This is a genomic window from Arcticibacterium sp. GJ41-1 (assembly GCF_055808875.1).
In genome coordinates this window covers 3,755,068-3,985,753 of record NZ_CM147888.1, presented here as the reverse complement: position 1 = coordinate 3,985,753, position 230,686 = coordinate 3,755,068, and the positions used below count along the sequence as shown (strand labels likewise).

General features: G+C 38.3%; 159 protein-coding genes, 3 tRNA genes and 2 rRNA genes (2 of these 164 running past the window's edge). 67 read left to right on the top strand and 97 right to left on the bottom strand.

The window, feature by feature from the left end:
* The 3 genes from AC0L6O_RS16405 to AC0L6O_RS16395 all read right to left on the bottom strand — a co-directional run.
* Window positions 1-711, bottom strand: the 5' portion of a protein-coding gene (locus AC0L6O_RS16405; RefSeq protein WP_473303867.1) for an Mrp/NBP35 family ATP-binding protein. 381 nt of this gene lie to the left of the window's left edge; 711 of the gene's 1,092 nt are visible here — the first part of the coding sequence; it begins with the start codon at window positions 709-711; its stop codon lies off the left edge, out of view.
* Window positions 712-801: 90 nt separating this feature from the next.
* Window positions 802-1,776 (bottom strand): GSCFA domain-containing protein, encoded by a 975-nt coding sequence (locus AC0L6O_RS16400; RefSeq protein ID WP_473303865.1) that lies wholly within the window; start codon window positions 1,774-1,776, stop codon window positions 802-804.
* 101 nt (window positions 1,777-1,877) lie between these two features.
* Window positions 1,878-3,605, bottom strand: a complete 1,728-nt coding sequence (locus AC0L6O_RS16395; RefSeq protein ID WP_473303864.1) for an IlvD/Edd family dehydratase — start codon at window positions 3,603-3,605, stop codon at window positions 1,878-1,880.
* Window positions 3,606-3,717: 112 nt separating this feature from the next.
* Here AC0L6O_RS16395 and AC0L6O_RS16390 point away from each other — a divergent pair, with 112 nt between their 5' ends.
* Both AC0L6O_RS16390 and AC0L6O_RS16385 read left to right on the top strand, forming a co-directional pair.
* Entirely contained in the window at window positions 3,718-4,929 is a 1,212-nt protein-coding gene (locus tag AC0L6O_RS16390) for an OmpA family protein (protein WP_473303862.1), read from the top strand.
* 246 nt (window positions 4,930-5,175) lie between these two features.
* Complete coding sequence (locus AC0L6O_RS16385; RefSeq protein WP_473303861.1) at window positions 5,176-32,634, top strand: DUF7507 domain-containing protein; 27,459 nt, start codon at window positions 5,176-5,178, stop codon at window positions 32,632-32,634.
* On the opposite strand, the gene AC0L6O_RS16380 is transcribed toward AC0L6O_RS16385, so the two are convergent.
* Window positions 32,626-33,333, bottom strand: coding sequence for an NUDIX hydrolase (locus AC0L6O_RS16380; RefSeq protein WP_473303860.1), 708 nt, complete (start codon window positions 33,331-33,333; stop codon window positions 32,626-32,628). The two genes, AC0L6O_RS16385 and AC0L6O_RS16380, sit on opposite strands and share 9 nt — an antisense overlap.
* 101 nt (window positions 33,334-33,434) lie before the next feature.
* On the opposite strand from AC0L6O_RS16380, the gene AC0L6O_RS16375 reads away from it, so the two are divergent.
* Window positions 33,435-34,415: an ABC transporter ATP-binding protein gene (locus AC0L6O_RS16375; protein ID WP_473303859.1), complete on the top strand. Its 981-nt coding sequence runs from the start codon at window positions 33,435-33,437 to the stop codon at window positions 34,413-34,415.
* Between the two features lies 1 nt (window position 34,416).
* Here the strand turns inward: AC0L6O_RS16375 and hpt are convergent, their stop codons facing one another.
* A complete protein-coding gene (gene hpt / locus AC0L6O_RS16370; RefSeq protein ID WP_473303857.1) occupies window positions 34,417-34,947 on the bottom strand; it encodes a hypoxanthine phosphoribosyltransferase in 531 nt (176 codons plus the stop codon).
* Between the two features lie 96 nt (window positions 34,948-35,043).
* Between hpt and AC0L6O_RS16365 the strand changes: the two genes are divergently transcribed.
* Window positions 35,044-36,276 (top strand): tetratricopeptide repeat protein, encoded by a 1,233-nt coding sequence (locus tag AC0L6O_RS16365; protein WP_473303856.1) that lies wholly within the window; start codon window positions 35,044-35,046, stop codon window positions 36,274-36,276.
* Here AC0L6O_RS16365 and AC0L6O_RS16360 read toward each other — a convergent pair.
* The 8 genes from AC0L6O_RS16360 to AC0L6O_RS16325 all read right to left on the bottom strand — a co-directional run bounded on the left by AC0L6O_RS16360 (window position 36,262) and on the right by AC0L6O_RS16325 (window position 45,397).
* Entirely contained in the window at window positions 36,262-36,732 is a 471-nt protein-coding gene (locus AC0L6O_RS16360; protein WP_473303855.1) for an Lrp/AsnC family transcriptional regulator, read from the bottom strand. The genes AC0L6O_RS16365 and AC0L6O_RS16360 overlap by 15 nt on opposite strands.
* A 126-nt stretch (window positions 36,733-36,858) precedes the next feature.
* Window positions 36,859-37,185, bottom strand: coding sequence for an MGMT family protein (locus tag AC0L6O_RS16355; RefSeq protein ID WP_473303854.1), 327 nt, complete (start codon window positions 37,183-37,185; stop codon window positions 36,859-36,861).
* Window positions 37,172-37,735 carry a DUF3109 family protein gene (locus AC0L6O_RS16350; protein WP_473308539.1) on the bottom strand — a complete coding sequence of 188 codons (564 nt, stop codon included), beginning with the start codon at window positions 37,733-37,735 and terminating at the stop codon, window positions 37,172-37,174. Before AC0L6O_RS16350 ends, AC0L6O_RS16355 begins: the two co-directional genes overlap by 14 nt.
* Before the next feature lie 51 nt (window positions 37,736-37,786).
* Window positions 37,787-39,883 (bottom strand): LysM peptidoglycan-binding domain-containing protein, encoded by a 2,097-nt coding sequence (locus tag AC0L6O_RS16345; RefSeq protein ID WP_473303853.1) that lies wholly within the window; start codon window positions 39,881-39,883, stop codon window positions 37,787-37,789.
* A gap of 1 nt (window position 39,884) precedes the next feature.
* Window positions 39,885-40,526, bottom strand: a complete 642-nt coding sequence (locus tag AC0L6O_RS16340) for an O-methyltransferase (protein ID WP_473303852.1) — start codon at window positions 40,524-40,526, stop codon at window positions 39,885-39,887.
* Between the two features lie 132 nt (window positions 40,527-40,658).
* On the bottom strand, window positions 40,659-43,616 hold the full coding sequence (gene infB / locus AC0L6O_RS16335; protein ID WP_473303850.1) for a translation initiation factor IF-2: 2,958 nt from the start codon (window positions 43,614-43,616) through the stop codon (window positions 40,659-40,661).
* Between the two features lie 54 nt (window positions 43,617-43,670).
* Window positions 43,671-44,915: a transcription termination factor NusA gene (gene nusA, locus AC0L6O_RS16330; protein ID WP_341224337.1), complete on the bottom strand. Its 1,245-nt coding sequence runs from the start codon at window positions 44,913-44,915 to the stop codon at window positions 43,671-43,673.
* Window positions 44,916-44,935: 20 nt separating this feature from the next.
* Window positions 44,936-45,397 (bottom strand): ribosome maturation factor RimP, encoded by a 462-nt coding sequence (locus tag AC0L6O_RS16325; protein ID WP_473303849.1) that lies wholly within the window; start codon window positions 45,395-45,397, stop codon window positions 44,936-44,938.
* A gap of 360 nt (window positions 45,398-45,757) precedes the next feature.
* On the opposite strand from AC0L6O_RS16325, the gene AC0L6O_RS16320 reads away from it, so the two are divergent.
* On the top strand, window positions 45,758-46,687 hold the full coding sequence (locus AC0L6O_RS16320) for an endonuclease/exonuclease/phosphatase family protein (protein ID WP_473303848.1): 930 nt from the start codon (window positions 45,758-45,760) through the stop codon (window positions 46,685-46,687).
* Here AC0L6O_RS16320 and nadE read toward each other — a convergent pair.
* The 3 genes from nadE to AC0L6O_RS16305 all read right to left on the bottom strand — a co-directional run bounded on the left by nadE (window position 46,684) and on the right by AC0L6O_RS16305 (window position 50,055).
* Window positions 46,684-48,708 carry an NAD(+) synthase gene (gene nadE / locus AC0L6O_RS16315; protein WP_473303846.1) on the bottom strand — a complete coding sequence of 675 codons (2,025 nt, stop codon included), beginning with the start codon at window positions 48,706-48,708 and terminating at the stop codon, window positions 46,684-46,686. The genes AC0L6O_RS16320 and nadE overlap by 4 nt on opposite strands.
* 91 nt (window positions 48,709-48,799) lie before the next feature.
* Window positions 48,800-49,261, bottom strand: coding sequence for a RidA family protein (locus tag AC0L6O_RS16310; RefSeq protein WP_473303844.1), 462 nt, complete (start codon window positions 49,259-49,261; stop codon window positions 48,800-48,802).
* Window positions 49,262-49,281: 20 nt separating this feature from the next.
* A complete protein-coding gene (locus AC0L6O_RS16305; RefSeq protein ID WP_473303842.1) occupies window positions 49,282-50,055 on the bottom strand; it encodes a carboxylesterase family protein in 774 nt (257 codons plus the stop codon).
* Between the two features lie 175 nt (window positions 50,056-50,230).
* Between AC0L6O_RS16305 and AC0L6O_RS16300 the strand changes: the two genes are divergently transcribed.
* On the top strand, window positions 50,231-50,827 hold the full coding sequence (locus AC0L6O_RS16300; RefSeq protein ID WP_473303840.1) for a trimeric intracellular cation channel family protein: 597 nt from the start codon (window positions 50,231-50,233) through the stop codon (window positions 50,825-50,827).
* A gap of 3 nt (window positions 50,828-50,830) precedes the next feature.
* On the opposite strand, the gene AC0L6O_RS16295 is transcribed toward AC0L6O_RS16300, so the two are convergent.
* The 7 genes from AC0L6O_RS16295 to AC0L6O_RS16265 all read right to left on the bottom strand — a co-directional run bounded on the left by AC0L6O_RS16295 (window position 50,831) and on the right by AC0L6O_RS16265 (window position 58,306).
* Window positions 50,831-52,768: an SGNH/GDSL hydrolase family protein gene (locus AC0L6O_RS16295; RefSeq protein WP_473303839.1), complete on the bottom strand. Its 1,938-nt coding sequence runs from the start codon at window positions 52,766-52,768 to the stop codon at window positions 50,831-50,833.
* Window positions 52,769-52,780: 12 nt separating this feature from the next.
* Complete coding sequence (locus AC0L6O_RS16290) at window positions 52,781-53,146, bottom strand: VOC family protein (RefSeq protein WP_473303837.1); 366 nt, start codon at window positions 53,144-53,146, stop codon at window positions 52,781-52,783.
* Between the two features lie 152 nt (window positions 53,147-53,298).
* The gene (locus AC0L6O_RS16285) at window positions 53,299-54,300 is read right to left on the bottom strand and encodes a sugar phosphate isomerase/epimerase family protein (protein WP_473303835.1); all 1,002 of its coding nucleotides are present in this window, start codon (window positions 54,298-54,300) and stop codon (window positions 53,299-53,301) included.
* A 147-nt stretch (window positions 54,301-54,447) separates the two neighbouring features.
* The gene (locus tag AC0L6O_RS16280) at window positions 54,448-55,065 is read right to left on the bottom strand and encodes a Pr6Pr family membrane protein (protein ID WP_473303834.1); all 618 of its coding nucleotides are present in this window, start codon (window positions 55,063-55,065) and stop codon (window positions 54,448-54,450) included.
* A gap of 131 nt (window positions 55,066-55,196) precedes the next feature.
* Entirely contained in the window at window positions 55,197-56,288 is a 1,092-nt protein-coding gene (locus AC0L6O_RS16275) for a hypothetical protein (RefSeq protein ID WP_473303832.1), read from the bottom strand.
* 85 nt (window positions 56,289-56,373) lie between these two features.
* Window positions 56,374-57,681 carry a gluconate:H+ symporter gene (locus AC0L6O_RS16270; protein ID WP_473303830.1) on the bottom strand — a complete coding sequence of 436 codons (1,308 nt, stop codon included), beginning with the start codon at window positions 57,679-57,681 and terminating at the stop codon, window positions 56,374-56,376.
* 151 nt (window positions 57,682-57,832) lie between these two features.
* Entirely contained in the window at window positions 57,833-58,306 is a 474-nt protein-coding gene (locus AC0L6O_RS16265) for a MarR family winged helix-turn-helix transcriptional regulator (RefSeq protein WP_473303829.1), read from the bottom strand.
* Window positions 58,307-58,473: 167 nt separating this feature from the next.
* Here AC0L6O_RS16265 and AC0L6O_RS16260 point away from each other — a divergent pair, with 167 nt between their 5' ends.
* Window positions 58,474-59,145: a porin family protein gene (locus AC0L6O_RS16260; protein WP_473303827.1), complete on the top strand. Its 672-nt coding sequence runs from the start codon at window positions 58,474-58,476 to the stop codon at window positions 59,143-59,145.
* Between the two features lie 51 nt (window positions 59,146-59,196).
* On the opposite strand, the gene AC0L6O_RS16255 is transcribed toward AC0L6O_RS16260, so the two are convergent.
* From AC0L6O_RS16255 to AC0L6O_RS16200, 12 genes are all read right to left on the bottom strand, one after another.
* Window positions 59,197-60,804 (bottom strand): M1 family metallopeptidase, encoded by a 1,608-nt coding sequence (locus AC0L6O_RS16255; RefSeq protein ID WP_473303826.1) that lies wholly within the window; start codon window positions 60,802-60,804, stop codon window positions 59,197-59,199.
* Between the two features lie 61 nt (window positions 60,805-60,865).
* Window positions 60,866-61,765 carry an SDR family oxidoreductase gene (locus AC0L6O_RS16250; RefSeq protein ID WP_473303824.1) on the bottom strand — a complete coding sequence of 300 codons (900 nt, stop codon included), beginning with the start codon at window positions 61,763-61,765 and terminating at the stop codon, window positions 60,866-60,868.
* Between the two features lie 16 nt (window positions 61,766-61,781).
* A complete protein-coding gene (locus tag AC0L6O_RS16245; protein ID WP_473303822.1) occupies window positions 61,782-62,477 on the bottom strand; it encodes a peptidylprolyl isomerase in 696 nt (231 codons plus the stop codon).
* A gap of 3 nt (window positions 62,478-62,480) precedes the next feature.
* Window positions 62,481-63,398, bottom strand: coding sequence for a hydroxymethylbilane synthase (gene hemC, locus AC0L6O_RS16240; RefSeq protein ID WP_473303821.1), 918 nt, complete (start codon window positions 63,396-63,398; stop codon window positions 62,481-62,483).
* Window positions 63,399-63,400: 2 nt separating this feature from the next.
* Window positions 63,401-63,973 carry a phosphatase PAP2 family protein gene (locus tag AC0L6O_RS16235; RefSeq protein WP_473303819.1) on the bottom strand — a complete coding sequence of 191 codons (573 nt, stop codon included), beginning with the start codon at window positions 63,971-63,973 and terminating at the stop codon, window positions 63,401-63,403.
* Window positions 63,974-64,102: 129 nt separating this feature from the next.
* A complete protein-coding gene (gene rpoN / locus AC0L6O_RS16230; protein ID WP_473303818.1) occupies window positions 64,103-65,599 on the bottom strand; it encodes an RNA polymerase factor sigma-54 in 1,497 nt (498 codons plus the stop codon).
* Window positions 65,600-65,845: 246 nt separating this feature from the next.
* On the bottom strand, window positions 65,846-67,033 hold the full coding sequence (locus AC0L6O_RS16225) for a chorismate-binding protein (RefSeq protein WP_473303817.1): 1,188 nt from the start codon (window positions 67,031-67,033) through the stop codon (window positions 65,846-65,848).
* Window positions 67,034-67,039: 6 nt separating this feature from the next.
* Window positions 67,040-67,477 (bottom strand): cytochrome c maturation protein CcmE domain-containing protein, encoded by a 438-nt coding sequence (locus AC0L6O_RS16220; protein WP_473303815.1) that lies wholly within the window; start codon window positions 67,475-67,477, stop codon window positions 67,040-67,042.
* Window positions 67,478-67,482: 5 nt separating this feature from the next.
* Entirely contained in the window at window positions 67,483-67,674 is a 192-nt protein-coding gene (locus AC0L6O_RS16215; RefSeq protein WP_473303814.1) for a CcmD family protein, read from the bottom strand.
* A complete protein-coding gene (ccsA, locus tag AC0L6O_RS16210) occupies window positions 67,675-68,343 on the bottom strand; it encodes a cytochrome c biogenesis protein CcsA (RefSeq protein ID WP_473303812.1) in 669 nt (222 codons plus the stop codon). It lies immediately after the preceding gene.
* Between the two features lie 33 nt (window positions 68,344-68,376).
* A complete protein-coding gene (locus AC0L6O_RS16205; RefSeq protein ID WP_473303810.1) occupies window positions 68,377-69,039 on the bottom strand; it encodes a heme exporter protein CcmB in 663 nt (220 codons plus the stop codon).
* A 32-nt stretch (window positions 69,040-69,071) separates the two neighbouring features.
* The gene (locus tag AC0L6O_RS16200; protein ID WP_473303808.1) at window positions 69,072-69,890 is read right to left on the bottom strand and encodes a 3-keto-disaccharide hydrolase; all 819 of its coding nucleotides are present in this window, start codon (window positions 69,888-69,890) and stop codon (window positions 69,072-69,074) included.
* Window positions 69,891-70,237: 347 nt separating this feature from the next.
* Here AC0L6O_RS16200 and AC0L6O_RS16195 point away from each other — a divergent pair, with 347 nt between their 5' ends.
* The 4 genes from AC0L6O_RS16195 (at window position 70,238) to AC0L6O_RS16180 (ending at window position 78,919) form a co-directional block, all read left to right on the top strand.
* Window positions 70,238-73,384, top strand: a complete 3,147-nt coding sequence (locus tag AC0L6O_RS16195) for a SusC/RagA family TonB-linked outer membrane protein (protein ID WP_473308538.1) — start codon at window positions 70,238-70,240, stop codon at window positions 73,382-73,384.
* A 10-nt stretch (window positions 73,385-73,394) separates the two neighbouring features.
* A complete protein-coding gene (locus tag AC0L6O_RS16190) occupies window positions 73,395-75,239 on the top strand; it encodes a RagB/SusD family nutrient uptake outer membrane protein (protein ID WP_473303807.1) in 1,845 nt (614 codons plus the stop codon).
* Window positions 75,240-75,311: 72 nt separating this feature from the next.
* Window positions 75,312-78,623, top strand: a complete 3,312-nt coding sequence (locus AC0L6O_RS16185) for a VCBS repeat-containing protein (protein ID WP_473303805.1) — start codon at window positions 75,312-75,314, stop codon at window positions 78,621-78,623.
* On the top strand, window positions 78,620-78,919 hold the full coding sequence (locus AC0L6O_RS16180; protein WP_473303803.1) for a hypothetical protein: 300 nt from the start codon (window positions 78,620-78,622) through the stop codon (window positions 78,917-78,919). The genes AC0L6O_RS16185 and AC0L6O_RS16180 overlap by 4 nt, the downstream gene beginning before the upstream one ends.
* On the opposite strand, the gene AC0L6O_RS16175 is transcribed toward AC0L6O_RS16180, so the two are convergent.
* On the bottom strand, window positions 78,905-79,909 hold the full coding sequence (locus AC0L6O_RS16175) for a LacI family DNA-binding transcriptional regulator (protein ID WP_473303801.1): 1,005 nt from the start codon (window positions 79,907-79,909) through the stop codon (window positions 78,905-78,907). The two genes, AC0L6O_RS16180 and AC0L6O_RS16175, sit on opposite strands and share 15 nt — an antisense overlap.
* A gap of 411 nt (window positions 79,910-80,320) precedes the next feature.
* Between AC0L6O_RS16175 and AC0L6O_RS16170 the strand changes: the two genes are divergently transcribed.
* The 6 genes from AC0L6O_RS16170 to AC0L6O_RS16145 all read left to right on the top strand — a co-directional run bounded on the left by AC0L6O_RS16170 (window position 80,321) and on the right by AC0L6O_RS16145 (window position 89,433).
* Window positions 80,321-81,487 carry a galactokinase gene (locus tag AC0L6O_RS16170; RefSeq protein ID WP_473303799.1) on the top strand — a complete coding sequence of 389 codons (1,167 nt, stop codon included), beginning with the start codon at window positions 80,321-80,323 and terminating at the stop codon, window positions 81,485-81,487.
* A 16-nt stretch (window positions 81,488-81,503) separates the two neighbouring features.
* Window positions 81,504-84,560 carry a glycoside hydrolase family 2 TIM barrel-domain containing protein gene (locus AC0L6O_RS16165; RefSeq protein WP_473303797.1) on the top strand — a complete coding sequence of 1,019 codons (3,057 nt, stop codon included), beginning with the start codon at window positions 81,504-81,506 and terminating at the stop codon, window positions 84,558-84,560.
* Window positions 84,561-84,597: 37 nt separating this feature from the next.
* Window positions 84,598-86,238: a glycerol-3-phosphate dehydrogenase/oxidase gene (locus tag AC0L6O_RS16160; protein WP_473303795.1), complete on the top strand. Its 1,641-nt coding sequence runs from the start codon at window positions 84,598-84,600 to the stop codon at window positions 86,236-86,238.
* 76 nt (window positions 86,239-86,314) lie between these two features.
* On the top strand, window positions 86,315-86,560 hold the full coding sequence (locus AC0L6O_RS16155; protein WP_229201321.1) for a FeoA family protein: 246 nt from the start codon (window positions 86,315-86,317) through the stop codon (window positions 86,558-86,560).
* Window positions 86,557-88,650: a ferrous iron transport protein B gene (feoB, locus tag AC0L6O_RS16150; protein ID WP_473303794.1), complete on the top strand. Its 2,094-nt coding sequence runs from the start codon at window positions 86,557-86,559 to the stop codon at window positions 88,648-88,650. Before AC0L6O_RS16155 ends, feoB begins: the two co-directional genes overlap by 4 nt.
* A 204-nt stretch (window positions 88,651-88,854) precedes the next feature.
* Window positions 88,855-89,433 carry a hypothetical protein gene (locus AC0L6O_RS16145; RefSeq protein WP_473303793.1) on the top strand — a complete coding sequence of 193 codons (579 nt, stop codon included), beginning with the start codon at window positions 88,855-88,857 and terminating at the stop codon, window positions 89,431-89,433.
* A 132-nt stretch (window positions 89,434-89,565) separates the two neighbouring features.
* Here the strand turns inward: AC0L6O_RS16145 and AC0L6O_RS16140 are convergent, their stop codons facing one another.
* From AC0L6O_RS16140 to AC0L6O_RS16130, 3 genes are all read right to left on the bottom strand, one after another.
* On the bottom strand, window positions 89,566-90,360 hold the full coding sequence (locus tag AC0L6O_RS16140) for an ion transporter (protein ID WP_229201320.1): 795 nt from the start codon (window positions 90,358-90,360) through the stop codon (window positions 89,566-89,568).
* A 117-nt stretch (window positions 90,361-90,477) separates the two neighbouring features.
* On the bottom strand, window positions 90,478-90,846 hold the full coding sequence (locus AC0L6O_RS16135) for a DUF2200 domain-containing protein (protein ID WP_473303791.1): 369 nt from the start codon (window positions 90,844-90,846) through the stop codon (window positions 90,478-90,480).
* Window positions 90,847-90,887: 41 nt separating this feature from the next.
* Window positions 90,888-91,817: a hypothetical protein gene (locus AC0L6O_RS16130; protein ID WP_473303790.1), complete on the bottom strand. Its 930-nt coding sequence runs from the start codon at window positions 91,815-91,817 to the stop codon at window positions 90,888-90,890.
* 191 nt (window positions 91,818-92,008) lie between these two features.
* Between AC0L6O_RS16130 and AC0L6O_RS16125 the strand changes: the two genes are divergently transcribed.
* The 4 genes from AC0L6O_RS16125 to AC0L6O_RS16110 all read left to right on the top strand — a co-directional run bounded on the left by AC0L6O_RS16125 (window position 92,009) and on the right by AC0L6O_RS16110 (window position 95,171).
* Window positions 92,009-92,611 carry an REP-associated tyrosine transposase gene (locus tag AC0L6O_RS16125; protein ID WP_473303789.1) on the top strand — a complete coding sequence of 201 codons (603 nt, stop codon included), beginning with the start codon at window positions 92,009-92,011 and terminating at the stop codon, window positions 92,609-92,611.
* Between the two features lie 578 nt (window positions 92,612-93,189).
* Window positions 93,190-93,753: a TetR/AcrR family transcriptional regulator gene (locus AC0L6O_RS16120; RefSeq protein WP_473303787.1), complete on the top strand. Its 564-nt coding sequence runs from the start codon at window positions 93,190-93,192 to the stop codon at window positions 93,751-93,753.
* Between the two features lie 53 nt (window positions 93,754-93,806).
* Window positions 93,807-94,382 carry a redoxin domain-containing protein gene (locus AC0L6O_RS16115; RefSeq protein ID WP_473303785.1) on the top strand — a complete coding sequence of 192 codons (576 nt, stop codon included), beginning with the start codon at window positions 93,807-93,809 and terminating at the stop codon, window positions 94,380-94,382.
* Window positions 94,383-94,448: 66 nt separating this feature from the next.
* Window positions 94,449-95,171, top strand: a complete 723-nt coding sequence (locus tag AC0L6O_RS16110) for an SDR family oxidoreductase (RefSeq protein ID WP_473303783.1) — start codon at window positions 94,449-94,451, stop codon at window positions 95,169-95,171.
* 76 nt (window positions 95,172-95,247) lie between these two features.
* Here AC0L6O_RS16110 and AC0L6O_RS16105 read toward each other — a convergent pair whose 3' ends face one another.
* Both AC0L6O_RS16105 and AC0L6O_RS16100 read right to left on the bottom strand, forming a co-directional pair.
* Window positions 95,248-96,198, bottom strand: a complete 951-nt coding sequence (locus AC0L6O_RS16105; RefSeq protein WP_473303781.1) for an aldo/keto reductase — start codon at window positions 96,196-96,198, stop codon at window positions 95,248-95,250.
* 177 nt (window positions 96,199-96,375) lie between these two features.
* Complete coding sequence (locus tag AC0L6O_RS16100) at window positions 96,376-97,509, bottom strand: MalY/PatB family protein (protein WP_473303780.1); 1,134 nt, start codon at window positions 97,507-97,509, stop codon at window positions 96,376-96,378.
* 169 nt (window positions 97,510-97,678) lie between these two features.
* Between AC0L6O_RS16100 and AC0L6O_RS16095 the strand changes: the two genes are divergently transcribed.
* A complete protein-coding gene (locus AC0L6O_RS16095) occupies window positions 97,679-98,968 on the top strand; it encodes a Gfo/Idh/MocA family protein (protein ID WP_473303778.1) in 1,290 nt (429 codons plus the stop codon).
* Between the two features lie 64 nt (window positions 98,969-99,032).
* On the opposite strand, the gene AC0L6O_RS16090 is transcribed toward AC0L6O_RS16095, so the two are convergent.
* The gene (locus AC0L6O_RS16090) at window positions 99,033-99,560 is read right to left on the bottom strand and encodes an NADPH-dependent FMN reductase (RefSeq protein WP_473303776.1); all 528 of its coding nucleotides are present in this window, start codon (window positions 99,558-99,560) and stop codon (window positions 99,033-99,035) included.
* A gap of 52 nt (window positions 99,561-99,612) precedes the next feature.
* Window positions 99,613-101,064 carry a UDP-N-acetylmuramate--L-alanine ligase gene (locus AC0L6O_RS16085; RefSeq protein WP_473303774.1) on the bottom strand — a complete coding sequence of 484 codons (1,452 nt, stop codon included), beginning with the start codon at window positions 101,062-101,064 and terminating at the stop codon, window positions 99,613-99,615.
* A 154-nt stretch (window positions 101,065-101,218) separates the two neighbouring features.
* On the opposite strand from AC0L6O_RS16085, the gene AC0L6O_RS16080 reads away from it, so the two are divergent.
* Together AC0L6O_RS16080 and AC0L6O_RS16075 are read left to right on the top strand one after the other, a co-directional pair.
* Window positions 101,219-102,658, top strand: coding sequence for an arginine decarboxylase (locus AC0L6O_RS16080; protein WP_341224385.1), 1,440 nt, complete (start codon window positions 101,219-101,221; stop codon window positions 102,656-102,658).
* Between the two features lie 77 nt (window positions 102,659-102,735).
* Window positions 102,736-102,864, top strand: coding sequence for a hypothetical protein (locus AC0L6O_RS16075; protein ID WP_473303772.1), 129 nt, complete (start codon window positions 102,736-102,738; stop codon window positions 102,862-102,864).
* A gap of 45 nt (window positions 102,865-102,909) precedes the next feature.
* Here AC0L6O_RS16075 and AC0L6O_RS16070 read toward each other — a convergent pair whose 3' ends face one another.
* Complete coding sequence (locus tag AC0L6O_RS16070) at window positions 102,910-103,896, bottom strand: Gfo/Idh/MocA family protein (protein WP_473303770.1); 987 nt, start codon at window positions 103,894-103,896, stop codon at window positions 102,910-102,912.
* 60 nt (window positions 103,897-103,956) lie between these two features.
* Entirely contained in the window at window positions 103,957-104,826 is an 870-nt protein-coding gene (locus tag AC0L6O_RS16065) for an AraC family transcriptional regulator (protein ID WP_473303768.1), read from the bottom strand.
* Between the two features lie 141 nt (window positions 104,827-104,967).
* Here AC0L6O_RS16065 and AC0L6O_RS16060 point away from each other — a divergent pair, with 141 nt between their 5' ends.
* From AC0L6O_RS16060 to AC0L6O_RS16050, 3 genes are all read left to right on the top strand, one after another.
* Window positions 104,968-105,801: a sugar phosphate isomerase/epimerase family protein gene (locus tag AC0L6O_RS16060; RefSeq protein WP_473303766.1), complete on the top strand. Its 834-nt coding sequence runs from the start codon at window positions 104,968-104,970 to the stop codon at window positions 105,799-105,801.
* A 289-nt stretch (window positions 105,802-106,090) separates the two neighbouring features.
* Window positions 106,091-107,209: a Gfo/Idh/MocA family protein gene (locus AC0L6O_RS16055; protein WP_473303764.1), complete on the top strand. Its 1,119-nt coding sequence runs from the start codon at window positions 106,091-106,093 to the stop codon at window positions 107,207-107,209.
* A gap of 50 nt (window positions 107,210-107,259) precedes the next feature.
* Complete coding sequence (locus AC0L6O_RS16050; protein ID WP_473303762.1) at window positions 107,260-110,880, top strand: PVC-type heme-binding CxxCH protein; 3,621 nt, start codon at window positions 107,260-107,262, stop codon at window positions 110,878-110,880.
* A 6-nt stretch (window positions 110,881-110,886) separates the two neighbouring features.
* On the opposite strand, the gene AC0L6O_RS16045 is transcribed toward AC0L6O_RS16050, so the two are convergent.
* A complete protein-coding gene (locus AC0L6O_RS16045; protein WP_473303761.1) occupies window positions 110,887-111,126 on the bottom strand; it encodes a hypothetical protein in 240 nt (79 codons plus the stop codon).
* Window positions 111,127-111,226: 100 nt separating this feature from the next.
* Between AC0L6O_RS16045 and AC0L6O_RS16040 the strand changes: the two genes are divergently transcribed.
* Complete coding sequence (locus tag AC0L6O_RS16040) at window positions 111,227-113,362, top strand: alpha-galactosidase (protein WP_473303759.1); 2,136 nt, start codon at window positions 111,227-111,229, stop codon at window positions 113,360-113,362.
* Between the two features lie 69 nt (window positions 113,363-113,431).
* On the opposite strand, the gene AC0L6O_RS16035 is transcribed toward AC0L6O_RS16040, so the two are convergent.
* From AC0L6O_RS16035 to AC0L6O_RS16015, 5 genes are all read right to left on the bottom strand, one after another.
* On the bottom strand, window positions 113,432-123,169 hold the full coding sequence (locus AC0L6O_RS16035; protein WP_473303758.1) for a beta strand repeat-containing protein: 9,738 nt from the start codon (window positions 123,167-123,169) through the stop codon (window positions 113,432-113,434).
* A gap of 56 nt (window positions 123,170-123,225) precedes the next feature.
* Window positions 123,226-123,582, bottom strand: coding sequence for a LytR/AlgR family response regulator transcription factor (locus AC0L6O_RS16030; RefSeq protein ID WP_473303757.1), 357 nt, complete (start codon window positions 123,580-123,582; stop codon window positions 123,226-123,228).
* Between the two features lie 527 nt (window positions 123,583-124,109).
* Entirely contained in the window at window positions 124,110-127,607 is a 3,498-nt protein-coding gene (locus AC0L6O_RS16025) for a BspA family leucine-rich repeat surface protein (protein WP_473303755.1), read from the bottom strand.
* Between the two features lie 13 nt (window positions 127,608-127,620).
* Window positions 127,621-127,977, bottom strand: coding sequence for a LytR/AlgR family response regulator transcription factor (locus AC0L6O_RS16020; protein WP_473303754.1), 357 nt, complete (start codon window positions 127,975-127,977; stop codon window positions 127,621-127,623).
* Between the two features lie 431 nt (window positions 127,978-128,408).
* Window positions 128,409-131,132: a hybrid sensor histidine kinase/response regulator transcription factor gene (locus AC0L6O_RS16015; protein WP_473303752.1), complete on the bottom strand. Its 2,724-nt coding sequence runs from the start codon at window positions 131,130-131,132 to the stop codon at window positions 128,409-128,411.
* A gap of 203 nt (window positions 131,133-131,335) precedes the next feature.
* Here AC0L6O_RS16015 and AC0L6O_RS16010 point away from each other — a divergent pair, with 203 nt between their 5' ends.
* Together AC0L6O_RS16010 and AC0L6O_RS16005 are read left to right on the top strand one after the other, a co-directional pair.
* Entirely contained in the window at window positions 131,336-134,116 is a 2,781-nt protein-coding gene (locus AC0L6O_RS16010) for a DUF5689 domain-containing protein (RefSeq protein WP_473303750.1), read from the top strand.
* 142 nt (window positions 134,117-134,258) lie between these two features.
* Window positions 134,259-135,716, top strand: a complete 1,458-nt coding sequence (locus tag AC0L6O_RS16005; RefSeq protein WP_473303748.1) for a Gfo/Idh/MocA family protein — start codon at window positions 134,259-134,261, stop codon at window positions 135,714-135,716.
* Between the two features lie 588 nt (window positions 135,717-136,304).
* Here AC0L6O_RS16005 and AC0L6O_RS16000 read toward each other — a convergent pair.
* Window positions 136,305-136,946 carry a response regulator transcription factor gene (locus AC0L6O_RS16000; RefSeq protein ID WP_473303746.1) on the bottom strand — a complete coding sequence of 214 codons (642 nt, stop codon included), beginning with the start codon at window positions 136,944-136,946 and terminating at the stop codon, window positions 136,305-136,307.
* Between the two features lie 36 nt (window positions 136,947-136,982).
* Between AC0L6O_RS16000 and AC0L6O_RS15995 the strand changes: the two genes are divergently transcribed.
* The 6 genes from AC0L6O_RS15995 (at window position 136,983) to AC0L6O_RS15970 (ending at window position 150,456) form a co-directional block, all read left to right on the top strand.
* Window positions 136,983-138,719, top strand: a complete 1,737-nt coding sequence (locus AC0L6O_RS15995) for a tetratricopeptide repeat-containing sensor histidine kinase (protein ID WP_473303745.1) — start codon at window positions 136,983-136,985, stop codon at window positions 138,717-138,719.
* 181 nt (window positions 138,720-138,900) lie between these two features.
* Window positions 138,901-142,122: a SusC/RagA family TonB-linked outer membrane protein gene (locus AC0L6O_RS15990; RefSeq protein WP_473303743.1), complete on the top strand. Its 3,222-nt coding sequence runs from the start codon at window positions 138,901-138,903 to the stop codon at window positions 142,120-142,122.
* A 32-nt stretch (window positions 142,123-142,154) separates the two neighbouring features.
* Window positions 142,155-143,795, top strand: coding sequence for a RagB/SusD family nutrient uptake outer membrane protein (locus AC0L6O_RS15985; RefSeq protein WP_473303742.1), 1,641 nt, complete (start codon window positions 142,155-142,157; stop codon window positions 143,793-143,795).
* A gap of 48 nt (window positions 143,796-143,843) precedes the next feature.
* A complete protein-coding gene (locus AC0L6O_RS15980) occupies window positions 143,844-144,989 on the top strand; it encodes a cell shape determination protein CcmA (protein ID WP_473303740.1) in 1,146 nt (381 codons plus the stop codon).
* Between the two features lie 103 nt (window positions 144,990-145,092).
* Entirely contained in the window at window positions 145,093-148,632 is a 3,540-nt protein-coding gene (locus tag AC0L6O_RS15975; protein ID WP_473303739.1) for a VCBS repeat-containing protein, read from the top strand.
* 21 nt (window positions 148,633-148,653) lie between these two features.
* Window positions 148,654-150,456 carry a hypothetical protein gene (locus AC0L6O_RS15970; RefSeq protein WP_473303737.1) on the top strand — a complete coding sequence of 601 codons (1,803 nt, stop codon included), beginning with the start codon at window positions 148,654-148,656 and terminating at the stop codon, window positions 150,454-150,456.
* Between the two features lie 626 nt (window positions 150,457-151,082).
* Here AC0L6O_RS15970 and AC0L6O_RS15965 read toward each other — a convergent pair.
* From AC0L6O_RS15965 to AC0L6O_RS15945, 5 genes are all read right to left on the bottom strand, one after another.
* Window positions 151,083-151,625, bottom strand: a complete 543-nt coding sequence (locus AC0L6O_RS15965; RefSeq protein WP_473303735.1) for a DNA-3-methyladenine glycosylase I — start codon at window positions 151,623-151,625, stop codon at window positions 151,083-151,085.
* A gap of 111 nt (window positions 151,626-151,736) precedes the next feature.
* Window positions 151,737-152,198 carry a MarR family winged helix-turn-helix transcriptional regulator gene (locus AC0L6O_RS15960; protein WP_473303733.1) on the bottom strand — a complete coding sequence of 154 codons (462 nt, stop codon included), beginning with the start codon at window positions 152,196-152,198 and terminating at the stop codon, window positions 151,737-151,739.
* The gene (locus AC0L6O_RS15955; RefSeq protein WP_473303731.1) at window positions 152,191-152,622 is read right to left on the bottom strand and encodes an EVE domain-containing protein; all 432 of its coding nucleotides are present in this window, start codon (window positions 152,620-152,622) and stop codon (window positions 152,191-152,193) included. Before AC0L6O_RS15955 ends, AC0L6O_RS15960 begins: the two co-directional genes overlap by 8 nt.
* 5 nt (window positions 152,623-152,627) lie before the next feature.
* Entirely contained in the window at window positions 152,628-152,990 is a 363-nt protein-coding gene (locus AC0L6O_RS15950) for a VOC family protein (protein ID WP_473303729.1), read from the bottom strand.
* Between the two features lie 102 nt (window positions 152,991-153,092).
* Window positions 153,093-153,770, bottom strand: a complete 678-nt coding sequence (locus AC0L6O_RS15945) for a cyclase family protein (protein ID WP_473303727.1) — start codon at window positions 153,768-153,770, stop codon at window positions 153,093-153,095.
* A gap of 282 nt (window positions 153,771-154,052) precedes the next feature.
* Here AC0L6O_RS15945 and AC0L6O_RS15940 point away from each other — a divergent pair, with 282 nt between their 5' ends.
* Window positions 154,053-154,796 carry an OmpA family protein gene (locus tag AC0L6O_RS15940; RefSeq protein ID WP_473303725.1) on the top strand — a complete coding sequence of 248 codons (744 nt, stop codon included), beginning with the start codon at window positions 154,053-154,055 and terminating at the stop codon, window positions 154,794-154,796.
* 80 nt (window positions 154,797-154,876) lie between these two features.
* Here the strand turns inward: AC0L6O_RS15940 and AC0L6O_RS15935 are convergent, their stop codons facing one another.
* The 3 genes from AC0L6O_RS15935 to AC0L6O_RS15925 all read right to left on the bottom strand — a co-directional run bounded on the left by AC0L6O_RS15935 (window position 154,877) and on the right by AC0L6O_RS15925 (window position 157,118).
* Window positions 154,877-155,248, bottom strand: coding sequence for a cupredoxin domain-containing protein (locus AC0L6O_RS15935; RefSeq protein WP_473303723.1), 372 nt, complete (start codon window positions 155,246-155,248; stop codon window positions 154,877-154,879).
* Window positions 155,249-155,638: 390 nt separating this feature from the next.
* Window positions 155,639-156,187: a carboxymuconolactone decarboxylase family protein gene (locus AC0L6O_RS15930; RefSeq protein WP_473303721.1), complete on the bottom strand. Its 549-nt coding sequence runs from the start codon at window positions 156,185-156,187 to the stop codon at window positions 155,639-155,641.
* An 85-nt stretch (window positions 156,188-156,272) separates the two neighbouring features.
* Window positions 156,273-157,118: a helix-turn-helix domain-containing protein gene (locus AC0L6O_RS15925; RefSeq protein WP_473303720.1), complete on the bottom strand. Its 846-nt coding sequence runs from the start codon at window positions 157,116-157,118 to the stop codon at window positions 156,273-156,275.
* 111 nt (window positions 157,119-157,229) lie between these two features.
* Between AC0L6O_RS15925 and AC0L6O_RS15920 the strand changes: the two genes are divergently transcribed.
* Both AC0L6O_RS15920 and AC0L6O_RS15915 read left to right on the top strand, forming a co-directional pair.
* On the top strand, window positions 157,230-157,634 hold the full coding sequence (locus tag AC0L6O_RS15920; protein WP_473303719.1) for a hypothetical protein: 405 nt from the start codon (window positions 157,230-157,232) through the stop codon (window positions 157,632-157,634).
* 14 nt (window positions 157,635-157,648) lie between these two features.
* Window positions 157,649-158,665: a hypothetical protein gene (locus AC0L6O_RS15915; protein WP_473303717.1), complete on the top strand. Its 1,017-nt coding sequence runs from the start codon at window positions 157,649-157,651 to the stop codon at window positions 158,663-158,665.
* Between the two features lie 398 nt (window positions 158,666-159,063).
* On the opposite strand, the gene AC0L6O_RS15910 is transcribed toward AC0L6O_RS15915, so the two are convergent.
* The 14 genes from AC0L6O_RS15910 to AC0L6O_RS15845 form a co-directional block, all read right to left on the bottom strand.
* A complete protein-coding gene (locus AC0L6O_RS15910) occupies window positions 159,064-159,561 on the bottom strand; it encodes a hypothetical protein (RefSeq protein ID WP_473303716.1) in 498 nt (165 codons plus the stop codon).
* Window positions 159,562-159,762: 201 nt separating this feature from the next.
* Window positions 159,763-160,533 (bottom strand): TlpA family protein disulfide reductase, encoded by a 771-nt coding sequence (locus tag AC0L6O_RS15905; RefSeq protein ID WP_473303715.1) that lies wholly within the window; start codon window positions 160,531-160,533, stop codon window positions 159,763-159,765.
* A gap of 317 nt (window positions 160,534-160,850) precedes the next feature.
* Complete coding sequence (locus AC0L6O_RS15900) at window positions 160,851-161,558, bottom strand: hypothetical protein (RefSeq protein ID WP_473303713.1); 708 nt, start codon at window positions 161,556-161,558, stop codon at window positions 160,851-160,853.
* A 42-nt stretch (window positions 161,559-161,600) separates the two neighbouring features.
* Window positions 161,601-162,008 carry an OsmC family protein gene (locus tag AC0L6O_RS15895; RefSeq protein ID WP_473303712.1) on the bottom strand — a complete coding sequence of 136 codons (408 nt, stop codon included), beginning with the start codon at window positions 162,006-162,008 and terminating at the stop codon, window positions 161,601-161,603.
* A gap of 98 nt (window positions 162,009-162,106) precedes the next feature.
* Window positions 162,107-162,832, bottom strand: coding sequence for a metallophosphoesterase family protein (locus AC0L6O_RS15890; protein ID WP_473303711.1), 726 nt, complete (start codon window positions 162,830-162,832; stop codon window positions 162,107-162,109).
* Window positions 162,833-163,047: 215 nt separating this feature from the next.
* Window positions 163,048-163,584 carry a dihydrofolate reductase family protein gene (locus tag AC0L6O_RS15885; protein ID WP_473303709.1) on the bottom strand — a complete coding sequence of 179 codons (537 nt, stop codon included), beginning with the start codon at window positions 163,582-163,584 and terminating at the stop codon, window positions 163,048-163,050.
* Window positions 163,585-163,649: 65 nt separating this feature from the next.
* Window positions 163,650-164,306, bottom strand: a complete 657-nt coding sequence (hxpB, locus tag AC0L6O_RS15880) for a hexitol phosphatase HxpB (protein ID WP_473303708.1) — start codon at window positions 164,304-164,306, stop codon at window positions 163,650-163,652.
* Window positions 164,303-165,223, bottom strand: coding sequence for a ketopantoate reductase family protein (locus tag AC0L6O_RS15875; RefSeq protein WP_473303707.1), 921 nt, complete (start codon window positions 165,221-165,223; stop codon window positions 164,303-164,305). Before AC0L6O_RS15875 ends, hxpB begins: the two co-directional genes overlap by 4 nt.
* Before the next feature lie 10 nt (window positions 165,224-165,233).
* The gene (locus AC0L6O_RS15870) at window positions 165,234-166,025 is read right to left on the bottom strand and encodes an MBL fold metallo-hydrolase (RefSeq protein ID WP_473303706.1); all 792 of its coding nucleotides are present in this window, start codon (window positions 166,023-166,025) and stop codon (window positions 165,234-165,236) included.
* A gap of 48 nt (window positions 166,026-166,073) precedes the next feature.
* Window positions 166,074-166,937 (bottom strand): helix-turn-helix domain-containing protein, encoded by an 864-nt coding sequence (locus AC0L6O_RS15865; RefSeq protein WP_473303704.1) that lies wholly within the window; start codon window positions 166,935-166,937, stop codon window positions 166,074-166,076.
* Window positions 166,938-167,052: 115 nt separating this feature from the next.
* Window positions 167,053-167,466, bottom strand: a complete 414-nt coding sequence (locus AC0L6O_RS15860; protein ID WP_473303702.1) for a hypothetical protein — start codon at window positions 167,464-167,466, stop codon at window positions 167,053-167,055.
* A 287-nt stretch (window positions 167,467-167,753) separates the two neighbouring features.
* The gene (locus AC0L6O_RS15855) at window positions 167,754-168,341 is read right to left on the bottom strand and encodes a DUF6515 family protein (RefSeq protein ID WP_473303701.1); all 588 of its coding nucleotides are present in this window, start codon (window positions 168,339-168,341) and stop codon (window positions 167,754-167,756) included.
* A 129-nt stretch (window positions 168,342-168,470) separates the two neighbouring features.
* Window positions 168,471-169,355, bottom strand: coding sequence for a LamG domain-containing protein (locus AC0L6O_RS15850; protein ID WP_473303700.1), 885 nt, complete (start codon window positions 169,353-169,355; stop codon window positions 168,471-168,473).
* A 28-nt stretch (window positions 169,356-169,383) separates the two neighbouring features.
* A complete protein-coding gene (locus AC0L6O_RS15845) occupies window positions 169,384-171,789 on the bottom strand; it encodes a family 78 glycoside hydrolase catalytic domain (protein WP_473303698.1) in 2,406 nt (801 codons plus the stop codon).
* A gap of 337 nt (window positions 171,790-172,126) precedes the next feature.
* On the opposite strand from AC0L6O_RS15845, the gene AC0L6O_RS15840 reads away from it, so the two are divergent.
* On the top strand, window positions 172,127-172,783 hold the full coding sequence (locus tag AC0L6O_RS15840) for a hypothetical protein (RefSeq protein WP_473303696.1): 657 nt from the start codon (window positions 172,127-172,129) through the stop codon (window positions 172,781-172,783).
* A gap of 396 nt (window positions 172,784-173,179) precedes the next feature.
* Here the strand turns inward: AC0L6O_RS15840 and AC0L6O_RS15835 are convergent, their stop codons facing one another.
* The 6 genes from AC0L6O_RS15835 to AC0L6O_RS15810 all read right to left on the bottom strand — a co-directional run bounded on the left by AC0L6O_RS15835 (window position 173,180) and on the right by AC0L6O_RS15810 (window position 176,598).
* Window positions 173,180-173,806 (bottom strand): REP-associated tyrosine transposase, encoded by a 627-nt coding sequence (locus AC0L6O_RS15835; protein WP_473303695.1) that lies wholly within the window; start codon window positions 173,804-173,806, stop codon window positions 173,180-173,182.
* 207 nt (window positions 173,807-174,013) lie between these two features.
* The gene (locus AC0L6O_RS15830; RefSeq protein ID WP_473303694.1) at window positions 174,014-174,370 is read right to left on the bottom strand and encodes an iron chaperone; all 357 of its coding nucleotides are present in this window, start codon (window positions 174,368-174,370) and stop codon (window positions 174,014-174,016) included.
* A 54-nt stretch (window positions 174,371-174,424) separates the two neighbouring features.
* Entirely contained in the window at window positions 174,425-174,658 is a 234-nt protein-coding gene (locus tag AC0L6O_RS15825) for a DUF1272 domain-containing protein (RefSeq protein ID WP_473303693.1), read from the bottom strand.
* Window positions 174,645-175,118: an OsmC family protein gene (locus tag AC0L6O_RS15820; RefSeq protein ID WP_473303692.1), complete on the bottom strand. Its 474-nt coding sequence runs from the start codon at window positions 175,116-175,118 to the stop codon at window positions 174,645-174,647. The genes AC0L6O_RS15825 and AC0L6O_RS15820 overlap by 14 nt, the downstream gene beginning before the upstream one ends.
* 7 nt (window positions 175,119-175,125) lie before the next feature.
* Entirely contained in the window at window positions 175,126-175,521 is a 396-nt protein-coding gene (locus AC0L6O_RS15815; protein ID WP_473303690.1) for a GNAT family N-acetyltransferase, read from the bottom strand.
* A 444-nt stretch (window positions 175,522-175,965) separates the two neighbouring features.
* Window positions 175,966-176,598 carry a pyridoxamine 5'-phosphate oxidase family protein gene (locus AC0L6O_RS15810; protein ID WP_473303688.1) on the bottom strand — a complete coding sequence of 211 codons (633 nt, stop codon included), beginning with the start codon at window positions 176,596-176,598 and terminating at the stop codon, window positions 175,966-175,968.
* 83 nt (window positions 176,599-176,681) lie between these two features.
* Here AC0L6O_RS15810 and pdxR point away from each other — a divergent pair, with 83 nt between their 5' ends.
* Entirely contained in the window at window positions 176,682-178,124 is a 1,443-nt protein-coding gene (pdxR, locus tag AC0L6O_RS15805; protein ID WP_473303686.1) for a MocR-like pyridoxine biosynthesis transcription factor PdxR, read from the top strand.
* Here pdxR and AC0L6O_RS15800 read toward each other — a convergent pair.
* Complete coding sequence (locus tag AC0L6O_RS15800; RefSeq protein ID WP_473303685.1) at window positions 178,113-178,856, bottom strand: hypothetical protein; 744 nt, start codon at window positions 178,854-178,856, stop codon at window positions 178,113-178,115. The two genes, pdxR and AC0L6O_RS15800, sit on opposite strands and share 12 nt — an antisense overlap.
* A 191-nt stretch (window positions 178,857-179,047) precedes the next feature.
* Between AC0L6O_RS15800 and AC0L6O_RS15795 the strand changes: the two genes are divergently transcribed.
* Window positions 179,048-180,211, top strand: coding sequence for an iron-containing alcohol dehydrogenase (locus AC0L6O_RS15795; RefSeq protein WP_473303684.1), 1,164 nt, complete (start codon window positions 179,048-179,050; stop codon window positions 180,209-180,211).
* Between the two features lie 94 nt (window positions 180,212-180,305).
* A complete protein-coding gene (locus AC0L6O_RS15790; RefSeq protein ID WP_473303682.1) occupies window positions 180,306-182,555 on the top strand; it encodes a PQQ-dependent sugar dehydrogenase in 2,250 nt (749 codons plus the stop codon).
* Here the strand turns inward: AC0L6O_RS15790 and AC0L6O_RS15785 are convergent.
* Window positions 182,552-183,229: an NUDIX domain-containing protein gene (locus tag AC0L6O_RS15785; protein WP_473303681.1), complete on the bottom strand. Its 678-nt coding sequence runs from the start codon at window positions 183,227-183,229 to the stop codon at window positions 182,552-182,554. The two genes, AC0L6O_RS15790 and AC0L6O_RS15785, sit on opposite strands and share 4 nt — an antisense overlap.
* Before the next feature lie 36 nt (window positions 183,230-183,265).
* Here AC0L6O_RS15785 and AC0L6O_RS15780 point away from each other — a divergent pair, with 36 nt between their 5' ends.
* From AC0L6O_RS15780 to AC0L6O_RS15770, 3 genes are all read left to right on the top strand, one after another.
* Window positions 183,266-184,315 carry a glycoside hydrolase family 113 gene (locus AC0L6O_RS15780; RefSeq protein ID WP_473303679.1) on the top strand — a complete coding sequence of 350 codons (1,050 nt, stop codon included), beginning with the start codon at window positions 183,266-183,268 and terminating at the stop codon, window positions 184,313-184,315.
* A gap of 121 nt (window positions 184,316-184,436) precedes the next feature.
* Entirely contained in the window at window positions 184,437-185,768 is a 1,332-nt protein-coding gene (locus AC0L6O_RS15775) for a GntP family permease (protein ID WP_473303673.1), read from the top strand.
* Between the two features lie 12 nt (window positions 185,769-185,780).
* On the top strand, window positions 185,781-186,428 hold the full coding sequence (locus tag AC0L6O_RS15770) for a hypothetical protein (RefSeq protein ID WP_473303671.1): 648 nt from the start codon (window positions 185,781-185,783) through the stop codon (window positions 186,426-186,428).
* On the opposite strand, the gene AC0L6O_RS15765 is transcribed toward AC0L6O_RS15770, so the two are convergent.
* The 5 genes from AC0L6O_RS15765 to AC0L6O_RS15745 are packed head-to-tail and all read right to left on the bottom strand — an operon-like array spanning window position 186,425 to window position 193,103.
* Window positions 186,425-186,625 carry a hypothetical protein gene (locus tag AC0L6O_RS15765; protein WP_473303670.1) on the bottom strand — a complete coding sequence of 67 codons (201 nt, stop codon included), beginning with the start codon at window positions 186,623-186,625 and terminating at the stop codon, window positions 186,425-186,427. The two genes, AC0L6O_RS15770 and AC0L6O_RS15765, sit on opposite strands and share 4 nt — an antisense overlap.
* Complete coding sequence (locus AC0L6O_RS15760) at window positions 186,615-187,721, bottom strand: acyltransferase family protein (RefSeq protein ID WP_473303668.1); 1,107 nt, start codon at window positions 187,719-187,721, stop codon at window positions 186,615-186,617. The genes AC0L6O_RS15765 and AC0L6O_RS15760 overlap by 11 nt, the downstream gene beginning before the upstream one ends.
* A gap of 3 nt (window positions 187,722-187,724) precedes the next feature.
* Complete coding sequence (locus AC0L6O_RS15755) at window positions 187,725-189,275, bottom strand: hypothetical protein (protein ID WP_473303666.1); 1,551 nt, start codon at window positions 189,273-189,275, stop codon at window positions 187,725-187,727.
* On the bottom strand, window positions 189,275-190,996 hold the full coding sequence (locus AC0L6O_RS15750) for a glycosyltransferase family 39 protein (RefSeq protein WP_473303665.1): 1,722 nt from the start codon (window positions 190,994-190,996) through the stop codon (window positions 189,275-189,277). The genes AC0L6O_RS15755 and AC0L6O_RS15750 overlap by 1 nt, the downstream gene beginning before the upstream one ends.
* A 46-nt stretch (window positions 190,997-191,042) precedes the next feature.
* On the bottom strand, window positions 191,043-193,103 hold the full coding sequence (locus tag AC0L6O_RS15745; protein ID WP_473303663.1) for an OmpA family protein: 2,061 nt from the start codon (window positions 193,101-193,103) through the stop codon (window positions 191,043-191,045).
* Window positions 193,104-193,307: 204 nt separating this feature from the next.
* On the opposite strand from AC0L6O_RS15745, the gene AC0L6O_RS15740 reads away from it, so the two are divergent.
* Complete coding sequence (locus tag AC0L6O_RS15740; protein ID WP_473303661.1) at window positions 193,308-194,381, top strand: hypothetical protein; 1,074 nt, start codon at window positions 193,308-193,310, stop codon at window positions 194,379-194,381.
* On the opposite strand, the gene AC0L6O_RS15735 is transcribed toward AC0L6O_RS15740, so the two are convergent.
* A complete protein-coding gene (locus AC0L6O_RS15735; protein ID WP_473303660.1) occupies window positions 194,378-194,998 on the bottom strand; it encodes a polysaccharide deacetylase family protein in 621 nt (206 codons plus the stop codon). The genes AC0L6O_RS15740 and AC0L6O_RS15735 overlap by 4 nt on opposite strands.
* Window positions 194,998-196,122 (bottom strand): glycosyltransferase, encoded by a 1,125-nt coding sequence (locus AC0L6O_RS15730; RefSeq protein WP_473303658.1) that lies wholly within the window; start codon window positions 196,120-196,122, stop codon window positions 194,998-195,000. The genes AC0L6O_RS15735 and AC0L6O_RS15730 overlap by 1 nt, the downstream gene beginning before the upstream one ends.
* A 68-nt stretch (window positions 196,123-196,190) precedes the next feature.
* On the opposite strand from AC0L6O_RS15730, the gene ruvC reads away from it, so the two are divergent.
* On the top strand, window positions 196,191-196,760 hold the full coding sequence (gene ruvC / locus AC0L6O_RS15725; RefSeq protein ID WP_473303657.1) for a crossover junction endodeoxyribonuclease RuvC: 570 nt from the start codon (window positions 196,191-196,193) through the stop codon (window positions 196,758-196,760).
* Window positions 196,761-196,767: 7 nt separating this feature from the next.
* On the opposite strand, the gene rpe is transcribed toward ruvC, so the two are convergent.
* Complete coding sequence (gene rpe, locus AC0L6O_RS15720) at window positions 196,768-197,415, bottom strand: ribulose-phosphate 3-epimerase (protein ID WP_473303655.1); 648 nt, start codon at window positions 197,413-197,415, stop codon at window positions 196,768-196,770.
* A gap of 440 nt (window positions 197,416-197,855) precedes the next feature.
* Here rpe and AC0L6O_RS15715 point away from each other — a divergent pair, with 440 nt between their 5' ends.
* The 9 genes from AC0L6O_RS15715 to AC0L6O_RS15675 all read left to right on the top strand — a co-directional run bounded on the left by AC0L6O_RS15715 (window position 197,856) and on the right by AC0L6O_RS15675 (window position 210,213).
* On the top strand, window positions 197,856-198,242 hold the full coding sequence (locus AC0L6O_RS15715) for a LytTR family transcriptional regulator DNA-binding domain-containing protein (RefSeq protein WP_473303653.1): 387 nt from the start codon (window positions 197,856-197,858) through the stop codon (window positions 198,240-198,242).
* Between the two features lie 93 nt (window positions 198,243-198,335).
* Window positions 198,336-199,412, top strand: coding sequence for a hypothetical protein (locus AC0L6O_RS15710; protein ID WP_473303652.1), 1,077 nt, complete (start codon window positions 198,336-198,338; stop codon window positions 199,410-199,412).
* Between the two features lie 375 nt (window positions 199,413-199,787).
* The gene (locus AC0L6O_RS15705) at window positions 199,788-200,132 is read left to right on the top strand and encodes a LytTR family transcriptional regulator DNA-binding domain-containing protein (protein ID WP_473303650.1); all 345 of its coding nucleotides are present in this window, start codon (window positions 199,788-199,790) and stop codon (window positions 200,130-200,132) included.
* Between the two features lie 74 nt (window positions 200,133-200,206).
* The gene (ligA, locus tag AC0L6O_RS15700; protein ID WP_473303648.1) at window positions 200,207-202,258 is read left to right on the top strand and encodes an NAD-dependent DNA ligase LigA; all 2,052 of its coding nucleotides are present in this window, start codon (window positions 200,207-200,209) and stop codon (window positions 202,256-202,258) included.
* Between the two features lie 147 nt (window positions 202,259-202,405).
* Window positions 202,406-206,080 (top strand): GEVED domain-containing protein, encoded by a 3,675-nt coding sequence (locus AC0L6O_RS15695; RefSeq protein ID WP_473303647.1) that lies wholly within the window; start codon window positions 202,406-202,408, stop codon window positions 206,078-206,080.
* Window positions 206,081-206,209: 129 nt separating this feature from the next.
* Window positions 206,210-207,964, top strand: a complete 1,755-nt coding sequence (locus tag AC0L6O_RS15690; protein ID WP_473303645.1) for a GEVED domain-containing protein — start codon at window positions 206,210-206,212, stop codon at window positions 207,962-207,964.
* Window positions 207,965-208,073: 109 nt separating this feature from the next.
* The gene (gene dapA, locus AC0L6O_RS15685) at window positions 208,074-208,958 is read left to right on the top strand and encodes a 4-hydroxy-tetrahydrodipicolinate synthase (protein ID WP_473303644.1); all 885 of its coding nucleotides are present in this window, start codon (window positions 208,074-208,076) and stop codon (window positions 208,956-208,958) included.
* Window position 208,959: 1 nt separating this feature from the next.
* Entirely contained in the window at window positions 208,960-209,541 is a 582-nt protein-coding gene (locus AC0L6O_RS15680) for a phosphatase PAP2 family protein (protein WP_473303642.1), read from the top strand.
* 396 nt (window positions 209,542-209,937) lie between these two features.
* Window positions 209,938-210,213 (top strand): hypothetical protein, encoded by a 276-nt coding sequence (locus AC0L6O_RS15675; RefSeq protein ID WP_473303641.1) that lies wholly within the window; start codon window positions 209,938-209,940, stop codon window positions 210,211-210,213.
* 94 nt (window positions 210,214-210,307) lie between these two features.
* Here the strand turns inward: AC0L6O_RS15675 and AC0L6O_RS15670 are convergent, their stop codons facing one another.
* Genes AC0L6O_RS15670 through thrA form a run of 4 tightly spaced genes read right to left on the bottom strand, consistent with a single transcriptional unit; the run spans window position 210,308 to window position 215,340 of the window.
* A complete protein-coding gene (locus tag AC0L6O_RS15670; RefSeq protein WP_473303639.1) occupies window positions 210,308-211,411 on the bottom strand; it encodes a Gfo/Idh/MocA family protein in 1,104 nt (367 codons plus the stop codon).
* Entirely contained in the window at window positions 211,408-211,926 is a 519-nt protein-coding gene (locus tag AC0L6O_RS15665) for a GNAT family N-acetyltransferase (protein WP_473303637.1), read from the bottom strand. Before AC0L6O_RS15665 ends, AC0L6O_RS15670 begins: the two co-directional genes overlap by 4 nt.
* A gap of 9 nt (window positions 211,927-211,935) precedes the next feature.
* The gene (locus AC0L6O_RS15660) at window positions 211,936-212,868 is read right to left on the bottom strand and encodes a homoserine kinase (protein ID WP_473303636.1); all 933 of its coding nucleotides are present in this window, start codon (window positions 212,866-212,868) and stop codon (window positions 211,936-211,938) included.
* 12 nt (window positions 212,869-212,880) lie between these two features.
* On the bottom strand, window positions 212,881-215,340 hold the full coding sequence (gene thrA / locus AC0L6O_RS15655) for a bifunctional aspartate kinase/homoserine dehydrogenase I (RefSeq protein WP_473303635.1): 2,460 nt from the start codon (window positions 215,338-215,340) through the stop codon (window positions 212,881-212,883).
* A gap of 223 nt (window positions 215,341-215,563) precedes the next feature.
* Between thrA and AC0L6O_RS15650 the strand changes: the two genes are divergently transcribed.
* Window positions 215,564-215,869 (top strand): autorepressor SdpR family transcription factor, encoded by a 306-nt coding sequence (locus AC0L6O_RS15650; RefSeq protein WP_341224470.1) that lies wholly within the window; start codon window positions 215,564-215,566, stop codon window positions 215,867-215,869.
* On the opposite strand, the gene AC0L6O_RS15645 is transcribed toward AC0L6O_RS15650, so the two are convergent.
* Both AC0L6O_RS15645 and tamL read right to left on the bottom strand, forming a co-directional pair.
* Window positions 215,866-217,119, bottom strand: a complete 1,254-nt coding sequence (locus tag AC0L6O_RS15645) for an aminotransferase class V-fold PLP-dependent enzyme (protein WP_473303633.1) — start codon at window positions 217,117-217,119, stop codon at window positions 215,866-215,868. The two genes, AC0L6O_RS15650 and AC0L6O_RS15645, sit on opposite strands and share 4 nt — an antisense overlap.
* 157 nt (window positions 217,120-217,276) lie before the next feature.
* The gene (gene tamL, locus AC0L6O_RS15640) at window positions 217,277-219,778 is read right to left on the bottom strand and encodes a translocation and assembly module lipoprotein TamL (protein ID WP_473303632.1); all 2,502 of its coding nucleotides are present in this window, start codon (window positions 219,776-219,778) and stop codon (window positions 217,277-217,279) included.
* Window positions 219,779-219,882: 104 nt separating this feature from the next.
* On the opposite strand from tamL, the gene AC0L6O_RS15635 reads away from it, so the two are divergent.
* The gene (locus tag AC0L6O_RS15635) at window positions 219,883-220,611 is read left to right on the top strand and encodes a TrmH family RNA methyltransferase (RefSeq protein WP_473303630.1); all 729 of its coding nucleotides are present in this window, start codon (window positions 219,883-219,885) and stop codon (window positions 220,609-220,611) included.
* 1 nt (window position 220,612) lies between these two features.
* Here AC0L6O_RS15635 and pdxH read toward each other — a convergent pair whose 3' ends face one another.
* Window positions 220,613-221,272 carry a pyridoxamine 5'-phosphate oxidase gene (gene pdxH / locus AC0L6O_RS15630; RefSeq protein ID WP_473303628.1) on the bottom strand — a complete coding sequence of 220 codons (660 nt, stop codon included), beginning with the start codon at window positions 221,270-221,272 and terminating at the stop codon, window positions 220,613-220,615.
* Between the two features lie 68 nt (window positions 221,273-221,340).
* On the opposite strand from pdxH, the gene AC0L6O_RS15625 reads away from it, so the two are divergent.
* From AC0L6O_RS15625 to AC0L6O_RS15590, 8 genes are all read left to right on the top strand, one after another.
* Window positions 221,341-223,470: a DUF349 domain-containing protein gene (locus AC0L6O_RS15625; protein ID WP_473303627.1), complete on the top strand. Its 2,130-nt coding sequence runs from the start codon at window positions 221,341-221,343 to the stop codon at window positions 223,468-223,470.
* Between the two features lie 133 nt (window positions 223,471-223,603).
* Window positions 223,604-223,676, top strand: a tRNA-Thr gene (locus tag AC0L6O_RS15620).
* Window positions 223,677-223,813: 137 nt separating this feature from the next.
* Window positions 223,814-224,092 carry an ISAon1 family transposase N-terminal region protein gene (locus tag AC0L6O_RS15615; RefSeq protein ID WP_473303625.1) on the top strand — a complete coding sequence of 93 codons (279 nt, stop codon included), beginning with the start codon at window positions 223,814-223,816 and terminating at the stop codon, window positions 224,090-224,092.
* Between the two features lie 89 nt (window positions 224,093-224,181).
* On the top strand, window positions 224,182-224,427 hold the full coding sequence (locus tag AC0L6O_RS15610) for a hypothetical protein (protein ID WP_473303624.1): 246 nt from the start codon (window positions 224,182-224,184) through the stop codon (window positions 224,425-224,427).
* Window positions 224,428-226,108: 1,681 nt separating this feature from the next.
* A 16S ribosomal RNA gene (locus tag AC0L6O_RS15605) occupies window positions 226,109-227,626 on the top strand.
* A gap of 208 nt (window positions 227,627-227,834) precedes the next feature.
* Window positions 227,835-227,908 (top strand) — tRNA-Ile (locus AC0L6O_RS15600).
* A 35-nt stretch (window positions 227,909-227,943) separates the two neighbouring features.
* Window positions 227,944-228,017, top strand: a tRNA-Ala gene (locus AC0L6O_RS15595).
* 163 nt (window positions 228,018-228,180) lie between these two features.
* Window positions 228,181-230,686, top strand: a 23S ribosomal RNA gene (locus AC0L6O_RS15590) (it continues 322 nt past the right edge of the window).
* The 16S and 23S rRNA genes sit together here with 2 tRNA genes alongside, the layout of an rRNA operon.

Here is a 230,686-nt window from a genome sequence, read left to right as displayed (position 1 = left end):
CACCACTGCACCTGTAACAGGAACAGTTTGAACTAAAGAAAGATGTATATCACTGGTTCCTGGAGGAAGGTCAATTAATAAATAATCTAATTCACCCCAATCTACATCACCTAAAAACTGTCTCAGTGCTTGGCTGGCCATAGGACCTCTCCAAACCACGGCGTTATCTTTAGGTGTTAAAAAGCCAATCGAAATCATTTTGATACCAAACTGATTCACAGGGTGAATCATGTTTTTGCCATCTTTTTGAGTTATCAATGGCTGTACATCTTCGGCTCCAAACATTAATGGAATAGAAGGTCCAAAAATATCTGCATCAATTATCCCAACTTTAGCTCCTGAGTTTTTAAGAGCAATAGCAAGATTAGCCGTTACAGTAGATTTCCCTACGCCACCTTTTCCAGAAGAAATAGCTATAATGTTTTTTACTCCAGGTAACTGCGGAGAATTGTTTCTAATAGAGGTTACTTCTGCAGACATGTGAATGTCTACCGTAATGTCTTTGCCAAGGTGCTCATGAAGGGCGTCCATGCATCGCTGACGAATTACCTCTTTTAAAGGACAAGCTGGTGTGGTGAGTACAACCGTGAATTTGATGTCAGACCCATTTACCACCACATCCTTAATCATATTAAGGGTTACAAGATCTTTCTTTAAGTCAGGTTCTTCTACATGACTTAAAGCCGCTAAAACATTTTCTTCCTTAATCACAAATACTCTTTTAAGATTTTAAACATAACTTACCATCCGAACAGCCGTAGCATCGGGAAAGTTTTGCAAAACTAGAAAATGTACTAAATATTAGATAAGCTGAGCCTTTACTATTTCCATTTCTTGGTCCACATTTACAGAATTACTCAATTCTTCTAAGCGTGATACCAAGTTTTTGAGGAATTTTTGGTGGCCATCAGAGTCAGAATGAAAGGGTTTGTGTTTTAATTGACTCTGAATTTTTTGCCAACGGTCAATGAATTCATTGAGTTGAGATGAAAAGGCTGTTTTTCTGAAATGCTCTAACACATATTTTTGACCAGTTTCATTCACATGAATCATGTCATCAGCATAGTATCTATAATCTCTAAGGTCGTCTAAAAGAATCTCGTAGGCAGGGAAATAATAAGTGTCTTTAAAGTCTTGGGTAAAATAATGGGAGGCTAGCCTTAGCGTACTTTTACTAAGATTATTTCCTTGAAGAGTATCTTTAGTATGTCTAACTGGACTTACAGTAAAGACTATTTTAATTTTTGGGTTGAGTTGTTTTAACTTTTCATAAAGTTGAGTAAAACGAATCCCGATTTCCTTATTTGTGAGCATTTCCTTCTTAAATAGCTCCGAATCTTTCTTATGACAGTTTGATACTACATAAGCATTTTGTTTGAGCCGATAGGCGTAGGCAGTGCCCATAGTTATGAAGAGGTAGTCCGCTTTTTTTAAGAAGTTTCTTACCTTTTGATACCGTAAATTTAACTCACTTTCTAGCTCTTTTTTGTTAGAACCAAATAGCTTAGAATGGAAATCGTAATGGTACCAAATGCCATTATTTTCGGTGAAATAACTAGACTTAACTGGGTACTGATTAATGCTTTGTGTTAAAAGCCTAAAGATGGAGACAGGGTTGAAAACCACCCCAAAAGGGTTATGGAGGCATTCTATTTTATTGTCAACTAGATAGTTGCCAATATTGTCGGAAAAACAAGAACCTATGGTCAGTATTTTTGAATTCCGTTCTACCTTAAACGGAAATTCCGAAAGTTCAATTTCGGTTCGAAAATTCATGAAACAAGCTACTTTTAGGGTATGAGATACGGGGTTCTACCTTAAAATTAGCTTGTTTCTTTTATTTAAACAAGTATATGCTACGTATATACGCTTGAATACTAGTGAGATTCTCTATTTACTATACTTCCAGAAGAACCTATTAGGAAATCCATGTCGGCTCCTTCATGGGCTTGGTTTACGGTGTCAATATAAAGTTTGATATAACCTCTGTTAAATTCTAGGTCAATTGGCGTCCATTTTTTTCTTCTTTCAGCCAATTCTTCATCCGAAACATGAAGGTGTATTTTCTTTGCAGCTACATCACATTCAATGATATCTCCATTTTCAACAAGGGCTAGTGGGCTTCCAAGAGCAGATTCTGGCGAAGCATGAAGAAAAACAGTGCCATAGGCTGTTCCGCTCATTCTACCATCCGATATCCTAACCATGTCGCTTACTCCTTTCTTAATTAGTTTTTGAGGAAGTGCCATGTTACCTACTTCTGGCATTCCAGGGTATCCTTTCGGACCAACATTTTTAAGAACCATAACACAGTTCTCGTCAATATCTAAATCTGGATTATCAATTCTTTCGTGGTAATCTTCAATGGTTTCAAAAACCACCGCACGTCCTTTATGTTTTAGTAAAGATGGGGTAGCGGCCGAAACTTTTATGACAGCACCTTCGGTGCAAAGATTACCTTTCACCACAGTAATTCCACCTTCTTTAATGATAGGGTCAGTAATTGGTCTTATTACGTCGGTATTCCAGTTTCTGGCTTTTTTAGAGTTTTCGGTCAATGTTTTTCCGTTAACTGTAATAGCTTCTTCACTAAGGTGTCCGGCAAGTTCTTTCAGGATAACCTGAATACCACCAGCATAGTAGTAGTCTTCCATCAGGTATTTTCCTGAAGGCATAAGGTTAAGCAAGAATGGAACTTTAGCACCATGCGTATCAAAATCGTCAAGGCTTAGTTCCACGCCCACTCTTTTTGCAATAGCTAGTAAGTGCAAAACAAAATTGGTAGAACCACCTACTGCTGAATTTACCTTTATAGCATTAATGAAGGCAGGTTTTGTAAGTATTTTTGAGATTTTAAGGTTTTCTTTTGCCATCTCTACAGCTCTCATTCCTGTCATATGAGCATTCATCTTTTTACGAGAATCTGCAGCTGGAATGGAAGAAACGCCAGGCAGTGTTAAACCAAGAGCTTCCACCATAGTAGCCATGGTAGAGGCTGTACCCATGGTATTACAGTGACCAATACTTCTACTCATGCAGGCTTCGGCTTCTTCCATTTCGTCCAAAGTCATTTTGCCTGCTTTTACATCAGCATCAAATTTCCATACGTCTGTACCCGAGCCTAAGTCTTTTCCTCTAAACTTTCCATTAAGCATTGGTCCACCAGAAAGTACAATTGATGGAATATCAACACTAGCAGCTCCCATTACCAAAGAAGGCGTAGTTTTATCACATCCAGTCATAAGTACCACTGCATCAAAAGGGTTTGCTCTAATACTTTCTTCCACGGTCATGGAGGCCAAGTTTCTGTAGAGCATGGCTGTTGGTCTTATTATAGTTTCGCCAAGCGACATTACAGGGAATTCTAATGGAAATCCGCCGGCTTCATATATTCCATTTTTTATGAATTGTGCTAATTCTCTAAAATGTCCGTTGCACGGTGTGGCTTCGGACCAAGTGTTACAAATGCCGATAACGGGCTTGCCTTTAAATTGGTGTGCGGGATAGCCCTGGTTCTTTATCCAGCTTCGATATATGAAGCCATCTTTGCCTTCTTTACCAAACCATTGCTCACTTCTTAATTTACCTTTTTCTTTAGCAGCCATACTTTATTCCTATTAGGTTGAATTTATTAAAATTATTTCACCGCAAATACCTCTTTTTTTTGTTTTTTTGCAATCTATTATTTGATTTTGAGTACCAAAAAGGATATTGAAGATGACATTGTTTCAAAAATTTGATGAAAGCGTAACGAATGAGTTGATTGAAAGCTTGAAGAATTTGGGTGAAAGGAATTTAGGAGACACAAAAGGAGCGATTGATGCGATTTTCTATACACTTTTAGCTGGATTAATTAGACGAGCAAACAGCGATATGAGCACCAGTATGCTGGTTAATCAGATAAAAAAAATTCACAACAGGGATTTAAAAGAATTTAATCTGAAAGAGGATTTTAGCTCAACTAAAAAACTTACAGAGTTTGTAGATATTGGCGAGAGAAATATGAGCCAAATATTTCCTTCTTTTAGAAGTCAATTGTTAAATTTGGTTACTACACATAGTGGAACCAGTAAGCAAGAGACTGCAAAGTATTCTTCTTTTGTTAATGCTTTGATGATTAGTTTTTTAGCGGAAAAGCTAGAAGAAGGCACAAGTAAGGAAGATTTGATGAATTTCCTCAAAGAGCATAGAGACCCTCTTTTTGAAAGGGCTCCAGAGGCTTTTGTCGAGAAGATGATACCTGCTTTAGGAATGCATGATTTAAGAAGTATGAAAATGCAATTCGCTAAAAAGAAAGAGGAACGTGAAATGGAGGCAAACTCTAATGAAACTGCTGAAGCAGAGGCGGAAACGGAAGTTGTGAACTCTTATGAGTACGAAGAAGAATCAAATGGAATGTCGAAGAAAACGCTTCTTATAGCCGGAGTGGTAGTGCTGGTAGGATTGCTTGGGTATTTACTTTATGACTCAAGAGAAGAGCTTTTTGGATCTGATACTCAAAACGAGTCTTCTGTAATTGAAATGGAAGAAGATTCTCTGGCCGTTCAAGATAGTTTAGCATTATTGGCTGAAGAGTTGCCTCAAGGAGATGCTGGCTGGTTAGCCTTAAAGGAATTGATAGATGGAGGGCAGTTAAATGTAGATAATGAGGTCAAAATTCAATCTCTTTCTTTTAATGAAGGTGAAATTGAATTGGCAGATGTTAATAATTCTATTATTGATAGTCTTGTATCTCAATTTAAATCTAATCCAAGGTTTCAGATTCAAATTAAGGGTGGAGACTCAAATGGTAACTCCCAAATTGGGATAAAAAGAGCATTTCATTTAAAGAAATTAATTCAAGATAAAGGCGTAAATGCTATTAAAATTGATGCAATTTCTGACCCTGAGAAACTAGATTATTTGAAACTTAGGTTAGTTTCTAAGTAGTAGTTATTTTGTTCTTATTTTTCCTGTTATATCATTAATTAATGATATACGTAAGATTTTTTTTATATAGACAAAATAGACTTTTGTATTTCGAAAAGTGCCTGTTAGCTATGCTTTCAGGCACTTTTTTTGTTTCATAACTCAGTCCGCTTTCTTGCTAGTTTGGCTAACGGTTACCAGAGATGGCATTTTTGGCATAAGTATTGCCTTATATATCTATAGTATTTGAACCGATACTTAACTGATATGCCAAATTTTTATATGCTTGCTTTGCTTAAAAAAACTAACTGCTTTAAGTCCCTTTTTGCAGTAGCCATACTTTTTACTTTCCTAGGTTTTAATCTAGAACTTAGTGCTCAGTGTACAGTAGGTTCTAACATTGGAGACAATGCTTTAACCTGGGATACCGCAGGCTATGGTTCTGAAACAGTACAGAATACTTCAAGTACGGCAGGTGGTTCTCCTGCTACTATTTCAGATTATGTAACGGTATGTTCAAATGACGGTTCTGTATTAAGGGTTCCATTCACGCTTCAACTTTCTGAAATAAATGGAAATGTTTACGACAGAATGCGTTCTGGAACAAATGGAGCTTATGGTCAGCCTTTCTTTACGCTCTACATGGATAATTTTGATGGTGGTTGTGCTACTGGCAATTGTAATAGTGGTAATAATGCAGCCTATTCTGCTGGAAATGCGGTAAGGATGCTTTTTACTTTTGATTATCCAGTTATCCTTTCTGATTTTCAGATTTCAGATATTGATGCAGCCGATAACGCAAACCCCCCAGGCCAGTCGTCTTCTTTCCAGGATAGAGTAACGGTTTCGGCTACAAGTGCTAGTGGTAGCAATGTGCCCGTTAATTTAGTTTTAGGTCAATCGGGTTTAGTGTCAATTTCTGGTCAAACTGCTACATCAGCATGGGCTTCTGGTCAGAATTATAATATTGATCCTGATAATGCTCTTGGAAGAGTAACTGTTTCTACAAGTCAAGCCGTTAAGACATTTACTTTAGATTATATAGCGGGGCCGAATGAATCTAACCCAGCTCAACAAGCTATTCGAGTATCTAATATAGAATCTATCACAAGTCCAGTAGTGCCTATTATTAGTGGTAGTGTTTTTAATGATTGTGATGGATTAAATGATAATCAGGTTGACGGCGGAAACGCTACAAACATAGCCGGGTCTCTTTATATCAATGCAGTTGATAACAGCACCAATACTGTAATAGCAGTAGCTAAGGTTAAAGCTGATGGTACATATAGTATTTCTGTACCATATAATAAGACTTATTCCTTAAGGTTAAGTACAAATGCGGGAACGCTAGGAAGTGCTCCTCCAGCCACAACTCTACCAAGTGGATATACCAATACTGGTGAAAAGCTAGGGACTGGTACAGGACATGATGGTACACCTAATGGTATTCTTACGGGAGTTGTAGTTGGTACTTCGGATATTTCGAATGCTAACTTTGGTACTGTTAACGCTGTTACGTTATCTACAAGTACAACGAATGTGACAACTTGTTTTGGAGGAAATAATGGGTCTGTTACTTTAACAGTTGGTACAGGGCCATCACCTTTTACCTATTCATGGAGTAATGGTGCAACAAGCAAGAATATATCAGGCCTGACGGCAGGAGGCTATACAGTTACAGTAACTGATGCAAATGGCTGTACAACCACTACTAGTGCTTCAATAAGCCAACCAACGGCAGTAGTGGCAAGTGCTACCACAACATCAAACGCAGAGAGTTGTTCTGGAACTCAAGGTACCGTAAGTTTATTCGCGAGTGGAGGCGAAGGTTCATATACATTTACAAGTTCCGGCGGAACTGTAAGCGGAAACACATTAACTGCAGTGGCTGGAAGTTATACAATAACCGCGACAGATGGAAATGGGTGTACATCCACAGTTGCAGTTATCATTTCTGAAAATTCAACAGATACAGATCAAGACGGGATAGCAGATGCTTGTGATGATGATGACGATAATGATGGTATTCTGGATTATTTAGAGAATAACTATTGTGGTGTTTCGGGGCCAATTGTAGATACATTTTTTGTTGAAAATTTTGGAGTTCAAAGTCTTGACAATGGTACTACTAGTGTAATTTCTCCTTTTACTAACTATAGTTATTATCAATCTGAAACGGGAAATGCTCCAACAAGTAGTGATGATGGTTCTGCAGCTCCACAATCGTTACAAGATGGTAGGTATACTGTTTTCAATGATATTCAAAATACTGCTAATTGGGCTCCTAGTATTTGGCAAAATATTGGCGATCATACGAATGGAGGTGCCTCTCCTTCAACGGGCCGAATGGCAATATTTAATGCTAACGATATTAGTTCAGGTGAGTTTTATAGAAGAACCCTTACCGGTTTTGCACCTGGAGCACCAATAAACGTATCATTTTGGATGCTCAATGTTGATATTGATATTCCTGGTAATGATGGTAGGATTCTACCTAATATTACGGTTAACCTGATGCAAAATGGAATTGTTGTTGATTCTTTTAGTACTGGAGATGTTTCCAGAGAAACTTTAGGGGATGTAACTGCATGGAAATATTTTGAAAACCCGACGCCATATCTTTCTACAACTTCCGATCCTATTGAAGTGGTGTTTATCAATAATACTATTGGCGGTGGTGGGAACGACCTTGCTATAGATGACATCATTGCATCGCAGTCACTTTGTGATTTTGATTCTGATGGAATAGCAGATTATTTAGATCCAGATAGTGATAATGATGGTTGCCCAGATGCTCTTGAAGGTGATGGAGGGTTTATTGCAGGTCAAGTAGAGAACGATACACTAAAAGGTGGTGTGGATGCTAACGGTGTACCAAACATAGCAAATGGTGGTCAAGGTTTTGGTACATCGAGAGACTCCACTTCTTACAGTGCAGAGTGTTGTTACTTAGTGACTATTACGTTAAGTAATAGTAAAACAGATGTTACATGCAATGGTGCTTCTACTGGAACAATTGACCTTTCCGTAAGCGGTGGAACAGAAGCCTATACTTATTCTTGGAGCAATTCGGAAACGAGTCAAGATCTTACGGGGCTATCAGCCGGAACATATTCCGTAGTAGTTACAGATGCTAATGGTTGTACTGCTACTACAAGTGTAACGATAACACAACCGACAGCAATCAGTTTAAGTAATAGTAAAACGGATGTTACTTGCAATGGAGCATCTACTGGAGCTATAGACCTTTCAGTGAGCGGAGGAACAGGATCATACACTTATTTATGGTCAAATTCAGCAACGACACAAGACCTTTCAGGCTTATCAGCTGGAACGTATTCTGTAACAGTAACTGATGGTAATGGATGTACCGCCACGACGGGTGTTACGATTGACGAAGCGACAGCGATAGTTTTAAGCAATACCAAAGTAGACGTAAGCTGTAATGGAGCCAGTACTGGTTCAATAGACCTTTCAGCAAGTGGTGGAACAGGCACTTATACGTATGCATGGAATAATGCAGCAACAACACAAGATCTTTCAGGCTTATCAGCAGGAACGTATTCTGTAACTGTTACCGATGGGAATGGATGTACCGCCACGACGAGTGTTACGATTGACGAAGCGACAGCGATAGTTTTAAGCAATACCAAAGTAGACGTAAGCTGTAATGGAGCGAGCACTGGTTCAATAGACCTTTCAGTAAGTGGAGGAACAGGCACTTATACATATGCATGGAATAACGCAGCAACAACACAAGACCTTTCAGGTTTATCAGCCGGCACTTATTCAGTAACCGTTACCGATGGTAATGGATGTACCGCAACGACGAGTGTTACGATTGACGAAGCGACAGCGATAGTTTTAAGCAATACCAAAGTAGACGTAAGCTGTAATGGAGCGAGCACTGGTTCAATAGACCTTTCAGTAAGTGGAGGAACAGGCACTTATACATATGCATGGAATAACGCAGCAACAACACAAGACCTTTCAGGTTTATCAGCCGGCACTTATTCAGTAACCGTTACCGATGGTAATGGATGTACCGCAACGACGAGTGTTACGATTGACGAAGCGACAGCGATAGTTTTAAGCAATACCAAAGTAGACGTAAGCTGTAATGGAGCGAGCACTGGTTCAATAGACCTTTCAGTAAGTGGAGGAACAGGCACTTATACATATGCATGGAATAACGCAGCAACAACACAAGACCTTTCAGGTTTATCAGCCGGCACTTATTCAGTAACCGTTACCGATGGTAATGGATGTACCGCAACGACGAGTGTTACGATTGACGAAGCGACAGCGATAGTTTTAAGCAATACCAAAGTAGACGTAAGCTGTAATGGAGCGAGCACTGGTTCAATAGACCTTTCAGTAAGTGGAGGAACAGGCACTTATACATATGCATGGAATAACGCAGCAACAACACAAGACCTTTCAGGTTTATCAGCCGGCACTTATTCAGTAACCGTTACCGATGGTAATGGATGTACCGCAACGACGAGTGTTACGATTGACGAAGCGACAGCGATAGTTTTAAGCAATACCAAAGTAGACGTAAGCTGTAATGGAGCGAGCACTGGTTCAATAGACCTTTCAGTAAGTGGAGGAACAGGCACTTATACATATGCATGGAATAACGCAGTAACAACACAAGATCTTTCAGGCTTATCAGCAGGAACGTATTCTGTAACTGTTACCGATGGTAATGGATGTACCGCAACGACGAGTGTTACGATTGACGAAGCGACAGCGATAGTTTTAAGCAATACCAAAGTAGACGTAAGCTGTAATGGAGCCAGTACTGGTTCAATAGACCTTTCAGTAAGTGGTGGAACAGGCACTTATACGTATGCATGGAATAATGCAGCAACAACACAAGATCTTTCAGGCTTATCAGCAGGAACGTATTCTGTAACTGTTACCGATGGTAATGGATGTACCGCAACGACGAGTGTTACGATTGACGAAGCGACAGCGATAGTTTTAAGCAATACCAAAGTAGACGTAAGCTGTAATGGAGCGAGCACTGGTTCAATAGACCTTTCAGTAAGTGGAGGAACAGGCACTTATACATATGCATGGAATAACGCAGCAACAACACAAGACCTTTCAGGTTTATCAGCCGGCACTTATTCAGTAACCGTTACCGATGGTAATGGATGTACCGCAACGACGAGTGTTACGATTGACGAAGCGACAGCGATAGTTTTAAGCAATACCAAAGTAGACGTAAGCTGTAATGGAGCGAGCACTGGTTCAATAGACCTTTCAGTAAGTGGAGGAACAGGCACTTATACATATGCATGGAATAACGCAGCAACAACACAAGACCTTTCAGGTTTATCAGCCGGCACTTATTCAGTAACCGTTACCGATGGTAATGGATGTACCGCAACGACGAGTGTTACGATTGACGAAGCGACAGCGATAGTTTTAAGCAATACCAAAGTAGACGTAAGCTGTAATGGAGCCAGTACTGGTTCAATAGACCTTTCAGTAAGTGGAGGAACAGGCACTTATACATATGCATGGAATAACGCAGCAACAACACAAGACCTTTCAGGTTTATCAGCCGGCACTTATTCAGTAACCGTTACCGATGGTAATGGATGTACCGCAACGACGAGTGTTACGATTGACGAAGCGACAGCGATAGTTTTAAGCAATACCAAAGTAGACGTAAGCTGTAATGGAGCGAGCACTGGTTCAATAGACCTTTCAGTAAGTGGAGGAACAGGCACTTATACATATGCATGGAATAACGCAGTAACAACACAAGATCTTTCAGGCTTATCAGCAGGAACGTATTCTGTAACTGTTACCGATGGTAATGGATGTACCGCAACGACGAGTGTTACGATTGACGAAGCGACAGCGATAGTTTTAAGCAATACCAAAGTAGACGTAAGCTGTAATGGAGCCAGTACTGGTTCAATAGACCTTTCAGTAAGTGGTGGAACAGGCACTTATACGTATGCATGGAATAATGCAGCAACAACACAAGATCTTTCAGGCTTATCAGCAGGAACGTATTCTGTAACTGTTACCGATGGTAATGGATGTACCGCAACGACGAGTGTTACGATTGACGAAGCGACAGCGATAGTTTTAAGCAATACCAAAGTAGACGTAAGCTGTAATGGAGCGAGCACTGGTTCAATAGACCTTTCAGTAAGTGGAGGAACAGGCACTTATACATATGCATGGAATAACGCAGCAACAACACAAGACCTTTCAGGCTTATCAGCTGGAACGTATTCTGTAACAGTAACTGATGGTAATGGATGTACCGCCACGACGGGTGTTACGATTGACGAAGCGACAGCGATAGTTTTAAGCAATACCAAAGTAGACGTAAGCTGTAATGGAGCCAGTACTGGTTCAATAGACCTTTCAGCAAGTGGTGGAACAGGCACTTATACGTATGCATGGAATAATGCAGCAACAACACAAGATCTTTCAGGCTTATCAGCAGGAACGTATTCTGTAACTGTTACCGATGGGAATGGATGTACCGCAACGACGAGTGTTACGATTGACGAAGCGACAGCGATAGTTTTAAGCAATACCAAAGTAGACGTAAGCTGTAATGGAGCGAGCACTGGTTCAATAGACCTTTCAGTAAGTGGAGGAACAGGCACTTATACATATGCATGGAATAACGCAGCAACAACACAAGACCTTTCAGGTTTATCAGCCGGCACTTATTCAGTAACCGTTACCGATGGTAATGGATGTACCGCAACGACGAGTGTTACGATTGACGAAGCGACAGCGATAGTTTTAAGCAATACCAAAGTAGACGTAAGCTGTAATGGAGCGAGCACTGGTTCAATAGACCTTTCAGTAAGTGGAGGAACAGGCACTTATACATATGCATGGAATAACGCAGCAACAACACAAGACCTTTCAGGTTTATCAGCCGGCACTTATTCAGTAACCGTTACCGATGGTAATGGATGTACCGCAACGACGAGTGTTACGATTGACGAAGCGACAGCGATAGTTTTAAGCAATACCAAAGTAGACGTAAGCTGTAATGGAGCGAGCACTGGTTCAATAGACCTTTCAGTAAGTGGAGGAACAGGCACTTATACATATGCATGGAATAACGCAGTAACAACACAAGATCTTTCAGGCTTATCAGCAGGAACGTATTCTGTAACTGTTACCGATGGTAATGGATGTACCGCAACGACGAGTGTTACGATTGACGAAGCGACAGCGATAGTTTTAAGCAATACCAAAGTAGACGTAAGCTGTAATGGAGCCAGTACTGGTTCAATAGACCTTTCAGTAAGTGGTGGAACAGGCACTTATACGTATGCATGGAATAATGCAGCAACAACACAAGATCTTTCAGGCTTATCAGCAGGAACGTATTCTGTAACTGTTACCGATGGTAATGGATGTACCGCAACGACGAGTGTTACGATTGACGAAGCGACAGCGATAGTTTTAAGCAATACCAAAGTAGACGTAAGCTGTAATGGAGCGAGCACTGGTTCAATAGACCTTTCAGTAAGTGGAGGAACAGGCACTTATACATATGCATGGAATAACGCAGCAACAACACAAGACCTTTCAGGTTTATCAGCCGGCACTTATTCAGTAACCGTTACCGATGGTAATGGATGTACCGCAACGACGAGTGTTACGATTGACGAAGCGACAGCGATAGTTTTAAGCAATACCAAAGTAGACGTAAGCTGTAATGGAGCGAGCACTGGTTCAATAGACCTTTCAGTAAGTGGAGGAACAGGCACTTATACATATGCATGGAATAACGCAGCAACAACACAAGACCTTTCAGGTTTATCAGCCGGAACGTATTCAGTAACCGTGACTGATGGGAATGGATGTACCGCAACAACAAGTGTTACGATTGACGAAGCGACAGCGATAGTTTTAAGCAACACCAAAGTAGACGTAACCTGTAATGGAGCGAGCACAGGTTCAATAGACCTTTCTGCAAGTGGTGGCACAGGAACTTATACATATGCATGGAGTAATTCAGCCTCAACACAAGACCTTTCAGGTTTATCAGCAGGAACGTATTCTGTAACAGTTACCGATGGGAATGGATGTACCGCCACGACGAGTGTAACGATAGACGAAGCGACTGCTGTTGAAGCAACTGCAACACCAACCGCAGCTTTATGTAAGGGAGCTGATGGAAGTGCAGCATTATCAGCAACAGGCGGAGATGCTTCTTATACTTTCACAAGCACAGGCGGCACGGTAACAGGTTCAAGTTTATCAGCCCCAGCAGGAACTTATACGATAACTGCAACAGATGGCAAGTTCTGTACAGGAACAACAACAGTAACGATTACAGAGCCAGCAGTTGCTTTAAGTGCATCTGCTGCGGATTATACTTTAGGGTGTACAGAAACTATTGGAGATATTATTTTAACTGTTGGAGGCGGAACATCTGGGTATTCTTATGATTGGGATAATGATGGAACTGGTGACTTTGATGATGCTAAGGACTTATTGAACGTATCAACAGGTACTTATAATGTTACAGTAAGGGACGCTAATGGTTGTGAAACAACTGCAAGTGGAGAAGTGATATTTACACCTTGTCCTAGTTTAACAATAGAAAAGAGTCAGGTAGCGGGTCAAAATCCTGTTTCATCTCCAGGAGCAATTGATTATGAAATTGAAGTTGTCAATACGGGAAATATTGACTTAACCGGAGTTACAGTAAGTGACACTTTACCTAACGGTTCTATTGGTTTGTTGACTGGTCCTACAGAGAGTCTTTTGAATAACGGTGTTTTAGAAATTGGGGAAAACTTCAAGTATACTATAACCTATAATGTTAGTCAGGGCGATATTGACGATGGTCTTATGCTGGTAAATGAGGCAGTTGTTACTACAACAGAACTTCCAGAACCAAAATCAGATACAGCGAGAACGCCAACGAGTCAAACACCAAGCTTGACCATTGTTAAGACACAAGTAGGTGGAGAGAATCCAGTTACAAAACCAGGTGAAATCGATTACACGATTGTCGTAACAAACACAGGTAACACGAGTCTAACAAACGTAGTAGTAAGTGATACTTTACCAAACGGTGCTGTAGGTATCCTACCAGGAGCAATCGAGAGTATTAATAGCAATAATGTTTTAGATACGGCAGAAACTTGGACATATACATTCAGCTATGCGGTAACGCAAGCCGATATTGATGCAGGAGCAGCTTTGATAAACAATGCTGTGGTAACAACAGATGAGTTACCAACACCAGAATCAGATACCGCGAGAACGCCAATAAATCAAACACCAAGCTTGACTATTGTTAAGACACAAGTAGGTGGAGAAACAACGGTGACAAAACCAGGAAATATCGACTACGAAGTAGTTGTAACGAATACCGGTAACACAAGCTTGACAAACGTAGTCGTAAGTGATACCCTTCCAAACGGAACAGTAGGCACATTATCAACAGTAACAGAAAGTATCAATACGAACAACATCCTAGATACGACAGAAACTTGGACGTACACAATTAGCTATGCGGTAACGCAAGCCGATATAGATGCAGGAGCAGCATTGATAAACAATGCTGTGGTAACAACAGATGAGTTACCAACACCAGAATCAGATACCGCGAGAACGCCAACGAGTCAAACACCAAGCTTGACCATTGTTAAGACACAAGTAGGTGGAGAGAATCCAGTTACAAAACCAGGTGAAATCGATTACACGATTGTCGTAACAAACACAGGTAACACGAGTCTAACAAACGTAGTAGTAAGTGATACTTTACCAAACGGTGCTGTAGGTATCCTACCAGGAGCAATCGAGAGTATTAATAGCAATAATGTTTTAGATACGGCAGAAACTTGGACATATACATTCAGCTATGCCGTAACGCAAGCCGATATTGATGCTGGAGCAGCATTGATAAATAATGCTGTAGTAACAACAGATGAGTTACCAACACCAGAATCAGATACAGCGAGAACGCCAACGAGTCAAACACCAAGCTTGACCATCGTTAAGACACAAGTAGGTGGAGAGAATCCTGTAACGAAGCCAGGTGACATCGATTACACGATTGTTGTAACGAACACAGGTAACACAAGTCTAACAAACGTAGTAGTAAGTGATACTTTACCAAACGGTGCTGTAGGTATCCTACCAGGAGCAATCGAGAGTATTAATAGCAATAATGTTTTAGATACGGCAGAAACTTGGACATATACATTCAGCTATGCCGTAACGCAAGCCGATATTGATGCAGGAGCAGCTTTGATAAACAATGCTGTAGTAACAACAGATGAGTTACCAACACCAGAATCAGATACCGCGAGAACGCCAATAAATCAAACACCAAGCTTGACTATTGTTAAGACACAAGTAGGTGGAGAAACAACGGTGACAAAACCAGGAAATATCGACTACGAAGTAGTTGTAACGAATACCGGTAACACAAGCTTGACAAACGTAGTCGTAAGTGATACCCTTCCAAACGGAACAGTAGGCACATTATCAACAGTAACAGAAAGTATCAATACGAACAACATCCTAGATACGACAGAAACTTGGACGTACACGATTAGCTATGCGGTAACGCAAGCCGATATTGATGCAGGAGCAGCATTGATAAACAATGCTGTGGTAACAACAGATGAGTTACCAACACCAAAATCAGATACAGCGAGAACGCCAACGAGTCAAACACCGAGCTTGACCATTGTTAAGACGCAAGTAGGTGGAGAAACAACGGTAACAAAACCAGGAAATATCGACTACGAAGTAGTCGTGACGAACACTGGTAATACAAGCCTAACAAACGTAGTCGTAAGTGATACACTTCCAAACGGAACAGTAGGCACATTATCAACAGTAACAGAAAGTATCAATACGAACAACATCCTAGATACGACAGAAACTTGGACGTACACAATTAGCTATGCGGTAACGCAAGCCGATATAGATGCAGGAGCAGCATTGATAAACAATGCTGTGGTAACAACAGATGAGTTACCAACACCAGAATCAGATACCGCGAGAACGCCAATAAATCAAACACCAAGCTTGACTATTGTTAAGACACAAGTAGGTGGAGAAACAACGGTGACCAAACCAGGAAATATCGACTACGAAGTAGTTGTAACGAATACAGGTAACACAAGCTTGACAAACGTAGTCGTAAGTGATACCCTTCCAAACGGAACAGTAGGCACATTATCAACAGTAACAGAAAGTATCAATACGAACAACATCCTAGATACGACAGAGACATGGACGTACACGATTAGCTATGCCGTAACGCAGGTCGATATAGATGCAGGAGCAGCATTGATAAACAATGCTGTGGTAACAACAGATGAGTTACCAACACCAGAATCAGATACCGCGAGAACGCCAACGAGTCAAACACCAAGCTTGACCATTGTTAAGACACAAGTAGGTGGAGAGAATCCAGTTACAAAACCAGGTGAAATCGATTACACGATTGTCGTAACAAACACAGGTAACACGAGTCTAACAAACGTAGTAGTAAGTGATACTTTACCAAACGGTGCTGTAGGTATCCTACCAGGAGCAATCGAGAGTATTAATAGCAATAATGTTTTAGATACGGCAGAAACTTGGACATATACATTCAGCTATGCGGTAACGCAAGCCGATATTGATGCAGGAGCAGCTTTGATAAACAATGCTGTGGTAACAACAGATGAGTTACCAACACCAGAATCAGATACCGCGAGAACGCCAATAAATCAAACACCAAGCTTGACTATTGTTAAGACACAAGTAGGTGGAGAAACAACGGTGACAAAACCAGGAAATATCGACTACGAAGTAGTTGTAACGAATACCGGTAACACAAGCTTGACAAACGTAGTCGTAAGTGATACCCTTCCAAACGGAACAGTAGGCACATTATCAACAGTAACAGAAAGTATCAATACGAACAACATCCTAGATACGACAGAGACATGGACGTACACGATTAGCTATGCCGTAACGCAGGTCGATATAGATGCAGGAGCAGCATTGATAAACAATGCTGTGGTAACAACAGATGAGTTACCAACACCAGAATCAGATACCGCGAGAACGCCAACGAGTCAAACACCAAGCTTGACCATTGTTAAGACACAAGTAGGTGGAGAGAATCCAGTTACAAAACCAGGTGAAATCGATTACACGATTGTCGTAACAAACACAGGTAACACGAGTCTAACAAACGTAGTAGTAAGTGATACTTTACCAAACGGTGCTGTAGGTATCCTACCAGGAGCAATCGAGAGTATTAATAGCAATAATGTTTTAGATACGGCAGAAACTTGGACATATACATTCAGCTATGCGGTAACGCAAGCCGATATTGATGCAGGAGCAGCTTTGATAAACAATGCTGTGGTAACAACAGATGAGTTACCAACACCAGAATCAGATACCGCGAGAACGCCAATAAATCAAACACCAAGCTTGACTATTGTTAAGACACAAGTAGGTGGAGAAACAACGGTGACAAAACCAGGAAATATCGACTACGAAGTAGTTGTAACGAATACCGGTAACACAAGCTTGACAAACGTAGTCGTAAGTGATACCCTTCCAAACGGAACAGTAGGCACATTATCAACAGTAACAGAAAGTATCAATACGAACAACATCCTAGATACGACAGAAACTTGGACGTACACAATTAGCTATGCGGTAACGCAAGCCGATATAGATGCAGGAGCAGCATTGATAAACAATGCTGTGGTAACAACAGATGAGTTACCAACACCAGAATCAGATACCGCGAGAACGCCAACGAGTCAAACACCAAGCTTGACCATTGTTAAGACACAAGTAGGTGGAGAGAATCCAGTTACAAAACCAGGTGAAATCGATTACACGATTGTCGTAACAAACACAGGTAACACGAGTCTAACAAACGTAGTAGTAAGTGATACTTTACCAAACGGTGCTGTAGGTATCCTACCAGGAGCAATCGAGAGTATTAATAGCAATAATGTTTTAGATACGGCAGAAACTTGGACATATACATTCAGCTATGCCGTAACGCAAGCCGATATTGATGCTGGAGCAGCATTGATAAATAATGCTGTAGTAACAACAGATGAGTTACCAACACCAGAATCAGATACAGCGAGAACGCCAACGAGTCAAACACCAAGCTTGACCATCGTTAAGACACAAGTAGGTGGAGAGAATCCTGTAACGAAGCCAGGTGACATCGATTACACGATTGTTGTAACGAACACAGGTAACACAAGTCTAACAAACGTAGTAGTAAGTGATACTTTACCAAACGGTGCTGTAGGTATCCTACCAGGAGCAATCGAGAGTATTAATAGCAATAATGTTTTAGATACGGCAGAAACTTGGACATATACATTCAGCTATGCCGTAACGCAAGCCGATATTGATGCAGGAGCAGCTTTGATAAACAATGCTGTAGTAACAACAGATGAGTTACCAACACCAGAATCAGATACCGCTAGAACGCCAATAAGTCAAACGCCAAGCTTGAGCATTGTTAAGACGCAAGTAGGTGGAGAAACAACGGTAACAAAGCCAGGAAATATCGACTACGAAGTAGTAGTAACCAATACAGGTAACACAAGCTTAACAAACGTAGTAGTAAGTGATACGCTTCCAAACGGAACAGTAGGTACACTATCAACGGTAGCAGAAAGTATCAATACGAACAACATCTTAGATACGACTGAAACATGGACGTACACGATTAGCTATGCCGTAACGCAAGCCGATATTGATGCTGGAGCAGCTTTGATAAACAATGCTGTGGTAACAACAGATGAGTTACCAACACCAGAATCAGATACCGCGAGGACGCCAATAAGTCAAACGCCAAGCTTGACCATTGTTAAGACGCAAGTAGGTGGAGAAACAACGGTGACAAAACCAGGAAATATCGACTACGAAGTAGTGGTGACCAATACAGGTAACACAAGCTTAACAAACGTAGTCGTAAGTGATACACTTCCAAACGGAACAGTAGGCACCCTATCAACCGTAGCAGAAAGTATCAATACGAACAACATCTTAGATACGACTGAAACATGGACGTACACGATTAGCTATGCGGTAACGCAAGCCGATATTGATGCAGGAGCAGTTTTGATAAACAATGCTGTGGTAACAACAGATGAGTTACCAACACCAGAATCAGATACAGCGAGAACGCCAATAAATCAAACACCAAGCTTGACTATTGTTAAGACACAAGTAGGTGGAGAAACAACGGTGACAAAACCAGGAAATATCGACTACGAAGTAGTTGTAACGAATACCGGTAACACAAGCTTGACAAACGTAGTCGTAAGTGATACCCTTCCAAACGGAACAGTAGGCACATTATCAACAGTAACAGAAAGTATCAATACGAACAACATCCTAGATACGACAGAAACTTGGACGTACACGATTAGCTATGCGGTAACGCAAGCCGATATTGATGCAGGAGCAGCATTGATAAACAATGCTGTGGTAACAACAGATGAGTTACCAACACCAAAATCAGATACAGCGAGAACGCCAACGAGTCAAACACCGAGCTTGACCATTGTTAAGACGCAAGTAGGTGGAGAAACAACGGTAACAAAACCAGGAAATATCGACTACGAAGTAGTCGTGACGAACACTGGTAATACAAGCCTAACAAACGTAGTCGTAAGTGATACACTTCCAAACGGAACAGTAGGCACCCTATCAACCGTAGCAGAAAGTATCAATACGAACAACATCTTAGATACGACTGAAACATGGACGTACACGATTAGCTATGCGGTAACACAAGCCGATATCGATTCAGGAGCAGCTTTGATAAACAATGCTGTGGTAACAACAGATGAGTTACCAACACCAGCATCAGATACAGCGAGAACGCCAACGAGTCAAACACCAAGCTTGACCATCGTTAAGACGCAAGTAGGTGGAGAGAATCCAGTTACAAAACCAGGTGACATCGATTACACGATTGTCGTAACGAACACAGGTAACACAAGTCTAACAAACGTAGTAGTAAGTGATACTTTACCAAACGGTGCTGTAGGTATCCTACCAGGAGCAATCGAGAGTATTAATAGCAATAATGTTTTAGATACGGCAGAAACTTGGACATATACATTCAGCTATGCCGTAACGCAAGCCGATATTGATGCAGGAGCAGCTTTGATAAACAATGCTGTAGTAACAACAGATGAGTTACCAACACCAGAATCAGATACCGCGAGAACGCCAATAAATCAAACACCAAGCTTGACTATTGTTAAGACACAAGTAGGTGGAGAAACAACGGTGACAAAACCAGGAAATATCGACTACGAAGTAGTTGTAACGAATACCGGTAACACAAGCTTGACAAACGTAGTCGTAAGTGATACCCTTCCAAACGGAACAGTAGGCACATTATCAACAGTAACAGAAAGTATCAATACGAACAACATCCTAGATACGACAGAAACTTGGACGTACACGATTAGCTATGCGGTAACGCAAGCCGATATTGATGCAGGAGCAGCATTGATAAACAATGCTGTGGTAACAACAGATGAGTTACCAACACCAGAATCAGATACAGCGAGAACGCCAACGAGTCAAACACCGAGCTTGACCATTGTTAAGACGCAAGTAGGTGGAGAAACAACGGTAACAAAACCAGGAAATATCGACTACGAAGTAGTAGTAACCAATACAGGTAACACAAGCTTAACAAACGTAGTAGTAAGTGATACGCTTCCAAACGGAACAGTAGGTACACTATCAACGGTAGCAGAAAGTATCAATACGAACAACATCTTAGATACGACTGAAACATGGACGTACACGATTAGCTATGCCGTAACGCAAGCCGATATTGATGCTGGAGCAGCTTTGATAAACAATGCTGTGGTAACAACAGATGAGTTACCAACACCAGAATCAGATACCGCGAGGACGCCAATAAGTCAAACGCCAAGCTTGACCATTGTTAAGACGCAAGTAGGTGGAGAAACAACGGTGACAAAACCAGGAAATATCGACTACGAAGTAGTGGTGACCAATACAGGTAACACAAGCTTAACAAACGTAGTCGTAAGTGATACACTTCCAAACGGAACAGTAGGCACCCTATCAACCGTAGCAGAAAGTATCAATACGAACAACATCTTAGATACGACTGAAACATGGACGTACACGATTAGCTATGCGGTAACGCAAGCCGATATTGATGCAGGAGCAGTTTTGATAAACAATGCTGTGGTAACAACAGATGAGTTACCAACACCAGAATCAGATACAGCGAGAACGCCAATAAATCAAACACCAAGCTTGACTATTGTTAAGACACAAGTAGGTGGAGAAACAACGGTGACAAAACCAGGAAATATCGACTACGAAGTAGTTGTAACGAATACCGGTAACACAAGCTTGACAAACGTAGTCGTAAGTGATACCCTTCCAAACGGAACAGTAGGCACATTATCAACAGTAACAGAAAGTATCAATACGAACAACATCCTAGATACGACAGAAACTTGGACGTACACGATTAGCTATGCGGTAACGCAAGCCGATATTGATGCAGGAGCAGCATTGATAAACAATGCTGTGGTAACAACAGATGAGTTACCAACACCAAAATCAGATACAGCGAGAACGCCAACGAGTCAAACACCGAGCTTGACCATTGTTAAGACGCAAGTAGGTGGAGAAACAACGGTAACAAAACCAGGAAATATCGACTACGAAGTAGTCGTGACGAACACTGGTAATACAAGCCTAACAAACGTAGTCGTAAGTGATACACTTCCAAACGGAACAGTAGGCACCCTATCAACCGTAGCAGAAAGTATCAATACGAACAACATCTTAGATACGACTGAAACATGGACGTACACGATTAGCTATGCGGTAACACAAGCCGATATCGATTCAGGAGCAGCTTTGATAAACAATGCTGTGGTAACAACAGATGAGTTACCAACACCAGCATCAGATACAGCGAGAACGCCAACGAGTCAAACACCAAGCTTGACCATCGTTAAGACGCAAGTAGGTGGAGAGAATCCAGTTACAAAACCAGGTGACATCGATTACACGATTGTCGTAACGAACACAGGTAACACAAGTCTAACAAACGTAGTAGTAAGTGATACTTTACCAAACGGTGCTGTAGGTATCCTACCAGGAGCAATCGAGAGTATTAATAGCAATAATGTTTTAGATACGGCAGAAACTTGGACATATACATTCAGCTATGCCGTAACGCAAGCCGATATTGATGCAGGAGCAGCTTTGATAAACAATGCTGTAGTAACAACAGATGAGTTACCAACACCAGAATCAGATACCGCGAGAACGCCAATAAATCAAACACCAAGCTTGACTATTGTTAAGACACAAGTAGGTGGAGAAACAACGGTGACAAAACCAGGAAATATCGACTACGAAGTAGTTGTAACGAATACCGGTAACACAAGCTTGACAAACGTAGTCGTAAGTGATACCCTTCCAAACGGAACAGTAGGCACATTATCAACAGTAACAGAAAGTATCAATACGAACAACATCCTAGATACGACAGAAACTTGGACGTACACGATTAGCTATGCGGTAACGCAAGCCGATATTGATGCAGGAGCAGCATTGATAAACAATGCTGTGGTAACAACAGATGAGTTACCAACACCAGAATCAGATACAGCGAGAACGCCAACGAGTCAAACACCGAGCTTGACCATTGTTAAGACGCAAGTAGGTGGAGAAACAACGGTAACAAAACCAGGAAATATCGACTACGAAGTAGTCGTGACGAACACTGGTAATACAAGCCTAACAAACGTAGTCGTAAGTGATACACTTCCAAACGGAACAGTAGGCACATTATCAACAGTAACAGAAAGTATCAATACGAACAACATCCTAGATACGACAGAAACTTGGACGTACACAATTAGCTATGCGGTAACGCAAGCCGATATAGATGCAGGAGCAGCATTGATAAACAATGCTGTGGTAACAACAGATGAGTTACCAACACCAGAATCAGATACCGCGAGAACGCCAATAAATCAAACACCAAGCTTGACTATTGTTAAGACACAAGTAGGTGGAGAAACAACGGTGACCAAACCAGGAAATATCGACTACGAAGTAGTTGTAACGAATACAGGTAACACAAGCTTGACAAACGTAGTCGTAAGTGATACCCTTCCAAACGGAACAGTAGGCACATTATCAACAGTAACAGAAAGTATCAATACGAACAACATCCTAGATACGACAGAGACATGGACGTACACGATTAGCTATGCCGTAACGCAGGTCGATATAGATGCAGGAGCAGCATTGATAAACAATGCTGTGGTAACAACAGATGAGTTACCAACACCAGAATCAGATACCGCGAGAACGCCAACGAGTCAAACACCAAGCTTGACCATTGTTAAGACACAAGTAGGTGGAGAGAATCCAGTTACAAAACCAGGTGAAATCGATTACACGATTGTCGTAACAAACACAGGTAACACGAGTCTAACAAACGTAGTAGTAAGTGATACTTTACCAAACGGTGCTGTAGGTATCCTACCAGGAGCAATCGAGAGTATTAATAGCAATAATGTTTTAGATACGGCAGAAACTTGGACATATACATTCAGCTATGCGGTAACGCAAGCCGATATTGATGCAGGAGCAGCTTTGATAAACAATGCTGTGGTAACAACAGATGAGTTACCAACACCAGAATCAGATACCGCGAGAACGCCAATAAATCAAACACCAAGCTTGACTATTGTTAAGACACAAGTAGGTGGAGAAACAACGGTGACAAAACCAGGAAATATCGACTACGAAGTAGTTGTAACGAATACCGGTAACACAAGCTTGACAAACGTAGTCGTAAGTGATACCCTTCCAAACGGAACAGTAGGCACATTATCAACAGTAACAGAAAGTATCAATACGAACAACATCCTAGATACGACAGAAACTTGGACGTACACAATTAGCTATGCGGTAACGCAAGCCGATATAGATGCAGGAGCAGCATTGATAAACAATGCTGTGGTAACAACAGATGAGTTACCAACACCAGAATCAGATACCGCGAGAACGCCAACGAGTCAAACACCAAGCTTGACCATTGTTAAGACACAAGTAGGTGGAGAGAATCCAGTTACAAAACCAGGTGAAATCGATTACACGATTGTCGTAACAAACACAGGTAACACGAGTCTAACAAACGTAGTAGTAAGTGATACTTTACCAAACGGTGCTGTAGGTATCCTACCAGGAGCAATCGAGAGTATTAATAGCAATAATGTTTTAGATACGGCAGAAACTTGGACATATACATTCAGCTATGCCGTAACGCAAGCCGATATTGATGCTGGAGCAGCATTGATAAATAATGCTGTAGTAACAACAGATGAGTTACCAACACCAGAATCAGATACAGCGAGAACGCCAACGAGTCAAACACCAAGCTTGACCATCGTTAAGACACAAGTAGGTGGAGAGAATCCTGTAACGAAGCCAGGTGACATCGATTACACGATTGTTGTAACGAACACAGGTAACACAAGTCTAACAAACGTAGTAGTAAGTGATACTTTACCAAACGGTGCTGTAGGTATCCTACCAGGAGCAATCGAGAGTATTAATAGCAATAATGTTTTAGATACGGCAGAAACTTGGACATATACATTCAGCTATGCCGTAACGCAAGCCGATATTGATGCAGGAGCAGCTTTGATAAACAATGCTGTAGTAACAACAGATGAGTTACCAACACCAGAATCAGATACCGCTAGAACGCCAATAAGTCAAACGCCAAGCTTGAGCATTGTTAAGACGCAAGTAGGTGGAGAAACAACGGTAACAAAGCCAGGAAATATCGACTACGAAGTAGTAGTAACCAATACAGGTAACACAAGCTTAACAAACGTAGTAGTAAGTGATACGCTTCCAAACGGAACAGTAGGTACACTATCAACGGTAGCAGAAAGTATCAATACGAACAACATCTTAGATACGACTGAAACATGGACGTACACGATTAGCTATGCCGTAACGCAAGCCGATATTGATGCTGGAGCAGCTTTGATAAACAATGCTGTGGTAACAACAGATGAGTTACCAACACCAGAATCAGATACCGCGAGGACGCCAATAAGTCAAACGCCAAGCTTGACCATTGTTAAGACGCAAGTAGGTGGAGAAACAACGGTGACAAAACCAGGAAATATCGACTACGAAGTAGTGGTGACCAATACAGGTAACACAAGCTTAACAAACGTAGTCGTAAGTGATACACTTCCAAACGGAACAGTAGGCACCCTATCAACCGTAGCAGAAAGTATCAATACGAACAACATCTTAGATACGACTGAAACATGGACGTACACGATTAGCTATGCGGTAACGCAAGCCGATATTGATGCAGGAGCAGTTTTGATAAACAATGCTGTGGTAACAACAGATGAGTTACCAACACCAGAATCAGATACAGCGAGAACGCCAACGAGTCAAACACCAAGCTTGACCATCGTTAAGACGCAAGTAGGTGGAGAGAATCCTGTAACGAAGCCAGGTGACATCGATTACACGATTGTTGTAACGAACACAGGTAACACAAGTCTAACAAACGTAGTAGTAAGTGATACTTTACCAAACGGTGCTGTAGGTATCCTACCAGGAGCAATCGAGAGTATTAATAGCAATAATGTTTTAGATACGGCAGAAACTTGGACATATACATTCAGCTATGCCGTAAAGCAAGCCGATATTGATGCAGGAGCAGCTTTGATAAACAATGCTGTAGTAACAACAGATGAGTTACCAACACCAGAATCAGATACCGCGAGAACGCCAATAAATCAAACACCAAGCTTGACTATTGTTAAGACACAAGTAGGTGGAGAAACAACGGTGACAAAACCAGGAAATATCGACTACGAAGTAGTTGTAACGAATACCGGTAACACAAGCTTGACAAACGTAGTCGTAAGTGATACCCTTCCAAACGGAACAGTAGGCACATTATCAACAGTAACAGAAAGTATCAATACGAACAACATCCTAGATACGACAGAAACTTGGACGTACACGATTAGCTATGCGGTAACGCAAGCCGATATTGATGCAGGAGCAGCATTGATAAACAATGCTGTGGTAACAACAGATGAGTTACCAACACCAAAATCAGATACAGCGAGAACGCCAACGAGTCAAACACCGAGCTTGACCATTGTTAAGACGCAAGTAGGTGGAGAAACAACGGTAACAAAACCAGGAAATATCGACTACGAAGTAGTCGTGACGAACACTGGTAATACAAGCCTAACAAACGTAGTCGTAAGTGATACACTTCCAAACGGAACAGTAGGCACCCTATCAACCGTAGCAGAAAGTATCAATACGAACAACATCTTAGATACGACTGAAACATGGACGTACACGATTAGCTATGCGGTAACACAAGCCGATATCGATTCAGGAGCAGCTTTGATAAACAATGCTGTGGTAACAACAGATGAGTTACCAACACCAGCATCAGATACAGCGAGAACGCCAACGAGTCAAACACCAAGCTTGACCATCGTTAAGACGCAAGTAGGTGGAGAGAATCCAGTTACAAAACCAGGTGACATCGATTACACGATTGTCGTAACGAACACAGGTAACACAAGTCTAACAAACGTAGTAGTAAGTGATACTTTACCAAACGGTGCTGTAGGTATCCTACCAGGAGCAATCGAGAGTATTAATAGCAATAATGTTTTAGATACGGCAGAAACTTGGACATATACATTCAGCTATGCCGTAACGCAAGCCGATATTGATGCAGGAGCAGCTTTGATAAACAATGCTGTAGTAACAACAGATGAGTTACCAACACCAGAATCAGATACCGCGAGAACGCCAATAAATCAAACACCAAGCTTGACTATTGTTAAGACACAAGTAGGTGGAGAAACAACGGTGACAAAACCAGGAAATATCGACTACGAAGTAGTTGTAACGAATACCGGTAACACAAGCTTGACAAACGTAGTCGTAAGTGATACCCTTCCAAACGGAACAGTAGGCACATTATCAACAGTAACAGAAAGTATCAATACGAACAACATCCTAGATACGACAGAAACTTGGACGTACACGATTAGCTATGCGGTAACGCAAGCCGATATAGATGCAGGAGCAGCTTTGATAAACAATGCTGTGGTAACAACAGATGAGTTGCCAACACCAGAATCAGATACAGCGAGAACGCCAACGAGTCAAACACCAAGCTTAACGATTGTTAAGACACAAGTAGGTGGAGAGAATCCAGTTACAAAACCAGGTGAAATCGATTACACGATTGTCGTAACAAACACAGGTAACACGAGTCTAACAAACGTAGTAGTAAGTGATACTTTACCAAACGGTGCTGTAGGTATCCTACCAGGAGCAATCGAGAGTATTAATAGCAATAATGTTTTAGATACGGCAGAAACTTGGACATATACATTCAGCTATGCCGTAACGCAAGCCGATATTGATGCTGGAGCAGCATTGATAAATAATGCTGTAGTAACAACAGATGAGTTACCAACACCAGAATCAGATACAGCGAGAACGCCAACGAGTCAAACACCAAGCTTGACCATCGTTAAGACACAAGTAGGTGGAGAGAATCCAGTTACCAAACCAGGTGACATCGATTACACGATTGTCGTAACGAACACAGGTAACACGAGTCTAACAAACGTAGTAGTAAGTGATACTTTACCAAACGGTGCTGTAGGTATCCTACCAGGAGCAATCGAGAGTATTAATAGCAATAATGTTTTAGATACGGCAGAAACTTGGACATATACATTCAGCTATGCCGTAACGCAAGCCGATATTGATGCAGGAGCAGCTTTGATAAACAATGCTGTGGTAACAACAGATGAGTTACCAACACCAGCATCAGATACAGCGAGAACGCCAATAAGTCAAACGCCAAGCTTGAGCATTGTTAAGACGCAAGTAGGTGGAGAAACAACGGTAACAAAGCCAGGAAATATCGACTATGAAGTAGTAGTAACCAATACAGGTAACACAAGCTTAACAAACGTAGTAGTAAGTGATACGCTTCCAAACGGAACAGTAGGTACACTATCAACGGTAGCAGAAAGTATCAATACGAACAACATCTTAGATACGACTGAAACATGGACGTACACGATTAGCTATGCCGTAACGCAAGCCGATATTGATGCAGGAGCAGCATTGATAAACAATGCTGTAGTAACAACAGATGAGTTACCAACACCAGAATCAGATACAGCGAGAACGCCAACGAGTCAAACGCCAAGCTTGACCATTGTTAAGACGCAAGTAGGTGGAGAAACAACGGTGACAAAACCAGGAAATATCGACTACGAAGTAGTGGTGACCAATACAGGTAACACAAGCTTAACAAACGTAGTCGTAAGTGATACACTTCCAAACGGAACAGTAGGCACCCTATCAACCGTAGCAGAAAGTATCAATACGAACAACATCTTAGATACGACTGAAACATGGACGTACACGATTAGCTATGCGGTAACGCAAGCCGATATTGATGCAGGAGCAGTTTTGATAAACAATGCTGTGGTAACAACAGATGAGTTACCAACACCAGAATCAGATACAGCGAGAACGCCAACGAGTCAAACACCAAGCTTGACCATCGTTAAGACGCAAGTAGGTGGAGAGAATCCTGTAACGAAGCCAGGTGACATCGATTACACGATTGTTGTAACGAACACAGGTAACACAAGTCTAACAAACGTAGTAGTAAGTGATACTTTACCAAACGGTGCTGTAGGTATCCTACCAGGAGCAATCGAGAGTATTAATAGCAATAATGTTTTAGATACGGCAGAAACTTGGACATATACATTCAGCTATGCCGTAACGCAAGCCGATATTGATGCAGGAGCAGCTTTGATAAACAATGCTGTAGTAACAACAGATGAGTTACCAACACCAGAATCAGATACCGCTAGAACGCCAATAAATCAAACACCAAGCTTGACTATTGTTAAGACACAAGTAGGTGGAGAAACAACGGTGACAAAATCAGGAAATATCGACTATGAAGTAGTTATCACTAATACCGGTAACACAAGCTTAACAAACGTAGTAGTAAGTGATACGCTTCCAAACGGAACAGTAGGTACACTATCAACGGTAGCAGAAAGTATCAATACGAACAACATCCTAGATACGGCAGAAACTTGGACGTACACAATTAGCTATGCGGTAACACAAGCCGATATCGATTCAGGAGCAGCTTTGATAAACAATGCTGTGGTAACAACAGATGAGTTACCAACACCAAAATCAGATACAGCGAGAACGCCAATCAATTCAAATCCAGTACTTTCCCTAACGAAAGTGGCAGATGATACTACGGATGTATATGAAGGTCAGTTAATTACTTACACTTATCACGTAGAAAATATAGGTAATGTTACAATTCTGGATGTTAACGTGACGGATGTTCATAGTGGAACTAATCCTTTAGGAACGATTACATTGCACAGCACGACAGGAATAGATACTGGTTTAGATGAATTAGTTGATTCACTGGCTCCTGGACAAGTGGCTACTTGGACTTCGGAATACATCGTAAGCTCGGCAGATATTGCAGCGGGTGTGGATATTTTAAATACTGCTACAGCAACAGGAACACCTATAAGTGGAACTCTTATAGACCCAACTGCGGATGAAGTATTGGAAATCGGACAAGATGTGGTTGCTGTGGATGATGAAGATTTGGATAATGTTGTTGGTACAACGGTAACTCTTGATATCATTTCAAATGATACCCTTTCAAATGGCAACAATCCATTACCAACAGATATCACAGTAGACCTTGACCCAGCAACAGCGGGCATCCAAGACTCACTAGTGGTAGCAGGAGAAGGAACGTTTGTATATGATACATTGACGGGTGAAGTAACATTCACTCCAGAAGTAGGATTTACAACGGACCCATCGGTAATCAACTACACGCTAATTGAAAACCAAACAGGTTTAGATAGCACAGCAACGATTACGATAACGTATGTAGAAGAGCCACCAGTAGCGGTCAATGATGAAGACTTGGATAATGTAGTAGGAACTACAGTGACCTTGAACATCATCGAGAATGATAGCTTATCTGACGGAAGCTTAATAGTAGACTTGACAGATATCACAGTAGACTTAGACCCAGCAACAGCAGGTATCCAAGACTCACTAGTGGTAGCAGGAGAAGGAACGTTTGTTTATGATACATTGACAGGTGAAGTCACCTTCATACCAGAAGTAGGATTTACAACGGACCCATCAGTAATCAACTACACGCTAATTGAAAACCAAACAGGTTTAGATAGCACAGCAACGATTACGATAACGTACAACGAACAGCCACCAGTAGCGGTCAATGATGAAGACCTAGACAATGTAGTAGGAACTACAGTGACCTTGAACATCATCGAGAATGATAGCCTGAGTGACGGAAGCTTAATAGTTGACTTGACAGATATCACAGTAGACCTTGACCCAGCAACAGCAGGTATCCAAGACTCACTAGTGGTAGCAGGAGAAGGAACGTTTGTTTATGATACATTGACAGGTGAAGTAACCTTCACTCCAGAAGTAGGATTTACAACGGACCCATCGGTAATCAACTACACGCTCATTGAAAACCAAACAGGTTTAGATAGCACAGCGTCAATCACGATTACTTACAATGAGCAACCACCAGTAGCGGTCAATGATGAAGACTTGGATAATGTAGTAGGAACTACAGTGACCTTGAACATCATCGAGAACGATAGCTTATCTGACGGAAGCTTAATAGTAGACTTGACCGATATCACAGTAGACCTTGACCCAGCAACAGCGGGCATCCAAGACTCACTAGTGGTAGCAGGAGAAGGAACGTTTGTTTACGATACATTGACAGGTGAAGTAACCTTTACTCCAGAAGTAGGATTCACAACGGACCCATCAGTAATCAACTACACGCTAATTGAAAACCAAACAGGTTTAGATAGCACAGCAACGATTACGATAACGTATGTAGAAGAGCCACCAGTAGCGGTCAATGATGAAGACCTGGACAATGTAGTAGGAACTACAGTGACCTTGAACATCATCGAGAACGACAGCTTGAGTGACGGAAGCTTAATAGTAGACTTGACAGATATCACAGTAGACTTAGACCCAGCAACAGCAGGCATCCAAGACTCACTAGTGGTAGCAGGCGAAGGAACGTTTGTTTATGATACCTTGACAGGTGAAGTAACATTCACACCAGAAGTAGGATTCACAACCGACCCATCAGTAATCAATTACAAGCTAATTGAAAACCAAACAGGTTTAGATAGCACAGCAACGATTACGATAACGTACAACGAACAGCCACCAGTAGCGGTCAATGATGAAGACTTGGACAATGTAGTAGGAACTACAGTGACCTTGAACATCATCGAGAATGATAGCCTGAGTGACGGAAGCTTAATAGTTGACTTGACAGATATCACAGTAGACTTAGACCCAGCAACAGCAGGCATCCAAGACTCACTAGTGGTAGCAGGCGAAGGAACGTTTGTTTATGATACCTTGACAGGTGAAGTAACCTTCACTCCAGAAGATAGTTTCTATGGTCATCCAACACCAATAGTTTATGAGTTGGTGGAGAATAGTACTGGACTTTCAGATACAGCGGTTATAACTATCATGTATCAACAAATGGACTTGAATTTGACTAAGGAAATAAATACAACCAAACCAAAAGTAGGAGAGGTTGTTACTTACACCATTACTGTTTCCAATTCAGGTTCTGATACTGTGACGAATATTTATGTGAATGACTATCTACCTAATGGCTTGATAAACATTGACAGTATTTCAAGTGGTGGTGTTATGATTGGAGATACCATAGTTTGGGGGGCATTTAATTTGGCTTCAGGAACAGATAGTGTATTTACTTTCAATGCTGAAATCTCATCATTATTTGACGGAGTAAATTATGAAAACTTTGCAGAAATATCTGATGCAGATGGTTTCGACCCTAATTCTACTCCAGGAAACCTAGATGAGATTCCTGTCGAGGATGATGAGGATGTGGTTTGTACTTTTATTGAACAATTCGAAAGCCAATACGTTTTATGTGAAGGTGGCTCTATAGCTTTGCGACCATTAGGTATGAATTCAGTTAAGTGGATTTTTGAAGGAGTAGAAGTTAGTACGGGAGATTTAGTTCTTAATGCTACTACCATAGCAGATTCAGGGTCCTATTTTGTGACGTACACTAGTAGTACGGGCTGTGAATTTACTGAGGAAGTTTTAATTACAATTAATGAAATCCCAGTTGGAATTGTAACTGGAGTGCCGGCTGAATGCTTAGGAGCTACTACTTTAGATAATGGCCATGTGATAGTGGTACCAACAAGTGCTGGTGTTACATATCAAATTTCTGAAGGAGCTACATTTGATGAAGGATTAGCAACGAGTCCAACACCTCAAGCTATTCCAGCAGATGGGGTTGTAATTAGAGACTTGGCAAACCAAGTAGGTGGTCAAACCTTCACAGTGAGATTATTTAATAGTAATGGCTGTAGCCAAGACTATGTGACATTGGTACCGGAAGCTAATTGTAGTTGCCCAACAGAGGTTTGTATACCAATGACCTTTAAAAAGACTAAAAGCTTAAAGTAAGGAGTCGATACTAGGAACAAAATAAAGATTTGAACTCGCAGCTTTTTCGGAAGTTTGCGAGTTCAGTTTATATAGGTAGGCTCCTTTTTTTGAAAAACCCTTCTGTTTTTCATCTAGCTTAGTTAGTAGCCCGCTAGAAAGTATTTTTCTGCTGAAGTTTCTTTTGTCAAAAGCCATGTCAAAAATAGCTTCGTAAAGTGCTTGAAGTTGAGGTAATGTAAATTTCTCAGGAAGTAGTTCAAAACCTAAAGGATGAAAAGCGGCTTTGTTTCTTAACCTCTGAATGGCATTTTCTACCATTTGCCCATGGTCAAAAAGAAGTTCAGGTAAGTCGTCAAAGTCAAACCACTTTGCTTTTTGAGAATTAGCACTGAATTGTTCATAATCCTCTACATTAATTAACGCAAAGTATGTAACAGAAACAGTTCTTTCCACAGGGTCTCTATCTGGGAGTCCGAAAGTACTGACCTGTTCCAGATAAATGTTTTGTAAGCCTGTTAAGTTCTCTAAAATTCTATTCGCTGCTTGGTCAAGGCCTTCTTTTGGCTGCAGCCAGCCACCCATAAGAGACCAAACATCTTTACTCTCTTCAATCCCCCTTTTTACTAGTAAAAGCTTAAGTTTAGAGCCATCAAAACCAAAGATTATAGAATCCAAAGCCACTAAACATTTGGTTTGTTCGCTGTATAATTCAAGCATAGTAGGGAGTAGGGTAGTTCTTTTTTTTAAGATTTTGGTTTAAACATAAGACTTCAAATTTGGAATTGCTTATTATTACCGAAATTAATTTAACGCAGGATTTGACAAAAGTACTAGAAGTACACAAACTCAATTTCAGTATTGAGGATAAAAAAATTGTGAATAGTGTCTCTTTATCATTAAAGAAACATCAAATTTTAGCATTGCTAGGTCAAAGTGGTTCTGGCAAATCAACCATCTTAAAGCTTATTGCAGGCTTGCTAGAGCCTGATTCTGGTAAGTTGTTAATAGATGATGAGAGAATAACTCCACCTTCTGAAAAGCTAATTGCTGGACACCCAAAAATTAAGATTGTCCGTCAAGATAATCCGCTTTTTCCGAATATCTCTTTAAGAGAAAATATTGAATACGAACTTCGTTTTTTTAATGAAGAGTATAAAGCAGAGCGAGTGGAAAAACTTTTGAAAGTGACTGGTTTGAAAAAAGCAGAACATCAACTTCCAAGACATTCTTCAGAGGGTGAGCAGCAGCGTGCGGCTATTGCAAGAGCATTGGCAGATGAGCCTTCATTGCTTTTATTAGACGAGCCTTTTTCTAATTTAGATTATAAAAACAAAAGCACCTTAAAAGAAGAGGTAAAGCAGCTGGTAGCTGAAGAGAATATGGCGTGCATTTTTGTGACGCATGATATCTCTGATGTTTTTGGAACTGCAGACCAACTGGCAATTCTAAAAAAGGGCAAAATAACCCAGATTAATGAGCCGCTTACTGTCTATAATTACCCTGATAGCACTTATGAAGCATCTATTTCAGGTGAGTTTAATTTGATTAAGCAAGAGGCAGTTTCGCAATTGTTTGAAATTAAAACCAAAAAAAGAAGGTTAATTATAAGACCTGAAGCCATTAAAATAGATGCTTCAGGGAAACACATAGCTAAAATAGCTGCTGTAATAGAACGAGGAGTTTATAAGGAAATAGCATTGAAAATTGAGTCTGAAATTTTGAAATGTTTTACAATGGAAAGCTACACTGTGGGAGACAGTGTCAACTTTGACATACTTAGGTATGCTGAGTTGGATTAAGTTATTCTGCCAAAATCATTATTTCGTCAATATTGCGACCTAAGCCGTCAAAATCTAAACCAAAACCAATCACAAACTTATTATCTACTTCAAAGCCTACATAGTCAATCTTGAGTGGAACCACGGTAGCCGCTTTTTTATGGAGCAAAGTTAAAATAGAGACAGAGGCTGGGTTTTGTTTGTGAAAGGCAGGAAGTATTTCTTTCATAGTTCTTCCGGTGTCAATAATGTCTTCCACTATTACCACATGGCGGTTTTCAATGTTTTCACTAAGGCCTATCAATTCCTTAACCTGGCCAGTAGAACTCATTTCTTCGTAAGATTTAACTTTGACAAAGCTCACCTCACAAGCCATTTGAATGTTTTTAAAGAGCTCTGAAAGAAACATAAAAGAACCATTTAAAACACCTACAAAGAGTGGGTCTTTTCCGGCAAAGTCTTTTTCCAACTGGGAGGCCAGTTCTTTTATTTTCTTATCTAAAACTTCTTTAGTAATTAAAGGTACAAACTGCTTGCCTTTTATCGTTCTCATTAAATACCAATTGATTTATTTATCCAATAAAGGAAAAAATTAGCTATTTCTATCTTATGAGAGGATATTTGAACAGAATTCACCGATTCTAAATTTATGAAGATACTTTTTAGACTATTAGTATTACTAAGTCTACCTGTTTTGCAAGCTTCGGCTCAAATCTATGATGTTTTTGAAAAGGAGAAAGAACGCCCTGCGAGGCTTTTGACCGATAGGGCTATTCAAATAGAAACTACGGCCGCCATAGATTATATGTATAATTTTAATTTCTATGAGTCGGAGCGAGAGTTCAAGTGGCTTTTGGTCAAATACCCGCATCACCCAATAGGTTTTTTCTTGGTTGGTCTTAATTACTGGTGGAGACTAGTGCCAGACACTGGTGTAAAAAAGTATGATGATGTTATTCATGGTTATATGGATAAGAGCATTGACCTTGCGGATGATTTGTTAAAGGAAGACAAGGGGAATAATGAGGCTGCCTTCTTTTTAGCGGCATCTTACGCTTTTAAAGGAAGGTTATATGCGGAAAGAGAAAACTGGGTAAGGGCAGCTTGGGCCGGTAAGCAGTCTCTAAAATATCTAGAATTGAGTAGGGGAGATGATTCTATAAATCCAGAACTTATTTTTGGTGATGGTTTGTATAATTTTTATTCTAAATGGATTAGTGAAAACTATAAATCATTAAAACCGCTTTTGACCTTTTTTAAAAAAGGCGATAAAGATTTAGGGATAACTCAACTAGAGAATGTGAGCCGTAATGCTTTTTATACGAGAATGGAGGCTCGTTATTTTTTGGTTCAAATTTATGCCATGGAAGGGCAGCACTCCAAAGCTAGAGAGCTATCAAATCAAATGCATACTTTGTATCCAAATAATTCATTTTTTCATAGGTACGCGGCTAGAAGTAGTTTTGTGTTAGGCAGAATGAGAGAGGCAGAAACTTATGCAAAAGAGCTCCTTGATAATATAGCGGCTAATAAATATGGCTATACGGCTAATGAAGGCAGGTATGGAGCATATATTTTAGGTTATGTAAATCAAAACTATAATAAAGACATAGGGGCAGCTAAGTTTTATTATCAAAAATGTACCGAGTTTGCTCAAAGTAATGATTCAGAAGAGTCAGGTTACTACTTAGGTTCTCAGCTAGCTTTGGGGGACTTTGCGATGGATGAGGGAGACTTTTTGACAGCTGCTAGAAAGTATAAATTGATTATTGATACAAAACAAAAGAAATCCGCCTCTTACAAAACTGCAAAAGAGCGGATTAAGACTTTGAAAAAGAAAATTACCGAAGCTAAGAAAAAGCGTAAATTAAGGAATCGGTAATACTTTGCTATTCTTTATTGTTTGAAGAATAACCATTGTTTGTGTACTAGAAACTACATCAATCTCATTGATGGTATCCATGATGAGTTCTTGGTAGTTACTTATGTCTTGAGCTATAACCTTTAGTAGGAAATCGCAAGAGCCAGTCACGTGATGGCATTCAATAATCTCAGGAACACTGTTTATTTTATTAACAAAAGCGTCAATGATAGTTTTTTGATGTCCTTTCAGGGTTACTTGTACAAAAGTTATAACACCTAAACCTACTTTTTGGCGGTTAACTTGAGCGTGATAGCTTTCTATTATTCCCGATTGTTCTAGTTTTTTTACTCGTTCTAAAGTTGGAGCAGGAGATAATCCTACATCTTTAGAGAGTTGTGCATTTGTGATTTTACCGTTGCGTTGTAAAATCTCTAATAACTTGTGGTCGATGACGTCTAATTTTCCAGTTGCCATGTTTTTTATATCAAAATTAAATTTGGTATAAAGTTACAATAACCGACGTTGATTTTATAATTTTTATAAATAAAAATTAATATTCTTAATTCGAAAGTCTTGAGCTAAGCCGAAAAATTGTAGATTTTACAGAAGTTCGGTGTTTGGATTCCAAAAATACTGTGCTAAATTCTGAACTTTATCATCAATTACCACAAGGTTTTCAGCCTCTAGCTTTTCTTGCATCATAGATGGATGGGGGAAGGCATTTTTTCCAGAAAGAACCCCATTTCTGTTCAGCACTCTATGGGCAGGAACATCGGCTCTATTATTTAAAGCATTCATAGCCCAACCTACTAGTCTGGCCCCTCTTTTTGAACCTAGATATTCGGCTATGGCACCATAAGAACTTACTCTTCCAGGTGGGATGAGTTTAACTACTTCATAAATTTCTTCAAATTTATTCTCCTTCAATTTCCGTTGTTAGTTTTTTATACCATTCTTCTCCATAAGCCCTTTCTAAAGGTTCTTTAAGGAATTTGTAAACCGGTACACCTAGTTTTTCTCCTAACTCACAGGCATCAGAGCAAATACTCCACTGATCATAATTTAGGGCATGAAACTCCTCATACTTTGTTATTCTGATAGGATAAAGGTGGCATGAGATAGGTTTTAGGAAGTCAATGGCTTTATCGTTATAAGCTTGTTCTATACCACACTTTAGCATACCATTTTTTTCATAAACAGCATAAGCACATTCCCTGTCGCCAATCGTCGTGGTACTGTAGTCACCTTCTTCGTCTTCTACATAAACACCTTGCTCTTCTATAGCCTTAATGCCTTCTGGAGATAGGTAAGGCTTTATTTTCTCATAAAGCTCAATTAGTACAGGAAGTTCAGATTCTTCCAAAGGGGCACCTAAATCACCTTCTACACAGCATGCTCCTTTGCATTTTTCAAGGTTACAAACAAATTGTTTATCCTTGATGTCTTCGCTAATACAGGTGTCGTCTATTAATATCATATCGTAAAAATTCCAGTCAGGTGTGTCAAATTGAGCCATGTGCCAAATACGTTATTTAATACGTAACACTTGCCCAATTTCTATAATATTGCTGTTAATATTATTTATTGATTTTAAGTTTGAAAGCGAAATGTTGTAACGTTTTGAAATACTATACAATGTTTCGCCTTTGCTTACAGTATGCGTACTAGGGTTTTCTGAAACATAATTATTGGTGTTTGCCCCATCTTGAGAAACAATCAATCTTTCGCCAATTGAAATATTTGTGCCTCTTATATCATTCCAGTTTTGAATGTTTCCAACAGTAGTATTATACATCTTTGACAATGAATAAAGGGTTTCTCCTTTTTCTACATTATGGTAAACTACCCCTCCTCTAGATGAACTAGCCACTGAACTCGACCCGTTACGGTTAACTATTAACTCTTCTCCATACTTAAGGACATCGCCAGACGACATATTGTTAAGACGTCTTAATTCACTGAGACTAAGTCCGTATTGTTTGGAAATAGAGTATAACGTTTCACCTTGTCTTACTAAATGTGTTCTGCCTTCGCTATAAGTAGGTTCTTCTATCGGTTTAGTAGGAGTAGGTCTTGTTCTAACAGGCTCAGGTTTTGTTTCTATTACTCTAGGTTTAACTGGCTCAGGTTTTGGCTCAATTTTTTTAACCACTGGTTTTTCTACTTCCTCTTTATCTTCAGAGCTTAGTTTTATTACACCACTGTTTGTTCTTGATGAATTGTTAAGAATATTGTCCTCTGGTGCGTCAGGGTCTGTAGATACCACATCTTCTCTTTCATATCTAGTTTCTACAGGTATAGTAGGATATTCATCTTCTTCAGAAAGAACTTCTTCTATAATTTCAATTGGTTCATTCTTAGGACGTTTCTTTTGTAACCAAATGACTCTTCCTGGCTGAATAGTTTCGGGTGACTTTAAACGGTTATACTTGAGCAACTTTTTTAGTTTCATGCCATACATTTGAGAAATATCCCAGAAGGTTTCCCCTTTTCTAGCTGTATGAAATTCCACAGGTGCTTTGTTCCCTTTCTTTTCCAAATAATATACTCGTCCAGTTTTTACTATGTGTTTATCGTCAAGGTCATTTAGCTTCAAGAAGGTATTCAAAGGAAAACCAGCTTTACTAGAAAGTTGAGAGGCTTCATCTCCAGGTTCTGCAAGTATTCCAACTCTTCCGTTTATGTCGTACAAAATTGGCTGATCATCTGAAGTAGTTACCAAGGTTTTCTTAACTAAAGCGGGGAAGTTTTGTCTTGAAGCTATAGTTTCTTTTCTATTAGAAATCAGGTCTAATATTTCTTGCTCTCTAGCTGTATTGATAGGTATTAATACCTTGTATTCAACGCCTTCAGGTGTTGAAGCTGAATTTAACCAAGCATTATAGGTACGCAGTTCGCTTAAATCTACACTAAGCTCTACTGCTATTTGAGCTAATGACTTAGAGCGAGTAGGGTAAACTACTAGTTTCCTAGGAGATGCTTTTAACCTGTTTAGGCGGTGTTCAAAAGCAATTCTATGAGCTAATGCTTTTAGTAAGTACTCAGGAGTGTCTTTAGTAAAGTCTACTTCACTGGCGTAAGACCAGTTATCTGGAATAGCCTTTGTAGCTCCTGTAGGGCCTTGATTATAGGCATAGATACAAGAAATCCAGTTTTTGAAAATCAGGTTATTCTTTTTGAAATAGTTAGCAGCTGCTTTTGTACTCGCAAAAAGATACTTACGCTCGTCAATGTTATTATTGATCACTAAACCTAATTCTGTACCAGTTGCTTCTTTAAACTGCCAGAAGCCTACTGCCGCCGAAGAAGAAAGAGCATCAGGTTTTAGAGCACTTTCTTGAACCGCAAGGTATTTTAAATCGTCAGGTACATTCTCTTCATCAAGAATTTCTTCTATGTATGGAAAATACCATTGCATAAGCTCCAGCTTATTATCTAAATAAGAGTTTTGGGGAGTAAGAAGTGAGGTTACATAGTTACCTACTTTCTTTTGGGTTTCAATGTCAAGATTGACGATGACATTGGCGAACTCAATTTTTTTTGGAGTTTCGGGAATGCTGTAATCAACTTGTGCCAAGGTTGGCAAACTCACAAGAGCAACGAATAGGAGTATAATGTTTTTCATATTAGGAAATTTTTCTTGCCACCATCAGGCCGTCCCTTAGTGGTAATAGCACTTTTTGTATTCTTTTATCTTCTTTAAGCTTTAAATTATATTTTCTGAGAGCTTTGGTGGTAAGGTCTTTTGAGTTTTCGTTATAAACTTTTCCGTCCCAAAGAACATTGTCAGAAATTATTAAGCCGTTAGGGTTTACTTTATCAATTACTAGGTCAAAATAATGTTCATAGTTTCTTTTATTGGCATCAATGAAGACAAGGTCAAAACCGTTTTCAAATTTTGGGATAAGTTCTAATGCGTCACCAACAATGTGCTCAATCTTATCTTGAAAACCAGCCTTTGAAATATTGTCGTTTATTCTTTCTTCTAATTCTTCATTAACATCAATTGTAATAAGCTTTCCACCTTCTGCCAAGCCTTCTGCCAAACAAATGGCTGAATAACCTGTATAAGTGCCTATTTCAAGCACTCGCTTAGGTGAAACTAAATATGAAAGTACAGATAATAACCTACCTTGAAAATGTCCTGACAGCATTCTTGGCTGTAAGACATTGGCGTTGGTATCTCTCCTGATTTCTTTTAAAATCGGAGGTTCAGGGTCACTTATTGATGTACAATAAGCTTCCGCTTCAGAATTGATTATTAGCATAGCACTTTAACTTGTAGCAAAATAACCCCAAAAAACGCATTTTTACAAGTTATTAATAATATTATATTTTCAGAATATATTGAAAGTATAATTTATTAAAATAGAGCTATGAAATTCATAGCTCTATTCTTTTTATTTCAGTGTTCTTTTTATCTCACGAGTTTCATAAGATTCAATGATGTCACCAATTTGGAGGTCATTAAATTTATTGATTTTGATACCACATTCGTAACCTTTTTTGACTTCAGAAACATCGTCTTTGAAACGTTTCAATTGGTCAATGTCGCCATCATGTAGTACAATACCATCTCTAACTATTCGAACATTATTAGCTCGTTTGACATAACCGTCAGTTACAAAACTACCGGCAATAGTACCTACTTTAGAGATTTTGAAGATTTCTCTTACCTCTATTGTACCTGTAATAACTTCTTCCTCGGTAGGAGCAAGTAAGCCTTCCATGGCATCTTTTATCTCGTCAATAGCTGCATAAATTACAGAGTAAAGTCTGATTTCAATTTCCTCAGTATCAGCTATTCTTCTGGCATTTCCTGAAGGTCTCACTTGGAAACCTAGGATGATTGCATCTGCAGCACTTGCAAGAAGTACATCAGACTCAGAAATTTGACCAACACCCTTGTGAATAATCTTCACCTGAACCTCTTCAGTAGAAAGTTTCAATAAGGAATCAGAAAGTGCTTCTACAGAACCATCCACGTCACCTTTAACAATAACGTTAAGTTCTTTGAAGGAACCGATAGCCTTACGTCTACCGATTTCATCCAGTGTAATATGTCTTTTGGCTCTGATACTTTGCTCACGAATGATTTGCTCACGTTTGTTTGCAATTTCTCTCGCTTCTCTATCAGTCTCCATCACGTTGAACTTATCACCTGCTTGAGGAGCACCTGGTAAACCAAGTATCTGAACTGGTGTAGAAGGTCCAGCTTTCTGGATTCTTCCGCCTAAGTCGTCAATCATGGCTCTAACACGTCCAAAGTACTGACCGGCTAAGATGATATCACCAACAGCCAAGGTTCCAGCTTCTACCAAAATAGTAGCTACATAACCTCTACCTTTATCAAGCGTTGCTTCAATAACGGTTCCGTTAGCTTGTCTATCTGGATTAGCTTTAAGTTCTAATAATTCAGATTCTAGTAGTACTTTGTCAAGTAGTTCTTCAATTCCTTGACCAGTTTTGGCAGAAATTTCTTGCTCTTGATATTTACCACCCCAAGACTCCAACAGAATATTTTCTTTAGAAAGGTCTTGTCTGATTTTATCAGGTTCAGCACCAGGCTTATCAATTTTGTTTAATGCAAAAACGATAGGTACTCCAGCATTCTGAGCATGGTTAATAGCTTCTCTAGTTTGAGGCATGACAGAGTCATCCGCAGAGATTACAATAATAACCACATCGGTTACTTTGGCACCCCTTGCTCTCATGGCAGTAAAGGCCTCGTGACCAGGAGTGTCTAAGAAAGTTAATGACTTCCCTTTATTCTCACCACTTTGAACCTCTACATTATAAGCTCCAATATGCTGCGTAATTCCTCCAGCTTCACCAGTAGCTACTTTGGTAGTTCTGATATAATCTAGTAAAGATGTTTTACCATGGTCTACGTGACCCATGATTGTAACAATTGGTGCTCTAGGTTTTAAATCTTCTGGAGCATCTACTACATCAAGGTTTTCAGCATGAATCTCTTCTTCGGCAGAAATGAATTCTACTTCAAAGTCGTACTCTAAAGCAATCATCTGAATAGATTCGGCATCAAGACGCTGGTTAATAGAAACAAACATTCCCATTTCCATACAAGTACCTATAACTTCATTGACAGATACGTCCATCAGTGATGCTAATTCAGAAGCTGAAATAAATTCAGTTACTTTTAGGTATGTGCTTTCGTGTTGTTCGATAGCCTCATCCAGTTCGGCTCTCTCTGCTCTACTCTTACGTTTTTCTCTTCTTTGTTTGGCACCAAAATCTTGTCCACCTCTAGATTGCATTCTAGCAAGTGTTTGCTTAATGCTATCTTTAACATCAACTTCTTTTGGAGCTTCTTTTCTTCCGCCGCCTCTTTTCTTATTAGCATTACGGTCGTTAGATGGTCTGTTTGGTCCGCCAGTTCCTGGTCCCGTTTTCTTATCTTGACCTTCGCTTTCTTTCTTTTTGAAGAATTGCTGATCAGTAATACCGGTAAGCTTGCCCATTCGGCTAACATGCTTACGTTTTCTTTTCTTACGGTCTCCACTAGACTCGGGCTTCTTCTCTACAGGAAGTTCTATTTTTCCAAGAACTTTAAGTCCCGCAAGTTTATCACCTTTGGCTTTTATAACACCATTGTCTGCTGGTTTAGCTGGCTCTTCCTTAACTTCTGCTTTAGGAGTAGGTACTTCAGTTGTTTTAACTTCAGGCTTCTTTGCCTCAGGTTTCTTAACTTCTGGAGCTACCTCTTTCTTTGGCGTCTCTTTTGGAGTTTCTTCAGCTTTTGGTTCAGGAGCTTTCTTTTCTACTACTGGTGGTGCCACTGGAGCTGGCTTTTCTACAGGCTTTTCCTTTACTACTGGCTTTGGTTTTACCTCAGGCTCTGGTTTAGTAGTTATTACTGGTTCTGGAGTAACCTCAGGTTTTGGGGGTACTACAGGCTCAGGTTTAGGTTCTGGAATAGGCTCTGGCTTAACCTCAGGTTTTGGGGTAGGCTCTGGAGCTGGGGCTTCCTGCTTTATAGGCTTAGATTTAGCATCTAAATCAATTTTACCTAAAACTTTAGGTCCATCAAGCTTGGTCTCAAATTTGACCTTCTCAATTTCTGGTTCCTCCTTGGCTTTAGGCTCCTCTCTAAAATAAAGTATTTCAGAATCCTGATTTTCAGGCTTAGTTTCTTCGGCTTTTGGCTTATTGTCGCCAATTAAGACTTTAGACTGATATTTATCTTGCAGTATTGCAAGTAAGTCTGAGCTTAATTTGGCGTTTGGATTAGTTCCTACGTTGTGACCTTCTGAGGCAAGTGCTTCCACCACATGAGATAAACTCACGTTTAATTTCCTTGCCACTTGGCTCAATCGCATCACTTTATTTTCTGCCATAAATCTGTTTTAACGCTTTTTTTTGTTTTGAGGATTCGTAAAGATACAGCGTTTTTATTCAAATTCGCTTGCTAAAATAGCTAATACCTCAACTACTGTACTTTCCTCAAGTTCGGTTCTTCTTACCAATTCCTCTTTATTAAGAGCCAATACTGATTTTGCAGTATCTAATCCGATACCATGAAGCTCTTTTAATACCCAAGCTTCAATTTCATCAGAAAACTCCGTTAAGTCCACATCTTCTTCGATGAAGTCTTGCTCCACATCTCGGAATACATCTAGCTCCATGCCTATAAGGCGGCTAGCTAATTTGATATTCAAGCCACCTCTACCAATAGCCAAAGACACTTGGTCTGGCTTAAGGAATACGGAAGCTCTTTCTCCATTCTCATCTATCTGTACAGAACTTATCTTAGCTGGGCTAAGTGCTCTAGAGATGAAAAGGTGAGTATTATCAGTCCATTGAATCACATCAATGTTCTCATTTTCAAGTTCACGCACAATGCTGTGAATTCTACTACCTTTCATACCTACACAAGCTCCAACAGGGTCAATTCTGTCGTCAAAAGACTCTACAGCTACTTTAGCTCTGTCTCCTGGCTCTCTAACAATTTTCTTAATGGATATTAAACCATCAAGAATTTCAGGGATTTCTTGTTCAAAAAGTCTTTCTAAGAAAACAGGAGAGGTTCTAGATAATAGTACTCTCGGGTTTCCATTATTAAGTTCGGCTTTATGAACTACAGCTCTTATGCTGTTTCCTTTACGGAATCTATCTTTAGGGATTTGCTCAAACTTCGGTAAAGAAAGTTCGTTGCCATCCATGTCAAGACAAATTACTTCACGACCTAGAATTTGATAAACTTCTACTGTCAAAAGTTCGCCTACTTGATCTTTATAAAGATCATAAAGCATCTCTTTTTCAAGGTCTTTAATTTTTTGAATAAGTGTTTGACGAGCTGTTTGTACTACTCTTCTTCCAAAATCGATAAGTTTAACCTCTTCGGCTACTTCTTCACCAATTTCAAAATCAGGCTCAATTTTTCTAGCCTCTGTCAACGGGATTTTATCCGTATCCCAAATGTCTTCAGAGTTGTCGTCAACAATTTCACGCGTACGCCACATTTCTAAGTCGCCAGTTTCGGCATTTAGAATGATGTCAAAATTATGGTCGTCCTCGTATTTCTTACGAATCATGGTACGTAAAACGTCCTCCAAAACCGCAATCATGGTAGGTCTGTCTATGTTTTTTTCACGGGCAAACTCCGAAAACGACGCTACTAAATCTCCACTATCCATTATAGAAAATGTTTAAATTTTTAATTAAAAGAAACTTGTACTCGAGCTTCTTTAATATTTTCAAAAGCCAAACTGATTTTTTCTGGCTGTTTTTTTTCTTTCTTCTTTTTCTCTGGCAAAACCGTTATCTCTAAATCGCCTGCTTCTAGCAGCTCTCCTTTGATATCTTCTCCGTCTAAGGTTATTACTCTTAAACTTTTACCAATGTTTTTATGGTACTGACGTTTTAATTTCAACGGAGTGTCTAAACCAGGAGATGAAACTTCTAATGTATAAGCATCATCAATCAATTCTTCTAATCTGTCGCCTAATTCTCTACTTACTCTGCTGCAATCCGCAATTCCTATCCCCTCGTCAGTATCAATTAATACTGTAATTTTCTGTCTAATCTTAGAGCTACTTACCTTAACGTCAACCAAGAACTGAAGTTCAAGGTCGAGTAGTTCTTCTACTATTTGTCCAATTTGTTGAGAGTCGAGCATGCTTTGATTCAGAATATGTAGCAATAAAAAAGGAGGTCTAAACCCTCCTCAACGTCACCATTCTGCTGCAAAGGTACTTTAATATTTCTTTTTTGCCAATTTTTGTTTTCTATTTTGAAACTAAGGTAATGTGACCGTCCTAAAATTAAAAATTCCTATCTTTCGGCATCTTTTTGAGACCAATAAACAGTGCATTTTCTGAAAAAGTTTGTCATAAAATTTTACTTCCTCTTAAACTTCCTAGTGGGTTTGTATGCCCTACTTGTATTCCAACTGTCTTATCAGTCAAATATTAAGCATTGGTTTGTTGGTTTTTTGACACTAACTGTGCCCTTAGCTTTCGCGGCTAATTTGTTTTTTATGTTTTCATACATTTTCGCAAAGTCATGGAAGTTTATTCTTTCGCTGTTGATTTTAGTGGCTGGATTTCCCCTAATAGAGCGAACTATCAAATTTAATTTCCCTAAAGAGCAGCAGTCTGAATTACCTAAACTTTCTGTTTTAAGTTATAATGTAATGTACTGCGATAATGCTAGGGCTAATACGGAAGAGGGGAAGGCTGTTTCTTTAAGTTTAATTAATGATATGGATACCTTGACTGCAGATATTAAATGCTTTCAGGAGTTATATAATAAGCCGAATCATAGTGTTTTTGATGTTTTTAATCGTTTAAAGCAGCATACGCCGTATTTCACTTATATGCATTCTGATATTGACGAGAGTAGTAAAGTAGGGGCTGTAGGCTTGGCGATATTTTCGAAATATCCTATTATTCATAAGGAGGAAATATCTTGGAAGACAAATAACAATGGATTGCTTTTAGCAGATATTGTGGTGGAAAAGGATACCATTAGAGTTTTCAATGTTCAAATGAAATCGATGGGGATTAGGGTGGCAAAAGCCATTACAAGAGATGAGGTAGTAAGAAATAAGGAAGCTAAGAATATTCTATCGCAATTGAAATCAGGTTTTAAAGACAGAGGTTTCCAAGTAGATGAATTAGAAGAACTAATTAAAAAGAGTCCTTACCCTGTAATAGTGGCAGGTGATTTTAACGAGATGCCCTATGGTTATGCCTATGGCAGAGTTAGGAAGCAATTAGAAAATAGTTTTGAAGATAGTGGCTACGGTTTTGGATTTACCTATCATAAAATGCCAAGTTTCTTAAGAATTGATAATATCTTTTATAAAGAAGATAAGTTTCAAATCCAAGGATTTGAAACTTATAGAGAGCTTGAAAATTCAGATCATTATCCTATTCGGGCTTCTTACGGCATAAAACCCTCTTAAAAGCCTATTTTTTTACTTTTCGGCTTAGCATTACCTTCAAAGTATTCTTTTAACTCTTTTAGTTCTTGCTCAAAACCACCACTCAAAATAGGGAAACGGCACCAACTTCTTGGATCTAAATTTCTATTATCTAAGTGAAAAGAAGGGGCATATCTTTCTCGTTTCCATTGATTCCTGCTCCAAAGTTTAAAGAAACGCGTTGTCCAATTGAACAAGTCTTCTCTAGAATATTCATTTGCCCAAAGTACTTCCATGTATTGAAAGCTTTCGGTAGGAGATTTTTTATCTTTTACAGCTACTTTTTCAATGGCATCAAGAACCTCATAAGGCATCAAGTCTTTTTCGTCACTTTGCATTTGGTCTTTAGGCCTAAGCTCGGCAGTAGGGTTTAACGCATTGACATACTTTAAGCCCTCTATTTTAATATGCTTTCCTTTTACATGACAGCCTTTTTTCTCCAACCATATTAGCCAACTTCTTAGCCAATGCTTATCAATACCAGCAATAGGGCTAATACTGCCAGCGGTGTCACCGTCCATGGTGCAGTAACCCACGGCCACTTCAGAGCGATTAGAGGTAGCTAAAAGCAAATGCCCTGTTATATTATTTAACAACCAAACTCCAGGAGCTCTTACTCTAGCCTGAATGTTTTGCAAAGCAATGTCGTCTGTAGCCCAAGTTAACTCACGGTCAATTTGCCCTTCAATCATGCCTGTGTATTGTTCTACCAGTCCATTAATATTGACATCATAAAACTTGGCACCCATTGACTCTGCTAAAGCACGAGCAGAGTTTTTCGTTTCATCTGAACTGTTTTCAGTTCCTTGATAAATAGTATGAATAATCTCGTGTGAAACTTCTTCTTCGGTTTTACAAGCCTGAATTTTTTTAATATGTCCCAAACGAGTTTTCATGGCATCAAAGCCAATACTTTCGTCCGCTAATCTTATCATTAAACCGCATAATGCAGTACATGCACTTGAATCTGCACCACCAGAAAGAGAAATGGTAAAACCTTGCGACCTAGACTTTCTTAAATAATCGAAAAGCCCTAAACAAACCGCTCTGGCAAACTCTTCTTCTTTTATTGACCCACCACTTTCAAAAGCCTCTAAAGTAGCTTCTTCGTAGCTTGGTTTCACATTAGTTGGAAATTCGAATGTGAAAGAAACTTTATTTGGCGTAGCCTTAGGTCTTGTTTTAATCTTGGTGAAATCTACCGCCGTTTGGTCGGTGTCAATTACCGCGGTGGTAAGCGTATGAGATGCATAACTAAACCTGTCGCTAGAGCGAAGTAAAACACCATTACTGGCAATTTGAGCATCACCATCAAAAATTAACCTACCTGACTCATTACCAAGTAAGTTGGTATAAATGTAGCTACAAGCGTGACTACGAGAACTTTCAATAATTAACCTTTCACGCGTTCTGAATTTGTTGAATTCAAATGGAGAAGCACTTGGATTAAGTACTATATCTACACCACTGTTGAAATAAGAGTCTGCTGGTCTGTTTGGTACCCATGCATCTTCACATATTTCTATGGCAATTTTAACATTGTTTAGTTCAAAAATAAGGTCGCCTACAGGGTATTTAAAGCCATTAATACTTACCTCGTCTTTTAAATTATCTGGCCATCTATGAAACCATCTGTCTTCATAAAATACGCCATAATTAGGGAGGTGCCTCTTACAGGCAAAACCAAGAATGTTCTTGTCTGCAAGCAAACAAGCTGCATTGAAAAGTTTATTGTTTATCTCAAGCGGCAAACCTACGCATACCACTATTCCAGCAGTATGGTCTTTGATTTCTTGAAGTGTTTCTAAAGCTTTACGCTGCACATCAGGCGAATAGAAGGCGTCTTCACAGCCATACCCAGTTATGGCAAGCTCAGGTAGGCAAAGGATGCTGACCTTTTGAGCTTTCGCTTCTTCTATGGCTTCTATGCAGTTTTTGGCGTTTTGTTTCCAATCTAAAGGTGTTTGGTTTAAGGCTCCGGAAGCTACTTTAAGAATCTTCATGAATTAGTGTAAGAGATTTATACAAAAATAAGACAAATATCTGAGTAGAGATTTGTCTTATTTAAAGGGATAGATGGCTTAATTAAGCCTATTAATGGATTTCAAATTGTCCTTCTATTTCTACAGAAATACGGCCAGGAAGTGAGCCAAAACCTACGGCACTTCTAGAGCCTAATCCGTTTTCGTAGCCCCAAACTTCTTCAAAAAGCTCGCTACAGCCGTTTATTACCTTTGGGTGATTCTCAAAATCTGGGTCTGCGTTTACCATGCCTAGGAGTTTTACCACTCTTTTGACTTTAGTTAGACTACCAAATTCGGCTTTAAGGGTTGCTAGCATAGTTAAACCTGTTTGAAAAGCTGCTTCCTTTCCAAAAGCTTCATCTACTTCAGAACCTACTTTGCCAGTATGCTGGCTACCGTCTGGCAAGTTAGGCCCATGACCACTCACGTAAACCATTTTACCAACAATTATTAAAGGTTTGTAAACTCCTCCTGGTGTTGGAGCTGGTGGAATCTTGTCGGCGTATTTATTGAAAACTTCGTCTAAAATCATTTTTATTAATTGGTTTGGATTTATCTTTTAAATTGAAATAACCAATTAGGGTAGGTAGCTTCTTTGAAAGCATTATCCCAGCTGTTATGATTGACCCCAGGGTATTCTGTATAAGTTACATTAGCATTTAAAGCCTTTAATTTGGCATACATTTCACGTGAGTTTTTGACATCAACTACACCATCAACATCACCATGAAAAATCCAGAAAGGCACTTTTGCTTGTTTTTTGCCGTAGGCTGAAACTTCTCCACCACCACAAACTGGCATAGCGGCTGCAAATAGTTTTGGATATCTATATACGGCTTCAAATGTTCCCATACCTCCCATGGATAAACCTGTGATATAAACCCTGTGTTTGTCGGCTTTTTTTGATTTCACAAAGCTCTTAGTGAGTTCTATAGCGGCATGCAGTGCAGGAGTTTCTTTATTATTATAGTCAAAGTTGATTTCTAATGGATATTTTCCACGGGTTATGTCAGCAGAGCTCCAGTATCCTTCTTTAGGACATTGTGGTAAAATAACTATGGCAGGGTTATCCTTTAATCTATCTGTGAAAACCCATGCTCCATGCGTTAACTGAGATTTATTATCACTGCCCCTTTCTCCTGCTCCATGTAAAAAGAGAATTAGCGGATATTTTTTGTCGGCCTGATAGTTTTCAGGGTACAAAATCCTATAGTTAAACTCCGTTCCTTGACTATCTGTGAAGGTGGCTGCTTGATATTTTTCTTTTTGAGCGAAGCCTGAAAGGACTAGGAATGAAAAAAGTAGAGATAAAGAAAGACTTTTCATTGATTTTAGGGATGGTTTATTCTTTTCAAATATCGGTTTATTCTATGACTATGTCAAACCAGAAGGCTTTTGCAGGAACTGTTATTTTGTAGGTTATGTGAACATAAATGAAATGTTTTTGGTTAGCCTTTTTCTTATTACTTTATCTATCACAAGTTGATAGCAAACAAAACGAATGAACTGGATTTACTTTTTTGAGATTCTTGGTACTGTAATTTTTGTTATAAGTGGTGTAATGACTGCCATAGATGATGATTTTGATGTGGTGGGTTCTATAATTATAGGCATAGTAACTGCTGTGGGTGGCGGAACTGTAAGAGATGTGCTTATAGGTCAAACTCCTGTAGGCTGGATGCGAGACACTAGTTTTTTGTGGGCTATGCTAGGCGGAGTTATTTTGTCCTATTTATTTAGAAAATACATTACCAAACTAAGACGCAGTATGTTCTTTTTTGATACCATGGGAATAGGTTTGTTTACAATTTTGGGCTTGCAGAAAACCTTAAATGCTGGTTTAGAAGTGCCTTTTGCTGTATTAATGGGTATTGTCTCCGCTGTTTTTGGTGGTGTTATTAGAGATGTGTTGACTAATAGGGTTCCGCTTATTTTTAGAAAAGAGATTTACGCCACAGCTTGTTTGGTAGGTGCGTTGGTTTTTCTGGCATTGGAGCAATTTACTGATGCCCTTACTATAAACATGGGCGTGTCTATGCTTGTGGTTATGATAATTAGGTATTTGTCTGTGCGTAATAACTGGGGCCTAAAACTTTAAGGTTTATTCATTGATGTAGAAATACCTTATTCTACAGGCGTTTCCATTGCTTTTGGCATCTTTTGTTTCAGCTATTTTAATCTGGAGTTTATGCTTTTTGTTCTCCAATTCTGAGCTCAAAGTATAATACCAAGGTAGATGTAAAGAAGCACTCCATTGAGTGAAAAGGTTTAGCTTTTGCCAAGCTCCATTGTCAATTTTGTATTGGATATAACCTGCGTCTTGACCAGCAGCTACGGCTATTCCTACAGCTTTCCCTGTAAAGTTAAAAGTCAGTTTACTACCCGGGTTTTCACTGATAAGCATAGGCACATCATGATAATTTGGTCTTACACCTGTATCATCAGAAGGAGACCAAGCATTATTTATAGCCCAACCTTTTGAAAGTTTAGCTTCTTTAATATCAATCAGTTTCCCGCTTTCATAAGAATAAATATCTAATGCATTTGGGAGGTTTTGAGCAACAATCTTGTCATCCGCATCAATGTGCGAACTATAGGCATTTTCTAAAAACTGTATCATAGAATGAGCGTAAATTCCTTGACCGAAAGGAGAGGGGTGAAGGTTTTTGAAATCACCTTCCCAAGTAAATTCTTTATTATTGATTCTTTCGGTAACTTCTTTAGCTAGGTTAATAGTAGGGATATTATAATGTGCAGCCACTTTATTGTGATTTTGGATGACCTGTGGCTCAATACCGTTATTATAGTCCTTTATCTTTTTGGGGTCCACAAAATGCATGAGAACTATATCTATGGCAGGATTCTCTTTTTTTAGATGTCTCACAATTCCTTCCAAAGCACGTGTTTGTTCCTGAGTACTTCTACCGTTTGAATCATCATTTACAGCGGCTTCTTCAAAAAGTAAATCAATGTTTTTTAAGTCTTTAATATCTCTGGTAAGCCTAAAAGCTGCAGGCGTAGTACCCATAGATGGAATTCCTGCGGCAATAAATTCAAAGTCAGTTTCTGGGAACTTCTTTACCAAATAATTGGAAACGCTATCTCGCCACCCAGAATTATAGGTGATAGAACCTCCCAAAAAGGCTACCCTTCCTTTTTTTGATGTCTCAAATTTGATATGGCTGTTTTTAAGCCCATTTCCGAGCTTATGATAGCTTGCAGAATGTAGTTTGCCACTTTTTAAGGCGTTGTATTTTATGAAATCAGCTACATATCTAGGTGTTTCTATATCAAAATGGTGGCCTTCTAGTTCTTGTTTTCCTTCTGTGCAAGGTACTGCGGTGGCTATTCCTCCTAGTTTAATGTACCTTTTGATAAGTATTAAGCTATTTTCTGAAGGTGGGACTATTTTGTCTTCCAAGCCTATCATGTGCAGAATCGGCACCTTGGCTTTTGCTAATGCATCTAGGTTATCTATTGGATTGTTCTTGTAGTTTTTAGCTTCTTCGTCTGATTTAAAACCGTATTCGGCTTTTAGCTTTGCCCAGCTTTTAGAGCTGCCTTTTCCTTCGCCAAAACCTCCTGGCCAACTGGTGAAATCACAAACGGGAGCTTCGGCATAAATACAGGCTACTTTTTCTGGGTTTTGTTTTGCCCAGTTGTAAACAAATAGTCCGCCTCTGCTCACACCCATTAGGGCTACTTTCTTTTGAAGGGCGTATTTGTGGCTGATGAAGTCGTAGAAATCATCCCAAACCTTTACGGCATCAGGGCTACCAAATTTGTTGTCGGTGTTTACATAAACCAAATGAAATCCTTCTGCTACTAAAATGCTGTCGGCTTCTGTATGCCAGTCGGGAAAGCGAGCTCGCCAAATCCATGGGTTTCCGTTCGCTGCTTTATTTGGAATTATAATTCTGGCTTCTTTTTCTTGAAATTTGAAGTCTACTCTTTCAAAGCCTTTCCAAGTGTTTTGGGCATTCAGACCTGAAAATGATAGGCAAAAGAAAACAAGGCTTACAAAAGCGGATTTGAACATAAATAGGGATTATTAATAAAATTTGCCAAAATGCCACAGCACGCCAGATGGGTCATGCATGAAAATTTCTTCTCCCCAGTCGTTTTTTACGATGTCGGTAAATCTTACTCCTTTAAACTTTGAAGGTAGATTTTTGGAAAGTAATTCTGTCTGACACTTTTCTACGTCGTCTACTTCCAAGAAAACCATGGAGTTATTTATCCATTTTTTTTCGTAATAATCTTGAAGGTAAAAGGCTAGATTTTGGTTGACCTTAAATAATGACATGGAGCTGTCAATTACAACTTCTTCAAAACCAAGAGCAGTATAAAATGCTCTAGATTCAGAGAAATCTTTTGCACCAATAAAAGTTCTTATTGATTTGGATTCAAAGGGCATGTTTAAGGTTTTTAGTAAATATAAGCGAATCTGAATTCAAATAGAAAGGTCTGGATTCTAAGATTAGATGAGAGGCAGATTTGTGATGGCTTAAACAAAAAATGCAGCAAGAAGTGTTTCTTGCTGCATTCATAGGATAAAGAGCTAATCAATTAAGCTCCAATTTCTTTTAAAGATTTTTCAATAAGAGCTTTAGTGGCTTTGATACCTTCATCTTCAGAAAGGTCAGAACCTTCATACTCAATTCCGATATTGCCTTTAAAACCTGAGTCTTTGATGATTTTAAATATTCTTGTAAAATCTGATTTTGTTTCGTTTCCTTCAGCATCAAAGTTGTGCGTTTTAGCACTAACCCCTTTAGCATAAGGCATTAATTCTTCTATGCCTTTGTATCTGTCGTACTCGTTCGCACAGCCATCTGGCGTTCTTTCCATGCAGAAATTTCCAAAATCAGGGAGTGTTCCTACATTTTCCATGTTTACAGCTGCCATTACACCTGCTAACCAAGAACCATCAGAAGAGTATCCACCGTGGTTTTCTACTACTACATTAATGCCTTGTGTAGCTGCATATTCGCCTAATTTAGAAAGCCCTTGGACAGCGTTTGCTGCTACTTCTTCAGCTGTTCCTTCACCTGCAGCGTTAACTCTGATAGTTTCTGCACCTAAAGTTTTGGCTATTTTAATCCAGTTGTAATGATTTTCTACAGCCTTCATACGAGCTACAGAGTCAGCATCGCCAAGGTTTCCCAAAGCATCACACATGATTAGACCTACGGTTACACCTTCTTCGTCGCATTTTTGTTTGAATGCAGCCCAGTAGGCGTCATCTTCGGCTTTGCTGAAATAGAAAGTATTTACCAATTCAATGATGTTTACACCATAGCTTTTGGCTAAAGTTGGGAAATCATCAGGGTTAATGGTGCCTTGCAGCAAAGAATCAGGAGATTCCATAAGCAACCTGCCAAAACTTGCCCAATCGCCATTTAAAGCATCGCCGAAATAAGCGTTATGTAGCGACCATTGAGCTAAAGAAATTTGATAATCTGGTGTTGTTACAGTGGCTTCAGAGCTTTCTGTACTGGTATTACAGGCAGAAAAAATAAGCGTGAAGGCTGTAAAGAGAACTAAAAGAGAATAGTTTTTTTTGTTCATTGTAATAATGATTTTAAAGAGTTGATTCTTTTCAAAACCTCATAAAGGGTTATGGTTGGCTTGAAGAAACGAAAGTACCTCGAAAACTTTAATGTTACAAACTGAGTCAATAAACTTACTTTGAAGAGTATTCAGTTCAATGAAAGTTCAGATTGACTGTTCCTTATTTGGAAGTCGTTTTCCTATCCATACAAAAGCTGCGGAAAGCACAATGAATACAAAAAGTAAGATTACAGAATTAGTCAATACCTGCGGCATGCCAATCTCTAGTACGTTTACAAAAGGGTAGGGGTAAAAGTCTGAAATGCTACCTCTGAGCAAAATAAAGATTAAATAGATAAGAGGATATATAAGCCAGTTGACAATACTTTTTAGTTCTATTTTCGATTTTTCTTCATACAAATACCAGAAGATAAGTGTGGTGACTGGCACAACACTATGCAGGAGTTCGTCTACTATTTTTTGAAGACCTGTAGGTTCCCAAATGGCTCTTAGTACTAATTGATAAACTAATCCAACTACTAAAATGTAAACTGTAATAGCGGTCAAGGAACCTGGTTTACTAAGGAGTTTTGATTTTTTACCCAATGCCACATAAGTAAAGTAGGTAGCGACGAGAGTATTGGTCAAAATAGTGAAGAAGCTAAAGAAACGAATAGTAGCCTCGGTGGTAGATGTAACCCGATTTTCTATCATTAAAACGTACTGAGCTATAACAGCAAACCAACCGATTATGGCTAGAGCTATAGCGATATTCTTTTTCATGACGCCGTTTAAATGGATGGTTAAGTAAACTTAATGAAAATTGGGTAATTTTTTAGGGTGTTTTGTGGAATGTGAGCTTACTGCTGATAGTATCATATGATACTATGATGGAGGTAAATTTTATCATTGACTTATGGTTCTTTAGTACTAGGAGGTTTTCGCAACCTAGACTTAACATTCTCCAATATTTTAGCTTCTGAGCTATCGTTTACTTGACTTTGATATTCTTCTAACAATAGTTTGCCACACTTTTGAACAAAAGTTGTTGTGATTTGTGAGTCAAGCATAGTTTTCAGTAAAATAAATTTATTTTCTTTACTGATACAGTTAGTATAGGATGCTTTATACACGGTATCATTGTTAGCGTATTTACTATTCTCAATACTCTCAAAATAGTATTTGAGAATTTCGGAGTTATTCTGTAAACTTCGATTGGATGCAAATTTTATGAGTTTCTCAGTTGAGTATTCTATTTCTGATGGAAACATTGCATCCAGAAGCTCTGGTAAGATTATTCTCATATTTTCTCCAATATCTCTATCAAAGTAGGATTCCGAAGGGAAATGTTGAAATAAGAGCAGATTAATTTCATAATTGGCTCTTTCGAATTCTGGATTCTTAGGATTATGACATTTTAGTGCTATTTCTTTAAAATCGGGATAGTGCTTTCTGTCAATATTTTTGGAAGCGAGAGGGCTAAATAGGTTTACAAGGTCTTGAGGGTTGGCTTTTAATCTCTTTAACATATGTGTGACTTCAACATCTTGAAGCTTTTTATAGAGACCGTCTAAATCTTTTTCTATCAATTCTTGCGAATGGTTAACTTCTTTTTGAATTTGTTTTTGTTGGATTAATAGTTCCTTTGATTCAGCCAAAATGGACTCTACTTTTCGTTGGATATAACTTATGTAAGCGGCTATGAAGATTGCAATAATTCCGAAGACTATTCCCCAGACTGTTAGATAATTACTTAAGCCAGATAGACTTGTTGAAACTGAATTTGTTGAAAAACTTAGAGTTTGATTTTGAAAGTCTATCTTTTCATTGAAATCATTTTTTGATTTTTTTAATTCACTTTTGATTTCTAGTAAACTGTTCGATTGATTATTTGTGACACTGGACAAGGAATCAATTTTTTTTGAAAGAACACTTGTTTGTCTTGGAGATTGCCCAAAGCTAATTGAACTAAGTAGTAATAGAATGATTAAATTGTGGGTTTTCATTTTTATCGAAGATATTTTGGTGTTTTTTCTATAACCTCAGTAAATGGGGCAAAACTTTAATTGAAATTTTGCCCCAGAGTTCTCTCTAAACCACCAAACTCAAAAGCATAACACCAATCAAACCGACCACAGAAACTAGTGTTTCCATTACTGTCCAGGTTTTTAGGGTGTCTTTAACGGAAAGGTTGAAGTACTCTTTAAAAAGCCAAAAACCACCATCGTTTAAGTGACCCATTATTAAACTACCTGAGCCTATGGCTAGTACCATTAATTCTGGTTGGAAATCTGGCTGAGAACCAAAAAGTGGAGCTAAGATTCCTACGGCTGTTAAACCTGAAACGGTAGCCGAACCAACGCATATTCTAATAAAAGCTGCCGTAGCCCAACCCAATAATAATGGATTGATGTTTACGTGTTGTAGCATTTCTCCTATATACGTACTGGTACCTGAGGCAGAAAGTATTTCTTTCAATGCTCCTGCTCCTGCTATAATCAATAATATTACGGCGATGTCTTTAAAAGATTCAGCCAAAGATTTCGACACGTCTTCTAGGTTTCTACCTTGTTTTATACCTAAGAAATAAACGGCAAAAAACACAGAGAGAAGCATTCCGAAATAGGGCTGAGCTATTAAGAGTACAAACTGATTGTCTGGAAAATATCCTTTGATAACTGAACCTGCTGATAGTAGAATTACGGGCATTAGTGCTACTAAAAGACTGATACCTAAACCGGGTTGAAGTTCTTTAGGAACTGGTTTGAAACCAAAAATAGTTGGGTCTGGCGTGATATCGAAATTCTTTAAGGTCTTGGCGAAAATAGGCCCTGCAACAGCTATGGCAGGAATAGCCACTATTAAACCATAAATTAAAGTTTTGCCTAAATCAGCGTTTAACTGAATACCAATGGCAGCTGGCGAAGGGTGCGGAGGTAAATAACCATGAGCCACAGAAAGCGAGGCTAGCATAGGAATACCTACATAAAGCATATTAAAGCCAGAAGCCTGAGCTACGGCAAAAATCAATGGAATAACAATGATAAAACCTGCATTATAGAATAAAGGAATACCAATGATAAAACCAGCGAGGGCTAAGCCCCATTGTAGATTTTTAGTACCTACTTTATCAAGGAGGGCATCGGTAATTTTAGAGGCGGCACCACTTTCTGCCACAAGTTTACCAAGCATGGCTCCAAAACCAATGATTAAGGTCAAATCACCTAGGGTTCCGCCAATTCCGTTTTGAATGGCATTACCCACTTCCACCACATCTAATCCGCTGGCTATTCCTATCCCGAGCGATACCACTACAAAGGATAAAAAGGTGTCTAATTTTACAACGGCTATAAGAAGGATTAAAGCCAAAATTCCAAGGAGGGCAATTACTAAAGGCATGTTTCTGGGTTAGGGTTGAATTATGAACAACCGAAAAACGCACAATTTTTTAACAAGTGCAATAATACAGCTTGAAGGTTTTGATATAGGTGTGAATATTGGTGAAATTAGTATTAGCCTGAAGGGATTTCTTAAGATTAAGAGCCTTCTGCTACTCCAAATTATTATAGATGGTATCCATAATTCTTACTAATTCTTCAAAATCGTCATCGCTTAAGTTTTCCCAAGCTTTGTTACGCATGTTTAGCACTATCGGGAAGGCCTCTTTATGAAGTGCTCTTCCTTTGTCGGTAGGGAAAAGCATTTGTTTTCTTCGGTCTAGTTTTGCCGTTTTTCTTTCTACAAATTCTTTTTTGATAAGTATGCCTAAAATTCTAGTGATGGTAGGGGCATCTTTTGCGGTAGCTAAAGCTAAATCGTTTTGTGAAATGCCGGGTACAGGAATTAGGTGATCTAAAACCACCCATTGGTCTACCGTGAGGTCAATACCTCCTTTTATAAGCTGTTTCTGTAGATAGTTCCTGACCTTTTTTACGGTAGTGTCTATTTTATAGAAATATGCCCTTTGGTCAGATTTAGTCATGTACGGCTCTTTGATTCTTTTAATGAGGCAAATATAAGTCATATATTGAATTTAAAATTATTGAATATATAATAATTAATGATATTTCAGAAATTACTGAAAATTAAATATTGATACTTTTTCTTATTAACGCAGTCTTAACATTTGAAGGGGAAACCCAAAGGGCTTCTAGTGCATCTAAGAGGCATACAATAAAATAAACTAATACAATGAAAAAGATTTTAGCATTACTATTCACATTAATAGCATCAGTAGGTTTTGGTCAAAACGCAATAGGAGTAAGGGGAGCATTTACGGGCTCTACTGTTACTAAATTTCCTTTGATAGAAAACATTACGCCAGATTTTAAGTTTTTGCCTTCTGGAAGTGCGGCAATATTTTTAGAGATTCCTTTAGACGCAAATTTTTCGGTGCAACCAGAAATTGCTTTTACACAAAAAGGATTTAAAGTAGATGAGGCTATTAATGTAGGTGGTGATTTCCTTGGAATTAATATCCCAGTAGGTGGAAGGGTAAATTTCAAGACCAATTATATAGAGCTTCCAGTTTTGGTGAAATATCACGTGGGAGATAAAGAAGCAGCTCACTATTATGTAGCTCTGGGGCCATCAATAGGCTTTATGGCAGATGCTAATATGACCGTACGAGTTTTGAATATATTCCCAATAAAGACAAATTTGAATAATAACATGTACAAGCCTTTTGAGTTTTCAGGAGTAGCGGCTATGGGTTTTGAATTACCAGTGGCGGCTAAGATGAAGGCTTTTGTAGAAGGTCGTTACCAACACGGTTTCTCAAGAGTTCTTGATACACCAATATTCGAATTACCAGTAAGAAACAGAACACTCTCAGGAGGACTAGGAGTGAAGTTTAATATTTAATTTTAGTAGTTTGTTTTTTAATTGCCAGGTCCAATTGGGCTTGGCAATTTTTTATTTGGCGTCTACGTAATAATCGTCATTAACCTGAAGGAACTTACCTTTCACTTTCTTCCATTTCTTAGATGGGCTGATAAGTTGGTTCTTTTTGTTGTCAATAGAAACTCTCAAAGGCATTTCAAAACCATCTACAGTGTTGCTATAACGGTACTTTATTTTCCTCCCTTTGTTCATCCACTCCAGTTTTGGTACTTGGGTGGTTCTTAAATACTGTGTAAAGAAAGGCTCTAGGGTCAAGCCAGCTTTGTCAGCTATGTATTCCTCTATTTGTTTTGAAGTAACTGTTTGGTGGTAAAAATCTTTGTTTAAACCTCTCAAAATATCTCTCCAAAGCTCATCATCATTAATCCACTGACGTAAGGTGTGCAGCATGTTACCCCCTTTATAATACATGTCTGATGAACCAGATTTATTGACATTATAATCTGCTATGATAGGTGAGTCGTTCTGAATTCTCTCACGAGTACCAATCACATATTCGGCTCCTGCCTCTTTACCATAGAAATATTCTACAAAAAGGCTTTCTGAATAATTGGTGAAGCTCTCATGAATCCACATGTCGGCTTTGTCTTTATCTGTAATGTTATTGGCAAACCATTCGTGTCCACTCTCATGCACAATAATAAAATCCCATTTTAGTCCCCATCCAGTTCCAGAAAGGTCTTCTCCCTTGTATCCATTTTGATAGCCATTTCCGTAGGTTACCGAACTTTGATGCTCCATTCCCAGATAGGGTGCTTCCACTAATTTATAGCCATCCTCATAAAAAGGGTAAGGTCCAAACCAGTGCTCAAAAGCCTCTAAGGTTCTGTAGGCATCTTTAAACTGAATTTTGGCCTTTTCAAGGTTTTCGCGGAGTACATAAAAAGATAGGTGCAGTGGCCCTTTTTCTCCCTGATAAGTATCTTCCCAACTCACATAGTCGCCTATGTTAATGTTGACTCCGTAATTATTGATAGGATTATTAACAAACCAAGTAGTGGTTCTGCTACCATCATCGTGTAGCTCCATGTTTCTTAATTGTCCGTTTGAAACATTCCAGAGGCCATCAGGAACGGTAATACTAATTTGCATGCTGTCTACCTCGTCTGCCATGTGGTCTTTGCAGGGCCACCATACACTTGCTCCTATGCCTTGATTTGAGGTAGCCGCAAAAGGTTTTCCATTGCTATCTTTAGACCAAGTAAGTCCGCCATCCCAAGGTGCTCTTGGGGCTATTTTGGGTTTGCCTTCAAAGTTTATTGTAATAGCCCCCATTTGACCTTTCACCTGAGGCTCAGCCAGTGTTACCAAATAGGTGTTTGGGCCATCTTTAGTAATGGTGGTGGCTAAATCAGACTGCCTTACAGAGGTGATTTTCATGGGAGCTTGCAGATCTATTTGCAGCGTTTGCCCATTGTCCACTGCCTGATAATAAATGGTGTTTTGACCTTTAAAATATTTATTATCAATATCTACATCAACCTCTAAATCATAGTATTTCAAATCCCACCAAGCTCTTTCTGGTGTAATGCTGCCTTTTAAAGAATCTTCATGGGTGTATTGAGCATTTGCCAATAGCGTGAAAAAGACTAGAAAAGAAGCAAGTTTGAGAGATTTCATACAGTTTTCATGTTTGTTGAAACAAATATATCTAAAAGTCGCTAAGGAATTAGGAAGCTGTTTAAGCTATTTGCTTTGCTAAAAAAGCAATGCCTTCCTCAAAAGAAAGTGGATTATAGCCTAACTCATTTACAGCTTTGTCAATATTAAATCCGGTGCGTGGAGGTCTTTTTGCAGGCTGAGAGAAAGTGGCAGCTGTAGCTTCTTTGATAAAGTTCTTATCTAAATTAAAGAAATCGGCGGTCATATGAGCCATTTGGTAAGGATTCAATAAGTCTTTCCCAGAAATATTAAATAAGCCCTCTGCTTCTTTTTCTGCTATTAAAGCACAGCCTTTTGCTAAATCTTCAGCTAGGGTAGGAGTTCTCCATTGGTCGTTTACCACGTTAATGGTTTTGCCGTCTTCCAGTGATTTTTTAACCCAAAGAATGATATTAGAGCGGCTCATGTCATGAGCAATTCCGTACACTAATACGGTTCTGGCTATTGACCATTTTATGTTAGAATTAGTTACCAAATGCTCGGCGGCTAATTTGCTCCAGCCATAAAAACTTATTGGATTTGCGGCTGCCAATTCGTCATAAGGGCCGGCAGTACCGTCAAAAATAAAATCGGTAGAAAGATGGCATAAAAATGTGCTATTTCTTTCGCAGGCATTCACCAAGTATTCTGTAGCAGTTACATTAAGAGCCCAGCAGGCATCTTTTTCTGCTTCACACTGGTCCACATTAGTCATGGCAGCAGTATGTATCAAAACGTCTGGTTTGAAAGTATCCATGACCTCATCCACATTTTCCTTACTGGTGATGTCCATGCTTTGGTAGGTATAGCCATCAGCTATAGGTAAGCGGTTTTCTCCTCTTGCTGTGGCAATGATTTCAAACTTTCCTTCTTCTAATAATAAGGCTACTAATTTTTGACCAAGTAGGCCATTAGAGCCTGTAATTAATACTTTTTTCATGTTCTGATTCTAGTTCTTAGTATTGGTATCCGTACAGTTTTGTGATTTTCTTTTTCCTCATCTTTTTCACAGACACCTTCATGCTTATATCTTCAACTGGCTTGTCAGCCCCACTCTTTTTTACTTTTTCAATTTTATCAGCAGTTTCAATACCATTAATCACTTGTCCAAAAACAGTATAGTTATTATCAAGAAATGGCGTTCCGCCTTGTTCCTGATAAGCTTTTAATTGTTCATCACTGTAAGTGAGTTTAGTTCTGGTCATCATTCCCTGCATCTGTTTAGCAGAGTATTTTTTACCTGTGACTATATAAAACTGACTGAAAGAAGATTCTTTCTTTGGATTATTAGTTCTGGCTGCCGCCAATGCTCCTTTAATATGGACATGTTCAGGTACAAACTCATAAGGGATTCTTTCCTCATCTTGATTATAACTTGTACTTCTGGTACCATCGGCTGCTTTTTTTGTAGCTAGGTTTCCACCTTGAATCATAAATTCATCAATAACACGATGGAAAATGGTGCCGTCGTACTTCTCGTCTTCTGCCAGTTTAATGAAGTTAGCTTTGTGTAAAGGTGTCTCATCAAAAAGTATCAGGTGCATGGTTCCTTTACTGGTTTCCATGGTAACTAAATAATCCTTTTTACTCACTTTCTGAGCGAAGGTGTTTAGGCTAAGTCCTATCAGTATTAATAGAAGTATTCGTTTCATTATTTATTTCGAAATTTCAGTTCTTATTTCTGCCAAGATTTCTTTTCCGCCTGCGGCCAAAAGTCTTTCACCCACTAGATTGCCCAGGTTTTCTGGTTCTGTTCCGTTTTCTTCAATTCTTAAAACCTTTTGGCCGTCAAGGCTGATGATTCCGGCGTTTAAAGATATTCCGTTTTCAGCGTTTAGACTTGCTGTTCCAAAAACTGGTATTGAGCAGCCACCGTTAACGGTTTTTAAAAAAGCTCTTTCGGTCAAAAGGCACTTTTCCGTTTCTGGATGATTGCAAGCATTTCTTACAAAACCTCTTTTTCCGCTGTCAATGTTTACCGCTGTTTCAATAGCCACAGAGCCTTGTCCTACGGCAGGAGTGAAAGTTTTCTCATTTATCACTTCCTGAATAATGTCATGGTACTCCATTCTGTGAACACCTGCATAGGCTAGCAGGAGGGCATCACAAATGCCGCTTTCCATTTTCGCAATTCGGGTTTGAAGGTTCCCTCGCATATCCACAATTTTAATTTGTGGGTAAAAAGCTCTAAGCATCGCAATTCTGCGTGTGCTTGAAGTTCCTACTACAATATCATCGGTAAGTTTGACCTGTTTTTTACTGGCCAAAACGTCGTTTATTTTTTCCCTTTCCAAAAAAGCAATGACCTCAAATTTATCGCCAAGGTCAGATTGTAAATCTTTGGCACTATGTACCGCTATATCTACTGAGCCATCTAAAAGCTGCTCTTCCAGCTCTTCAGTAAAGACTCCTTTGCTACCAATTTTGGATAAAGACCTGTCTAGTATCTTATCGCCTTTTGTATGAATAATTACTATCTCTGTGGTAGCACCAGATTTCTTTAAAAGTTCTTCTACATGGTAGGCTTGCCAAAGTGCCAGTTTACTACCTCTTGTACCAATTTTTATATGCATGATTATATGAATAATGAGCCAAAAGAGCTTACAATGATTCCAACCAAAAGGCCAGCTATAACTTGAAGTAAAGTATGGGCGTTTAATTTTAACCTTGAAGATAAAACTAAGCCTGCTACTATAATTGCTAGAAAGAAAGGAGTATTTAGCGACATTTCGTCATACTTAAACTTAAGCATGAAAAATGCTCCAATTAAGCCACCAATCCCTGCTGCATGAGCACTTATTTGCCATTTTAAACTAACCAAAGCTATGATAAGAATGGTTACAGCTATAAATCCAATGACAATGGCAGTGCCTTGCAACTGAGGTCCTTTTTGATAAAGGAAATAACTCAGGAAACCAGAGCTGATGATTGAAAAAAGATAAGGAAACCTTCGGTCTGAAAGTTTTTCTAATGTTATACTTTCTATGGACTTTCTTTTGTAAAGCCATAAAACCATTAAGGAGGGAAAGAAAAAAGTATAGGCAAAAACAAAAGCTAGTAATATAAATTTTGCTTTTACCGAGGAGCCATCAATTCCTATGATGTATGGGCAAACAAAATACAATGTTGCCAATAAAGCCGTGGGCATAATGCCTGGGTGAAATAAATAGGAAAAAAAGCTAGCGAGTTTTTTGCTCACAAAAGAAAATGGAATTCTGGTGTATTATTATATAAATACAAATATAACACCGTGAATTGACTAGAGAAGAGTATTTGCTTACAATTGTTTTCTAAGTCTAGCTACAGGGATATTTAATTGTTCTCTGTATTTTGCTACTGTTCTTCTTGCGATTTTATATCCGCGTTTCTTCAATTGTTTCTCCAGTTTGTCATCAGATAGTGGAGCATGTTTAGGCTCTGAGTCTATCAGTTCTTTTAGGATATTCTTCACCTCACGGCTAGACGCATCTTCACCAGAGTCTGTAGAGATGCCTTCAGAGAAGAAATATTTAAGAGGGTAAATACCAAAATCAGTTTGAACAGCCTTACTGTTAGCTACTCTGGATACTGTAGAAATATCCATTTCAATTTTTTCTGCAATGTCCTTTAGGATCATTGGCTTAAGCTTGCTTTCATCACCCTCCCAGAAAAACTCTTGCTGGTATTTGACAATAGCCTCCATGGTTCTAAGGAGTGTTTGCTGACGCTGAACGATAGCATCAATAAACCATTTAGCAGCATCCAGTTTTTGCTTTACAAAACTAACTGTCTCTTTTATCTGCTTATTTTTCTTATCACTCTTGTCGTAAGTGTCAAGCATGTCTGAAAAAGACCTGCTTACTCTTAATTCTGGAGCGTTTTTAGAATTTAATATAATGTCTAGTTTGCCATTGTCTTGTGTGACAATAAAGTCAGGCATCAAATAAGTGGCCGTGGCTCCTGAAGCTCCTACACTGCCTGGCTTAGGATTTAACCGAGTAATTAGTGTGATGGCATCTTTTAAAGACTCATGGTCTGTATCTAGTTTTCTTTGAATGGTGTCGAAATGCTTTTTCGTGAACTCGTCAAAGTAGCTTTCTAAAATTCTTTTAGCATTATCACAAGCTATAGTGTGGCATTTCATACGTTCTACCTGAAGCAATAAACACTCCTGAAGATTTCTTGCTCCTATGCCTGCAGGTTCAAATAATTGAACTTTATGCAGTACAGAAATAACTTCTTCTTCAGAAACATACAGGTTTTGACCAAATGCTAAGTCATTACAAATAGAACGTATTGGTCTTCTGATGTAACCATCATCTTCAATACTTCCAATTAGCTGCAAGCCTATAGTAGTTTGCTGTTCGTCTAACTTTAAAAAGCCTAGTTGCTGATTTAAACTTTCTGTTAAAGAGTCCATGGCCACCACTGGCATACTTTCTCTATCTTCATCCCAAGAGTCGCTTTGCATTTTATAGCCAGCATAATCATCTTTGTTAAGATAATCAGAAACATCAACTTTCTCTTGACTTAAACTCTCATAGTCGGTAAAATCATCACCATAGTCATCATATTCTGTTCCGTACTCATCATTACCATAGTCATCTGTCTGAAATTCTTCTTCCTTCGTTTTCTCTTGAAATTCCATTCCTTCTTCTAAAGCCGGATTTACTTCAAGTTCTTCTTCTATTCTTTGGTCTAATTCTGCAGTAGGGATTTGCAACAGTTTAATGAACTGAATTTGCTGTGGAGATAAACGCTGCTGTAATGATTGGTTTAAGGAAAGTCTTTGCATCGTAAGTCGTTTAATGAATAAATAAGAAAGTCAGATATCTACCCTTTCTCATTAACCGTGCCAGAAATATTTTACTGTTTTTAAAATAGGTGTAAAATAAACTACTTCTGGCCTGGTGCTTTACTCCGTTTTTGTTTAAGTTGTTGTTAGTCAGTATTTTGTACTGATATCAAAATCTGTGCCTTGTTTTTATGATAATGATACAAAAAAAACTGGAGTTTTCCGTTTTTTGTGCAAATTTAGTAATTAAGCCATGACAGTTTTTAGCTTCATTTCTGTCTCATTCCACTCTTTTTCTGGTTCGGAGTCGCCTGTTATTCCGCATCCAGCATAAAAGGAAATATGCTCTGGAGAGGCTTTTAAAGTTCTAAGATTTACAAAAAGGTGCGTGTTATTTTCAATATTTACAGGGCCTAAAAAGCCGCTGTAAAAGCTTCTGTTGTATGTTTCGTTCTTTTTGATAAAAGCCTGTGCAGCTTCTCTGGGCATACCGCAAACCGCCGAAGTAGGGTGCAGTAATTCTAGCATGACACTGCCAAGTTGCGGAAATTCGATGGCTTTTGTGTCAATTTTAAAAGTTGTTTGTAAATGAAGTAGATTACCTGCATTGATAGTTTTGGGGCCTATTTCTACAAATTCCCTAACCCTTATTCTTTTTAAGCAGTTTATGATGTATCGGCTTACAAAAGCCTGTTCTTCTATTTCTTTTTGACGCCATAATGCGTCAGCTGTTTCAATATTATTTCCAGCACTGTCTACTGATGCTTGTGTGCCGGCTAATGCCATGGTTCTGAAAATTCCTTCAGCATCTTGCTGTACTAAACTTTCTGGTGTCGCACCTATCCATATTTCGTTTTCCCACGGTAAATAGGTAAGCGAGCAAAAAGCTGAACTATGCTTTTTACTAAGATTGGCGAAATGGTTTATGGGAGAAAAATTGTCAGGTCTTTCTATTTTCTTTTCTCTAGAAAGTACCACTTTGTCAAAGAAGCCATCATTAATGGCTGTAATGCCTTTCTTTACGTTTTCTAAGAAACTAGCTTTTTCTGCAGGAACACTAGCGGAGTGTACTTTAAGGTTGACCTTACTTTGGGAAGAAACCGCTTTTTCTAGGTCAAAGAAATTGCTAAGCTTGTCCTCAATCGTTTGGTCGAGGCTTTCTTCCAAAGATTTGAAGTTAAATGCAATATCTCCTTGTATAAAAAGGGATTGGTTAGCCTCTGAATAATTAAAAGGAGCAAAAGCAAATCCTGCTCCTAATTCTTCTAAGTCGATCTTTTGCCAATTTGGCTCTTCATTGGTCGAAATAACACAGTTAAACGATTCAGTAGAAGGCATTCGCCAAATGGCAAAAGGTAGGTTGCCTACTATAAGTTGGGCAAAAATATCTTTTATGGCGAACTGAGATTTCTCTATGATATTCGTCTCTGCCATTGAGTATTAACGTAATGCAGTTTGAGATTTAGCATCTAAATCTCCATTATTATATTTTGAAGGACATTTAAGTAAAATTTGTTCTGCCAAGAAGTAGTCTTTTTCAATATTCATTTTGCCTACTACCACTACTTTTTCAGAACGCTCCATGTCTTGAGGTTTTGCTTTCATATACACCACTTTTGATTCAAAGTTCATGGAATCAACCATGATGAATTCAAACTTATTAGGGTCAATAGACGGTTCATACTTCATACCTTCTATTTCGCCAATGGCGTCTTTTTTTAGTTCTCCTACTACATGGACAGAAGTACTAGAGCCACTTTCAGCTAACTTTTTGGCTTCGTTAAAATCGGAGTAGGTACTAGCGTCTCCTACTGTTGATATTATCATGATGATAGCTACTGCTATTACACCTAATGCTATAATATGTGATTTCTTCATAAGTCTTATTTTTTTTGAAGCTCTTCTAGTTTTCTTACTTTCCTATCCAACGTAAAAAGGTATATTATAATTCCAATAGTGACCACGGCTACCACCATTATTACAATCCAAAATTTACCGTCAGAACGAAGGTTATCTGCCATCTCTATGTCTTGCTGTAGCATTAAGAGAATGCCTATAATTAAGTTATATATCATCTATTTATTGTTTTTAGCGTACTCTAATTTTTCTAACCTATGCTTAATGTTACTTATCCAGATACCAATAAGTATCCATCCTATAACAGCAGGGTAAAACACCATTCTCATGGAGCTGTCCATGTCATATTTTCCAAAAGCAGGGTTTCCTCCATTTCCTGGATGGAGGGAATCTGTAACTCTAGGTAATATCCAAACCAAAGGCATAAATGCTGCAAAGGCAAAAATGTTATAAACGGCAGAAAGCCTAGCTTTCTTTTGTTCGTCATCAAAAGACCCTCTTAAAATAAAATACGCTGCATAAATTAGCATACCAATTTCAACCGCTATTAACTTAGGATCTAAGGGAAGGGGCGAGCCCCAAGTGAAATTGCCCCATATGGCACCAGTAATGAAGCCGAGTGCTCCAAAAAGGAGAGCCACATGGGCAAAAGAGAAGGCTTCCTGATCTAAAGAAATATCTCCTTTTCTTAAATATTGAAATGATTTAAACATAGAGATAGACATTAATGTCATCATAGCAAACCATAAAGGCACATGGAAATATGTATTTCTTATGGTTTCATTTAGAATAGGTAAGCGAGGCACGTTGCCAATTAAGCCAGCTACAGATGCGTAACATATTAGAATTGCTCCTAATGCTTTCCACCAAGTATTTTTAAACGTCATATTAATTATTTCAAAATCTATTTCAAATAAAAACTAACTCTTCCAGAGGTAAGGGAAAAGAACGATACTCAAAGCTATTACAATCCCGTCAATACCTACTAAAGTCCAAATTTCGTCTTTGCTTACAAAGAAAGCCAAACCATCCATTGCGTTTTTAGACAGTCGCATAAGCATCAATAACATTGGGATAATGATAGGGAAGCTTAAAAGAGCCATCAACGAACCCGTGTTTTCTGCTTTTGAGGCTATTGCCGCTACTAGGGTCAAAACTCCTGAAAATCCAAGTGCTCCTAATGCTAAAGATGCGGCATACAACGCTAAATCTTGAACCGGGTTTTCTAAGAATAAAATGTAAATACCAAAACCTACAAATGTCAAAATGAGCATTAAGATAAAATTGTAAATCAATTTTGACAGAATAATGGCTTCAGGATTTGCCAGTGAATAATAATAGGGCTGTCTGTTTTTATGCTCTTGAGCAAAGCTTTTAGAAATGGCGTTTATGGCAGTAAAAAGAATGATAATCCAAAACAGCGTATTCCATACAGGAGGTGTCAATGAATTTGACTTTATCCTGAAGCTCAAGTAGCAAATGAAAACAGTGGATACCAGATAGAGTATCATGCCATTGAATGCGTATTTATTACGCCATTCTAAGGTGAATTCTTTACCCAGAAGTGCTATTATTTCTTTCATTTACTTTTCTCACCGCAAATGTACTTCACAAATCACTCTGAACCATTAGTTTTGTTGCCTTTTGATAGATCTAAGATTTCAATATTTCTAAACCAAACAGGGTGTCCTTCTGCTTGAAGAGCTATGTAGCCTTCTTTTAGCGGAGTTCCTGCCATTTTTTTGACCCAAGTTTTATCTTTTAGCCATCGGTCAGTATTGTCTGTTTCCCAGCCACCTATTTGTGGATTATAATAGGTAAGAACAGTGTCTCCTTCTACCACATGATGAACAATAGAGTCGCCCAAAACTATGGCTTCTACATTAACCCACTGGTCTTCATATGTTTTGCCATCGGCGTACATCATGTGGTCGGTGTATAGTTTATTGTCTCGTATCACATGTGTTCCAGGCGATGCTAGGTTTCCAGTAGCTCTATCATTGCTGTCGATTCGTGAAAGAAACTGCATTTCTATGGATGCTGGGAAATCTTGATTTAACTGTTGGCTTGCCGCTGACTGGGCATGAAGCATCACACCACTATTTGCTTCTGCATAATAAGGGCTGCCAGGAGTAAGCTCTCCAAATATCCTATACTGCATTCTTAGTCTATATTTTGAATAAGGTACCTTATAATACAGGTGTCCAAATTCGTGCGTAAAAGTATCGTATTCAGCATAGTTTACTTTTATGATACTATCTTCCACTATAAAGGTGTTCTTGAAGTTTTCATTTAGCTCATGACCAGATATTTTAATATCCCAACCATCTAAGTTTGTGCCATTAAAGAGCGATTTCCATTCTTCTTTTGGCTCTTCAGGTTTACAACCAACAATAGAAATGATAATTAGAACTAGTAGGCTTACGTTTTTCATGATGTTATTTTAAGACTTTAAGGGTTGAATAAAAAAGCATGATGCGGTGTTACGTATAATGATAACGTTATACAGTTTTGATTGCTTCCTGTTTTTACATATTTAATGCAATTATAGTGGGAATTTTACCGGCAAATAAGTTTTTATTAAGCTATCTGCATGAAAGCTAGAGAAGTATACCATTTAGCCTTTTTTGCCTATGAAAATTCTCCTTTTATATTGAATTATTTATATCTTTGCATTTCCTAATACTACCTAATAGGGCCTACAAGACAATAAATACACTCTAAACATTTGTTGATATGACAAAAAAAACTACTTTATCAAAAGTAGGTAGAGGACTGTTAATGCATTCTTGTAAGAGCTCAACCCTCAAGAATTTATTCTCTGTTCTGTGCTTGCTACTGTTTGTGTTTCAGGCTAATGCGGCTCAAAGCATTACTGGGAAAATAACCGATGAAAATGGTGAAGGTCTGCCGGGCGTTACTGTTATCGAAAAAGGTACCACTAAAGGAACCTCTACTAACTTGGATGGTGAATTCAAGTTTGAGGCCACTGGTCCAAAATCGGTTCTTGTTTTTTCTTTTATTGGGTACAAAAGCCAAGAAATTGTTGTTGGTTCCCAATCAATTATTAATCTTTCTATGGATCCTGATGCCTCTAACTTAGATGAGGTTATTGTGGTGGGTTATGGTACTCAAAAGAAAGAAACCGTAACAGGTTCTGTAGCAGCTGTAAAAGGGGAAGAACTTATGAAGTCTCCTGCTGTTAATGTTTCTAACTCTATTGCAGGTCGAATGGCTGGTGTAATAGCGGTAAACAGAAGTGGTGAGCCAGGTGCTGATGGTTCTCAAATCAGGATTCGTGGTTCTAATACTTTAGGAAACAATAGTGCTCTTATAGTAATAGATGGCATTCCTGATAGAGCTGGTGGATTTGAGCGTTTAAATCCAAATGACATTGAAAGTATTTCGGTACTTAAAGATGCATCTGCAGCCATTTATGGAGCAAGAGCAGCCAATGGTGTTATTCTGGTAACTACGAAAAGAGGTAAAAACGGAAAACCTGAGTTATCTTATCAGTTTAACCAAGGTTTTTCTCAACCAACGAAAGTCCCAGATTTAGCGAATGCGAGGCAATATGCTGAAATGCTTAACGACTTAAGTGTTTACGAGCTTCCTACATCTCAATGGCAAGCAGCTAACGATGCTTATAAATCAACGGGTGCTTATGGTGATAGAACTGCACCTTATTCTCCAGAAGATATGGAGCTGTATTCAAATGGTTCAGACCCATGGGGACATCCAGATACAGATTGGTATGGCGAAACATTGAAAAAATGGTCTCCACAGTCTAAGCATAATATTCAGCTTATTGGTGGTGGAGAGAATGTTAAGTATATGACTTCTCTTGGTTATCAGAAACAAGATGCTTATTACAAAAACTCGGCTACGGGTTATGAGCAGTATAACTTGAGAATTAACTTAGATGCCAACATTAATAAATATGTTGACATGCAAATTGGAGCAGCTCTTCGTGAGGAGTTTAGACACTATCCTACGCAGTCTGCTGCGGCAATCTTTAGAATGTCAATGAGAGGTAAGCCAAATCAGCCAGCATTCTGGCCAAATGGTAAACCAGGTCCAGATATTGAAAACGGTCAAAATCCGGTGGTTGTAACTACAGATTTGACTGGTTACGATAGAGATAGAAGAGATTATATTCAAACCAACGGTTCTTTAAATATTAGAATCCCTGGTGTAGAAGGTCTTAAGTTTACAGGAACGGCGGCTATAGATAAGTCTATTACTACCACTAAAACTTGGACCACTCCATGGACTCTTTATGAGTTGGGTAATGGTTTTGAAGCGGATGGTGTTACACCTGTTTTGGTGCCAAACCAAAGAGGGCCATCTGAGCCAAATTTATATCAAAGTAACTCTAATCAACTTAATATCTTATTAGGTGGAATTGGTACTTATGAAAAACAATGGGGCGATCACTCTGCTACCATTTTAGCGGGGGTTAATAGAGAAACTATTGAGGGAGATGATTTCAATGCTTATAGAAGATTCTTCTTATCGCCTGCAATTGACCAAATATTTGCTGGGGGTGACCTAGAGAAAAATAATGGTGGTGGAGCTTTTGAAAGAGCCCGTCTAAATTATTTTGGTAGAATTGCTTATAATTATAAAGAGAAGTATTTAGCGGAGTTTCTTTGGAGAAATGATGGTTCATACATTTTTCCAGAAGAAACAAGATTTGGTTTCTTCCCTGGAGTTATGGCAGGTTGGGTAATGTCTGAAGAAAGTTTCATTAAAGACATTCCAGCTATTACCTACTTGAAGTTAAGAGGTTCTTGGGGCCAAATGGGTAATGATAATATTTATTATGATGATGAACTTCAGGAGTATCAGTTCTTATCTACCTATGGTTTTGATAGTTACATAATTAACGGTGCTGAAACTAAAACGTTATACGAAACGCGTGTTCCAAATCCAGGAATTACTTGGGAGGTAGCGAATAACTCAAATATTGGTATAGAAGGAGATCTTTTCAAGAGCTCTTTGTTCTTCGAATTTGATTTATTCTATAATAAGAGAACAAACATCCTTTGGAGAAAGAATGCTTCTGTACCTCAAAGTACTGGATTGTCTCTTCCAGCTGAAAATATTGGTGAAGTTGCTAATAAAGGATTTGATATTAATTTAGGTTATAGAGGACGTGAAGGAGAAGTTAAGTATGAAGTAAGTGTGAATGGTGGTTATGCAAAGAACAAGATTCTTTTCTGGGATGAAGCTCCTGGAGCACCAGATTGGCAAAGGTCTACAGGTAAGCCTATTAATACTTTCTTGGTTTATCAGTATGATGGTGTATTTAAAGACCAAGCGGAAATTGATGGTAATCAGTTAGATTACACGGCATTGGTAAATACTCTAAGACCAGGTGATATGAAATATCAAGATTACGATGGTGATGGTAAAATTACACCAGATGATAGAGTAAGAATGGATTTTAATAATATTCCACTTTTCCAAGGAGGAGCTAACTTATCTGTTTCTTACAGAGCGTTTGACCTTTCTGTATTAATTCAAGGTGCTTTCGGTGCTAGACAGTACATCAGTGCTGGAGAGTCTGGGAACATTGGTAACTACTTTTTAGATATCTATGAGAACAGATGGACGGTAGACAATCCAAGTAGTGAGCATCCAAGAATTGCAAACAGAAGTGATCAATACTATTCAGGTGGAAATACTTATTGGTTTAGAAAAGCTGATTATATCCGTTTGAAAAACTTTGAGTTAGGATTTACGTTACCTACTACTGTTAGTACAAAACTTGGTTTGAGTAACCTTAGAGTTTATGCTAATGGACTTAACTTATTCGACTTTATGAATAAGCTTAAAGTATTAGATCCAGAGTCTGATTCTTCTACAGGTCAGTATTACCCTCAAGCAAGAGTGTTAAATACTGGTATTTCGGTAACATTTTAATTAAGGACAAATGAAAAAAACAAAATATATATTATTACCATTTCTGGTTTCATTGTTTGCAGTAACAGGCTGTAATGATGATTTCGTGAATACACAGCCACTTGGTGAGGTTTCAGAAGCATCCGTTTGGACGGATGCGGCCTTAGCAGAAGCAGCCGTTACAAATATCTATAGAGGTATAGGAAACGGTGGTATGGATGAGCAAATGTTGGCATCTCTCACAGATGAAACCATGTTTACTCACCCAGGTAGAAACATTACTACCGTTACAGAGTCAAGATCGAACTCAGCAGATCCGGGTTGGATTAACAACACTTACGACTGGGCTAACATGTATAGCTATATCAGAGCTGCCAATGTGGCGGTAGAGCAATTAAGTGAGCCAAAACTTGAAGACGGTGCTCTAGTAGATCGTTTAATGGGTGAAGCTAAGTTTATGCGTGCTTATTACTACCAGCAGTTGCTTCGTTATTTTGGAGGTTTTCCAATTATCGATAAAAGCTATGGCTTAAGTGATGACGACTTCTTAGTATCTAGAGATACGTATGAAGACTGTGTAAACTTTATTGTTAAAGATTTAGATGATGCAGCTACGCTTTTAGCTGGGAAAAATCTTGCTTCAGGAAGAACTACAGAGTTAGCGGCATTGGCTTTAAAATCAAGAGTATTGCTTTATGCAGCTAGTGATTTACATGATATACCAACTGCCTCTGCTAAGTCTTCAGTGATTTCTGGTTTTTCTAATAAAGGATTATTGGGCTACACTTCAGGAAGCCAAGAAGCTAGATGGCAAGCTGCTAAAGCTGCTGCTAAAGCTGTTTTGGATAAAGGTACTGGTGCTTTTTTGAATAATTCTGAGCCAGTTTCTCCTGAGCAAGGAAAAGAGAACTACATGAATACTTCTCTTTCTAGAAATGGTGGTGAAGAAGATTTAATATTCGGAAGGTATTTTATTAGTGCAAAAAGAGAAAATGGTGGTCGTCAAGGTCTTTTTAATGGTCCTAACGGATACAATAACTGGGCAGGAAATACACCAGTTTCATTACTAGTAGATGATTATGAAATGATGGATGGTTCTTCTTTTGATTGGTCAAATGAGGAGCATGCGGCTAAACCTTACGAAAATCGCGACCCAAGGTTTTATGCTTCTATTCTTTATGATGGAGCACAGTGGAAGCCAAGAGCATCTGCAAACCAGCCAAGAGACCCATTAGGACAAATTCAAACTGGACAATATGAACTTCCTAGTGGAGATACTCATTTTGGTTTAGATACTAGAAATGGTCCTATTGAAGATTGGAATGGTAGCTATACAGGGTATTACATGAGAAAGTTCACAGAGCCAGCTGACGATTTTGTTGATCAAAATACGTGGCAAGAAGTGCCTTGGCCTGTCTTAAGATATACGGAGGCTGTATTTAACTATGCAGAAGCTTGTATTGAATTAGGTGAAGATGCGGAAGCTAAAAATTGGATTAACAAAATCCGTTTTAGAGCAGGTTTACCTGCACTTACTGAGTCAGGCGATGCCTTGATGGAGCGTTACAGACATGAAAGAAGAATTGAAATGGTGTTTGAAGAACAACGTTTTCATGATACTAGAAGATGGATGATTGCTCCAGAAACTTTAGGGAGACAAGCAAACGGTATCAATATAGTTGGTACTCTGAAGCCTGGTCAAACAGTTGATGTTTATAGATACGATCCTGAAATTTATGACTACTCCTATGAAGTAATCAATATGGATGAAGGAAAAGAAAATAGACAATGGGCAGATAAAATGTATTTCTTGCCTCTAAATAGAACTGAATTAAATAGAAATGAAAACTTGATTCAAAACCCTGGTTTTGACTAATTGAATCTATTTAAATTGAATTATTAAAAATCTATCCCAACATTGGGATAGATTTTTTTACATTTATAACTAATGAAAAAACACCTTAGCCTTAAAACATTAAGTTTTGCTTTTTGCTTTCTAATGCTCTTTTCGTGCTCAGATTCTGACACGGAAAAAATAGAAGAGAATGACAGCCTATTTACCTTACTATATCCCACAAAAACCAATATTAACTTTCAAAACACCCTCACAGAAGGGCTTAATACTAATATTTTGATGTATGAGTATTTCTATAATGGTGCTGGCGTAGCCGCTGGAGACTTTAATGGAGATGGCCTTGATGATTTATATTTCACGGCAAATTTGACGGAGAATAAATTATATCTAAATAATGGCGATTTTAATTTTCAAGACATAACTAAAATCTCAGGTGCTGCCGGAAGACCAGGCCCTTGGAAAACAGGAGTAAGTGTGGTAGATATTAATGCCGATGGCAAATTAGATATCTACTTATGTTACTCAGGAACGCTTCCTGCACATAAACGTGTCAATCAGCTTTTTGTAAATCAAGGAAATACAGAAGCGGGAATACCACAGTTTAAAGATGAGGCTGCTAAGTATGGAATAGATAGCCCTGGGTTTAGTAACCAGTCTTACTTTTTTGATGCAGACCGTGATGGCGATTTAGATATGCTACTGCTTAATCATAATCCAAAGAATTTACCAATTTTAAACGAGGCGAGTACAGCCGAGTTTATGAAAACCGATGACCCAGAGAAAGGCATTAGATATTACCAGAATGACAATGGATATTATACAGATAAAACTACTAGCAGTGGTATAAATGGCTCTGCTTTAAGTTACGGCTTAGGTTTGGGTATTTCTGATTTTAATGATGATGGATGGCCAGACTTCTACGTTTCAAACGACTACTCTGTGCCTGATTATATTTATATCAATCAAAAAAACGGAAAGTTTAAGAATGAAATAGACCAGAGTATAGGGCATACCAGTCAGTTTTCTATGGGTAATGATGTGGCCGATATAAATAATGACGGGCATACCGATATTTTTACGCTAGATATGCTCCCAGAAGATAATAAGCGTCAAAAGCTGCTTTTGGCTCCAGATAACTTTAACAAGTTTGATCTTAATGTAAGAAGTGGTTTTTATTATCAGTACATGAGAAATATGCTTCAGCTGAATAATGGGAATGGTACTTTTTCTGAAATAGGGCAGCTTTCTGGCGTCTCTAATACAGACTGGAGTTGGTCAGCTTTACTGGCAGATTATGATAATGACGGCTGGAAAGACCTTTTTGTAAGTAATGGTTATTTCAGAGATTTTACCAACCTCGACTTCATAAAATACATGAATGATTTTGTGAAAGAAAAAGGAAGACTACAGCGTGATGATGTTTTGGAGTTGATTTCTAAAATGCCTTCGTCCAATGTCGGTAATTACATTTTTAAGAATAAAAACGGTGCAGGGTTCTTAAATAAAACCAAAGATTGGGGCTTAGCTGAGGCATCTAACAGTAATGGAGCTGCATATGCTGATTTGGATAATGATGGCGATTTAGATTTGATTGTCAATAATATCAACAAAGCCGCCTTTGTCTTTAGAAACGAGAGTAAGAATAATTATTTAAAAGTAAATCTAAATGGTTCTGTTAATAATCCATTAGGAATAGGAGCCAAGTTGAGCTTAGAAAAAGGTTCTGAAATAATGGCTGTGGAACAAAATTTAGGTAGAGGTTATCTTTCTTCTGTTTCTCCAGTGCTAAATATAGGTTTGGGGCAAAATGAAACTATAGACAAATTGACCATTAAATGGCCAACAGGCGAAGTGCAGGTTTTGACCAATGTAAAAGCAAATGAAACCTTAAGTATCAATATTGGAGATGCTTCAAATGTTAAGGACTCAGTAAAGCCTATTGATGTATTATTTGCCGAGCTTAAGTCTCCCATTCCTTACAGTCACAGTAAAATTAAGTTTAGAGATTTTGACCGTCAGCCGCTTCTAATTCATGAGCAGTCTTTTTCTGGACCGTGTATGCAAAAGGCCGATTTAGATAAAAATGGCTTGGAAGATATATTTATAGGAGGAGCTGCTGGCCAAAGTGCTGTAGTTTTTCTTCAAAAGGAGAATGGTGAGTTTAGTAAGCGTGTTCTGCCAAATTCTGAAACAGGGAAAAAAGCAGAAGACCAAGATGCTGCTTTTTTAGATGTTAATGCAGATGGATTTTTAGATATTTTGGTAGCAAGCGGAGGATATCATCAGCTAAAGGCAGACGATGTTAGTTTGGCCGATAGGCTTTATATAAATGATGGGAAAGGGGAATTTAAGCTGAGCAGTGCAGCATTTGCAAATCAAGCAAGCTCTTGTTTTGCTGTTAATGATATTAATGGCGACGGTTTGGTCGATGTTTTTGTAGGCGGAGGTATTTCACCGGGCAGATATCCAGAGCAAGGCAAAAGTCACTTTTTAGTGAATGATGGGAAAGGTGGATTGAAGACTATTTCAGAACCATTGTTTGAAGATTTAGGCTTGGTGAAAACTGCAGAATGGATAGACTTAGATGCTGATAGAAATAAAGAATTGATATTAGCTGGGGAGTGGATGAGTATTAAAATATTTAAAAATCAAGGCGGAAAGCTTACAGATGTGAGCGATTCTTATTTAGGGAAATCATATTTAGGCTGGTGGAATACCTTAGCAGTTAAAGACCTTAATGGCGACGGCAAACCAGATTTAGTTATTGGTAACGAAGGTCTGAATACTCAATTTAAAGCTTCTGAAAAAGAGCCTCTTGAGCTTTACGCAAAAGATTTTGATAATAATGGGATAGTAGACCCCCTTTTTTGTTTTTACATCCAAGGGAAAAGTTACCCTTACATTACACGAGACGAACTGTTAAATCAGTTGCCACAGTTTAGACCAAGTTTCACTACCTACAGTAGTTTTTCAGAAGTAGGTTTAGATAAACTCTTTCCAGCATCAGAGCTTAAAACAGCAAGTTATTTTAAAGCTGATTATATGGCCACGACTTTACTTTTAAGTCAGCCTGACGGCAAATATAAACTTGCAGATCTCCCTAAAGAGGCTCAGTATGCCCCCGTTTTTTCAATTGAAATTGAGGATTTTGACAAAGACGGCAAAGATGATTTACTGCTTTTGGGGAACAATACGCATAGTAAATTACGTCTTGGTAAGTCAGATGCTAATTATGGTTTACTGCTGAAAGGAAATGGTAAAGGTGGTTTCGAAACAGTTTCTCAGTCGGCCTCTGGCTTAAATATTAGTGGGGATGTAAGAAGTAGTCTTTATTTCAATAATGTTCTTTATGTGGGCTTAAATGGAGAGGGTTTAAGAGCATTTAAATTTAAAAATGATTTATGAAACTTAGATTGAGTGTTATTGGCTTTGTATTGGTGGCAATGTTTTCCGCTTTTGAGGCTAAGAGTAATGTTATAGAAAAAGTAAGTTTCTCTTCAGAAAAAACATTTTCAAACCTTGGTTTTATAAGTCAATCTAAGGAATTGGAAACAAATCTGAATTCAGAAGAGGAAACTGAAGAAGAATTGGAAAAAGAAGAAGGAACTCATATATCGAACTCCTTCTATATTGGTGCTTTGATAGTAATTATTATTGCTGGCTACTTGATGAATAAAAGAAAGCCATTAATGAATCCTTAATTCAGTGTTTAAGGTTATTTCTTCATAAGGCATTGGTTCGTCAGATTGCATCCTTTTAAGAAGTAGTTCGGCTGCTTTTGCCCCCATTTCACTTGGAAATTGTTCTACAGAAGCCATTGGCGGGTTTTCTAAGAGACTAGTAAAAGGTAAATTAGCAAAGCTGACAAATAAAATGTCTTTGTTAGGTATGATTCCTTTTTGTCTGCAGGCCGCCATAGCGTCCAAAGCTACATAGTCATTAAAAGTCAATATGGCTTCAGGTCTGTCGGTAAGCTCACAAAGCTCATTCATACCTTTGGTAGTGTCTTCACGAGTTAAATTGCTTGATTTGATATATTTCTGAGAAGTGGGCAAGCCAAATTTTGCAATAGTTTCTAAATAACCATTTAACCTTTGGTCAGAAGCATCTAAGTTTCCGGGACCATTGATAAGAGCTATTTTCTTAATTCCTTTATTTACCAAGAATTGAATGGCATCACTGGTGCCTTTTGTGACACTGCTATGTACTTTATTGGCTTCAAAGTTTCTTGGAACTCTATCAAAGAAAACGACTGGAATACCATATTCTTCCAAGACTTTAAAGTGGCCATAATGATTAGTTTCTGCCGAAACCGATGCTATCAGCCCATCTATTCTAGTAGATATAAATGCATCTATCATCTTTTTTTCTCTTTCTATGCTGTCTCTAGACTGACTTACCATTACATGATATTCATGCGGAAGTACGGTGTCTTCAATAGCGGAGATTGCCATAGAAAAAAACTCCTCTTTTAAAAAAGGAAGTAGAACCCCAATTTTTAAGGTTTTATTATTCTTTAGAAGCTTTGCAGCAGGGTTAGGTACGTAGTGAAGTTTTTTGGCTAGCTCTCTAACGCGTTCTTTGGTTTTAATCCCTATTCTCGGGTGATCGTTTAGAGCTCTAGAAACTGTGCTGGCCGAAATGCCTAACTCTAAGGCAATGTTCTTTATAGTGATATTGGTTCTAGCCATAACTGTTATTGATTATTGACATTGGCAAGATATAAAGATTTCTTCTCGTAGTGCAATTGTTTGCATTCATTATAGACTTTGGTTTTTTGCTTGTGCAAACGGGTGCACATACTTTTTTATCTTTTTATGGTAATATTTTAATAAGAGTTTGGACTAAAAGCTATCTACATTTGTAATAGGCCAACTTTATAACTGTATGATATCTTATTCTTTTACGTAAGAAAGCCTTCGGGCGTTCTGAGTTAGATGGAATTTCATAAAGAAGTAAGGTTAAAATTTAGGTAGAGAAACTGAAACTATGCCGACCCTGTTGGCATAGTTTTTTGACTTTTAGCCGCTTGTTATAAAAACTATTTAATAAAGCTACCTTTGTCTTTAAGTTTAAAACCCAAGATTTACCTCTGTTATACTATGAACGAAAAGGTAGTTGCTAAAACCTTTGAAAATAAGTTTAAATCATCTCCAAGCATTGCAGTTAGAGCTCCCGGCAGAATTAACTTAATAGGAGAACACACAGATTATAACGACGGATTTGTACTTCCAGCTGCCATAGATAAGGCTATTTACTTTTGCCTTTCAAAAAGAAATGACAACACCGTTATTCTTAACTCGGTAGACCTTAATGATGAGCATGAGCTAAGTCTTGATGATATAAAAAAATCAAATAAAGATTGGGCAAATTTTCTGATAGGGGTTATTAAAGAAATTAAAGACACAAACCCTAAACTAAATGCTGGTTTTAACCTCACTTTTGGTGGTGATGTGCCCTTAGGTGCAGGTTTGTCTTCTTCTGCTGCTATAGAAAGTGGATTGGCTTATGCCCTTAACGAACTCTATAATTTGAATTTTAGCCTGCTAGATTTGGCTAAAATAGCCCAAAGTGCAGAGCATAATTTTGCAGGAGTAAGGTGCGGAATTATGGACATGTATGCCTCATTAATGGGCAAAAAAGGGAAGGTGATTCAGTTGGATTGTAAAAATCTGACACATACCTATCTTCCTTTTGAGATGGATGATGTAAGTGTAGTTCTTTTTAATTCTGGCGTAAAACATAATTTGGCAGAGTCTGCTTATAATGAGCGTCGTGAGCAGTGTGAAGAAGGTCTTAGCTTCTTCCAAAAAAACTATGCGGAAATAAATAGCTTTAGAGATTTAAGCTTTGAAACTTTAGAAAAGCATAAAGCAGATTTAGATGCAAAAGTGTACGACCGCTGCCTTTACGTACTGTCTGAAGAAGATAGAATGAAAAGAGCTACAGTGGCACTCACCGAAGGCAATTTAGAAGCCTTTGGCGAACTGATGTATCAAACACATGATGGTTTAAAAGACGACTATGAAGTTAGCTGTGATGAGCTAGACTTTTTGGTTGATTTAACAAAAGATAAACCAGGCGTCCTTGGTGCCAGAATGATGGGTGGAGGTTTTGGAGGTTGCACCATTAATATTGTTAAAAAAGATGCAGTTTCTGATTTAATAGAAGCTGTAAAAGTCGCTTATTTAAGTAAATTTGATATCAATATAGAACACTTCCAAGTTCAGATAACAGACGGTTGTTCTGTTATTTATGAGCTTGCTTAACTAATCAACATACCCTATGAAACTTTCACGAATCCTTTCAGGACTGCTTTTGCTCAGTCCTTTTTTTGTTCATGCCCAATTCTTCACATTTACAGAGTGGGAAAATCCTGAGAAAGTAGAAATCAACAAATTGGCTCCTCATGCTGAAATGACTCACTTTAGCAGTATTGCAGCTGCGAAGGCAGATGCTGGAGAGAGCCTGAATTATAAGAGTTTAAACGGAAACTGGAAGTTTAAATATGCCGATACGCCAGGGGAGAGTCCACAAGACTTCATGGAAGAAGGTTTTGATGCTAAGCTATGGAGCTCTATACCTGTTCCTTCTAATTGGGAATTGGAAGGGCATGGTATTCCAATTTATACCAACGTCATTTACCCATTTCCTAAAAATCCACCTTTTATAGACCATGCATATAATCCTGTGGGTTCTTATATTAAGGAATTTACGGTTCCTGAAAATTGGGAGGGAGATGATGTTATTTTGAGTTTTGGTTCTATCTCAGGAGCGGCCTATATATGGCTTAATGGCAAAGAGGTAGGTTTTACTAAAGTTTCTAAAACGGCAGCAGAATTTGATATCACACCATTTCTTAAAAGAGGTACCAACACGCTAGTCGTTAAGGTTTTAAGATGGCATGACGGAAGTTATATAGAAGACCAAGATTTTTGGAGACTTTCAGGAATTGAACGCGACGTCAATTTTTATGCTAGACCCAAAACTCATATTGCAGATTACTTTTCAAAAGCTTTACTGGTCAATAATTATAAAGACGGAAATTTGGTAGTGGATTTGAATGTGGGAGGAAGAAGCATTGCTGGGTTTGACGCAGTTCTTTCTCTTTTTGATGCAAATGGCAATGTAGTGGCTCAGCAGTCTCAAAAGGTAAAAGAAGACATGGTTAGTTTTAAAGCCATTAAAGTAGCAAATGTAAAACCGTGGAATACTGAAACACCTAACCTTTATACGCTAGTTCTTACTTTAAATAAGGCTGGAAAATTAGTAGATGCGGTAAGTCAAAAGGTAGGTTTTAGAACGGTAGAAATTACCGACAAGGGGCTCCTTGTTAATGGGAATAGAATCTTTGTGAAAGGCGTTAACCGTCATGAACATGATCCTAAAACAGGGCATGTTATCTCAAAAGAAAGTATGTTGGAAGACATCCGCTTAATGAAGCTATTTAATATTAATACGGTAAGAAGTTCGCATTATCCTAATGACCCGCTGTGGTTGAAACTGTGTAACCAATACGGCCTTTTTGTGATAGACGAGGCCAATATTGAAACGCACGGCATGGGAGCGGAACTGCAAGGCTGGTTTGATAAAAGTGTGCATCCTGCATATTTACCAGAGTGGAAAGAAGCTCACCTTGACAGAGCCAGAAGGGTTTTAGAAAGAGACAAAAACCACCCTTCGGTTATAGTGTGGTCTATGGGGAATGAGTGCGGAAATGGGTCTAATTTTCAAGCTATCTATGATTATATGAAAGGCCGTGACGATTCTAGGCCGGTTCAGTCTGAGCAGGCAGGTGAAGAGGCAAATACCGATATAGTTACACCAATGTATCCAACTATGGATGCTATGAAGAAATATGCAAGCTCAGGAGCTAAAAGACCATACATCATGTGTGAGTATTCGCATGCCATGGGAAATAGTAATGGAAACTTCAAGGAGTATTGGGATGTGATTTATGGCAGCGATAACCTGCAAGGTGGCTGTATTTGGGATTGGGTAGACCAAGGCTTAGAAGTAAACGATCCATACAAAGGAAAGTACTTTGGCTACGGAGGAGACTTAGGGAGTCAAAATTTAAGAAATGATGAAAACTTCTGTGCCAACGGCTTGGTGTCTTCTGATAGACAAGTTCACCCTGGACTTTACGAAGTGAAAAAAGTGTATCAAAATGTACATTTTAAAAACTTTGACTGGAAAACTGGAAGTTTTGATGTGGCCTTGCAAACCTTCTTTACAGATTATACTTATACGTATAAGTTGTTAAAAAACGGGGAAGAGCTAAGTACAGGAGAATTAAGTCTTACAAATGGTAAAGGAAAAGTAAACATGCCAAGTTTAATAGACGGTAATGACTATGTATTTCAAGTCTTTGCTTTGCAAAAAAGCTTTGATGCTATGATTCCAACTGGTCATGAAGTGGCACGTGAAGAGTTTGTTTATAAACCACTGAAAGATGTGTTTTTGGTTAAAAATGTGAAGCCAGTATCTGGATTGATCGAGAATGGTAACTTATACATATTTAAAGAAAACGGAATTGAGATAGCCTTAAATAAAGAAAACGGAAGCATTGTCAAATTTGAGAAAGATGGTATGTCGTATTTGAGTAGCATGCCACAGCCATATTTTTGGAGAGCTCCTATCGACAACGATTTTGGACATAATTTCCAAGAAACTGCATCTGTTTGGCGTACAGCCCATAGTAGCAAAACCTTAAAGTCGGTAGAGAGTTATGAGGGAGGTATAAAAGTTAACTATACGCTTAATGACGTTTCTGCAGATTATAGCATTAGCTATACCATTTTAGAAGGCGGAAGGTTAGCTGTTAAGTCTGATTTGAAAATTAATGATGCACAGGTTTCTGAATTGTCAAGAATGGGAATGCGTATGCAGCTACCAAAGGCTTTTAATGTAGTGAATTACTATGGTAGAGGACCTTTTGAAAATTATCAAGATAGAAATACTGCTTCGTTTTTAGGCGTTTATCAAGATTTGGTTAAAAACCAGTTTGTAGATACTTACATAAGACCTCAAGAAAATGGCTACAGAACAGATACTAAATGGGTGAAACTGAAAGATGATAAAGGTCATATTTTAAAAGTGGAGGGTATGCAGCCACTAAGTTTTAGTGCTTTACACTATGTCACAGAGGATTTTGACCCTGGTATGACTAAAAAACAGATGCATCCTACAGATGTATCTGAAAGAGACGCAACCATTCTTCATATTGATTTGTTGCAGAGGGGTGTTGGTGGAGACAATAGTTGGGGGTATATGCCTCATAAGCCTTATAGGCTTGAAAATAATAGCTATTCTTACGCTTACGTAATCACTTTAGAGTAATAAACTCTTAATTTTGGCCTTCTTCAAAAAATAGGAAATGGATCGTAAACATCAGTTAGGAAAGTTAAGGACAGAGAAATTTGATATCTGTATAATAGGAGCAGGAGCAAGTGGTTCGGGGGCGGTTTTAGATGCGGTATTGAGAGGTTATAAAGTAGCCTTGATTGATAAGAATGATTTCTGTGCTGAGACATCTTCAAAGTCTACTAAGCTGATTCATGGCGGAGTAAGATATTTAGAAAGAGCTTTCAAACAATTAGATTTAGAACAACTTAGGCAAGTGCGTCATGGACTGCACGAGCGTAAAACGTTGTTGACTATTGCACCACATTTGGCAAAGCCTATTCCTTTAATTACACCCGTATTTTCTTGGTTTGAAGGAATGTACTATAGCATTGGGCTAAAGTTATACGGAATGTTTGCGGCTGGTGATGGATTGCCTTCGGCCAAATGGTTGAGCAAGGCTGATACGCTAAAAAGAATGCCGGGACTGACACAGGAAATGCATAGCTCTGTGCTTTACTATGATGGTACTTTTAATGATGCTGCATTTAGTTTGGCCATGGTGAGTTCGGCGGAGCAAAAAGGGGCTATTGTAGCTAATTATGTTTCCTTGACTAATTTTGAGAAAAATGCAGAAGGCAAATTGTCAAAAGCCTTGGTCAAAGACGAAATAAGCGGTGAGGATTTTGAGATAGATGCTAAGCTTTTTATAAACTGTACAGGGCCATTTGCAGATGATGTAAGGCTTATGGCAGATAAGGATGAAGAGTCTAGAATGAGACCTGCTAAAGGTGTTCACTTTGTATTCCCATCTGAACTTATGAAAGGAGAAGACGCCATGCTTATACCAGAAACTAAAGATGGTAGAGTAGTTTTTGTGAAGCCTATCGGCAACAAAATAATGGTAGGAACCACTGATACAGCTTACACTGATATGGCACATGAGCCAATATTGGAAAGTAAAGAGGTAGACTATTTGTTAGAAACGGTCAATCCGTTCTTAGAAAAACCTTTAGAAAGAAAAGATATAACAAGTGGATTTGGAGGAGTTAGACCTTTATTGGCTCCAAAGAGCAGTAAGCGAAAAGAAACAAAAGCTCTTCTGAGGGACCACGAGGTGGAATATTTGCCAGAGTCTGGACTGTTAAGCCTTTTAGGAGGAAAATGGACGACCTACCGTGTCATGGCAAAAGACGTGATAGATTATGCCGGCGAGTTGCTTAATAAGCAAGGCGAATGTGTAACAGCTAGTCATAAATTAGTAGGGGCTCAAAACTCCGCTTTTTTAATAGATGTTTATAAAGCGAAAGCGTCCAAATTATTATCGAAAGGCACAGTAGAACACCTTTATGAAAACTATGGTGACCTTTCTTTAGAAGTATTAATGCTGGTAGAAAGAGAACCTGCTTTAGCAGAAAAACTTCATACTGATTATCCTTTTATTAAGGCTGAAGCTGCATTTGCGGTTAAAAGAGAAATGGCTACGAAGCTTAGAGATTTCTTTGCAAGAAGAATAAGAATGGAGCTTTTAGACTGGGAAGCTACTAAGGCGTCCATAGATAAAGTGGCTCCGATTTTTCAGAGAAACCTAGCTTGGTCTGATGAAGAAATGGAGGCGAATAAGAAAGAATACGCAGACCTTTTAGATAAATTTCAGAGAGTTTCAGGAATTTAAGTGATATTTCTCGTAGCCATAGAACCAAAATAATTAGATTTGCGTTTTATTTAAACTAATTCTAAATAGTCGCCAATTGGAAGAAACCACTAATATATTATCCGAATTTTCTCCTGGAGAATCTGTATTAATTGACGGGTTTACAGACGAAGAACTTTCATTAAAATTAATGGAAATGGGTTTTGTACCGGGGACGGTTGTCAAAATTGACCGTGAGGCTCCATTGGGTTGTCCTGTTTGTGTCACTATCGGTGGCGATTATCAAGTATCTCTTCGAAAGTCTGAAGCCGCTACGGTTTTGGTAAAAAGCATTATTGTATGAAAGTAGCTCTGATTGGTAATCCAAACAGTGGTAAAACCTCTTTATTTAATCAGTTAACTGGTCTAAGGCAGAAAGTAGGGAATTTTCCTGGTGTAACGGTTGATAAGAAAATAGGAATAGCAAAGCTTAACTCTGGGGAAAAGGTGGAGGTCATTGACTTTCCGGGAACCTACAGTATTTACCCTACTTCTATAGATGAGCAAGTGGTTTTAGATGTACTTTCTAACCCTAAAAATCCAGACTATCCAGACTTAGCAGTGGTGGTGGTAGATGCCTCCAACCTTAAAAGAAATATGCTCCTTTTTGAGCAAGTTTCTAATTTAGGAATTCCAACCGTTTTAGCATTAAATATGTTAGATACGGCATTAGATGCTGGTACAGCTATAGATACAATAAAATTAGAAGCTCATTTAGAAGTTCCGGTGGTAGAAATAAATGCCAGAGAAGGAATAGGCGTGAATGGGCTTAAGTTAAGGCTAGAGCAGGCTTTGGTGGATCGTAATATTCACCACAATGTAGAAATTGATGAGAAATATGAGGCGGCTGTTTTAGAAGTTAAACAAGCCTTTAGTTTAAATAATGATTACCTCGCTAGTCAATACCTTGCTCAAGGTGATAAGCTTAGTTTTTTGAGCGAAAGCGAAAAAGAATTAATAAAAGGGATAGGTCAAAAGCATGGCTTTAGTGCAAGTGCCTTTCAGGCTGCAGAAACACTTGGGCATTTTCAAGATATAAGTACTGCCTTAAAAGAAGTGGTTCAGGTAGGGGCAGAAAGAGGAGATACCAGAACGAATAGAATGGACGCCATACTGCTTCATAAGGTGTGGGGTTACGTCATATTTTTCGGCATACTTTTCGTTGTTTTTAATGCAGTTTTTGCCCTGTCGGAATATCCTATGGATTGGATTGACGGCGGCATAGCAAATTTAAATAATTGGCTTAAATCTGTGCTGCCAGAGAGTAAATTAACATCCTTACTTACAGACGGGGTGATTGCAGGAGTAGGAGGAGTGCTAATGTTTATTCCTCAGATAGCTCTACTTTTTGCAGGAATTGCCATTTTGGAGGAGTCTGGTTATATGGCCAGAGTAGTGGTTTTGATGGATAAATTAATTAGACGTTTTGGCCTCAGTGGCAAATCTGTAGTACCACTAATGTCAGGAATTGGTTGTGCCGTTCCAGCAGTAATGTCTGCTAGAACCATTGGTAGTTGGCAAGAGCGATTGGTTACTATCATGGTAACGCCATTGATGAGTTGTGCTGCCAGATTGCCTATTTATACTATTCTTATTGCTCTTGTAGTTCCTAATACCTCACTTTTTGGAGTTTTTGGTTTACAAGGACTTACCCTGATGGGGCTATACCTTTTAGGTTTTCTATCTGCACTTTTGGCTGGCTACGTCATGAAGAAAATCATGAAGTCAGAGAAGAGAAGCATTTTTGTGATGGAATTACCTACTTATAAAGCACCAAGATGGGGACAGGTTTTCTATACCATTTATGAGAAAGTAAAGACTTTTGTTTTTGAAGCAGGTAAAGTTATTCTTGCTATCTCCATTGTTTTATGGGTATTAGCCTCTTATGGTCCAGGTGATAAAATAGAGCAAGCTCCAGAAATAGTGGCTGCCGCAAATCCTACTTTAGAAGGAATGGAATTAGAAAATGCAGTTTCTAGTTTTCAATTGGAAAATTCATACGCAGGTTATTTTGGGAAAGCCATAGAACCCGCCATCAAACCATTAGGTTACGACTGGAAGATAGGAATAGCATTGATTACGTCTTTTGCGGCCAGAGAAGTCTTTGTAGGGACCATGTCGACCATTTACAGCATTGGAGGTGACAGTGCTGACGATAACACCATAAAAGCAAGATTAAGAAGAGAAGTGAATCCTGAAACAGGCGAACCTGTTTTCAATACGGCTACGTCCTTTTCGCTGCTTATTTTCTACGTATTTGCTATGATGTGCATGAGTACCATAGCGGTAGTGTATCGTGAAACCAAAGGCTGGAAATGGCCTATGATTCAGTTAGGCTACATGAGCGTTCTGGCTTATGTATCAGCCTTTATTGTTTATCAAATTTTGAAGTAAGGGGAGGGTTTATCCAAGTGATTTAGTCAATGTTTTTTTGCTATTGAAACTTATTATTCTATTAGATTTCAGGTTTTTAAACTTTGACAAAGGTTAGAAGAACTAAAGCTCAAAACTGGAAATATTGCTGTGTCTTTTTTACAGGTTTTACAAATTATATTCATTTATGGACTTATTATTACTTGGTATAAATTAAAACAGCATATGAATGTCAAAATACTAGTATTAGGCTTAATGATTTCAACAGTTTCTTTTTCTCAAGTTTCAGTTAGCGATGGTGGCTTTTACTTTGCTAAAGAGTATAGTAAAGATGTGGCTCTTTATAAGGCTAAAGAGTTTGTAATGGAAAAGGTTATTGGCGGTGGGGGAAGTTTAGTGAAATTTTCTATTGACCCTTTAGCCGCTTCGACTTCTGGTGAATTGACTTCTTTGGTTTATGGATGTGATGAAAAGAATCTAAGCGGACTTGTTTTAGGGTTTTATGGGGACCAATGGACTAAGTTAGGTGTTGCTTATCAAGCCTATGCTTTTAAAAACCTTCCGGATGAGAAAGCCTTAGAAATTCTTTCAAAATTAGATAGTTATATAGACAAAGAATCGAAATATCTGGCAGCTGATTCAGATAACAACAATATGTATTTCACATATGATGATATGACTTTCTTGATTTACCGTTTTGGTAGTGTGAAAGTGAGGGTATTTTGGAATGGATTTGACTCAGAATGGGATTGGGGTTCTTTTTATAGAACGAAGAAAAGGTTGGAGCGTAAACTGAAAAATTAATTTAAAATCCTATTTGCTGTTATGCTAGAAACTCTAATGGACTTTAAGTAAAACCTTATAGAGCTTGTTGGAATTTGTTAAACTGAACTACAGCATTCAAAAATTGATGTAGAAGAGATAAATCTCACCTATTTATTTATGCTTGTGGCTTTCTGCTAAATAGAAATCATGCTCGCAAATGGGGCAGTGCACTTTTTCATTGCTTCGTCGTTTACCACGAATTTGTTCGGCGAACCCACTTGCCAAAATACCTGTAGGAAGAGCAAAAATAGAAACGCCTAAAATAGCCATTAAGCCGCCTAAAACTTTCCCTAATGGCGTTATTGGATGCATATCACCGTAACCTACGGTAGTCATGGCATTGACACCCCACCAAAGTGACGCTGGTATAGAAGAGAAGGCTTCAGGTTGGGCCTCTTGCTCTATGTAAAAAGCCAAGCTTGAGGAAATCAAGAGGAGAAAAATGATAAAGGAAACACTAAGTAAGAGTTCCTCTTTTTTATCTCTTAATACGTTTTGAATAACTCGTAAGGCATGAAAGTATCTGCTCACCCTAAAAAGTCTAAAGATTCGAAGGAGGCGGAGTATCTTAACAAAGCCTAGGTCTGTCCTGAAAAATGAAAAGTAGAATGGAAAAATGGCTAGAAAGTCAATGATTCCCCAAGGAGAAAAAATAAACTTAATTCTTCCCCAAAATGGATGTCTGTATTCGGCCTTTTCTACACTAGACCAAACTCTAAGAATATACTCAATGGAAAAGATTGATACAGAGAATAACTCAAAATCTAAGAAGAACCGACGAAATTGATTACCAATACTAGGCACAGTATTTAGGATAATGGCCACGGTATTAAGGAATATAAGAACCGAAAGGGCAATGTTTACAATAAAGCTCAATCCACGCTTTCGCTGGAACTTAATTTCCAAAATATCATAAGTTCGTTTTCGTAGCGTCAAAATTCATTGTTTAAGAGATACAAGTATAGGGATTTTGTGAGCCATTTTCGGCGACCAAACATAACTTTTTTACGATAACTAAAAGATTTACGATGTGCGAAGAATCTTGTCCATCTTTCTGCCTTTTGCTAATTCATCTACCAGTTTGTCTAAATATCTGACTTGTTGGGTTAAGGGTGTCTCAATATCCTCAATTCGGTAGCCACATATCATCCCTTTAATCAGTGGAGCATTTGGGTTAAGTTTTGCTCTTTTAAAGAACGTTTCAAAGGTTACTTTTTCGTCAATGAGTTCTTCTAGTTTTTGCTCATTAAAACCAGTGAGCCATTCAATTACCTCGTGCAGTTCTGTTAGGGATCTACCTTTCTTTTCCACTTTAGTAATATAATGCGGATAAACAGACGCGAATGTTAAAACGGCTATTTTTTCGTCATGAGCAGGAGTTGTATTAGGCATAATTAAGTTTATTAATATGGGACGAGTTTCTGTTAGCTAATTTAAAATTTATTAACAGCAATTCCCTTGGACGCTTTATTTTGCGTACCCCAAATGTGTAGGTTTCCTTCTTTGTCCACTTGTACACCAGCTGCGGAACCAAAATCAACGCCATTCGTAGTATTAAAAGCTTTGCTGGCTACTTTCTTCATTATCGGGTCATAAGTTTCTCTATCGCTGATAAGTATTAAGTCGGCGTAGCTAATGTGTTCTTTGCTGTAAAATCCAATTGCGTAAATGGCGTTTTCGTCTCTAAGAAGATGGATAGACTGATAGCCTGCCCAATTATCTGGGGCGGTGAAGGAATGTAATATTTCTTGTTCTTGCTTTTCTGGATTAATAGCGTAAAAGTCCCAAATACGGCTATCCCAATTACTTACTACAATAAGATAATTGCTGTTTAGTACTAGTAAGCCTACTGCTCCTGAGGTTTGCTTTTCTGCTTCACCCTCTCTATCAATATTTAAATTAGGAAGAGCCTTTGCAAGATTATCGTTGTGGTAGTTGTAAAGACGAACCTTCGAGCGGGTTTTAATAATATTATCTTCAATTCCTACAGCTAAATAGTCGCCACTTACTTGAATGCCGCCAGCATGTCTAAATGGCTCGTCCATGAGAGCGATAAGCTTTTCGGTCTTTTGTGTGGCTAAGTCGGCTTGTAAAACATAAGCTAAAGAAGAAGAACTACCAGATATTAAAAGTTTATCACGTCCATTTGAATTAATCACTTGTACTCCTTGAAAGTGTCCATTCTTGGTAGGGACGTCAATGTCATTGCTTAAGACAAATACTTTAGGGGTAACGCTTATATGAGCAAAAGCGTCTGGTACGTTTTTTACTTCTTGGGCAAAGCCTGATATGGGTTTTGATAATAAACAGATGAATAGGCAAAGGTTTATAGCGACTTGTATGAATTTCAATGTTTTGGGCATGAGCTATCGATTGTTTCTTTAAAGCTAATTGTTTTTTGAGAGGTTTGAAAATTGTGCTCTGCGAAGCTTGCAGCTTCGTAGGAGTGTTTTCAGCCTCTGGCTGACATCGAGTGGCTTTCTCCAAGTGCTGATATTACTGAAAATATTTCTATTTTTAATAAATCGTTAATTGTCAATAGACTAAATCCAATATGAGCGAAGGTTATCAAATAAGAAATCAAAGTGCACCGCATTTTTTGACATTTACAGTGGTGGACTGGGTTGATGTTTTTACTAGAAAATCGTGTCGTGACATTGTTATAGAAAGCCTAAAGTTTTGTCAGAAAAATAAGGGCATGGAGATATATGGCTATGTTATTATGAGTAATCATATTCACATGATTATTCAGTCTAATGATGGAAACTTATCGAATTTGATAAAGGACTTTAAAAGCTTTGTTGCGAAGCAGATTCTAGAGGAAATTGAGTCAGGAGGTGAAAGTAGGGCAGATTGGATGCTAAAAAGGTTTGAATTCGCCGCTCAAAGTAATTCCAGAAATTCTAAATATCAGTTTTGGAGATATGGGAATCATCCAGAAGAAGTATCTAGTGAGAAGTTTTTATGGACAAAACTGAATTATATTCATATGAATCCCGTAAGAGCAGGTATCGTAAATAAGGCTTCAGACTATTTGTATTCAAGTGCAGCGAATTATGTGGGAGGTGAGGGACTAATAGAATTCGAATTACCTTCAAATCCAATAATAGATGTTTTGAGAAAGGAGCGTTTCAACTTTGAAATTGACGAATGGTAATAAAGTGCTCTGCGAAGCTTGCAGCTTCGAAAGAGTGTTAATCAGCTTCTGGCTGATATAGATGTATTAAATCCAAAGAGCTTTTTGATTTAGGTTTTCGGAAATAACAGAACTAGTGTTCAAACCAGAGGTTTGATACCACCGCACCGAAGCTGGAAGCTTCGGAGAGCGAAGAGTGTTCTGCGAAGCTTACAGCTTCGTAGGAGTGTTAATCAGCCTCTGGCTGACATATATGTATTAAATCCAAAGAACTTATTGATTTAGGTTTTCGAAAACAACAGACCTAGTGTTCAAACCAGAGGTTTGATATCACTTCACCGAAGCTGGAAGCTTCGGTGAGCGAATAGTGCTCTGCGAAGCTTTTAGCTTCGTAGGAGTGTTAATCAGCCTCTGGCTGACATAGATGGATTAAATCTAAAGAACTTTTTGATTTAGAGGTTTTCGGAAATAGTAGAACTCGTGTTCTAACCAGAGGTTTGATATCGCCGCACCGAAGCTGGAAGCTTCGGTGAGTAATATTATAACAATATTCGTCAAAACTTTTTTATTTCAAAGCACTTGCTTAGTTTTGCAGTGCAATGGGAAGACAAAAGGCATATTGTGAAGAAGAGGTAATAGAAAAGGCGATGGCTGTTTTTTGGAAAAACGGCTATGAGGCTACTTCTGTACGCATGCTCGAGAAAGAAATGGGTATAAACCAGTTTTCTATTTATGCTAGCTTTGGCAATAAGCAAGGGGTCTTTTTAGAGAGTGTGAAGTACTATAAGAAAAAATTAGCTTGTATTACAGATAAGCTTAAGGCTTCCCAAAATGGCATTGTTGGCATCAAAGAATACTTTTACGATTTTCAAGGTTTCTCTGGCGACAATGATTTAAATAAAGGCTGTATGATAGCCAAAGCCATGGGTGAGACTTGTGACAAAAAAGATTCTGTAATCGCAGATGAGTTAATGAAGTTTTCAAATAGTCTTAAGGAGCTTTTTAAGGTGAATTTGGCTCAAGAAGTAGGAAGAAGTGAAGCCGATGTAGAAAGACAGGCGAACTTTTTAATGATTTGTCTGCAAGGCTTGTCACAGGCTTCTAGGGTTTATTCACAAGAGCAGTTAGAAGACTTCATAGAAACCACTTTTAGTAATCTTTGACATTTTTTTTGAACTAAAACTAAGCGTTTGCTTAGTAATTAATATATAGCATTATGGATAATAATTTAAGATTAAAAGTAGGGGATAAGGCTCCTGTATTTGCCACCAAAGATATTCGAAATCATAAGGTGACACCTTTTCATGCAAACAAATGGACTTTGATATCTTTTCATCGTTTTGCGGCTTGCCCGTTTTGTGTTTTAAGAACCAATGAGCTAATTAGCAGGTATGACGAGTTTGGCGAAAATGATATTGATATTATCAGTATTTGGCCTTCCAGTGCCGAGAGTATGCTGAAAGTAGGAGAGCATGCCACCACGCCTTTTCCTTTAGTGTCTGATGAGCAGAAGGTTATTTTTGAGCAATATGGCGTTACTAAATCCTCTAAAAGTTCGATGTTCAAATTGCTTCTTCATCCAAAACTGATGGTGGATGTAATGAAACAGAAATCAAAACTAAAAGACGAAGAATCGAATGTTGATAAGGCCTTGTTACCTGCTGAATTTTTAGTAAACCCTGAAGGGGAAATTGTGATGGCACATTATGCTGAGCATTATGGTGACCACGTAGCTGTGGAACATTTATTGACAATAGCGAAAACAGAATCTCAAGTTTTGGCGTACGCCTAAACTTCTTTTATATTTTTTTACACCAAATCTAAGCAAACGCTTAGTAAGTTTTAATAACAACAAATTATGAGTATTACTATCGAAAATAAAGTAGCCTTAATCACAGGAGCAAATCGTGGAATTGGGAAAGCTATTACGGAGTCATTTTTAAATCACGGAGCCAAGAAAGTGTATTTGGCAGTACGTGACGTTAATTCTACAAAAGCTTTAGAAGAAAAATATGGCGACAAAGTGGTAACACTTCAGGCAGATTTGACCAATCAAGCTTCTATAAATGCATTGGCCGAGGCAGCAAAAGATGTGGACATTGTGGTGAACAATGCAGGAATAGCAAAATTAGCTTCACCATTAAGCAATAATGCGGAAGAGGCATTGACACAAGAGTTGGACGTAAACGTATTTGGTTTGCTACGTGTAGCTAATGCATTCGCAGCAACCTTAGAAAGTCATAAAGGTGCTTTGGTACAGTTAAATTCTGTGGCGTCTATTAAAAACTTCCCAGATTTATCTACTTATTCTGCTTCAAAAGCGGCTTCTTATTCTTTAACACAAGGTTTGAGAGTGAAGTTAGGAGAGAAAGGTGTGAGCGTTTTAAGTGTGCACCCAGGCCCTATTGCTACAGACATGGGAGCAGCAGCGGGTTTCACTGAAGCGGCAGATGCTTCGGTGGTTTCAGAAGGTATAGTGAACTCACTAAAAGCGGGCGAATTCCATTTATTTCCAGACGAAATGGCGAAACAATTTGAGGGAGCTTACCAATCGTTTTCTGATAATGTGGTCATGGCTTAAGGCTAGCATTATTTTATTACAAGAAAAGCGGCAATTTATCAGAATTGCCGCTTTTACTTTATCAATGAAAAGGATTTTATCCCCAAAGATTTTCAAACGTATAATCTGAGCCTTCCATGCACCAAAAATCTCCTTTAATAAATCGGAAGTCTTTATTTAAATTGTTTAAGGCTTTCATTTGAGTATCTGAAAGCTCTATATCCGCAGCTGCTAGATTTTCAGCCAAACGAGATTCGTTTACAGATTTAGGTATAACCGTGGTACCTCGCACCACAGCCCATGATAGCATCACTTGTGCTGCTGAGCAGCCTTTTTCTTTCGCTATATTCTTAACCGTTTCGTTTTCGAAAAGCTTAGGCTCGTCGGCCGCTATTCTTATGGCAGGTCTGTCTGCAGAACCTAGCGGAGCATACGCAGTCATAATGATGTTCTTGGCGTCACAGTAGCTTTTAAGCTCGTTTTGCTGCAAGAAAAGATGCATTTCCACTTGATTAGCTTCTGGTGTTACCCCAGTTTTAGCTATTAAGTCATCTATTTTACTTGGGCTAAAATTAGATACACCTATGTGTTTTGCTAGACCACTTTCTTTTATGGCTATCATACCTTTCCAAGTTTCATCTAGGGGAGTAACCGAAAGACTCACCATGTCGGCCGCAGTTTCTGGATACATGGCTGTATCTTTTAAAACCACTGGCCAGTGGATAAGGTAAAGGTCTAAATAATCAAGCTGTAAATTGGCCAAGGTAACTTTTAAAGCAGGCTCTACTTGCTCCAGTCTATGGTTATTGTTCCACAGTTTTGAAGTAATCCAAAGGTCTTCTCTTTTGACATCGCCAGCAGCAAAAGCGTCGGTGAAAGCTTCGCCAATTTCTTTTTCGTTGCCATAAACATAGGCACAGTCAAAGTGGGTATACCCAAGCTTGATTGCAGTTCTAACTGCCTTATAAACATCTCCAGGAGCAGATTTCCATGTTCCTAAACCCAGAGCGGGCATTTTATCTTTATTTGAGAATTCTAAGTATTTCATTTTTTGTTTTATTGGCCATTAGCTTTGAACACTTAGCTATTAGCTTTTTTAGTATATGTAAAAAAAGACAAATTTAAAATCAGGGGGCTAATATCGTAGAATCAGTACCTAATATCAAATATCAGATATCGAGTAAAAAGAACGAATATCTAACAACAAATATCTAATATCGAACATCTAAGCAAAGGCTTTCTTCAACCGCTCCACTGCCACTTCTAAATTTGCACGCTGCGTTCCAAAATTTAATCTAAAGTAGCCTTTTCCTTTAAACTGATGTGCTCCAGAAACACCAAGTCCGTATTTGATAAGATAATCTTCCAGATTTGGTATATCTTCTCTGTCGCATTTTATCCAGGCTAGGTAAGTGGCCTCGCATGGTGTCATACTTAAAGAAGGAATTTTGTTGATTTCCTCCATTAAATAATCATGATTTGCTTTAAGATAAGAAACCAGTTCTTTTCTCCATGGTTCGCCATCTTTATAAGCAGCTAACATAGTTTGAGCCATAAATGCGTTTGCATGCGGCTGTATTCCGAAAGTTACATTTTGAAACTTCTTACGTATTTCAGGATTTGGGATTATGGCCATTGATCCACCCAAACCAGCGATGTTAAAGGTTTTGCTAGGAGCCAAAAGTGTTACACTGTTCTGCTCTGTTCGCGTATCTAAAGAAGCCACAGAAATGTGTTTTGCATTGCTGTCAATAACCAAATCGCAATGAATCTCATCAGAAACTAATATCAAATCATGCTTTTCGCAAAAGGTAGTTAAGGCTGTTAATTCAGCTTTGTCAAATACTCTTCCGTTAGGATTATGAGGATTGCAAAGCATATACATTTTGGTATTAGCGTTTACCTGATTTTCCATTTCTTGAAAATCCATTTCCCATCGGTCGTTTTGCCAAACAAAAGGAACTTCGGCAGTTTTTAAACCAACGGTTTTACCTGCTAAACTCAAATGATAGTAAACAGGAGTGGAAGTCATGATTTCTGTGGCGGCATCATTAAAAATACGTGCAGAAGCATGCAAGCCAGGTACCAAACCGGGCAATAATACTATCCAATCTTTTTCTATTTTCCAGTTATGCTTGGTGGCTAGTCTGTCAATAATGACCTCATAAAGCTCGTCAGGAGCCATGGCGTAACCATAAATCTGGTGGTCTACTATTTTTTGCAGAGCTTCTTTCACTTCCAAAGGACTTTCAAAATCCATGTCGGCTATCCATAGCGGTAAAATGTCATCTGAGAATTTATCCCATTTGATACTTCCTGTATTTTTTCTGTTAGTTGGCTTGTCGAAATTGAATGGCATAGAAGAACAATTTGTTTATGAATTAAATGATTATCGCTTAAGAAAAGTTCGCTCTAAAGGTGCATAATATTGAATAGCGTAACAAGCTGTTGCAATTACCGTTTTGGTCTATTTTATGCTTCTTAGTGTACTAAATAAAGCTATTTTTATGGGATAAAACTCAACCATAATGAACCGTAAAACATTTCTTAAAACTTCTGCATTGGCGTCAGCCGGAATACTTTCAAGACCATTTATTACCTATGCCAATGCCGCTAAATATCGTGTGGCACTGATAGGCTGTGGCTGGTGGGGTACTAATATTCTTAGAGAAGCTGTGGCGAGTGGGGTAGTGGAAGTGGTAGCTCTGTGCGATGTACATGAAGCTCAAATTGACAGCTGTGCAAAGGAGTTAAATACTTGGTGTAAATATAAACCAAAGAAGTTTAAAGACTTTAGGGATTGTATAAAAAATGCCAAGCCAGACTTGGTTATCAATGCTACGCCAGACCATTGGCATGCTTTAATAGCAATTCATGCTTTAAATAATGGCTGTCATGTATTTCTTGAAAAGCCGATAGGCCATACAGTAAAAGAAGGTACAGCCATTCAAAAAGCTGCTAGAGCCAATAATAGAATCTGTATTGTAGATTTTCATAGAAGGTATTCGCCGCATAATGTCAGCGGGATGGAATTCTTGAAATCAGGTAAAGTAGGTAGAATTCAGGAAGTACGTGCTTTTGTGAATTATTCGGGCGGTGGAGGCACTCAGAAACCTAGTGAGGCTAAACCTGCAGATATGGACTGGGATATGTACTGTGGGCCAGCCAAATTAATAGATTATCACTCAGGTATTCATCCGAAAGCGTGGCGACGTCAAAGAGAGTTTGCCAACGGTACTTTAGGAGACTGGGCACCGCATTGGTTTGACCAAATTCTTTGGTGGACGGAAGAAAAGGCTCCAAAGAAAATATTCTCAACCAGTACCAAGAAGATACATGATAATATTCAGACAGTTCCTGAAAATCAATTGGTAACCTACGAATTTGAAGACTTTATTTGTTTCTGGGAACACAGCATAAATAACACCAGACCTGTACAAAAAGGGGAAAACGTAGGTGCCTATTTCCACGGAACGGAGGGTACATTCCATATGGGCTGGCATGGTGGCTGGACATTTTATCCTCATGGTAAAAATGCCACAACCATTCATGAAGACCCACAACTAGATTCTCCAGACGGTCAAAATATCAAATTAGTGTGGGCTGATTTCTTAAACTCGATTAAAACAGGAGAGCTACCTCATGCCGATATAGAACATGGACGTCAGGCCACCAACATGTCGCTCTTAGGAATGCTGTCAAATGATTTGGGCAGAAGTATCATCTGGGACCATGAAAAAGATATGGTGAAAGGTGATGCAGAAGCCAATAAGCTTCTTACCCGTGATTATAGAGGGGAGTGGGTTTATCCGAGTTAAAATATTGATAAGCTGGACACGGAAGAAATGAAATCCGTGTCCAATCCCAGCCCGGCAGGCTTGTTTATCTGTGTTCTATTTGAAGTAAAAAAGAGTCCATAAAAACATCTAATTCCTTTTGAAATTCTCCACTCATTGCAGGATTCATCTTCCCCTTAATTCCAGAAATTACCAACTGCGTTTCAGAGTTCAGTTTGCACTGAATAGTGCCTAAAACTAGTACCAACTGTTCCATAGCTTTTTGACCAGAAGCAGCTCCCACAATAATTCCAACCGGTTTATCAGTAAATACTTCAGTAGAAACACACCATTCTAAAGCATTTTTAAGAACTGCTGGCATACTGAAAACATATTCCGGGGTTGAGATTAGAATTGCATCAGCAGAATCAATCTCCGTTCTTAAAGTTTTGACAATTTCCGAAGCATGGTTTTCGTCAATTTCAGGATTGAAATGAGGTAAGTCCGCTAGGTTGATATGGTCTATGAACCGGGCTTCTGCATGAAACTTTTCAGCAATAAAAGCTAATAAACGATTATTACTAGAGTCCTTTTTTAGGCTTCCTGACAATACTAAAATTCTTGGCTTACTCACTTCAATGTGTGTTTTATTAAGTAAAAAACTAAGCCAAGAATATATTGATTCCCTATTTATCCTTCTTCTTAAAAATCCCTTTCCAAGATTTCTTCTTTGGAGCATTCGCACGCTCTTCTTTTTTGACTGGTAATTTCAGAATAGCCTCACTAAGTTTAGGTAAGTCGGTTCCTCCAAAAGTCCCTGAAGACATTAATAGAAGGTTTGACTGGTACCAGTTTATACCTTTAAGATAAGTATCAAGTTCCTCTGTGGTGGTAAAAATATGTAAGTCTTCTCTGCCAAAGGCTGCTTTAATTTCTTCAGGAGAAATAGGTGGCATCTTTTTCATTTCTACCGTGTGAGGACTATAGAACACAACCGCCTCGTCGGCAGCATTTAATTTCTCAGCATAATGCGGTAAAAACTCTTTACTTAAACTACTATAAGTATGTAATTCATAACAAGCAATAAGCTTTCGCTCAGGGTAAAGCTCTTTGCCAGCATCTGTAGTAGCTCCTACTTTAGAGGGTGCGTGAGCAAAGTCTCTATAAATGATTGTATTCTTATTTTCACCTAGCTTTTCTAGTCGCTTGGCCGCACCGCTAAAGCTTTGAATAGCTTCATAAAACATCTCTTCGGTAATGGCTATTTTCTCTAAAATCTCTTTAGCCCCTTGAAGGTTTTTCATGTTATGCTCCCCAAATATTTTCAGAGGAATCGGGCCATTCTTAGTTTTAAGCGTGGTTTTACCATTTTTGACCTCATATGGGTGAGCATTGTATGCTATTTGATTTACATCAGGTCTAACTTGCTTACCAATGATGTTTGCAATATCATCAGTTTCATCCCAAAGTAAAGTACTAGCTTTTGGCATACCATCGGCTAGTTGTTCAAAAGCCTTGACGTAGTCTTCAAACTTAGGGAAAACATTGAAATGGTCCCAAGCAATACCAGAAATCAAGGTAATATGAGGATGATAGAAAAGAAACTTTGATTTCATTTCTAAAGCAGATGATAGGTATTCGTCTGCCTCTAAAATAATTACAGGAGCATCATCGGTTAGTTTAACCATCAGGTCAAAGCCTTCAATTTGGGCTCCTACTAGGTAATCAAAGTTCCTGTTGTAATATTTTAATACATGCAATATGATACTGGTGATAGAAGTTTTACCATGACTTCCAGCTATTGCAATACGTTGTTTGTTTTTTGTTTGTTCAAAAACATATTCTGGGAAAGAATACACTTTAAGACCTAACTCTTGAGCCTTCTTTAGTTCTGGATTATCCTTTCTAGCGTGCATTCCTAAAATAACTGCATCAAGGTCTTCTTTAATATTATCGGTGTTCCAACCTATCTTTTTTGGAAGTATCCCAGCTTTTTCTAATCTTGACTTCGCAGGGTCGTAAATTTCATCATCTGAGCCAGTTACGTTGTAACCTTTCTGAAGTAATGCTAAAGCGAGGTTATGCATGATAGCTCCGCCAACAGCTATAAAGTGGATGTTTTTTATCGTTTTTGACATTGAAAAGAGTTTGGCTCTGTTATTAACAAATTATGATTTTGCTATAGAATTAAATTGCAATTTGTGAATTTTATATCACATTTGCACAAGGTTTTGCGGGTCCAGCCCTTTCTGGAATTAAAATTTTACAATACTGTAGGTCGAATAGCTTAGAATGAAAAGATACATTGATTTAATTCAGCAGACTTTTGAATTTCCAACAAGAGAGTTTGGGGTTGATGTGGATAACACCCTTCTTTTTAATAATGTACCCTTGATGGATATCATTGAGAAATACGGTACACCGCTAAAACTGACCTACTTACCTAAGATTTCGGAACATATTGAAAATGCTAGGCTTATTTTCAAAAATGCTATGAAAAAGTACAATTACTCTGGGTCATATACCTACTGTTATTGTACCAAATCCAGTCATTTCAAGTTTGTTCTGGAGGAAGCTTTAAAAAATAATATTCACTTAGAGACTTCATCGGCTTTTGATATGCCTATTATTCAGGCTTTAGAAAAAGAAGGTAAAATTTCAAAAAACAACTACATTATTTGTAATGGGCATAAGAGACCACAGTATTTAGAGTATATCTCTGAAATGCTGAATGATGGTTACAAAAACCTGATACCTGTTTTAGATAATCTAGATGAGATAGACCATTATTTAGAACATGCTGATAAAGCAAAAGAGGTTCAAATAGGGATAAGAATAGCTACAGACGAAGAGCCAAATTTTGCTTTTTATACTTCCCGTTTAGGTATTCGCTATAAAGATGTGGACGAACTTTATTTGGAAAAAATAAAGCCAGACCCGCGTTTCAAGCTTAAAATGCTTCACTTCTTCATAAACTCTGGTATAAAAGATACGGCCTACTATTGGTCTGAGCTAACTCGTTTCATGTTTAAATACTGCGAGATGAAGAAAATTTGTCCAGAGTTAGACAGTATTGATATTGGAGGAGGATTACCTATACAGACCTCCGTGGTGTTTAATTATGATTATCAATCTATGATTGATGAAATCATTGAAAATATTCAGTGGATTTGTAATAAAAATGATGTTCCTGTTCCAAATATCTTTACGGAGTTTGGAAGTTACACCGTAGGGGAGAGCGGAGCTACTATTTATAAAGTGATTGACATCAAACAGCAAAACGACCGTGAGTTTTGGTACATGATTGATGGTTCATTCATTACGCAATTGCCAGATTCATGGGGTATTGGTCAAAAATATATTATGCTTCCGGTCAATAATTGGGATGCACCGTATACCAAAGTGAATTTAGGTGGACTAACCTGTGACTCAGCAGATTACTATAATACAGAGGCTCACTCAGAAGACCTGTATATGCCTATGTTTAATGAGGATAACGAAGAGCAGTATATTGGCTTTTTCCACACGGGGGCTTACCAAGAGTCACTAGGTGGTTATGGCGGTATTCAGCATTGTTTAATACCTTCTACCAAACACGTTTTGGTTAATCTAGACGAAGAAGGAAACCTGACTACGGAGCTATTTGCAGAAGAACAAGACTCGGAGTCTATGATGAAAATTTTAGGATACAGAACCGAAAGAGGCAAGGCAGAAAAGCTTGAGAAATCGTAAATTGCTACGCCAAAATCAAATATCTAAGCTTATGGTTCGTTTTTTGTAAGAATGCTTAGAAAAGACTTAAAAACAAGATGAAATTAAGATTATTTGCTTTTTTAATAATAGGAACATACATATTCTCTTCATGCGTTAAAAAGCAATGCCCGGCTTATGGTCAGGCAGAGCAGCCTACTGCTGAAGTGGAGGCAGTTAATGTATAGGAATCAATAATTCCCATTATTGACTCCTACTTGGCGTTTCTGTTTTTAATCTATTCTATTACTGATTTGCTCTAGTACCCAGTTTGTTCTGGCAGCAGACGTTCCCGTAGAAACACTTTTTCCTTTATTATTTAATTGGTTCACTATACCTTGTATCAGTGGTTGTTGAATATGCTCGGGCATTTCAAAACTGAAGCTTTGTTTGGCTTCTCCATCAATAAATAAGTCTACGTTTGTTCCTTCAAAGAAAGGAAACTCAATACGCCCCTTAGAGCCATAAATGGTTGTTCTTTCTAATTCTGAGTTTTCAGAAGTGGCAAAACACCAGCTTCCCATCCCCATAGCTCCATTTTCAAAGGCAAAGGTGCCTAAAGTAGTATCTTCTGCCTGGTATATTCCTCCAAAGTTTTTAGCGATTCCAGAGGCTTTAGTGATAGGGCCGAGAAGAAAATCTAAATAGTCTAACTGGTGTGAGGCTAAATCGTAAAAATACCCTGCACCTGCTATTTCTGGATTGGTACGCCAATTCTCATGATTGTCAGATTGTCCAACAATGTCTGGTTCCAATGATTTATGAACTTTCACATCCACAAAACGAACATCGCCGATGCTTCCAGAGTCTACAAGTTCCTTAATTTTTAAGAAGTTAGGCAAGGCTCTTCTGTAATAAGCCACAAAAAGAGGTACGCCTGCCTTTTCACACGTCTCTATCATGCTAAGGCACTCTGCATGATTTCTTGCCATTGGCTTTTCTACGTAAACCGGTTTTCCGGCAGCAGCGGCCATGGCGGCATAAGGTGCATGACCATTTGGTGGTGTGGCTACATAAATAGCATTTATTTCGGGATCATTTATCAGTTTTTCAGCATCATCATACCATTTTGGTACGCCATGTCTTTCGGCAAAGTCTTTTGCTTTGGCTCCTGTACGTCGCATAACGGCTACTAATTCTGAACCTTCAGCTTTTTGAAAAGCTGGTCCACTTTTCTTTTCACATACATCGCCTACGCCTATAATGCCCCACTTTATCATTTTGTGTCTTTTTTTAGGTTGAATTTTCTGCAAGTTAGTATATAGAAAATAGTCCCAAATTTATTTGCCAACTAATTCTCTTTTAAACTGACTTGGCGTCTTGCCTGTTACTTCTTTAAACTTCTTGTTGAAGTTTGATAAGGTATTAAATCCACTTTCGTAGCATACTTCTGCCACATTGTGTTTATCATTTTCTAGCATTTTGCAAGCGTTGCCTATTCTAATTTCAGAGATAAAATCGGAGAAGGTTTTATTAGACCGCTTTTTAAAATACCTGCAAAACGCAGGAACGGTCATGTTTGCTAGGTTGGCTACGTCTTCTAGTTTTATAGCTTCTTTAAAATGCTTCATGGCATAATCGTACACATTATGCATCCGTTCGGTTTCAGATTTTTTGTGGGTATTGGTATACCCCAAACTAGCTATAAAAGAGGTGTCGGAGCTTTTAGATAAAGTATTTAGTAAAGACAGTAAAATCAAAATGGCATCAAAGCCATCGGATTGCGAAAGACTTATAAGTTCATCTTTTATTTTGACTCTAGATTTTCCGGTAAACTCTATTCCTCGGTAACTATCATTTAAAAGCTTATTCAGTTTTATAGACTCTGGCAAGCTGCTCAGCGTGTTGTCTAAAAACTCTTGGGTGAAATAAACTACTATTCCTCTGGTAGATAATTCTGAGTTTGGTTCAAAATAGCTTTTGTCGTTTCGCCAAAGGTGTGGCAAGTCAGGACCAAGTAAAACGGTATCTCCTTTTTCAAATTGCTGTATGCTGTCGCCAATTAAGCGAGTGCCTTCACCTTCTAAAACTGTAAATAATTGGTAGTGAGGGTGAAAATGCCAGTTGGGGTCAAAGAACGGTTCCCTTAAATCCAGAACGGTAATGGAGCTTAAAGGACTGTCAATGTTTTTTTCTAAAGGAGTTCTCACCTATTCTATTTCTTGTATTTTGCCATAAAGAAAGTCTAAGTTAATTATTTAGGTTAATATACAGTCATCTTTGGTAAATTTATAGGTGGTTAATTGTTATATTCCTTGATAATATTGTAAAATAAAAATGTGTACAGGAAGATGACTAATAAACTAGGAATTAATCTCTTACTCTGGGGATTGGATATGACAGATGCCATGTTCCCTATTCTGGAGTTGATAAAGGAAACGGGGTATGATACGGTTGAGATTCCCATTATGGACTTGAATCCTAAAAAGTGGGAGGTTTGGAGAAAGAAATTGGATGAGTTAGGATTAAGTGTAGTAGCGGAAACCATCAATGGTCCTGCTCATAACTCTATTGACCCTAGTGAGTTTAAAAGAAAAAAAGCATTAGATTTTAATAAAGGAGTACTAGACTGTGCAGATGTATTAGGTGCGGAGCTTTTGATAGGCCCTATACATTCGGCTTTAGGTGTTTTCACTGGTGAACCAGCCACAGAAGAAGAAAAAAAATGGGGTGCTGAGGTACTTCACGACTTATCTGAACATGCTCAAAAGTATAATATTACTTTGGGCTTAGAATATCTGAACAGATTTGAGAGCTATTTGGTCTCCTGTACAGATGAACTTGTGGAGCTTATGGGGAGAGTTAATCATCCTTCCTGTAAGCTCATGTTTGATACTTTTCATGCAAACATTGAAGAAAAAAGATTACCAGATGCCATCAGGAAAATGGGAGAGCATTTAGTTCACGTACAGTTGTCAGAAAACGATAGAGGAACACTTGGTCATGGTCATGTCAATTTTGAAGAAGTAATAAGCACTTTGAAAGAAATTGATTACCAAGGCGTGATAAGTGTGGAGGCTTTCAGCCAAAAACTAGTGGCCGCCAACATTTGGAGAAAGATGTTTGAATCAGAAGAGCAATTGACCAGAGACAGCTTTAAGTATTTGAAGGTTTTGACGAGGTAGCTTAGAGAGTGATTCAATGATAAAATGCTTCAGTACAGATTGAATTGAGGTTCTCGTCTTCGCTCGAACTGACATTTGAATAAGACGAGTGAATTAGAGGTAAAAAATAGTTTGGAGTAAAATGAAACCGTTGTCGATTAACCTACTGTCAGTGCGAGCGAAGTACCCTCCTTGTCAGTTCGAGCGAAGTCGAGAACAGTCCCACATGGAACGAGAACACTCCAACAAGAAAGAAAAAGAAATTTAAAAACGCTGTTGGCGATAAGCCAACAGCTCAAAGCAAAATAATATGAGTAAACAAATAAACATCGCAATTGTAGGTCTAGGCTTTGGTGCCGAATTTATTCCAATATATCAGCGTCACCCAGATGCCAACATGTTCGCTATTTGTCAGAGAAATAAAGAAAAGTTGAATGCTATCGGTGACGCTTTTGGAATAGAGAAAAGATATTCTGATTACGACGAATTATTGAAAGACCCGGAAATAGATGCAGTTCATATTAACTCTCCTATTCCAAATCACGCAGAGCAAACTTTAAAAGCTTTGTACGCAGGTAAAGATGTAGCTTGTACCGTTCCTATGGCCACTTCATTAGAAGATTGCATGAAAATAGTGGATGCTTGTAAAGAAACAGGCAAGAAGTACATGATGATGGAAACCGTGGTTTATGCTCGTGAGTTTCTTTATGTGAAAGAGCTATATGAAAAAGGCGAACTAGGAAAAGTTCAGTTTCTGAAAGCCACGCATCAGCAAGACATGGACGGATGGCCTGACTACTGGCCAGGTTTACCTCCTATGCATTATGCCACGCACTGTGTAGGTCCTGTTACAGGTTTAATGAAATTAGAAGCGGAGTATGTTTCTTGTTTCGGTTCAGGAACTATCAGAAAAGAACTGGCTGATATTCATAATTCACCATTTGCAGTAGAGTCGGCTCATATCAAATTCAAAGATTCTGACTTAAGTGCTCATGTTTATCGTTCTCTTTTTGATGTGGCTCGTCAGTATAGAGAGAGTTTTGAAGTGTATGGTTCTAAGAAGTCTTTTGAGTGGTCATTGATAGAAGACGAAGAGCATGTATTGCATACAGCAAAATTGCCAGAGCCAGAAATTCCTTCAAAAGTAAGAGTGCCAGATTACGCTCACCTTTTACCAGAAGAAATTAGAAGCTTCACGACCAAAGGAGTTTATGATGTAGAAGAAAACGAACACCTAAGTTTTGCTCAAGGTGGCGGTCATGGTGGTTCACATCCACATTTGGCTCATGAATTTGTGACGGCTCTAAAAGAAGATAGAGACCCTTTCCCGAATGCAGCTCAGTCGGCCAACTGGACTTCTGTAGGGATTTTGGCTCACGAGTCAGCATTGAAAGGTGGTGAAAAAATGTACTTACCTGATTTTAACTAAATAACCCTTTTGCTTTTGATATAAAGGCAACAGAACAAATAAAGGATACTATGAAGAAAATTATTGTTTTACTCTTACTGGTCTCAAATATCGTCTTGGCTCAAGACGGTAGAAGGCTGGAAGTACTTTTTCTGGGTGATAATGGTCACCACAAGCCTATAGAAAGAATTCCAAGTTTAATGGAAGCTTTAGGGCCAAAAGGTATCAATTTCACTTATACAGATGACGTGAAGGATTTGAACCCGAAAACACTTCAGCTATTTGATGCATTGATGATATATGCCAATATTGATGAGATTGCACCAGACCAAGAGAAGGCTCTATTAGACTTTGTGGCTTCTGGCAAAGGTTTCTTGCCTATTCACTGTGCATCTTATTGTTTCAGAAACTCAGAGGAGTACGTAAAGTTAGTAGGTGGTCAGTTTTGGAGACATACCATGGACTCTATTTCTACCAATACTTTGCAACCTAATCATCCTATCATGAGAGGGCTAAGTCCTTTTACTGCTTATGATGAAACTTACCTGCACAGTCATTTAGGAGCTGATATTAATGTATTAGCCAATAGAGACATAAAAGCAGACCAAGCGAAAGACAAACCAGGAGAAAAAACAGAACCTTATACATGGACTAGAACACATGGCAAAGGGAAAGTTTTTTATACCGCTTATGGTCATGATGATAGAACTTGGAGCAAAAAAGGCTTTCAAGATTTAATCTATAACGGTATTCTTTGGAGTGTCAATGACGATGCTTTGGCGGCTTTTAAAGCTAGAAATGCTGCCCCATTTAAATATAGAGAAGCAAAGCTTCCAAACTATGAGCAGCGTCCGGGTGTTCAGCTACAGCAGCTTCCATTAAGTCCTGAAGAGTCAATGAAGCACATTCAAGTGCCTGTTGATTTCAATTTGGAATTGTTTGCGGCAGAGCCAAATGTAATGCATCCTATTGCTATGACTTGGGATGAAAAAGGAAGACTTTTTGTGTTAATCACAAAGGATTATCCAAATGAGCGTAAGCCTGAAGGTGGTAGTGATTATATCTTAATGTGTGAAGACACCAATGGCGATGGCAAGGCAGATAAGTTTAGCCGCTACGCTGATGGTTTGAGTATTCCTACGGGAATGGTTTTCGCCAACGGTGGTTTGGTGGTAACACAAGCTCCTGATATCATTTATTTGAAAGATACTGATGGTGACGACAAAGCCGACTTTAAGAAAACTATCTACACTGGTTTTGGTACGTTTGACACGCATGCAGGTCCGTCAAATCTACATTATGGTTTTGACAACTGGATTTGGGGCTGCGTAGGTTATTCAGGGTATGAAGGAAAAACGGCCGATGGCAAAGAATTGAAATTTGATAAAGCTTTTTTTAGGTTTAAAGCTGATGGCTCTGCAATGGAGTGGATGACTACTACTTCAAATAACACTTGGGGCTTTGCTTTCAATGAAACTAACGACGTTTTTGGTTCTACCGCCAATAACTCTCACGGGTGGTACATGGCCATTCCGCATTCATATTTCAATGCTCCCAATCGAGTTAATAACGGAAGTAAAAGCACCGACACGCATAGAGATATGAAGCCTATCACGCCTAAAGTGCGTCAGGTAGATGTTTTTGGTGGATTTACAGCCGCTTCTGGTCATAATTTTTATACGGCTAGAGCTTTCCCACAGAAATATTGGAATAACATAGCCTTTGTAACGGAGCCAACGGGGCATATTGTTCATCAAAATAATATGGTCAAAAAAGGTACTGACTTTACAGATAAGGAAGCCTTTAACTTGATGGCTAGTGCTGATGAATGGTTCTCTCCAGTATTCGCCTCTACAGGCCCTGACGGAGCTGTTTGGGTGGCAGACTGGTATAGCTACATTATTCAGCACAACCCAAGACCTGATGGTTTTGAAATGGGAGAAGGAAATGCTTATGAAACAGATTTGAGAGACTTTACGCATGGTAGAATTTACCGTGTGTCTTATAAAGGAGCAGATGCGTATAAACCTTTAAGTCTTTCTAAAAGTAATCCAGCCGGACTTTTGGCAGCTCTTAAAAACGACAATATGTTTTGGCGTATGCAGGCTCAAAGGCTTCTGGTAGAGCGTGGCGAAAAAGATGTGGTACCAGAATTGGTAGCCTTATTAAGAAGTACAGATACGGATGAGATTGGGCTAAACCCTACGGCTATCCATGCTCTTTGGACTTTAGAAGGGCTAGGTGCCATTAACCAGGCGGTTATTGAAATAGGCTTAAACCATCCCAATGCGGAGGTTAGAAAGAATACCCTGAAAGTAATGCCTTTTACAGCCACTTCGGTAGATCAAATTATTTCAAAAGGTTTGCTTTATGATAAAGAGCCATTAGTGGTTTTAAACTCACTTTTGGTGTTTTCTAAATCACCTCTAAATGCAAAAGCCGAGAAGGCATTCTTTGCCAAACTTGCTTCTTCTGAAGATATTCAAGATAGATGGTTACCAGATGCGTATGCAGTAGTGTTAACCGCTAATGATGGCAAATTGATGAAGGTGCATATGGCTAATCAAGCTAAAGTTTCTAAGAAAGAAAAAACTACCATGAATCATGACCATCATAAAATGATGGAGAAAGCAGCCGAAGCATTGGTCAAAACAAAAGGTTTAGATTTAGTAGTAACAGATATTAAGATATCTCCATCTAATCCGGCTGTTCAGGAAAGAGTGGAGGTAGCCGTGGAAATTAAAAATCAAGGAGACCAAGAGCTTCCAGCGGGTGTTTATCTCCCATTTGAAATAAGATTTCAAGGAAACGATATTCTTAATGTTCAAACCAGTAGGAACTATAATGAAGGTTTAAAAGCAGGAGAGTCTGTTTCTGTTACAGGAAATCTGAATGGTCCTTGGAAAGGAAATATTGCTTTTAACACTGACATAGCTGGGGAGTATAATGTGGAGGTTGATATTGATAAGTATAATGAATTAGAAGCAGAAGATGGTTCTAATAATCATAAGTCGTCAAAATTAACTTTTAGCCCGCCTCAAAATTTGAGTGTCTATGTTCTTGAAAGAGCTATTAGGTCTCAAACTTCGGTTTCTACACCAGCAGAGGTAGTTGGTTTGATAAAGGCTGCTCAGGAGTTTGGAACCTCAGAAAGAAACTCTATTTATAGGGCTATATCTCAAGGGATAGATTACCGAGCTAAAGATGTAGAAATCAGTGAAGCAGATAAGGCTTATCTGAATGGTCTTTCAGATGTTGGAAATACATATTTAAGCAAGGTGCTAAAAGCATGGAAAGTGGTGGTTAGAGATCCTAACGTAAAAGTGATTACCATCAAAGCTATAAAAGAAGCCATGAAATATGACCTTAAAGAATTTAAGGTTAAGGCTGGAGAAACAGTAGAATTAGTTTTTGTGAATCCAGATGCCATGCAGCACAATATCGTAATTACAGATATTGGAACTATGGATAAAGTAGGTGCAGCAGCTGATAAGATGATGATGGATACCGACGCCATGAAGAAAAACTATGTACCAGAAATGCCAGAAGTTCTATTTGCAAGTCCTTTGGTAAATCCGGAGGAAACATTTAGTATGACTTTTAAAGTACCTTCTAAACCAGGTAAATATCCTTATATATGTACGTTTCCAGGTCACTGGAGACTGATGCAAGGAGTGATGATAGTGGAGTAAGTATCATCATAGCATATTTGAAAAAGGCTGTTTCCTAATTAGGGGACAGCCTTTTTTGTTTTGATAACGTTGGTCTATCAAAATGCCTTCCCATGATTTAGTATTGTTTGTCTCAAAAACAGAAAGGCTAAGGTTTTCATTGGTTTCATTCTCAAAAAAGAAGGATATATCATATTTTTCTTTGCTAAAGTCGTCTGTGCAAGAGCTTAAAAACAAGATAGTTGCAAGGGCTAATAAATTTCTCATAAGAATCTGAGTACTGTTGTGTGATTTTGATTGTAAATTGGTTCTTATTCAATCAAACTAAAAACGGGGAAGTTCACCCAAAATTACCCCAAAACTAAAAATGAAGTACCTCTTATTTCTCCTCTTACCAGTTTTTTCTATTGCTCAAAGTGATGTCGATTGGCTGGTGAACCCAATAGAAGAAAAGGCCGAAATTATAGTCAGCAAGAATAACATCGTTTTAAGAAACGGTTTGCTGTCACGAACCATTAATGTGGCTAAAAATGTGTCAACCACGAGTTTTAAAAATCTTAAAACTGGTGATGAATACATACGTTCTTTACGCCCAGAGGCTAGAATCGAAATAGATGGCAAAACGTATAATGTAGGTGGACTTTATGGTCAAAAAGAACATGGTTATTTCTTAGAAGAATGGCTTTCTGGACTTTCATCAAGTCAAAAGGATTTTCAGTATGTCTCTTATACTATTGACGAGCTCAGCAAGCCATTTGCTACTAAAAGTACTAATTGGACTAGTGACGACAGCCAAGCCACAGGTAAAGAATTGACCTTGTATTTTGACGCTCCTGTGAGTGATTTGAAAGATATTAAAGTGGCTATTCACTATGCTATTTATGATGGAATTCCTTTGATTTCTAAATGGCTGACCATAGAAAATGTGGGTGAGAAGTCTATCAAAATAGACCAAGTGGTGAGTGAAATACTAGCCACTGTAGAAGAAGAGTCTGCTGTGGTGGGTACGCCAGAGCAAATGAAAACACCGCAAAAACTCTACATAGAAAACAACTTCGCTTATAATAATGCCATGAAATATCGTTTGAGCGATCAAGCCACACATTGGAAGGTAGATTCGGCTTATACTTCTCAGGTGAATTATGCATTGACTACGCCCTGTGTAGCTGAAATATATCCTAGTTTAGGGGTAGGCATTGACTTAAAAACTCAGGAAAGCTATACTTCTATTAGGTCATACGAGCTTTTGCATGATACGTATGATAAAGAGCGTCAAGGTTTAGCGGTCAGGAAAATGTACCGAACAATAGCTCCGTGGACGAATCAAAATCCAATTTTTATGCACCTTATCAGTACAGATGATAAGAAGGTACGTGAGGTGATAGACCAATGTGAAGCTACTGGTTACGAAATGGTGATTCTGAGTTTTGGTAGTGGCTTAAACATGGAAGATGCTTCAGAAAAGAATATTGCCAAGTTTAAAAAACTGGTAGATTATGCTCATAGCAAGGGTATAAAACTGGGCGGTTACTCGCTGTTTAGTAGTAGAAGTATTGATGATGAAAATGATGTGATTGACCCGGTGACGGGTTTGCCAAATACAGCGGCAACGTTTGGTCATGCTCCATGTTTAGCTAGTGAGTGGGGACTAAATTATTTGGCTAATATTAAGAAGTTTATTGTAGAAACGGGCTTTGACCTTTTAGAGCACGATGGCCCTTATCCTGGCGATGTTTGTGCCAGTACCTCGCATCCTGGGCATGAAGGTTTGCATGATTCACAGTGGGTACAAATGGAACTTCAAAAAGAACTTTATCAATGGCTAAATGCTAGAGGTGTGTATATAAATGCACCAGATTGGTATTTTTTAGATGGTTCGCATAAAATAGCCTTGGGTTATAGAGAAGTGAATTTTTCACTGTCAAGAGAGCAACAAAAGATTCTAAACCGTCAGAACATCTATGATGGTACATGGGAAAAGACGCCGTCTATGGGTTGGGGTTTTGTACCATTGACGAAATACCAAGGCGGAGGTCCGGAAGCTGTTTTAGAACCTTTGGCGGAGCACTTAACTGATTATAAACAACTCATGATGCAGTATTATGGTGCAGGCATTCAGGCTTGTTACAGAGGACCAAGGCTTTATGATACAGAAGAAACCAAAGCGGTGGTGAAAGAAACAATAGCTTGGTATAAAAACTACCGTGAGATACTTAATTCAGATATTATTCACCTCAGACGTGCTGATGGAAGAGACTGGGATGGCATCATGCATGTCAATTCACAATTGACCCAAAAGGGTTTGGTCATGCTTTATAATCCATTGCCAGCGGCCATAGAAAGAAATATTAATATTCCGCTTTATTATACCGGATTAGTAGATAATGCTAAGGTGAGATTGAATGGGGGAGAGGCTACTTTTCACGCACTTAATAGAGATTACTCTATAGACTATCAAGTGACCATTCCTGCGAACGGTTATGTGTGGCTGTTGATAGAGTAGGTATAACATTAAAAAAGCATGAGCAAACGCTCATGCTTTATGTCATGGTGATATAGTATATAAAATTCTTTACTCCGCACACACATCTTCAATTTTGGCACTAAATACATTGCCAGATGCAGTGCTAAAACCTGGGGCTAATAAAATAGCATTCCCTGCTTTGTACATCACATTTGAACTGCCTGATATCTTGTTTTCAGCATTTATGGTTTGAATAGCTTGCTCTGTTTGCGTTCCGCTTAAAATGTCGTTTGTAGGTGAGAGTAAACTTAGATTTGACCCCGTTATTGACAAGCTAAGCGATGCACCTGAAGATACTATTGGCGAAGACGAACGAACAATGACTTTGTAATTAGACCCGCCTGTTATGCTATTAGGAATGGTACAGGCAATGTTATTTGGGTCAGAAGAACTTCCTATTAGTATTTGATTACCAAAGCTTCCGTTTTCGTCAGAAAGGAATGCTTGATAAACATTACCTACATTGAAACTAAACACGCCTGATGCCGTAGAAGAAACTGTAAAACTAGCACCGGCACATATCACATTGGTAGAAAGTGAAGGGCTAGTGATTTCTCTATCTCCTGGCACTACAGAAAAGCGAATAACATCAGGCCCTACTACTATACCTTGAGAATTATCTTGAGCATAGCCTCTAGCTATAAAGGTGTAATAGTTTGCCTCAAATACATCCCCATATACAGCCTGATTGTTTTCATAAAGCGAGTAAGGAGCCTCATTATCATTGTAAAACTGTACATTTCCTGTACCTGAAAGCTGCAGTCTGGTGCTCTCTATGATTGGTAACTCACAGTTAGGTATGGCCAGAACGGTCATTCTTCTGTTCGTGGCTTGCACTTCCATTTCGCTTACTAGAGGAGCAAAAATATCCAGCTCAGCACCATTCACGTAAGCCAAATAATATGACATACCAGGTGTACTGCAATTTATAATAACATCGGTAGTAGCTGTGCCGGTACATGAGCCCTTAGTCACGGTTACGGTATAAATACCAGCCTTTGCAGGTGATGCATTTGAGATACTCGGATTTACTAAACTACTGGTAAAACCATCAGGACCTGTCCATGAATAGCTTGGCCCACCAGTTGCTATTAAATTAATGGTTTCTTGTTCTTCATAAGGACCGTCATTTGAGGCTGATACTACCAAATTATTGTTAAAAACAACCTCGGTAGTTGCTGTACTGGAGCAGCCGTTTGCGGCAGTTACGGTTACGGTGTATGTTCCTGTGTTTGTTATATTGACTGTTGGGTTTGCTCCTAAACCATTTGACCAAGCATAAGTAGTTCCGCCAGTGGCAGTTCTAGTAACTGTGTTTTGTGAACAGTTTAGGCTGTCAGTTCCTGAGATGCTTGCTGTAGGAGGCGTATTGTCAATACTTACTGCTGTAGTAGCAGTATTGGTACATCCATTAGCAGCAGTTACGGTTACGGTGTAAGTTCCTGCAGCATTAATATTCGCAGTTGCATTAGTTCCTAGTCCATTAGACCATGCGTAGCTAGTTCCGCCCGATGCTGTTCTTGTTACTGAGGTGATGTCACAGCTTAGGTTTTGCGAATCTGAGATGCTTGCTGTAGGTGAGGTATTGCAAAAACTATTACCTAAAATGGCGAAGGTGTAAGGGCTCTCATCAGCATCGTCATTAGCAATACTTATAGTGGCGTTTCTCTCTCCTAAAACCGAGGGGTCAAAAATAATATAAAAATGAACACTATCGCCTGGAGCAATGGTAGTTTCACTTGGCTGACGAATTGTAAAATCGGCTTCATGTGGTCCAGATTTAATAATAGGATTAGCACCTAAAGTTAAAGTAGAAGTCCCTTCATTTACTATCGTAAAGGCATGGGAAACAACTCCACCGAATATAGCCGCTATACCAAAGTCTGTAAAGTCTGAAACTGATGGACTCATGTCTCCATTGGCTATGCTTACGTAATCTGCTCTTACGTCTATTTCTCTAAAATTATCAAACAGGAATGGTACTACATGGCTACATGCACCGCCATTAGGCGTTACTTTGGCATAAAGTGTTTGACTGCCTAAAGGCAATGTACTTAAGGGTACAAAACTATTGGGAGTAGTAAACGCACCTGCTGAAACGGTAGCAGCTTCATCTGTGAAAATACCATTTGTTGTACCATTATAAGTGCCTCCAAAGGTAAAGATGGTAGAAAGTGTGTCATTGACAATGACAGAAGAATCTGTACTATTTATAACTGGGTTTCCAGTTTGTACACCATATTTTAAAAGGCCATCATTAGTGAATATGCCTTCATTTTCTAAGGTATCAGCCAAATAGACATAGCCCAAGTTAGTGACTGCTGTTCCATTGTTATTTCTAAATTTACCCTGTTCAATTTTAAGGTTGGCACAAATACTATTATTAAAAGTTGAAAAATTATAAAAGCCATAATCACCTATTCCAGTATTAGAACCAATGGTAATATTAGCATCATTGGTTATGGTACCAACATTTAATATGGCTGCTTCTGTACTTCTATCAATGATGACTTCTCCTCCTACATTATTGTTAAAGTGAAAATAATTCGCCAAACCATAGTCATCGATAAAATTTTCAATTCCGATAGTTAATGTACCATTGTTTTCTACTGTGCCAGAATTAATGAAAGTGTATGATTCAATATTAAAATTAGCTTTTGACCCATAAAGCTCCAACTTGCCACTGGCCGCTATGGTAAATATGGCTCCAGATTCTACTTTCATGCTCCCAGCTTTGGCCGTATCAATAGTTATAGTAGGCTGATTTGATAAACCCCCAGGAATTACTACATCATTAGTCGCGGTAGGAATGCCCGTGGGAGACCAGTTACAGGTATTGTCCCAAACGGTGTCTACTGCTCCTGTCCATGTGAGTAAGTCAGTAGGGGTGGCTACTACATTATTGTAAAGGAAAGGTACTATAACTGGCGTGGTACATGAGGAAGATGTTATACTAGCATAAAGGGTTTGTGTACCGTTAGGTAAATTACAGGCTGCTATAAAATCAACATCTCCATCTATTAGATAAGTCCCTGCTGAAACGGTAGCAGCTTCATCTGTGAAAATACCATTGACCGTACCATTAAAAGTACCACCATAGCTGAAGATGGTAGAAAGTGTGTCATTGACAATGACAGAAGAATCTGTAGTATTTATAACTGGGTTTCCTGTGGTAGAGCCGTATTTTAAGATGCCATTATTGGTAAATGTTCCTTCGTTCTCAAGCTCTTCTATTACATGGGTGAAACCTGTGTTGGCGTAGGTATGACCCGAACTGACCAATAGTTTACCTCGTTTTAGGAGTATTTTCCCGCAAGCATTGTTGTTAAATATACTTTTGTTCCAAAGACCTCCGTTTCCAATTTCTCCAACAGTAATGCTAGCAGCATTTGTAAACTCACCATTTTGATTTATTATATCAAACGTAGCTGTGTTGTCAATGTTAATGTCTCCGCCCGTTATATTGTTAAATATTGCATCGTTGAATATTCCAAAGGTACCTACACTTGCATTTGACCCAATAGTTATCTTAGCGGCATTTGTAAACGAACCAGCTTGATTTAAAAGCCCAATATTACTTGAGCGGTCAATGCTAATATCCCCATCAGTATTATTATTGAAGGTAGCTTTGTTAAGAATACCGTTATCACCCACTGCGGAAATAGCTCCTATAGTTAATTTGGTGACATTGGTAAAGGTGCCTTGGTTATTTAGACCTGTTAAGCTTGCATTATCAATGTTGATTTCTCCTCCCGCATTGTTATTAAAAGTTGCAGTATTTTGTAAGCCTGAAGTTCCTACAGAAGCAATGGATCCTATGGTAATTTTAGCTTGATTGGTGAAGGTGTTTGTAACATGCCATAAACCAATAGAAGATGTACTATCAATGGTGATTTCTCCGTCAGGATTATTATTGAAAATTCCTTCAGTATACAATCCAATATAACCCGCCGGTGCGTTGGCTCCAATGGTCAGTTTAGCAGAATTATTAACTGTTCCTGAAATGCTTGAAAAGGCACGAGTATCTGAGTTGTCAATATTAATTTCACCTCCCGAAATGTTGTTGAAAATTGCAATATTAGATATACCTTCTAAACCCACCGAAGCATTGGTGCCTATATTGATTTTTGCTGCATTAGTAAAGATACCACTTAAGGCTAATCTGTTTACAAGGCCCGTATTAGTAGTCCTGTCAATATTAATTTCTCCACCAGCATTATTATTGAAAGTGGATTCATTTAGCAGTCCATACTTACCGACTAAGGCATTAGCTCCAATGGTGATTTTAGAATAATTTTGAAAAGTTTCTAAACCATCATGGAAAAGGCCTGCTTCTGTAGAATTATCAATATTAATTTCACCTCCCAAATTGTTATTAAAAGTAGAATTACTTCGAATTCCATATTCACCAATACTTGCATTTGCCCCGATACTTACCTTAGCGTGATTATTAAAAGTACCAAACGCATTAAAAAAGCCAATGCCTGATGAATTATCTATCTTAATATCTCCTCCTGCATTATTATTAAACGTGGCTCTATTAAAAATTCCATTAAAACCAGGTGAGGCTATGCCTCCTAAGGTAATCTTAGCTTCATTGGTTAAAACACCGCTATTGATGGTTAAACCATCGTCAGTTGCATTATCAATGTTAATTTCACCTCCTGTATTATTGTTGAAATTAGCGGAACTATATAATCCATACTGACCCACCGGTCCATTAGCACCTATCGTGATTTTAGCAGCATTTGTAAATACGCCATTTTCGTTAGACAAACCCCTTGTCCCTGATTTATCAATTTTAATATCTCCTCCGGTATTGTTGTTAAATATTGCATTATTTTCTAGACCATAAGCACCAACGAATGAATTGGCTCCAATAGTAATTTTAGCATTATTTGTGAAAGTGTTTTCTTGATTATTTAGACCAGCGGCAGCGGTATTATCAATATTGACTTCTGCTCCCGTATTATTGTTAAATGTTGATTCATTTATCAGTCCATAGTTACCGACTGAGGCGTTGGCTCCTAAAGTAATTTTAGCGGAATTATTAAAAGTAGCAGCAGTAAAGTTATGCAAAGCTGTAGAAGTTGAATTATCAATATTGATTATTCCTTCTATTTCATTGGTGAAAATAGCCCGGTCGTTTAATATTCCAGTTGCCCCTACCAATGTGTTTCTACCTATTATAATGCTATCGGCATTGGTAAATGAACCAAGAAGATTGTATAAACCAGCGATAGAACTATTTTCTATTTCTATTAGCCCTCCTAGTTTATTATTAAAATTTGAAATGTTTTGTATTCCATAATGGCCTATTAAATTGTTTTTTCCAATGCTTATTTTTCCTGAATTTAGAAAATCGGAAGTGGTTGTAGGGTTTATTCCATTTTCAATGCCTTTTCTTGTCGTTTTATCAATTTTGATTACTCCTTCTGCATTATTTATAAAGGAATTATAATTAACTATACCTGAAGCACCAGACGTAGATTTAACTCCTAAAACAATTTCGGCACTGTTTACAAAACCCCCAATATTTGCTAAACCACGACTGCTACAACTATCAATGCTTATTTTGCCATTGTTAATATTGTTAAAAGTTCCTCGGTTTTGAAGTCCATCATCTCCAACAGAAGCATTAGCTCCCAAAATTATTTCAGCGGAATTGGTGATAATTCCGGATTCGTTATAGAAACCAGTATTGTAAGAATTATCAATAGTGATTTTTCCATCGGCGGTATTGATAAAGGTAGAAAAATTGTGTAATCCGTATTGACCAATAGATGAGGTACCACCAATTGTAATATTGGAGGAGTTAGTAAACTCTCCATCAGTATTGTACAAAGCCTCAAGAGTAGTACTGTCAATGCTTATTGTTCCTCCAGCATTGTTGTTGAAAATAGAAATATTATGTAAGCCAAACTGGCCTACAGTAGCTAAATTACCAATAAGCAAGTCGCCATTATTATTTACCGTACCCGTATTAGATAAAGAGGATATTCTGCTATTCATAGCTTTAGACCCATTGAGTTCTAATTTTCCTCCGAAGGCTATGGTGAATGTGGCTCCGTTTTTTACTTCTACTGTGCTGGCTACGGCATTATTAATAGATAGCGTGGGCTGGTTAGGCAGACCTCCAGGAATCACCACATCATTAGTAGCAGTAGGAATACCTGCGGGAGACCAATTACAAGCATTGTTCCATACGGTGTCTACTGCTCCTGTCCATGTGAGTAAGTCTGTGGCGGTGGCTAGTCCTGCACTAGCACCTTCATAGGCTCCTATGTCTATTCTGCCATCTAAAACTCTTGGGTTTCCTGCCAAATCTATCAAGCCTAAGTTAAGTCCTGTGGTATCTGCGGTTCCTTTATCTATTACTGGCGAACAAGCCTGCAGCCTAAAGTCACCATTGGCGGCATCTACAAAAAGTGGGTCTTCATTATTAATGATGCCCGTTCCTGTACTAAAATCACTGTTTTCTTGGGTAAGGGAGTAGGTTGCGTTCGTGGCACTTCCATTGTCTGATATATCCGCTCCTGCGACGGCATTGCCACCCAATTGAGTATTCTCCCAAAAAATAGCATTTGCGATTGTTGGTGAAAATTGTATGTTATAAATTCCGCCACCTTTTAAAGCTGCATTATTATTTACAAAGGTGGTGTTGGTAATTGCTGGCGAAGAAAACTCGTTATAAATTCCTCCTCCATTTCTATCAGCGTTATTATTGGCAAAAACAGAATTAGTAATTGATGGCGATGAACCATAATTTGACATTGCACCACCGTGAAAATCTGTATTATTATTGACAAATGTGGTATTGGTGATGAATGGTGAAGAAGTAAAATTATATAATCCACCTCCTAAGCTACCGAAAAAACTCTTAGACTGATAAGTAATAGCTCCAGGAGATACATTAGCATTCCCCTTCGTAATGGTAAATCCATCAATTATGCTTGAGGTGGTTAAATCTGCAGTAATGAGTACATGGATAGCATTCTCTTCATTATTAGTAAAAGATAAGCTGCTACCGGCTCCTGTTACCACATCATTACCATCAAAATCACCACTTAATATAGTGACGTTTGATTCCCAATCTCTTTGAGAGAGTGCAGTCTCTGTACCATCAAATCCACCGTATATTTTCATATCTGTGCCTATGTGAAAACTTTTATCACGAGGGTCGGTAGATATGTCATCAGGTGAAGCTGTAGGCAAGTAAGTGCCCGCGGCAACCCAAATATCTAACCCATTGCATTGGTTGTCTATGGCATCTTGTAAATCTGTATAGGCATTTGCCCACGATGAGCCATCATTGGCACCAGCGGCATCTTTTTTTACATAGATGGCAGTGCCACTAAAAGGGTTTCCTTGATACTCATAGGCTCCCATATCCACTATTCCAAAATGATTATTACCCAATATGTCGGTAGTATGACTTACCGTCGTGCCCACATTAATAGCTGGCGAACAGGCCATTAATCTAAAATCACCATTAGCAGCATCTATAAAAAGTGGGTCTTGGTTATTTATGATACCTGTTCCGTTACTGTATAAACTGTTTTCTTGGGTAAGGGAATAGCTGAATACGGGTGAATCTGTACTGGTTTGATTGTAAATATCAGCACCAGGAGTAGCGTTATTATTATTTTTAGTATTCTTCCAAAAAATTGAATTTGTAATCGTAGGAGAAGAGCTGTAATAATTATACAATGCACCACCTTCTTGAGATGCCACGTTTTCAGTAAAAGTAGTATTTACGATTTTTGGTGATGAACCATTATTATTTATTGCTCCTCCAGTAAGGGCAGAATTTCTTATAAAAGTGGCATTAGTTATACTTGGTAAAGAATTAACGCTAAATATTCCCCCTCCTTTATATGTCGCATTATTTTTCTCAAAAGTTGTATTTTTTATAATAGGCGAAGCTGTACTTTGATTGGTAATACCGCCACCATTTTGTGCATTATTATTAATAAAAGTTGTATTGCAAATGGTGGGGGAAGAGGAGATGTTGTACATCCCACCTCCGGTTTTGCGAGCAAAAAGTAAAGACAAATACGCCATACTTTCTTTATCAGTAATGGCATTACCATTTTTTATTATAAAGCCATCAATTAAACTGGCATTTGTTAAGTTTGCGGTGATAAGTACATGGAAGGAAGAGTCAGTAGTGTTCTCTAAATCACCATTTAAAATTGTGACATTTGTTTTCCAATCTCTTTGGGATATTGTAGTCTCCGTACCATTAAACCCACCGTATATTTTCATATCTGTGGCTATATGAAAGCTTTTATCCCGAGGGTCAGTAGATATTTCATCAGGTGAGGAGCTTGGATAATAGGTGCCTGCGGCCACCCAAATGTCTAATCCATTGCATTGGTTGTCTATGGCATCTTGAAGGTCAGTATATGCATTTGCCCATGATGAGCCATCATTACTACCCGCGGCATCTTTTTTTACATAGATAGCAGTGCCACTAAAAGGATTTCCTTGATACTCATAGGCTCCCATGTCCACAGTTCCAAAATGTGGATTACCCAATATATCGGTAGTATGACTTACCGTGGTACCCATATTTATAGCTGGCGAGCAAGCTTTTAGCCTAAAATCCCCATTTGCGGCATCTACAAAAAGTGGGTCTTGATTATTGATGATGCCCGTTCCTGTACTAAAATCACTGTTTTCTTGGGTAAGGGAGTAGCTTACGGTGGGAATATATGCAGTAACACTTCTGATATCCGCTCCTGAGATCGCATTATTGCCATTTTGAGTGTTATTCCAAAAAATTGAATTTGTAATAATTGGTGAAGAAGCTACGTTTGCAATCCCACCACCACCACTATAGGCACTATTATTTAAAAAAGTAGTATTAGAAATCTTTGGGGAAGAATTAGAATTATACATTCCTCCACCTTCATTAAGGGAATTGTTATTTGCAAAAGTGGCATTGTTTATTTCTGGCGAAGAACCAGAATTATACATACCTCCACCACTATCACCAGCATTGTTATTTACAAATGTGGTTTTAGTAATAGTTGGCGAGGAGTTGTTATTAGACATCCCACCACCAGCATTGAAACGTGAGTTATTTTTTGTAAAAGTAGTATTGCTAATTTTTGGCGATGAGTTTTCATTAAACATACCGCCACCAAAATGCTCTACCTCATTATTTACAAATGTGATGTTGTTGAGCATTGGCGAAGAATTATAATTATACATTCCTCCACCGGCATTTCTAAAAAAAACTTTAGACTGAAAATCAATATTGTTAAAAGCTAATTGATCGAAGGCGTTGCCGTTTGTTATGGTAAACCCATCAATTATGCTGGCGGAAGTTAAATCTGCAGTAATGAGTACGTGAATAGCATTCTCTTCATTATTAGAAATAGACAAGGTGTTACCAGCACCCGTTGCCACATCATCACCATTAAAATCACCACTTAATATAGTGACGTTTGCTTTCCAGTCTCTTTGAGAGAGTGCAGTCTCCGTACCATTAAATCCGCCGTATATTTTCATATCTGTGCCTATATGAAAGCTTTTATCGCGAGGGTTGGTAGAAATTTCATCAGGTGAAGCTGTAGGTAAGTAAGTGCCTGCAGCTACCCAAATTTCTTGGTTTGCAGTAGCTGCGTCTACAGCATCTTGTAAATCTATGTAGGCATCTGTCCAAGAGGAACCATTATTGGCACCACCCGTAGCATTTACATTTACATAAATATCTTGTGCTAAACTTACCGAAGTGAAGCATAAGCAGGTGATGATGATTTGTAAGTATCTTTTCATATTTATTGGTTTTAAAAAGACTCAAGCAGTTGTCTGCTTCATCTTCTGCAGGGGTTTTAATTATTTAGGTCAGTAAAGGCCAAAAAAGGCTTGGCTCGGCGTCGTGAGATTTTTACGAGAAGAGGTTTACTCGTTTCAGTGGTTTGTATTTCTAAGTTTTTTCTTCCAGTATTTATAATGTGCTGGGTGTTTACCACCGTTGACCGGTTCACCCTGAAAAAGGTATTTCCTACAAGTCTTTTTTCAATAGTGCCCAAAGTGGTGGAGCTAAGTATTTTAGAGCCATTTTTTAAAAAGACATAGGTGTAGTTTTGGTCGGCTTTAAGCATTAAAATCTGGTTTGGAAGCACCTCCATTCGGCATCCTATTTTAACAGGGATATGAAGCTTAGAGAAGTTAGGGGTAGTTTTCATGACATTTTTTAAGTATTTCTTATTTAGCTCACGCGTTAAATTTGAACCTATTTGGTTTAGTAAAAAACCGATCTAGGACGAAGCCCCTGCTTTTTTGTCCGAAGGCCCTGTTTTTTTGTCCGAAGGAAAACAGCCAAGGCTGCTGCTTTCTTAATATATCTTTCTTTTCATGGCTATAAATGTTGTAGTTAAACATCCTTTTGACGAAAAAAAGTAACTATCTGGCATAATCTTATACAATCAGTTTTTTTAAGCTTTAAGACCATTTTTTCCTAATTACAAAGTTATAAGGCTCTGGTAGTGAGCAGTAGGACAAATTGCCCAAATAATGGGACAAACTGTGCGGCTGTCTATTTTGAAGAAATAGACCTTAGGAGCGGAAGCAAAAACAGTTTGTTTTATGTCTTACGGAAGGAGCTAATTACGGCGGACGCAATAGGTTTTTAAGAACTCCGACTTTATGCATTACGTAACTTTAAATACACTATTTCAGCACGTATTTATAGCTCACCCTCAGTGCTTACATTTTAATTTGGGCAAGGGCTCATAATTTTTGCTGTAAAAACTGCACCTGCCTGTGCATTAAAACCAGGGTTTAAAATAACATCGTTCCCCGCCCTGAACTCTGCTTTACCAGAGGGTAAGATAGAATTGGTACCTAAAACGGAAATTACCGCTTGTGTTACACCATCATCATTACTGATGGGAGCGGTGTAGGTGACGGTTTGACCTAGGGCTACTACGCCTATCGATACATTGGCAATAGCGGAGGTATCTGCAAGTAAATTACATGTACCACTTCCAGAAACTACACAACGATATTGGTAAGTATTCATGTCCGCTGTAGGGTAAGTTAAATTTAAGGAAGGAGTGGTAACACCTTGGTGAATACTACCGTCTATCAGGTTGGTAAATCCGGTACCATTGGCTACCTGCCATTGATAATTCAATTCGTTCCCATTGGCTAGCACCTCCAGAGTAACAGGGTTGTCTGGACACATAATTTGGCTTATAGGTTGAAGCGTAATACTGGGGATTGTACATTCGAAATCATACAGAAATGGTACTATATGACTGCACCATCCATCAGGGCTGATTTTAGCGTAGAGTGTTTGAACACCCAAAGGCAAAGTGCTTGATGGGGTAAAACCGTTTGGGGCTGTAAATGTACCTGCTAAATTAGTAGCTGCTTCATCTTTGAAAATGCCATTCACGGTACCATTAAAAGTGCCTCCATAGGCAAAGATGGAAGAAAGTGTATCTTTTACAATGACGGAAGAATTTGCAGTATTTACGATGGGATTATTGGTTTGTACACCATATTTAAGAATGCCATCATTTGTAAAAGTGCCCTCGTTTTTCAAAGAATCCGATACAAGAATATAGCCAGCGTTTGAAGTAGAATATGTTGCACTATTCAAAAAGTCACCCCGTATTAGTTTAAGCTCTGCACATTGAGAATTTATAAAGTTGGAGCTATTATGAACTCCATTTACACCCTCAGAGGCATTTTCCCCTATGGTTATCTTGCCGTAATTTGTAAAAGTAGAGCCAAGGGCGTTCCATATTCCTTTTTGACCCGTCCTGTCAATTGTTATTAAACCACTAGCATTATTATTAAAATAACTAGCGTATCGATTATCGATACCACCTGTTTGAATCTGGGAATTTGCACCTATTGTTATTTTGGCATTATTACTAATTATTCCTCCTTCTACATTGCTAATTCCATACTCTGTTCTATCAATAGTTATTTCTCCTCCCGGGTTATTGTTAAAGGTTGATTCGTCATTAGTTAATCCGAAGATACCTGAATGAGAATTTGCTCCAATAGTAATTTTGGCTTCATTGTTAAAGTTTCCTCTTGAGTTGAATATACCAATTAAAGTAGTATTGTCTACGAGAACCTCTCCGCCAGAAATGTTATTAAAAGTTGAATGATTTGACACACCTATAGGACCAATAGCATTTATATTACCCATAATTATTTTCCCCTTATTATCTACCGTACCTTTATTATAGAAAGTTGAACTTAAGGCACTCAAAATGGCTCTCTCCCCATTAAGCTCTAGTTTTCCACCTGTAGCAATGGTAAAGGTGGCTCCAGATTGTACCTCTACTGTGCTGGCAGAAGCATTATTAACGGAGAGTGTAGGTTCGTTTGACGTGCCACTTGGAATTACAACGTCATTTGTGGCAGATGGAACCCCTATGGGTGTCCAGTTACAAGCTTCATTCCATACATTGTTTTTAGCCCCTGTCCAGGTGAGCAAGTCTGTTGGAGTGGCTGTTATGCTACAAGTTGTACCAGTACCCGTAATTGCAAACGTAAAAGGATTTTCATCCACATCATCGTTGGCTATGCTCACAATATCTGTTCTTAGGCCTTCTGCAATGGGGTCAAAAGTGATTTGAAACGAGACAGAATCCCCTGCTGCAATGGTGGTAGGACTTGGTTGTGTTAATGTAAAGTCAGCTTGGTTTGTCCCTATTTGACTTACCGGGCTGGCTCCTAAAGTTAAAGCTACAGTACCCTCATTTATAATCCAGAAAGTGTTAGTGTTGCTTTGGCCCATGGTTATGGCTCCAAAATCTGTTGAGTCTAAGGTTGATGATGTAGCGGCTGCATTGACAATGCTTACATTGTTTCCCTTAACGTTAATTTCGCGGCATGCGGCAGGGACATCTCCTGTTATGGTCCAGCCTTTGTTAGTTATCAAATTATTTCTGGCAATTTGCCCTGCACAATAGCTCAACGGTGATGCATCTCCCAAGTTTTTATTGGTATAACCCGCATTATCCCACGCTTTTAAGATTGCATCATAAGTACTTTGTGAAATACCTGAATTTAGAAAAATATTAACCATGTTAGTAACATTACTTAAGTTAAGGTTGCCAACATATTGGTTAAAAGCACTGCATCCGGTAAATATGTCACGCATTTCTATTACTTCACCTGTATTAAAGTTCTGAGGCAAGGCTTGGTTATAAGCACTGGAGCCATAGAACATGCCATTCATATACCTTACTTTCTCAGTATTAAAACTTTCTGGTAACGCTTTGTTAAAAGAGGTACAATTAACAAACATACCTTCCATGACAGTAACATTGCCCGTATTAAAACTCATTGGTAATATTTGGTTAAAAGAACTACAATTGGAAAACATGGAACGCATATTGGTTACGTTCGTGGTGTTAAAACTGTTAGGTAATGCTTGGTTATAGGAAGTGCAATACTCAAACATACTCTCCATGCTAGTAACATTATTGGTATTAAAACTGTTAGGTAAAGCTTGGTTATACGCGGTACAGAAGGAAAACATTCCCCACATATTTGTTACCGCCGAAGTGTTAAATCCATCGGGTAAGGCTTGGTTAAAAGATTGACACAAACCAAACATAAAACTCATATCGGTAACTGCGGCCGTGTTTGGGACATCAGTTGCATTTAGCACCATATTTTGACAACCAAAGAAAGCACGTCCCATACTTGACCAGACAATATCGCCCCATTGGTCAATTGAGACCAGTTTAAGCTTATCACCACTGTTACTAAAATAGATTCTTGGGAATGTTCCTCTGATAGCTACGCTGTAAGTACCGGCTGTACCATAGTCGTGCGTGACAGAACCCGTTACTCCAAATTCATCATAAGTGCCATCATTGTTCCAGTCCACATCGTAATTGTATCCAGTTCCTTCTGTTGGGATAGTGATGGAGGTACTATTTGAAGAACCTGAACTTAAAGCTGCTGTGTTCCAAGTGGTGATAAAAGGAAGGAAGGCAACTCCATTTGAAATGTTATCAGGTTTTTTACCTGAATTATCGTTGGTACGGTCAATAGAATTTGTATTTAAATCTGATACAGTCGATTCATGATTTACAAGAAATGCCTTTGTATCAGCGGTATAGGGCTTGGGATGTTCGATTTTAAGATCATTTAAATCACCATTTCCATTTTTATCGACTGCATGCAAGCTGCCAAAAGAGCATAAAAGAAAAACTGTAATGAGTAGTTGTTTCATTATAAAAGGGGTTTTAATTATTCAGGTCAGTAAAGGCCAAAAAAGGCTTGGCTCGGCGTCGTGAGATTTTTACGAGCAGAGGTTTACTTGTTTCAGTGGTTTGTATTTCTAAGTTTTTTCTTCCAGTATTTATAATGTGCCTAGTGTTTACCACAGTAGACCGGTTCACTCTGAAAAAAGTATTTCCTACAAGTCTTTTTTCAATAGTGCCCAAAGTAGTAGAGCTAAGAATCTTAGAGCCATTTTTTAAAAATACATAGGTATAGTTTTGGTCGGCTTTAAGCATTAAAATCTGGTTTGGAAACACTTCCATTCGGCTTCCTATTTTTACAGAAGCATGAATCTTTGAAGAATTGAGAGTAGCTTTCATGACAGTTTTTAGCAAGTTTTTATTTATCTCACGCATTAAATTTGGGTCTATACAGTTTATTAAGAAACTGATCTAGGACGAAGCCCCCAATATTTTACCCGAAGGCCCTACTTTTCTTTTCGAGCGAACTATAGCATTTCAAGACCTAGTTTTTTTCGAGTTTTAATAAGTCTTCATGGCTTTCAGTCGAGAAAGTAAAGTATCTTAAGCTGAAGGTTTATGCTTTAGTATTATTCATCACCTGTTGCATTAAGGTTTTCTCTGATTACAAAGTTATAGGGCCTAGATAATGAGCAGTAGGATAAATTGCCCAAATAATGGGACAAACTGTGCGTTTGTGAGTTTTTGAAGGAATATTGGCTTAGCTGCGGAGGAGCGTGGTTTAGCTTATGGCCTTTTGAAGAAGTAAAGAGTTGTACCTGATTTGAACTTTAGGAACGCCAGCTTTGCGGTGTTTTGCCAAATTCCTTTTTAAAGATTCTACTGAAATATCCAGGGTCGTTAAATCCTGAATTCGTAGCAATTTGACTTATGTTTAAGGCAGAGTTTTCGAGCAACTTTTTGGCCTTTTGCAGCTTAATTTGATTAATTAACTTGTTGGGTGAAATACCTACTAAAGCCATTAGTTTTCTGTGTAATTGGGAGTGAGATATGCCTATAATAACGCATAGACTTTCCACATTAAATTCTTGATGGAGCAGGTTATCTTCTATAATTCCTTGTATTTTCAGAATGAATTCGTTCTCTGGGTTTTGCTCATTAACCAGCTGGGCACTATTACCGATTTGAGAAAGATAAAAAGCTTGTAGTTTTTTCCTTGATTCCAGCAATTTGCTTATTCGCATGATAAGCTCTTCACTATGAAAAGGTTTTGCCAAATAGGCATCGGCACCCTTTTCAAAACCTTCCAGTCTGCTCTCTAAGTCAGCTTTGGCGGTGAGTAAAATAATGGGAATGTGGCTGGTCTTTATTTCATTTTTCAAATCGTGACATACTTCGTAACCATCTTTAAAAGGCATCATGACATCCGAAATGATTAAATCAGGAATGAATTTCATAGCCATATTGACCCCTTCTTGGCCATTTTTAGCTAATCTAATTTCGAAGTCTTTTTCTAGGCAAGAAACGATATAGGTTACCATATCGGGGCTGTCTTCTATTAAAAGAATTTGTGGCAAACCTTTGTCGGTTTTATCCATAGGCCTAGCACTTTGTTTTATTGGTTTTGAAATAGCTTCTATTTCTGACAAGTCTTCTAAAGGAGCTTGATTTGTAATAGGAAGGTCTAGACTAATTTTGGTCCCTTTGTTAAGTTTACTTTTTACATGAATGTTACCATCTATCAGTTGTACCAGTTCATTTACCAGAGCCAGCCCAATTCCAGAACCTCCTATTCGTCGGGTACTGGTGTCGTCTACCTGATAAAAACGATTAAAAATGTGGGGTATATGCTCTTTTGATATACCAATACCAGAGTCTTTGACACTAATATGAAGGAAGGCTTTCTGTTTTGCTTTAGTTTTATGATTTACTTTAATATCTACATGCACAGCCCCGCCTGAGGGCGTGAATTTGATAGCATTTGTAAGTAAATTAAGCATTATCTGTTGGATTTTTTCTTGGTCAAAATCCATGATTATCTGCTCTTCAGAAGCTCTGAAAGCTAAATGTACTTTTTTGACTTCAGCCAGTGAGTGTAGGCTTTCTGTTAAATATTTTAAGTAGGGGAGTATGTCAGACTGCTGATTATGAAAAGACATATTACCGCTTTCCAGTTTGCTTAAATCTAGCATTTGATTTACCAATGCCAATAAGCTATCCGAATTACGATTTATCATCTCCATACCTTCACTTAGCCACCTTTTCGGGTTAGTGGTAATTTGATTTGCCATACCTGAAATAACGGTCAATGGCGTACGGAACTCATGTGTGATATTGGTGTAAAAACGTGTTTTTACAGCCTCCAGCTCTTTAAGTTTACTGGTTTGCTCTTCTGCTTTTTGTAAATCTAGAAAACGGGTGTATAACTGTTCAAAAACTTTTCCGGAGCGAATTAAAGTTTGTTTATCAAAATCGGAAAAAGGTTTGCCCACATTATTAAGCATAAAAATGCTTGTGTTTTTAGAAATAGTAGCCACTCTTGCATAAGGGCCGGGCAAGGCTAACATCCTCTTTTGTGCCTCTATAGGGGTTTTATTCCACGGGTGATGCTCAAACAGATGTTTGAAAAAATCTATTTTGTCTTTATTGCTAATGACCTCATCTATAAAGGCAGTTCTTTTAACAATGGCATTGCGGAGGTTTAAAAATATGGGATTGTCAATATAGGGTACTACGGCTTTTTGGACGTATTCCGCCGCCCCACCAGAACCCCATAGAGGAACATTTTTATCCACTTCCTGATTAATGCATATAAAAACGCCGCCGTTAATGTCTATTTGATGTCGTTTTAAATGAAGAGACACCTCGTTTACCAAGTCTTGCAGCTCGGTGGTATCTTTCATGGCCATTCCTTTGACCCTTACATTTTCTAAGGAGGCTTCTATCTCTGCGTTTTTGATAAGTAGTTCCGCGTTTTTTAATTCGAGAAAGCGGAGGTATGCCTCTTCAAAAACTTGGGCAAAACGTTGAATGATATCGGTTTTAAATGCCTCCTTAGAGTTTTTAAAAACCATAAGCCCTGTTTTGGAAGAAAAACGCATGAAGAGTGATAAACTCTCAAAAATCTCTTCTTTGTGTGCAGCTTTTTTTAAGTGCTTTATAAGGTGAGTCTCTTTATCCTTCAAACTATAAGAAGCTTGCCAAGTAGTTTCTTTGTTTAATAGCTGGGCATGAATGGTGTTAAACCAAATGTCATCTTGATAAGGTAAATGAACTTCCTGAACTGATGGGGAAATGTCATTTTGTTTTACATCCCAAAAAAATAAATCTTTAGAATTTGACTCATCAAATGTGTAAAAATGAGCTCCAGTAATGTTTAAACCTAGTTTTTGTAAGTCATGAAAGATAGCAAGGATGATTTTTTCAAAGTCGGAACTCTGCTTTAGAGCTAAAGCTAAAGAGCGAATTTTTTCAATAGATTTTTCTAGGGCTAAGGTCTTTTTAAGAAGACTTAGCTCATGGTTTAATTCATTGATGATTTTCTTTTTTGCCATTAAAAAACAAATGCCGAACGTGAATATAAGTCTGAATTACATAAATCAGACCAAAAGTATAGGCAATATTGGGTTTTATAGGCTGATTTTATTCGTTTGGTCAATTGTGAGCGGATGTCCAGTTACCATATTCTATAATTAATACGGGTCTTGATACCCATCAATAAATTTATTCCCGACCTTTGAAGCCTAAATTGTAACGCTTGAAGTATCTATTTTCTATCCTCTTTTTGTTTTCCGCTTTTCTCGGAAAAGCTCAATTATTCTCTGAGTCTTTTGCTTATCCAGAAGGTACGCCATTAAGTACACTTTCGTGGGAAGTGCATAGTGGAGGCACCACTAATCCTGTTCTGACTTCAGAAGGTCTAGTTTTTGGAAATGCCCCAATGGACGGTGGTGTGGCACTTTCTGTTGGTGGTCAAGACATCCATCAAGGTTTTAAAGCTCAAAATTCAGGAACTGTTTATGCTTCTTTTTTAGTGAATGTAGCGGAGGCGTCTTCTGACGGAGAGTATTTTTTACACTTAGGCCCAGAAGATTTAGGTACCAATTTTAGAGGAAGAGTATTTGTCAAAAAAGCGGATAATGGAATTGCTTTTGGCGTGAGCAAATCTTCTAGCTCAGCTAATTATGCAAACAAGGTTTTTCAGTTTAATAAAACGTACCAATTAGTTCTTAAATATACTTTTTATAATAGCTCAAATACCGATGATACGGTAGAGCTTTTCGTTTTAGAAAACCAGGCTAGTTTTGAGCCTAAAAGCTTGGTTTCGGCAAAAGAGGGGGAGTTTGATAGTAACAATATTGGGAGCATAGCGTTTCGTCAAGGTAGTGGTAGCAAAGCCGCTACTTTAATAGTAGATGAGCTTAGAATTGCGGATAATTGGAAAGACGCAGTTTCTTTAAAAAGAGAGCTTTCTGTAGAGCTGACGTTGCCAGAGAATCTTTACGCTTACCGCTCAAAATGTGTGTCAGAACCTATCTTTCCAGTAACCTTTAATGCTTATTGGCCAGAAACAGAATTGAGTATATGGTCGCCTTCGGTCAATATTATGGAGTTTTCGGTGGACGGAATAAACTGGTCAGACCAGCTTACTTTTAGGTCAACTGATAATGCTTACTATGAGCCTTTTTATATCAAAATGTTGGCAACAGAAGTGGCAGATGATAAAGGTGAATTAACTATCAGTATTGATAATTATGGAGCGGAGGTTATAGACCATATTACAGCGAGGTATGCCATTTTTGGTCTTAGAGAAGATTGCAGCATGGCTGTAAAAGATGTTAAGAAAATACAACAAGGCGATTCGCTATTAGTTACAGGAGTAATTACTGCATCGGCAAATGAGTTTTCAGGTTTTAATTATATAGAAGACGAAACCAATGGCATTAGAATTCAGGGAGATTATGGTTTTGAAATAGGTGACAAAGTCCAGTTTTATGGAATACTATCGGAGCTGAATCAAGAATTGGTTTTACAGGCTAATACGCTTAAAAATGCACGAGTACTAGCTAAACAAAATAAAGAGCCTAAAGTGGTAACATTGGCAAATTTAGAAGAACATGCAGGGAGTTTAGTGAAGCTTGAAAATGTAACATTAAACGACCCAAACTTCGTTTTTCTTCCTAATGTAAATGAAAGTTTAAGCCAAGGGAATAGGGTGAGTCCTGCCAGAATTTGGTCAAGTACCAAAATAGATGGACACTTAAAACCACAAGGTGAGTTTGATATTACAGGTGTGGTGGGTCAGTATCGAGACCAATATCAAATTTATCCAAGATTAGAATCGGACATTGAAAACTTAGGAGAGATTCCAGAAAGTGGTCCAAATATCTCTAAAGAATACACTTTTGATGTAGCTGCATGGAATTTGGAATGGTTTGGGAGTGAAGGAAACGGTCCGCGTGACGAGGCTCTTCAAATGACGAATGCAGTACAAACTATGACAGAGATAGATGCTGACGTGTTTATCTTGGAAGAAATTACAAGCTTAAACGCTTTTGATGATTTAGTAAGTTCTTTGGAAAGTTATGATGGCGTTTGCTCGCCAGCTGTTTCTGGTAGTGGAGACCCCGAGTTTGCTCAGCGAGTGTGTTTTGTTTATAAAACCAATACCGTAAAAATGGTAGAGCTGAAGCCATTATTATCCGAAACCCCAGTTATAGCAGATTATCCAGAGAGTTTTGACAGGTTTTGGGCGAGTGGTAGGTTACCCGCTCTTTTTGTTTGTGATGTGCAGATTGATGGTGTAAGCAGAAGGTTACATGTGATTGGTGTTCATGCTAGAGCCAACAGAAATAATCCTGACGAAAGAGAGCTGGTTTATAATATGAGAATGCGTGATTTAGAGGTTTTGAAAGATTCTTTAGATTTACACTTTTCGCTAGCTTCCATTATTATGGTAGGAGACTATAACGACGATGTGGATGAAACAGTGGTGACTGGATTTACAAAGTCTACGTATAGTGGTTTTGTTTCAGATAGTGATAATTACAAAGTTTTAAGCAAGGAACTGAGCGACAATAAGGCAAAGTCATATTTAGGTTATGATAATGTGATTGACCATGTAATGGTATCTGACGAGCTTTTTGATAGTGTTATAGAAGGCGGAACCCAGCTGCAATTGTCCTTTGTAGATATTGATGGTTATCCTGATAATACATCTGACCACCTACCTTTATTGAGCAGATTTATGCTTAAACCGGTAGTTACGGCTAAAGCATATTCAGAGTTAGATTCTGTTTTGATTTATCCAAACCCTACTGGAGGGAACCTAAAAATAGGATTTGAGAATAGCTCTGACGAGGATTTGAAACTTGAGCTTTTTAATTTAAAAGGAGAGCTAATAGATAGTTTTGAAGATGATTTAAACCGAGTGGAGAAAAGACTATCAAAGGTTTTGGCGAAGCAATCAAGCGGGGTTTATATCATAAAACTATTGACAGAGGACGGGTACAAAACGTACAAAATTGTAAAGAACTAAGGCCTTTTGTTCATGTTCGCTGTCGTCGAAGAAATTATCCTTTAAGTAGGCTTATTTTAGATGCTTATACTGATTAGCAAGTTTGGATTTGATATCGTGAGAAAATTGAAATAGTTTTATACAAAAGAATTATCCCAACCCTATGAAAACAAATACCAGAAGAGATTTTATTAAGAAAGGAGCCTTAGCTGCAGGTTCATTTTATATAGTACCACGCCATGTGCTTGGTAAAGGCTTTAAAGCCCCAAGTGACAAGTTAAATATAGCTGCAATAGGTGCCGGAGGAAAAGGAAGAAGCGACATTAGTAATGCCTATAATAAAGGAGCTGAAAATGTAGTGGCACTGTGTGATGTGGATTTAAACGAGGCGGCTCGTTCTATTAAGAGTTTCCCTAAAGCCAAGATTTACAGAGACTTTAGAGAGATGTTTGACAAGCAAAAAGACATTGATGCTGTCACCATTTCTACACCAGATCATAACCATGGGGTAGCGGCTATGATGGCCATGCAAAATGATGTTCATGTGTATGTGCAAAAGCCACTTACCCATAATATTTATGAGGCTAGAATGCTGACTGAAGCTGCAAGGAAATACAAGATTGTCTCTCAAATGGGTAACCAAGGGGCATCTAATCCGGAGCAGCAGAAAATGATAGAGTGGTTTAAGGCTGGTTTAATTGGTGATGTAGATAAAGTACATATTTGGACCAACAGACCTGTTTGGCCACAAGGAATTCCAGTTCCATCAGGAAAAATGCCACTTCCAAAAACCATGTCTGCTGAAAACTGGGATACTTGGATAGGGCCTGCCGCTATGGTAGATTATCACCCGCTTTATCACCCATTCAAATGGCGTGGATGGTGGGATTTTGGAACAGGAGCTTTAGGAGATATGGGTTGTCACCTGATTGACCCAGCGTTTAGAGTTTTAGAATTAGGTTATCCTACAGAAGTAGAATGTAGTGTAGGGCAAATTTTCTTAAAAGACTGGGAGGCGGAATATATTCCTGAAGGATGTCCTCCTTCTTCAAGTGTTCAAGTGAAGTTTCCAGCCACGGCTGCAAATAAGAAGGAAGTAACCATGAGATGGTCTGATGGTGGAATAAGACCTTTCCACCCTAATATTATTCCTGACGACCATAGCATAGGTGATGAAGATAGTGCCAATGGTGTTATTATGGAAGGAGAAAAAGGAGTAATGGTATGTACATCTTACGGACAAAGGGCCAAAATTTACCTTAATACTGGCGAAATTATAGAAGTGCCTAAGGGTTATGATGCAGGCATGAAAAACGTTGGAATGTCTGAGTATGGCCACCATACTAGCTGGGTAGAGGCTGTTAAAGCAGGCTTTGGCAGCAAAGAGCATAAAGAACTGACGTCATCATTCGATTATTCTGGACCACTAACCGAGACAGTGATTATGGGTAATTTAGCCATTAGAAGTTATCAAGAAAGAACCTCAGGAAGTGGAAGAGGAGCGAAGTTTGAAGGTCGTAAGAAATTGCTTTGGGATGGTGATAACATGAAGATTACCAACTATGATGAAGCAAACAAATTTGTAGGTCGTAAGTATCGTGACGGCTGGAAATTGATATAAGCATAGAAGTAATTAAGAGGAAAGCCGCTGAAAAGCGGCTTTTTTTGTGTTCGATTGTTTGGATCCAATATCGATAGAAAAGAAAACAACAAAGTGAACAAGTCCCACTAGGGACAAAACATCGGTAGAGGGAAAAACAAAGCACCAACGTCAAACAAGTCCCGCTAGGGACGAAACATCGGTAGAAGGAAAAACAAAGCAGCAAAGTCGAACAAGTCCCGTTAGGGACGTAACCTAGGTAGAAAGAAAAAGAAAGCAACAACATCAAACAAGTCCCGCTAGGGATGCAACCTCGGTAGAAAGAAAAAAGAAAGCAACAACATCGAACAAGTCCCGTTAGGGACGAAATATCGGTAGAAAAAGAGAGCAGCAGCGTCAAAGAAGTCCTGTTAGGGACGAAACCTCGGTAGAAAAACAAAGCACCAAGGTTAAACAAGTCCCGTTAGGGACGCAACATCGGTAGCAAAAAAAAAGGCGAGAACATCGTACAAGTCCCTTTAGGGACGAAACATCGGTAAAAAAGAATGTGATGAGAGATTGTCCTTTAGGGACAAAACATTGGTTAATTGAAAATTAAAAAAAACGCTTTTACTTTATATAGCCATATTCCATGGCCAATTTCAACAGGCTAATCATATTTTTCACCTCAAATTTTGAAAGAAGATTACTTCGGTGAGTTTCCACCGTTTTAATGCTTATGAAAAGTTCAGAAGCTATTTCTTTGGTGGTTTTTCCTTTGGCTACTAATTCTAAAACCTCTTTTTCTCTTCTGGTAAATCGTAGTTCGTACAGGTTTTTCTCGGGTGCTTTTTGACGCGAAAGGCTGAGCATAATAATATCTGTCACCTCTTTACTTTGGTAGTTTTCACCTTTGTATACCGTGCGTAAAGCCTTTAGAAGTTCTTCGCCGCCCGTGTTTTTTAAGATATAGCCAGATGCACCATTTTTCATCATTTTGGTAATGAAACTCTCATCATTATACATGGACATGGCTAGTACTTTAACCGCAGGGTGTTTTTCTACAATGTGCTTACATACGTTTAGGCCACTATCTTCTCCAAGATTTATGTCGAGCAGTACCACATCAATATCTTTATCTTTAAGCGTAGTTTTTACTTGAGCAGCGTTTTGACACTCGCCTATGACCTCAAAGTCAGGCTCATTATGTAGCAAGGAGGCTACACCTTCTGTGAAAATTTTATGGTCATCTACCAATAATACCCTTATCATTGTACTTTTTTAGTTTGAATCATTAGCGTAACCAATATGAACAAGCCCTCAAAATTACTACTACCATTTGTGTTTTTCATTGGTTTCTTTTGGCAGTCAAATGTTGTTGCACAGGACCAATATCCTGATTGGACTTTACTTTTTACTAAGGTACAACTTGATAGCTTGCTTCAAAAGTATGAAACCGAAAAAGATACACTGGGTTTAGCCTACACGTATTGGTCTTATGCTAAATATGAGGAGCATTCAAATATTCCAGACATATCTCCTATGGCCACTCTTCATAAAAGCATGGAGTTCTTTTTGGCGGTAGGTGATTCAGTTAATTATTATAATATCCGTGGGGCTATAGGCTCTTATTATATGGATAGAGTTTATATCAAGAAGTTTGCAAAAGAGTATATCGAAAGTTCGGTTAATTACTTTAGAATTAATGACTGGCCATCCTTAGAAATAGGTCATTTGGTGAATTTGGCTAATATAGATATTCACGAAAACAAGTTTGAGAATGTTATAGAACGTCTTGAAAGAGCTGAGATGCTAGATAAGGAGGTGGAAGGAGAGGCTTTTACTGGTAGAATTCATTCTGCCTATGCTGATTATTATACCAGAATTAGAGACTTCGAGAAGTCATTAGAACATGCTGAAAAGAGTCGGGTTATAGGTGAAAAACTTAAAATAGGTTGGTTAGAGGCATTAGCATATTATTTGAAAGCAGCCAGTTATAGAGAGTTGGGTTTTCAAGAAAAACGAATAGAGGCTTTATTGAAAAGTTTAGAAATAATAGAAACTAACGAGATTCTTTATCAACTGAAAAAAGAGATATATGATAATATTCGAGATTACTATTTCTATAAAAAGGATTATGAGAATGCTTATAAATATGCGAACATAACCCTCCGGACAGTAGAGAAGATTTATACATCAAAAATAGAATCAGACTTACGTTCTTTTAGTGACTATAACCTGATAGAAAAACAAAGGATTACAGTTGCAAAGTTGGCTTTGGAAAAGAAGTTGGCAGAAAATGAAATTGACAAACTAGAAACCCGTCAACAGATGTATGTAGGCGTATTGTTTCTTACATTATTGATTTTGGTATTATTGGTAATTGCTTTTGTGAATAAACGTGCTATAAATCAGCTAGAGATTAATCATGCAAATAAAAACAATCAGATTAATACCCTAAACGCTTTAATAGAAGGTCAGGAGAAGGAGCGGGAGCGAATAGCTCAAGAACTGCATGATGGTTTAGGCACCATGCTTTCTAGAATAAAAATTCTAATGGGTAAGGGTTTGACGCAGGAAAATACAGTTCAAATGCTAGATGATGCCTGCTCTGAATTAAGAAACATTTCTAGCAATATGCAGCCAAGTAATCTTACCAACTTTGGCTTGGTTAAGGCTCTTCAAGATTTTGTTTTGAAACAGAATAGTAATGAACCAAGCATCATTTTTCAGCATTTTGGCGAAGCACGAGACTTAGGAAAGAACAAAAATCTGATGATTTATAGAATTACGCAGGAGCTTTTAACCAATTCTCTAAAGCATGCAGATGCCAAAGAAATTTTAGTACAAATTATTTTTTCAGACGAAACTGTCAATTTGACGGTAGAAGACGATGGAATTGGTTTTGATGAAACTAAAATTAAGGAAGGTTCTAGCGGTTGGAATAATATCCGTTCTAGGATAGACTATTTAAAAGGGATGCTAAACCTGCATTCAGACCGTGAAACGGGTACTTCTATTACTATTTCTATTCCATTGGCTTAGTTTTTTACTCGGGTAGTTTTAAAAATTAAGGGTTTACCCTTGGTTTTTAAAATGGGGGATTACCATTAACGAATTGGGATAAATAGGAGGTAAATTTGTACTTTGTTGACATAGGAGAGTTATGCAAAACTTTCAAATGCCACACAGTACATACCTTAATTTCAACCTTAATTTTAATTATATGCAAAAAAAACTACTGAGAAGTTATTTGCTGAGAGGGTTTAAAACAACCTGTTTATTAGTGTTTGCTTCGCTAGTATTTCTTCTTCCTGCGGAGGGCTTTGGTCAAAGCTCCTTAAAAAAGATTTCAGGAAAGGTAACTAGTGAAGACGGAGAGGGTGTTCCGAGCACCAGTGTTTTAGTGAAAGGCACCAGCAGAGGTGCAGTAACCAATATTGATGGAAACTTTTCGATAGAAGCCAGCAGCTCTGATGTTTTGGTTTTTACTTCCATTGGTTTTGACAAAGAAGAAGTTACTGTTGGAAATCAAAGTATCATAGATGTTACACTAAGAGAGAGTACCAACTCTTTAGATGAGATAGTGGTGGTAGGTTATGGTTCTTCTAGTAAGCGTTTGCTTTCTGGAGCTCAGACTAATATTGGAGAGTCAGAATTAAAAAAGACGGTAAACACTACTTTAGATCAAGCACTACAAGGTAGAGCACCTAACGTTTTTGTGGCGAGTAACTCTGGTAAGCCAGGGGGAGCTGCGGCGGTATATATTAGAGGTTTGTCTACCATTAATGGTAATAACCAACCAATGTACGTGATTGATGGTGTTCAGATTATACCTCAAGACGGGCCTACACAAGGTATAGGTTCTGATGGTCAGTCAAATATTCTATCTACCATAAACCCTGATGATATTGCTTCTATGAACGTTTTGAGTGGTCCTTCTGCTCAATCGATTTATGGGTCTAAAGCATCTAATGGAGTAATTGTGATTACTACTAAGAAAGGTAAAGCGGGTGATGCGAAGGTTAATTTTACAACCATGTATAATTTCCAAAGCCTTCCAGACCAACTTCCAATGATGAATTTGCAGGAGTATTCTGTTTATAGCAATGCATGGGCAGACGAAGTAGGCTACGGTCATAACATGGAATTTGCAGACCCATCTATATTAGGACAGGGTACTAACTGGCAGTCGGCTTTATTTAATACAGCCGCTATGAAAAAGCAGCAGTTTTCTATGAGCGGTGGTACTAACAAATTGACGTACTACATTTCTACAGAGCTAATGAATCAAGAGGGTATTGCCCCTAATTCTGGCTTTAACAGAAAGTCTTTTAGAATTAACTTAGAGAGCCAAGCTAGAAAGTATCTGAAAATAGGAACAAACCTTTCTCTTTCAGGAACTAAAGAGAACCTTTCTATTAATGAAGATAATGTAATTAGTACGGCTATTCGCCAGTCACCTAACGCACCTGTTTATAACGCTGATGGTACTTTTGGAGGACCACAAGATGTGATTCCTGGTCAGTATTCAGCTAAGATTACTAATCCTGTGGCGTTGGCTTATACTAACTCTAATGAGTTTAAGCGTATGACGGCCTTTGGTACTATCTATGCCGATTTAAACTTTTTGAAAGACTTTACGTTCCATGCAGAGTTTAACGGAAATTATGGAAGTGACGCTCGTGCTATTTTCAGACCATCATATTCTTTTGGTACAAATGAACTGACGCAAGGTGCTGTTAATCCTATTTCTACCTCAGAAAGATATAGCGGTAATAATTATTTCTGGAGTTCTAACCAGCGAATTCAATATGCCAAAACGCTTTTAGAAAAACACAGTGTCAATGTAATAGCAGGTCATGAGGCACAGTACTCTTTTAATGAGCAGCTTTCTGGTAGAGTTACTGGTTTTACAAACAATGCATTGTCTGAGTTAAGTCTTGGTGACCCTAAAACTTCATTAAGTGGAAGTAGAAGAGATGATAACTCTCAGGAGTCATATTTTACAAGATTAGGTTATGTATATGACGATAAGTATATACTTCAAGGAACCTTCAGGGCAGATGCTTCTTCATACTTTGGCCCAAATAACAGATGGGGTTTCTTCCCATCAGTATCTGCGGCATGGAGAGTCTCTAAAGAAGGTTTTATGGAAAATGTAGACTTTATCAACGATTTGAAACTTAGGTTTGAGGTTGGTACTACAGGTAACCAGTATTGGGGAAAAAATACTTACGCACCTTTGAGTACAGCTGCTACGCAGTCTGGTCAAGGTTTCTTAGCGGCAAGGTTTCCTAATCCAGATATTAAATGGGAAAACACTACAACCTATAATGTTGGTTTTGACATGAATATGTTGAACGACAGAGTTCAGGTGGTTTTTGATGCTTATTTAAGAAGAACTACCGACTTGATTACAGACTTGCCTTTACCAGCTTATGCAGGTACAGTGGGGCAGGGTAGTATTGGAGCACCAGTGGTGAACATTGGCGATATGGAAAACAGAGGTTTCGGAATTGCCCTTAATACTACACCAATCAGAGGTCAAAAATCAAGTGACCTTACTTGGCGAAGTGATTTCAATATCTCTTTTGACAGAAATAAGTTATTGAAATTAAATACAGATAGAGCCATTATTGACAGATTTCCATGGTATACTAGAGTGATTTCTCGTTCTATTGTAGGGCAGCCTTTATTCCAGTTTTATGGCTACAGAGCTGATGGCCTAATAGAAGATTATAACGATTTAATTACGGCAGCACTTCCTACCGGAATTCACATTGACCCTGAGCAAGCTTGGGTGGGTGATGTGAAGTATGTAAACCTTGACGAAACGGAATACTACGACCCAGCTTTGGGAGAAAATATTCAGGTGATTGACGATAAAGACAGAACATTTATTGGTAATCCATGGCCTAAGTTTACGTTCGGTTTTTCAAACTCATTATCTTATAAAGGATTTGAATTGAATGTGTTTACGCAAGGAGTTTACGGAAACCAAGTGTTTAACCAGTTGAGATTTGACAACAGTTCTTTCAGAAACTACATACATGGAGCATACCAAGAGGCTGTAACGTTTGCAAGACCAAGCGGAACAGAATTAGACGAAACTTTGACCCTATTAAACCCAGGAACAGAAGTTCCTAGAATCTCAGGAACAAGTTATGGTAACAGTGGCCGTGCTACAGATAGGTTTGTAGAAGATGGTTCTTATATAAGAATCAAAAATATTCAGTTGAGCTATTTCGTGCCAAAGTCAGTAATGAAAAAGGTATTGCCATTTAATGGTGTAAAAGTGACGGCAGGTGTGCAAAATGCATTTACGTTTACTAAGTACTCTGGTTATGACCCAGAGGTAGGTACTTCTGGTGGCGTTCCAGGATTTGACAATGGTCGTTATCCTTCTTCTAGAATGTACACTATGTCAGCTTCTTTTGATTTTTAATAGTACCATAGATAATTTTTAATATTCAGAAAATGAAAAGATATAATTTATTAAAACTCTTATTTGTTGGTCTAACGGTCTTTGGCTTTACTTCTTGTAAAGAGTCGTTTTTAGAAACGCCTCCCTTAGATAATCTTACAGCTCCAGCATTTTTCAATACAGATGCCGAGTTAATGGCGGGTACAGCTGCACTTTATAATAAAGTATGGTTTGGTTCAAACGGACAGGCACTCCTTTCTTTTGGAGATGGGCGTGCGGGCAATATGTTATCGCCTTATAACTCTAGCTGGGAGCAGTTTTATCAGTTTAACGTGTCAAACACAAACTCTGATTTAAGAAACTCTTGGAACTCGTTTTTTACCATTGTAGCTCAGTGTAATGTTTTGATGTATAACGTAGAAACTTACGCAAAACCTGAGGTGAGTCAAGAAGCCAAAGACAGGGCAATTGGCGAAGCAAGATATATGCGAGGTGTGGCGTATTACTATTTAGTACAAAACTGGGGTCCTGTGCCTATTATTACTGATAACCTTAAGCAAGGTGCCGATACTACACTTGCCCGTAATACGGTAGAAAGTGTTTGGGAGTTTGCTATTAGAGATTTGCAGGCAGCTGCAGAATTACTTCCTACTTCATCTCCATCGGGTAGTGGAAGGTTGAATTCTTATTCAGCTAAAGGAATGTTAGCAAGGTTTTATTTGACCAGAGCAGGGCTAGGTTCTTCCAACGGTCAAAGAGACCAAGGATATTTGGATAAAGCCAAAGAATTAGCAAAAGATGTGATTGATAATGGTCCTTTCCAGTTAATGGAAAACTATGCAGATTTGTTTTTAACCGCCAATAATAATAACCCTGAGCAGCTTTTCGGTTTGCAGTGGGTAAGTAATGGTGGTTATGGTTCTGGAAATCAATTTCAGTCTCAGTTTGCGGCAAATAGTCAACTAACCGGATTTCAAGATGGTTGGGGTGGAAGCAACGGAGCTTCTTATGATTACCTAATCAACGCTGACCCTAAAGACTCTGTGAGAAGAAAGGCTACGTTTATGTTACCAGGAGACCATTATCCGGAATTGATAAAAGCCGATGGCGGATACAGAGTACCTGTACCTGCAGATGATGCTTGGGCTACCTTTGCCAACTTTAAAAAGTATATAGTAGGTACTCCTGATGATAATGGCGGACTAGGACAGCAGCAAAATGCTCCTAATAATACCTACATGCAGCGTTTGGCAGATGTTTATTTTATCTATGCAGAGGCCATTTTGGGAAACAATGCATCTACCAGCGACCCTGAAGCATTGAAATATTACAATGCCGTAAGAGAAAGAGCAACATTAGAGCCCGTAACATCATTCACTTTAGATGATTTGTTACATGAAAGAAGGTATGAATTTGCTGTAGAAGGTGATGCATGGTATGATATGGTGAGGCTTTATTACTATAACCCGCAGAAGGTGATAGATATGATTAGTAATCAAATACGTGGTATTTACACCATACGTATAGTGGAGGGTACTGGAACACCTCAAAAGAAAAGAGAATTTGAGTTTATAATTCGAGATGAGGAGAGTTTTACTTTGGTGCCTTCTAAGTTTTATCTGCCTATTCCAGATACAGAAACAGCTCAGGCTCCTAACCTTTTAAAAGACCCTGTTCCTTACATGTTTAACTAAAATTATTTTTCAGAGAAACCCTAGTTTCTCAATATAAAGACAAGAAAAATGAAAAAAGAGAATCAATATTTATATAAGAAAATTTCGGGCATGGCCATATTGGTGATGTTAGCTGGGATTTCGTTTCTTTCCAGTTGCGAAAAAGACGATTCTGGTATACCGGGATTTAGCACGGGTACGCCTGTCATAAGCGGTGTGTATCTTTTAGATACCATCAGTAGCTATAGCGATAGCGTCATTTTAGGTGCCGAGCCTTATGACCTTTTGGTAATAAAAGGAAGTAATATTGGTGGAGCCGTTTATGTCTATTTTAATGGATATCAAACAAGCTTTAACCCTACTTATAATACAGACGAAGCTCTTATTATAAGACTTCCTGCAGAAGCACCAACAGACGAAACAGCTACTAATCAAATCAGAATTGTGACTTCTCATGGTGAGGTGGTTCATGACTTTAAGGTTATAGCCAAACCTGCTGTTTATTCGGCAGATAAAATCACTTTTGGCGAAGGACGTGGAAATATTACACTGAAGGGTAAAAACTTTGCCGATGTAACTTCTGTGGTATTTACAGGTACTACAGAGTCAGTAGAGATAGTAGGAAGAACAAAAGATAAGGTGGGTGATGAAACTATGACGCTTAAGTTTCCCCAAACTAGCCTTACCCAGGTGAGATTAGATATCACAAACAGTAGTGGAACCATCACTACCACTGGAAATGAGTTTGTAAATGCTGACGAGGCTTTCCATATTTTTACGGATAGTATTGCAGACGGCTTTGATAACGGTTCTTGGGGTGACCCACTTATTGTTAATACTGACGAAGCATTTGCAGGAGAAGCTTCTATGTCAAAAGTTTTTGCAGGCGGAAACTGGCATTTAGCTGCATTAGCTAACTGGTGGCCATCTGTAGAATATGATGCAGATTACAAGTATTTGACTTTTGCTATCAAAGGTGGCACAGTACCAATGTCTCTTTGGATTCAGTCTGATGCATCTAACATTGGCTTTGGTGAGTTTGCTGATAAAAACAAAATTGATGTAGCTCCAGGCATTTGGAATTACTATAAAATTGCGATAGAAGACCTTGATTTTTGGTACCCAGGAACCACGCTTAAACAAATAGGCTGGAGGATTCAAGGACCAGACGAAAGTGAGACTTTCTATTTTGATGATGTAATGTTATTAAAGTAATGAGATAATTGAGTTTGATTTTAGATAGTAGTCAGCGTTTTGCCTGGCTACTATTTTTTTGCCTATTATTTAAGAAACTTAGTCTTGTTTTTCTTAGTGTATAATGAAATATATCAAAGTTAAAGTATGGGTTATTTTCATTGCTTGTCTTTCCCTTTCTTGCGGAAAAAAGCAAGAACCTCTTTTTGCTCTACTCTCGGCTGAGCAGTCAGGTATTACCTTTTCAAATGATATTACCGAGACCAACAGGCGTAATGTTTTTAGTTTTGAATACCTCTATAATGGCGGAGGTGTAGCCCTTGCCGATTTTAATAACGACGGCCTTACCGATGTTTACTTTACAGGAAATCAGGTGAGCAATAAACTCTATCTTAATAAAGGTGGAGCATCACTAAGTTTTGAAGATATTACAGAGAAAAGTGGTACAGCAACAGCTGATAAATGGTGCTCAGGAGCCACAGCAGTAGATATTAACAATGACGGCTTCATGGATATTTACGTTTCTGCTACCGTAAATGAGTCTAGAAGCAATGTCTTTTTTATTAACCAAGGACTTGATGAAACAGGAATTCCAGTTTTTAAAGATTTGGCAGCAGAATATGGTGTAGCAGATAACAGCCATACCACCAGTGCAGCCTTTTTTGATTATGACAATGACGGCGATTTAGACCTTTTTCTTTTGGTCAATGAATTGGAAAAACACGGTTACCCAAATAAGTATGAGATAAAAGTGACCGATGGCTCTTCCAAAAGAACGGATAAGCTTTTCCAAAACGACGGCACTAATGAAAATCCACATTTTACTGACGTATCAAAGAAAGCAGGAATACTGAAAGATGGCTATGGATTAGGCATTAACATTACAGACATTAACCAAGATGGATGGAAAGATATTTTTATCACCAACGACTTTCTATCGGACGACATTCTATACATAAATAATCAAAACGGCACCTTTACAGACCAAGCTGCGGCTTATTTTAAACATACCTCTTACTCTGCCATGGGTAATGACGTGGCCGATTTGAACAATGACGGATTGGTAGAAATAGTGGCATTAGACATGCTTCCTGAAGAAAACTATCGGAAGAAAATGATGGTGCCAGCCAATAATTATTCTACCTATCAGAATAATGAAAAGTATGGTTACAATTATCAATACGCCAGAAATACACTTCAATTTAACGCTGGCGTCAATCCTGTGACCAAGACACCTCTTTTTAGTGAAATAGGTCTGATGGCAGGCATTGCTGAAACGGATTGGAGCTGGTGCCCTATGCTTGCAGATTTTGATAATAATGGATTCAAAGACATTATTATAACTAATGGTTTTCCTAAAGACATTACTGATTTAGACTATGTGGTGTATGGCTTTCAAGCAGCCGTGCAAAGAAAGGCTCCACTAGAAGAGCTGTTAGCCCTTTTGCCCTCTAGAAAAGTGGCGAATAAAGCTTTTAGAAATACGGGGAATAAAGAAATTCCTGCGTTTGATGCTGTAGGTGAGGTATGGGGAGTAGCACAGCCAAGTTTTTCAAATGGTGCGGCCTATGCCGATTTGGACAATGACGGAGACCTGGATTATGTGGTCAATAATATCAACGAACCTGCCTTTGTTTACCTAAATAAAGGGCAAGAGAATAGCTCATTTCTAAGAGTTAAATGTGAAGGACTAGAGAATAACATCAACGGATTAGGAGCGGTTATTAAAATCAAATATGGCGAGAATGAAACCCAGACTTATGAGAATACCCCTTATAGAGGCTATTTATCAACTATAGAGGATGTAGCTCATTTTGGTTTAGGAAAGGTAGAGGAGGTCAAAGAGTTGACTGTTACCTGGCCTAGTGGGAAGGTTTCTAAACTTCAGCATATCAAAGCAAATCAAACACTAAAGATTTCGGAAAAAGATGCGGTGGATTTGGAGGAGGTGGAGGTTTCAACTCAAATGCTATTTAAAGATATTATAGAAGAACTCAATATTGATTATATCCATAAAGAAGAAGACTATATAGATTTCGATATTCAAAAACTGATTCCTCATAAGTTTTCGCAATATGGACCAGCTTTGGCGGTGGGAGATATTAATGGCGATAAGCTAGAAGATGTTTTTATAGCTGGAGCAGCCAATTATCCAGGTACTTTTTTAATTCAAAAGAAAGAAGGTGGTTTTGAAAGGAGAGCCTTTGATGATTCGCATAAGGCTTCTGAAGATGCTGGCGTGCTACTTTTCGATGCAGATGGCGACCGAGATTTAGATTTATACATTGTGAGTGGAAGCAATGAATTCAAGGCGACCAGTGCAAATTATGAAGACAGACTTTATGAAAACGACGGTAAGGGTACTTTTACTTATCTGAAAGATGCTTTGCCTAAAAGGAGGAAAAGTGGTTCGGTGGTAAAAGCGGCCGATTTTGATAAAGATGGTGACCTAGACCTATTTATAGGAACAAGGCATACGGTAAATGCTTACCCAGAAGCCGCAAGTAGTTTTATTTTAAGAAATGACTCTAAAAAGACCATCAAATTTAATGATATCACGGCAGGCTTAGCTCCTGATTTAGTGGATGTTGGTTTGGTTTCTGATGGCATCTGGACTGACTTTGATAATGATGGCTGGCAAGATTTAATAGTAGTGGGCGAAGCTATGCCCATCACCTTTTTTAAAAACGAAGGTGGTAAAAGTTTCAGCAGAATTCATAACAAAGTTTTAGACCGTCAAACGGGCTTTTGGAACAGTTTAACTGCAGGTGATTTTGACAATGATGGCGACATAGATTATGTGGTAGGTAATCTTGGATTGAATAACAATTTCAAAATTTCAGAAGAAACACCGCTTACCATTTATGCCAAAGATTTTGATAAAGATGGCGTGTATGATGCCATTACTACCGTTCATTATTTAGGAAAAGAAAATGAGAAGGAAGAAGTGCCTTTTAATGTTAGAGACGATTTATTTAAACAAATTAATGCCTTAAGGCAGCGATTTGACTCGTATGAAAAATATGCCAATTCGTCTATTTATGGCGTTTTTGCTAAAGATGATGTGAAAGATGCCTTGGTTTTAAAAATCAATACGGTAACAACATCTTACTTAGAAAATAAAGGAGATGGCGACTTTGAGCTAAAAGCGATGCCTTTATTGGCTCAAACGGCACCCGTTTTTGGAATGCTAGTAGAGGACTTTGACCAAGACGGTTTCATAGATGTTTTAATGACCGGAAATGACTTTGGTAATGAAATTTCTGTAGGGCGTTTAGATGCTCAAAATGGACTTTTACTAAGAGGTGATGGAGAAGGTGGTTTTATACCGAAAAGTATGGGTGAAAGTAATTTTGTAGCTTCTGGTGATACCAAATCATTGGTGAGAATTCAGAATGCTGTTGGTCAAACCATGGTTTTGACTTCACAAAATAGAGGTAGTCTAGGAGCCTTTTTGCTATCAGGAGATAGAAAGAAAGTAGAGGCAAATCCGAATGAAATATATGCCATAGAAAGCCTGAAAAGTGGGCAAGAAAGAAAGATAGAAATACAGAATGGGAGCTGTTTTACTTCACAATCATCACGAAGCTTACTGCTTTCAAAGCAAACGGTTTCTGTGCAGTTTTTTGATAAGAAAGGTGCTACCAGAGAAATAATCTATTAACGGATTTTGATACTAAATAATATGCTAATAATTAATACCGTAAAGTTTAAGGTAACTGCCCTTTTAAGTGTTGTTTTCTTGCTCTCGTGCTCTAAGAATTCTGTAGAGCCTGAGATTGAGACGCCTGTAGAAATAGTCCCAATTGCTCCGGCAGTTGACCCAGAATTGGCTACTTCTATTGGTTTCTTTTTGGACGACTGGCAGCCTAAAGCATATACAGCTCCTGACTTTATAGATGGAACAGCACCTTCTTCTACTACACATACGGTAACGATAGATGCCTCAGATATTGTTACCAAAATTCCGAATAAGATTTTTGGGCATAATGCTAATACTTGGATGGGGACTTTTGAAGGAGATGCGGGTTTTATCAAAGATGTAACCAACCTTAATCCGCAGGTTATAAGATGGCCGGCAGGAAGTGGAAGTAATGTTTATTTCTGGAACACTTATCCTGTAGACGACCCCAATGTGAGTGGTTTTAAAGAAACGCCACCTGCAGAATATATGGAGAAATGGGGTGTGCCTAGGCAGTTTATGAATGAAGATGGTTCTGTTACGGATGCTAGCTTTTTCTATGGTCAAACGAATGATAACTGGCGTGCTTCTTTGGAGAATTATTATAGTATGTTGGTTAGTACTAAGAACGAAGGAAGTATATGTGTAAACTACAGTTTTGCTAGATACGGAACCAGTAAAGATCCCGTGGCTATGGCGGCTAAACTAGCCGCAGACTGGGTGAGATATGATAATGGACGTACCAAACTGTGGGAAGTAGGAAACGAAAACTATGGTACATGGGAAAAGGGGAATAGGATAGATGTAAGTAAAAATCAAGACGGGCAGCCTGAGTTTTTGACGGGGGCATTATACGCTAAACATTTTAAAGTTTTTGCCGATTCTATGCGTAATGCGGCTGCTGAAATTGGTTCTCAGATTAAAATAGGGGCGGTTATGCAAGAGTCTGAAATACAAGACTGGCAATCTAATACCACCAAAACATGGAATGAGGGACTGTTGAAAGAGATAGGGGGTGAAGCCGATTTCTATATTGCTCATAATTACATTACGCCTTATAATGAAAATTCGGAAGCGGCTAATATCCTGAAAGATGCTATAGCCTTGCCAGAAAAAATGATGGGTTTTATTAATAATGAAATAAGCAAATATGGCGGGCAAGAGAAGCCAATAGCTTTCACAGAATGGAATATGTGGGCCAGAGATAGAATGCAGCAGGTGTCTAACACTAGCGGTGCCTTTGCGGTTATAGTGCAGGGTGAGTCTATAAAAAACAAGTATGGAATGGCAGCCAGATGGGATTTATATAATGGCTGGGAAAACGGCAATGACCATGGTTTGTTTAGTGATGGTGGAAGTCCTGAAGACCCAAGAATGAATGCAAGACCATCGTTTTATCACATGTATTATTTCCAGAAAACAATAGGAGATAGGTTAGTGAAATCTGATGATAAAGCTGTAGGAGCGATGCCGACTGCCGTAAAATCTTATGCTTCAACGTATAGTTCTGGTGAGGTGGCCGTGGCTGTGGTAAATACCACGGGTACGCCGCAAAACGTAGAAATAAAGACCACAAATTTTAATGCAGGCGAAAGGTATTATTGGTATAATTTGGCAGGAGGGACGGATAATGGCGATTTCTCGAGAAAGGTGATAGTGAATGGAAATGCACCTTCAAATGGAGCCGGTGGTCCATCAAATTATGCAGAGATAAAAGCAAAATCAGCAAAGACGAGTGGCGGTATTAAGATAACAGTACCTGCCTGGAGTTCTGTTTTTGTAATGATTGATAAGTTGGAACAATAATGTTTTAGACTTCTTTGTCACACTTTTTGCATGAAGAGCAAAAAGTCCGCCAAAGAAAGGTTTGTGATGTTAAGATGTTTTCTATTCATCTTAAGCCCCTTCAGGGCTTTTGGAATCACGAATATCTGATATACAAAATCCAACAAGTCCCGTTAGGGACGAAACCTCGGTAGAAAAAATAAGACAACAAGGCAAAAAAGTCCCGCTAGGGACGTAACCTCGGTAGCAAGAAAAAGGAAGCAACAACATCCAGCAAGTCCCGTTAGGGACGAAACATAGGTAGAAAGGAAAAGGAAGCAACAAGGCCCAAAAAGTCCCGTTAGGGACGTGATATCGGTAGAAAAAGAAAGCAAAAAAGTCAAACAAGTCCCGCTAGGGACGTAACATCGGTTCGAAGAAAAACAAAGTAGCAAAATCCAACAAGTCCAGCTAGGGACGAAACCTCGGTAGCAAGAAAAAGAAAGCAACAAGACCAAAAAAGTCCCGCTAGGGACGCAACCTCGGTAGCAAGAAAAAGGAAGCAACAACGTCAAACAAGTCCCGTTAGGGACGTAACCTCGGTAGCAAAAAAAAGAAAGCAAAATCCAGAAAGTCCCGTTAGGGACACAACATCGGTAAAAACAAAATCAATAAATTCCCATACCCTTCCTTGCCTCTTCAACCTTCTGATAAACCGGGCAATCTTTATCATGCGGTGTAGGTAGGTACCCTGTGCTTTGAAGAAATTCATTGACAATCTCTCCACCTACAAATTTGAAACGTTTTTTGAAAACTTTTACCCATTCCTCTTTGGTGAGCGGATGGTTAAGCTCAATCCAATTTTTAAAGCTTCCATGCTCTTTTTGTAGCTCCAAAATCACATTGGCATTATGAATGGCGGCGTTTACTTTTAGTTTGTTTCTGATAATTCCAGCATCAGAAAGAAGCCTTTCCCTTTCATCTTCAGGGTAAGAGGCTACTGTGGCTATATCAAAGCCGTCATAAGCTTTAAAGAAATTGTCTTTTTTGACCAGAATGGTATTCCATGAAAGACCTGCTTGATTTATTTCTAAAATTAAACGTTCAAAAAGCTCATTGTCGGTTTCTAAAGGGAAACCGTACTGGAAGTCGTGATAATATTTATGGACATTATCTTCAGGTAGGTCTTGACAAAATTTACAGTACGACATCGCTTTTTTTGTTTAAAATTAAGGAATTAGGTCTTAGTAATTTGCTAATGAATTTAGCTTTAAGGCTAGACTTTATTTCGTTTTTGAAGAGATAACTTTGCTTTAGCTCCTTTAATGCGTCTTATTCTCAGAAATGAGTTTGACCATATTCCTGTTAAATACAGGCAAATCATCAGCTAGAAGAGCGAAAAACTCCTTATCAGCTTCTTCCACTTTAAGAATAGCATTTTGAAGTACCTCTGCACCCGATTTGCTTAGCTGGATAACCTTGGCTCTGGTGTCTGTTTCATGTTCTTTACGACTAAGAAATTTTTTAGATTCCAGTGTACGCAAGACTTTGGAAACCATCATTCTGTCTAGGTTTCCTTGGTTGGCAATATCTACTTGAGTCACCTTATCGTTTTCTCTAGAAAGCCAACCTAATGCTGCCAGAATAATAAACTGCGTGTGCGTTAGATTTAATGGGTCAAGGGTCTTTTTTAGTTTTCTTTGCCACTGTATAGTGACTTGTCCAAGAAGATAACCAGGGCTGTCGTTTGGACTTTTAAAGCTGAATTCTATTTTTTTAGACATGGGTTTGTTGAAGCATTTTGGTCGAAATCAAATCGAAGTCGTGCTGTTTGATTTCAAAGAAACCAAAACGAAACGGATATCCCCAATACTTTTTGTTTTCAATAAAGTCCAAATCATTTATTAAGGGCAAGATGGACACTTCTGTACTTGGTATAAAGCTAATACGTCTTCTGAATGGGCGAAAATTGGGAGATATTTCAACTTGAAACAGCTCATCGTCTTTTACTTTCCCTATTGCCGTAAATTCTTGGCATTTATCCGGCTTCCCTAAAGTCATTTTTCCTGAGTAAAATAGCACCATGTCGTCTTTTTGCATTTGTTTTAAGGAAGTTGCTTTTCCATGACAGGCTTGTGCTATGCCTTCGGCTAGTCCACTTTCTACATGGTCTTTTGAGGCTACTATAATCCAGTATTTCTGTTTCATGAGATTTACTTAAGTTTTAGAAAAGTTAGTTTATAACCATCTGGGTCTATAACATGGAGAGCTTTACCAAAAGGTGTAGGCATGATTTCTCCTAAAATACGGACCTTTTTCTCAACGAATTTGGTTTGAAGTTCCTCAATTTTCTCATCGATGGCGAACCAAGTAGATACGCCCTGTCCAAGTTCCTTCTCATCTATGTTTCCGAATGGTTTTCTAATAGCAAAACTGGCGTCTCCCTTATTGAACTTAAAAATGACAGCATCGGGATTTTTAAGTTCTGAAACTTCAAAGCCTAGCTTTTCGGTGTAGAAAGCCTTTGATGCTTCCAAATCTCTTACCTGAAGTGATGTGAATTCTAATCTTCTCATTTTGTATTGTTATTTTGTTGCTGCAAATATAGTATACACGACAACTAAAATGCAAGTTTTTTCAAGAATCTATATTTAGCAGTGAAGACTAAGTGAGGAAGCTTACTTATTCAATTTGGCGAAAGCTCTTACAGGAAATGTCCCAACGCCTTTAAATTTTGGCGGAACGGCACTAAAAGTAAAAACATCATCAGGAAGTAAACTTAGGTTAGAAAGATGCTCCACTATCAAAATTTCTGCACCTAAAAGAGTGGTGTGTACGGGTCTGCTTTTACCTCGGGTGTCGTCAATGTTATGAGAATCTATGCCTACTAGTTTTACAGAACAATCTCTTAAGTAAGTGGCAGCTCCTTCGGTCAAATAGGGATTGTTTTCAAAATATTGGTCAGTGTTCCAGTGTTTATCCCAGTCGGTTTGAATCAAAACTGCCTTGTTTTTGATATCATAGTTTTTAAGATGTTCCTCCGTTATCTCTATGGTTTTCGAAAAAGGTACACGTATAACCACTGCGTCTATATCCACAAAACGCTCCAATGCCATTTGTGAGAGGTCTTTCCCGTCTTCATATCTATGAAACGGACAATCTATATATGTACCGGTATTAGTAACCATTTCTATCTTACCAATCTGAAACTGTGTACCCTCTTCATAAAACTTTATGGAGTCTTCACGGCTCATGTAGTCGCATATTATAGGAGCTGGGAGACCTTTGTAGGTAATAAGACCATCTTCAATAGTGTGGCTTAAGTCGATAAAGGAAGTGCTGGTCTTGTGTGTCATTGAAAGTATGATTTTTGATTTCTAATATTAAGGTTTTGTCTTAATATGAATGTTAGTTATAATCGTTTTTTCCTGAAATTGATTCTTCATGTGATACTAAATCGTGATTTAGGCCAATTTAGTGAAAGGCGAAATACTCTTGAGTATTGCTTTTGACAACTATTGCCTTCAAAACTCCACCCATCGGGGTTGTATTTCTACACTTTCCGCAGTAAGAGTTTGTGAAATAATGCAGGAATAGGCTTTTAAGAACCCTGAGTACAAATCAAAACTTTTACAATTATGAAATACGCGAAAATTATTATTGGTTCTATATTCGTTACAACGTTTGTTTTCGGATGTAGTGACAGCTCAGAATCTGAGAATACAGCCATGACAGAGGACATGGAAATGATGGATAACACCGGTGACATGGAAATAGAGACTACTCTGGCTACAAACAACTCCATAGCGGAAGACAAAGTAATATTTACAGACGAAGTTTATAATAACGAAGTGGCTTATAACTTCCCACTAGCAGACACCATTGCCAAATACAGTACAGAGGGTAGAACAGGTAGTTTACTTTCAGACTGGATGAAAACTTATGCCAAAGATTTGAACGCTAATTTAAATCAAGAGGCCACTGTTTTACACTTTGGAGAAGGGGTAATAGTAGCCTTAGATAAAGGTGATATGTATGGCGTAGAAGATTTTATTCTTAATGAAGACGCCAAAGCTGCACTAAGAAAACTAGCTTTTAATTTACAGCAAGAGCCTAATACTTATGTGCTAGTAGCTGGTAGAACAGATGCTTCGGGTTCTGCAGATTTTAATGAGAAATTAGCTTTTAGAAGAGCGGCGATTGCGGCCAATTATCTTAAAGGATGTGGGATAGACGAGAGCAGATTCTTTATAGATAGCTATGGTGAGAAATATCCTGACTATCAGAACAGCTCTAAAATAAATAGAGACAGAAACAGACGAGTAGATTTCTTGATTCTCCCTTCAAACGAAATGAGAGATCAAGCCGCAGAAGCAGCATAGAAACAGGCTCATTTACATAAATATAAAATGCCCCTTGGTAAGATTACCTTGGGGCATTTTTTCATAATTTGTGTTTTTTCTTATTTCACCACCAAGGTATACTTAGGCGTAGGGTTTAGTGGGCAAAAGTACTCGTATTCGCCTTTTTCTAAAGTCACTACTTTACTTGTTGAGCTTGTTCCTTCTTTGATAAGTTCTGTTACATAAGCCTCTTTGATATGGTGAGCTTCGTCAGACTTTCCTTTTGGCGTTAGCACAAAACCAAGGTCATGGTTTACGCCTTTATTAGCAACTTTAAATACATAGGTACCTGGCTCTAGTGTTAAGCTTTTCTGCGTAAATGCACCTTCAGTTTGTTCTAATGTTACCACTTTGGCGTCAGACTGAGCGTAAGTAGTGGTAGAAAATGTAAGAGCGAATGTTGCTACTAATGTAGCTAGTAAATTTTTCATTATAGTTATTGTTTTTAATATTTAATTATAATTCCTTATAAAGCCCTGTACTGTTTGAACACGGTCGAAATTCTTTCTTAAAAAAACTGATAAACAGCTTATTGATTTATAGAATTTTGAGTGTGTGAGTTTACTGGGCGATGTTTTTTTTGCTTCGTTTTTTTTCGAAAAAAAATGACGTCCCCACTGGAAAGTGAGCGGAGAATAAAGAAGGATTTTCGTTGATAAAGTAGTTGTCTCCTTCTTAAGAGTCTTTTTAATCTTTATTAATTTGATTTTAAATCGTTTGTCATGATTTTGGCTTTTTGGCCAAAATCACGCCAAACAAATAGCAATTGCTAGCCTCTTAGTTATTAATATGTCGCTCCTCTGGAGCTTAAAAAGAGTGGATTAAACTAATTCTGCGTTTAACTCCTGAGCCAATGGGAAATCAATGGCGAAACCTGCAAGGTTATGGATGTAATTACTGATGGTTTTGTCACCTATTATTATCACCACATCTATCAAATTTGCTTCGGTATATCCTGCTGCAAAGAATGCTGCTACGCTTTCGGCAGAGGCTTTTCCTTTATTGGCAGCGGCAGAAAGTGTGAATTTAACTAAGGCGTCTGTTTTGGCGTCAAAGCTGGCTGTGCCACCTCTTAATTCTAAGATTTGCTCTTCCGTAAAACCGTTCATTCCACCTAATACGGTGTGGGCACTCTGGCAATATTTACAGCCATTGTACTCACTCACTACCAAGTTTATCACTTCTCTTTCTTTGGCTTTAAGGGTTGACTTACGGTTTTGTAAAGCAAGGTAATCTGCAAGTGCCGTTTCGTTTTTGGCGTAGTAAGCATAAAGGTTTGGTACGAAACCTAAGCCTTTTTCAAGGTTATCAAAAATGGCTTGATTGTTTTCAGAAACTTCTTCTCTTGTTGGGACACTAAATGTTGACATCGTATTGTTGTTTTAATTGTTATTATCAAAATGATGTTACAAAGGTGCAGCAATACGAGAAGGCCTAAATAGGCGGAAATTCCTTTTAAGTTGGCAATTTTTCCTTTTGCTCCGAATTCTTGAAGTCGTTGGGCGAAATACCCTCATTATTCTTGAAAAAACGGCTGAAAGCCTGCAAATCTGAGAAGCCAAGATGGAAAGCAATTTCGGAAATACTACGCTCGCTATACTTTAAAAGTCTTCTGGCTTCTAGCAGGCGTCTTTCTTGAATGTATTGAAGGGGCGTTTTACTGCCAATTTTCTTAAAGAGGTTAGAAAGGCTCTTTGGACTTATATGAAGGAGGTCGGCGTAGTCGGCTACTTTATGTTTTTCTTTAAAGTGCTGCTCTACCAAATAATTGAAGGCACGTAGGCTGTCTACATACTCACCACCCGAAATGTCATATTGCAGCTGCTCTTTATAAATTCTGGTACAGAGTATCAGCATTCTTTTTAGCATCATCTGTAGCATTTCTAGCTGCAGGTTATCTCGCGACTCCATTTCTATGCACAGCATTTTCCAGACGGTTTCTAGTGTGTCCAGTTCTTTAGCGTTTGGTTTTATGATGGGTAGCGTAGCCGCACCAAAATATAAAATGCCTCGGCAGCTTATCTCGCTGTCGTGGTCTAGAATGCAGTAAAAAGGCTTGTTAAATTTTAGGAGCCTGAGTTTGTCAATGTTGACAGTTTCTACCTTATGAAATTCTGTAAGGCAAAGCAGCTCGTTGGTTTTAAAGGCATGCTCTTCGCCATCTATTTTTAGGCGGTTTTGGTCGGAGTCAAACCAAAGCATAGAAAGCTCTGAGTTTCTAGAGGCTTTTATCAAATAGCAGTTTTCGCTGGTAATGTTTACCACCTCAAAGTATTCCTGGTTTGGCCCCTCGTAACGCATGTGTTTCTTATGTGATTGTCAAATGTAATTAAATACGTTTTATGGTGGGGGGAGGTTTGGGGTTTTGTTAAATTTGGTGATTGAAACTTAAGATGAAATGCCATAGAGATTATGTCTTTTCACAAACCAGAGGTTTGTGAACGCGGCAAAGAAGCTGGAAGGTTTGCAGAGCTGGGTTTAGGTTGGTTGACATTTTATCCTTCTAAATTTCAAGAGCAGTTTTTGAAAGACTTGGCCAATATGGAAAGTTTGGGTAATATTCAATGGAAATTTAAGAAAACTGGTGAAATCTCAGACATCCCAAATTTGAAAACCAAAGTTCTGAATGCCTTAGGCTCTTTTGATAACACAACTAATAAATGGGTGGCGGGTGATGCGTTAAATGGATTATTCAATGATACTAAGGCCGTAAATAATATTAAAGCGTCTTTTGGTGGAGATATAGAGAATGCTGACTTATTAATCAACAAGTTATCTGGAAGTAGTTTTGATTCAATATTTGAAATAATCAATTAAGTATGTTAAAGTTTATGAAAATCGAAAATTCATATTCCCTTTTTAGAGCAAATTATGGTTATATGGCTTGCTCTAATAAAGATGAAGGTTGGGTTAGGGTATATGATAATACAGAAAGTTTGATTGCCGATCTTAAGCTAGATAATGTTTTTAGCATGACTATTCAACCTTCTTTTTTGATATGTATTGGGCAAAAAGAGTCCTTTACAAAAGTGTTTAGTTTACCTCAGTTAAAAGAGGTTTATAATTATTCTAATACCTTATACAATCTCGATTTGGACAATTCTGTCAATAGAAACCTATATATCGGATGTATTTCAAAAATGGAAGGGTTAAGGCTATTTGATTTAGAAAACCAAACAGATATAGCATGCCCGTATGAGGTAAGTAATTATTACGGATTCTTGAATTCAGAGACACTTTTGGTTTATTTGAATGACAACTCAACCCTTTTTTGTTGTGATCTGCAATTCAAGGAAATTTGGAGTTTAGATGTCACCGATATAGGTTATTTCAACGATGAACTTTTTGGCAGACGGCCTGGAAAGGTATTGGCTGTCGAGGTTTGGAACAACCAACTCATTGTACTAACGGGCAAAAAAATATTATGGCTTGAACTGGAAACCGGGCAACTGAACAATTGGATTATCCTTGAAGACGACATCGCATATGTCAATTACCTTAAAATTAATCTGCAAACAAGGCAGATTGAAGAGTCCTTATATAAGAAAGGAGGTATTCTATATAAAGATACGCCTACAGAGAAGTACACTATACGAGTAAAATTTTCCAATAAGCCTACTCTTCATGGTGGTAAACTTTGGGCAATAACCGATGACAGTTATGGTAGATATGCAGTAGCTATAGATAAGCTGACCGGTGAATATGTTTGGTACTACCTGCTGGATACAGACGGTAATCTAACTGCACCTAAATTTCATTCAAACAAAATGTATGTCTGGGATGACACTCAAAAACTTCACGTCTTTGAGGAGGGGGAAAACTATCTTCCTCTAGTGGGTCTCCGTTAGGGACCCTTTAGGATTGTGTTTGAAAGACTGTTCTCGTCTTCGCTCGAACTGACAACTCTCGACTGTTTTTTTTATATAGCTATGTCAGTTCGAGCGACAGTCGAGAATCTCCATACACTTGAATCGACTAAATTTTCCTCCAGCACAGTCTCCGTTAGGTACTCTGCGGTGTTTGTCCTTAAAAAGACTGTTATTCCTGTCTGCCTATTTATCCGCCGAATGGAGGACAGGCAGGGTCTTCGCTCGAACTGACAATTCTCGACTGTTTTTTTTATATAGCTATGTCAGTTCGAGCGACGGTCGAGAACCTCCATACACTTGAACCCACTTTTCCCCTCTTAGAGTCTGCGTCAGGGTCTCTGCAGTATTTCATAAATGCGTTTTAGAAAGCAAAGGCTCTACAAGCCAAGAAAAGCCCTTAGTTCAGCAGCAAACACATTTTCCTGATTCCAGGAAGTTCCAAAAGTCCCTTTTTCTAGTCTGTTTTGTAGTTCATTTAAAACAACGGGTTCTTTATTCCATTGTTCTGAAAGTCCGTAAATAGAAGCGTAGGTGGCATTGACTTCATAGAGTTTGCCGTCTTCTTCAAAAAGTACCCAAACATAGCCACCATAACCACTTCTGCTAGATGATGCGAAAAGTATATTTACGTTTTTGTATTTTCTTAAAGTACTATCCATCATATATTTCATGGCAGACCAATGCGATTCATCTAGATGAGGGGGGGCTTCAGTAGCTTCATAGTTTTCTTTTGAAATATGAATATCTTCAAAGGCAGCTAATAGCCCAATTTTTTTACTCTCCTCCCAATCGTTTAGATAAACGGGTTCTTGATTAAGTATTTCGTTCAGGGTTTTAATTTGGGCTTTGGCTGCTTTGCCTTTCCTTTTTTTCATGAGCTTATGTGTTTCTTTAGTCTAATGTTTTATATCTAAATACAAGATAAAGTAAAACTATATCAAACAGAAAATCCGTAAGAAAGCAAACCTTAAATTTACTATTCTGTCGTTTTTATTTCGCTGTATATAGAGCAGAAGTGGAATTGAACCTCTTAGAATACGCTGCTGAAGGGAAAGGAGGGTAGGGGCTTTGTTTTCTTAAATGTCCTCCAAATATGAAATCATTTCTGATGACTTATTGACTACTTTTTTAATGTTTCCATTTTCACCAACAATGATGTGAGTAGGATAAGCTTGTAAGTTTAAAGTCTCTTCAATGAGTTCTTTTTGATTAGGAATTACTTCATATTTGAATAATCTCTTTTTCAAAAACTTCTCTAAATCGGGTTTTGAATCTGTGGCCAAACTCAGGAATAGGATGTCGTTACGTGTTTTGTGTTTTTCTACGAGTTCATTTAACTCAGGGAATTCGGCGATACAAGCTGAGCAACCAATAAACCAAGTTTTAAAAACTAGCGTTTTACCTTTCGTATTTTCGTTGGTATAATGATTTCCATTTAGGTCAATAAAATCAAACTCAGGAAAGGTCATACTTTCTAGTTTGAAATGATTTAGTGCCGTTAAAGATTCATTTTTTATAGTTTGGATGATGTCTTTTGAAGCGTGTGAGTTTAGCTCATAGAGTTTATAAAGGTCACTTTTATCTTTAGACTTTACTTTTAAAGGAATGTAGTTACCGCTAGATAAAGCCATTAAAAAATCGGCTTTTTCAACTTTCTCAGACTTACTATCTATGGCCTCAAAATTAGAGGTCAATGAAATATTTTTATTATAGTATGTCCACCATTCCATAAAGTTAGTTTCAAGTTTCTTGGCATCCACTTTAGGGTCAAGGGTTTCCGTTTTTTTTTGACAAGAGAAAATCAATGTCAGAAAGAAGAATGTGGTAAGTATGTGTTGTATTTTCATTAGTATCCTGTAGCAGAATATTCTTTAGGAACCCTGCGATATTATATTTCAATTACAAGATAAAGTAAAACCATATCAAAACAGAATACCTGTAAGAAAGCAACCCTTATATTTATTATTCGGTCGTTTTTATTCAGCTAGCACAGTCTCGGTCAGGTACTTTGCGGAATTAATATTCTTAAAAAGACAGCTCTCCCTGTCTGCCTATTTATCCGCTGAATTGAGGACAGGCAGGGTCTTCACTCGAACTGACAACTCTCGTTATATACCAATGTCAGTTCGAGCGACAGTCGAGAACCTCCATACGCTAGAACCCACTAAATCCCTTTCCTCGTTCTGTTTTTCAATTTGGAAATTCGATTTTCGTAATACGTTTTTAACTCCTCCACAAAAGTCAAAGGGTTCTCATACTCCGAATAGACTTTATAAAGTTGGTTGTTTTTAGCTAGGTCAATTGCTTTTTTTAATCGTTCTTTTTCATGGGCAAGATAGTTTTCTGTAGAAGTGATTTTGACATTGGCTGCAGAATCGCTTAGCGTTAAAGTGCTATTTCCTTCAAAAATGTGAGCATGAAAGGCTTGTAATGCTTCCAAACTTTCATTTTTATAAATTTCTATTAGTTTGGCGGTAAGTTCTGTGGCTATATCCGTTTCGTTTTCTTTCATGAAGAATTTGTCGGGATGTACATGAAGCATGGCTTCACGGTAAAGCCTTTTTTTCTCCTTTTGCTCTTCTGAAGTAGCTAGCTTCGTCTCTGTTTTTTTTGTGCTTATTAAGCCAACAGGTTCTTGATAATTCTTACCTCGCTTTTTTTGTTCTAGTCGTTTTTCCTTTTTCTTCTTCTTAATTTCCTTGTATAGCACATAAAGCTCATGTGCTTCTATTATCAAATCACTTAAATGCGAACGAAGCGTTGTTTCAAAAGCATAGGTCTGAATTTCAATAGCCTCTAGTTCGAGTTTGAGCTGTTCTATCTCCGCTTCTAGTTTTTTATTATCAATCTGGCTAAGCCTTGTTTCTGACATGGATTATTTTCAATTAAGACTAGCCAAAGTTAAGACAAACAATCAATCATTTTCTAAGGTACTTACTGTACCTGAAATAGTGCAAGATAGTTTTGCGGTATTGTAGATGGTACCAAACTTTTCAAGGTTCTTCTTTAGCAAGGCAGGATTAAGGTTTTTGTCATTGCTATAAATAGTCAAATGGTACTCTATTTTGTCCATTCTTGGCGGATTTGTCAGTCTAACGGCATTTACCTCTAGGGTAGCTTTGGTGTAGTTAAATTTCAGCATATCCGAAAAACGCTCCACATTTTTCAGCATACAGGCCGCAAAAGAACCTAAGAAAAGCTCAGCAGGGTTTGGTAAGCTTTCAGCGGATTTTGGGGTAGTGCCAAAATCAATATTAGACTCCTTTATATGAATGATAGCATCCTGATTTGAGGTGGAAGAAGCTTTGATTTGATAGTTCATGGTTTTCTTTTGAAGCACATAACTTCATTTGTTTATTGTGAAATTACAATAGCTTATGGAAAGGAAATATGAGTATTGTCACTTAAGGTGGATAAAGATTATTTAGCTACTCTTAAAGCTTCTGCATAGGCCTTATCAAAATGACTTTCTTCTACGGCTTTTGCTGCTTTTTCAACATCATATTCCACTCTTTTAAAGGAAACTTTCAAGCTGTCTGATTTAGGAGAAATTGACTGATTTAGTTCTAAAATGGCGTAGCAAGCTCTTGGGTCGCCGTCTTTAGGTTTGCCCACAGAGCCAATATTTACCACATGTTTGAAGGAATTTCCGTCCTCAATTATCCTATGAAAAGGTTTATGGGTATGTCCGCATAAAAGCACACCGGCTTTATGAAATTCCATCATGCTTATAACCTCATCTTCAGGGTAGTCTATCACCATATAATCATTTATTGCTTTCACACTTCCGTGAACCATTAGCAGGTTAAAAGGCTCCTCATTGGTGACAAAGTTTAGGGTTAAATGCCTAGGCAGGTTAATGAGGTAATCTTTATTGTCATCATTGATCATGGTGCTTGTGAGGCCTTTGTTTGAAGGCTTGTCTTCATCAGTAACTGGTTTTAGCAAAGCTTCGTCATGATTTCCCATGATGGTAGGTATGAGCCTTTTTCTTATTTCATTTACCACTTCGTTTGGCCAAACATTATAACCTACCAAGTCTCCCAAGCAGTAAATGGCGTCCACTTTTTCTGATTCAATATCCTTGAAAAAAGCTTCAAGGGCGGGTAAATTGGCATGTATATCTGAGAAGAAAGCTATTTTCATTTTCTAAAATCTTATGGTGTAAATATATTGGTTTTAAAAGCCATAGAGTAGTATGAATTATACATTAATCGGCTGGTTTTAATTCCTATAATTTAATATTCCTGGTTGGCTGTTTGCCCTTTTTTTAAATATTAATACATAAAATTTTCCTTTGGAAAAGCCTTTTTGTTTTAGTGTCAGGAAGGCTAAAACTTTGGTGTTTTAACTTTGAAATACTATGTTTTATACCTCACAAAACGATTCTGAACCACCTTATCCAAATAGATTTTAGAATCTATACATGCAAAGTTTAATTTCTCTGCCAGCTTGCTAAACAGTGAAACTCCACCGCCTAATAGCGTGGGAATTATGGTAATGGTCATTTCGTCTATTAAGTCTTCTTTTAGGAAGTTTTGAATAGTGCTGCCACCATCAATATATAAGCTGTAGAAGCCTTTCGCATGAATTTGTGCTAGAATTTCGTTTAGGGTTCCTTTTATCAGCATTGCTTTGCCTTCGTATTCCGCAGGGATTTCAGTCAAGGTGTTGCTAAGCACAAAAACTGGTTTCTGATAAGGCCAGTCTATCTCAAAACCGCATACGGTTTCAAAAGTGGTTCTTCCCATGACTAGAGCATCTATTTCTGACATGAATTCGGTATATCCCATGTCATTGTTCTCAGGATTAGGGATAGCATGTAGCCAATCTATTTCTCCATTTGCATCTGCAATGTATCCGTCTAAACTAGTGGCTATAAATACTTTGTTTTTCATGTTCATGATTTTGAAACTAATATTATTGATGTCAATAGAAAACCCTTCTGTCGAAAAAATGCTATTTATATTACTAATGAAAAATCAAATTCCTTGTAATGATGGATTTGATGGTCGGCATATTCGCTCATTTTATTTTGAGAACTTAAAGCTACAGTTTTCAAGCCGGCTCTTTTGGCAGCCATTAGTCCTGAATTTGAATCTTCAATTGCGATACACTCCTTCGCATCAAGGTTTAATTTTCGTAGGGCTGTCATATAAACGGAGGGGTTTGGCTTTCCTTCAAACTCAAATTCTGAGGAGGCTATGGCATCAAAATAATCAGAAAGGCCTAATTTTTCTAAAACTACAGGAATCAGTACAGCGGGCGAGTTGGTGGCTAAACCAATTTTAAATCCAGCTAGCCTTATTATCTTCAGGAAATGTTTAACATCTTTAATGGCTTTTCCTTCTTCTTTAATAAGTTCAGATACTCGCTCTACCACACTATTTTCAATACTTTTTAAAGTTCTTCCTTCCCAAGGAAACTTCTCAAACCAAAATTCAGTAACCTCTGATGTGGTCATTCTTTCGGTGATTTTACATAGTTCTTCTGTCAGCTCTACACCCAAAGAAGAGAAAACTTCTTTTTCCGCTTTTTTCCAGAGAGGCTCGGAGTCTATAATTATTCCATCCATGTCAAAAATAAAACCTTTCAAACCTTGATGAATTTTTGGAATCATATTTTTTGATTTAGAAGAATCTCAGATTTTAGCTTTATTAATTTGCCCAAAAGGGTTGTGGTTTGGACTATTTCGGGCATTCCTAATTTATCTGCAAGTTTAGAAATTTCAAGATTTAAACTATCTATTTCTGTCCTTCTGTTTTTCCTAATGTCTTCATATGTTGAAATAAGTTGCCCATCTGATCGCTCGCTTATCTGTAATAGTTTCTTCTCAATTCCTTTGGCATCAGTTTTTATACCATATTCATTAGCTAAACTTGAACATTCTTGAATAACTGTACGGGCTAGTTTTAGAGCCTCATTGTTATTCTTAAAAATTCCATTGTCAACCTCAATTAAAGGGCAGATGGAATTAAAAGCACAATTTATGATGACTTTGTCCCAAACGTGTTTTAAAATGTTAGTGTCGGTTTCAAAAGCAAAATGAGGGGTGTTAATTATACTTACATGCTGTCTTAGGGTATTTAAATTGCCATTAATCAGTCCTACTGGAGAGGAAGCTACCGTTTTAAAAGAGACCTCCTGATTTTCTAAAACTTGGCTGGTGGAAAACAATACACAACGATATAGCTCTTTAAAATCACTAAACGGCTTTTCTATGTTTAAACCATTTTGTAGTAAAATAATGGGGAAATCACCTTTTATAGCTTTGAGTTTCTCAGCTATAAAAGAGTTGGCAAAGGCCTTCGTGGTGATTAAGACAATACCATTAATCTCCGTGATTTGACTAAAGGTGGTAGTAGTTATGTTTTGTACAAAAATCTCTCCTTTTTGGTTAACCACTTTAATGCTTTTTCTTTCAGCAAGGCCGTGGTCTACACTTCCTCTAATGATACTTACATCTTTATTTTCTTGTTGGAGAAAAACACTTAGTGCCTTTCCTATAGCTCCGGCTCCTACAATGTAAATTTTCATTTTACTTAATTTAATTTAATTTAATGATTTCTCCATCTTCTGGTACATGGAGTCTTTTCATGTCAATGTTGCTGGCCTTTATGAATTCTTTCATTTGTGTCCTTGTGACAGTTTCATGGTCTAATGCACCCATATGGACAGTGATTACGGTGGTTTCCTCTTTGTAATTTAAGAGCTCTAAAACCTGTTTTTCATCCATGATTACTTTAAAAGAACGTTCTATGTCGAGGTAAGTTTTGAAAGGGTTGCTCTCTGGGTAAAAACTGTTTCCACCAGCATTGCACAGAACAATTTCTGGCTTAAACTGGTCTATATTTTTTTTGATTGGTTCGCACCAAATGGTATCTCCAGTTATGTAAAGCACAGGTTCATCATTTGTTTCCATGACATACCCAGATACCGCTCCCATGACATTTAAAATATCTCCTTCACCATGCTGAGCAATTACCCTTGAAATTTTAATAGCATCAACACTGATTTCGTGGTCAATGCTTGTCACATTTTCAAAACCGCATGATTCTATGTTTTCAGCGTCAGCTGTTTGAACAAAAAACGGCATAGATTTAGGAATAAGCTCCTTCGCTTTTGAATCAAAATGGTCAGGATGCAGATGAGTTAAAAGTACATAATCTACATCGTGTAATATTTCTGAAATAGAGAAAGGTAAAGGTACTGTGGGGTTAGGCGATTTTCCTGCAAAGGGCGGAAGACTGTTTATATCACCCAAAAATGGGTCAATAAGCCAAGTTTTGTTGCCAAACTTAATTTTAACGGTGGCGTTTCTAATTAATTGAATTTCCATATTTACATTGCTTTTTGACAAATGTAAATTCAACCACAAGGCACAGGGCTATTCAAAATTGCTAATTTCTCTTCTGTACTTTTCAGGTGTTTTTGCTAGTTGTTTTTTGAGAATTGGGTAGATGGCAGTGGCTTCCTTAAAACCTACCAAAAATGCAATTTCGTTTATAGATACAGATGTATCTTTTAGTAATTGCTTCGCCTTTGCTATCCTAACCGCCTTGATGTATTGATATGGCGATATTTTATACATTTTGGTAAAGGTTCTTAAGAAATGAAAAGACGACATAGAAACCTCTTCTGATAGCTGTTTGACAGATAAATCGGCATTTGAATAATTACTGTAGATATAGTCTTTTGCTATATACATTCTTCTGGCAAGTTCTTTTTTCGTTGACTTTTTAGCTGCCGGAATTTGAAGTTGCTTTCTTTTTTCCTTTTGGTCTACATGCAGACTCTTCGTTAATATTTGTGCCAGAAAGACTTCCTCCTCATCTTCTTGATAAGACTTTATTATCCTTTTGAAATCAGAGTTTTTGACATGTAATTGATTAGTGAAAACATAGTTTGTATTGCAGTCAAAAGGGTTTTCTAAAAGTTTTTCATTTGAGTTTAGCGAGGCATAGAGAGCCTTGGCGTAGAAATTATAATTAAGATGAATATTAAAGGTTTCAACAGTTTCTTGCGAATCAATTTCATACCTAAATGACTCGTATGGATTAGAAATATAAAAAGTTTGTTCGCAAATTTTAAGGTCTCTTTTATTGGCGTTTAACCTTAGGCTGCCTTTCTCATTTGTGAATATGCTGAATGAACTTTCATGTATGATTTTTTCATACTTTGTGTTCTTAGCGTTAACCACCACATTAGGCCATTCTATATCAGTTACTTCAGAATGAACTATGTTCTTCATTCTATCAAGTATTTTTTGTTCAGGAAACTGGAATAGATGCATTTTCTTAGAATGTCTAGTAGTATATTTTACAATTATGCAAAGCTTTAAGTTCTAGTTTAACAACTTTTAGAAGTTAATTTTCAAAGCCAATACCTTTCGCCACCTTAATTTCAAATGCCGCCACAGCCAGTACCACAATAACTTCTAGAATGACATACCCAAACCCAAGCGATGTCATAGTGTCGGAATGGTAAACCATAAAACCGAATGAGAGAATGCAGTAAGCAATATTTATAAAAGCTATGGCAATGAGGTGCTTTGCGGTGTTTTTACTATTTGTGCGGTAGCAATAAACGTCAAAAAGAATAAAAATGCAGGGCAGGAGAGCTAGAAAATAAAGCGTATCTGAAGGTATACCAAAAAGTGGTTCAAACTTCACTAATACCACGCCTAATAAAAAGGCAGAAAGGCAAGCCCCAAGTCCGTCTATCAGAAATAGCTTTTTAGGATGCTGTTTAGCCCAGTTTAGTGTTTGATTTTGTGGCATGTTTTAAAATTTTTGGCACCGCTCCGTGAGGTCTTCCTGCCTGTCGGCAGACTGGTTTGACCTCGTGGAACTGTTATTCGGTCTTCAAACCACTCTAAAGTTTTATTGAAAATAATCATCTCGTAATGTTTTGATGATATCATTTCTATGGTTTTCGTTTAGACTATATTATTAGTGTAATTAAATTTTAATCATCGGTCTGAAAACCGAAAGACATTTACGCAAAGTCTTCTTGACTTTGCGTAGCTAAGTTTAAGTACCAAATATAGGCTTTTCTAAGGAGGGGTTTAACCTTCTATAAATCCAACAACCTCGTAGGCTCGTGTCCCTCTGGTTTGTATTCTTTCGTATAAAACGTTGTTGAATTCATAAAGCGACCTTCCGCTCAAACTCACTCTTTCAGTTTCTGCTGGTAGCTCATATACCACAGTACCTATTTCAGGGTTTACTACTTTATAAAAGTTGTTGACTTTGACGTAGTAAATACCACTATGTAAGAAATAGTTTACACCTCGAAGACTCACGGTTTTATAACCTAAAGGCAATGTTCTAATTTGAAAACCAACACTCGGAATTGCAGGTACATACCTACCTCCGTTTAGTCTGTAAAATCGACTATTGTCATAGTAAAGCGATGTACCATTATGTTTAACTACAGTGGCAGGTTTTGGAAGTGTACGTACTGTTACCACTTTCTTTTTGGTGGTTTTATAAACTACGTTTTTTCTCGGTACCACTGTTTTGGTCACTACTGTCTTTTTATTGACTACCGTTTTGCTAGTGGAGTTTCTTTGCTTATCTCGCTGTGAAAACCCGTTTACAGAAAAACCGAAAATTAATGCCAGTGCTAAGGTGATTTTGATTACTCTTTTCATAATTATTTGTTTTAAGCTTTTAATGCACTTAAGACGAATGACGAAAAGAAAGGTTTAATCTATTTAATAAAATTAACAATAGTTAAGGATATAGTTTAAAGCACTTTTACCCTTACGTTTTTGTAAATCTCACCAACTGAGAGTTTTAATCTCGCTTTCTGTAAGGGCTCTGTCAAAAACAGCTAAGCCGCCAATTTGCCCTTTATAATAATTGCCCATACCCCGTTTTAATAAAACAGCCCCCACGGTAAAATCGGAACCGTTGTTTCCCATGCCATCTGGGAAGTAATATGGGTTTTTACTATGTGTTAAACCTTCTGGATATTCTTCAAAACCTACAGTGTGATCAATCAATTCAGGTTCACGTGCTTTAAATTCTCCATTCATGTAAGATTTGATATAAGTGCCATCATACGTAAAGGCAGCACAAAACCATTCATTAATGGGTACAATCTGTCCACTGGCAGAATAATCTATAGAGAAGGGGAATGGGGGAGTGGCTCTGCCAGAGCTTGAAATATGTCCACAAACCTGATTTCGACCGTTATAATGCGGTAAAGAAACAAACAGACCGTATTGTCTTTTTCCGCCATCTTGGTATTCATTCCATAGGCCTCCTACAAAACTAGTTTGCTTACCTGTCCATTTGAGCCAGGCTATGACAGTAACTTGAGAATTCTCACCATAAATATTTAGTTTCCCAGTTTTTATATGCGGTAAACTAAGGTAATTGTCACCATCCAGTTTTATAGAATAACCTGAAACCGGGCCTTCATTTATTCGTTCTATTTTTCCATTAGCTTCTTCTAAAGGGAATTTACCTTTTCCTACTGCTTTCCTTTTTTTGCCAGAAGACTCGTCAAATTTCCATAAAGCAGTAAATCCATCGGTAGATTGAATATTTTCAATTAAATCAATATTGGGTTTTGATAGTATTTCTTGAGCTTTTCCGTGTTGGAAGCAAAGAATTGTAATAGAAAGGGTGAAGAATGTTTTTTCGAGAATGTTTCTCATTGTTCTAAATGTGGCTGATTGTTTAATTTCATAATTTATTAAACCCTGCATGCAAAACAATTTCTTTCTCATTCCATTTTAAAACACCATTTACGCCATCCGGAAGACTAATAGAGCCTGTCAGGTTTTCATTATTGTCAAAATGAAAATCTGTTTTTATATCTCCATTGATGGTAGGGTAGCTGAGTTTTATTTCTTTTAAATCACTTGGGTTTGGAGAAATTTCTACTGTTTTAAAACCAGCACTAGTTGGCTTAATACCTGCCACCACACTAAAGTAAAAGTGTAAGGGATGGGCGGTCCATGGATGTACTTCAGAACGAGGGTTTTGTTCCAATCTTTTTTCTGGCGTACCAGACATGCCCATAGCTATCATTTCTTTCCATGGAGCTAGAGCCTCTGTGAAGTTACCTTCATTGGTCTTTTCCATGGCCTCAAACATATAGAAATGGTAGAATAGGTTAGCGTAGCTATCAAAGTCAGTTTCATTACTCAATACTTTTTGCATCAATTTTTTAGAGTCTGCTGGGCTGTGAGCATTGGTCAAAACGGCAAGAATACTGGCTCTTTGGTCATAGAAGTCTGCTTCAGGATTATCCTTATAAATGCCTTTAACCGCATCAAAACATAAGTTCCGAGTAACTGTTGCATACTTTGTACCTTCACTTCTGTAGTATTTAGCTTTTTCTCTGTAGCCTAACCATTCCAAAATATCTGCAGCATTATGTAAAGTATAGGCGTAGTTTAAAGTCAAAATTGCCGATTTGTCGCTTTTATTACTCAGCGATTTTACGCCTTCTTTTGGGGCGTACCAATCAATAAACATCTGATATTCAGATTCGCCTACCAAACCGTTTTCACCAATCAAGGTTTCGTAATAATCAAAGACTTCTTGAATCTCACCGAGGTAAGGTTCTATGCGTTTTTTGTCGCCTTCTTGCATCATGAGGTCATGCAGCATATCAATCCAGATAAGGGAATAAGTAGGCAGCACAAAAGTGGCTTTTAATGGATAACAGCTTGTTATATTTCCGTCGGGTAACCTGGAATTATTAAACTGTTCCATGGCACTGTGAAAGTAAGTAAGGTCGCCAGTTAGGGCTGTCCAGGCTTTTAGGTGCGGACGTAAATCTCCCACATACTGCATTTGCTCATAATAGGCATCACTTATCAAATTATCTTGAGCACACAGTTTCATGGTTTTCCAGCACAAGTCCCAAATAGCGTCATAGTCACTATTTTCAGTCTGGAAACTAGCCTTCAGTGGAAATTCTGATGCGGAATAAACATTATAAAAGTCATTAATTACCAGCGGCTCGTCTTTAGTGGTGATGTCAAGCTGAACAAATCGGTAAGCCCTAAACCATATAGGCTGAAATACCCTACGCTCACCGCCATCCATGGTGTAATGGTCATGAATTCCCTTTATGACCTTGCCCTCTAAATCGTTTCTGTTTCCTTTTAAATTACCCTCGCCATAGAGTGCTTCGGAGTAAGTGACCAGTATATCACTGTTCTTTCCTTTTGAAAGGTCAAGTTTTGGGTAACCTATGGTTTCATATCCTACATCCACCAATATACTGTGCGTAGAATTAGCCGGAATAGTAATTGTTTTTTGACCGAAAGGGCTATCAGCTTTAGGCAGTTTCTTTAAGTCGGTTCGAGCTATTTTAGTGAATTTCTCATCTCTGTTTGTCTGAATTTCTGTGGTTCTTGGCTGCATAATCCATCCATGACCATAACCTGTAGTGGTTTTAGGTTCCGAAAATATCATGGACGGTTTCACCCATTTGCTGTCATCATAAGCTAGTTTTTGCCAGCCCCAAGGGTATTTGCTAGCATCTATATAATCTGTAGGGTTGGCTGCATAAAAACCTCCTACTATAGCTTTTTCACCACCACGCCAGTGTACAGTGATTTCTTCAATAGATTCATTTTTTAAAACTTTCCAGTTGCCTTCGTCTGTGGTATTAAGAAAGGTCTCTTTGTCTGAATTTCCTTGAATCAAAAAACCAGTTTGAAAAGAAATAATCCCATGGCTGCGGTCTGCACCCCAATTCATGACTTCGGCAGCAATAATGTTTTTGCCAGGTTTAAGAAACGTAGCTATATCAATGCTTTCATAACGCCAATGTCTAGGGTCGGCTAGTTGCGGGCCATAACCAACTTCGGTTCCGTTTACATAAAGTCTGTACCTATTATCTCCCGTAACATGAATAATGCAAGAAGCAGGAGCAGCATCGAGGTTAAAAGTATTTCTAAAATGTAAGAGTCCGTAAGCGGTCTTGTCCACATCTGGGTGGCTTATCCATTTTGCATTCCATTTGTCTGGGTGTTGAGGCAGGGTATGATTGGCGTATTGAGCAATGGCGGCAGTAAGGCCAAAGACGCTTAAAAGTATAGTTAAAATACTGGTTTTTAGATGCTGAGTCATATTAGGTTTCTAGGCCAGCTGAAACTGGCGATAGGGTTGAGGTTAAAACGGATTGCGGTAAACCGACAATTGAGAAGCTTAAATATAAAGCTTTGGTCAAAAGAAAGAAATTATAAGGTCTAGAATGACCTAGTTTGTCATACTTATGAGGTTTATTTTTTTGAAGGTTTTGGTTTTTTAATCAAGTTTAACCGCTAGTTGATTAATGTATAAAGGCGGCGTTGTCAATAAAAGGTTTGGCGGTAATGAAAAAGCTGTTAGATTAGTATCCATTTAAGAATAGTATCTGCACCTTTGGTGTAGATACCCAATCGTTATAAGAAATGAAAAAATACTTATGAAAAAGAGTGAAAATTCGATGATATTTTTTTTGGCTTATTTGATGATTATTGGGATTTTGCTATTTGCTACATGTTGGGCATATGATACCAAATCTTTGATAAGCCAATATGCAGAAATCGTTGCAACAGGACTTGGTTTTATATTGGCTAGCTATCAGTTAAGGTTATCAACGAATCAGTATTTTGATAATTTAAAGACGAAGGAGAGAGACTTTTTGGACCTAATTATAGAGACAAAATCAGATAATGACTTTTATTCAATTAAGACTCAAGTTCTAAATAAATCAGGCGTTGACAAAGAAATTGATTATTCATTCTTAGTGATAACTAAACAGGAAGATGATATAATTAAGGAATTTCGCTATTTGTCTGAACAATTGGATATTAACTTTAATATTGATTGTACTAATAATTTTAATCGGATTAAGGACTTTGTCTCAAAACCAGAGTTTATTGACAACTCTATTTGCCTTATTCCATTAAAATTCTACTATAGTGAAAATGTCAAGATTGGTAATGAAAACCCATCTTATACTTATTCATTTGACAATAATATTTTTAAGTTAAATAAAGGGATTTATTCTGTCAGATTTTTTATTTATCCCAAAGATGGATATCATAGAAGTACTGTTGATAGTTTGATAATAAAATGACTATCGCCCCGCCCCAAGAGGTCTTCCTGCCTGTCGGTAGACTGGTTTGACCTTTAGGTATTGAGACCGCAATATGTTCGGTTAAAATTAAATCTTAAATGTCTAAATGGCATCACTTTAAAAGTCTAAGAAGCCAAAACCCGCTCCGTGAGGTCTTTTTGACCTCGTGGAACTGTTATTCGGTCTTCAGACCGCTACATTGAAAATGTTTGTGCAAAGAATAGACCTATACTATTCATAATGTATATATGATAGACTTTCTGTAGTTGTTGTATTAGCTATTTTAGTGTAATTAAATTTTAACCATCGGTCTGAAGACCGAAAGACATTTTACGCAAAGTCAAGAAGACTTTGCGTAGCTAAACACAAAGAACAGCTTTTACCATTCATTAACGTCTAAATGGTATCCTTTTTAAGAGGGTCAATAATTGGGTTTGAAGGTAATTCAATTTCAATCAAGCCTGTCTTACCTACATAATTTGATGCACTGCTATGTAAATAATGGGAGGCCTTATTTACAATTCCTGCCCTAACTGGATTCATATGGATATAATTAATTTTTGACCACATAAAAGGTTCAGAAAAGACTTCTTCAGCATGATTGTTTAGTTGCCAGAATTGATATTTGGTATTTCTTTGATGGCTATTGGCTGCAAATTCAAATCTTTTAAGCATCCAATCTGACCTAGATTCTGGACCCTCCATAATTCGCTTTAGAATCATTTGAGCGGTGTATTTTTTGAAGTCTCTGACCAAGTTTGATAACTCTTTCTTTTCAGATTGCATCATTATATGAAGATGGTTGCTCATTATTACGAAAGCGTAAATATTCATTCCCTTTTCCTTTTGACAAAATTGGAGACTGTTTATAATAATATCCTTATAATCTTTTCGTGTAAAAACGTCAACCCATTCAACCCGCTCCGTGAGGTCTTTTTGACCTCGTGGAACTGTCATTCGGTCTTCAGACCGCTCTAAAGTTTTATTGAAAATGTATGTGACATGAATAACCTTTATAATCATCTAGTAATGTTTTGAGGATATCACTTTTGTGGTTTTCGCTTAGATTATATTAATTAGAGCAATTAAATTTTAACCATCAGTTTGAAGACCGAAAGACATATTACGCAAAGTCAGGCCTGCCTGTCGGCAGACAAGAAGACTTTGCGTAGCTCATTTTTTTTAAAACTTTTACCATTCATTAAGGTCTAAATAGTATCCCTTAAAAACCTAAGAAGCCAAAACTTCCTCATACCTAAACTTAGTAATGGCAATAATCAAATCAACAGGAAGTGGTTGGTCTAAAGGAAAACGAATCGTTCCTTTGGAAGGATTGTAAGGAGCAAGCTCTTTCTCAAAAGCTGCAGTACCGCTAGAGGTAGGATAAAAGCCTAAATGCTTTTTAGTAACAGCATAGTAAACCAGCACCTTTTTGAATTTTATGGCGGGCATATTATAACTAATGACCTCTTGGGCTTCGGGAATAGTTTTAGCCAAAATAGCACGAATTTGTTTTAAAATAGGCTGCAGCACTTCCTCCTGCATGTCAATGTATTCGTCTGTACTTTGATATTTATGTCCTTTCATCTTTTGCTGTTTAAAACACCTGAAATTACATATTTATTTAAAATCGCAACTAGTTTATTTCACAGGTTTATACACCACTTTAGTACTTGCGGGATGTTTCAAGAGCATATTTGCAGGGCGTATGGGTCTTTTCTCAAAACCACCACCACAGTTTGGGCATACTGATTTGAGTACATCATTTACACAGTCTGTGCAGAACGTACATTCATAGGTGCATATCATGGCTTCCGTACTTTCTGGCGGAAGTAGTTTATTGCAGTTTTCGCAACTTGGCCTAAGTTCCAACATTATATTTAGCTTTATGGTGAACAGGGAAATTAAGGGAGTTGGCTATAAAGCAGAGTTTGTTTGCTTTTTGATGAAGAGCATCAGCTTTGGCTTTCATGCTAGCATCCGCCAGTGTGATATTTGGGTTTAAGCTTATTTCTGTAAATCTGCCTGAGCCATCCTTGTTGTCAATCATGACACCAGTAGGCTCATCACTGTATGCCAGTACATTTATGGAAGCAGTGCTGCATAAGTGCAAATACCACAGCATGTGGCAAGAAGACACAGAAGCTAGCAGCATTTCCTCAGGATTATGCTTGGTAGCATCTCCTCTAAATGCAGGGTCAGACGAACAGTGAATGTCTGTCTTGTCCTTTATTTTAATTACATGGCTACGCTCATAAGTTCTGTAGTCTTTTGTTCCAGAACCCGTGTTGCCGTTCCATGTTAGTTTTACGCTGTAATGATGCTCTTTTGCCATGTTTTACTTATGATTTCCTTTTGATGAGATAGCCTGCCTCAATTTTCTCAAAACCAATTTTTGGATAATAATCTACCGCACTAGGTGCTGCAATAAGTATCAAAGTAACCTTTTCTCCTAATTCTTTTTGCGTCACTTCTATCAATTTTTTGCCAATTCCTTGGTGTTGATAGTCTTTGCATATCGCCAAATCTGCCAAATAACAGCAGTAGCAAGCATCTGACAAAGAGCGAGCTACGCCCACTAATTTATCGCCATCCCATGCGGAGGTAATCAGGTTGGATTTGGCATACATGGCGGTAATTCTGTCAAAGTCTTTGGTAGGTCTGTTTATTCCAGAGCTATCGTATACTGCTATGATTTCTTCTGTTTTGGGCGTTACGCCAATTTTATATGTGATCATGTTTTTTTGTTATAAATGTTGAATTGACTTTGAATTGTCCTTGACTTCACTAAAACTATTCTTTGTCTATAAAATCTACCTTTTTATCCCGCTGGCCTTCCGGCCGGGATTTTATTTTTTGCGGGTCGCCGCACCGTTTGAAAAAAACGAACCGGGGAGGCGTTCCTCCCAAAAAAGCAACACGGCAGCGGCCGACCGTCCTGTAAACTCGAAAAGTCAAAATTTTTATTATCGACTATATGTATTTTTAGCTATTAAACTAGAATTTCGACTGTTCTCAGACAGTACAGGGCGAAATAAGGAATTCACTTTGTTGTTTTTTTCAGATGACAGGGTTAAAGCTCCAGAGGAGCGAAATGTTAATAGAACCCTCTATTAATCTCAAAAGCTATTCGTTTGGCGTGATTTTTTTGTAAAAATCATGACAAACACTGTCTTCTAAAACTATTTCAAATGTTCTGGTAAATCAATTTTGGCACCATGGCTATCAGGTACTGGCTTTTGACGAAGCGGTTTTATAGGAATCAAACCCGTCCAAATAGGCAAATCCATTTCGTCTTCTTCATGACTTGGGTCGCCTTGGCGTATTTTGGCAGAAGCTTCCTCTAATGAAAATCTTATTCCAGTGGTTTTGTCTAGTTCCTTTTTACTCATAGGTTTTAGATAATCCCAGCTATTGGGTACCATCTTTTCTGTGAGTGCTTTAAAAGCATCATATTTTTCCTCTTGACTTTCTAGAAGTTCGCCTTTGGCAAAAATCACTACCGACCTATAATTTACCGAGTGATGAAAAGCTGTTTTGGCTATGACCAATTCATCAGCCAGCATCACCGTAATACACACCGACCTACCGTCAGACAGCATTCGCATCAAATGACTGCCTACTGAACCATGTAAATAAACATAGTTTCCTACTCGCACAAAAGATTGAGGTATACTAAAAGGTTCATTGTTTTCAGCATAGCTAATGGTGCAAAAAAGTGCTTCATCAAGTATGTTATAAATCTGCTGGTCGTCATAGTGAGCTCTCTGATTTGCCATTCTGCTTGGCGTGGTTCTTTTGGTTTTTCTTTCCATAATTCTTGTAATTGATGAAACAAAATTAGAGTTTTACTGGGTGGTGTAAATAGTCCAGAAGTGATAAAGTGTATAGTCCGGTAATGGTAGAACTCATAAATATTGACAAGGAAAACGAGAAGCCAGTTTTCAGACAGATAGCCGACCAGCTTATAGAAAACATACAAGCGGGTACTATTAGGGCAGGGGCAAAGCTACCTGGAAGCAGAAAGTTGGCGGAGCTTTGGGGTGTTCACAGAAAAACGGTATTGGCCGCTTTGGATGAACTGATAAACCAAGGTTGGTTAGAAACCAAACCAGGTAGCGGCACTTTCATTGCTATGAAAATTGGGGCGGAAAGCATTACGGAGTTGCAAGTTTCGGAAGAAAATAAAGGGAAGGCAGCTAAGGTAGAGGTGCCTCAGATTCTGAAAAGGAATTTACATTTAACCAAAGAGAAATATCACTTAGACGATGGACTTCCAGACCCTCGTTTGGCTCCAGTTTCAGAATTAAGCAGGGCCTATAAAACGGCTTTGACGGCAGGTAACCTATATCCAAAATATACCTATGCCGACACCAAAGGCCATCTCTATTTACGAGAGGTTTTAGCCGACTATTTATTAAAAACACGAGCTTTGGAAGTAAGTCCTGAGCAAATAATGATTACTAGAGGAGTAACACAGGCGGTTTATTTGGCTATCCAGGCTTTTGTTTCAAAAGGTGATACAGTAGCCATGCCTCAGTTAAATTGGTCTTCGGCAGAAATTAACTTTAAATACCATGGAGCCACCGTGGTAAATGTGCGAGTAGACAAGGAAGGCTTAGATGTGGAGCATCTGGAAGAGCTTTGTCAAGAGCATAAATTTAAGATGCTGTATGTAACGCCACATCATCAGTATCCTACCACGGTGATTATGCCCGCCTACAGGCGAGTGAAGCTAGTGCAGCTGGCTAGGAAGTATGGTTTCTACATTTTTGAGGACGATTATGATTACGACTTCCATTACACCAGTCACCCAATAATGCCTTTGGCATCTACTAATCATGGTGATTTTGTGCTTTATGCAGGTTCTTTTACTAAGTCTATTTCACCTGTTTTTAGGCTAGGCTATTTGGTTGCTCACAAAGACCAAATAGACCTTATGTCTAGAGTTAGGCGTTTGGTTGACCGTCAAGGAGATACACTTCTGGAATTGGCGGTAGCCGAACTACTAAAACTGGGTATAGTGCAGCGTTACCTCCGGAAGAATAAGAAGATTTACGAACAGCGTCGCAACTATTTTTCAGAACTCTTGACAGAGCAATTAGATGGTTGTCTAAATTTTGAAAAGCCTATGGGCGGGATGTCAATCTGGACCAAGTTTAATGATGATATTGACCTTATAAAGCTAGCGGAAAGAGCTTTGAAAAAAGACTTGTATTTCTCTGATGGTAATCAGCATTGCGGTAGCTACCCGGGTTTAAACAGTACACGCTTAGGTTTTGCCTCTTCTACAGAGGAGGAGTTAGAAACAGCCGTTAAGATTCTTAAATCATTGATTTGACAAATGAGCCAGTAAAGTTTCTACGCTTTGCTGCTCTTGGAAATTGATGTTTTTTTCCTCTTTAAATTCTTTTAACTCCTTTTTAGATAGGCCAAACTGCTTATAGAAATAGTTTTTATCTTCTATTCTAAAAGCCTCCCCATCTTTGAAAATAAAGTACTCAGGTTTATCAATATACTCCGCTGTATATTCTTTTGATGTGATATTATAGGGGTCTAAAATATCTCTATTAATGTCATTGGATTGAACCTTTCTATTATCACACAGTAAGTTGAATTGCCCTACTTTTTCGTTCGTGAAATATGCAAAAGCCATAAGACTAACGTCAGGGAAACTTGTGTAGGTTACATCATTGATGATGAAGAATTCAGGTTCCACCAAAATTCTTTGATTACTAAATGAATTAGATTTAAAGTGTACCCGCTGATACACCATATTATAACTTAAATAACCCTCTACTACATCTTGACCAGGTAACTTTAAGCTCCCTTTGTGCCATTCTTGGTCATAGAGATAAGGAGTGCCAAGAGCATATTCTTTTTTTTCTATGGTACTTCCTTGGAAAAGATATTTAGTGAAATGTAGAATTTCTGGTTTTGCCGTATCACTTTTTATTATTTCATAGTACTCTTCGAAAATATAAGAGGGATTATAAGTCATCTCTCTAGCGTCATTGTAGTTTTGAGCTATTCCCATGAAGGGGATTAAAAGTAGGAGGATTATTTTTTTCATTGAGTTTGATTTAATTGTTAAAGTTATAATAAATATTATAATAATCAAATATGAATAAGGGCATTAATAGCTTAGTAGCTAGTTAGTGAAATGAGGTTGAAAACTTTGTTTTGAACAAACTTTAAAAGCCTTTAATCTGTTACGAATGGTGTACAGGGAAAACTATTATTCATCAATAAATTATAAAAAGAATGTTCAATAATTTCACGCTTCAAAATCCAGTGAAAATCATATTTGGTAAGGGTACTATAGCCCAGTTACCTAAAAATATTCCATCAAATGCCAAAGTAATGTTGACGTACGGAGGAGGAAGTATTTTTTCAAATGGAGTACATCAGCAGGTTATAGAAGCTCTTACGGGTTATGACGTCATTGAGTTTGGAGGTATAGAAGCCAATCCTACTTTTGAGACGCTTATGGCCGGTGTAGAGGTGGCCAGAAAAGAGAAGGTAGATTTCCTTTTGGCAGTAGGCGGAGGTTCGGTGTTAGATGGAACTAAGTTTATGGCGGCTGCTATTCCTTTTGAGGGTGGTGACGAATGGAATAATATAGTAAGACGCAAAGCAAAATATGGTGAGGCCTTGCCAATTGGCTCTGTTATGACATTACCAGCTACGGGTTCTGAAATGAACTCTATTGCGGTTATAAGTAAGAAAGAAACAGATGAGAAGTTTGGTATGGGTCATCCGCTTTTATATCCTCAGTTTTCTATTTTAGACCCAGAAACCACCTATTCTTTACCAAAAAGGCAGGTAGCCAATGGCGTGGCAGATGCTTTTACACATGTGATGGAGCAGTATTTAACCTACCCAGTAGGTGGTGAAATTCAAGATAGATTTGCAGAAGGAATTCTTCAGACTTTGATAGCTGTAGGACAAAAAACTATTGCCGAACCTGAAGATTATGAAGCAAGAGCTAATTTGGTTTGGGCGGCTACGGTAGCACTAAATGGTTGGATAAACGTAGGTGTACCGCAAGATTGGGCTACGCATCAAATTGGACATGAATTAACAGCTTTGCACGGAATAGATCATGCAAGAACGTTGGCAATTGTAATGCCTTATTTAATGCGATATAAGATGGAAGCGAAGAAAGAAAAAATGATTCAATACGCCTTACGCGTTTGGGAGCTTTCAGGAACCGACGAAGAATTAGTAGAAGGAGCTATTCAAAAAACAATTGACTTTTATGAGTCTTTAGGTATTCCTACTAGCGGAACAGCTTACGGTATTGGCGAAGCCACCATTAAAGAAATAGCTAAGCGTTTTGAAGAGCGAGGGAACGCATTTGGTGAGCATGGCGATATTGATGCTAAAGCAGCTAGCGATATTTTAGAAATGAGCATTGTAGAATAACTTTTTCGGGCAGGATTTTTTTGAAATTTCCTGCCCGAAAACCAAACACCGAGAAAAGTCTTACGTTCCTAATTAAGTATTCAAATCAGACACAATGAAAAAACTCTTACTCCTTCTTCTTTGCAGCTTCTCTTTATCTGCTCAGCCACCTGGTTTTGTTGATGAATTAGTTTCAGAAGACTATGTTTCGCCCACCGGTTTGACCTTTGACAAAAGTGGTCAAATGTATGCTTGGGAAAAAGGAGGAAATGTATTTAAAGTAGATAAAAATACCGGAGCTAAAATCTTGCTTTTAGATATTTCTGCGGAGGTTTATGACTATTTAGACCATGGCTTAAATGGGCTGGCTTTACACCCCAACTTTCTAGAAAATGGGTATATCTATCTTCTTTATGCCGTAGATAGAAATTATCTCTATTTCAAAGACTCAACTTTTTATAGTAGAGCAAATGATGACAATTTTTCGGCTTCTATAGGTAGAGTAACGCGTTATACTATTAATCGAGATTCTTTAAATAATAGTGTGGTAGATTTAGACTCGAGAAAGGTCTTAATTGGCGAAACGCACACTACTGGTATACCCGTTTTAATGGATAATCACGGCATGGGTTCCTTAGTTTTTGGGGCTGATACCAGTTTAATGGTGAGCTCAGGAGATGCTGCCATAGCCAGAGACCCACCTTTTCAAAATGGTGATGCCTTTTACTATGAGTTGGTTACGCTACCGCTAGAAGAAGGTATTATTACGGAAGACCAGAATATTGGTCCATATAGGGCTCAAAACCTCAATTCATTAAATGGCAAAATGCTGAGGATAAATCCTGAAAACGGAGATGGATATCCTTCAAACCCTTTTTATCAAGTAGATGAGCCACGCTCTGCTGAGTCGAGAATTTGGGCTTATGGCCTTCGAAATCCATTTAGGTTTAGTTTAAAACCAGAAACAGGTAGTACAGATGTAACATTAGGAGACCCAGGAACTTTTTATGTGGGTGATGTAGGCTGGGAAAATAGGGAAGAGGTAAACGTGATAGATGCCGGAGGTGGTAATTTTGGTTGGCCATATTTTGAAGGTATTAGCTATCGCAATAATTTATTTAGCGACCCAAAATACTTTCCTGAAAACGCCATAGCTCCTGTTTTAGAATGGCGTGGTGATTTTGCTCAAGCTTTTGTAGATGGTGAAGCTTATGGTGTAGGTTCACCAGAGTTTTTAGGAGAGCCCTTCACGGGCAATTCGTCGATAGGCGGTTTATGGTTAACTACCGACCATTTTGAGGGTTTTAAGGATACTTATATCATGGGCGACTATGAAGGCTGGGTCAAAATATTCAAATTTGATTTTAGGGGTAACCCTTTTGAAGTAATAAGCATTTCTGAGAATGTGCATCCAGTTTGTTTTGCAGAAGACCCTACAGACGGTAGCATTTATTACATGAATTTCTTTTTTCCAGATACGCATGAAATCAGAAGAATTTATAATGAGCCTAATCCTAATTTCCCACCGGTAACAGAAGCGTTTATTGACCCGATTTATGGAGCAGCTCCGCTCAATGTTAGGTTTGACGCCAGCAGTTCTTATGACCCTGAAGGTCAAAATTTAAGTTACCTATGGGATTTTGGCAATGGTTTTACTTCTACCAATCAGGTAACTGATTTTAGATATACAGATAGTGACGAGAAACTACACAGACCAAGCCTTACTGTTACAGATGAGGCTGGTAAATCAACGGTGAAGCAGTTTAAAGTACATGTCAATAATTTTCCTCCAGAGATTATTTCGACCTCGGTACAAGATGTAGAGAAGTTTAAAAATGAGGATGGATTGACCTTGAATTTAAGTGCGGTAGTGCGGAACCACAATCCACTTGAAGAGCTATACTATACTTGGTCGGTTATCTTACACCATGAAGACCATTCGCATCTTATAAGGTCTTATAAATCTAAGGAGGCAACTACTTCACTGGCTCCTATTCCATGCGATGAGCAGGAGTACAGCTACGAGATAAAGCTTTTTGTGCATGATAATACGGGTTTAGGGCCTACTACTTCTAAGTATATCAAACCTATATGTCCAGGAGATGAGGTGATTCTTGGTCTGGAGTTAAGTCCCAATCCGGTTGACCTAAAGATAAATCTTACAGGAATTGATGGTTTGGACGATACAGATTTAAACTACCATGTTTTTAATAATCATGGGCAACTGCTGAGAACTGACGCAGGAAAATGGAAAAATCTAAAAAGAAACTTGAATAAAGAGGTAGCTAAATATTCGCCAGGAATTTACATTTTAAGAGTGAATATTGATGGCAAAAGCCAGTCTTTTAGGTTTGTTAAAAACTAGAGGCTTTTTAAAAGTTCAAAGTCTTGGACATGTTTCAGATATAAAAAATTAAGGAGCATTCCGTTGGTATTACTTATCAGCGAGTGCCCTTCTGAAAATGGGAAGATATGGGTGGTAATGCGTTCAAACTCATATTCTGTTCCCATTTCTTTGTTTTCATAGGATTCAATTTGACTTTTACTCATTCTTAATTCTGCCGCAAAAAGGTACATGGATTCATCGCTAGTACCGGTGCTAGGGAAAAGGCGTTTATCTGGCGAAAGGTTGATAAGCTGTTCTTCGGTTATTTTAATACCCGTTTCTTCACTCACTTCCTGTATAGAAATAGCTTCTGGGGTTTGTGTGCCATCTACCATGCCAGCTGGATGCTCATAGGTATAACCGCCTTCGGCAATACGCCTTTGCTTTACTAGAATGAGGTATTTTTCTTCGGTAGCTTCATCAATCAAACAAATCAAGACACAAACTACTTCACCTTTTAAAAAGCAAATAGGCGGAATTTTATCTCCTTCTGGTGTGCTGGCATCTAGCATCAAGGTAGAGAAAAGCACTTCGCCGTTATAGCGTCTTCTGGTGTATACTTCTTCCACGTCGTGAATCGTTAGTCCATTTTCTAACAAGTGACTTTTCCAAAGTTTAAACTTATGTGCGTCTTCCAGTTTTTCTTCTTGCATCTTATTTCTCTAACTTGTGTCTTCTATTAAAACATTATGAAAACAAAACTATTGACTTCTGGCTTTTTTGTACTGTTAGCAGCAGGATATTTTATGTTTTCCGAAACAGAAAAAGCCCCTTTTGTATATAACGGAGAGAAGATGAAGGGCTTATCCTTTGTGGCTCCTAATAAACCTATCGATTCTTCACATTTTGAATCTACCGAACGAGTGCATGCAGAATGGGCGGCACTTATGCCTTATGGTTTTGTGAAAGAAGGGGAGGCTACTTTTAGATATACCAAAGTTACGGATGCTCCCAGAGAAGGGCATCAATGGTGGGGTGAGCTGCCATCTGGTGTTGTCAAATGCATCACCTTAGCTCATAAAAATGGACAAAAAGTAATGTTGAAGCCGCATATGTGGCACGGGAGAGGGAATTATACAGGAAAGTTTGATTTAGACACGGAGGAGAAGTGGAAAGAGTTTGAAGAAGGATTTGGAGGGTATATTTTGCAGTATGCCAAAATTGCGGAGGAAAATGATGTAGAACTTTTTTGCATAGCTACCGAAATGGAAACCATGGTAGCAGAACGACCAGCTTTTTGGTTAAAACTCATTGAGGATATTCGCGAGGTATATCATGGGGAACTTACTTATGCTGAAAATTGGGATTGTTATGATGATGTGCCTTTTTGGGATAAATTAGATTACATAGGTGTGGATGGCTATTTTCCTTTGGCAAAAGAGAAAAATCCTGATTTAGCAACGCTGAAATCTGGCTGGAAAAAGCATTTGAAAAAGATGGGGAAATTGGCATCAAAGTCTAATAGACCAATTTTGTTTACAGAGTATGGCTACAGAAGCTGTGATTTTTCTACAGACAAACCTTGGGAAACAGATTATACTTTACCGGATAATGAAGGTTTACAGGCAAGGGCCTACCAATCGCTTTTTGATGAAGTCTGGGGACAATCATGGTTTGCAGGAGGTTTTGCGTGGAAGTGGTTTCCGTTCAAAGACCCAGAGAAGGATTCTAGCGACAAGTTTTGCCCGCAGCATAAAGAAGCCGAGGCGGTTCTAAAGGCTTTCTACAAGAGTGCTTAATGTCGCCCTTTTTAGGCGAATTTAGCATCTGAAATAGGATGTTTTATAGATTATATGGGAAGGGTTTTATTTTGGTGTGATTATTTGCTTATTTTCACAGCTTCAACCCTATATAAAATACATGTTAATTATTCTCCTTATCCTAGCTATGGCATTAATTGTCATCAGTACTACCAAATTTAAATTACATCCATTCCTGGCATTACTCTTTGTAGCTCTCCTCTTTGGGCTCACAGCTGGTGTTCCGCTACCCAAACTCATAGAGTCTATTAATGAGGGCTTTGGTAAAACACTCGGAAGCATCGGTTTAGTTATTATTATTGGTGTAATGATTGGTGCATTTTTAGAAAACACCGGCGGAGCTGTAAGGCTTGCTAATGGTGTGTTGAAACTAATAGGTAAGAAAAGAGTACCAGAAGCCATGTCATTAGTAGGCTGGCTTATTTCTATCCCAGTTTTTGGCGATAGTGGTTTCGTGATTTTAAATTCCCTGAATAAAGCTTTAACTAAGAAGGCGGGTCTTTCTTTAACGGTTACCACCGTTTGTTTGGCCACTGGCCTAATGGCTACCCATACCATGGTGCCACCTACACCGGGACCTATTGCCACGGCAGCTATAGTAGGAGCAGATTTAGGTTTGGTGATAGCTTTTGGTGCGGTAATTAGCTTGATAGCCTTAATTCCACCAATAATCTTTGCAAAAACATATGCTTCAAAAACATGGCTTGACCCAGCTCCAGATTTAGGCGAGGGTGATTTTGATAAGAAACTGGCTATTGCTCCAAGCTTTCTTCATTCTATTATTCCTGTATTGATTCCTTTGCTTTTGATTGTTCTAAAGTCGTTTAATGATTTGTATTTTATTGTAGGAGAAGGTGCTTTAAAAAGTGGTTTAGACTTTGTCGGTACGCCAGTTATAGCCCTTATTCTAGGTTTGTTAATAGCTTTTACTTTACCTAAAAAACTAGAACGCGATATGCTTTCTACACAAGGTTGGGTAGGAAAAGCCCTTTTAGATTCGGCTTCTATTGTGATGATTACTGGTGCCGGTGGTGTTTTTGGTAAGGTGCTTCAAAACGCCGGTTTGGGCGATATGATTGCTCCTTTATTGGCAGATTATCCTATGGGCATCTTTTTGCCATTTCTTATTTCGGCTGCCTTAAAAACGGCTCAGGGTTCATCCACAGTAGCTATGATTACTACAGCTTCTATCATTACACCATTAATTCCTCAGTTGGGTTTAGATACAGAAGTGTCAAAGGCATTAGCTGTTTTGGCTATTGGAGCAGGTTCTGCAGTGGTTTCTCACGTGAGTGATAGTTTCTTCTGGTTAGTGACGCAAATGACAGGCATGACCATAGGAATGGGATATAGAATTCACGCTGTTGCCACAGGTATTTTAGGTGTTTCTTGTTTTATACTGATATACATCGCTCAAATGATTTGGGGGTAAAAGGTAGTTAATATGACTATTACACGGCTTAAAGAGTTTATCTTTTTTCAAGTACTAACCCTAGTGACGCGGTACTTGTTAGGCTGTGCTTTTGTATTTGCCAGTTTTGTGAAAATAAGAGGAGAAAGATTCACTGTATCATCTGGAGCTGCTGAAGCCATAAATTCATGGATGCATTATTTTGAAACAATGTATCAGTCAGGTATGATGTGGAACTTCATAGGCTGGTCGCAGCTTATTGCTGGTTTTCTTTTAATTACGCAACGTTTTTCCTCTTTGGGAGCTGTACTTTTTTTCACTATTATTTTGAACATTATGGTAGTGACCATTAGTTATGGTTTTGGAGGTACGGTTTATATTACTACGCTTATGTTTTTAGCTAGTATTTATCTTTTGCTCTGGGATTGGGATAAGCTGAAAATATTTTTGAATCTACCTTATTTGGAGAGAGAACCTTCTTTTATGAAGAGGCAAGTTTGGTCAAAACTTGGTCTGTTTTATTTCGGAGTAACACTGCTTTTAGAATTGATAAAAATTAAAGGAGCAGATCTTACTAAGATATATGTACTTCTACCTTTTGGGTTAATGGTGTCCTTGGTTTTAGTTTCTATTTTGATTGGAATCGTAGTGCTTTTTAAGCAAATCAAAATGAGGCATTAATCAGCCTTCAATAAATATTTCCTACGTAGAGGGTTCAGTAAAAATTTCTTTTGAAGAGTAAAACTATCGGGGTGCACTTTCTTAAACATGGCTTCCCATTCTGCATACATGGCTGGCTCTTCCTTTTGAAAAAGCTCTATGTCAATCTTTTTAGACTTTAGGTAGTCTTCAAATGTCAATGTTATATCAGTAGCCATATTTGTGTTTAAGTTTATTTATAGGCTTTTCTATCAAATACCAAGAGACGGTAGATATCAAAATTACCGAAATATAAAGGAATAAAATCTTCACTGAAGTTCCTGTAAAACCATCGCTCAAAACAGCCGTTATCTTATTTGATATTTTAACAAAAGGATTATTCGGAGAGCTGTGATAAGCATTATAAATGAAATTATGATAGATATAAATCCCATAACTTATTCTGCCAATATAGACTAATGGTTGCCATTCGAATATGCTGTGAAGTACACCTCTGGAGGTGTTGCTTCTACAAACTAAATATCCAAGTACGGCCACAGAAATGATTGATTCTGCGAGCCTCAGAAAAATAATAGAAACGTAATTATGTCCTTCAGAAACAGCTTGAAGCCAGATTACGGTCAATGCATAAATTGCCGTACCAATTAGCAGGGTTGATGTTTTTGAGAAGAAATTGATAAGTTTTTCTTTTTGATAATAGACACCATAACCTAAAAGTCCACCCAATCCAAAAGCATCTAAGCAAGTGGGCATAAGCACATAAGGCCTAATCCAAGAAGCACCCGAAACAAAGAAGTAAACGCGAAGTAAAACAGAGAGTAGAATTAAGAAAGCTAGCGACTTCTGAATGTTTTTTAAGGGCAAGAATAATATAAGAAAAGGGAAGAAAAGGTAGAATTGTTCTTCTACAGCCAAAGACCAAAGGTGGTCTACAGAGCCGAGCCAATTATCAGATATGGCTATATAGTTATTACTCATATAGGTCACTAGCCAGCCAATTTTACTTCTGACTGGTTCTATATTTAATATAAAGAGTACGCCGAGCGTCAAATAATATATAGGGAAAATTCGGATGGTTCTTCTTATATAAAAACGTTTTAAAGAGAAGCCATGACCTCTGTTTAAGTCGCTGTCTTTTTCTTTGGCAGAAAGCAAAATTCGGGTAATAAGAAAACCACTCAAGACAAAGAACATACAAACGCCTAAATAAGAAGCGGGGAAACCTAGCCTGTCTCCCGACCAATGGTCAAAAAGCACCATGCTAACCGCTAAAAAACGAATTCCATCCAGTGATTTTATGTAGTTAGTTTTCAATGCTTACCAGTTTTTAGGTGCTTCTGTATAAGGAATTCCCTCTATGTTTAATGTTTTTACTGCGTCATACAGTGCTGCTTCATTCTCAGAAATCTCTAAGAAATACGTTTGATAAAAATCCGTTTTGAAATTTCTTCTGTCCAAATAGGCAATGCCTTCTACCGTTCCAAAAAGAGAGCCTTTGACTAGTCTTAAAGGTAATAAATACTGCGAATCTTTACTTTTGAGCCAAATATAGTTTTCATGGAATTTTTGAAGATTGTTTTCAAAGAAAAGTAAATTGTTTCCTGAAAAAGCAATGCTGTCAATCTTGCTTGGGTCTACTTCAGTTGTTTCTGCTTGTAGGCTTTTTTCAAAGTCAAATTTAGGTGGATTATAAGAGGTGTTATTGAAATCTGTTTCTGTGCTTTTTAGATTGATAACATCCGCCACACGTTCCATGTGAGTACTTCTTACTAAACCAAGGTAAGACACCTCAGCATTCACAAAAAGGAAAAGAGCTATTGTCGCTAAAATGTATTTCCACTTCGGAGTTTTTAGAAACTGTAAACAAAAGAGGATGTTAGTTCCAAAAATAAGGAAGGAGTAAATCTTGTATTTACTGCTCAAAAGTGTGACCACCTGATAGTCGTTTCGGCCAATCGCTACTAAAGCCAATGTTCCTAAAAAGAAAGCCTGAATGGCTAAGAAATTAAGGGTTTTCTCATTGGTGTCTTTAGAAAAGAACAATCTAAAGATAACCCAAAGTCCAAAGAGGATATTCAATAGCCCAAAGATATAAGCTAGTCTGGTGCTAAATACGGTATCCAAAATAGGATAGAAATGGGAACCATTAAGTGCCAAAAAGTTTAGGAAGAAATCTTCAATATGAGGCCTTTCAGATACACTCTTTTCAAAACCTATAAAGTAGATAGCAAAGACTAAAGCATGTATTCCTAGCCAAATTAACATTTGCCTTTTGCGTCCTAAGAAAAACAAAACAGCCAAACCAATAGGAGCTATTAAAACGGCATTTCCAGAAGTAAGTAATGCCAATATGGAGAAAACTATGGCTCCAATAAATGAGGCTTTTTCACTGAAATAGGAGGTAGATAATAAGCTAAGAGAGCCTACAGCAAAGAAAAGGATGCAGTGGTTTTGAATTGCTGCCATGCCCCACAAACTGTTTTCAACGGTAGAGAAGTTGAAAATAAAGAGAGCAATAAATAAAAGGCCAAGACTGTTAAGCTTAAAATGACGAACTAAAAGAATGTATAAAACCATCAGTCCGACTAAACCGAATTGACCGAAATACATCATGAATTTAAAATCAGTGTGGCCGCTAATACTTTTATATATCAAAGTCACAGTTCTGGTAAGCCAGATGCGGTGTTCGTTATGAAACTTAAAAAGTCCACCCGTTTTGTTCCAAGAAAACTCATCAATCAAAACACGAATGGCGTGGTCGTCCCAATGTGGTACATTCACACCAAACCTAAGCACCATCCAAACCGAACCTAAAATAAGTAGGGAAATTATGGCATAAATCGCTCTATTTTTTGCGGTTTCGTTCATTAGTACCTTAATTTTTTACCTTGGAAATCAAACAATACTTTTCGCTCGCCATTGGCTTTTTTCAAAACCAATAGATTCGGTTCTGTTACATCAATCTTCTCTATATACTCAGCATCTTTTGGCAAATAGAGATTAAGGTATTGAGCATCTAAAATGTGTCTCTCGTTCTGATTGTTTCTCAAGTCAGAATACACATTGGCACCATAAGAAGGAATTAAAAGGGTGTCTCCTTCGCCATAGTTTTCAATCACCAATTGACTGGCCGCTCTGTATGGGTTTTCCTCTCTAGCTTCGTTTCTAAAAGAATATCGGGCAGAATTGTCATCTAAAATCGTTTTGATTTCAGATCCAACAAAGAATAGCTGATAGGCCAATGGAATAATAGTCAAATACTTTAAGTTGTTTTTTTGATGGAATAACCTGTAAAGACCAACTGCGTAAATAATGCCAAGAAAAGGAACACAAACACCAATGTACCTATGAGCCAATGAAGTGGTATGTCCTGTTTTGAAAGCATCAAATATGACATAAAACAAAGGTAAGAGTCCAGATAAAAGAAGGATTAATCGAAGTTCTTTTTCTACAGGATGTTTAAACCAATGATATAAAACCAGTAGGACAAATGCAGCTGAAACAAAAGCTAGTTTGTAATGAGAGGGAAGTAACACTAAACCTAAAATGAGCATAGCCGCAAAAAAGCCTAGCAGTAGTTTCTGTTTGTCAATTTTAGTGAACTTATAGGTAAATCCAAATAGGATAGAAGCGAAAATAAACAAAGCCAGGTTTAGAATGCCATGTAATGAATGGTATAAATCGAAACTAATAAGATTGCTGTCAAAGAAAACATTGATAGCTTTTTGACTTACATTTTTTGCACTACTTGGGTCCACATTTCCGCTCATTGGATTTTGGTCGGCAGGTAAATTTGCCATCTTTAAATGCAGAGCATTTTTGTCTTTTAAAAACTCCATAGACCATTGTCCGCCACCAGCAGTCATCCAGTAGCCCATCACCAAAAGTGTAAAAGCACCCGCAGCAAGTAACACAAACCACTTTCGCTGACTTCTTAGATAAATGGCTGCTGTAATGACGTGAGCTAAGAAAATGATGAAGTTCAAATAATGATTGAGAAGAGCCATAGCAGCTATTATGGCATATAAAACACCAAAAGTGATGGTCTCTTTCTTGTTTTCAGACTTCAGGATTTTATAAAAAAAGATTGTGCCTAAAACTACCAAAAGGAAGGACAAAGTATAACTTCTAGCAAAATGACTCTGCGATATAAAAAGGGGGTCAAGAGCTAATATTGACATGGCAATTAGCCCAATATAGGTTGACTTTAAAAAGGCTTTGCAAAGCCAAAAGACCAAGACTAAGGTCAATAAATTGAACAAAACACTCAAGGTTCTCACCATGCCGTCTTTCAGGCCAAAGGCTTTTATCCAATATTTTAGAAATACATTATAAGTGAAATGTGTACCAAAGTCAGAACGAGCTATGGCTTGGTAGTGGTCGTTTAAATCACGGTCTTTCCAGAATTCTTTAGGTGTGAAAGTATCGTTCTCTGTAAGTTCGGGTTGATTATAACCGCCTACACATATTCCATGAACATTGAGTAAAGTGAATTTTTCGTCTGTATACGGGCTGTAAGAGCCAATATGGTTAAATCTTAAAAATCCAGCTAAGCCTAAAATGATAAGAACCAGTATACGAGATGGCATGAAAAATTATCTTGTTGGGAAGTCTTTCACAAAGAAACAAAAGTAATCACATTTTGAGGATTGTAAACTCCACACGACGGTTTTTCTTGCGGGTTTCTGGGGTAGAATTACTAGAAATGGGTTTGATGGGTCCCCATGATTTGGTTTCAATTCTGGAGCTTGATATTTTACCCTTTTTGATGAGATAGCTTTTAACTTCATCCACCCTGTCTTTTGCTAGTTTTACGTTAAGTGTAAAATCGCCTTGGTTGTCGGTGTGTCCCTCTAATAGAATCCTCATTTTAGGGTACTCCTTCATTATTTTGACCAGTTTTTCTAGTTCATCATAAGAAGAGGTTTCTATTTCGTATTTTCCTTGAGCAAATATCAAATTCTCCAAAATCATCTTGGAGCCTTCTCTAATAGGAGAAAGGTAAAAGTTCTTTGTGATTTCTCGGTAATTGCCCTCACGGGTCAAATCAAGCGAATCTTGTAAACTCAAATAACCTTTCTCATTTATATCAAAATAGTACTTAAAACCTACCGGCAATATTACCTTGTAGGCCTTGGTATCTGGATTGATTTCAATATTAAACCCTTTTAGGTTTAAACTGTCACTGTTAGACTTTAAGCCTAAAGGCGTATCAATCATGGTATTTACATCTTTTTCCATGATAGAACCATCTAGAATGGCTACCGCATCAGGTTTGATAGATTCGAAGAGGTTGATTCTGAAAATATCTTCTTCACCAATAGCGTTATTCGCGGAACTTAAATAGGCAAATTCACCTGAAGCGGGTATCGTAAAAAAAGCATCCCAGCTTTCTGTGTTTATTTTTGGACCAAGATTCACAGGTTCTGACCAGTTGGTCCAAGTTTCATCCAAACGTTTGGTCATGAAAATATCGGAATCTCCATATCCCGGATGTCCTCTTGAGCTAAAGTAAAGAGTTTTATTATCGGCAGAGAGAAATGGAGTCCCTTCATTATCGGCTGTGTTCAGTACTGAACCCATATTTTGGGGCCTTGTGTATGTACCGTCAGATTGCATGAAAGAAAAATAAAGATCGTTATTTCCAAAACTTGGTAGGCGATTAAGAGCCATTACTAGTACATTTTCGTCATGGCTAATAGCGTATTCAGTATGGTAAGATTTTGCCTTATCGGTTTTTTTTACATCAAAATCCAAAATTTTAACCTCCTTCGGGAAGCTCCATTTTCCATTGTTAAATGTAGTTCTGGAAAGTCCAACACCTTGTGTTCCGTCAGCATTATAAACATTTAAAACATATAAACTAGAGCCAGATGCAGAAGCTGTAGCCGCAGCATTCAAATTGGGATCATTTACGGGAGGTCCTAAATTTTCTGGTGGCATCCATACGCCAGCAATATTTCTTTTAGAAAACCAGATATCCTGTTTTGTCTCTGCGTCTTTATCATTCTCATCTCTGATATTGTCTGGGTGATTGAGTCTGGTAAAGTACAGCGTATTTCCGTCTGGCGTAATAATGGGTGCAACCTCACCAAATGGCGAATTTACTGTTGGACCTAAGTTTTCTTTTTGCAAGTCCTCTGGAATATCCTTTGCTACATTAATATTGAACTCAATGAAGTTTTGGGAGTCAGAAATGGCAATGGCATCGTATTGTTTTCGCCCTTTTGCTATTCTATGATTCACCACAATTTTTATAGCATTAATAGGCTGCTTCATCGGTTTGACAAAGACCCTCCAAAAACGATTCTTTACAGTTGTTTTCTGTCCTGTGTTTTGATAAAGAAGATATTCTGTGCCAGCTTCATCATAGCCAAAAATACGTGCAACTGCACCTGGGTTGAGGTTTTCGACTATTGCTATTTGTTGAACATCAATTGCTTTTGTGAAGCCCACTTTTACGTAATCTTCGCCATACTGAGAGCCGTTAGGCTCCCAAGCACAAGGAGAATCGGTCATTTGAGGGTAAACACTCGGTGTTCCGAGTATTTGAACAGACCTATATTTGGGTGAATTATAAACGTCCGATTTTTCTGAAGAATAACTAAGCACCTCTGAGGCCCATAAAACTTCTTGACCTAGCGTTTTTTGGAAGCTTAGAATGAGAATAAAAAGTATAAAAATCCTTAGGGGCATTTTCCTGAATAAAGAGTACTGGTTTGAAACGAAATTACCTCATATTTATTGGTTTTCAATAAAATGCTACTGTATACCGTACATTTATGAAGGTTTTCCGATGTTAATATAGAAAATATGGAACAGCTCTGCTGTTAATAGCCAGTTAACATCATTTTTTAATTCAAATATCATTTTATCTTAAGATTTTCGTTAAAACTTTCGATGTTAAGAAAAAGCCATTATTTATTAATTCTTTTGATGCTTTCATGCTTTATGCTGGAAGCTCAAATGACGCTAAGTCTTAAATCAAAGAATTATGGGTTTGGAGAAAATGGCTATTACTATGGCGAGGTGATAGATAAACGCCCTTCGAAATATTTTCTAGGTAAATTATATACAAGAAACGGTTCAAGATCTGACCTAGAAATAAGAAGTGGAACAGAAAGGGCATTTCTAAATCAAACAGAGGATAATTTCAAAAAGCGGTCAAACGCAGTTGTTTTGATAGCTGAAATTACAGATTTGGCTTTCACGGAGTCTAGGAATAATTCAGGTTTAATAAATGGAAGAGCCAACATGAAACTGAGTATTTATACCGTTCATGAGGGAGATACATCATTGCTTTGCAAACCTTATAGCTCGTCACGATACCAGCGTTCGCTCAATAATTTAAAAGAAGAGTCTTTTGAACCAATTCTAAATCAAATGTGGTTTTCATGCCTAGAGTTTGCCGATAATTACATCAAACTAAATAAAAGTAGGATAGAGGCTTTTAATGAAGGTGTAAATATTATCATCAAGCCTTACGAAACACGGAATAATAGAGATACGGTGCATTATAATTCTAGAAAAGTGACTTGGAATGATTTCAAAGCTCCTCCTAGAATGGGCTCTAGATACGCAGCTGCTATTTTTCCTACGATAGCCTTAGGGAGTAAACTGACTATTAGAAATGGCAGACTCACTGCCATCATTAGTCCGCAAGTTTTTATGATTCAAAGTCAATCTTGGGCAAAGGGAGAGGCGAAAAACAAAGAATCTTTAGAGCATGAGCAAATTCACTTTGACATCACAAAAGTGGTAATGGATAGGCTTATAGTAAAGCTAAGAAATATACAAGCCACCACCATGGACGACCTAAATAGTTATATTCAATATGAATATTTAGAGGCTTTTAGGGAAATGAACAAACTACAAGAAGCATATGATTCTGAGTCAAATCATAATCTGAATAAAGTAAAACAAGCAGAATGGGCTAGGAAGGTGAGTGGCTGGTTAGCAGAGCGTAATTTCTAGAGAGCCTTGAACTCGTAATCAGCAAAGGTTTCTAAAAACCGCGGTAATGCATATCGCATGTTTTTTTCTGCCTTTAGACTATCGTGGAAAACAATAATAGAGCCCGCCTCAGTAGCTTGAACCGTATTCTTTAGACAATTTTCAGGAGAAATATCGGCTCTGTAGTCTTGGCTCAATGTAGTCCACATAATAATTTCAAAATCCTTACTTAGTTCACTTATTTGTCTTCGTTTTATTCTACCATAAGGTGGTCGGAAGAGTTTTTTACCATTTTCATCGTTATACTTTTCAATTTGTTCTTGACACTGAGATGTGTTTTCCAAGTAAGTGCTAGTTTCGGTTTGCCAGCCTTTTAGATGATGCATGGTATGGTTTCCAATAGCATGACCACCATTTACTATTTTTTGAAAGATATCAGGATGTTTTCGCACGTTGTCACCAATGCAAAAGAAGCTAGCTTTAGCATTAAACTTATCAAGGGTTTCTAGCACAAACTCCGTCACTTCAGGAATAGGGCCATCATCAAAAGTAAGATAGAGCTCTTTTTTGTCAGTGTCTCGCTGCCAAGTTAGGCTTGGGTAAATAGCTTGTAGTAGTTTGGGTGTACGGTAAAGCATTAGCTGAGTTTTCTATCTTTCCAAGTATAAGGTTTTTTCTTAAGTGACACCAATCCAAAGAGTAAGACGTAAAACGGATAGATGATTTGAACAAGTGGGATAAAAAGGAGTAAGAATGGCCTTTTGAAAAAGATTAAAAGACTGCCAAGAAATAGGAACTCGGGCAATATTTTGATGCCAATATTTTGGACGTCAAAACTTAGTAATGCGTAAACAAAAGCGGCATTCGCACTAAAAATAAAGATGGCCATAATCTTTGGACTCAAAAGTGTGTACTTGCTCCATTTTCCTGCCCAGCGTTTTCTTTGATTATAAAAACTTTGAAGGTCATGTAAAGCTTCCGTTTTCACAATAGCGTCTTGAGACTTTAAATAATGCACCTTTTTAGGGAATGCTTTTGACATTTTGTGCATCAAAAACTCATCGTCTCCACTTGCTACATCTTCGTTTCCTTCAAAGCCATTAACTTCTAAAAAGGCACTTTTAAGATAAGCTATATTGGCTCCGCTACACATATTAGGGAAGTTCATCTTTATAGAAACTGCTCCAGACACTATTAAACTAGCAAACTCAATCTGCTGGATTTTAGTCCATAGTCTTTGAAGAATTTTGGAGGAAACACTGTCCAAAAAGAAAACAGGAGCACTTAAAAACGCCACGTCTTTCTCTTCAAAATAAGCTTTTATGGTGCTTAGCCATTTGGTGGAAACGGTACAGTCACCATCTGTACATACGATAAGTGAGCCGGTGGCTTCTCCTATACAGTGTGCTATTGCTCGTTTTTTTGGCGAAGTATTGACCGCCTTTGGCGGCAAATTGACCAGTTTGATGTCAAGCGAATTTTGACTTTGAAAAGTCTCAACTAACTCGGCCGTATTATCCGTACTGTCGTCGTTAGCTATGATAACTTCAAAATACTTCTTGTCTAAAGTTTGATTTTGTAGGTCTGTCAGAAGTCTTAGAATGTTTTTAGCTTCGTTTCTAACAGGAATTATAAGACTGATTTTATGCTTAGACTGGCTACTGGCATTAGGTATATAGTTTTTCCAGGCCAACCAAATGCCTAGCAACAGCAAACAAAATATGCCGTAAGTAAAGACCAAAACAGTGGCGATTATACTCAATAAACTGATTTCAATTTCTCAAAGATAAGCAAGTATGGGAGTATCAAAAAGCCTTACCTTTATGGCAGATGACTAAATCAGAGAAAATAATTTTAGGCGTAGACCCCGGCACTAATGTGATGGGTTATGCCTTGATAGAGGTGAAAGGTAGTAAGCTTAAGATTATACAATATGGCGTGCTGAGATTAGAGAAATTAGGCTCTCACGAGCTAAAATTGAAGAAGATTTTTGAACGCATGACGGGTATTATTGAAGAGTATTTACCTGACGAAATGGCAATTGAAGCTCCTTTTTATGCTAAAAACGTTCAGTCTATGCTTAAACTAGGCAGAGCTCAGGGTGTGGCCATGGCAGCGGCATTAGCAAGAGATATAAGTTTGGTAGAATATCTTCCGAAAGTGGTCAAAAAAAGTGTTACCGGAAATGGTAATGCCAGCAAAGAACAGGTGGCTTTTATGCTAGAAAATCTCTTTGCTCAGAAACTAGAAACTAAGTTTTTAGACGCTACAGATGCATTAGCTGTAGCGGTATGTCATCACATGAATGCCAAAACCAAAGCGTTGACGGGCAACTCCTCAGGTAAAAAAGGCTGGGGTGCTTTTGTAAGTGAAAATAAAGGAAGAGTAAGCGGAGGCTAATTAAAATTTAAAGCTCTTTCAATTTTGCAATGGTAGCAGAAGGGTCTTCGTTACCAAAAACAAAGCTTCCCGCCACTAAAGCATCTGCTCCTTCATCTACTAATAGTTTGCCAGTCTCTAAATTAACACCGCCATCAATCTCTATCATGGTGTCTAATCCTTGTTCCTGAATCATAGCTTTAAGCTTCTTGACTTTGTCAATGGTCTTATAGATGAATTTCTGTCCGCCGTAACCTGGGTTTACAGACATTAAAAGCACCATGTCGCAGTCAACTAAAATATCTTCCAAAACTGAAACCGGCGTAGCAGGATTTAAAACAACGCCCGCCTTACAGCCAGCCTCTTTTATTTGAGCCAAAGTTCTGTGAAGGTGTGTGCATGCTTCATGATGTACCGTGATAATATCGGCACCTATTTTAGCAAAAGTTTCAATGTATCTTTCTGGTTGCACTATCATCAAATGCACATCCATGGTCTTTTTTGCATGCTTTTTTATGGCTTGAATCACCGGCATACCAAAAGAAATGTTTGGAACAAAAACGCCATCCATTACATCAATGTGAAACCAGTCTGCTTCAGAAGCATTGACCATCTCAATGTCTCGTTGAAGGTTTGTGAAATCTGATGCAAGTAAAGAAGGAGCTATGATAGGCATTTGAAAGTATTTTTTTGCAAAGGTAAGAATTGTGGAGGAGGATATAGAAATACTGTATTGATTTCTATCTCTCGGAATTGTAATAACTGACACACCAGTTTAGATAGTTCAAAAATCACAATCGATACAGGATTTTGTACCACCGACACTTAATTATTGTCTATCTACACAAAAAATAAGATTTCATTATAGCTTAGGTTTCTGGCTTAATTGTCATGTTATAAGTGTTTTGTGTGAGTTTTTTTAGCTGGATTAATAATTACAGTTTATACAATGAATCGACTGTTTTATTTAGAAAACTGTACCATCTATACAAAATTGGCACTTTGCTTTTATTTCTTCTATACGTTTGACAACGAGTAATCTAAAGGAGTTTGAAGGGTCTTAAAATCATCTTACTCTTGAAGAAGTAGAATATAGAATAAATTAAAAAAACAGCCATGAAAATTTTCATTACAAAAACAGGAGTGCCATGTATTATTTTGAATCATGGTAAACGGATGATTCACACACCATCAATTAAGTACATAGAAGGAGATGGAAATTATAGTAATATAAATGTGGCAAATGGAGATTCATTAACCTCTTCTTTCACACTTCGATTGTTTTCAGAACAACTTAAAGCTAATTCAGATTTTTTCTCACCAAGAAAGGGGCTTCTGGTAAATCTCAATTTTGTGAAAGAAGTTTTGACTAAGTCAGGAGCATTGTTTGCGAGATTAGAAACAGGAGAAACTCTTCCACTCTCAAGAAGAAAAGGGCGTGCATTAATTGAATACATAAATGACAATGAACTAAGTATAGAAATAAGAGAAGCCATAAAATAAAACCCTCAACCATTAGATAAAAACTTTCAAATTTTATTGAGTGGACATTATAAATTTAGAAATCTTTTAAGCAAATCTTTAAATTATTCAGACATGAAAAAAATTATACTCGCATTTTTCCTTCTCACCACTACCATATCTTATTCCCAATCGGTGGAAATATTGCCTGGAAATAACAGTAATGGTAACATAATAAGTAATTCAGGTTCGTTTCCTGGTTTAAATATGTTTAAGTCTGGTGTATCTAATCCAGATAAAATGATTATTTCTCATAGTCCAAATTTTAATGATTATGGTTTGCAATATCAGGATAATGAAGATGAATTTCATTTTGTAGGGGACGGAAACAGAGTCATGACAGTTCAGCTCGATTTTGGTCGAAATGTTGGTATTGGTACTTCAAACCCTGGGGCCAAGTTAGATGTTGCAAATTCCTCTTCAAGTGGTACTAATGCTAGTTTAAGATTATTACATTCGTCTGCAACAGGTTTTAATAGATTAAATTTTGAGAATTTGTCTCGGGCAAGTAAATGGATGATTTCCGCCAACGTGGCTTCTGCTGCTACTGATTCTCGTTGGAATGTTTGGCATACCTCTACTGGGAATGTTCTTACAGTGGCGGGAGATGGCAAGGTTGGAATCCTTAATGATAATCCTACTTTACCATTTCATGTAAATTCTTCTGCCACTTCCACAAATTCAAGCACTGGTGCAGCTGCAATTGGTAGTTTAACAGGGTTTCACTTAATTTTTGATAATAACGAGATTAATGCCTACAATAATACGAGTGGTACAGCTTTATATTTGAATCAAGAGTCTAATGGTAGAGTAGAGATTGGTGGTAGCGGAGGAACGGCTTCAGATTTAAGGGTTAACGGTTTTACTGAGTTGGGTGGAAGTGGAGCCCCAAACATTAAAATGAAAAAACTTACAGGAACTACAGATGCCGACGCAACGACTACAAGAGCCCATGGCTTGGATATAGATAAGATACTAGCTGTTGAAGTTTTTATTTACAATGGAGCTACTGTGAAGTATCCACCTCAGGATGCTACGGGATCTAGCCAAAGCTATAGGATGTATGTAAATTCAGCAGATATAGGCATGGCCAATGTTTCAGCCTCACTTCAGGGTGAAACTTATAGTATACTTATCACTTACGAAGAGTAGTATAGTACAAAAAGACTATTTCAAAAACCATGTTTCAGTTTCTGAGATATGGTTTTTTTGTATCTATCTAAGTAATGTAATGATTTAATAAAATGACCATAGCTATTGTTTTTTTGTTAAACATTAGTTGAAGTATCATTCAAGCCACCTTATTAAACGGTCACATAACAGAACCTGCCAGTTATTTAGAAAAACCTACCATCTATACATAAAAGCCATCTGCTGTCTTTCTGGTTTCTAAGTTTGAAGTATAGAAGCTCGTTTAAGCGATTTATGCTTAGGCTTTGTCCTTTACAGCCATGATTGTCAGGCTTAAATTTGTCAGAACGCTAATTTGGAAATGGAAACTTTTAAATAATAAACATTGACTTTGCCATGAAAACTTCAACATTAACCAGTAACTCAATTATTTTTGATTATGGTAAAAAGACGGTTCCTTTTGAAAGTATCACACACTTTAAAAGTGAATATGGAAACTACACCAAGGTTTTTTTAAAGGAGCAAGCTAACTTTTTGACAGCTTTTACTTTAAAGCACTATTCAGAAAAACTAAATGACAATTCCAGCTTCATAATTCCGCGAAAAGGAGTGATGGTAAATAAAAGGCATGTGAAGTCTGTGCTAAACCAAGAGCAGGAAGTTTATGTGGTTTTGAACTCAGGAGAAAAGTTTAAAGTAAGTAGAAGAAGACGTGAGCAAATCTTACGCTCATTTATATAATAGATAAATCTAGGCCTTAATTGTTTTGAAATTGACTCAGTTTGATGAAATTTGTTTCAAACAAATCTCTTTAGATGGAGCCTTTAGATAAAATTAACGCACTCACCAATAAGCTTAACAGTTATAGTTTCAAATATTACCAAGAGGCTACTTCTGAAATTTCTGATCAGGAATTTGATTTGTTATTAAAAGAGCTTGAAGATTTAGAGCAAGCTCACCCTGAATTTATAAGGGAAGATTCTCCTACACACCGAGTAGGAGGTACTATTACTAAAGATTTTGAGACTGTTAAGCATAAATATCCAATGCTTTCGCTGTCAAACACCTATAACGAGCAGGAACTTATAGAGTGGGACGAAAGAATTAAAAAGACTCTTGGAGATGCACCTTACGAGTACATTTGCGAAATAAAGTTTGATGGTATATCACTTTCTGTAACCTATGAAAATGGTATTTTAAAACAAGCCCTAACACGTGGAGACGGCACGCAGGGAGATAATATTACCACCAATGTCAAAACTTTGAAGTCTTTGCCGCTTCAAATAGGTAACTTCCAGAATAAAGAAACGTTTGAGATTAGAGGAGAGGGCTTTATGCCCAATGCCGAGTTTCATAGAATTAATGAAGAATTAGTGGCAGAGGGAAAAAGTCCATTGGCCAATCCACGAAATTCTGCTGCGGGAACCTTTAAAATGCAGGATTCGGCAGTGGTAGCATCGCGTAATTTAGACTGTTACGTTTATCAATTTTTAAGCGATAATGATAGTTTTAAAACGCATGAGGAAAGTTTAATTTCTTTAAAAAAAGTGGGTTTTAATGTTTCTGACTCATGGCAAAAAGTGGCGAATATTCAGGAAGCTATTGCTTATGTACAGGAGTGGTCTGAAAAAAGGCATAAACTAGCATGTGCTACAGATGGCATTGTTATAAAAATCAATTCTTACGCACAGCGAGAAGACTTAGGATTTACTGCTAAAAGTCCAAGATGGGCGATTGCTTATAAATATAAAGCGGAATCAAAGTCAACATTGCTCAAAGGAGTTACTTACCAAGTAGGGAGAACGGGGGCGGTTACGCCTGTGGCAGAATTAGAGCCTGTAGAGCTTTCAATGACCACCGTGAGAAGAGCTACACTTCATAATGCTGACGAAATAGAGCGTTTGGGTATTTGTTTGGGCGATTATGTTTTTATAGAAAAAGCGGGAGAGATTATTCCTAAAATAACGGGTGTAGATGCTTCCAGACCCAATGCAGATTTATTTAAACCGAAAGTAGAGTTTATAAAGAATTGCCCAGCTTGTGGCACAGAGCTTATAAGAAACGAAGGGGAAGCTGCCTATTACTGTACCAATGAAAAAGCATGCCCGCCGCAGGTCAAAGGCAGAATAGAACATTTTATTCAAAGAAAAGCATTAGATATAGATAGTTTAGGAGAAGGGAAAATTGAGATTTTGATTGAAAATGGCCTTTTGAAAGACGCCTCTGATTTATATGCACTAAGTCATGACCAAATCTTAGGTTTAGAAAAAGTCCATACAGATGAATTAACGGGTAAGTCGAGAAGAGTTTCTTTCAAGGAAAAGACTGTTGAGAATATCTTAAATGGAGTAGAGGCTTCAAAAAAACAGCCTTTTGCCAAAGTCTTATTTGGTTTAGGAATAAGGTTTGTAGGCCAAACAACTGCAGAAAAACTAGCCGATTATTTTAAAACAATTGAAGCTTTGGAAGCGGCTACACAGGAAGAACTCCTAAATGTGCCAGATGTAGGAGAGAAGGTAGCCGTAAGTATAAAAGAGTACTTTTCTGATGAAGAGAATAAGCTATTTATACAGAAACTTAAAGATGCTGGTCTTCAGTTTGAAGCGGAGAATGTAGTTTCAGAAATGGAAAGCATGGCTTTAGAAGGTATGATTTTGCTTTACACGGGTACTTTTAAGAATTATTCAAGAGCGGAAATAGAACAAAAAATAGAAGCCAATGGCGGCAAATTGGTAAGTGGAGTTTCAAAGAAATTGACTTACCTAATTGTGGGAGAAGCAGCAGGGCCGTCAAAACTAGCGAAAGCCGAAAAATTAGGCGTGCCAATGATTTCAGAAGAGGAGTTTCAAGTTTTTTTTGAAAAGTAGAATATTTGCGTTATTTTTTTAGTAGATGTATGCCTAATAAAGCTGTTTATACATAACTGGATTCAGGGGCATTGTTTTTGTTGTTGATAGATTCAGGTGTTGAAACCTGGAAATTAAACGACAAAGTTGTTTGCTATGCCCCTTGATATGAATCTAGATTTTAAGAGTTTACTGATAGTTTTTTTTATTTTTTCAATTACTAAGGTTTCATTTGGACAACAGATAGCCTCCCAAGAAGGAAAGATTATTGATTTCGATGTCAAGGCTTTAAATGCTTCACTTCTAAGTAATCCCTTAACACCTCAAATAAAATTACCGCTTTATGATGGAGGGGTAGATGTGGTTAATCTAAATTTTATAGAACTCACCAACGGTTTTCAGCCAGCTGATGTACAGACTTTTGGAGGTGTTACTGAAAATACTCAGTTCCCTATAAAATTGACAATAACTCCTTCAGGATTATCTGGTGTTTATAAGGCCCATGGGATGTATGTGTTTTTTGAATCTTTAGATAAAACCAACGAACAACTACATTTTTATACAATAAGCGATGTTTCCGGTTTAGGAGAAGCCGTTTGTAATGTATTAGAAGAGGGTGGTGTTGACATAAAGAATTATAGGACAGCCTCAGAAGCTCCTTTTCCAGTAGGAACTAGTTTAAGAACCTATAGGATGGCTGCAGCTGCACCGGCAGAGATGTTTGTGGCACTAGGCACAAAAGCACAGGTTAGAGACAAAATTGTGTCTATTGTAAATGCTGCGAATTTGATTTTTGAGATAGAAACAGCCATAAGTTTTCAATTGATTTCGGAGTCTATCACTACCATGACTATCATTTTTGACAATGTAAACACAGACCCTTATGATAATCCAGAGACGTTTGCTAGTGCAAGTAAATCCCAAACAGCCTTTAACGATATGGCCACAAGTGGCTTGTTGGCAAAATCTAAATATGATGTAGGGCACACTTTTAATATAGTTCAGTCTGCATGTTATATTTGCGGGCAGGCAGGTCCAGACCCTTGCTCAGATGCTTCTAAAGCAAGAGGGATGACACAGTTTATGGAGTCGGCTACTGTTGGTTCTATAACCGGTCTTTATGTGCATGAAGTAGGGCATCAGTTTAGGGCATGGCATACTTTTAATGCCATGGGTGGCAGTACAGGCAGTCCTACTTTCTGTACCAGTGGCTGGAGTAACACTGCTGCAGTAGAACCAGGGAGTGGAACTACTTTGATGGGTTATGGGAATAACTGCTCGTCCCCTACCAACTATGTAATTTCGGGGGCTAATGAAGATGAGTATTTTCATGTTAAAAGTTTAGAACAGATTTTTAATAATATTTCAGGAGCGGCAGGAACGTGTATTAGTACGAGTGCTACTGGAAATACGCCTCCCGCTGCAAGTGCTGGTTCTGATTATATAATTCCTAAGGGTACACCATTTGAATTAATAGGAACAGCTACCGATGCAAATACACCATACGGAAATCTGACTTTTGTTTGGGAACAATTTGATATAGCTAGCTCTAATGACCAAGGGGCACTAGGTAGTTCTATTCAAGGAGTAGGAGGTTATGCGGCAGTTAATAGTACCACCGCTCCTTTATTTCGGAGTAAACTCCCTTCTTCACATGAGAGTAGAACATTTCCAGACCTTGCTTATATTCTAGGTTCATCAAATAACCCTGACGACAATGTAGGTGAAGATTTACCCCAAGTAGCAAGAGATATTAATTTTAGGTTTACCGTAAGAGATAATGAAAGCGGTGGTGGAGGCGTAGATTCCGATGGAATGGTGCTTACTATTGCAGATTCTGGTCCATTTCAGGTAAGTATAGGGAACACTCCTACTTTATGGTTTCAGGGTGATATGAAAGCAATTACATGGGATGTTAATGGGACAGATTCAGCTCCAGTTAATTGTAATAATGTCAATATTTTAATAAGTACTGACGGGGGAGTTAGCTTTAGCTCACTGGTAACTAACACTGCAAATGATGGCATAGAAAATATTATGGTTCCTGCTATTATTTCTTCAGAGTTTCGTATTAAAATAGAAGCTGTTAATAATGTTTTTTTCGATATTAATGATGTCAATATTGCTATTTCCGATGGTGCATGCGAGGCTGTTTCTAGTACTATTTTCCCAGATGATGCTTATACAGGTTTAGAAGGTTCTGCAGGCTTAAACCTAGATTTGATAGCAAACGGAGACGCTATTACTACTTCATCTGGAGTTTTAGAAGTATCAGATGCAGTTTCAAATTTATCATTTAAGGATACAGATGGAAGCTGCGGGGGACCATCAAATTCAAATTATTACGATGTCTATACTTTTTATGTCTCTGAAATTGGCAATTATGAATTTACCTTAACAGGAGATTTTGGTTCGGTGATGAATCTTTATAGTGGCGAATATAATCCTTCCAATGTTTGCTCAAATTGGATAGCATCATCTGCAGAAAAGAACCCTAGTGATAATACTATTTATTTAACGCCTGATCTTTCTGCTAATCTGGGTATTGGAACCTATCAAATAGTTATGTCTAGTTTTAGTAATTCGTTGCCAAGTTTACCATCCAGCTATACTATAGAGGTTTCTAAAGGTACTATTTATAAAGTTATACCAGAGTTGGGCTCTCCTTATGATTACACTTATCTGGCCTATGATACTACTAGTGGATTAATAAAGAAGTTCACTTCTAATACCGATTTCACGAGTTTGTCTGCTGGAGATTTTAAAATATATGGTCTTTCTTTTGCAGGGGGCTCAGATTTGTCTACTTATTTGGAAGGAGCTTTTACTAGCCTTCAAAACGACATTATTAATGATGTTTTCTGCGGAGAATTGAGCTCAAACAGTAAGGACTTAAAAATAACGGGTTGTCCTGGTGTTCCTGATGCTCCTACGGTAACTGATATTACCATCGATTATGGTGAAACAGGAACATTGACAGCAACCGGTTGTTCTGGCACGGTGAATTGGTTTGAAGTAGAAACGGGTGGAGGTTCAATAGCTACTGGAAATAGTTTTACAAGTCCTGTTTTGACAGAGTCCACAACTTACTACTCGAGTTGTACAGAAACCTGTGAAAGCTCTTCTAGAAGTAATGCAGTCATTTCGGTTCTTCCTCTTTATTGCGAAGCATCAGGTTTAAACTGCTCAGATGATGACATTATAAGTAATGTAACTTTGATGTTTTTGTCAAACGAATTATTTAATGAGTCTTCAGAGTGTGGGTCAGAGGGTTTTACGCTTTACGATAAATCTGATGTGAATTTGACTCAAGGTGAAACTTATAGTTTGTCGGTAAGTAAACTGACGGAATGGCCAGATGGCCTCGCGGTATGGTTAGACTTTAATGGAAATCATATTTTTGAAGAGTCTGAAAAAGTGTGGTCGGAGTCTGCTAATAGCATAGAAATGCAATCTCAAGATATCACAATTCCAGAAGATGTTATTATTGGTCAAATGAGGATGAGAGTAAAAATAGAGTACGACATTGAAGTTACCGAGCCATGCCAAGCTGAAACTGGAAGCACTTATGGCGAAGTAGAAGATTATATTTTGACAATAGTAGAAGATGAACCAGTAAACCCATGTGAGTCGAATGTTACTTTAATAAGTCCTGACGATGATTTTACTACAGGGACTTCTCTTATTCAAAGTTCCGATGAGATAATTGGGAGTAATCTTATCTCGGGTGGTAATGTTACATATGACGCAGGAAAGTCTGTGACGCTTTTGCCAGGATTTGTTGTCAATCCAAGTGCAGAAGATGAAGCCGTTTTTTTTGCGAAAATTGGTGGCTGTGAATAGCCTAAGTCTTATTGAAACAAGAAAATTGTAGATGATAATTTAGTAATAGATACTTGATAGAGAACTGTTTGTTTAGTTTTGCACTTACTTTTGTTGAACACTTATAAAACTTAGTTAACCATTTATCTTATGAAGACATATTGGATTGGTGCCTTTGTGGTGCTGATGGCTTCATATCTTGATTGTGATGGTCAATCACAGCCTTGTGCTACTGATTTTAAGCATATGGATTTGCTTAAAAACTCAGCTTCTTATCGCTCTAGCTTTGAACTTAATGAGTCTCAAGTAGATAATTTTATTGCAAGTCAAAAAGGTTTGCGTGTTGCTGCTGGTTCTGAAGTTTTATACAAAATTCCACTTGTGGTTCATGTGTTAGAACCTGATACTAGGGTAACCATTATGACCGACCAGGAAATAGAGGAAATGATTTCTAGGCTTAATAATCAGTTTAGGGCAGGTGATGGATATGGAGACAGTCAGGATATTAATATAGAGTTTGCTTTAGCTAAAAGAAGTCCTAATTGTGAAGCCACTACAGGTATTGTTAGAGTTGATATGAGTTTGGATGTAACCTATGTTGACCATGGTGTAGCATCTATGTCTGAAAATGGAATTGCAGAGTTAGCTGCTAAATCAAAATCAAACTGGGGTAATGTTAATTATTACAATCTATGGATTGTAAATGAAATAGATGGTGAAAAAGGAAATGGTGTGATTGGCTTTGCGTATTTTCCTGGTGTAGGTGCAGATTTAGATGGAGCTCTTATGGTAGCAGACCGTTTGAAAAGTGAGACGAGCTCGCTACTTGCTCATGAAATTGGCCATGCCTTAGGTACTTATCATACTTTTAATGGGGCTAGTGGTTCTGAAGAAGAGGGCTATTCTTGTCCCGAAAATACAATTCCTACAATTCAAGGAGACAGGTGTGCTGATACAGAACCAATGCATTTTGGGGGTACATATATAAGTAATGGGCTCTTTGATTGTGCACTAGGTTCTAGTGTAATTAACCCTTGTACTGGAAATCCTTATGGAGATTTGTTTAGAAACATCATGAATTATGTTCCGGATGAATGTGCTGTGCTTTTTACTCCAGACCAAAAAGATAGAATGCGAGGAACTTTGTTAAAGGCTCGTAGTTCTCTACTTGGGTCGAGTGCACTGGAAGAAGCCCCATTGATAGTTATGGCTGCGGCTTGTTCTCCTACGGTAGGAAATAAGGCCGACCGTTATTTTGGTATTACTTCGTTTGATTTTGATGAACAAATAGTATCAGAGAGTGGCAGTGTATCGCAAGATGGCTATTTTAGCATAGATAATAGCTGCTATAAACAGGCCGAGGTTAGTCCAGATAGTACTTACTCAGTCGTTATTAAGACTAAGAATTCTAATTACGTAAAGGTTTATATCGACTATAATAATGATGGTGACTTTGAAGATGTGGGAGAAGAAATAGGAAGTGGCTATAGTTACCCCAATAAAACGTACGCTTTTGATTATACTGTGCCAGCTACAGGCGTTTTGACAAATCAAGAATTAAGAATGCGGGTAGTTTGTGACCCTTCTTCGCAATTAAGTGCTTGCCGTTTGCCTGGTAATATCTTCAATGGTTCTGGTCAATCAGAAGATTATGGTATAAAAATAAATGTTCAGGCAGCACGACCTAATCCTTGTCTTTCTGATGTGATTTTAATGGAGCCACTAATTGATGTAGGTTCTGGTTTAAACCTGATAGAAAGTTTAAACAGCATAGTGGCAGAAATTATAATTTCTGGCGGACATACCATTCTTCATGGTGCCGATAATGTAGTTTTAAACCCAGGTTTTGAGGTGAGTGAGGGAGCTGTTTTTACCGCAGAAATTAAAGCTTGCGATAATGAATAGTGTCAGTGTTCGGCCAAAAAATGCCTTTATTAAAAGCGTTTTCTCCTTTATTAAGTGCAATTAATTGACGTATTTTGCGGCTTCTAATATCATTGGAAGTCGCAATTTTATGAGTAATAGTTTGAGAGGTGTTGGAGCTGCCCTAATCACTCCATTTAAAGAAGATTTAAGCATTGATTTTGAATCTTATAAAAAACTGATAGCCTACGTTTCAGAGGAGGGTTGTGATTATCTAGTGGTAAATGGTACTACGGGTGAGTCGGCAACTACTACGCTTTCTGAAAAAGCAGAACTATTAGCCTTTTCTAAAGCAAATAATCCTAAAAACTTACCAATAGTATATGGTTTGGGTGGTAATAATACTGCTCAAATTTTAGAGAATATTTCAAAGACAAACTTTGATGGTGTTGAAGCTATCTTGTCAGTTTGTCCATATTATAACAAACCTTCTCAAGCCGGTATAATAGCTCACTTTACCGCTATTGCTGATGCATGTCCTGTTCCGGTTATTTTATATAATGTTCCCGGAAGAACGGTTACGCCTATTGCTGTCGATACCACAATTGCCTTATCTGCTCACCCAAATGTAATTGCTCTTAAAGATGCATCTACATCTATGGACCAAGCCATTGATTTAAGCAAAAGAGTACCAGCAGATTTTCTTCTTTTATCTGGAGATGATAATTTGGTTACGCCACAGGTTTCTTTAGGTTATCAAGGTGTTATTTCGGTGATTGCGAATGGTTTTCCAAAGGAGTTTCATGAAATGACTTGGGCTGCTTTAAATGGTGATTTCAAGGCATCTGCTACTTTACAAAGACGTTTTCATATTTTCGACGACTTACTTTATAGAGAGTCAAATCCTGTAGGAATTAAGAAAGTATGTGAGATAAGAGGCATTTCTCATGCTCGTGTAAGACTTCCTTTAGTAGAGGCCAGTGAAGGTTTAGGTCAATTGATAGAAGAAGCCATGAAGTCTGAAGGATTCCTTTAAGATGAAGTGGATTGCTTTTTCCTTTTTTCTTCTGTTCAATTTAAATGCTTTTGGTCAAAATATTGACGAAAAGTGGGTGTTGAAATGGAATCAAGAACGAAATGTTAGCAACGATGATTTTTTCTTAGGCTTATCCCAATCTGCCGATTATGTAGCTATTGCTACGCCAATAACTTTATTGACCGCAGGGCTTATCAAAAAAGACCCTTATTTGAAACAGAAGGGTTTACAGTCGGGTGTGGCTATTCTTGGCACTTATGGCATTGGCTATATTTTAAAGAAATCAATCAAAAGAGAACGCCCTTTTAATCAATTAGAAGGAATAAATCCCATTCAATATAAAGATGGCTTTTCTATGCCATCGGGTAGTACTGCCGTCGCTTTCGCATCGGCTGCTTCGCTTACTTCTACGTTTCCTAAATGGTATGTTGCTGTTCCTGCTTTTGGCTATGCTGGTGCTGTAGGTTATGCCAGAATTCGTTCAGGAGAGCATTATCCTTCTGACGTGTTATTGGGTGCCGTTATAGGAGCTGGTTCTGTTTGGGTTTCCGGTAAGCTTATGAAGCTTATCAATAAAAACTAAAGTTCTGTAAACACTTATTAATGCACTAGTTGATAAGAACCCCGTCTTCAATACTTGGATAGTCCTTTTTAAATGGTTCAAGAAGTTAAGACTTGTCATGTTTCCTTTATTGAAGAGGATAGGAATGATCAAAAAAGTTTTGGCCTAAACGTTTAAAGTTGTCCTGTATTTTGAAGGAAAGTGGAGGCTATTTCAGTTTATCTCTTCATAAATGATGGGGGTTCGGTAGAATATTTCGTTGTATTAGAGTAAATGATAAAGAAAAGTACGGATACTGGTCAATAACTTATTGAAAGTTTTGTCCTTTCCTTTGTGGATTTTTCTTTATACATTTAAGCGGTCAGAGGCCATAAAATGGATTTAATTTTATTAAACATGAAATCCATTCTTTAGGATATGACAAACTCTTCTTTTTTAAATAGAAATGGTTCTGGCCTACTTGCCATCTTTATTTGGGTTGGCACTAGTATGATTACTTCTGGTTTAGTCTCATTTAAATTTACCGTTACACCGCCTTGGTTATTAGTTATATTAATTTTTGTAGGTATCGCTATAATCATTACCGCTCTTGTAATTCAAACCTATTTTATATTTAATGATCCTGATAGAGTTAGGAGTGAAGCATACCTATTAGAAAAAGAGAAATTGAAACAAACGATTTCAAGGGAATAAGATGGAACGATTCTCACAATTAATTACAAAATGTTGAAACATTTTTCCTTTATCCTACGAGATAGGCTGGTCTATGCTTAACGGCAGCAACTCGCTACAACTCAGAAAGTAAAATAGTCCTTCCTTCTTTAGCCGAAATCATAGCGGCTTGCAATATTTCCATCACAGTCATATTATTTTCTAAACTAGATAAATCCGACTTTGACATTTTTGCTTCATTCCTAATGACAGCCATCATATATGAAAAAGGGTCATTAAAAGGAGCTGCTCTTTCTTCTAGCATATATTCCTTAGAACCATCCTTTTCGTTTTTCATGATTTCTAGTTCATGCCTCGTATTCGCTTTTAGAAAGCCTTTTTCGGTATAAACCTCCATGTCTTTTCTGTTATAATTCCAGTTCCAACTTGCCTGAATAATACTCTGCGAATTCGAATAAGTAACTATGATGGTGGCTTCATCATCCACTAAAGGATAAATATGTGGTTTGAGCTGCTGTGTAACAGCGGTAACACTAATTGGTTTTTCATTTGGGTGTAACCAAGTAGAAAGGTTTGCACCGTAGCAGCCAAAATCTGTCAATGCCCCTGCACCATTATAGTAAGGGTCTGTAAGCCATGTTAAAAATTCTATATTACAACCTATTTCCTGAGGGCCAGGGTGTCCGTCATGAATCACCATTTTTCTTATTTGACCAAAGGTTTCTTTTTCATCAGCTAAAATCTCTTTGATTTTATGGTTGGTAGGATACCATGTAGTTTCATAATTTGTCAAAAGCTGAATTTGATGCTTTTTAGCCAAAGCTTCCATTTTTCTGGCGTGGTCTAAATTCACTGCCAAAGGCTTTTCCACCATAACGTGTATTCCTTTTGGAGCGGCTTTTTCTACCACTTCCAAATGCCCTCTGATGGTATTAAAAGCACAAATAGCTTCTGGATTTGTGTTTTCCAGCATTGTGTCAATATCATCAAAAAGTATATCTAGCGGTAGGTTATGCTGTTTGAAAAACCTTTCAGCGAGTTCTTTGTTTGGCTCGGCTACGCCAACTAAGTCAAAATCACCGTCACTAGCTCTTTGTAAAACCCAATGAACATGCGTATGCGTTAAACCTGCTACGGCTATTTTCATGGGCTCTTTTTGTGCCACGGCTGTATTGAAATATACACAAAGGAGTAGGAGGGCTAGTGCTTTCTTTATCATAGGGAAGGTCTTTGAGTCCAAGAGATTCGTTGTACTAAAATACTGTTTCCTTTTGGGAACTCCTCCAAGTATTCTTCTTCCAGAGTACCACCTATTTTATAGTAAAAGCCTTTGGCTAATTCATTTTCAGAAAGTACTGTCAAGAAAAGGTTCTCGTCAGGAGCATGGGCTTTTGACCAATCAAAAGCTTTTTGCATTAAGGTTAAACCAATACTCTTTCCTTGATGTGTGGCAAGAACGTGTAGATTATCAAGCAAAGAACCATGCCCAGATTTATGATGTAGGTAAGTGCAGGCAAATCCTATGGTTTTACCTTCATCTTCTGCCAATATTACGTTTTGATTCGGATTATTTTCAGCAAATCTGTTTTTCCAGATTTCTAATCTGTCGCTCTCTAAGTTATCGTCTAGGCAACTGTCTGGTAATATACCTTTGTAATGCTTTTTCCAGCTAGCAGCATGTATTAGAGCTATTTCTTTGTAATCAGACGGTACGGCTTCGCGGTATTTAATCATTGAACTGTGTTAGTCCAATATTCTAGGACCATTTTGGTTGACACCTGAAACAAACAGGTTAGTATGTATATTGGCAGTAGTAAATACGGCTTTCATGGCCTGTCCCACTTTATCAGCCATTTCTTTACCTTGGCTAAATGCAAAAATAGAAGGACCCGCTCCAGAAATACTAGCACCTAAGGCACCCGTTTCTAAGGCAGCTTGTTTAACTTCATTAAAGTAAGGTATAAGTATGGCTCTATTTGGTTCTACTAGATAGTCGGTCATAGAACGTCCTATTAATCCATAATTAGAACTCATAAGTCCAGCCACCATTCCTGCTACATTTCCTGTTTGGGCTATTATCTTTTTTAAGATAGCTTCTTGCCTAAGAATGATTCGAGCATCTTTAGTATTGACCTCCAAATCTGGATGAACTATGCTGACGTAAAGCTCATCTGGCGTGTTGATTTTGATGAAATCTAAAGGTTCGTAACTCCTTATTATTACAAAACCACCTAATAGGGCAGGGGCTACATTGTCGGCATGTGCCGCTCCACAAGCTATACGTTCGCCTTCCATGCTAAATGGAAGTAAATCGCTTATATCTAAAGGGTTATTTAATAATTCATTTGCTGCAAAAACACCGGCAACAGAGCTTGCAGAACTACTGCCAAGACCGCTACCCAAAGGCATTTTCTTATTTAAAACAATGTCGAAACCTGTCTTATTTTGGATTTTATCTAAATATCTAAGTATAGGTACAGAAACCGTATTTTTTTCCGGGTCGTAGGTTAGTTTTCCTTCGTCTCCAGTGATTTCTTGAATAACTATTTTGTCGTCATTTCTTTTGGTAAGAATAACTTCGTCACCGGGATTATCTACAGCCAATCCGAAAATATCGAAGCCGCACGATACATTAGCCACAGTGGCAGGAGCGAATATTTTGATACTTTCTGACAAGGGATTGTTGGCTTAATTTAATGAAGAACTTAAACTGATAATATCGGCAAAAACACCCATGGCGGTTACTTCAGCACCTGCACCTGGGCCTTTTACTACTAGCGGGTTGGTTTTGTACCTACTCGTGGTAAAACTAATAATGTTTTCTGAGCCAGCTAAATTATAAAATGGGTGAGCTTTGTCCACAGTTTCAAGAGCTATGGAAGCTTTTCCGTTTTTAAGTTTGGCTATATACCTTAAAACTTGTCCTTTGGCTTTAGCGTCATTAATCAGCTTTTCAAAAGTGGCGTTTTCTTTATCAAGTTCTATGTAAAAGTCTTCCACAGAAGCGGCAGCCATACAGTTTTCGCTTAAAAGTGGTGTTAATTCTACATCACTAGGCTCTAATTGTAAACCTGACTCACGAGCTAGAATTAATATTTTTCTGGCTACGTCCATCCCACTTAAATCTTCTCTTGGGTCTGGCTCTGTATAACCCATTTCTTTAGCTTCTTTCACCACGTCCACAAACTTCTTATCAACGTCAAAGTTGTTAAAGATATATGCCAAAGTTCCAGATAAAACAGCCTCTATTTGATGAATTTCATCACCACTGTTAATTAAACCTTGAAGGGTGTTAATGATTGGCAAACCTGCACCTACGTTTGTTTCATAAAGAAACTGCACATTTCTGGTGTTGGCAATTTTTTGAAGTCTATCATAATCAACCTGAGAACCAGAATTGGCCACTTTATTAGGTGTGATGATAGAGATGTTGTTTTCTAAAATTCCAGCGTAATGCTGAACAATGTCCTTATTGGCTGTAGAGTCAACAAAAACAGTATTCGGTAAGTTTAAATCTTTAACGTCAGAAATAAATTCACTCAAATTGGCCTTTTCGCCATTCTCATTCAAGTTTTCTTCCCAATCTTCCAAAGCTAAACCTTCAGCATCAATCATCATTTTGCGGCTATTTACCAGACCTACTATCTTGATGTTGGTGTTTTTATGTTTCTTTAAATAAGCCGCTTGGCTTTCAATTTGACTTAAAAGTGTTTTTCCTATAAGTCCGGTAGGACCAACCAAAAATACGTTTAAAGTGAAACCGTCAATCTCGAAGAATCGCTCGTGGATAGCGTTTAACGCTTTGCTAATGTCTTTTCTGTTTATCACAATAGAAATATTAAGTTCAGACGACCCCTGTGCTATTCCTACCACATTGATGCCGTTTTGGCCTAATACAGAAAATAGTTTTCCTGATGTTCCAGAGCTTGACTTCATACCTTCACCCACCACCGCAAGGATAGATAAGTTAGGCTGTACATTAATTTTATCAATATCACCACTTTCTATTTCAGGCTGAAAACCTTCGTTTAATAAGGCTTCCACTTGGCTAGCATCAGATGGGTTAATGGCAAAACAAATAGAATGCTCTGAAGAGGCCTGCGAAATAAAGATGACAGAAATATTGTGGTCTGCCAAAATGCCAAAGACTTTGGCCGAAGTTCCGGCTACGCCAATCATGCCGTTTCCTTCTAGATTTACCAAGGCAATCTCATCAATAGAAGAAATTCCGGTAATAGAATAAGGCGTGCTTCTGCTAACCTTAGAAACCGTGGTTCCAGGATGCTCAGCATTAAAAGTATTTAAAACTTTAACAGGAATTTGCTTTAAGAAGGCAGGCGTTAAGCTCGGTGGATAAATCACCTTAGCACCAAAGTGCGATAACTCCATAGCCTCAGCATAAGAAATATCAGGAATGGTAAATGCGTTTTTGACCTTTCTTGGGTCAGCAGTCATCATTCCATTTACGTCAGTCCATATTTCAATAACTTCCGCATCTAAAGCTGCTCCAAAAATAGAAGCAGTATAATCAGAACCACCTCTACCTAAAGTGGTGGTTACTCCTTTATCATTTGAAGCTACAAAACCCGTTACGCATAAAACGCCACTGTTTTCAGCCGCAAATTCTTGAATATTCTTATTGGTAAGTTCTATTTGAACAGAAGCATTATTGAAATTACTATCTGTTTTTATCAATTTTCTAGCATCAACAAAAGTGGCGTCAATACCTTTTTTGTTAAGTGTGGTAGAAATAATAGTAGTAGAAAGTCTTTCGCCAAAGCTTAAAAGTAAGTCCATAGTACGGGGCGAAATATCTTGTATTAAAGATATGCCTCGCAGTAAGTCCTCAATTTCATTGAAAATAACCTTGACCTTGGCTATAAGTTCACTTTGCTGTTTAACATCTATCAGCCTTCTAATAGCATTGAAATGTCTTTCTTCTACCGAGTGAAGGTGCTCCATGTATTCGGTTTCATCCTCAGCGGCCATCTTGCCTATTTCTATGAAACGATTGGTAACGCCACCCATGGCAGAAAAAACCACGGCTACTTTATTACCTTTTGATACATTATCTTCAATAATTGCTAGAACCTTATTGATACTCTCTACAGTACCTACAGATGTTCCTCCAAATTTTAAAACCTTCATTCTACCTTAATTCGAAATGTTTGAAACTGATTTTTCAGTTTTTCTTTATTTATATAAAGGAAAGCTAAACGGCTGCAAATATAATGATAATGCTTTCTTTGAAGCTATGCTTTGGCCTGCCTTTTTCTATTGATTTCAGGCTTCGCCCTAAAGCTTTTTTGTTTTTTAATGAATTAATTCGATATTTGGCTAATTGTTTCTAACGCTTTCCTAAAAATAAATAATGATTACCACTACATTCAAAGCCTTGAATGACGAGACCCGTAGGTCAATTCTTGAAATCTTAAAAGATGGAGAAAAGTCTGCAGGTCAAATTTCAAACGAATTTAATATTTCAAAGCCAAGTATCTCTCATCACTTAGATTTGCTAAAGCAAGCTAGCCTTATTAAAGCTAAGAAAAGAGGGCAGTTTATCTATTACTCGCTTCAAACTAGGTCTTTAGAGGAAGTGTTTAAATGGTTTGTGCAGTTTAAACCTGACCAAGCAAGACACTTAAACAAACCGAAAATTCGCTTAGGCGTGGCCTAAGAAGTCAAAGCTTCTTTAGTGAATTTCAAGAAACCGTCTAATTGAGCTTTAGAGTTATAAATATGGGTAGATATTCTGATAGCATCTAGTTTGCTTTCAGGTACTACCCTTATTCTAAAACCAGCTTTTGATGCTTTTTTCGAAAATTCCCTGTATTCTAAGTTTTTAGGTTTAAAAGTAACCATGCATATTCTTGACTCAGGTTCTTTTGGTGTCAAAATATCTAAGTGGCCGTTTAATTCTTCTAAACCAGAATATAGATATTGAGATAATTCTCTAACTCGTTTTTCTATTTTGTTTTTTCCTAAAGCCATATGATACTCGGCAGATGCAGCTGCTCCAGCATAAAGCGGAGTGCTTTGTGAGCCGTAATCATATCTGTGAGCAGTAGGGTTATAAGCAGGGAAGGAGGGAGGAGTGCTGTATAAATCCCATCCTGCATCAGAGTAGGCACCTACCTGTATGGCCTGAATACTATCTAAATGCTCTTTTTTAAGGTAAAGGAATCCTGAGCCGTTTGGTCCAAGCATCCATTTATGGCAGCTGGTAGCGTAGCTGTCACAACCTAATTCTTTATAGTTAATGTCAAAAGTTCCTGTACCGTGTGCACCGTCAATAGCAGTAAAAATTCCTTTAGGTCTGGCAAAGTCTGCTATTTCTTTGACAGGGTAAACCTGACCTAGGGTACAGCTAATATGGGGTACTGTGATAACTTTAGTTTTGGGACTTACTAAGCTTTTTATTCTTTCTAGTGTTTCTTCTGCGGTTGCCGCAGGCTCAAAAGTCTTGAGTTTTATTCCATGAAGTTTTGCTCTGTTTAGCCATGGTAATGCATTTCCTACGTGCTCATGTAGGCTAATGATTACTTCATCGTCTTCTTTTAGGTCTAATCCCCAGCAGATAATATTAATGCCTTCTGTAGTATTATGTGTCAAACTGATTTCTTCTTCGCTTGCACCCACAAATTCAGCCAAGACTTTTCGGTATTCGTCGGTATGGCCATATTCACCAGAGGTGTTTGTTTTGTCTAAAGATGTTTTAATAGCATCCAGTACTGCTTTTGGTGAGGGACCAAATGTTCCATTATTTAGGTAAACGCGATTGTCTGTCAATGGGAAACCCTTTCTTACATTATCCCAGAAAGCTTCTTCTGAAGTAATATTTGATGGGTTAATAGTTTGACCTGTAGCTTCTATGGCTGCTAATCCAAGGCCTAATTGACCAAGGAAAACTCTTCTGTTTGATTTCATAGCCAAAAAGTAAGGAATGAAAGCCTATTAAAAAAACGGTACGTCTACTTGATTTGAATAATCAGTATTATGTGCAATTATATAAGGCAAATGAGCAAGGTCTTGTTTGAATGTGTGGTTATTCGCTTTTGATTCCGAATAATTAATGGCTTTAGCCTTAGAATGGATAGCCTATGCCTAGGTTGAAGTTTAGTCCGTAGCTGCTATTTCTTTTGAGTGTAAACTCATCAAGAACAAATCGGTCGCCTTCGTCTCTAGATGGGTCCATGACTTTTATGCCCCAGTCAAATCTAAATTGGAAATAGGAGAGGTCATACCTTAATCCAAAACCTGTACCTACAGCAAATTCCTTGTAAAATCGGTTGAAGTCAAAATTAGCTTTATCCTTTTTGGCTTCTGTTTCTATTTGATGCCATTTCCAAATATTACCAAAATCTAGAAAAGCAGCTAGCTGAATATCACCAAAGAATCGAGCAACCTTCTTTCTGACTTCTATACTCCCTTCCAGCAGTATATCGCCAGTTTGAGGAATAATGTTTCCGCTGGCAGTATCCGGCAAAGCAGACCCCACGCCCAATGCACGCGGAGACCACGCTCTCACGGAGTTACTACCACCTATAAAGAAGTTCTTTTCGTATGGTAATGACTTGTTTCCATAAGGATTTGCCACACCTACATTTAACCTGTATGCTAAACTGGCCGATGGTGCTAGATTGACATAGCGTCTATAGTCTACATTTATTTTTATAAACCGAAAGTACTTTCTTACTGTGTCAGGCGAATTGAAATCTTGGCGTAGTGGAAGTAGTTTTTCTATAAAATTTATACGGTCTTTATCTTTTTGCAGGTTAAGTAATGTTCCTCCAGACTCTACAAATACTCTCAAAAACTTAGAACTAGCGTAAGGCTCTTGTAAGTTTTGGTCATTATAAACGTAAGAAGCGTTTAAACTACTTACAAACTGTGGGTCAAAAGTAGTTTTTAAGTTGTTTCCTAAAGCTTCCTGCTCTAGCAAACTATTATAAAAACTTAGACCGGCTTCATCATTTAAGTTGTAGTTGGTATTGATAAGGTTAGCGTCTAAAAGCGATAAGAAAACAGTGGTAAATCGGGTTGGCTGCCAGCGGTAATTGCTGTTTAGTCTAAAGTTTAGCCTGTTTCCCCAGAAAGGCTCAGAATAGTTAAATCCTGCACCAAGCTGCGTTCTTGGATTTTTTAATCGCAAGCGTTCAATGTCTTTTCCTAAAACAGTAATGTTAGGAAAAGTCATACTCACATTAGTACCTATCTCCCAGCTACCACGCACATCTGTAGTACCAAGGGGCGACGGCTGACCTTCTCTAAAAACACGCCCAGAAGCCTCAAAGATCTCTAGTTTTTTGATAAGATTTCTTGCGGTTAAGGTCACGGGTACACCAAAACCTAAGAAACCAGAACTTCCGTTATAAACATGGTTAAGCCCAGGACCTGTACTGATAGAGTATTTCTGTAATTGCGGAGCAAAATACTCTAAACTCACTTCCTCATTATTGATGGGGTTAATTTGGGAGCTAGCAAACGAAAATTGATTCAAAAGACCAATTTGTCTTTGGGTTTCAGAAACTTCGTCAATATTATAAATAGTACCTGGTCTTGAGATAACTTTCTTGTCTAATATTTTCTCAGGAATGCCACTATTGAGTGTGATGTATTTTACCTCGTTAATTAAAACCGTATCCGCTTTATTTGAAATGTTGACGGCATATGGGTCAAAGCCTTTAAAAACCACCTCTTTTATGGCGTAGCTTTTATGAGCGTCGGCGTTTGGAGGGTTTAAAACGGTGAATCTAAGGTTGCCTCTTTTTTTAGCGTAAAACTCTTCTTCAGAATAGTTGGCATTGATGGCCTCGTGCACTATAAATTGATTTAAGAAATTATAATAGCCCTTTTGCTTCGCCAATAATTCTATTCTAGCTTTTTCGGCTTCTACTTTTTGTATGTCAAACAAATCACCTGCTTTAATAAGTTGCTCACTTTCGTGGGCAAAAATCAAGCTGTCAAGTTTTGGGTCAAGAACCTCATAAAAAACAGTGTCAATAACGTAACCTTTACCTTCTTTAACTTGGTAAGTTAGCTTTGTCATGTCAGTTCCTAGCGGCTTGTCCATGGCGTAAGACACTTCAGCATCTTTATAACCACGGTCTTTTAAGTACTTTTCTAAAATCTTTGAAGTGTTTTCCGCTTTTGAGCTGCTTGTTACAGCTTGTGGCTCACCAATATTTCTCCAAAGCCAAGAGTTTTCAGAAGCAAGGTTTTCCTCTGTCTTTCTTATTTTTCTTCTGAAGCGTTGTTTTATTCGTTCAGTTTTGGCGTCGGCAGTGAACTCTTCAGGGTAACTTTTTAATTGACGCTGATATTTTTCAAGTTTTTGCTTTTGCTTGACAGGCTTAAACTGATTTAAGCCAAAATTATAGAACCAAACTCTTGGTGTAAACTGTATCCAAGGAATATTAAGCGGTTTATTATTAGGTCTTTGGTTAAGTGGAATTAGTGTGGCTAACTCTTCGCTATGTACCTTGGTGTTACCTTTGAAATCTTGCTCTCCCAGCAAAACTTCATTCTCTTTAAGCTGAACTTTATGGCTGCAGGACAGCAAAAAGCTAGAAAAGAGTGTGAGCAATATGAATTTAAAAAATGTTTTCAATACCTTTCGAATGCCGACTCTTTTAACAATCGGGGAGGACTTTATTAATTTAGGTTTAGAACGAACTACCGCTCAGAAAAGTGAATGGACTAAGTAAACAAAAGCAAAAATACATTCAATCGCTACATATTAAAAAATACCGACAGCAATTCGGTCATTTTATAGTGGAGGGTCAAAAGTCTTTGGAAGAGCTGGCAAAGTCTGACTTTGATGTAAAAGAGGTATACCTGACAGAAAAAGGAAGCGACCTACGTATAGCCAATGCCGAAATAAACTTCTGCTCTGAAAAGGATATAGAGAAGGTTTCCTCCTTTAGAAGTAATAATTATGGGGTAGCTGTGGTGGCTTGTAAGCCGAATTTAAAGCCTATTATCAAGAATGATTGGGTATTAGCTTTGGATGAAATACGTGACCCTGGGAATTTGGGTACTATTATAAGAATAGCAGATTGGTATGGAATTAATAAGATTATTTGCTCTGAAAACACTGTGGAGCTTTATAATCCAAAAGTGATTAGTTCTACTATGGGGTCATTTGGCAGAGTTCATTGTTTTTACACCAACCTTTCGGAGTATTTGGCGGAGCTCAATTTACCTGTTTATGGAGCTTACCTTAACGGTCAAAATATTCATCAACTAAGTTTTCCTGAAAGTGGTGTATTATTAATGGGCTCTGAATCGCACGGTATTTCAGCCGAATTAGAGAAAACTGTAAGTAACAAAATTACTATTCCAGCTTTCGGGGAAGCAGAATCATTAAATGCAGGTGTAGCTACAGCTGTAATACTAGATAATATAAGACGGTCTTAAATCAAGGACTTAGTCTGTCAGTTTGCCAGCTGTTCTCTTTTTTGCTAAATAAAATGCGGTCATGTAGCCTGTTTTGACGGCCTTGCCAAAATTCAATTTCAGTAGGCTTTAGTCTATAGCCACCCCAATGAGGAGGCCTTGGTATAGGGTTTACATTTTTGTATTTTTCTTCTAATTGTGCATTTTTTTCTTCTAGAACAGTTCGGTCTTTTATGACGGTACTTTGATTACTTACCCAAGCACCTATTTGACTAAGTATTGGTCTAGAATGGTAATATTCGTCAGACTCTTCTTCTGAAACTTTTTCAATAATACCTTCAATTCTTACCTGACGCTGCAGAGCATCCCAGAAAAAAGTCATGGCTGCATTTGGGTTCTTTTCTAGTTCAATTCCCTTGTGACTTTGATAATTTGTAAAAAAAACGAAGCCATTTTCGTCAAAACCTTTGAGTAGAACCACCCTTGCGGTAGGTTTTTCATCACGAATGGTCGACAGAACCATGGCGTTGGGTTCCTTAATTTCGCCTGATTTGGCCGCTTCCATCCAGTCAGAGAAGAGCGAAAAGGGCTCAGAGCCAATGTTTTGCTCCAAAAGCTCGTCTCTATTGTAATTTACGCGTAAGCCCGATAGATTATTCTGTTTAGTCGACTTTCCAACCATTTTCTTCTTATTGGTGTATTATTAATAAATTGCAGTCGCAAATATATAGAATCATTTTACCTTAAAACATGATGTCTGACAACAACACTCCTTTAGATAACGGAAGTGCCGAGAAAGATTTTTCGGATGAAAACAAAAAAGATATGAATACGAAAGAAGAGAACGCTGGGGAAGAAGTAGAAAACAAAGGATTAGAAACTACACCTGAAGAGAAAGTGGTAGAAGAGGTTTCTGCAGAAGTAGTGCCAGAGCCTGAAATAGTACAAGAACCAGAAGTAGTAACTGAGCCGGTGGTGGTAGTGGAAGAAACTCCAGTAGTTTCTGAAGTAGCGGAAACAGTAGCTGAAGTGTCAAGCCGTGCGGAGAGCCCTAAAGCATCCGAGGAAGATATTGAAGAAATAGAAGACGATGAAGCTGAGCATTTCAGTTCTGACGATATCGATGTTGACAAGTTTGACAAAAAGGATTTTGTGGATTTGGCTGAAAAAATGCTAGATGCTATTTCTAAAAGTTCGGTCAATGTAAATGATGTTAGAAATGTTGACTCCGTTTATAAAGAAATAAGAGCGGCTTATGACGAAATTCATGGTACGGAGGTAGATGAGGCTAAAGCTGCGTATGTAGCTAGCAATGGTAATGATGAAGGTTTCGCTTTTAAGAATGATAATTACGATATAAGATTTGAGTCATTAATGATTCAAATTAGAGATTCTAAAAATGCATTTTTTAGAAATCTTGATGCTTTAAAAGAAGACTATTTCGAAAGGAAAACTAACCTTCTTCAGAAATTAAGAGAGGTAGTAGACGAGGAAGAAAAAGGCGGTTCAAAGGAAAACTGGGAAGCTTTTAAGGCTGTTCAAAATGCATGGCGTGATGCTGGTAATGTAAACTCACCACATAATGGAAGTTTATGGTCGGCTTATAATGCTTTGCTTGATAGATATTTTGATATCAGAAGTATTCAAAATGAGTTGAAAGAACTTGACCGCAAAAAGAATCTTGAAATAAGAGAGGAATTTGTGATTAAAATAGAGGAGATAGCTGCCAGTCTTAAAGACCAAGAGCTAACTAGTAGTTTACTTAAAAAGGCGAATGAATACCTTAATGAGTATAAGCAAACTGGTCCTGGTCCAAGAAAAGAACAAGAGGTTCTTTGGGAGCGTATGAAAGCTGCTTTTGATATCATTTATGATAAAAGAAGAGGGCAGAATGAGGAAAACGAACAACTAATGGGTGAGGTGTTTGCGGCCAAGTCTTCTTTGGTTGAAAAATTAAAACCTTATGCCAATTTTGATAGTGATAGAATAAACGACTGGAACGCAAAGACAAAAGAAGTTCAAGAGATTCAAGAGCAATGGACCAAATTAAAGGGACCCATGCCAAGAGATAAAGCTAGAGATACTAGTAAGCTTTTCTGGAAACTATTGAAAGATTTCTTTAAAGCGAAATCTGCTTTCTTTAATAAGTTAGAAGTGGAGCGTAAAGTAAACTTAGATGCTAAAGAAGGTTTATGTAAGCAAGTGGAGGCTTTAGTAGAGGCTGGTGACGTTTCTGCAGATAATACTAATACAGTAATTAACCTTCAAAAAGAGTGGAAGAATTACGGTCATGTACCTCAGAAATTTAAAGATTCTATTTATAAGCGTTTCAAAAAAGCTTGTGATGCTTTCTTCGATTTAAAAAGAGCTGAAGGCAGCGAGAAAGAGAAAGAGTACGTGGCTAACCTTAAAGCAAAAGAGGAGCTATGTGCAGTGATAGAAGGCGAGATTAAAGACAAAAAGACAGACCTTACCAAACTTGCGGCTTATAAGAAGCAATATGGTGATTTGGGCTTTGTGCCTAGAAAAAGCATGGACGCCATTCAGAAGCGATTTGTGGAGGCTATAAACGCCTATGTGCTTAGCTCTTCAGATATAGACAAAGATGAGAAGGATAAGCTGATGCTTAAAAACGAAGTGGAGGTTACGCTGAAAACTGGTGGCAACCCACGTGCATTAGAGCGTCAAGAAAACGATCTAGTAAGAAAGCTAAGAACTTTTGAGGATGAGGTGACTCAATTAAAAACAAATATCGAATTTTTTGGTAGGTCTAAAGGAGCAGAGAAAATCAAGGCTGAATATCAAAAGAAGATAGAAAAGGCTGAAAATGAAGCTAGTAAAATAAAAGAAAAGCTCAACCTAATAAGAGAGGTATCTTAAGAGGAAAAAAAGTGAAAGAAAAAGATGTTTTTTTTTTGCGGAAAGCTTGCAAGTTAAAAATGTCAATATTACTTTTGCATCACTTTAACGGAAACACAAAGATTCTTTCTTTAAACTTCCCTTAAAAACAGAGGCCTCTTTAGCTCAGCTGGTAGAGCAACTGACTTGTAATCAGTAGGTCATTGGTTCGATCCCGATAAGAGGCTCTTCAAAAACCGATTCAGAAATGAGTCGGTTTTTTTTTGTTTAATATTTTGTTTTTAGGAACAAATGGGGGGCAAGAGCAAAAGTTGGGGGATTGTCGTTAAATTCTGAATTTTGAGAAAACTTAAGAAGTCAAGAATTGGAAGAATTAGTAAGGCTTTTGTTGCCAGAAATATTGGTTGATAATTTCAACTTAATAAAATTCAATAAGTATAAGAAGTCAGAGATTCTACGAATATATCTGGAAGAAAAAGGAGATGTGCCAAAAGAGCTATCGCATCTAAAACTGCATTCAAAAGTCTTCTTTGATGAAATAACTATCCAAGACTTTCCGATTCGTAATTACAAGGTATTCCTTCATGTCAAACGTCGTAAATGGAAGGATTTAGAGAGTAACAAGAATGTAACTGGTAGCTAGTAGCACGGTGGACGGGGACGCCCAGTCTCGAATGACAACAGAGTTTGCTGCTTTTTTAAAAGAATTCAATAGATACACAAGCTATTGATGTGGAAACTGTTGGCAAATTCTTCGGATTAAATGGGAAGAAACTACAGCGGCAGTATAAGAATCATCTAAGCAATTTCAAGAACTGGAAGCAGAAACGAAGAGCCAAAGAATGGCTAGTTTACCCACAAAATATGGGAGAATATCTATCAATAGATGAAACTAGCCTTTCAGATGGAGAACTTTATACTATTCTTACCAACAAAGAAGCGAAAGGCAAAAAAGAGTATTGTTACCACTATAGTTAGGTACTAAAGCGACTGGTATCATGACAGTCTTAGGCTAAGTACTAGTATCTAATTGTAAGAGAGTCGAAGAAGTAACCCTTGACATGGTTCCTAAAGTGGAATTGGCTAGCAATAAATCATTTCCTTGGTAAAACGAGTTACCTACAGGTCCTATTACAAGAATTAGTAAGGGGTGGCCGTGCCAGAAATTAGAATTAAAGACCAACGAGAAACTCTAGACAAAGAGATTAAAGATAATAATGTTGTCGAACTTCCAAGAGCAAAGAGACTCTCTTACAAGCCCGAGATACTTAGTAATGATGATATGCTAAAGTCGTTTTTGGTAAGAAGCAGATATTACTGTATAAAATAACCAGTAAACTGGTTTAAGTCTTAAGTCGAAAGAGTTGCTCTATTATTTGAATGCTATCCCGATATTGAAAAGCATTTGGCTAGGGCATCAAACTCGCTGAAATATACGACAAGACCAGTTACCAAGTATATGGCTGGGCTAGATTAGCCAAATAGCATGAAGAAGTAAGGCAGGTTTCAAATTATTTAACTCTATTGGCAGACATTTGAACATTACTTAAGAAATATTTTACTGTTTTGATAATAGAAGTACCAATGCTTTAGCCGAATCTTCCAAGCGAGGCGTCGCAGTGTGGCAAGATGAATCCTTTTAGGTCTAGATTTAGAGAAGTCGGAAATGTTGAATTCCTCATTATATAGACTTTGTCAAATTTATGCTAAAAAACTCATCTCTCAGGTTTTGCTCTTGAGGCAGTATGTTCTTACATTATAATAGTGTAAGTTTTGATTTATGAAGAATTTGAGAAAGTAGTATTAAAAGTGCGATAGGCATATCGTGACAAGGTAAATCTGTTTTGTAAAGAGCGAACCTAAGGTTTGGGTATCCACTAAAGAGGTAGGTGTTGAGAAGGGGTGGTTATTTTAAATAATTTTTAAGGATACCTATATAAACGCTATTGTGGTTTCTGAATGATTAAGAGGTGGAAATTGTTTATTTAGTTTGGAGAAAGGAGGGGAGTTAGGGAGAAGATAGCCATCTTCCTAATTATAACCGAGAGGATTAATATAACGATTTGAAGAAGAATTATAAACGTTAAAATTAGTTGGAAGAGGTTGTGCTTGATTTCAAGGATGTTAAGTAAAGATGTAAGAATTGGTTGTTTATTAAAGGTTGCGATTAAGGAATTTTGTTTTACCTTTGCACTCCCGTTACAGAGGAAGGGGAGAAGTTCATTGTTAGTTGGGTTTTGTTTTTGAGAGTAGGGGGAAATAAATATTCATTTCTTTTTGGTGATTAAAAATAAAGCTTTCATCTTTGCAGCCCGTTAGGAAAACGAAGGAATTAAGATAGAGGGAGTGAGGTTTTATATGATTTCACAACTGATTAATTTTCAGAGTTAGAGAGGCGGAGAAGTTCATTGCGAAGGGGTTTTGTTTGGCTGAAAGGATTAGAAAAAAAAATATTTAATTTCTTTTGGTGGTTAAAAATAAAGCTTACATCTTTGCAGCCCGTTACGAAGGAAACGAATTTGGAAACGGAAAAAGAAGGAGCGTAATTAGCTTCACAAGCTTGCGAAATTCTTAGGAATTAGCAGGATAAAGTTCATTAACTTATTGATATATATATAGACGGACCTTGAGTCACGGACTTTTTCAAAAATAGTAATTTACTATGGAGAGTTTGATCCTGGCTCAGGATGAACGCTAGCGGCAGGCTTAATACATGCAAGTCGAGGGGTAGATGAGTACTTGTATTCATTGAGACCGGCGAACGGGTGCGTAACGCGTATGCAACCTACCTTTATCAGGGGAATAGCCCAGAGAAATTTGGATTAATACCGCATAATAGATTGAATGGCATCATTTGGTCTTGAAAGATTTATTGGATAGAGATGGGCATGCGTAAGATTAGCTAGTAGGCGAGGTAACGGCTCACCTAGGCTACGATCTTTAGGGGCTCTGAGAGGAGTAACCCCCACACTGGTACTGAGATACGGACCAGACTCCTACGGGAGGCAGCAGTAGGGAATATTGGTCAATGGACGAGAGTCTGAACCAGCCATGCCGCGTGCAGGAAGACTGCCCTCTGGGTTGTAAACTGCTTTTATATGGGAAGAAAAGACTCTTGCGAGAGGCATTGACGGTACCATAGGAATAAGCCACGGCTAACTACGTGCCAGCAGCCGCGGTAATACGTAGGTGGCGAGCGTTATCCGGATTTATTGGGTTTAAAGGGTGCGTAGGCGGCTTTTTAAGTCGGTGGTTAAAGGTAGCAGCTCAACTGTTTTACATGCCATCGAAACTGAAGAGCTTGAGTTATCAGGAGGCAGGCGGAATTTCTGGTGTAGCGGTGAAATGCATAGATACCAGAAGGAACACCTATTGCGAAGGCAGCTTGCTGTAGATACACTGACGCTGATGCACGAAAGCGTGGGGAGCGAACAGGATTAGATACCCTGGTAGTCCACGCCGTAAACGATGATTACTAGTTGTTGGAGATATACATTCAGTGACCAAGGGAAACCGATAAGTAATCCACCTGGGGAGTACGCCGGCAACGGTGAAACTCAAAGGAATTGACGGGGGTCCGCACAAGCGGTGGAGCATGTGGTTTAATTCGATGATACGCGAGGAACCTTACCTAGGCTCTAATGTGAGCGAATTATCCAGAGATGGATAAGTCAGCAATGACGCGAAACAAGGTGCTGCATGGCCGTCGTCAGTTCGTGCCGTGAGGTGTTGGGTTAAGTCCCGCAACGAACGCAACCCCTATTAACTGTTGCCAGCATTTCGGATGGGGACTCAGTTAAGACTGCCTACGCAAGTAGAGAGGAAGGAGGGGACGACGTCAGGTCATCATGGCCCTTACGCCTAGGGCGACACACGTGCTACAATGGTTGGTACAGAGTGTAGCGAGCTAGCAATAGTCAGCCAATCACAAAAAGCCAATCACAGTTCGGATTGGGGTCTGCAACTCGACCCTATGAAGCTGGAATCGCTAGTAATCGCATATCAGCCATGATGCGGTGAATACGTTCCCGGACCTTGTACACACCGCCCGTCAAGCCATGGAAGTTGGGTATACCTGAAGCGGAAGGTTAAAGACTTCGTTAGGGTAGAATCAGTAACTAGGGCTAAGTCGTAACAAGGTAGCCGTACCGGAAGGTGTGGCTGGAACACCTCCTTTTTAGAGATAGCTCATCATTTATGATGAGTGAAATAAACAAAGAAGAAAGTTCAACGACAAAGTACAATCAGCAATGGTTGTATGACTACTTATAGAGATATGAGTACCTATCGCGAGATAGAAAGAGGTTTCGTCTATATATATATTCAATAGGTTGACATTAAAGAGAGAATTGAGTGAGCGACCTAAGAGGTGGCGGGCTCAAAACGGGCCTGTAGCTCAGGTGGTTAGAGCGTTACACTGATAATGTAAAGGTCCGTGGTTCGAGTCCACGCAGGCCCACTTTAATTAGCGAGGACTTAGGTCTAAGCGAATGAGGGGGATTAGCTCAGCTGGCTAGAGCACCTGCTTTGCAAGCAGGGGGTCATCGGTTCGACTCCGATATTCTCCACGAGGCATGATTGCCTATAAAAAATTAATAAGGTATAGCGTTAAGTAGCTATACTTCAGACTTAATGAAGTTCTAATGTCCCTTCCAGGACGTATAAGACGGTAAGTAGTTAAGAAAGAGTTCATTGACATGATGAGAAAGACTGAGAAGAAAGAATTATTTAAGAGAACTATGTAAGAGCGTATGGGGGATGTCTAGGGTCTCAGAGGCGATGAAGGACGTGATAAGCTGCGATAAGCTACGGGGAACAGCACATCTGTATTGATCCGTAGATTTCCGAATGGGGCAACCCTTCCTAATGAAGTTAGGAAATTCTATCTAATAGAAGGCGAACGTGGGGAACTGAAACATCTAAGTACCCATAGGAGAAGAAAACAACAGTGATTCCGCAAGTAGTGGCGAGCGAACGCGGAGAAGCCCAAACCGAGATTGTTACGGCAATGTCGGGGTTATAGGACTGCATTTAGGAAGATTTTTAAACTTGAATCACTTGGGAAAGTGAGCCGTAGAGCGTGAGAGCCGCGTAAAGGTAAGAGAAGTCGGACGAGCAGTATCCTGAGTAGGTGGGGGCCGGTGAAACCCCCTCTGAATTCAGCTGCACCATCAGCTAAGGCTAAATACTCCTGAGACACCGATAGCGAACTAGTACTGTGAAGGAAAGATGAAAAGCACGGGGAATACCCGGGTGAAATAGAACCTGAAACCGTACGCTTACAAGCGGTCGGAGCTTCTTTATGAAGTGACGGCGTGCCTTTTGCATAATGATCCTACGAGTTACGGTATGTGGCAAGGTTAAGGTATGAAGTACCGAAGCCGAAGCGAAAGCGAGTATTAACAGTGCGTTTAGTCGCATGCTGTAGACGCGAAACCTAGTGATCTACCCATGGTCAGGTTGAAGTTCCGGTAACACGGAATGGAGGACCGAACCAGTATACGTTGAAAAGTGTTTGGATGAACTGTGGGTAGGGGTGAAAGGCTAATCAAACTAGGAAATAGCTCGTACTCCCCGAAATGTTTTTAGGAACAGCGTCGGTGTTGAGTCTTGTCGAGGTAGAGCTACCAATTGGATGCGGGGGAGTCACATCCTACCAAATTCAGATGAACTCCGAATGCGATAAGATATAACCGGCAGTGAGGGCTCGGGTGCTAAGGTCCGAGTCCAAGAGGGAAAGAACCCAGATCTACAGCTAAGGTCTCTAAATCTATACTAAGTTGAACTAAGGAAGTCTGACTGCAGAGACAGCCAGGATGTTTGCTTGGAAGCAGCAATCATTTAAAGAGTGCGTAACAGCTCACTGGTCGAGCGGGGCGGGCATCGATAATAAACGGGCATAAAGTATAGTACCGAAGCTTAGAATTTGTAATTTTTATTACAAGTGGTAGGGGAGCATTCTGTATGCAGTGAATGTGTCTGGTAATGGATGCTGGAGCGTACAGAAAAGCAAATGTAGGAATAAGTAGCGATAATGCATGTGAGAAACATGCACACCGAAAGACTAAGGTTTCCTCCGCTATGCTAATCAACGGAGGGTTAGTCGGATCCTAAGGATAATGCGAGAGCAGAAGCCGATGGGAATCAGTTTAATATTACTGAACCTGTTATAAATGCGACACGGGGACGGATTTTGAAGCTTTGCACGTACTGACGGAATAGTGCGTAGAGGGGACGCTTAGGCAGAACCGAGTAGGGGGACAAGGTTCCAAGAAAAGCCGTTAAGCTCTAGTTTATAACAGACCGTACCGCAAACCGACACAGGTAGTCGAGGCGAGAAGCCTAAGGTGCTCGAGTGATTCACGGCTAAGGAATTAGGCAAATTAACCCTGTAACTTCGGGATAAGGGGAGCCTCCATAATAAAATGGAGGCCGCAGAGAAATGGCCCAGGCGACTGTTTAGCAAAAACACATGGCTATGCGAAGATTAATGTCGACGTATATGGCCTGACACCTGCCCGGTGCTGGAAGGTTAAAAGGGGGGCTTAGCAGCAATGCGAAGGTCTGAATTGAAGCCCCAGTAAACGGCGGCCGTAACTATAACGGTCCTAAGGTAGCGAAATTCCTTGTCGGGTAAGTTCCGACCTGCACGAATGGTGTAACGATCTGGGCACTGTCTCAGCCGTGAGCTCGGCGAAATTGTAGTGACGGTGAAGATGCCGTCTACCCGCCACGGGACGGAAAGACCCCGTGAACCTTTACTATAGCTTAGCATTGGGACTGGGTAAATAATGTGTAGGATAGGTGGGAGACTTTGATGCTGCGTCGCTAGGCGTAGTTTAGTCGTTGTTGAAATACCACCCTTTATTTATCTGTTTCCTAACTCCCAGAGGGAGGACATTGCTTGGTGGGTAGTTTGACTGGGGTGGTCGCCTCCAAAAGAGTAACGGAGGCTTTCAAAGGTTCCCTCAGTACGGTTGGTAACCGTGCGTTGAGTGCAATAGCAAAAGGGAGCTTGACAGAGAGACCTACAAGTCGATCTGGGTCGAAAGACGGATATAGTGATCCGGTGGTTCTGTATGGAAGGGCCATCGCTCAAAGGATAAAAGGTACTCCGGGGATAACAGGCTGATCTCCCCCAAGAGCTCATATCGACGGGGAGGTTTGGCACCTCGATGTCGGCTCGTCACATCCTGGGGCTGGAGAAGGTCCCAAGGGTTGGGCTGTTCGCCCATTA

Coding starts and splice junctions, on each gene's coding strand:
- AC0L6O_RS16400 (WP_473303865.1), bottom strand. CDS start 1,776: ATGAATTTTCGAACCGAAATTGAACTTTCGGAATTTCCGTTTAAGGTA.
- AC0L6O_RS16395 (WP_473303864.1), bottom strand. CDS start 3,605: ATGGCTGCTAAAGAAAAAGGTAAATTAAGAAGTGAGCAATGGTTTGGT.
- AC0L6O_RS16390 (WP_473303862.1), top strand. CDS start 3,718: ATGACATTGTTTCAAAAATTTGATGAAAGCGTAACGAATGAGTTGATT.
- AC0L6O_RS16385 (WP_473303861.1), top strand. CDS start 5,176: ATGCCAAATTTTTATATGCTTGCTTTGCTTAAAAAAACTAACTGCTTT.
- AC0L6O_RS16380 (WP_473303860.1), bottom strand. CDS start 33,333: ATGCTTGAATTATACAGCGAACAAACCAAATGTTTAGTGGCTTTGGAT.
- hpt (WP_473303857.1), bottom strand. CDS start 34,947: ATGAGAACGATAAAAGGCAAGCAGTTTGTACCTTTAATTACTAAAGAA.
- AC0L6O_RS16365 (WP_473303856.1), top strand. CDS start 35,044: ATGAAGATACTTTTTAGACTATTAGTATTACTAAGTCTACCTGTTTTG.
- AC0L6O_RS16360 (WP_473303855.1), bottom strand. CDS start 36,732: ATGGCAACTGGAAAATTAGACGTCATCGACCACAAGTTATTAGAGATT.
- AC0L6O_RS16350 (WP_473308539.1), bottom strand. CDS start 37,735: ATGATATTAATAGACGACACCTGTATTAGCGAAGACATCAAGGATAAA.
- AC0L6O_RS16345 (WP_473303853.1), bottom strand. CDS start 39,883: ATGAAAAACATTATACTCCTATTCGTTGCTCTTGTGAGTTTGCCAACC.
- AC0L6O_RS16340 (WP_473303852.1), bottom strand. CDS start 40,526: ATGCTAATAATCAATTCTGAAGCGGAAGCTTATTGTACATCAATAAGT.
- infB (WP_473303850.1), bottom strand. CDS start 43,616: ATGGCAGAAAATAAAGTGATGCGATTGAGCCAAGTGGCAAGGAAATTA.
- nusA (WP_341224337.1), bottom strand. CDS start 44,915: ATGGATAGTGGAGATTTAGTAGCGTCGTTTTCGGAGTTTGCCCGTGAA.
- AC0L6O_RS16325 (WP_473303849.1), bottom strand. CDS start 45,397: ATGCTCGACTCTCAACAAATTGGACAAATAGTAGAAGAACTACTCGAC.
- AC0L6O_RS16320 (WP_473303848.1), top strand. CDS start 45,758: ATGTTTTCATACATTTTCGCAAAGTCATGGAAGTTTATTCTTTCGCTG.
- nadE (WP_473303846.1), bottom strand. CDS start 48,708: ATGAAGATTCTTAAAGTAGCTTCCGGAGCCTTAAACCAAACACCTTTA.
- AC0L6O_RS16310 (WP_473303844.1), bottom strand. CDS start 49,261: ATGATTTTAGACGAAGTTTTCAATAAATACGCCGACAAGATTCCACCA.
- AC0L6O_RS16305 (WP_473303842.1), bottom strand. CDS start 50,055: ATGAAAAGTCTTTCTTTATCTCTACTTTTTTCATTCCTAGTCCTTTCA.
- AC0L6O_RS16300 (WP_473303840.1), top strand. CDS start 50,231: ATGAACTGGATTTACTTTTTTGAGATTCTTGGTACTGTAATTTTTGTT.
- AC0L6O_RS16295 (WP_473303839.1), bottom strand. CDS start 52,768: ATGTTCAAATCCGCTTTTGTAAGCCTTGTTTTCTTTTGCCTATCATTT.
- AC0L6O_RS16290 (WP_473303837.1), bottom strand. CDS start 53,146: ATGCCCTTTGAATCCAAATCAATAAGAACTTTTATTGGTGCAAAAGAT.
- AC0L6O_RS16285 (WP_473303835.1), bottom strand. CDS start 54,300: ATGAACAAAAAAAACTATTCTCTTTTAGTTCTCTTTACAGCCTTCACG.
- AC0L6O_RS16280 (WP_473303834.1), bottom strand. CDS start 55,065: ATGAAAAAGAATATCGCTATAGCTCTAGCCATAATCGGTTGGTTTGCT.
- AC0L6O_RS16275 (WP_473303832.1), bottom strand. CDS start 56,288: ATGAAAACCCACAATTTAATCATTCTATTACTACTTAGTTCAATTAGC.
- AC0L6O_RS16270 (WP_473303830.1), bottom strand. CDS start 57,681: ATGCCTTTAGTAATTGCCCTCCTTGGAATTTTGGCTTTAATCCTTCTT.
- AC0L6O_RS16265 (WP_473303829.1), bottom strand. CDS start 58,306: ATGACTTATATTTGCCTCATTAAAAGAATCAAAGAGCCGTACATGACT.
- AC0L6O_RS16260 (WP_473303827.1), top strand. CDS start 58,474: ATGAAAAAGATTTTAGCATTACTATTCACATTAATAGCATCAGTAGGT.
- AC0L6O_RS16255 (WP_473303826.1), bottom strand. CDS start 60,804: ATGAAATCTCTCAAACTTGCTTCTTTTCTAGTCTTTTTCACGCTATTG.
- AC0L6O_RS16250 (WP_473303824.1), bottom strand. CDS start 61,765: ATGAAAAAAGTATTAATTACAGGCTCTAATGGCCTACTTGGTCAAAAA.
- AC0L6O_RS16245 (WP_473303822.1), bottom strand. CDS start 62,477: ATGAAACGAATACTTCTATTAATACTGATAGGACTTAGCCTAAACACC.
- hemC (WP_473303821.1), bottom strand. CDS start 63,398: ATGCATATAAAAATTGGTACAAGAGGTAGTAAACTGGCACTTTGGCAA.
- AC0L6O_RS16235 (WP_473303819.1), bottom strand. CDS start 63,973: ATGCCCACGGCTTTATTGGCAACATTGTATTTTGTTTGCCCATACATC.
- rpoN (WP_473303818.1), bottom strand. CDS start 65,599: ATGCAAAGACTTTCCTTAAACCAATCATTACAGCAGCGTTTATCTCCA.
- AC0L6O_RS16225 (WP_473303817.1), bottom strand. CDS start 67,033: ATGGCAGAGACGAATATCATAGAGAAATCTCAGTTCGCCATAAAAGAT.
- AC0L6O_RS16220 (WP_473303815.1), bottom strand. CDS start 67,477: ATGAAGAAATCACATATTATAGCATTAGGTGTAATAGCAGTAGCTATC.
- AC0L6O_RS16215 (WP_473303814.1), bottom strand. CDS start 67,674: ATGATATATAACTTAATTATAGGCATTCTCTTAATGCTACAGCAAGAC.
- ccsA (WP_473303812.1), bottom strand. CDS start 68,343: ATGACGTTTAAAAATACTTGGTGGAAAGCATTAGGAGCAATTCTAATA.
- AC0L6O_RS16205 (WP_473303810.1), bottom strand. CDS start 69,039: ATGAAAGAAATAATAGCACTTCTGGGTAAAGAATTCACCTTAGAATGG.
- AC0L6O_RS16200 (WP_473303808.1), bottom strand. CDS start 69,890: ATGAAAAACGTAAGCCTACTAGTTCTAATTATCATTTCTATTGTTGGT.
- AC0L6O_RS16195 (WP_473308538.1), top strand. CDS start 70,238: ATGCATTCTTGTAAGAGCTCAACCCTCAAGAATTTATTCTCTGTTCTG.
- AC0L6O_RS16190 (WP_473303807.1), top strand. CDS start 73,395: ATGAAAAAAACAAAATATATATTATTACCATTTCTGGTTTCATTGTTT.
- AC0L6O_RS16185 (WP_473303805.1), top strand. CDS start 75,312: ATGAAAAAACACCTTAGCCTTAAAACATTAAGTTTTGCTTTTTGCTTT.
- AC0L6O_RS16180 (WP_473303803.1), top strand. CDS start 78,620: ATGAAACTTAGATTGAGTGTTATTGGCTTTGTATTGGTGGCAATGTTT.
- AC0L6O_RS16175 (WP_473303801.1), bottom strand. CDS start 79,909: ATGGCTAGAACCAATATCACTATAAAGAACATTGCCTTAGAGTTAGGC.
- AC0L6O_RS16170 (WP_473303799.1), top strand. CDS start 80,321: ATGAACGAAAAGGTAGTTGCTAAAACCTTTGAAAATAAGTTTAAATCA.
- AC0L6O_RS16165 (WP_473303797.1), top strand. CDS start 81,504: ATGAAACTTTCACGAATCCTTTCAGGACTGCTTTTGCTCAGTCCTTTT.
- AC0L6O_RS16160 (WP_473303795.1), top strand. CDS start 84,598: ATGGATCGTAAACATCAGTTAGGAAAGTTAAGGACAGAGAAATTTGAT.
- feoB (WP_473303794.1), top strand. CDS start 86,557: ATGAAAGTAGCTCTGATTGGTAATCCAAACAGTGGTAAAACCTCTTTA.
- AC0L6O_RS16145 (WP_473303793.1), top strand. CDS start 88,855: ATGAATGTCAAAATACTAGTATTAGGCTTAATGATTTCAACAGTTTCT.
- AC0L6O_RS16135 (WP_473303791.1), bottom strand. CDS start 90,846: ATGCCTAATACAACTCCTGCTCATGACGAAAAAATAGCCGTTTTAACA.
- AC0L6O_RS16130 (WP_473303790.1), bottom strand. CDS start 91,817: ATGCCCAAAACATTGAAATTCATACAAGTCGCTATAAACCTTTGCCTA.
- AC0L6O_RS16125 (WP_473303789.1), top strand. CDS start 92,009: ATGAGCGAAGGTTATCAAATAAGAAATCAAAGTGCACCGCATTTTTTG.
- AC0L6O_RS16120 (WP_473303787.1), top strand. CDS start 93,190: ATGGGAAGACAAAAGGCATATTGTGAAGAAGAGGTAATAGAAAAGGCG.
- AC0L6O_RS16115 (WP_473303785.1), top strand. CDS start 93,807: ATGGATAATAATTTAAGATTAAAAGTAGGGGATAAGGCTCCTGTATTT.
- AC0L6O_RS16110 (WP_473303783.1), top strand. CDS start 94,449: ATGAGTATTACTATCGAAAATAAAGTAGCCTTAATCACAGGAGCAAAT.
- AC0L6O_RS16105 (WP_473303781.1), bottom strand. CDS start 96,198: ATGAAATACTTAGAATTCTCAAATAAAGATAAAATGCCCGCTCTGGGT.
- AC0L6O_RS16100 (WP_473303780.1), bottom strand. CDS start 97,509: ATGCCATTCAATTTCGACAAGCCAACTAACAGAAAAAATACAGGAAGT.
- AC0L6O_RS16095 (WP_473303778.1), top strand. CDS start 97,679: ATGAACCGTAAAACATTTCTTAAAACTTCTGCATTGGCGTCAGCCGGA.
- AC0L6O_RS16085 (WP_473303774.1), bottom strand. CDS start 101,064: ATGTCAAAAACGATAAAAAACATCCACTTTATAGCTGTTGGCGGAGCT.
- AC0L6O_RS16080 (WP_341224385.1), top strand. CDS start 101,219: ATGAAAAGATACATTGATTTAATTCAGCAGACTTTTGAATTTCCAACA.
- AC0L6O_RS16075 (WP_473303772.1), top strand. CDS start 102,736: ATGAAATTAAGATTATTTGCTTTTTTAATAATAGGAACATACATATTC.
- AC0L6O_RS16070 (WP_473303770.1), bottom strand. CDS start 103,896: ATGATAAAGTGGGGCATTATAGGCGTAGGCGATGTATGTGAAAAGAAA.
- AC0L6O_RS16060 (WP_473303766.1), top strand. CDS start 104,968: ATGACTAATAAACTAGGAATTAATCTCTTACTCTGGGGATTGGATATG.
- AC0L6O_RS16055 (WP_473303764.1), top strand. CDS start 106,091: ATGAGTAAACAAATAAACATCGCAATTGTAGGTCTAGGCTTTGGTGCC.
- AC0L6O_RS16050 (WP_473303762.1), top strand. CDS start 107,260: ATGAAGAAAATTATTGTTTTACTCTTACTGGTCTCAAATATCGTCTTG.
- AC0L6O_RS16045 (WP_473303761.1), bottom strand. CDS start 111,126: ATGAGAAATTTATTAGCCCTTGCAACTATCTTGTTTTTAAGCTCTTGC.
- AC0L6O_RS16040 (WP_473303759.1), top strand. CDS start 111,227: ATGAAGTACCTCTTATTTCTCCTCTTACCAGTTTTTTCTATTGCTCAA.
- AC0L6O_RS16035 (WP_473303758.1), bottom strand. CDS start 123,169: ATGAAAAGATACTTACAAATCATCATCACCTGCTTATGCTTCACTTCG.
- AC0L6O_RS16030 (WP_473303757.1), bottom strand. CDS start 123,582: ATGAAAACTACCCCTAACTTCTCTAAGCTTCATATCCCTGTTAAAATA.
- AC0L6O_RS16025 (WP_473303755.1), bottom strand. CDS start 127,607: ATGAAACAACTACTCATTACAGTTTTTCTTTTATGCTCTTTTGGCAGC.
- AC0L6O_RS16020 (WP_473303754.1), bottom strand. CDS start 127,977: ATGAAAGCTACTCTCAATTCTTCAAAGATTCATGCTTCTGTAAAAATA.
- AC0L6O_RS16015 (WP_473303752.1), bottom strand. CDS start 131,132: ATGGCAAAAAAGAAAATCATCAATGAATTAAACCATGAGCTAAGTCTT.
- AC0L6O_RS16005 (WP_473303748.1), top strand. CDS start 134,259: ATGAAAACAAATACCAGAAGAGATTTTATTAAGAAAGGAGCCTTAGCT.
- AC0L6O_RS16000 (WP_473303746.1), bottom strand. CDS start 136,946: ATGATAAGGGTATTATTGGTAGATGACCATAAAATTTTCACAGAAGGT.
- AC0L6O_RS15995 (WP_473303745.1), top strand. CDS start 136,983: ATGAACAAGCCCTCAAAATTACTACTACCATTTGTGTTTTTCATTGGT.
- AC0L6O_RS15990 (WP_473303743.1), top strand. CDS start 138,901: ATGCAAAAAAAACTACTGAGAAGTTATTTGCTGAGAGGGTTTAAAACA.
- AC0L6O_RS15985 (WP_473303742.1), top strand. CDS start 142,155: ATGAAAAGATATAATTTATTAAAACTCTTATTTGTTGGTCTAACGGTC.
- AC0L6O_RS15980 (WP_473303740.1), top strand. CDS start 143,844: ATGAAAAAAGAGAATCAATATTTATATAAGAAAATTTCGGGCATGGCC.
- AC0L6O_RS15975 (WP_473303739.1), top strand. CDS start 145,093: ATGAAATATATCAAAGTTAAAGTATGGGTTATTTTCATTGCTTGTCTT.
- AC0L6O_RS15970 (WP_473303737.1), top strand. CDS start 148,654: ATGCTAATAATTAATACCGTAAAGTTTAAGGTAACTGCCCTTTTAAGT.
- AC0L6O_RS15965 (WP_473303735.1), bottom strand. CDS start 151,625: ATGTCGTACTGTAAATTTTGTCAAGACCTACCTGAAGATAATGTCCAT.
- AC0L6O_RS15960 (WP_473303733.1), bottom strand. CDS start 152,198: ATGTCTAAAAAAATAGAATTCAGCTTTAAAAGTCCAAACGACAGCCCT.
- AC0L6O_RS15955 (WP_473303731.1), bottom strand. CDS start 152,622: ATGAAACAGAAATACTGGATTATAGTAGCCTCAAAAGACCATGTAGAA.
- AC0L6O_RS15950 (WP_473303729.1), bottom strand. CDS start 152,990: ATGAGAAGATTAGAATTCACATCACTTCAGGTAAGAGATTTGGAAGCA.
- AC0L6O_RS15945 (WP_473303727.1), bottom strand. CDS start 153,770: ATGACACACAAGACCAGCACTTCCTTTATCGACTTAAGCCACACTATT.
- AC0L6O_RS15940 (WP_473303725.1), top strand. CDS start 154,053: ATGAAATACGCGAAAATTATTATTGGTTCTATATTCGTTACAACGTTT.
- AC0L6O_RS15935 (WP_473303723.1), bottom strand. CDS start 155,248: ATGAAAAATTTACTAGCTACATTAGTAGCAACATTCGCTCTTACATTT.
- AC0L6O_RS15930 (WP_473303721.1), bottom strand. CDS start 156,187: ATGTCAACATTTAGTGTCCCAACAAGAGAAGAAGTTTCTGAAAACAAT.
- AC0L6O_RS15925 (WP_473303720.1), bottom strand. CDS start 157,118: ATGCGTTACGAGGGGCCAAACCAGGAATACTTTGAGGTGGTAAACATT.
- AC0L6O_RS15920 (WP_473303719.1), top strand. CDS start 157,230: ATGTCTTTTCACAAACCAGAGGTTTGTGAACGCGGCAAAGAAGCTGGA.
- AC0L6O_RS15915 (WP_473303717.1), top strand. CDS start 157,649: ATGAAAATCGAAAATTCATATTCCCTTTTTAGAGCAAATTATGGTTAT.
- AC0L6O_RS15910 (WP_473303716.1), bottom strand. CDS start 159,561: ATGAAAAAAAGGAAAGGCAAAGCAGCCAAAGCCCAAATTAAAACCCTG.
- AC0L6O_RS15905 (WP_473303715.1), bottom strand. CDS start 160,533: ATGAAAATACAACACATACTTACCACATTCTTCTTTCTGACATTGATT.
- AC0L6O_RS15900 (WP_473303713.1), bottom strand. CDS start 161,558: ATGTCAGAAACAAGGCTTAGCCAGATTGATAATAAAAAACTAGAAGCG.
- AC0L6O_RS15895 (WP_473303712.1), bottom strand. CDS start 162,008: ATGAACTATCAAATCAAAGCTTCTTCCACCTCAAATCAGGATGCTATC.
- AC0L6O_RS15890 (WP_473303711.1), bottom strand. CDS start 162,832: ATGAAAATAGCTTTCTTCTCAGATATACATGCCAATTTACCCGCCCTT.
- AC0L6O_RS15885 (WP_473303709.1), bottom strand. CDS start 163,584: ATGAAAAACAAAGTATTTATAGCCACTAGTTTAGACGGATACATTGCA.
- hxpB (WP_473303708.1), bottom strand. CDS start 164,306: ATGATTCCAAAAATTCATCAAGGTTTGAAAGGTTTTATTTTTGACATG.
- AC0L6O_RS15875 (WP_473303707.1), bottom strand. CDS start 165,223: ATGAAAATTTACATTGTAGGAGCCGGAGCTATAGGAAAGGCACTAAGT.
- AC0L6O_RS15870 (WP_473303706.1), bottom strand. CDS start 166,025: ATGGAAATTCAATTAATTAGAAACGCCACCGTTAAAATTAAGTTTGGC.
- AC0L6O_RS15865 (WP_473303704.1), bottom strand. CDS start 166,937: ATGAAGAACATAGTTCATTCTGAAGTAACTGATATAGAATGGCCTAAT.
- AC0L6O_RS15860 (WP_473303702.1), bottom strand. CDS start 167,466: ATGCCACAAAATCAAACACTAAACTGGGCTAAACAGCATCCTAAAAAG.
- AC0L6O_RS15855 (WP_473303701.1), bottom strand. CDS start 168,341: ATGAAAAGAGTAATCAAAATCACCTTAGCACTGGCATTAATTTTCGGT.
- AC0L6O_RS15850 (WP_473303700.1), bottom strand. CDS start 169,355: ATGAGAAACATTCTCGAAAAAACATTCTTCACCCTTTCTATTACAATT.
- AC0L6O_RS15845 (WP_473303698.1), bottom strand. CDS start 171,789: ATGACTCAGCATCTAAAAACCAGTATTTTAACTATACTTTTAAGCGTC.
- AC0L6O_RS15840 (WP_473303696.1), top strand. CDS start 172,127: ATGAAAAAGAGTGAAAATTCGATGATATTTTTTTTGGCTTATTTGATG.
- AC0L6O_RS15835 (WP_473303695.1), bottom strand. CDS start 173,806: ATGATTATAAAGGTTATTCATGTCACATACATTTTCAATAAAACTTTA.
- AC0L6O_RS15830 (WP_473303694.1), bottom strand. CDS start 174,370: ATGAAAGGACATAAATATCAAAGTACAGACGAATACATTGACATGCAG.
- AC0L6O_RS15825 (WP_473303693.1), bottom strand. CDS start 174,658: ATGTTGGAACTTAGGCCAAGTTGCGAAAACTGCAATAAACTACTTCCG.
- AC0L6O_RS15820 (WP_473303692.1), bottom strand. CDS start 175,118: ATGGCAAAAGAGCATCATTACAGCGTAAAACTAACATGGAACGGCAAC.
- AC0L6O_RS15815 (WP_473303690.1), bottom strand. CDS start 175,521: ATGATCACATATAAAATTGGCGTAACGCCCAAAACAGAAGAAATCATA.
- AC0L6O_RS15810 (WP_473303688.1), bottom strand. CDS start 176,598: ATGGAAAGAAAAACCAAAAGAACCACGCCAAGCAGAATGGCAAATCAG.
- pdxR (WP_473303686.1), top strand. CDS start 176,682: ATGGTAGAACTCATAAATATTGACAAGGAAAACGAGAAGCCAGTTTTC.
- AC0L6O_RS15800 (WP_473303685.1), bottom strand. CDS start 178,856: ATGAAAAAAATAATCCTCCTACTTTTAATCCCCTTCATGGGAATAGCT.
- AC0L6O_RS15795 (WP_473303684.1), top strand. CDS start 179,048: ATGTTCAATAATTTCACGCTTCAAAATCCAGTGAAAATCATATTTGGT.
- AC0L6O_RS15790 (WP_473303682.1), top strand. CDS start 180,306: ATGAAAAAACTCTTACTCCTTCTTCTTTGCAGCTTCTCTTTATCTGCT.
- AC0L6O_RS15785 (WP_473303681.1), bottom strand. CDS start 183,229: ATGCAAGAAGAAAAACTGGAAGACGCACATAAGTTTAAACTTTGGAAA.
- AC0L6O_RS15780 (WP_473303679.1), top strand. CDS start 183,266: ATGAAAACAAAACTATTGACTTCTGGCTTTTTTGTACTGTTAGCAGCA.
- AC0L6O_RS15775 (WP_473303673.1), top strand. CDS start 184,437: ATGTTAATTATTCTCCTTATCCTAGCTATGGCATTAATTGTCATCAGT.
- AC0L6O_RS15770 (WP_473303671.1), top strand. CDS start 185,781: ATGACTATTACACGGCTTAAAGAGTTTATCTTTTTTCAAGTACTAACC.
- AC0L6O_RS15765 (WP_473303670.1), bottom strand. CDS start 186,625: ATGGCTACTGATATAACATTGACATTTGAAGACTACCTAAAGTCTAAA.
- AC0L6O_RS15755 (WP_473303666.1), bottom strand. CDS start 189,275: ATGAACGAAACCGCAAAAAATAGAGCGATTTATGCCATAATTTCCCTA.
- AC0L6O_RS15750 (WP_473303665.1), bottom strand. CDS start 190,996: ATGCCATCTCGTATACTGGTTCTTATCATTTTAGGCTTAGCTGGATTT.
- AC0L6O_RS15745 (WP_473303663.1), bottom strand. CDS start 193,103: ATGCCCCTAAGGATTTTTATACTTTTTATTCTCATTCTAAGCTTCCAA.
- AC0L6O_RS15740 (WP_473303661.1), top strand. CDS start 193,308: ATGTTAAGAAAAAGCCATTATTTATTAATTCTTTTGATGCTTTCATGC.
- AC0L6O_RS15735 (WP_473303660.1), bottom strand. CDS start 194,998: ATGCTTTACCGTACACCCAAACTACTACAAGCTATTTACCCAAGCCTA.
- ruvC (WP_473303657.1), top strand. CDS start 196,191: ATGACTAAATCAGAGAAAATAATTTTAGGCGTAGACCCCGGCACTAAT.
- rpe (WP_473303655.1), bottom strand. CDS start 197,415: ATGCCTATCATAGCTCCTTCTTTACTTGCATCAGATTTCACAAACCTT.
- AC0L6O_RS15715 (WP_473303653.1), top strand. CDS start 197,856: ATGAAAATTTTCATTACAAAAACAGGAGTGCCATGTATTATTTTGAAT.
- AC0L6O_RS15710 (WP_473303652.1), top strand. CDS start 198,336: ATGAAAAAAATTATACTCGCATTTTTCCTTCTCACCACTACCATATCT.
- AC0L6O_RS15705 (WP_473303650.1), top strand. CDS start 199,788: ATGAAAACTTCAACATTAACCAGTAACTCAATTATTTTTGATTATGGT.
- ligA (WP_473303648.1), top strand. CDS start 200,207: ATGGAGCCTTTAGATAAAATTAACGCACTCACCAATAAGCTTAACAGT.
- AC0L6O_RS15695 (WP_473303647.1), top strand. CDS start 202,406: ATGAATCTAGATTTTAAGAGTTTACTGATAGTTTTTTTTATTTTTTCA.
- AC0L6O_RS15690 (WP_473303645.1), top strand. CDS start 206,210: ATGAAGACATATTGGATTGGTGCCTTTGTGGTGCTGATGGCTTCATAT.
- dapA (WP_473303644.1), top strand. CDS start 208,074: ATGAGTAATAGTTTGAGAGGTGTTGGAGCTGCCCTAATCACTCCATTT.
- AC0L6O_RS15680 (WP_473303642.1), top strand. CDS start 208,960: ATGAAGTGGATTGCTTTTTCCTTTTTTCTTCTGTTCAATTTAAATGCT.
- AC0L6O_RS15675 (WP_473303641.1), top strand. CDS start 209,938: ATGACAAACTCTTCTTTTTTAAATAGAAATGGTTCTGGCCTACTTGCC.
- AC0L6O_RS15670 (WP_473303639.1), bottom strand. CDS start 211,411: ATGATAAAGAAAGCACTAGCCCTCCTACTCCTTTGTGTATATTTCAAT.
- AC0L6O_RS15665 (WP_473303637.1), bottom strand. CDS start 211,926: ATGATTAAATACCGCGAAGCCGTACCGTCTGATTACAAAGAAATAGCT.
- thrA (WP_473303635.1), bottom strand. CDS start 215,340: ATGAAGGTTTTAAAATTTGGAGGAACATCTGTAGGTACTGTAGAGAGT.
- AC0L6O_RS15650 (WP_341224470.1), top strand. CDS start 215,564: ATGATTACCACTACATTCAAAGCCTTGAATGACGAGACCCGTAGGTCA.
- AC0L6O_RS15645 (WP_473303633.1), bottom strand. CDS start 217,119: ATGAAATCAAACAGAAGAGTTTTCCTTGGTCAATTAGGCCTTGGATTA.
- pdxH (WP_473303628.1), bottom strand. CDS start 221,272: ATGGTTGGAAAGTCGACTAAACAGAATAATCTATCGGGCTTACGCGTA.
- AC0L6O_RS15625 (WP_473303627.1), top strand. CDS start 221,341: ATGATGTCTGACAACAACACTCCTTTAGATAACGGAAGTGCCGAGAAA.